This is a genomic window from Bifidobacterium sp. LH_416 (genome assembly GCF_056357055.1).
The window spans coordinates 288,357-518,115 of the sequence record NZ_JBKEVJ010000002.1 but is presented as its reverse complement, the minus strand read 5'-3'; the positions used below and the strand labels follow the sequence as shown (position 1 = coordinate 518,115).

218 protein-coding genes, 2 other RNA genes and 3 pseudogenes (2 of these 223 only partly in view) are annotated in these 229,759 nt (G+C 55.3%); 115 read left to right on the top strand and 108 right to left on the bottom strand.

Annotated elements, in window-relative coordinates:
- The 12 genes from rsmH to AC1AY0_RS06830 form a co-directional block, all read left to right on the top strand.
- Positions 1-588: the 3' portion of a 16S rRNA (cytosine(1402)-N(4))-methyltransferase RsmH gene (rsmH, locus tag AC1AY0_RS06885; protein WP_476523114.1), read on the top strand. Its footprint begins 489 nt before the window's first position; 588 of the gene's 1,077 nt are visible here — the last part of the coding sequence; its start codon lies off the left edge, out of view; the stop codon is at positions 586-588.
- 2 nt (positions 589-590) lie between these two features.
- Positions 591-1,049: a cell division protein FtsL gene (gene ftsL, locus AC1AY0_RS06880; RefSeq protein ID WP_476523115.1), complete on the top strand. Its 459-nt coding sequence runs from the start codon at positions 591-593 to the stop codon at positions 1,047-1,049.
- The gene (locus AC1AY0_RS06875) at positions 1,046-2,851 is read left to right on the top strand and encodes a peptidoglycan D,D-transpeptidase FtsI family protein (protein ID WP_476526097.1); all 1,806 of its coding nucleotides are present in this window, start codon (positions 1,046-1,048) and stop codon (positions 2,849-2,851) included. Before ftsL ends, AC1AY0_RS06875 begins: the two co-directional genes overlap by 4 nt.
- 38 nt (positions 2,852-2,889) lie before the next feature.
- Entirely contained in the window at positions 2,890-3,759 is an 870-nt protein-coding gene (locus AC1AY0_RS06870; RefSeq protein WP_476523117.1) for a hypothetical protein, read from the top strand.
- 50 nt (positions 3,760-3,809) lie between these two features.
- Complete coding sequence (locus AC1AY0_RS06865) at positions 3,810-5,261, top strand: UDP-N-acetylmuramoyl-tripeptide--D-alanyl-D-alanine ligase (RefSeq protein WP_476523118.1); 1,452 nt, start codon at positions 3,810-3,812, stop codon at positions 5,259-5,261.
- 58 nt (positions 5,262-5,319) lie between these two features.
- The gene (mraY, locus tag AC1AY0_RS06860; protein WP_476523119.1) at positions 5,320-6,426 is read left to right on the top strand and encodes a phospho-N-acetylmuramoyl-pentapeptide-transferase; all 1,107 of its coding nucleotides are present in this window, start codon (positions 5,320-5,322) and stop codon (positions 6,424-6,426) included.
- Between the two features lie 66 nt (positions 6,427-6,492).
- Entirely contained in the window at positions 6,493-7,938 is a 1,446-nt protein-coding gene (gene murD / locus AC1AY0_RS06855) for a UDP-N-acetylmuramoyl-L-alanine--D-glutamate ligase (RefSeq protein ID WP_476523314.1), read from the top strand.
- Positions 7,925-9,142 carry a putative lipid II flippase FtsW gene (gene ftsW / locus AC1AY0_RS06850; protein ID WP_476523121.1) on the top strand — a complete coding sequence of 406 codons (1,218 nt, stop codon included), beginning with the start codon at positions 7,925-7,927 and terminating at the stop codon, positions 9,140-9,142. Before murD ends, ftsW begins: the two co-directional genes overlap by 14 nt.
- A gap of 16 nt (positions 9,143-9,158) precedes the next feature.
- Entirely contained in the window at positions 9,159-10,343 is a 1,185-nt protein-coding gene (locus AC1AY0_RS06845) for a UDP-N-acetylglucosamine--N-acetylmuramyl-(pentapeptide) pyrophosphoryl-undecaprenol N-acetylglucosamine transferase (RefSeq protein ID WP_476523122.1), read from the top strand.
- Positions 10,344-10,413: 70 nt separating this feature from the next.
- On the top strand, positions 10,414-11,952 hold the full coding sequence (gene murC, locus AC1AY0_RS06840) for a UDP-N-acetylmuramate--L-alanine ligase (protein WP_476526096.1): 1,539 nt from the start codon (positions 10,414-10,416) through the stop codon (positions 11,950-11,952).
- The gene (locus tag AC1AY0_RS06835; RefSeq protein ID WP_476526094.1) at positions 11,952-12,989 is read left to right on the top strand and encodes a cell division protein FtsQ/DivIB; all 1,038 of its coding nucleotides are present in this window, start codon (positions 11,952-11,954) and stop codon (positions 12,987-12,989) included. The genes murC and AC1AY0_RS06835 overlap by 1 nt, the downstream gene beginning before the upstream one ends.
- Before the next feature lie 285 nt (positions 12,990-13,274).
- Positions 13,275-13,976: a DUF1206 domain-containing protein gene (locus AC1AY0_RS06830; RefSeq protein WP_476523125.1), complete on the top strand. Its 702-nt coding sequence runs from the start codon at positions 13,275-13,277 to the stop codon at positions 13,974-13,976.
- Positions 13,977-14,159: 183 nt separating this feature from the next.
- Here the strand turns inward: AC1AY0_RS06830 and AC1AY0_RS06825 are convergent, their stop codons facing one another.
- From AC1AY0_RS06825 to AC1AY0_RS06785, 9 genes are all read right to left on the bottom strand, one after another.
- The gene (locus AC1AY0_RS06825; protein ID WP_476523126.1) at positions 14,160-14,495 is read right to left on the bottom strand and encodes a phage holin; all 336 of its coding nucleotides are present in this window, start codon (positions 14,493-14,495) and stop codon (positions 14,160-14,162) included.
- The gene (locus AC1AY0_RS06820; RefSeq protein WP_476523127.1) at positions 14,495-15,433 is read right to left on the bottom strand and encodes a peptidoglycan recognition protein family protein; all 939 of its coding nucleotides are present in this window, start codon (positions 15,431-15,433) and stop codon (positions 14,495-14,497) included. Before AC1AY0_RS06820 ends, AC1AY0_RS06825 begins: the two co-directional genes overlap by 1 nt.
- A 122-nt stretch (positions 15,434-15,555) precedes the next feature.
- Positions 15,556-16,044, bottom strand: coding sequence for a hypothetical protein (locus tag AC1AY0_RS06815; protein WP_476526092.1), 489 nt, complete (start codon positions 16,042-16,044; stop codon positions 15,556-15,558).
- 12 nt (positions 16,045-16,056) lie between these two features.
- Positions 16,057-16,341: a hypothetical protein gene (locus AC1AY0_RS06810; RefSeq protein WP_476523129.1), complete on the bottom strand. Its 285-nt coding sequence runs from the start codon at positions 16,339-16,341 to the stop codon at positions 16,057-16,059.
- Positions 16,342-16,382: 41 nt separating this feature from the next.
- Complete coding sequence (locus tag AC1AY0_RS06805) at positions 16,383-16,910, bottom strand: hypothetical protein (protein WP_476526091.1); 528 nt, start codon at positions 16,908-16,910, stop codon at positions 16,383-16,385.
- A 42-nt stretch (positions 16,911-16,952) separates the two neighbouring features.
- On the bottom strand, positions 16,953-17,486 hold the full coding sequence (locus AC1AY0_RS06800) for a hypothetical protein (RefSeq protein ID WP_476526089.1): 534 nt from the start codon (positions 17,484-17,486) through the stop codon (positions 16,953-16,955).
- Positions 17,487-17,522: 36 nt separating this feature from the next.
- Positions 17,523-18,224: a hypothetical protein gene (locus AC1AY0_RS06795; RefSeq protein ID WP_476523133.1), complete on the bottom strand. Its 702-nt coding sequence runs from the start codon at positions 18,222-18,224 to the stop codon at positions 17,523-17,525.
- 4 nt (positions 18,225-18,228) lie between these two features.
- Complete coding sequence (locus AC1AY0_RS06790; protein WP_101626601.1) at positions 18,229-19,068, bottom strand: hypothetical protein; 840 nt, start codon at positions 19,066-19,068, stop codon at positions 18,229-18,231.
- A gap of 35 nt (positions 19,069-19,103) precedes the next feature.
- Positions 19,104-19,550 carry a hypothetical protein gene (locus AC1AY0_RS06785; RefSeq protein WP_242689654.1) on the bottom strand — a complete coding sequence of 149 codons (447 nt, stop codon included), beginning with the start codon at positions 19,548-19,550 and terminating at the stop codon, positions 19,104-19,106.
- Positions 19,551-19,589: 39 nt separating this feature from the next.
- Here AC1AY0_RS06785 and AC1AY0_RS06780 point away from each other — a divergent pair, with 39 nt between their 5' ends.
- Together AC1AY0_RS06780 and AC1AY0_RS06775 are read left to right on the top strand one after the other, a co-directional pair.
- Positions 19,590-20,483, top strand: a complete 894-nt coding sequence (locus tag AC1AY0_RS06780; RefSeq protein WP_476526087.1) for a site-specific integrase — start codon at positions 19,590-19,592, stop codon at positions 20,481-20,483.
- Positions 20,459-20,761 (top strand): H-type lectin domain-containing protein, encoded by a 303-nt coding sequence (locus AC1AY0_RS06775; protein WP_101626615.1) that lies wholly within the window; start codon positions 20,459-20,461, stop codon positions 20,759-20,761. Before AC1AY0_RS06780 ends, AC1AY0_RS06775 begins: the two co-directional genes overlap by 25 nt.
- Here the strand turns inward: AC1AY0_RS06775 and AC1AY0_RS06770 are convergent.
- The 21 genes from AC1AY0_RS06770 to AC1AY0_RS06670 all read right to left on the bottom strand — a co-directional run bounded on the left by AC1AY0_RS06770 (position 20,758) and on the right by AC1AY0_RS06670 (position 38,180).
- The gene (locus AC1AY0_RS06770; RefSeq protein WP_476526084.1) at positions 20,758-21,633 is read right to left on the bottom strand and encodes a hypothetical protein; all 876 of its coding nucleotides are present in this window, start codon (positions 21,631-21,633) and stop codon (positions 20,758-20,760) included. The two genes, AC1AY0_RS06775 and AC1AY0_RS06770, sit on opposite strands and share 4 nt — an antisense overlap.
- A 1-nt stretch (position 21,634) precedes the next feature.
- Complete coding sequence (locus AC1AY0_RS06765; RefSeq protein ID WP_101626583.1) at positions 21,635-21,871, bottom strand: hypothetical protein; 237 nt, start codon at positions 21,869-21,871, stop codon at positions 21,635-21,637.
- 14 nt (positions 21,872-21,885) lie between these two features.
- Entirely contained in the window at positions 21,886-22,869 is a 984-nt protein-coding gene (locus AC1AY0_RS06760; protein WP_101626582.1) for a hypothetical protein, read from the bottom strand.
- Positions 22,860-23,690, bottom strand: coding sequence for a hypothetical protein (locus AC1AY0_RS06755; protein ID WP_101626581.1), 831 nt, complete (start codon positions 23,688-23,690; stop codon positions 22,860-22,862). The genes AC1AY0_RS06760 and AC1AY0_RS06755 overlap by 10 nt, the downstream gene beginning before the upstream one ends.
- Positions 23,687-27,052 (bottom strand): phage tail tape measure protein, encoded by a 3,366-nt coding sequence (locus tag AC1AY0_RS06750; RefSeq protein WP_207553067.1) that lies wholly within the window; start codon positions 27,050-27,052, stop codon positions 23,687-23,689. Before AC1AY0_RS06750 ends, AC1AY0_RS06755 begins: the two co-directional genes overlap by 4 nt.
- A gap of 13 nt (positions 27,053-27,065) precedes the next feature.
- Entirely contained in the window at positions 27,066-27,380 is a 315-nt protein-coding gene (locus AC1AY0_RS06745) for a hypothetical protein (protein WP_101626571.1), read from the bottom strand.
- Between the two features lie 62 nt (positions 27,381-27,442).
- Positions 27,443-27,964 carry a hypothetical protein gene (locus AC1AY0_RS06740; RefSeq protein WP_101626572.1) on the bottom strand — a complete coding sequence of 174 codons (522 nt, stop codon included), beginning with the start codon at positions 27,962-27,964 and terminating at the stop codon, positions 27,443-27,445.
- A 112-nt stretch (positions 27,965-28,076) separates the two neighbouring features.
- On the bottom strand, positions 28,077-28,589 hold the full coding sequence (locus tag AC1AY0_RS06735; protein WP_101626573.1) for a phage tail tube protein: 513 nt from the start codon (positions 28,587-28,589) through the stop codon (positions 28,077-28,079).
- Positions 28,590-28,642: 53 nt separating this feature from the next.
- Complete coding sequence (locus AC1AY0_RS06730; RefSeq protein WP_101626574.1) at positions 28,643-29,023, bottom strand: hypothetical protein; 381 nt, start codon at positions 29,021-29,023, stop codon at positions 28,643-28,645.
- On the bottom strand, positions 29,020-29,397 hold the full coding sequence (locus tag AC1AY0_RS06725; RefSeq protein WP_101626575.1) for a hypothetical protein: 378 nt from the start codon (positions 29,395-29,397) through the stop codon (positions 29,020-29,022). Before AC1AY0_RS06725 ends, AC1AY0_RS06730 begins: the two co-directional genes overlap by 4 nt.
- Positions 29,397-29,834, bottom strand: a complete 438-nt coding sequence (locus AC1AY0_RS06720; protein ID WP_101626576.1) for a DUF6093 family protein — start codon at positions 29,832-29,834, stop codon at positions 29,397-29,399. Before AC1AY0_RS06720 ends, AC1AY0_RS06725 begins: the two co-directional genes overlap by 1 nt.
- Complete coding sequence (locus AC1AY0_RS06715) at positions 29,831-30,328, bottom strand: hypothetical protein (protein ID WP_101626577.1); 498 nt, start codon at positions 30,326-30,328, stop codon at positions 29,831-29,833. Before AC1AY0_RS06715 ends, AC1AY0_RS06720 begins: the two co-directional genes overlap by 4 nt.
- 11 nt (positions 30,329-30,339) lie before the next feature.
- Positions 30,340-30,852, bottom strand: a complete 513-nt coding sequence (locus AC1AY0_RS06710; RefSeq protein WP_476523135.1) for a head fiber protein — start codon at positions 30,850-30,852, stop codon at positions 30,340-30,342.
- A 1-nt stretch (position 30,853) separates the two neighbouring features.
- Positions 30,854-31,792, bottom strand: coding sequence for a phage major capsid protein (locus tag AC1AY0_RS06705; protein ID WP_476523136.1), 939 nt, complete (start codon positions 31,790-31,792; stop codon positions 30,854-30,856).
- A 12-nt stretch (positions 31,793-31,804) separates the two neighbouring features.
- Complete coding sequence (locus AC1AY0_RS06700) at positions 31,805-32,353, bottom strand: hypothetical protein (RefSeq protein WP_101626580.1); 549 nt, start codon at positions 32,351-32,353, stop codon at positions 31,805-31,807.
- Between the two features lie 83 nt (positions 32,354-32,436).
- The gene (locus AC1AY0_RS06695) at positions 32,437-32,700 is read right to left on the bottom strand and encodes a hypothetical protein (protein ID WP_133125005.1); all 264 of its coding nucleotides are present in this window, start codon (positions 32,698-32,700) and stop codon (positions 32,437-32,439) included.
- On the bottom strand, positions 32,687-33,982 hold the full coding sequence (locus AC1AY0_RS06690) for a VG15 protein (RefSeq protein WP_242689651.1): 1,296 nt from the start codon (positions 33,980-33,982) through the stop codon (positions 32,687-32,689). Before AC1AY0_RS06690 ends, AC1AY0_RS06695 begins: the two co-directional genes overlap by 14 nt.
- Positions 33,963-35,366 (bottom strand): phage portal protein, encoded by a 1,404-nt coding sequence (locus AC1AY0_RS06685; RefSeq protein WP_242689657.1) that lies wholly within the window; start codon positions 35,364-35,366, stop codon positions 33,963-33,965. Before AC1AY0_RS06685 ends, AC1AY0_RS06690 begins: the two co-directional genes overlap by 20 nt.
- Positions 35,360-37,156: a terminase gene (locus AC1AY0_RS06680; RefSeq protein WP_101626350.1), complete on the bottom strand. Its 1,797-nt coding sequence runs from the start codon at positions 37,154-37,156 to the stop codon at positions 35,360-35,362. The genes AC1AY0_RS06685 and AC1AY0_RS06680 overlap by 7 nt, the downstream gene beginning before the upstream one ends.
- Positions 37,156-37,539 carry a hypothetical protein gene (locus AC1AY0_RS06675; RefSeq protein WP_101626349.1) on the bottom strand — a complete coding sequence of 128 codons (384 nt, stop codon included), beginning with the start codon at positions 37,537-37,539 and terminating at the stop codon, positions 37,156-37,158. Before AC1AY0_RS06675 ends, AC1AY0_RS06680 begins: the two co-directional genes overlap by 1 nt.
- Before the next feature lie 20 nt (positions 37,540-37,559).
- Entirely contained in the window at positions 37,560-38,180 is a 621-nt protein-coding gene (locus AC1AY0_RS06670) for a bifunctional DNA primase/polymerase (RefSeq protein ID WP_242689643.1), read from the bottom strand.
- A 429-nt stretch (positions 38,181-38,609) separates the two neighbouring features.
- Between AC1AY0_RS06670 and AC1AY0_RS06665 the strand changes: the two genes are divergently transcribed.
- Positions 38,610-38,807, top strand: a complete 198-nt coding sequence (locus tag AC1AY0_RS06665; protein ID WP_165781984.1) for a hypothetical protein — start codon at positions 38,610-38,612, stop codon at positions 38,805-38,807.
- Between the two features lie 125 nt (positions 38,808-38,932).
- Here the strand turns inward: AC1AY0_RS06665 and AC1AY0_RS06660 are convergent, their stop codons facing one another.
- From AC1AY0_RS06660 to AC1AY0_RS06575, 18 genes are all read right to left on the bottom strand, one after another.
- Positions 38,933-39,694 (bottom strand): hypothetical protein, encoded by a 762-nt coding sequence (locus AC1AY0_RS06660; RefSeq protein WP_101626354.1) that lies wholly within the window; start codon positions 39,692-39,694, stop codon positions 38,933-38,935.
- Between the two features lie 78 nt (positions 39,695-39,772).
- Positions 39,773-40,168, bottom strand: coding sequence for a hypothetical protein (locus AC1AY0_RS06655; RefSeq protein ID WP_243394881.1), 396 nt, complete (start codon positions 40,166-40,168; stop codon positions 39,773-39,775).
- A 53-nt stretch (positions 40,169-40,221) separates the two neighbouring features.
- Positions 40,222-40,494 (bottom strand): tight junction protein ZO-3, encoded by a 273-nt coding sequence (locus AC1AY0_RS06650; protein ID WP_476523140.1) that lies wholly within the window; start codon positions 40,492-40,494, stop codon positions 40,222-40,224.
- Positions 40,491-40,637 (bottom strand): hypothetical protein, encoded by a 147-nt coding sequence (locus AC1AY0_RS06645; protein WP_476523141.1) that lies wholly within the window; start codon positions 40,635-40,637, stop codon positions 40,491-40,493. Before AC1AY0_RS06645 ends, AC1AY0_RS06650 begins: the two co-directional genes overlap by 4 nt.
- Complete coding sequence (locus tag AC1AY0_RS06640) at positions 40,631-40,891, bottom strand: hypothetical protein (protein ID WP_476523142.1); 261 nt, start codon at positions 40,889-40,891, stop codon at positions 40,631-40,633. The genes AC1AY0_RS06645 and AC1AY0_RS06640 overlap by 7 nt, the downstream gene beginning before the upstream one ends.
- Positions 40,892-40,893: 2 nt before the next feature.
- Complete coding sequence (locus AC1AY0_RS06635; RefSeq protein ID WP_476523144.1) at positions 40,894-41,217, bottom strand: hypothetical protein; 324 nt, start codon at positions 41,215-41,217, stop codon at positions 40,894-40,896.
- On the bottom strand, positions 41,210-41,557 hold the full coding sequence (locus tag AC1AY0_RS06630) for a hypothetical protein (RefSeq protein WP_476523146.1): 348 nt from the start codon (positions 41,555-41,557) through the stop codon (positions 41,210-41,212). Before AC1AY0_RS06630 ends, AC1AY0_RS06635 begins: the two co-directional genes overlap by 8 nt.
- Positions 41,554-41,835 carry a hypothetical protein gene (locus AC1AY0_RS06625; RefSeq protein WP_476523147.1) on the bottom strand — a complete coding sequence of 94 codons (282 nt, stop codon included), beginning with the start codon at positions 41,833-41,835 and terminating at the stop codon, positions 41,554-41,556. The genes AC1AY0_RS06630 and AC1AY0_RS06625 overlap by 4 nt, the downstream gene beginning before the upstream one ends.
- Positions 41,822-41,959, bottom strand: coding sequence for a hypothetical protein (locus tag AC1AY0_RS06620; protein WP_476523148.1), 138 nt, complete (start codon positions 41,957-41,959; stop codon positions 41,822-41,824). The genes AC1AY0_RS06625 and AC1AY0_RS06620 overlap by 14 nt, the downstream gene beginning before the upstream one ends.
- Complete coding sequence (locus AC1AY0_RS06615) at positions 41,956-42,984, bottom strand: hypothetical protein (protein ID WP_476523150.1); 1,029 nt, start codon at positions 42,982-42,984, stop codon at positions 41,956-41,958. Before AC1AY0_RS06615 ends, AC1AY0_RS06620 begins: the two co-directional genes overlap by 4 nt.
- Before the next feature lie 67 nt (positions 42,985-43,051).
- Positions 43,052-43,567 carry a hypothetical protein gene (locus tag AC1AY0_RS06610; protein ID WP_476523151.1) on the bottom strand — a complete coding sequence of 172 codons (516 nt, stop codon included), beginning with the start codon at positions 43,565-43,567 and terminating at the stop codon, positions 43,052-43,054.
- Positions 43,560-44,180 (bottom strand): hypothetical protein, encoded by a 621-nt coding sequence (locus tag AC1AY0_RS06605; RefSeq protein WP_476523153.1) that lies wholly within the window; start codon positions 44,178-44,180, stop codon positions 43,560-43,562. Before AC1AY0_RS06605 ends, AC1AY0_RS06610 begins: the two co-directional genes overlap by 8 nt.
- Before the next feature lie 137 nt (positions 44,181-44,317).
- A complete protein-coding gene (locus AC1AY0_RS06600; RefSeq protein WP_476523154.1) occupies positions 44,318-44,776 on the bottom strand; it encodes a hypothetical protein in 459 nt (152 codons plus the stop codon).
- Between the two features lie 3 nt (positions 44,777-44,779).
- Entirely contained in the window at positions 44,780-45,802 is a 1,023-nt protein-coding gene (locus tag AC1AY0_RS06595; RefSeq protein WP_476523156.1) for a recombinase RecT, read from the bottom strand.
- Between the two features lie 3 nt (positions 45,803-45,805).
- Entirely contained in the window at positions 45,806-46,795 is a 990-nt protein-coding gene (locus AC1AY0_RS06590; RefSeq protein ID WP_476523157.1) for a YqaJ viral recombinase family nuclease, read from the bottom strand.
- Positions 46,792-46,959 (bottom strand): hypothetical protein, encoded by a 168-nt coding sequence (locus tag AC1AY0_RS06585; protein ID WP_476526082.1) that lies wholly within the window; start codon positions 46,957-46,959, stop codon positions 46,792-46,794. Before AC1AY0_RS06585 ends, AC1AY0_RS06590 begins: the two co-directional genes overlap by 4 nt.
- Positions 46,956-47,195: a hypothetical protein gene (locus AC1AY0_RS06580; RefSeq protein ID WP_476523158.1), complete on the bottom strand. Its 240-nt coding sequence runs from the start codon at positions 47,193-47,195 to the stop codon at positions 46,956-46,958. The genes AC1AY0_RS06585 and AC1AY0_RS06580 overlap by 4 nt, the downstream gene beginning before the upstream one ends.
- 311 nt (positions 47,196-47,506) lie before the next feature.
- Positions 47,507-47,758, bottom strand: a complete 252-nt coding sequence (locus AC1AY0_RS06575) for a hypothetical protein (RefSeq protein ID WP_476523159.1) — start codon at positions 47,756-47,758, stop codon at positions 47,507-47,509.
- An 85-nt stretch (positions 47,759-47,843) separates the two neighbouring features.
- Between AC1AY0_RS06575 and AC1AY0_RS06570 the strand changes: the two genes are divergently transcribed.
- Positions 47,844-48,512, top strand: coding sequence for a hypothetical protein (locus tag AC1AY0_RS06570; RefSeq protein WP_476523160.1), 669 nt, complete (start codon positions 47,844-47,846; stop codon positions 48,510-48,512).
- Between the two features lie 9 nt (positions 48,513-48,521).
- Here the strand turns inward: AC1AY0_RS06570 and AC1AY0_RS06565 are convergent, their stop codons facing one another.
- On the bottom strand, positions 48,522-48,746 hold the full coding sequence (locus tag AC1AY0_RS06565) for a hypothetical protein (protein WP_476523161.1): 225 nt from the start codon (positions 48,744-48,746) through the stop codon (positions 48,522-48,524).
- Positions 48,746-49,009 (bottom strand): helix-turn-helix transcriptional regulator, encoded by a 264-nt coding sequence (locus AC1AY0_RS06560; protein WP_476523162.1) that lies wholly within the window; start codon positions 49,007-49,009, stop codon positions 48,746-48,748. Before AC1AY0_RS06560 ends, AC1AY0_RS06565 begins: the two co-directional genes overlap by 1 nt.
- A 92-nt stretch (positions 49,010-49,101) precedes the next feature.
- Between AC1AY0_RS06560 and AC1AY0_RS06555 the strand changes: the two genes are divergently transcribed.
- From AC1AY0_RS06555 to AC1AY0_RS06545, 3 genes are read left to right on the top strand one after another with little or no spacing between them, the layout of a single operon-like run.
- Positions 49,102-49,548 carry a helix-turn-helix domain-containing protein gene (locus tag AC1AY0_RS06555; RefSeq protein WP_476523163.1) on the top strand — a complete coding sequence of 149 codons (447 nt, stop codon included), beginning with the start codon at positions 49,102-49,104 and terminating at the stop codon, positions 49,546-49,548.
- On the top strand, positions 49,545-49,937 hold the full coding sequence (locus tag AC1AY0_RS06550; protein WP_133125013.1) for an ImmA/IrrE family metallo-endopeptidase: 393 nt from the start codon (positions 49,545-49,547) through the stop codon (positions 49,935-49,937). The genes AC1AY0_RS06555 and AC1AY0_RS06550 overlap by 4 nt, the downstream gene beginning before the upstream one ends.
- A gap of 38 nt (positions 49,938-49,975) precedes the next feature.
- Positions 49,976-50,401 (top strand): virulence RhuM family protein, encoded by a 426-nt coding sequence (locus AC1AY0_RS06545; RefSeq protein WP_242689638.1) that lies wholly within the window; start codon positions 49,976-49,978, stop codon positions 50,399-50,401.
- Between the two features lie 137 nt (positions 50,402-50,538).
- Here the strand turns inward: AC1AY0_RS06545 and AC1AY0_RS06540 are convergent, their stop codons facing one another.
- Together AC1AY0_RS06540 and AC1AY0_RS06535 are read right to left on the bottom strand one after the other, a co-directional pair.
- On the bottom strand, positions 50,539-51,297 hold the full coding sequence (locus tag AC1AY0_RS06540) for a hypothetical protein (protein ID WP_101626563.1): 759 nt from the start codon (positions 51,295-51,297) through the stop codon (positions 50,539-50,541).
- Positions 51,294-51,497, bottom strand: coding sequence for a hypothetical protein (locus tag AC1AY0_RS06535; protein WP_133125014.1), 204 nt, complete (start codon positions 51,495-51,497; stop codon positions 51,294-51,296). The genes AC1AY0_RS06540 and AC1AY0_RS06535 overlap by 4 nt, the downstream gene beginning before the upstream one ends.
- Positions 51,498-51,833: 336 nt before the next feature.
- Here AC1AY0_RS06535 and AC1AY0_RS06530 point away from each other — a divergent pair, with 336 nt between their 5' ends.
- Positions 51,834-53,000: a tyrosine-type recombinase/integrase gene (locus AC1AY0_RS06530; protein ID WP_476523167.1), complete on the top strand. Its 1,167-nt coding sequence runs from the start codon at positions 51,834-51,836 to the stop codon at positions 52,998-53,000.
- 24 nt (positions 53,001-53,024) lie between these two features.
- Here the strand turns inward: AC1AY0_RS06530 and ssrA are convergent.
- The 4 genes from ssrA to AC1AY0_RS06510 form a co-directional block, all read right to left on the bottom strand.
- Positions 53,025-53,421: a transfer-messenger RNA gene (ssrA, locus tag AC1AY0_RS06525) on the bottom strand.
- 190 nt (positions 53,422-53,611) lie between these two features.
- On the bottom strand, positions 53,612-54,850 hold the full coding sequence (locus AC1AY0_RS06520; protein WP_476523168.1) for an MFS transporter: 1,239 nt from the start codon (positions 54,848-54,850) through the stop codon (positions 53,612-53,614).
- A gap of 203 nt (positions 54,851-55,053) precedes the next feature.
- A complete protein-coding gene (locus AC1AY0_RS06515) occupies positions 55,054-55,950 on the bottom strand; it encodes a carbohydrate kinase family protein (protein ID WP_214376922.1) in 897 nt (298 codons plus the stop codon).
- Between the two features lie 66 nt (positions 55,951-56,016).
- Complete coding sequence (locus tag AC1AY0_RS06510) at positions 56,017-57,231, bottom strand: ROK family transcriptional regulator (protein WP_476523169.1); 1,215 nt, start codon at positions 57,229-57,231, stop codon at positions 56,017-56,019.
- 200 nt (positions 57,232-57,431) lie between these two features.
- Between AC1AY0_RS06510 and AC1AY0_RS06505 the strand changes: the two genes are divergently transcribed.
- Positions 57,432-58,367, top strand: a complete 936-nt coding sequence (locus AC1AY0_RS06505) for an ROK family protein (RefSeq protein ID WP_476523171.1) — start codon at positions 57,432-57,434, stop codon at positions 58,365-58,367.
- Between the two features lie 125 nt (positions 58,368-58,492).
- Here AC1AY0_RS06505 and AC1AY0_RS06500 read toward each other — a convergent pair whose 3' ends face one another.
- Positions 58,493-59,617 carry an ROK family protein gene (locus tag AC1AY0_RS06500; protein WP_476523172.1) on the bottom strand — a complete coding sequence of 375 codons (1,125 nt, stop codon included), beginning with the start codon at positions 59,615-59,617 and terminating at the stop codon, positions 58,493-58,495.
- A gap of 344 nt (positions 59,618-59,961) precedes the next feature.
- Here AC1AY0_RS06500 and nagB point away from each other — a divergent pair, with 344 nt between their 5' ends.
- The gene (gene nagB, locus AC1AY0_RS06495; RefSeq protein WP_476523173.1) at positions 59,962-60,774 is read left to right on the top strand and encodes a glucosamine-6-phosphate deaminase; all 813 of its coding nucleotides are present in this window, start codon (positions 59,962-59,964) and stop codon (positions 60,772-60,774) included.
- Positions 60,775-60,846: 72 nt separating this feature from the next.
- Entirely contained in the window at positions 60,847-62,130 is a 1,284-nt protein-coding gene (locus AC1AY0_RS06490; RefSeq protein WP_476523174.1) for an N-acetylglucosamine-6-phosphate deacetylase, read from the top strand.
- A 110-nt stretch (positions 62,131-62,240) separates the two neighbouring features.
- Here AC1AY0_RS06490 and AC1AY0_RS06485 read toward each other — a convergent pair whose 3' ends face one another.
- The 3 genes from AC1AY0_RS06485 to AC1AY0_RS06475 form a co-directional block, all read right to left on the bottom strand.
- On the bottom strand, positions 62,241-62,762 hold the full coding sequence (locus AC1AY0_RS06485) for an NUDIX hydrolase (RefSeq protein ID WP_476523176.1): 522 nt from the start codon (positions 62,760-62,762) through the stop codon (positions 62,241-62,243).
- 51 nt (positions 62,763-62,813) lie between these two features.
- Complete coding sequence (locus AC1AY0_RS06480; protein ID WP_476523177.1) at positions 62,814-64,412, bottom strand: aminopeptidase P family protein; 1,599 nt, start codon at positions 64,410-64,412, stop codon at positions 62,814-62,816.
- A gap of 87 nt (positions 64,413-64,499) precedes the next feature.
- A complete protein-coding gene (locus AC1AY0_RS06475) occupies positions 64,500-65,519 on the bottom strand; it encodes a hypothetical protein (protein ID WP_476523178.1) in 1,020 nt (339 codons plus the stop codon).
- 938 nt (positions 65,520-66,457) lie between these two features.
- Between AC1AY0_RS06475 and AC1AY0_RS06470 the strand changes: the two genes are divergently transcribed.
- Both AC1AY0_RS06470 and smc read left to right on the top strand, forming a co-directional pair.
- Positions 66,458-68,020: a bifunctional folylpolyglutamate synthase/dihydrofolate synthase gene (locus AC1AY0_RS06470; RefSeq protein ID WP_476523179.1), complete on the top strand. Its 1,563-nt coding sequence runs from the start codon at positions 66,458-66,460 to the stop codon at positions 68,018-68,020.
- Between the two features lie 39 nt (positions 68,021-68,059).
- Positions 68,060-71,743 (top strand): chromosome segregation protein SMC, encoded by a 3,684-nt coding sequence (gene smc, locus AC1AY0_RS06465; protein ID WP_476523180.1) that lies wholly within the window; start codon positions 68,060-68,062, stop codon positions 71,741-71,743.
- Here smc and AC1AY0_RS06460 read toward each other — a convergent pair.
- The 3 genes from AC1AY0_RS06460 to AC1AY0_RS06450 form a co-directional block, all read right to left on the bottom strand.
- The gene (locus AC1AY0_RS06460) at positions 71,719-72,822 is read right to left on the bottom strand and encodes a lipid II:glycine glycyltransferase FemX (RefSeq protein ID WP_476523181.1); all 1,104 of its coding nucleotides are present in this window, start codon (positions 72,820-72,822) and stop codon (positions 71,719-71,721) included. The genes smc and AC1AY0_RS06460 overlap by 25 nt on opposite strands.
- Before the next feature lie 152 nt (positions 72,823-72,974).
- On the bottom strand, positions 72,975-73,976 hold the full coding sequence (locus AC1AY0_RS06455) for a lipid II:glycine glycyltransferase FemX (protein WP_476523182.1): 1,002 nt from the start codon (positions 73,974-73,976) through the stop codon (positions 72,975-72,977).
- Between the two features lie 101 nt (positions 73,977-74,077).
- A complete protein-coding gene (locus tag AC1AY0_RS06450; RefSeq protein ID WP_476523183.1) occupies positions 74,078-75,646 on the bottom strand; it encodes a UDP-N-acetylmuramoyl-L-alanyl-D-glutamate--2,6-diaminopimelate ligase in 1,569 nt (522 codons plus the stop codon).
- Positions 75,647-75,846: 200 nt separating this feature from the next.
- Here AC1AY0_RS06450 and AC1AY0_RS06445 point away from each other — a divergent pair, with 200 nt between their 5' ends.
- Together AC1AY0_RS06445 and AC1AY0_RS06440 are read left to right on the top strand one after the other, a co-directional pair.
- On the top strand, positions 75,847-76,515 hold the full coding sequence (locus AC1AY0_RS06445) for a sigma-70 family RNA polymerase sigma factor (RefSeq protein ID WP_476523316.1): 669 nt from the start codon (positions 75,847-75,849) through the stop codon (positions 76,513-76,515).
- Positions 76,515-76,853 (top strand): hypothetical protein, encoded by a 339-nt coding sequence (locus AC1AY0_RS06440; RefSeq protein WP_476523317.1) that lies wholly within the window; start codon positions 76,515-76,517, stop codon positions 76,851-76,853. Before AC1AY0_RS06445 ends, AC1AY0_RS06440 begins: the two co-directional genes overlap by 1 nt.
- A 107-nt stretch (positions 76,854-76,960) precedes the next feature.
- On the opposite strand, the gene AC1AY0_RS06435 is transcribed toward AC1AY0_RS06440, so the two are convergent.
- On the bottom strand, positions 76,961-77,035 hold the full coding sequence (locus AC1AY0_RS06435; protein WP_003817083.1) for a 50S ribosomal protein bL37: 75 nt from the start codon (positions 77,033-77,035) through the stop codon (positions 76,961-76,963).
- A gap of 124 nt (positions 77,036-77,159) precedes the next feature.
- Positions 77,160-78,107 (bottom strand): aldose 1-epimerase family protein, encoded by a 948-nt coding sequence (locus AC1AY0_RS06430; RefSeq protein WP_476523185.1) that lies wholly within the window; start codon positions 78,105-78,107, stop codon positions 77,160-77,162.
- Positions 78,108-78,206: 99 nt separating this feature from the next.
- On the opposite strand from AC1AY0_RS06430, the gene AC1AY0_RS06425 reads away from it, so the two are divergent.
- Positions 78,207-79,274, top strand: a complete 1,068-nt coding sequence (locus AC1AY0_RS06425) for a 4-hydroxy-3-methylbut-2-enyl diphosphate reductase (RefSeq protein WP_476526079.1) — start codon at positions 78,207-78,209, stop codon at positions 79,272-79,274.
- A gap of 259 nt (positions 79,275-79,533) precedes the next feature.
- Here the strand turns inward: AC1AY0_RS06425 and ybaK are convergent, their stop codons facing one another.
- From ybaK to AC1AY0_RS06410, 3 genes are all read right to left on the bottom strand, one after another.
- Positions 79,534-80,046: a Cys-tRNA(Pro) deacylase gene (ybaK, locus tag AC1AY0_RS06420; RefSeq protein ID WP_476523188.1), complete on the bottom strand. Its 513-nt coding sequence runs from the start codon at positions 80,044-80,046 to the stop codon at positions 79,534-79,536.
- A gap of 94 nt (positions 80,047-80,140) precedes the next feature.
- Positions 80,141-81,199: a type I glyceraldehyde-3-phosphate dehydrogenase gene (gap, locus tag AC1AY0_RS06415; RefSeq protein WP_033890062.1), complete on the bottom strand. Its 1,059-nt coding sequence runs from the start codon at positions 81,197-81,199 to the stop codon at positions 80,141-80,143.
- Positions 81,200-81,428: 229 nt separating this feature from the next.
- A complete protein-coding gene (locus AC1AY0_RS06410; protein ID WP_476523189.1) occupies positions 81,429-82,181 on the bottom strand; it encodes a thiamine diphosphokinase in 753 nt (250 codons plus the stop codon).
- Between the two features lie 84 nt (positions 82,182-82,265).
- On the opposite strand from AC1AY0_RS06410, the gene AC1AY0_RS06405 reads away from it, so the two are divergent.
- The 11 genes from AC1AY0_RS06405 to AC1AY0_RS06355 all read left to right on the top strand — a co-directional run bounded on the left by AC1AY0_RS06405 (position 82,266) and on the right by AC1AY0_RS06355 (position 92,323).
- Positions 82,266-83,927: a spermidine synthase gene (locus tag AC1AY0_RS06405; RefSeq protein ID WP_476523190.1), complete on the top strand. Its 1,662-nt coding sequence runs from the start codon at positions 82,266-82,268 to the stop codon at positions 83,925-83,927.
- A 271-nt stretch (positions 83,928-84,198) separates the two neighbouring features.
- Positions 84,199-84,933 (top strand): translation initiation factor IF-3, encoded by a 735-nt coding sequence (gene infC, locus AC1AY0_RS06400; protein ID WP_476503735.1) that lies wholly within the window; start codon positions 84,199-84,201, stop codon positions 84,931-84,933.
- Positions 84,914-85,108 carry a 50S ribosomal protein L35 gene (gene rpmI / locus AC1AY0_RS06395; RefSeq protein WP_033890065.1) on the top strand — a complete coding sequence of 65 codons (195 nt, stop codon included), beginning with the start codon at positions 84,914-84,916 and terminating at the stop codon, positions 85,106-85,108. Before infC ends, rpmI begins: the two co-directional genes overlap by 20 nt.
- 54 nt (positions 85,109-85,162) lie before the next feature.
- Positions 85,163-85,546: a 50S ribosomal protein L20 gene (rplT, locus tag AC1AY0_RS06390; protein ID WP_476503734.1), complete on the top strand. Its 384-nt coding sequence runs from the start codon at positions 85,163-85,165 to the stop codon at positions 85,544-85,546.
- Positions 85,547-85,718: 172 nt separating this feature from the next.
- Positions 85,719-86,645 carry a site-specific tyrosine recombinase XerD gene (gene xerD / locus AC1AY0_RS06385; protein ID WP_476503733.1) on the top strand — a complete coding sequence of 309 codons (927 nt, stop codon included), beginning with the start codon at positions 85,719-85,721 and terminating at the stop codon, positions 86,643-86,645.
- 230 nt (positions 86,646-86,875) lie between these two features.
- Positions 86,876-87,715 (top strand): ParA family protein, encoded by an 840-nt coding sequence (locus AC1AY0_RS06380; protein WP_044088912.1) that lies wholly within the window; start codon positions 86,876-86,878, stop codon positions 87,713-87,715.
- Between the two features lie 30 nt (positions 87,716-87,745).
- Positions 87,746-88,618: a segregation and condensation protein A gene (locus AC1AY0_RS06375; RefSeq protein ID WP_476503732.1), complete on the top strand. Its 873-nt coding sequence runs from the start codon at positions 87,746-87,748 to the stop codon at positions 88,616-88,618.
- Positions 88,618-89,262: an SMC-Scp complex subunit ScpB gene (scpB, locus tag AC1AY0_RS06370; protein ID WP_476503731.1), complete on the top strand. Its 645-nt coding sequence runs from the start codon at positions 88,618-88,620 to the stop codon at positions 89,260-89,262. Before AC1AY0_RS06375 ends, scpB begins: the two co-directional genes overlap by 1 nt.
- 125 nt (positions 89,263-89,387) lie before the next feature.
- A complete protein-coding gene (locus AC1AY0_RS06365) occupies positions 89,388-90,236 on the top strand; it encodes an NUDIX hydrolase (protein WP_476503730.1) in 849 nt (282 codons plus the stop codon).
- A 76-nt stretch (positions 90,237-90,312) separates the two neighbouring features.
- A complete protein-coding gene (locus AC1AY0_RS06360) occupies positions 90,313-91,758 on the top strand; it encodes a purine-cytosine permease family protein (protein ID WP_476503729.1) in 1,446 nt (481 codons plus the stop codon).
- 1 nt (position 91,759) lies between these two features.
- On the top strand, positions 91,760-92,323 hold the full coding sequence (locus AC1AY0_RS06355; RefSeq protein ID WP_476503728.1) for a cysteine hydrolase family protein: 564 nt from the start codon (positions 91,760-91,762) through the stop codon (positions 92,321-92,323).
- A 168-nt stretch (positions 92,324-92,491) separates the two neighbouring features.
- On the opposite strand, the gene AC1AY0_RS06350 is transcribed toward AC1AY0_RS06355, so the two are convergent.
- A complete protein-coding gene (locus AC1AY0_RS06350; protein ID WP_476526077.1) occupies positions 92,492-95,440 on the bottom strand; it encodes a CAP domain-containing protein in 2,949 nt (982 codons plus the stop codon).
- Between the two features lie 274 nt (positions 95,441-95,714).
- Between AC1AY0_RS06350 and typA the strand changes: the two genes are divergently transcribed.
- The 5 genes from typA (at position 95,715) to AC1AY0_RS06325 (ending at position 100,750) form a co-directional block, all read left to right on the top strand.
- Entirely contained in the window at positions 95,715-97,640 is a 1,926-nt protein-coding gene (typA, locus tag AC1AY0_RS06345) for a translational GTPase TypA (RefSeq protein WP_476503726.1), read from the top strand.
- A 70-nt stretch (positions 97,641-97,710) separates the two neighbouring features.
- Positions 97,711-98,142 (top strand): alcohol dehydrogenase, encoded by a 432-nt coding sequence (locus AC1AY0_RS06340; RefSeq protein ID WP_476503725.1) that lies wholly within the window; start codon positions 97,711-97,713, stop codon positions 98,140-98,142.
- Positions 98,143-98,441: 299 nt separating this feature from the next.
- Entirely contained in the window at positions 98,442-99,422 is a 981-nt protein-coding gene (locus AC1AY0_RS06335) for a prephenate dehydratase (RefSeq protein ID WP_476503724.1), read from the top strand.
- Complete coding sequence (locus AC1AY0_RS06330) at positions 99,416-100,417, top strand: prephenate dehydrogenase (protein WP_476503723.1); 1,002 nt, start codon at positions 99,416-99,418, stop codon at positions 100,415-100,417. Before AC1AY0_RS06335 ends, AC1AY0_RS06330 begins: the two co-directional genes overlap by 7 nt.
- 75 nt (positions 100,418-100,492) lie before the next feature.
- Positions 100,493-100,750, top strand: a complete 258-nt coding sequence (locus AC1AY0_RS06325) for a DUF6725 family protein (protein WP_476503722.1) — start codon at positions 100,493-100,495, stop codon at positions 100,748-100,750.
- 60 nt (positions 100,751-100,810) lie between these two features.
- On the opposite strand, the gene AC1AY0_RS06320 is transcribed toward AC1AY0_RS06325, so the two are convergent.
- Both AC1AY0_RS06320 and AC1AY0_RS06315 read right to left on the bottom strand, forming a co-directional pair.
- Positions 100,811-103,732, bottom strand: coding sequence for an ABC transporter permease (locus AC1AY0_RS06320; RefSeq protein WP_476526075.1), 2,922 nt, complete (start codon positions 103,730-103,732; stop codon positions 100,811-100,813).
- Positions 103,729-104,562, bottom strand: coding sequence for an ABC transporter ATP-binding protein (locus AC1AY0_RS06315; protein ID WP_476523194.1), 834 nt, complete (start codon positions 104,560-104,562; stop codon positions 103,729-103,731). Before AC1AY0_RS06315 ends, AC1AY0_RS06320 begins: the two co-directional genes overlap by 4 nt.
- Before the next feature lie 81 nt (positions 104,563-104,643).
- Here AC1AY0_RS06315 and xerA point away from each other — a divergent pair, with 81 nt between their 5' ends.
- The 5 genes from xerA (at position 104,644) to AC1AY0_RS06290 (ending at position 111,778) form a co-directional block, all read left to right on the top strand.
- Positions 104,644-105,591: a site-specific tyrosine recombinase/integron integrase gene (gene xerA, locus AC1AY0_RS06310; RefSeq protein ID WP_476503719.1), complete on the top strand. Its 948-nt coding sequence runs from the start codon at positions 104,644-104,646 to the stop codon at positions 105,589-105,591.
- A 250-nt stretch (positions 105,592-105,841) separates the two neighbouring features.
- Complete coding sequence (locus AC1AY0_RS06305; RefSeq protein WP_476526073.1) at positions 105,842-107,479, top strand: peptide ABC transporter substrate-binding protein; 1,638 nt, start codon at positions 105,842-105,844, stop codon at positions 107,477-107,479.
- A 310-nt stretch (positions 107,480-107,789) separates the two neighbouring features.
- On the top strand, positions 107,790-108,716 hold the full coding sequence (locus tag AC1AY0_RS06300) for an ABC transporter permease (protein WP_476523196.1): 927 nt from the start codon (positions 107,790-107,792) through the stop codon (positions 108,714-108,716).
- A gap of 19 nt (positions 108,717-108,735) precedes the next feature.
- Positions 108,736-109,740, top strand: a complete 1,005-nt coding sequence (locus AC1AY0_RS06295; protein WP_476523197.1) for an ABC transporter permease — start codon at positions 108,736-108,738, stop codon at positions 109,738-109,740.
- Between the two features lie 22 nt (positions 109,741-109,762).
- Positions 109,763-111,778, top strand: a complete 2,016-nt coding sequence (locus AC1AY0_RS06290; RefSeq protein WP_476526072.1) for a dipeptide ABC transporter ATP-binding protein — start codon at positions 109,763-109,765, stop codon at positions 111,776-111,778.
- A 217-nt stretch (positions 111,779-111,995) separates the two neighbouring features.
- On the opposite strand, the gene AC1AY0_RS06285 is transcribed toward AC1AY0_RS06290, so the two are convergent.
- Positions 111,996-112,856, bottom strand: coding sequence for an exodeoxyribonuclease III (locus AC1AY0_RS06285; RefSeq protein WP_476523319.1), 861 nt, complete (start codon positions 112,854-112,856; stop codon positions 111,996-111,998).
- 139 nt (positions 112,857-112,995) lie between these two features.
- On the opposite strand from AC1AY0_RS06285, the gene AC1AY0_RS06280 reads away from it, so the two are divergent.
- From AC1AY0_RS06280 to AC1AY0_RS06245, 8 genes are all read left to right on the top strand, one after another.
- On the top strand, positions 112,996-113,847 hold the full coding sequence (locus AC1AY0_RS06280; RefSeq protein WP_476523199.1) for a DUF3710 domain-containing protein: 852 nt from the start codon (positions 112,996-112,998) through the stop codon (positions 113,845-113,847).
- 63 nt (positions 113,848-113,910) lie between these two features.
- On the top strand, positions 113,911-114,681 hold the full coding sequence (locus AC1AY0_RS06275) for a DUF3159 domain-containing protein (RefSeq protein WP_476523200.1): 771 nt from the start codon (positions 113,911-113,913) through the stop codon (positions 114,679-114,681).
- The gene (locus AC1AY0_RS06270; RefSeq protein WP_476523201.1) at positions 114,671-115,927 is read left to right on the top strand and encodes a class I SAM-dependent RNA methyltransferase; all 1,257 of its coding nucleotides are present in this window, start codon (positions 114,671-114,673) and stop codon (positions 115,925-115,927) included. Before AC1AY0_RS06275 ends, AC1AY0_RS06270 begins: the two co-directional genes overlap by 11 nt.
- A gap of 10 nt (positions 115,928-115,937) precedes the next feature.
- Positions 115,938-116,552, top strand: a complete 615-nt coding sequence (locus AC1AY0_RS06265) for a type 1 periplasmic-binding domain-containing protein (protein ID WP_476523202.1) — start codon at positions 115,938-115,940, stop codon at positions 116,550-116,552.
- Positions 116,553-116,650: 98 nt separating this feature from the next.
- The gene (locus tag AC1AY0_RS06260) at positions 116,651-119,116 is read left to right on the top strand and encodes a cation-translocating P-type ATPase (RefSeq protein ID WP_476526070.1); all 2,466 of its coding nucleotides are present in this window, start codon (positions 116,651-116,653) and stop codon (positions 119,114-119,116) included.
- Between the two features lie 72 nt (positions 119,117-119,188).
- Complete coding sequence (gene acnA, locus AC1AY0_RS06255) at positions 119,189-121,894, top strand: aconitate hydratase AcnA (RefSeq protein ID WP_476523204.1); 2,706 nt, start codon at positions 119,189-119,191, stop codon at positions 121,892-121,894.
- A 100-nt stretch (positions 121,895-121,994) separates the two neighbouring features.
- Positions 121,995-122,387 carry a type II toxin-antitoxin system RelB/DinJ family antitoxin gene (locus tag AC1AY0_RS06250; RefSeq protein ID WP_476523205.1) on the top strand — a complete coding sequence of 131 codons (393 nt, stop codon included), beginning with the start codon at positions 121,995-121,997 and terminating at the stop codon, positions 122,385-122,387.
- Positions 122,384-122,881 carry a type II toxin-antitoxin system VapC family toxin gene (locus AC1AY0_RS06245; RefSeq protein WP_476523207.1) on the top strand — a complete coding sequence of 166 codons (498 nt, stop codon included), beginning with the start codon at positions 122,384-122,386 and terminating at the stop codon, positions 122,879-122,881. Before AC1AY0_RS06250 ends, AC1AY0_RS06245 begins: the two co-directional genes overlap by 4 nt.
- A gap of 94 nt (positions 122,882-122,975) precedes the next feature.
- Here AC1AY0_RS06245 and AC1AY0_RS06240 read toward each other — a convergent pair whose 3' ends face one another.
- The 4 genes from AC1AY0_RS06240 to AC1AY0_RS06225 form a co-directional block, all read right to left on the bottom strand.
- Entirely contained in the window at positions 122,976-125,081 is a 2,106-nt protein-coding gene (locus tag AC1AY0_RS06240) for a GmrSD restriction endonuclease domain-containing protein (protein ID WP_476523209.1), read from the bottom strand.
- A 62-nt stretch (positions 125,082-125,143) separates the two neighbouring features.
- Positions 125,144-125,800 carry a GNAT family N-acetyltransferase gene (locus AC1AY0_RS06235; RefSeq protein ID WP_476523210.1) on the bottom strand — a complete coding sequence of 219 codons (657 nt, stop codon included), beginning with the start codon at positions 125,798-125,800 and terminating at the stop codon, positions 125,144-125,146.
- Between the two features lie 66 nt (positions 125,801-125,866).
- Positions 125,867-126,550, bottom strand: coding sequence for a response regulator transcription factor (locus tag AC1AY0_RS06230; RefSeq protein ID WP_476523321.1), 684 nt, complete (start codon positions 126,548-126,550; stop codon positions 125,867-125,869).
- Between the two features lie 67 nt (positions 126,551-126,617).
- Positions 126,618-127,844 (bottom strand): sensor histidine kinase, encoded by a 1,227-nt coding sequence (locus AC1AY0_RS06225; protein ID WP_476523323.1) that lies wholly within the window; start codon positions 127,842-127,844, stop codon positions 126,618-126,620.
- A 328-nt stretch (positions 127,845-128,172) separates the two neighbouring features.
- Here AC1AY0_RS06225 and AC1AY0_RS06220 point away from each other — a divergent pair, with 328 nt between their 5' ends.
- The 3 genes from AC1AY0_RS06220 (at position 128,173) to AC1AY0_RS06210 (ending at position 131,098) form a co-directional block, all read left to right on the top strand.
- Complete coding sequence (locus AC1AY0_RS06220) at positions 128,173-128,958, top strand: DUF5067 domain-containing protein (RefSeq protein ID WP_476523211.1); 786 nt, start codon at positions 128,173-128,175, stop codon at positions 128,956-128,958.
- Between the two features lie 134 nt (positions 128,959-129,092).
- A complete protein-coding gene (locus AC1AY0_RS06215) occupies positions 129,093-130,004 on the top strand; it encodes a Bax inhibitor-1/YccA family protein (RefSeq protein ID WP_476526068.1) in 912 nt (303 codons plus the stop codon).
- 140 nt (positions 130,005-130,144) lie between these two features.
- Positions 130,145-131,098 (top strand): DMT family transporter, encoded by a 954-nt coding sequence (locus AC1AY0_RS06210; protein WP_476526118.1) that lies wholly within the window; start codon positions 130,145-130,147, stop codon positions 131,096-131,098.
- A 4-nt stretch (positions 131,099-131,102) separates the two neighbouring features.
- Here AC1AY0_RS06210 and AC1AY0_RS06205 read toward each other — a convergent pair whose 3' ends face one another.
- A complete protein-coding gene (locus AC1AY0_RS06205) occupies positions 131,103-131,903 on the bottom strand; it encodes a GTP pyrophosphokinase (protein WP_476526066.1) in 801 nt (266 codons plus the stop codon).
- Between the two features lie 67 nt (positions 131,904-131,970).
- On the opposite strand from AC1AY0_RS06205, the gene miaB reads away from it, so the two are divergent.
- Together miaB and miaA are read left to right on the top strand one after the other, a co-directional pair.
- Positions 131,971-133,425, top strand: coding sequence for a tRNA (N6-isopentenyl adenosine(37)-C2)-methylthiotransferase MiaB (gene miaB, locus AC1AY0_RS06200; protein WP_476526064.1), 1,455 nt, complete (start codon positions 131,971-131,973; stop codon positions 133,423-133,425).
- Between the two features lie 95 nt (positions 133,426-133,520).
- Positions 133,521-134,510, top strand: a complete 990-nt coding sequence (miaA, locus tag AC1AY0_RS06195) for a tRNA (adenosine(37)-N6)-dimethylallyltransferase MiaA (protein WP_476526062.1) — start codon at positions 133,521-133,523, stop codon at positions 134,508-134,510.
- 126 nt (positions 134,511-134,636) lie between these two features.
- On the opposite strand, the gene AC1AY0_RS06190 is transcribed toward miaA, so the two are convergent.
- Positions 134,637-135,383 carry a Fic/DOC family protein gene (locus AC1AY0_RS06190; RefSeq protein WP_476526117.1) on the bottom strand — a complete coding sequence of 249 codons (747 nt, stop codon included), beginning with the start codon at positions 135,381-135,383 and terminating at the stop codon, positions 134,637-134,639.
- Positions 135,384-135,518: 135 nt separating this feature from the next.
- On the opposite strand from AC1AY0_RS06190, the gene AC1AY0_RS06185 reads away from it, so the two are divergent.
- The gene (locus AC1AY0_RS06185; RefSeq protein WP_476526060.1) at positions 135,519-138,509 is read left to right on the top strand and encodes an FtsK/SpoIIIE family DNA translocase; all 2,991 of its coding nucleotides are present in this window, start codon (positions 135,519-135,521) and stop codon (positions 138,507-138,509) included.
- A gap of 145 nt (positions 138,510-138,654) precedes the next feature.
- Here the strand turns inward: AC1AY0_RS06185 and AC1AY0_RS06180 are convergent, their stop codons facing one another.
- Positions 138,655-139,098, bottom strand: coding sequence for a Panacea domain-containing protein (locus tag AC1AY0_RS06180; RefSeq protein ID WP_476526058.1), 444 nt, complete (start codon positions 139,096-139,098; stop codon positions 138,655-138,657).
- A 35-nt stretch (positions 139,099-139,133) separates the two neighbouring features.
- Here AC1AY0_RS06180 and AC1AY0_RS06175 point away from each other — a divergent pair, with 35 nt between their 5' ends.
- The 11 genes from AC1AY0_RS06175 (at position 139,134) to trpD (ending at position 150,080) form a co-directional block, all read left to right on the top strand.
- On the top strand, positions 139,134-139,796 hold the full coding sequence (locus tag AC1AY0_RS06175) for a RelA/SpoT domain-containing protein (protein ID WP_476526056.1): 663 nt from the start codon (positions 139,134-139,136) through the stop codon (positions 139,794-139,796).
- Between the two features lie 153 nt (positions 139,797-139,949).
- The gene (gene pgsA / locus AC1AY0_RS06170) at positions 139,950-140,618 is read left to right on the top strand and encodes a CDP-diacylglycerol--glycerol-3-phosphate 3-phosphatidyltransferase (protein WP_476526055.1); all 669 of its coding nucleotides are present in this window, start codon (positions 139,950-139,952) and stop codon (positions 140,616-140,618) included.
- Positions 140,619-140,697: 79 nt separating this feature from the next.
- Positions 140,698-141,261 carry a CinA family protein gene (locus tag AC1AY0_RS06165; RefSeq protein ID WP_476526053.1) on the top strand — a complete coding sequence of 188 codons (564 nt, stop codon included), beginning with the start codon at positions 140,698-140,700 and terminating at the stop codon, positions 141,259-141,261.
- Positions 141,262-141,362: 101 nt separating this feature from the next.
- A complete protein-coding gene (locus tag AC1AY0_RS06160) occupies positions 141,363-141,872 on the top strand; it encodes a helix-turn-helix domain-containing protein (RefSeq protein ID WP_476526051.1) in 510 nt (169 codons plus the stop codon).
- A gap of 103 nt (positions 141,873-141,975) precedes the next feature.
- Complete coding sequence (locus AC1AY0_RS06155) at positions 141,976-142,209, top strand: DUF3046 domain-containing protein (RefSeq protein WP_476526049.1); 234 nt, start codon at positions 141,976-141,978, stop codon at positions 142,207-142,209.
- A gap of 340 nt (positions 142,210-142,549) precedes the next feature.
- A complete protein-coding gene (gene recA, locus AC1AY0_RS06150) occupies positions 142,550-143,752 on the top strand; it encodes a recombinase RecA (RefSeq protein ID WP_476526047.1) in 1,203 nt (400 codons plus the stop codon).
- Between the two features lie 2 nt (positions 143,753-143,754).
- Positions 143,755-144,369: a regulatory protein RecX gene (locus tag AC1AY0_RS06145; protein WP_476526045.1), complete on the top strand. Its 615-nt coding sequence runs from the start codon at positions 143,755-143,757 to the stop codon at positions 144,367-144,369.
- A gap of 88 nt (positions 144,370-144,457) precedes the next feature.
- Positions 144,458-144,832, top strand: an RNA gene (gene rnpB / locus AC1AY0_RS06140) — RNase P RNA component class A.
- Positions 144,833-145,038: 206 nt separating this feature from the next.
- Positions 145,039-145,701 carry a ribosome hibernation-promoting factor, HPF/YfiA family gene (gene hpf / locus AC1AY0_RS06135; protein ID WP_033890100.1) on the top strand — a complete coding sequence of 221 codons (663 nt, stop codon included), beginning with the start codon at positions 145,039-145,041 and terminating at the stop codon, positions 145,699-145,701.
- A gap of 166 nt (positions 145,702-145,867) precedes the next feature.
- The gene (gene secA / locus AC1AY0_RS06130) at positions 145,868-148,831 is read left to right on the top strand and encodes a preprotein translocase subunit SecA (RefSeq protein ID WP_476526043.1); all 2,964 of its coding nucleotides are present in this window, start codon (positions 145,868-145,870) and stop codon (positions 148,829-148,831) included.
- A 202-nt stretch (positions 148,832-149,033) separates the two neighbouring features.
- A complete protein-coding gene (gene trpD / locus AC1AY0_RS06125; protein WP_476526041.1) occupies positions 149,034-150,080 on the top strand; it encodes an anthranilate phosphoribosyltransferase in 1,047 nt (348 codons plus the stop codon).
- Between the two features lie 57 nt (positions 150,081-150,137).
- Here the strand turns inward: trpD and AC1AY0_RS06120 are convergent, their stop codons facing one another.
- Positions 150,138-150,755: a hypothetical protein gene (locus AC1AY0_RS06120; protein WP_476526039.1), complete on the bottom strand. Its 618-nt coding sequence runs from the start codon at positions 150,753-150,755 to the stop codon at positions 150,138-150,140.
- A gap of 51 nt (positions 150,756-150,806) precedes the next feature.
- Between AC1AY0_RS06120 and AC1AY0_RS06115 the strand changes: the two genes are divergently transcribed.
- Positions 150,807-151,517: a lysophospholipid acyltransferase family protein gene (locus AC1AY0_RS06115; protein WP_476526115.1), complete on the top strand. Its 711-nt coding sequence runs from the start codon at positions 150,807-150,809 to the stop codon at positions 151,515-151,517.
- 111 nt (positions 151,518-151,628) lie between these two features.
- On the opposite strand, the gene AC1AY0_RS06110 is transcribed toward AC1AY0_RS06115, so the two are convergent.
- Positions 151,629-153,911, bottom strand: coding sequence for a protein kinase domain-containing protein (locus tag AC1AY0_RS06110; protein WP_476523228.1), 2,283 nt, complete (start codon positions 153,909-153,911; stop codon positions 151,629-151,631).
- Between the two features lie 131 nt (positions 153,912-154,042).
- The gene (locus AC1AY0_RS06105; RefSeq protein ID WP_476523229.1) at positions 154,043-155,134 is read right to left on the bottom strand and encodes a polyprenyl synthetase family protein; all 1,092 of its coding nucleotides are present in this window, start codon (positions 155,132-155,134) and stop codon (positions 154,043-154,045) included.
- A 193-nt stretch (positions 155,135-155,327) separates the two neighbouring features.
- On the opposite strand from AC1AY0_RS06105, the gene AC1AY0_RS06100 reads away from it, so the two are divergent.
- The 3 genes from AC1AY0_RS06100 (at position 155,328) to AC1AY0_RS06090 (ending at position 160,169) form a co-directional block, all read left to right on the top strand.
- Positions 155,328-156,092: a DUF4192 domain-containing protein gene (locus AC1AY0_RS06100; protein ID WP_476523231.1), complete on the top strand. Its 765-nt coding sequence runs from the start codon at positions 155,328-155,330 to the stop codon at positions 156,090-156,092.
- 199 nt (positions 156,093-156,291) lie between these two features.
- Complete coding sequence (locus tag AC1AY0_RS06095) at positions 156,292-157,752, top strand: RNA polymerase sigma factor (protein WP_476523232.1); 1,461 nt, start codon at positions 156,292-156,294, stop codon at positions 157,750-157,752.
- A gap of 131 nt (positions 157,753-157,883) precedes the next feature.
- Positions 157,884-160,169 (top strand): DNA gyrase/topoisomerase IV subunit B, encoded by a 2,286-nt coding sequence (locus tag AC1AY0_RS06090; protein ID WP_476523234.1) that lies wholly within the window; start codon positions 157,884-157,886, stop codon positions 160,167-160,169.
- Positions 160,170-160,244: 75 nt separating this feature from the next.
- Here the strand turns inward: AC1AY0_RS06090 and AC1AY0_RS06085 are convergent, their stop codons facing one another.
- Complete coding sequence (locus AC1AY0_RS06085; RefSeq protein WP_476523235.1) at positions 160,245-161,441, bottom strand: DUF4153 domain-containing protein; 1,197 nt, start codon at positions 161,439-161,441, stop codon at positions 160,245-160,247.
- Between AC1AY0_RS06085 and AC1AY0_RS06080 the strand changes: the two genes are divergently transcribed.
- From AC1AY0_RS06080 to AC1AY0_RS06055, 6 genes and pseudogenes are all read left to right on the top strand, one after another.
- Complete coding sequence (locus AC1AY0_RS06080; protein ID WP_476523236.1) at positions 161,440-161,718, top strand: hypothetical protein; 279 nt, start codon at positions 161,440-161,442, stop codon at positions 161,716-161,718. The two genes, AC1AY0_RS06085 and AC1AY0_RS06080, sit on opposite strands and share 2 nt — an antisense overlap.
- A 271-nt stretch (positions 161,719-161,989) precedes the next feature.
- Complete coding sequence (locus tag AC1AY0_RS06075) at positions 161,990-163,183, top strand: MFS transporter (protein WP_476523237.1); 1,194 nt, start codon at positions 161,990-161,992, stop codon at positions 163,181-163,183.
- A gap of 180 nt (positions 163,184-163,363) precedes the next feature.
- The gene (locus AC1AY0_RS06070) at positions 163,364-164,329 is read left to right on the top strand and encodes a ribokinase (protein ID WP_476523325.1); all 966 of its coding nucleotides are present in this window, start codon (positions 163,364-163,366) and stop codon (positions 164,327-164,329) included.
- Positions 164,330-164,475: 146 nt separating this feature from the next.
- Positions 164,476-165,090 (top strand): annotated as a pseudogene (locus tag AC1AY0_RS06065) (DEAD/DEAH box helicase); the annotation flags it as partial.
- Between the two features lie 354 nt (positions 165,091-165,444).
- Positions 165,445-169,533 (top strand): annotated as a pseudogene (locus AC1AY0_RS06060) (Lhr family helicase); the annotation flags it as partial.
- Between the two features lie 689 nt (positions 169,534-170,222).
- Positions 170,223-170,349, top strand: a pseudogene (locus AC1AY0_RS06055) (very short patch repair endonuclease); the annotation flags it as partial.
- A 265-nt stretch (positions 170,350-170,614) separates the two neighbouring features.
- On the opposite strand, the gene AC1AY0_RS06050 reads toward AC1AY0_RS06055, so the two are convergent.
- A complete protein-coding gene (locus AC1AY0_RS06050) occupies positions 170,615-170,803 on the bottom strand; it encodes a hypothetical protein (protein ID WP_476526037.1) in 189 nt (62 codons plus the stop codon).
- 90 nt (positions 170,804-170,893) lie between these two features.
- Between AC1AY0_RS06050 and AC1AY0_RS06045 the strand changes: the two genes are divergently transcribed.
- Positions 170,894-171,595: a hypothetical protein gene (locus tag AC1AY0_RS06045; protein WP_476523240.1), complete on the top strand. Its 702-nt coding sequence runs from the start codon at positions 170,894-170,896 to the stop codon at positions 171,593-171,595.
- 18 nt (positions 171,596-171,613) lie between these two features.
- Here the strand turns inward: AC1AY0_RS06045 and AC1AY0_RS06040 are convergent, their stop codons facing one another.
- The 3 genes from AC1AY0_RS06040 to AC1AY0_RS06030 all read right to left on the bottom strand — a co-directional run bounded on the left by AC1AY0_RS06040 (position 171,614) and on the right by AC1AY0_RS06030 (position 172,846).
- Complete coding sequence (locus tag AC1AY0_RS06040; RefSeq protein ID WP_476523242.1) at positions 171,614-171,964, bottom strand: GNAT family N-acetyltransferase; 351 nt, start codon at positions 171,962-171,964, stop codon at positions 171,614-171,616.
- Between the two features lie 128 nt (positions 171,965-172,092).
- Entirely contained in the window at positions 172,093-172,365 is a 273-nt protein-coding gene (locus AC1AY0_RS06035; protein ID WP_476523244.1) for a type II toxin-antitoxin system TacA family antitoxin, read from the bottom strand.
- Between the two features lie 130 nt (positions 172,366-172,495).
- Positions 172,496-172,846 (bottom strand): hypothetical protein, encoded by a 351-nt coding sequence (locus AC1AY0_RS06030; RefSeq protein ID WP_476523245.1) that lies wholly within the window; start codon positions 172,844-172,846, stop codon positions 172,496-172,498.
- 287 nt (positions 172,847-173,133) lie between these two features.
- Between AC1AY0_RS06030 and AC1AY0_RS06025 the strand changes: the two genes are divergently transcribed.
- Together AC1AY0_RS06025 and AC1AY0_RS06020 are read left to right on the top strand one after the other, a co-directional pair.
- A complete protein-coding gene (locus tag AC1AY0_RS06025) occupies positions 173,134-173,793 on the top strand; it encodes a hypothetical protein (RefSeq protein ID WP_476523246.1) in 660 nt (219 codons plus the stop codon).
- A gap of 18 nt (positions 173,794-173,811) precedes the next feature.
- Positions 173,812-174,900 (top strand): DUF2442 domain-containing protein, encoded by a 1,089-nt coding sequence (locus AC1AY0_RS06020; RefSeq protein ID WP_476523248.1) that lies wholly within the window; start codon positions 173,812-173,814, stop codon positions 174,898-174,900.
- A 535-nt stretch (positions 174,901-175,435) separates the two neighbouring features.
- On the opposite strand, the gene AC1AY0_RS06015 is transcribed toward AC1AY0_RS06020, so the two are convergent.
- The 4 genes from AC1AY0_RS06015 to AC1AY0_RS06000 are packed head-to-tail and all read right to left on the bottom strand — an operon-like array spanning position 175,436 to position 178,885.
- Positions 175,436-175,756, bottom strand: coding sequence for a pyrophosphohydrolase domain-containing protein (locus tag AC1AY0_RS06015; RefSeq protein WP_476523249.1), 321 nt, complete (start codon positions 175,754-175,756; stop codon positions 175,436-175,438).
- 2 nt (positions 175,757-175,758) lie between these two features.
- Entirely contained in the window at positions 175,759-176,427 is a 669-nt protein-coding gene (locus AC1AY0_RS06010; RefSeq protein ID WP_476523251.1) for a PIN domain-containing protein, read from the bottom strand.
- Positions 176,424-176,798, bottom strand: a complete 375-nt coding sequence (locus AC1AY0_RS06005; RefSeq protein WP_476523253.1) for a hypothetical protein — start codon at positions 176,796-176,798, stop codon at positions 176,424-176,426. The genes AC1AY0_RS06010 and AC1AY0_RS06005 overlap by 4 nt, the downstream gene beginning before the upstream one ends.
- Entirely contained in the window at positions 176,795-178,885 is a 2,091-nt protein-coding gene (locus AC1AY0_RS06000; protein WP_476526035.1) for an N-6 DNA methylase, read from the bottom strand. Before AC1AY0_RS06000 ends, AC1AY0_RS06005 begins: the two co-directional genes overlap by 4 nt.
- A 481-nt stretch (positions 178,886-179,366) precedes the next feature.
- On the opposite strand from AC1AY0_RS06000, the gene AC1AY0_RS05995 reads away from it, so the two are divergent.
- Together AC1AY0_RS05995 and AC1AY0_RS05990 are read left to right on the top strand one after the other, a co-directional pair.
- Positions 179,367-179,981, top strand: a complete 615-nt coding sequence (locus tag AC1AY0_RS05995; protein WP_476523254.1) for a sugar O-acetyltransferase — start codon at positions 179,367-179,369, stop codon at positions 179,979-179,981.
- A 187-nt stretch (positions 179,982-180,168) separates the two neighbouring features.
- Positions 180,169-181,296 carry a zinc-dependent alcohol dehydrogenase gene (locus tag AC1AY0_RS05990; RefSeq protein ID WP_476523255.1) on the top strand — a complete coding sequence of 376 codons (1,128 nt, stop codon included), beginning with the start codon at positions 180,169-180,171 and terminating at the stop codon, positions 181,294-181,296.
- Positions 181,297-181,332: 36 nt separating this feature from the next.
- On the opposite strand, the gene AC1AY0_RS05985 is transcribed toward AC1AY0_RS05990, so the two are convergent.
- The 6 genes from AC1AY0_RS05985 to AC1AY0_RS05960 all read right to left on the bottom strand — a co-directional run bounded on the left by AC1AY0_RS05985 (position 181,333) and on the right by AC1AY0_RS05960 (position 188,186).
- Positions 181,333-182,145: a response regulator transcription factor gene (locus AC1AY0_RS05985; RefSeq protein ID WP_476523256.1), complete on the bottom strand. Its 813-nt coding sequence runs from the start codon at positions 182,143-182,145 to the stop codon at positions 181,333-181,335.
- Between the two features lie 18 nt (positions 182,146-182,163).
- Positions 182,164-182,874: a hypothetical protein gene (locus tag AC1AY0_RS05980; protein WP_476523258.1), complete on the bottom strand. Its 711-nt coding sequence runs from the start codon at positions 182,872-182,874 to the stop codon at positions 182,164-182,166.
- Positions 182,875-182,904: 30 nt separating this feature from the next.
- On the bottom strand, positions 182,905-184,197 hold the full coding sequence (locus AC1AY0_RS05975) for an ABC transporter ATP-binding protein (protein ID WP_476523259.1): 1,293 nt from the start codon (positions 184,195-184,197) through the stop codon (positions 182,905-182,907).
- Positions 184,198-184,380: 183 nt separating this feature from the next.
- Complete coding sequence (locus AC1AY0_RS05970; protein WP_476523260.1) at positions 184,381-184,692, bottom strand: transcriptional regulator; 312 nt, start codon at positions 184,690-184,692, stop codon at positions 184,381-184,383.
- The gene (locus AC1AY0_RS05965; RefSeq protein WP_476523262.1) at positions 184,679-185,281 is read right to left on the bottom strand and encodes a hypothetical protein; all 603 of its coding nucleotides are present in this window, start codon (positions 185,279-185,281) and stop codon (positions 184,679-184,681) included. Before AC1AY0_RS05965 ends, AC1AY0_RS05970 begins: the two co-directional genes overlap by 14 nt.
- A 205-nt stretch (positions 185,282-185,486) precedes the next feature.
- The gene (locus AC1AY0_RS05960; protein WP_476523263.1) at positions 185,487-188,186 is read right to left on the bottom strand and encodes a DNA gyrase/topoisomerase IV subunit A; all 2,700 of its coding nucleotides are present in this window, start codon (positions 188,184-188,186) and stop codon (positions 185,487-185,489) included.
- A gap of 313 nt (positions 188,187-188,499) precedes the next feature.
- Here AC1AY0_RS05960 and AC1AY0_RS05955 point away from each other — a divergent pair, with 313 nt between their 5' ends.
- On the top strand, positions 188,500-189,765 hold the full coding sequence (locus AC1AY0_RS05955; protein WP_476523264.1) for an alkaline phosphatase family protein: 1,266 nt from the start codon (positions 188,500-188,502) through the stop codon (positions 189,763-189,765).
- An 89-nt stretch (positions 189,766-189,854) separates the two neighbouring features.
- Here the strand turns inward: AC1AY0_RS05955 and sepH are convergent, their stop codons facing one another.
- Entirely contained in the window at positions 189,855-190,952 is a 1,098-nt protein-coding gene (gene sepH / locus AC1AY0_RS05950; protein ID WP_476523265.1) for a septation protein SepH, read from the bottom strand.
- Between the two features lie 148 nt (positions 190,953-191,100).
- Here sepH and AC1AY0_RS05945 point away from each other — a divergent pair, with 148 nt between their 5' ends.
- The 3 genes from AC1AY0_RS05945 (at position 191,101) to AC1AY0_RS05935 (ending at position 194,287) form a co-directional block, all read left to right on the top strand.
- On the top strand, positions 191,101-191,394 hold the full coding sequence (locus AC1AY0_RS05945; RefSeq protein WP_033890131.1) for a DUF4193 domain-containing protein: 294 nt from the start codon (positions 191,101-191,103) through the stop codon (positions 191,392-191,394).
- Positions 191,394-191,873, top strand: coding sequence for a dUTP diphosphatase (dut, locus tag AC1AY0_RS05940; protein ID WP_476523266.1), 480 nt, complete (start codon positions 191,394-191,396; stop codon positions 191,871-191,873). The genes AC1AY0_RS05945 and dut overlap by 1 nt, the downstream gene beginning before the upstream one ends.
- A gap of 89 nt (positions 191,874-191,962) precedes the next feature.
- The gene (locus tag AC1AY0_RS05935; protein ID WP_476523268.1) at positions 191,963-194,287 is read left to right on the top strand and encodes a RelA/SpoT family protein; all 2,325 of its coding nucleotides are present in this window, start codon (positions 191,963-191,965) and stop codon (positions 194,285-194,287) included.
- 74 nt (positions 194,288-194,361) lie between these two features.
- Here the strand turns inward: AC1AY0_RS05935 and AC1AY0_RS05930 are convergent, their stop codons facing one another.
- From AC1AY0_RS05930 to AC1AY0_RS05915, 4 genes are all read right to left on the bottom strand, one after another.
- Positions 194,362-194,901, bottom strand: a complete 540-nt coding sequence (locus AC1AY0_RS05930; RefSeq protein ID WP_476523269.1) for a peptidylprolyl isomerase — start codon at positions 194,899-194,901, stop codon at positions 194,362-194,364.
- A gap of 86 nt (positions 194,902-194,987) precedes the next feature.
- Positions 194,988-196,076, bottom strand: a complete 1,089-nt coding sequence (locus AC1AY0_RS05925) for a hypothetical protein (protein ID WP_476523271.1) — start codon at positions 196,074-196,076, stop codon at positions 194,988-194,990.
- 114 nt (positions 196,077-196,190) lie between these two features.
- Entirely contained in the window at positions 196,191-196,889 is a 699-nt protein-coding gene (locus AC1AY0_RS05920) for a nitroreductase family protein (RefSeq protein ID WP_476523272.1), read from the bottom strand.
- Between the two features lie 121 nt (positions 196,890-197,010).
- Positions 197,011-197,946 carry a DMT family transporter gene (locus AC1AY0_RS05915; RefSeq protein WP_476526033.1) on the bottom strand — a complete coding sequence of 312 codons (936 nt, stop codon included), beginning with the start codon at positions 197,944-197,946 and terminating at the stop codon, positions 197,011-197,013.
- A 279-nt stretch (positions 197,947-198,225) separates the two neighbouring features.
- Between AC1AY0_RS05915 and AC1AY0_RS05910 the strand changes: the two genes are divergently transcribed.
- Positions 198,226-198,630, top strand: a complete 405-nt coding sequence (locus tag AC1AY0_RS05910) for a pyridoxamine 5'-phosphate oxidase family protein (RefSeq protein ID WP_476523273.1) — start codon at positions 198,226-198,228, stop codon at positions 198,628-198,630.
- Positions 198,631-198,724: 94 nt separating this feature from the next.
- Here AC1AY0_RS05910 and AC1AY0_RS05905 read toward each other — a convergent pair whose 3' ends face one another.
- Positions 198,725-199,978 carry a THUMP-like domain-containing protein gene (locus tag AC1AY0_RS05905; protein ID WP_476526032.1) on the bottom strand — a complete coding sequence of 418 codons (1,254 nt, stop codon included), beginning with the start codon at positions 199,976-199,978 and terminating at the stop codon, positions 198,725-198,727.
- 95 nt (positions 199,979-200,073) lie between these two features.
- Between AC1AY0_RS05905 and AC1AY0_RS05900 the strand changes: the two genes are divergently transcribed.
- From AC1AY0_RS05900 to AC1AY0_RS05835, 14 genes are all read left to right on the top strand, one after another.
- Positions 200,074-200,919, top strand: coding sequence for a histidine phosphatase family protein (locus AC1AY0_RS05900; RefSeq protein ID WP_476523274.1), 846 nt, complete (start codon positions 200,074-200,076; stop codon positions 200,917-200,919).
- Between the two features lie 115 nt (positions 200,920-201,034).
- On the top strand, positions 201,035-201,985 hold the full coding sequence (locus AC1AY0_RS05895; RefSeq protein WP_476523275.1) for a magnesium transporter CorA family protein: 951 nt from the start codon (positions 201,035-201,037) through the stop codon (positions 201,983-201,985).
- A 4-nt stretch (positions 201,986-201,989) separates the two neighbouring features.
- Complete coding sequence (locus AC1AY0_RS05890) at positions 201,990-202,844, top strand: transporter substrate-binding domain-containing protein (protein ID WP_476523277.1); 855 nt, start codon at positions 201,990-201,992, stop codon at positions 202,842-202,844.
- Positions 202,845-202,886: 42 nt separating this feature from the next.
- Complete coding sequence (gene leuS, locus AC1AY0_RS05885) at positions 202,887-205,850, top strand: leucine--tRNA ligase (protein WP_476523278.1); 2,964 nt, start codon at positions 202,887-202,889, stop codon at positions 205,848-205,850.
- Positions 205,851-206,103: 253 nt separating this feature from the next.
- The gene (locus AC1AY0_RS05880) at positions 206,104-206,814 is read left to right on the top strand and encodes a ComEA family DNA-binding protein (RefSeq protein WP_476523279.1); all 711 of its coding nucleotides are present in this window, start codon (positions 206,104-206,106) and stop codon (positions 206,812-206,814) included.
- The gene (locus AC1AY0_RS05875; RefSeq protein ID WP_476523280.1) at positions 206,811-208,574 is read left to right on the top strand and encodes a ComEC/Rec2 family competence protein; all 1,764 of its coding nucleotides are present in this window, start codon (positions 206,811-206,813) and stop codon (positions 208,572-208,574) included. The genes AC1AY0_RS05880 and AC1AY0_RS05875 overlap by 4 nt, the downstream gene beginning before the upstream one ends.
- A 62-nt stretch (positions 208,575-208,636) precedes the next feature.
- Positions 208,637-209,605, top strand: coding sequence for a DNA polymerase III subunit delta (holA, locus tag AC1AY0_RS05870; protein WP_476523282.1), 969 nt, complete (start codon positions 208,637-208,639; stop codon positions 209,603-209,605).
- A gap of 14 nt (positions 209,606-209,619) precedes the next feature.
- A complete protein-coding gene (gene tsaE / locus AC1AY0_RS05865; RefSeq protein ID WP_476523283.1) occupies positions 209,620-210,180 on the top strand; it encodes a tRNA (adenosine(37)-N6)-threonylcarbamoyltransferase complex ATPase subunit type 1 TsaE in 561 nt (186 codons plus the stop codon).
- A 113-nt stretch (positions 210,181-210,293) separates the two neighbouring features.
- Positions 210,294-211,106, top strand: coding sequence for a tRNA (adenosine(37)-N6)-threonylcarbamoyltransferase complex dimerization subunit type 1 TsaB (gene tsaB, locus AC1AY0_RS05860; RefSeq protein WP_476523284.1), 813 nt, complete (start codon positions 210,294-210,296; stop codon positions 211,104-211,106).
- Positions 211,106-211,672, top strand: a complete 567-nt coding sequence (rimI, locus tag AC1AY0_RS05855) for a ribosomal protein S18-alanine N-acetyltransferase (RefSeq protein WP_476523285.1) — start codon at positions 211,106-211,108, stop codon at positions 211,670-211,672. The genes tsaB and rimI overlap by 1 nt, the downstream gene beginning before the upstream one ends.
- Entirely contained in the window at positions 211,669-212,712 is a 1,044-nt protein-coding gene (gene tsaD / locus AC1AY0_RS05850) for a tRNA (adenosine(37)-N6)-threonylcarbamoyltransferase complex transferase subunit TsaD (protein ID WP_476523286.1), read from the top strand. The genes rimI and tsaD overlap by 4 nt, the downstream gene beginning before the upstream one ends.
- 167 nt (positions 212,713-212,879) lie before the next feature.
- Positions 212,880-214,064, top strand: coding sequence for a hypothetical protein (locus AC1AY0_RS05845; protein WP_476523287.1), 1,185 nt, complete (start codon positions 212,880-212,882; stop codon positions 214,062-214,064).
- A 247-nt stretch (positions 214,065-214,311) separates the two neighbouring features.
- Entirely contained in the window at positions 214,312-214,749 is a 438-nt protein-coding gene (locus AC1AY0_RS05840; RefSeq protein ID WP_476526031.1) for a hypothetical protein, read from the top strand.
- Positions 214,750-214,940: 191 nt separating this feature from the next.
- Positions 214,941-215,255: a hypothetical protein gene (locus tag AC1AY0_RS05835; protein ID WP_476523289.1), complete on the top strand. Its 315-nt coding sequence runs from the start codon at positions 214,941-214,943 to the stop codon at positions 215,253-215,255.
- A 32-nt stretch (positions 215,256-215,287) separates the two neighbouring features.
- Here AC1AY0_RS05835 and mmuM read toward each other — a convergent pair whose 3' ends face one another.
- Positions 215,288-216,262 carry a homocysteine S-methyltransferase gene (gene mmuM / locus AC1AY0_RS05830; protein WP_476523290.1) on the bottom strand — a complete coding sequence of 325 codons (975 nt, stop codon included), beginning with the start codon at positions 216,260-216,262 and terminating at the stop codon, positions 215,288-215,290.
- Positions 216,263-216,328: 66 nt separating this feature from the next.
- Here mmuM and dtd point away from each other — a divergent pair, with 66 nt between their 5' ends.
- The gene (gene dtd, locus AC1AY0_RS05825) at positions 216,329-216,814 is read left to right on the top strand and encodes a D-aminoacyl-tRNA deacylase (RefSeq protein ID WP_476523291.1); all 486 of its coding nucleotides are present in this window, start codon (positions 216,329-216,331) and stop codon (positions 216,812-216,814) included.
- Positions 216,815-216,867: 53 nt separating this feature from the next.
- Here the strand turns inward: dtd and AC1AY0_RS05820 are convergent, their stop codons facing one another.
- Positions 216,868-218,478 (bottom strand): PolC-type DNA polymerase III domain-containing protein, encoded by a 1,611-nt coding sequence (locus tag AC1AY0_RS05820; RefSeq protein WP_476523292.1) that lies wholly within the window; start codon positions 218,476-218,478, stop codon positions 216,868-216,870.
- A 230-nt stretch (positions 218,479-218,708) separates the two neighbouring features.
- On the opposite strand from AC1AY0_RS05820, the gene AC1AY0_RS05815 reads away from it, so the two are divergent.
- From AC1AY0_RS05815 to AC1AY0_RS05805, 3 genes are all read left to right on the top strand, one after another.
- On the top strand, positions 218,709-219,539 hold the full coding sequence (locus AC1AY0_RS05815; protein WP_152209401.1) for a histidine phosphatase family protein: 831 nt from the start codon (positions 218,709-218,711) through the stop codon (positions 219,537-219,539).
- 123 nt (positions 219,540-219,662) lie between these two features.
- Positions 219,663-220,952, top strand: a complete 1,290-nt coding sequence (locus AC1AY0_RS05810) for a uracil-xanthine permease family protein (RefSeq protein WP_476523293.1) — start codon at positions 219,663-219,665, stop codon at positions 220,950-220,952.
- Positions 220,953-221,114: 162 nt separating this feature from the next.
- Positions 221,115-223,088, top strand: a complete 1,974-nt coding sequence (locus AC1AY0_RS05805; RefSeq protein ID WP_476523294.1) for a DEAD/DEAH box helicase — start codon at positions 221,115-221,117, stop codon at positions 223,086-223,088.
- A 154-nt stretch (positions 223,089-223,242) separates the two neighbouring features.
- On the opposite strand, the gene AC1AY0_RS05800 is transcribed toward AC1AY0_RS05805, so the two are convergent.
- Complete coding sequence (locus tag AC1AY0_RS05800; RefSeq protein ID WP_101626255.1) at positions 223,243-224,535, bottom strand: alpha-amylase family protein; 1,293 nt, start codon at positions 224,533-224,535, stop codon at positions 223,243-223,245.
- Positions 224,536-224,757: 222 nt separating this feature from the next.
- On the opposite strand from AC1AY0_RS05800, the gene AC1AY0_RS05795 reads away from it, so the two are divergent.
- Together AC1AY0_RS05795 and AC1AY0_RS05790 are read left to right on the top strand one after the other, a co-directional pair.
- Positions 224,758-225,810, top strand: coding sequence for an inorganic phosphate transporter (locus AC1AY0_RS05795; protein ID WP_101626254.1), 1,053 nt, complete (start codon positions 224,758-224,760; stop codon positions 225,808-225,810).
- A gap of 14 nt (positions 225,811-225,824) precedes the next feature.
- The gene (locus AC1AY0_RS05790; protein ID WP_101626253.1) at positions 225,825-226,448 is read left to right on the top strand and encodes a DUF47 domain-containing protein; all 624 of its coding nucleotides are present in this window, start codon (positions 225,825-225,827) and stop codon (positions 226,446-226,448) included.
- 10 nt (positions 226,449-226,458) lie between these two features.
- On the opposite strand, the gene AC1AY0_RS05785 is transcribed toward AC1AY0_RS05790, so the two are convergent.
- Positions 226,459-227,112, bottom strand: a complete 654-nt coding sequence (locus tag AC1AY0_RS05785; protein ID WP_101626252.1) for a response regulator transcription factor — start codon at positions 227,110-227,112, stop codon at positions 226,459-226,461.
- Entirely contained in the window at positions 227,109-228,458 is a 1,350-nt protein-coding gene (locus AC1AY0_RS05780; RefSeq protein ID WP_101626251.1) for a sensor histidine kinase, read from the bottom strand. The genes AC1AY0_RS05785 and AC1AY0_RS05780 overlap by 4 nt, the downstream gene beginning before the upstream one ends.
- Before the next feature lie 185 nt (positions 228,459-228,643).
- Here AC1AY0_RS05780 and AC1AY0_RS05775 point away from each other — a divergent pair, with 185 nt between their 5' ends.
- A protein-coding gene (locus AC1AY0_RS05775) for a type I restriction endonuclease subunit R (RefSeq protein WP_242689614.1) crosses the window boundary here: on the top strand, positions 228,644-229,759 show its start. Its footprint extends 1,983 nt past the window's final position; the window shows 1,116 of its 3,099 coding nt (coding positions 1-1,116); it begins with the start codon at positions 228,644-228,646; its stop codon lies off the right edge, out of view.

Sequence of the window (229,759 nt, the reverse complement as noted above, 5' to 3'; positions counted from 1 at the left end):
GAGGAACGTTTTGCTCGTCAAATCGCTCGCGCAATCGTGACCGACCGAGCCAAAGAGCCATTGACCACTACCGGCCAACTCAATGCCTTGGTAGAACGTGTGGTTCCTAAAGCCCATCGTCCTGCAGGAAATCCCGCCAAGCGCGTTTTCCAAGCACTGCGCATTGAAGTGAACGGCGAATTGGCCAAACTCGCATCCACATTGCCCCAGGCGGCAAACCGACTCAATGTAGGCGGACGCCTGATAGTGGAGTCCTACCATTCGTTGGAAGACAAAACCGTCAAATCATTCATGGCGTATGGCTTGAAAATCGATGCGCCCGCCGATTTGCCGATAGTGCCGCCCGACGCACAGCCCTTCTTCACCGAGCTGACTCGAGGAGCCATCAAGGCCGACGAGCAGGAAATCGCTTCAAACCCGCGTTCCGCATCAGTCAGATTACGTGCGGTGGAACTTGCACGGCCCATACCGGACCGATGGCGCAGCCGCTTCGAGCATATGGTCGAGCAGCCTGAGGCCACGCATGACCCCGGCACTCGACGCAGTGGAAAACATACCAACAATCGCAATAATTCGAGGAGACATTAAACATGGCGGCAACGGCACGTAGCATTCGATCCGGTTCTTCGGCATCGCAGCGCCCCCAAGCCAAGTCGCAGGCGAGCTCTCGTCCGCAGCTGAGGGTGATTACCAATCCTCACGGTGATGAAGCGAGCAACGTATTCGGCCGTGTCCTCGAATGGACGAGGACACGTACCGCACCAATGGTGCATGTGGTCATTGCCGTGGTGTTTTTGGGCGCCACCTTGCTGGGCGCTTTGATGCTGCGAACCGAGATGGTGCAGAACTCCTTTGAAGCCGCAGAAGTCAAAAGTCATATCAATGTGCTGACTCAAGACATTGAGGATGATCAGGCACAACTCGATCAATTGGTTGCTTCGCTGCCGGATAAGGCGAGCGAAATGGGCATGGTCTCCAAAGGCGGCGCAGTAACCATCGACCTTCAGGGATACCAGCAGCCGAAGGACGCGGAAGGCGGAGCACAGTGAAGATCATTTCCCGCATCATACGGTTCGCTAAGGTGAAAACCTTTGCGACCAAATGCATCGCGATTGGCCTGGCTTTAGCATTCGTGGCTTCGCTGTGCGTGGGGCAGTTGGCGTCCATCCAGCTTATTGATGGACGTCAGATGGCGCAGGCCGCCACGGCTTCGCGTACATCTCGCGTGACGCTCAGCGCCAAAAGAGGCCGTATTTTGGATGCCAATGGCACTGTGCTGGCGCAAAGCGTGGAAAGGTACACGATTGTAGCCAATCCTGAAGCTGCTCAGGAATTCACTCCGATTACCTGCAATAAGAACAATCAGGATTACTGCCATCAAATCGATGGCAAGCCGGTTGGAGTCACAGGTGCTGCCGCAGTAGGACGCTTACTGTCCAAGGAGCTGGGCATCAGCGCGATGGAATTGGGCGCTGATCTGTCGATTAGCGGCCAGTACGTTATTTTGAAAAAGGACGTGACGCCGCAGGTCAAGCGCAGCATCGATGACCTGAACCTTGGCGGTATCGTCTGGGGTGAGCTCAGCAGCGAACGCATCTATTCAGACGGTGATCTGATGGGTTCGTTATTGGGCGGCGTCAATGATGAAGGCACTGGTGTGGCCGGTATCGAGCAGATGGAAAACAAAGTGCTCACCGGTACCGATGGTCATCAAACCTACCAGCGTGGCAATTACGGCGGTGAGGAAATCCCCGGCACCATGACCGAATCGGTGGCTGCCAAGGATGGTTCTGACGTGAACCTGACTATTGATCGTGACGTGCAATGGTATGTCAAGAAGATCATGAAAGAAGCCAAGTCCACGTACAATTCGCCGTGGGTTATTGGCGTGGTTCAGGATGTGCAGAGTGGAGAGATTCTTGCTCTTGCCGATAGCGACGAAGTCGATGCCGGAACGGATGAGGCGAAGCTGGGAGCTTCGCGTGCTGTTTCGGAAACCTTTGAACCGGGTTCGATTGGCAAGCTGATTTCAGCTGCAGGATATCTGCAAACCGGCGAGCATAAGATGACTGACAAGTTCACGGTGCCGAACTCGGTGACTGACAACGGTCAGGATTTCAAGGATGCATTCACTCACGGTGACATGCATTGGACCCTGGCCGGTATCTTGCAGAAGTCCTCCAACAACGGCATGGTGCTCGCTGGCAAGAACTACACGGATGAACAGCGTTACGAATACCTCACCAAGTTTGGCATTGGCCAGTCCACCGGATTGAACCTGCCGGGCGAATCCAACGGTGTGCTTACTGATCCATCGTCTTGGGATTTGCGTACGCGCAACACCGTGCTGTTCGGCCAGGGTTATACGGTTAATGCGCTGCAGCTGACCAATGTTGTGGCCACGCTGGCTAATAAAGGTGTGCGTCAGCAGCAGTCGATTATTAAATCGACCACAAATGCGGATGGCAAGACCACTGAAGTGAAGCATGGCGAGGCCACGCGAGTCGTCGACGAGCAGGTGGCTGCCGACGTGATGAATGCTATGGAATCCGTGGCGGAAGACTATAGCAAGTTCGTCAAAGTCGATGGTTACCGCATGGCCGCCAAGTCCGGTACCGCTGAGGTGCAGGGCGATAACGGTACCCTGAGCTCCATCATCTCCGATTACTCAGTAGTGATTCCTGCCGATAATCCAAGGTTTGTGGTTACTGTAGTGATGAAGGATCCGCAGGGCTCCTACGGCGGTTTAACGGCTGGTCCTGTTTCCGCCCAGATTTGTGAGTTCCTTATGCAGAAATACGAGGTGCCGGTATCAAGCCCACGTACAGATGCTATTCCAGTCACGTGGTGATGATGAGAATGGTGACTATGGAAGAAAGGCGTTAGCCCATGAGCGCGGTGAGCGAAGCCATTTCCCAACGTATGACGTTGGGCACGTTGGCTGAGAAGTATGGTTTCGATATTGTTCCGCAATTCGCGTCCAATGTCACCATCACATCTCTGAGTGATTCCTTGGACAGTGTAGGGCCGGGATCGTTGTTTGTATGCGGCAATCGGACTGCTGAATTAACCCATGCGGCACAAGCTGGCGCTTATGCCGCATTGTTGCCTCGTGCATTCCAGCATCAATGCCCGCAGGCGGATATTCCGCTGGTTTTTGGCGAAATCAATGATCACGTATTGGGAGATATCGCCGTCACGTTAGCCGGTTCACCGACCAATTCGATGGCTGTATTCGCTGTATCCGGTGATGATGACGACGAAATCAGCGCCAATGTGACACAGCTGGCCGATTTCCTGCATATGCTCGGTAATCCGGTGGCGGTGATTGATTCACGCGGTTCCACTTCCATGACGCGCACGTTGAATCTGTCATATCCACTGGGTGTTCTCGACATGCAGCGCACATTGGCAGTCTGTGCGGAAGATGGCGTCGCCGCAATGATCATCGCACTGAATCCGGCAACAGTGCACAACCATGCGTTGGAATCCGTCAACGTCGATGTGCTGGGAATTGAGCACAATATGTCGAATCAGGATGTTTCCGCGCTGAAGACAAAGTATTCCTTTATCTCGGACCGTGATCTTGTGCTGACTGGTACGACTCCGGAATCCGACGATCTTGCCCTGGAATCTCCCGTTGGCTACGACCGGATTCGGGCAGGGCATATGTCTTTGGCCATCGCGATGGTACTGGCGGCCGGTGTACGAAAGAACAATGTGCGCAGCGCATTGAGGGTAGCGAATAATCTTAATTAATCATCCGCGGTGCCGAGGAAGCGCCGCCTGGATTGCAAGGAGTGGAAAACATGGTTCCGATGAGTGTCGAGGAAATCGCACAGGCGGTTGACGGACGTGTCATCGCCGGTGATGGTCCCGCGGCCGCCGCAACAAGCGCTGTCAGCGATTCGCGGCAGGTGACTGACGGCTCGGTATTCGTAGCCATTAAGGGCGAGCGTGTTGATGGTCATGATTTCGTAGGTACCGTGGGTGCTCAAGGTGCTGTAGCGGCCATTGTGGATCATGAAGTGCCCGCACACGGGCTTGCCCAGATCGTAGTGGAGAACACGGTTGACGCATTGGGCAAACTGGCCAAGCACAATATCGAGCGTCGCCGTGAACTGCCGTCAGGCTTCGACATCATCGGCCTGACTGGTTCTGTAGGCAAAACCACCACCAAGGATTTGCTCTCAGCGCTTATGGCCAAGATTGGCCCGACTGTGGCTCCTATCGGATCCTTCAACAATGAGATCGGTTTGCCGCTGACCGCACTGAAGATTGATGAGCACACCCGATTCTTTGTGGCGGAAATGGGCGCTAACCATTTGGGGGAGATTGCACGCCTGACGCGCATCGCCCCGCCCAATACCGCGGTGGTGCTTAAGGTTGGCGTCGCGCATTTGGGTGAGTTCGGATCTCGCGAACGCATCGCACAGGCAAAAAGCGAGATTGTTGCAGGCCTGCTGCCTGACGGCGTTGCCGTGCTGAACGGCGACGACGATCATGTGGTTCCCATGGCGGCAATCGCGCCGGCACAGGTGATGTGGTTCGGCAAGAATGGCGGCCATGAGCCTGAGGTGACGGCAACGGATATCACCGCTGACACGGATGATCATGCCGAATTTACACTGCATGCTTCAGATGGAACCCATGTACGCGTGCATCTCGGCATTCCTGGCCTTCACAACGTTATGAACGCCTTGGCTGCGGCTACCGTGGCACTGCGATATGGCATGACGTTGGAGGATATCGCTCAGGTGCTTCACGAACAGCGCACTATTAGCCCTCACCGCATGGCGCTGTCTGAAGTCACCCGTGGGCAATCGCATTTCACACTGATTGATGATTCCTTCAATGCCAACCCGGATTCGATGAAGGCCGGCCTTGAGGGGTTGAAGGCTTGGACTTCCAAAGACGGCGGTAAGCCGTTCCGCGTTGCGCTGCTCGGAGCCATGCTTGAACTTGGTGAAAGCGAGAAAGACCTTCACCAGTCCGTGGGCCGCTTTGCTGCAGAACTCGGCCTGGATGCCATTATCGCTGTTGGTTCCGATAGCGATGAACATCTGCACAATATGGCTCAGGCTTTGGCCGAGGGGGCTAGAGGCGTGGCAGAGACCTCGGTAGACTGTGTTGAGAATATTGATCGTGCCGAGCAGCTGGTGTTGGATTTGGCTGCGAAGCATCCGGATACGGTTGTTTTGCTTAAGGGCTCTCATGCGTCAGGCTTGAGTGCACTGGCGGAGCGTTGGTCAAAGAACTAGATAACGAATTAATTAGGAATTAGGTGCCAATCCACCGACAAGAGGAGAGAAACCACTCGTGATTGCTCTGATTATTGGAATGCTGGTGTCGTTAGTCGTCACCCTAGTGGGCACCCCTATGCTCATCAAGCTTGTGCACACACTGCATTACGGCCAATACATTCGTCAAGATGGTCCGAAATCGCATCTGGTCAAGCGCGGTACCCCTACATTGGGTGGCGTAGTCATTAACTTCGCCATTCTACTGGGTTGGGGTTCTTCTGCGCTGTACCGATACCTGCATTCGGGAGACACCCCATCATGGTCCGCAGTGCTTGTGCTGTTCGCAATGCTTTCCATGGGTGTGCTTGGTTTTATCGATGATTTCGCCAAGGTCCGTAAGAAGCAGAATGAAGGCTTGACCGTTGGCGGCAAATTCGTCGGTCAGTTTATTTTTGCCACGATTTATGCGGTATTGGCATTGATCATTCCTACGAAGTCAGGATTCCCGAGCGCGCAGCCGGGCATGAGCTTCATTGAGAAGCCGTTCTTCAGCTTTGATTTCGCAGGCCGAGCAGTGGCTATTATTCTGTTCGTCATTTGGGTGAATTTCCTGATGACCGCGTGGACGAACGCAGTGAATCTGACTGACGGTTTGGATGGCTTGGCAGCAGGCTCCTCCATGATTTCCTTCACTGGTTTTGGCGTCATCGCATTCTGGGAAAGCTACCACATTAAGGGCGGCGGGCATGAAGGCTACTCATACGCGGTTTCCGATCCTCTTGATTTAACGATTATCGCTATCTGCGCAGCCGTGGCCTGCTTCGGATTCCTGTGGTACAACTCGAACCCTGCATCGATTTTCATGGGTGATACCGGTTCGTTAGCTTTGGGTGGCCTGTTTGCAGCACTGTCCATCGCCACGCACACGGAATTCCTCACGGTGATTCTCGGCGGCTTGTATGTGATGGAAGCCATGAGTGACGTTATCCAGGTGGGCTATTTCAAGCTAACGCATAAGCGCGTATTCAAGATGGCGCCAATTCACCACCACTTCGAATTGAAGGGATGGACTGAAACCAAGGTTGTGGTTCGATTCTGGATGATTGAGCTGCTTTTTGTGCTGTTGGCGCTTACTGTGTTCTATGGCGACTGGGTAGCTCGCTCCGGACTTCTGTTTAACTAACGGAAAAGAGCGAGACGGCCTATCCCGTCTTGGTGATTGTTCGGTGATTGTGTATTGGGAGGAATGATGCAAGTAGCGGATAAGACAGTGGTAATCGCCGGACTGGGAGTATCCGGAACATCGTTGGCACAGGTGTTGGCTGAGCGTGGTGCCCACGTTATTGGCGTTGACGAACGCAAGCCCGAAGCTGATTTGCACTCCTTCGACCAGGTTGATTGGGGTCGAGTGGATTATGTGATGGCCTCTCCGGTGTTCAATCCGCGTACTCCGTTCATTCTTGAAGCACAGCGCCGCGGTATTCCCGTAATGAGCGAAGTGGAATTCGCTTGGCGTTTGCGTGTGAACAATGAGCGCACCGGGCAGCCTGCACCTTGGATTGGCATCACCGGAACCAACGGCAAAACGTCCACCACCGAGATGACCTCGGAAATGCTGAGCGCATGCGGCATGGATGCGCCTACTGCTGGCAATATCGCTTCCGGAGACATGTCCATGAGCTTGTCTCGCTGCGCTACGAATCCTCACCATGATGCACTCTGCGTGGAGCTGAGCTCGTTCCAGCTGCATTTCACGGATTCCTTGGAATTGGATTGCGCGGCAATCACCAATATTGCTGATGACCATCTGGATTGGCATGGTGGTCGCGAAAATTATGCCGCCGACAAGTCGAAGGTGTTTCATAACGCCAAGCGCGCCATCGTCTACAATGCGCAGGATGCAACGGTGAGCGCACTGGCACAGCAGGCGCAGACTGCCCCCGGCTGCCGTAAGGTAGGTTTTACCTTGGCTGTGCCGCAAGCTGGTGAAATCGGCATTGAAGATGGCTGGATTGTCGATCGAAGTGGCGTCGCCTCCGGCACGGTTGGTGAATCAGTCAAACTTGCTCCCATTGCGGAGTTCACGCATTTGATGGAGCCGGATGGCACGCTGTACCCGCATTTGGTGGCTGATGCGTTGACCGCTTTGGCGCTTGTACTTGGACTGGGCGCTGATGCAGCAACCGCATTGAAGGCGTTGAAGGCATTCAAGCCTGGCGGGCATCGTATTGAAACTGTGGCACAAGCACAGGTTCAGGGTGGTTCCATTCGATTCGTTGATGATTCCAAGGCCACGAACGGCCACGCTGCGAATGCTTCCCTTTCGAGCTTCCCTGCAAAGTCGGTAGTTTGGATTGCCGGCGGTCTGGCTAAGGGCAGCCGTTTTGAACAGCTTATTCACGATCAGGCTAAGACCATTAAAGCTGCCGTAATCATTGGCAAGGACCAGGAGCCAATGCGAGAGGCTTTTGCCAGCCAAGCCCCTGAGATTCCGGTAACGTTTATTGATCCTGCAGACAACGCAACTGTTATGGAGCGTGCCGTTGAAGCCTGTGGCCAATATGCCCAAGCTGGTGATGTGGTGCTGATGGCCCCCGCTTGCGCTTCCATGGACCAGTTCAAGTCCTATGCCGACCGTGGCAACAAGTTCGCGGCAGCAGCGAAGACCTGGAGCGAGGTGCATGGCCTCCAATGAGTCTCCCGCGCGTCGTGTACGCGCATCACATGGCAAACCGGCTCTGACCATTACTGATTACACGGGCTGGAGAAGCTTGCTGAATCCGGTATGGTGCTACCACGGTTTTCGTACCGCTGTGGTAGGCCTTACCTGCTTCGGCATTATCATGGTGTTCTCCAGCTCCACGGTGTCTATGGCGGCGCAAGGAGTGTCTCCGTTCCTGCGCTTAGCATCACAGAGCGGCTTCTGCGTTATTGGCCTGGTTCTCGGCTTCATTGTTATGATGTTGCCGCTGCGTTTTTGGAAACGTTTCGGCATCTGGGCCATGTGGATTGCCATTGGTCTGCAGTTTCTGACGCTTACTCCACTGGGCGTCGACGTATACGGCAACCGAGGTTGGCTGAACCTAGGATTTACCACTATTCAGCCTGCTGAATTTATGAAGTTCGCGGTATGCGTGTGGCTACCAACCTCTTTGTACGCGTGTAAAAAACGGTACCGTAAAGACGGCATCAAGGCATATACAAAGCCGTTGCTGATTTATGGTTTAGGTTTAGCAGCAGTGATTGCCGGCAAGGATCTTGGTACCGCCATGATTATGCTGTTCATTGGCTTCACGGCGTTCCTTGTTGCCGGGTTCCCCGGTAAATGGATGGTCGCAGGCATTATCGCAGCCGTCGGATTGGTTGCAGCGCTTGCTATATCCAGTCCAAACCGTATGCGAAGAATCCTGGCTACGTACGGGGATTGCTCGGCGGCGGATGCGCAAACCGTGTGCTACCAGTCGATGCATGCCAAATATGCAATAGCATCAGGCGGTTTTCTTGGCGTAGGCATCGGTAATTCACGCGAAAAATGGAACTATCTGCCTGCCGCTCACAACGATTTCATCTTCGCCATTATCGGTGAGGAAACCGGTTTTGTAGGCTGCATCGTGGTGATCATCTTCTTTGTGATTCTTGGATGGTGCATGATTGCCGTGGCCTTGCAGGTCACCGACCGGTACGTATCCATGGTGCTGATGTGTGTCACCATTTGGCTGGTTGGCCAGGCCATGGTCAACATTGGTGTGGTTGTTGGTGTGTTCCCGGTTCTGGGTGTGCCTATGCCATTCGTCTCGGCAGGTGGCTCATCCATGGTGATGTGCTTGACCGCGGCCGGCCTTGTTGTGGGGCTTATGCGATGCCAACCGCAGATTAACCAATCTCGTCAGAATGTGTAGAGTACACTCAGTAACCATGACTCAAGGAACACCTCATATAGTTCTTGCCGGTGGCGGTACCGCTGGGCATGTCAACCCTTTACTTGCTGTGGCTGATGCCATTCGAAAAATCGAACCGGACGCGCAGGTTACCGTTATCGGTACGGCTGTAGGATTGGAAAAGGATCTCGTGCCGAACGCAGGGTATGAATTGGACACTATTGAAAAAGTGCCATTCCCACGTCGCCCCAATCTCTATATGCTCAAGTTCCCGGCAAAGTGGAAGCGCGAAACCGCCAAGGTGCGCAGCATCCTTGAGAAAAGGCACGCTGATGTTGTGGCAGGCTTCGGCGGTTATGCGTCAGCGCCGGTATATGCGACGGCCCATAAGATGGGGATTCCAATCGCCATTCATGAGCAGAATGCACGTGCGGGCATGGCCAATAAGCTTGGCGCCCGCTGGGCTGATTTTATCGGTACCGTGTATGACAATACCGGATTGAAGCCGGCGTCAGATGCTCGTATGGAGCGCGTTGGTTTGCCTCTGCGCCCGGCAATCGCTGCACTTGCTCAGCGCATCGAACATGATAGGGGAGCGGTTCGTCGAGAATCGGCCGAACTGCTTGGCGTTGATCCGAATCGACCGCTGGTGTTGGTGACTGGTGGCTCTTTGGGCGCACAGAGCCTGAATCGTGCTATCGCCTCTTCGGCTGCGGATTTGTTGGCGCATGCGCAGATTATTCACCTGACTGGTCGCGGAAAAAGCGATGAGGTTCGCGACTTGGTTTCCAAATCGGCAAAAGCCGACGTATTGACGGGGCTCGGTCTGGATTCATACGGTAAAGGCGATTATCACGTCGCCGAATATCTCGAACGTATTGATTTGGCGTTCGCCTGCGCTGATCTGGTGATCTGCCGAGCTGGAGCAGGATCGGTTTCTGAACTGGCCGCATTAGGTTTGCCAGCCATTTACGTGCCATTGCCTATCGGCAATGGTGAGCAGCGTTTCAATGCCGAACCAGTAGTGCAGGCCGGTGGCGGTCTGTTGGTTGCCGATAAGGATATGACTCCAGACTGGGTTCACAACCATGTGCCTGAGCTGCTCGCAGACCAAAACCGTTTGGCTGATTTTGGTCGCAAAGCATGGGAATACGGCATTCGAGATGCCTCCGAAATCATGGCACGTCATGTGCTCAGCCTTGCTCATGGTCAGTCTGCCTGATTTGGCAGGGCCTGAGACGGTATGCAGGCATACAATATGTGGTCAGGAATAATCCTTCAAGGAGAGTCAATTGTCTCAAGAACAATCCATCGTGCTTGATCCCACGCATGCTGCGTTTGATGCGCAGGCAACCCCAGCTGATCTCGGTTCCACGCACTTCATCGGCATCGGTGGCGCGGGCATGAGCGTCTTGGCGGAAATGCTGCACGCTGAGGGCGTGCAGGTTGATGGGTCTGATCGAGAGCACAGCGCCAAAACAGACCGTCTCGAAGCCCTGGGTATCACTGTGGAATTCGGGCAGAAGGCTGAAAACGTGGTCGATGCGTCCACCGTGGTGTATTCAAGCGCCATTAAGCCTGATAATCCAGAGATCGTAGCTGCACACGAGGCTGGCAAGCGCATTGTGCATCGCAGCGATATTCTGGCACTGCTGATGAACGGCAAGCAGGCTGTTACTGTGGCAGGCGCGCATGGCAAGACCACGACGAGCTCTATGCTCGCTCATATTTTGGTGCATGCTGGGTTTGATCCCAGCTACGCCATCGGCGGCTCTATTCAAGGGCCTGATGGCAGCTCCCTTGACGGCGGACATGCCGGCGCCGGTTCGGTGCTGGTAGCTGAAGCTGACGAGTCTGATGGTAGCTTCGCAAAATATCATCCGACAATCGCTATTATCACCAATGCTGAAGCCGATCATTTGGACCATTACGGTGATGAGGCACATTATCGCGCCGCTTTTGTGAACCATGCCGAGCACGCGACCGGTCATGTGGTGATTTGCGCCGATGACAAGGATGCACTTGCGGTATTCGAATCGTTGCCGGCTGAAGTCAAGACGCATACCGTGGTGTACGGCACTACTCCGGAAAATCAGTTGCCTGATTTGGCAGGAGCGGCGCTGGTGGCTATCTCCTCTGAAAACGAGACTGCCGGCAGCGGTACTGAACAGCTGACGCTGGAATTGCCGGCGTCCGTGACCGGTGGCGAACCGATTTGCCAAAGCGTGGCTTTGAAGGTCCCCGGTATTCATAATGCGCGTAACGCTGCTGCTGCTATTACAGCTGCTGTGTTGCTGGGAGTAGCCCCTGCTGATGCAGCGAAGGCTGCAGGTAGCTTCCTGGGTGCGGCTCGCCGTTTCCAGGTGCGTGGCACCGTGAAGCAGGTCACCGTTGTGGATGATTATGCACATCATCCCACTGAAATTGCCGCTTTGCTGGATGCTGCTCGTCGCCGTTATCCGCAGTCGACGATTCGTGTACTGTTCCAACCTCACCTGTTCTCCCGAACCAAGTTCTTTGCCTGCGAATTTGCGGAAGCGTTGGCTAAGGCGGATGACGTTATCGTCACTGGTATTTTCCCCGCGCGTGAAAAGCAAGTGGACTTCCCGGATGTCGGTCCAGACACCATTGTGGACGCGGCTGAAGGGCTCAAGGATGAATCTCAGGGTACTTGGATTCAACCGGTGGACGATATGTGCCTAGCGGCCAAAATGATGGCTATGCGCGCCCATCATGGCGATGTGATCTTCACTGTAGGAGCCGGTGACATTACCGATATGGATCAGGTGCTGCTGACCGCTCTTGAGGCACATAGGGAGAGCTGCGAGTAATGGCCGGACGTACGGTCAGTTCTTCAGGCGCTTCAGATGCTTCAGGCAAGCGGAAAGCTCGCGTTGTTGAATCTCAGGCACAGCGTAACGCGGGAACGCGTAAGCCTAGGACTCAGCGAAGCGTGGTCTCACAGCCAGGCAAAGCCCCTGAAATCCAGGATGTTACGGTAGCCAAGGGTAAGGCCGGGGCTTTTGTTGACGCACGAACGTTACGCAGTGAGGATTATGTAGCGGAAACTCTCCGCCAGACAAGTGGTCCTCTCGGAGTAGCTTCACGCCCGAAAGTGGTGGATTTCAAGGCGCGAGCTAAAGAACGCAGAAAAGCAAACGCACGCGTGATTGCTGTACGTGCTGCCATTGCAGCAGTAGCGGTTATAGTGATTAGCGCATTACTATGGCTGCTGCTGTTTTCTTCTGTGTTCCGGCTGGAAGCGAATGCGATTAGCGTGTCTGGCGCCAATGAATGGGTGAGTAGCGCGACTATTCACAGTATTGCGGATAAACAGGCAGGCAAATCATTATTCTTGGTTTCTTCCAACGACGTTGTCAATCAGCTGAAAGCTATTCCAGGCGTCAGTGAAGCAAAAGTCTCCAAGCACTTCCCTAAGTCAATGAGCGTAACCATTCAGGCGCAAAAGCCTGCTGCCATGCTGAAAAGTGGGGACACGCTTACTGCTGTGGATGATCAGGCTCGAGTACTGAACTCGGTGCAAAAGAATGCCGATACCCAAGGCATACCGGTAATCGAGGTCAAAGATGTGGAGAAGAGCCTGAAGAACCGTTCGGTAAAGGGCGCTTTGACGATTTTGGCCGCGTTGCCTGAATCAATGCGTAAGCAGATTACCAAGGTTACTGTGGCAACTCAGGATTCGGTAACGACCACATTGAATGATGGCGAGCATGTGATTGTGTGGGGTGACTCCTCGCAATTAAAGCTCAAGATGGCTGAAGTCGATAAGATCCTCAACGATCCCAATGTAATCGGCGACTATAAGCAGGTTGACGTCTCTGCTCCAAGCAGGCCGATTCTGAAATAGGCTTGTACAGCAAAAAGAAAAGCGTCGTTGTTCTGATGAACAACGACGCTTTTCTGCATCTGGTGGAGGCGCGGGGAATTGAACCCCATCGCACCGGGTTTCGTGAACGGCTTGAAATGGCCGTTTTCCCTTACGGGAGTAGGGCTGAGCGGCTTTCCCGTTTTCCGTGCGTTTCACTGTTTTTCACCCGTTTTCAGAAAAAATGTGGGCAAAATGTGGGCAAAAAACGATGTGCGCGCAGCCGTGAATCGCGATTATTCACGGGACTGTATACCATTGCGCTACATGCTATTGAGAATCGATTCCGACCGATTGCAGACGCTGCTGCAGAAGCGCAGCGAGACCATCGGCTTCGGATCCAGGACGGCGCGAATGACGGGTTTCGTGGAAGGATGCTTCCTGATACTGTCCGCGTTCACTGTGGACATACCGCTATGGCTGGCGGTATCGTTCGGCGTCGCCGCGACAATCGTGACCCTGTATTCGCTTATCGGGCTTATCATTACATGGAAGAACGGCTATAACGCCGAGGAACTGTATCAGGAGCTGAAGGACATGGACCGGACGGAGAAGCACAGCAGCATCATCGCCATCAACGACGGCAACCGCTACCTTCTCTACCATGACAAGGGCTGGGATTGCGATTTCTTCCCCAATCACGCCACCGCGGACAGTGAGACCGAGAACCTCAGGCTCCTGACGGAGTACCTTTCCGCAGGATTCGAGATCCCGAAAAAGGATTTCACCCTGGTGAGGGTCACCGATGAGACGCACGAGAAGTATTCCACCGAGCATCAGGAGAACAGGATCTACGATTACACGCTGTACAAGGCGAACATCCTTCGAATGCCCGACGCATGGCGAGGTGAACGCTTCCATGTGGATTCCAAGGACTGCCGGTGGATGACCACCGAGGAAATGCTCTCCGACGAAACCATTCGCGAGAAGAACCATGATGTCGTGGCCATGGTCAGGGACCATGCATGATCATCGCCAACGCATGAATACAAGAAAACCGCCCCGCCCGGCGTGCAGCAGAAGAGCTGTGAGCCGGACAGGGCGGTTTCTTAATTTCGGGCGTGAATTATTCCATTAGGACTTGCCGGCGTGAAATAATCCACGGTTTTGAAATTTTCCGTGGTTTTGAAATTTTCCACGCCGTTTTTCACATCACTTGCCGGTGTTGGCTTTGATGGCGCTGGCTCCGATGACGACGCCGAGGAACAGGGTGACGGCGTTGATGCTGGTGGCGATCTGGCCGGCGATATCACCCCACCCCCATGTGGCTCCCAATGCCGCGACGAGTACGGAGAGTGCTGGGAGGACGACGAGCGCCACCCATTTCAGCACGTCGTACACGCGGCTGGGGATGAGCCAGTCGGGCACGTTGTCGCCGTTCAGGTCGGATGCCGCGTGGTCGGCCTTGCCTGGCGTGTTCACCGGCATCGCGCCGATCGTGTCAATCTCGGTGGTTTCAGGGGTGGTGGTTTCGGGTGCTGCGGCCATCACTTGGCCTCCTTCGAGCCGTCGTCGCTCTTCGCGTTGTTGGTGAGCGTGATGCTCAGGTTCTTCAACGCGGCTTCCACGCTGGTCTTGACCGCGTTGGTGATGTCCTCCGGGTTCGCGCCCATGTTCTTCGCGAGGGCTTCCAATGCGGCGGTCTGCGCGGTCTCATAGGCGAGCGTGTGAGCCTGGACCATGGTGGTGATCTCCTGTGCGCGGCCCCACCACGGGCAGCCGTTGTTGCCGTGCACGGTCTTCACGCCGGCCAATTCCAGGAGCTTCGCCTGATCGGGGTGAGTCAGGCCGGTAAGACCGGATTCGGGGCTCCAGTAATAGATCAAACCGGTATCGTCGTTACGGATCATGCAAGATGCCATGGGTAATCCTCCATCGTTGGTGTTGGTTGTGGTGTTGGTTGACGGTGCGGCCGATCCGCCCGTCATGTGGTCGTACCATTGCTGGGCGCGTGCCATGTAGGCCGCGTTCTGGGAGCCGGCCAATGAGGCCGGGCATTGGGTTTGGCTGAACCGGCTGTGGGGGAACACGTTCACGTTCCACGTGGGTCGGCCTAGCTTGTAGTGTTTGCAGATGGCGGCGGTCAGGTGAGCGCCGTTGTCCAACGTGGCGTCGCTGACGGCCCACGGGCTGCTGCTGATGTCGGCGTGCTCGATGCTGATGTAGTCGAGGTTCGCGTTCCAGTTTCCCAAAGCCCATGCGGTGTCCGTATCCCACACGTGCTGGCTGATATGGCCGTTCGCGTCCACCTGATAGTGGGCGCTGGCCTGACGGGTCTGCCACACGTCGTAGATCTGCCGGGCGTTCAGATTGCCCGCATTGTGGTGCAATGCGACGCCTTTGATCGTGTGGCCGGCGCGGCCGGGCGTGTAATGCTTGGAGAGGATCAGGTTCTCGTCCGCTTCCAACGTTTCCCAATTCTTCAAGGCGAGGCTCCTCCTTTCGGGTATGAAAAAGCCCGGAACCGCAGAGGGTTTCGGGCTTTTACTGGGAATGGCTTGCATATGGATAGACCCCGGTAGCTGTATGGCTATCGGGGTCTGTTGGGTTATTTGTTTTTGATGAGTGTGGGCGTCAGGTCGAGGTCCACGGTCTGGTTTTCGTTTACGAATAGTTCGCAGTAGTATTCGCCGTCCGCCAGTGTGCCGGTGACCGGTTGCGTGTCGCTGGGGGCTTTGAGGTTGTTTGCGTCTTCGCCCGGCATCGTGACTTGTACGCCGTAGTCCCAGTTGTTCGCTCCCTTGCAGGCGAGCGTGTATTCGCCCGCCTGCAACCTGATGTTGACGGAGATGCTGGCCCACTTGGTGGCGGTTCCCTTCACGTGCACGCTGCCGGGAGTGGAGCCGCGCGTGAACGTGACCCCGTTGTTGGAGTAGGGCAGTTGATCGTCGAGTATCGGGTAGAGTCCGGCCGGGTATACGGTGACGGGAACCGTTTTCGTGATACCTCCGGTTTGGATGGTGAGTTGGGTTTCACCGGGAGTGAGCGCTGTTGCGCTCACCCCCCCCCCTAAACGTTGAATCGTGTTATCACTCATATTGTTTGCTCCTTAGAGTTTGTAGAGGAATGGTGTGATGGTGCCCGCATACGTTTTCGACGGTTCCAACGTCAACTGGCAGCGGACCAGCGTGGGAACGTCGAGCGTGAACGATGCCGGCGCGTTATAGGTTTTGGTTGGTGACGCGGGCGGGTATTGGAGTGTGACCTTGATATCGGCTCCCTGCTTGGAGAGCGTGTAGTGGCCGGCCTCCAATGTGATGTCCTTGTAGATTCCTCCCCATTGGGTTGTTGTGCCGGTCAGCGTGTATGAGCCGTTTTCCGCTTTGCATTCCACGCCGTAGTATGAGCCCGACGCGAACACGGGCCACAGGTTGGCTAGTTCACCGCCCCCCCCCCCTGAAGCGTCGTGTCGTCAGGTTTCATCCAGTCGAGCGCGGTGTCTCCGAGGGAAAGCCGCGGGTCGAACGTGCCGTTGATGACGGTTCCTGGCGTGTACGCGCCTCCGGTCAGCAGGCGCAGGTCGAAGCTGGCCGCGTTCGTGGGCACGGTCACCGGGCCGTTCAACGCGAGGTCGCCGACTTGGAGTCCATCGCTTGTGAGGAACGCGACATACGAGTACATGCCGGTTGGCGCGGTTCCTTTGTAGGTGACGGTCTTGCCTTTCACGTCGGATGGTAGGGGGCTCGTCCAGTGCAGGCCTTTCTGTTGGGCTTCCACGCTGCCGGCGATGGTGAGTTTGCCGTCAGTGTTGACGGTGGCGGTCAACCCGTTGCCGGTGGCGGGCCCGTAGGCGAGCAGGTTCGTGGATTTCACCGTGATTGGCAGATTCCTGTTGATTGTTCCGGCTGTGAGCGTCGCCTGGGTCGAGCCCATGGTTTTGCCGGTGATGTTGATAGCACCCATAATGGGGCCTCCTTAAAGATAAAGCCCCATATGGTGGGGCTGTCATTCTACGTATTCGCTGGTCTTCATCACGGCGAGCCGTGTGACGGTGAACGGGGTGGTCGTGAACGCGCCGATGCGCAGTTCGACCTGCGTGGCTCCGGTCAGCAGCGTCGCGTCGAGCCGGTAGTGGCCGGGCGTGACCTTTTCGGGCAGCGGGAGCGTGGCGACGGGCTTGTAGTGGTCGCCTACGGAGATGACCGTCATCAGGTTGGGTGTGAGCGTCGAGTCCGCCGTCAGCTCGGGCCCCGTGTAATCCAATCCGACCGTGACCTTGCTGCCGAATCCGGCTGGCAGGTTCACGCGCGTGGTGACCCGCTGGTCGGTGGTGCCGGTCTTGCCGGTGATGGTCATGACGTTGCCCGTGATCGTGTACGACGGCAGGATTCCCGTGTTGTCGGATGCCGTGGTGAACGTGGCTGTCGGCCAGTCCTTCAACAGGTTCTCCCGCACCTGCACGGGCACTTGTTTCGCCACCCCGTTGCCGGTGGTGATGTTCAGTGTTGTTTCACCTGGGGTGAGGCCGGTTACGGCCACCCCCCCCCCTAAATGCTTCTGTCATGATGATGCTCCTTACTGTTTCGTGATATTGGCGATGGCCGTGTCCTTGACGTTGACCGTGTAGTCCTGCGGCGCGTAATCCGGCAGGATGCTCACGTTCAGGCTGGCGGATTCGCCCACACGCAATGTGAGTGATTCCGGGGTGACGGCGATGCCGGTCGGCTTCGCGTCGCCCACCACGGCGATACCCGGTTCGACGGTGCTGGCCGTGAACTCCTGCGCTGCCGCCTCGGGCAGGATACGCACCCTGAGATTCACGCTCTCGCCCACACGCAACGCGATTGATTCGACCGGCTTGCCCGCATCATCCAACACGCTCACGGACTCAGGCTCATAACCCGCCGCCAGCGACAAGGCGGCGGACGTGAATCCGCCGATTTTCGCGGTTATCATGGCAGTGCCGCCATGCACCCATGTGACCGTGTTGCCCGAAACCGTGGCCACCGATTCGTCCAATGATTTCCAGAACACGTGCTCCGTGGTCAACAGTTCGCTCTTATGCCCGTCAGCATACGTGGCGCGGGCAGCCAACTCCACCGACCCGTTGATGGGCAACGTGGTGGGGGCAGGCTTGCCATCCGATGCGAGGATTTCCACGCCGGTCACCGTGTCGGCCGGAGTCGCCCAGACTTTGCGGCCGTTGTAAAGCGCGTTCATCAATCGGCCGTTCAGATAGGGCTGGCCGATTTCCACGCCGTTCACATACACAGGCATGGGACTACTCCTCCACGGGCGTGCCGCCGGCATCCACGTCCGTCACATCCGTGGTCGAACCGTCACCGGTCTGGACACCCGGCATCGAACCGTCATGGACGGTGGAATCATCCTTGACCGAATCCTCGGCCTGCTGGATGTCCGCGATGCCCGTGTTCGCTTTTTCCTGCACGCTTTGCACGATGCCGTCGATGGCCACGCTCGCCTCATCGCTCTTCGCCCGGATGGACTCGCGCGCCGTATCGGCGGCGATGGTCACCGCGGCGAGACCGTTGGCCGCGTCCGCCACCATACCCGCGTCCTGCACGGCCTGGGATTTCAACGCGCTGGTACGCGCGGCGGCCGTGGACGCGTCGGCCTGCAACTGCTCGAGGCTGGCCATGATCTCACGCGCCCGGCTCTCGGTCGCGTCCACCGGATAGATGACCAGACGGGCCGGATACGCTTCGCTCTGCGCCTCCGCCTCCGTCAATGAGCCCACGACCATCCAATTCACCAACGGCGAGCCGGCAACCGCATCCGGTTGGAACGTGGCCGGATCCACATCGTCCAGATCCGCGTACTCGACGGTGGTTTTCGAATCCGGCACCTCCACATAACGCGTATACGCGAGCGGCGAGTCCGCCAATTCGACGATCTGCCACACGTATGCGGGCGTGGTTGGCATGAGCGTCACCGTCACCGTGCCGTCAGCCGCGAGCGCCGCCTCGAACGGTTCCGCGACGATCAGGTTCTTGGCCGTGTCGAAATGACGGCGGACTGGACGGAAACGCAGTTTGCCCCCCACCGGTTCCAGCGAACCGTCCGCGTTCGCCTTCTTGATGCTGATATGCACCTGTGTCATAATCTCCTCCTCAGGATCATTTGGTTTTCCTTGTCTTACTGCTGGTATTCCCAATCGCATGCGGTCTCACGGCGCACGTAGTCGGTCTTCAACGCCTCGTAGCGCGCGTGCCCGTACCCGTTGCCACCCAGGTCGATGTATTCTTTGCCGGCCTCCAATTGACGTTCATGCTGTGTACGGCTCCTGGTATGCGCGAACAGGTCCAGGCGGAGCACGTCCAGCCGTAAATGCCGGCGGTCGCGTTCCGATGACTCCAGCCGCTCGTAATCCCTGTCCAGTTTGGATTGCAGATCACGGATGGTGGCGGAATCCGCGAGCGCTGCGTCCAGTTCCTCGCGTGTGATGGTGCGTTCGCGGCGGTCGAACCGTCGTAGCAGCCATGCCGTGATCGGGGCCGTGGCCCCGCTGCCCAGCAGGGCGCTCAGCATCACCGCCCACACGGGCAAATCATCTACTGGCACATTGGCCTCCTCCTTCATCATTGAGCCGAAAACCCGCACGATCATCCGCTTGGGACGGCCATGCGGCGTGCGGGTTTCCGGAGGTTGAAAATGCTGTTGAACGAATATTGGGAACGGTTGTATTGGCCGGCGTGCGGCAGACTACGCGAATGCACGCGCGTTGGATACCGGAGCGCATGGCAACGGCACATACGACCCGAATTGGGTGACATGGAGCTGGCGTATCTGACTGGACCGCGCATCCAGTCGTGGCTGGACTCGATAACGCCGGCCGGTGCGGCGCGTAAATCCTGGGCCGTGCTCCGGCAGATGCTGCGAGCAGCGGTACGGCTCGGATTACTGGATGTGGACGTGACCGACAGGGTCACGCCACCCAAGCCCAGCGGCTATGAGCCGGAAGTGCTGGACATCCGCCAGATACGGCAATTGCTGCGCGGGTTTCACGGGCACGAGCTCGAGGCCTGGCTGCTCTGCAGCGTATGCCTCGGACTGCGCACCGAGGAAGCCCTTGGATTGGAATGGAACGATCTGAACCTCAATACAGGCAAGGTCAAGGTCCGACGCGGATTGCAGTGGGTGGACGGACACGAGGTGATCGTGGAGCCGAAGACCGAGCTATCGCGCCGCACCGTCGTGCTCCCCAGATTCGCGGTATTGAGACTGCGCGAGATCAGACCGCATGAGGGCGGCCGTCTCATCGGCTTATTGAATCCAGGTCAGGTCGCCAGACGCTACGCCGCATGGTGCAGGTCACAGAACCTGCCGTATGTGCCACGCCGCAACCTGCGCCACAGTTGGGCCAGCACCGCGTTGGGCGCCGGCGTGGACGTGGCGGTGGTCAGCCGCGCGTTAGGTCACTCGTCAATCGCCACCACGGCCCGCTACTACCTACGCCCTGACAGCGAGATACTGCGCGAAGCCCAACGCGTATGGGAGCACGCCCTCATACGCTGAGGGATTCGCTAACCCATCACGGTTTCCAGCGTGCCGATGGCGGCGTGGTCCGTGGGGTGTTGCAGCCGAACGCGGTGACGGTCCAGCAGGCGGCATGGCCGAAGCCGTTCGCGGAAATACCCACCGTGGTCGGCTGGTATGCGAACGACAACATTTATTCATGCTCCGTCACATCAGTTACCACGACCGGCTGCACCATCGCAATCAAGAACATCGGTGAACAAGCCAATGGTATCGAGGGCCACGTGTACGCGGTGGCCTACGGCAAACTCGCCTAGGCGAAGGTCACGCCGTCCGGTATCGGCAGGCTGCGGGGAGTGTGCAGGCACCTGTCCCCGTTGGTCAGGGAGCCGACCACGGTGATGCTGCCGTCCACATTCCAGGTGGCATTCTTGCCGAAGTTGCCGGACGGTATCGCCCACAGGCAGCCGAGATACACGGGTTTCGAGGGCTTCACGCCGGAGGCGTGCTGGAACACGCCGTAGTCGCCCACGTTGACCGTGCTGCGGAAGCCGGACAGGTCCACGTGGAGCAGACGGTTGCGCTCGTCCACGATGATCTGCATGCCGCCGCCATACATGTCAGGTGGGAAACTCCCCGTGTTCTGCATACTGAACCGCGCGTATTTGAGCGGCTGGGTTAGCGAATCCCACACGCTGCTCAACGGCGCCAGCACATTCACCAACACATCAACACCGGTGACGTTGATACCGTCGATGCTCACACGGCATAACGGCAGGTCGGAAGTGAGGGCGCCGCTGATGATGCTGCCCGTATTATAGGCGGGATCCACAGGGGAAGCTGCCGCGGTGCCTTTGATGGCGACCAGGTTCACCGCTTCGACGCCCGTGCTCGCGTTCATCGTGTAACGGACCACGATCAGGTCGCGACGTTTCACGCCCTGCGAACCGGATTGGATCGTCACATCGGTGGGCTGGTCGATCATGACCTGACGGCCTTCCATCACGATATCCCACGCGGGGATGGTGATGGTGTTCGAATTCTTCGCCGACGGCAATTGCGTCCAGTTGCGGGTCTGCAACAGGTAGCCGCCACGACCGAGCATGCCGGCATGTAGGAGACCGTCCTGCGCGCTGGTCACGTGGGGCTGGTCGCCTCCCAGTGATCCGGTTACCAGTACCGCGCCCATGTCACTTGCCTCCCTGCTGCATCCACAGGTCGAAATCCTTGTCCTGATTCTCGGCCAACTGCAGGTAGTCCTTGTAATCAGTGCCGCACAGGAGGAAATGCTTCTCGTTGCCGTTGCGGTCGATTCGGGTGAGTTCGTGCCAGTCGGGGGACGCGGTTTCGTTCGGTGAGACGTATTCCTTGATGGGGCATCCGGTGCGGTCGCACTCGTATTGGGTGATGTTCTCGTATTTCGGCATGGCGTTTATCCTTTCTAGGCTTCTTCCTGCGGCCAGTCGTATGAGCCGGTCTCATAGCTGACCTTGGGTATGCCGTTCTTGAGTTTCATGCTGATGCGCACGATGGGGGAGTCCACGCTGATGCCGGTCGTGGCATCATAGGCTCTCACATGGTCGTCCACATGCAGATTCAGATCGTCGGGCAGGTCGAGTTCCACGGTGCCCTGCGCCCATAGTTCCTTGAGCTTGTCGCGGGTCTTGTCCGCTAGTTCGCTGCCTTCGCTGGTGGTGAGCTCGTAGGTCTGGCAGATTTCCCGGCTGCCGGTGAGCGATTGGGTTTGGCTTATGTTGCCCTGCTCGTCCGCATACCAGTGGCTGACCGCACGGTCCTTCAGCTCGCCTTTGCCGAGGCCGATGAGATGGTTGACCTGCGTGTATGCGCGTTTGGCGGTGAAATCCACGCGCTGGTCGCTGTCCGCGCCGCCATACGTGGAGGATTTCACCGCCTCCAGCTGGCATGCGCCGTTGATGAATCTCATGTTCAACCGTGCCCCCACATTGGTGAGCATCATGCGCAACCCGTCCCATGCGGTGCAATACCGGTGGAACGCGTAGGCACTGACCGTGATTCCGCTATTCGTGGCGGGCACGGTGAACGTGTCCGTTAATCCGATTCGGCTGATGATGGTGCGGATGACGTTGTTCGCGTCTCCGGACAGTATGAGCCGGTTCATGCCCGAATCGGGTTGGATGATCTTGCCGGCGAGCATGCCATGCCAGGTGCGGCCCGTGGCTGTGTATTCGGAATGCCCGTCGCTCATCTCGACGCGAATGCCGTCCACACGGCCACCGTATTCGGCTCCCTCCACCCCGATCAGGCAACCGTCCGCCAGCACGACATCGCTGGTGGAGTGGGTGAGTTCGAAATCGTTGCCCTCGTCACCGTATTGGATATCCAATGCGGGGCTGACCAGCTCGCCCTGCGGCACATGGCTGGGATTCGTCCATATCACGTCCATGGCAGGCCGGTCCTCTCCATCCAATATTCGATGTCGAAGCTGAACGATTCATCCCAGCTGACCTGGCTGACGCCGGGCTGCAACGTGGCGAACGCGTATTCGTTGTTCGCCTGGTCTCTTCGCAGCTTGTCGAACACGTTCGTCTGGTCGCCGTTCGCGGCGGTCAATACGGCGGTTCGGGGCGACCCGGTGCCATCGATGATGAGATAGCCGCCGGAGGGGATGCTCACGTCGGCTATCACCTTATTGCCGCCGATGGTGATGGCGGGAGAAGTGGCGGCACCGTAGATGATGTATTTCACACGGCTCGGCAATGCGGAATCGTTCGACAATACTGCACTGGCACGGGTCGGCACGTAATCATATCGGTAGTCGTACGAATATCCCTTGCCGCTCGTATACCGTGCTGTGTTCCGGCTGAACTGGCGGGTCACCGGCTTGTGCCATACGCCGTCGAACAATGCGGCGGTGAATTCCACGCGCGTCAACTGGGGACTCACGTAATCGGGTTCCGCCTTGACGATGAGCGCGGTCTGCCGCCAGCCGTCCACCTCCAGCATGCCGGGTTTCACCTGCTCCTCCACATAGGCGCGCACATCCGCGTCGAACAGGCGTTCCGCCGCTTCCAACATGCTCTGACTGCGGCAGAGGGCCGTGAACTTCACGGTGCGGGCGGGCCGGTTCGCGGTCAGGCTCCGGTAGCCGAGCGTCCAATCCCATTGGCGGGTGCGCAGCTCCATGATCTGACCGACCAGCAGCCCCACCGGCTCATATAGGTTCACCGTGGAGCCGGTGGAACTGGTGTATGTGAAGGTTTTCACCGCAGTGCCTCCCGTGTGAGTCGTTGGAAGTCGCGTTTGCCGATCTGCGGCGCATACATGGCTATCAGCGGGCCGATGTCCTCGTGGAACGAGTCGATGGCGTTGATGACGGCCTGATTCGATTCGACCAGCATCGTGTTCGGCGTCGCATCCAGACTGGGTGCCGGCAGATACATGGTGCCCTGGTCGGGCTGGTAGCGCATTGTGTTCACGGAGTCCATGAAGCCGACGCCGTAATGGTCCACGGCGCGAGCCTTCATCATGTACTCGCCGCGTGATGCCCAGATGAGGTTCGAATCGCTGACCTTGCTGCCTACGCCGCCCAGCAGGCCGTAGCCGCCGGAAGCGTATTTCGGAATGCCGTCACGCCCCATGAGACCGCCCGAAGCGTAGCCGATGAGACCACCGTGAGCTTTCGCATCGCTGCCGATGTTGACCTTGAACACTTTGCCGAGAATGCCGTTGACGGTGCCCCAGAAACTGGAAGCATCGGCATCGACCTTCACGGTCTTGCCTGCGATCTTCTTGTTCTCCACGGCCTTGGCTGTTGATTGGAACGGGCCATCGTTGCCGGAGATGACTCCGGTCTTCGTGTCGATTTTCCAACCGTTGGCCTGCGCGACCTTGGCGAGCAGGTCACTGCCGTCACCGACCAGATAACCGGTTTTCTTGTCGATGGTCGCACCGTTCGCCAATGCCAACGCGATGTTGTACTGGCTGGAGTCCAGTGTGACGGTGCCGGTTTTCGAATCCACGGGCAATCCGTTGACCGCGGCTATCGCGGCGATGGCATCCGTGTTGTCTCCGCCGATCTTGACGGTGCCGTCCGGCAGGGTCTCCACGGTGACGCCCAACGCCTGCAATTGGCCTTCGGCTTCACCCGTGTCGGAGTTCACGTTGATGATCTTGCTGTCCGGGATGAGGCCGATGCTTTTCGCCAATCGTTCGAACTCGCTTGATGTGAGTCCGGCCGCGTTGGCGGCGGCTTCCGCATCCTCGGGCAGCATGCCCATCGCTTCGGCGGCTTTGATGTAGTTCTCTCGGGCCGTGTCCAACGTGCCGTTGATCTCATCCATGCTGCTGCCGTTTTTGGCTTGCGCTTCAGCCGCCTTCAACGCGCTGTCGGCGATATCGTTCAACGCGCTCTGGTTGCTGCGACCCTTCTCCGTGTTCAGGTCAAGAGTCTGACCGTTCTCCTGAGCCGCCTTGGTGGCCTTGTCGAACGCGTCATGCATGGAGATCAACGCATCCGAAGCGCTCGTGCTGAACCCGTAGTAGGTGCTGAGCGCGTCGGTGACCTCGCCCAATGCCGCGGCCTGCTCGTTGATGCCGTCGGTGGTGGCTCCGAAGTTGTTCGCGAGGATGCTAGCCGCGTCGGCGGCATCATCGGCGGCATTGGCTGTCTGGTTCAATCCGTCTGCCGCTTCTGTGCCTGATTCACCTAACTGTTCGTTGGCGTCGGCCAGTTCCTTCGTCTGCTCCTTGTTGGCCCCGATCTGGTCACTGGCTTTTTGCAGGGAGTCGCGGATGAGATCGGATTGCGCCTTGCCGACGTTGATGCCGTGAACCCACCGATCGTTGGCTTCCTCATGTTCCTTGAGTGCCTGGTTGACTTCCTTGAGCGCCTGCTTGTTGCCTGCCGCGGCCTGGCTGAAGGTGGCGGCGCTGACTCCGCATGCCTTCAACGCGTCATTGAGGTTCTTCACGTCCTTTGACGAGTTCAGGAATCCGAGATCACTGCCCCAGTCGCCTTTGATGATGGCGTTCGCCAATGCGGTGGCCGCATCCTGACCGGATTCCATTGCGTTGGAGAGGTTCTGCGTCTCCTGCTTGGCCACGGCGGCTTTATTGGCGAAATAGCCGATTGCAGCGCCGGCTGCTGTCATGGCTATACCCCAAGGGCCTCCCAGTAGGTCCACGACTCCGCTTCCGATGTTTTTGAGACCGGACATGGCGGCCGTGGACGTGCCGATAACGGGAGTGCCCGAGCTCAGCGATTCGAATGTGGTCTTGAACACGCCTCCCAGCATGACGAAACCGTCCTTGAGCTGCGGGCCTGCTGTGGTGAGCCTTTGAATCGGATCTATGAGCAGTCCGAGTTTCTGCGAGGTGGCGCTGCTGCTCTCCGCCAATGGGCCGAACTGCTTGTGTAATGCGGCGACCGCACCGCCGGCCGCCCCAAGCAGCACAGTACCCTGCTGGACGGGTGCGGGCAGGCTGCTGAACGCGTCCACCACCGTGTCGAGCGTCTGCACGAGGGAGCGTAGTGGGCCGTTGGCTCCGCTGCCGATGGTGATGAGCATGCTTTCGAAACTGCCGCTCAGGTTCTCCAGGTCGCCTTTGAGGTTATCGTTCTTGGCCGCGGCCTGCTGCGCCGCGAAACCGGAGTCCTCGACCTTCTTCGTCCACTTGTCGATGCCCTTCGCGCCCTCGTTGTAGAGCACGTTGGCTGCGCGGATGGCATCGGAGCCGAAGATGGTGGCCAACGCCTGGTTGCGCTGCTCCTGCGTGAGCCCGCCCATCTTGTCCTGCAATTGGCCGGCGAGATTGGCCAAGCCGATGAAGTTGCCTTGCGCGTCGTACGCGTTGATGCCGAGCTCCTGCATCAGGTTCTTCGCCTTGGTGCTTGGATTCGCCAGCGAAATGAGCATGGTCTTCAGACTGGTGCCAGCGTCCGAGCCGATCATGCCTGCGTTCGCGAACGCGGTGAGCGTGCCCACGGTCTCCGTCATGCCGATGCCAAACGAATTGGCGACCATGCCGGACTGTTGCAACGCATAACCCAAGTCACGGGCCGAACCTTGTGCCTTGCCTGCGCCAGCCGCCAACGCGTCAGCCACATTGCCGGCCTGTTTTCCGGTCAGGTTGAACTGGGCCATGGCGGAGCTCATGAGCTCCGCCGCCTCGGATACCTGCATGCCGTCGGACGCGGCGAGGTTCAACGCTCCGGAAAGACCGCCGGAGAGAATATCGGTGGTGCTCATGCCGGCCTTGCCGAGCTCGTTGATCGCGTCGGCCGCCTCCTGCGCGTTGTACACGGTGTTCGCGCCCGCGTCGATGGCCGCCTGACGCAGCTTGTCCAATTCCGCGGCGGAAGCCCCCGTGTTGGCCTGCACGGTGCTCATGGCCGCATCGAACTGGGCGAACGTGGTCACCGCGGCCACGCCCACTGCGGCGCTCACGGCACCGACCGCCAAGCCGACCTTGGTGAGGCCGGCGCCGATCTTCTGACCGGTGGTCATCGGCTTCTCCAACGCGGTGGACAGTTTCGACGCCTGCGCGCTTGCGGCCTGCATCCTGGTCGTGTAGTTCGACGTGTCGGCCATGAGCCGGATCATGATGTTCTCATTCAAACCGGCCATACGCCGCCTTTCTCTAGATTCTGACTGGTTTCCGCGTAAGACTGGTGGTCAACGCGCCTGATGCGTTCGGATCCGGAGAACCGGACCCCCGGTATTCCTCCAACGCCCGGTTCCGCTCATAGGCGGCGAAGCACAATTCCACTTCGCCCTTCAACCGCAATGCTTCGAACGCGTCCTGATCATGACAGACGCGCGTATCCATGCCGCACAACGGGCAGATGCGATTCTCATAGGATTGCAAAGCGAGCATCCACATGCGCTCCGTCTCATCCCATTCCACTGCATCATCATCGGCTGGCGTCCAGCCGTTGAAGCGTTTGAGGCTCATACCCAGTTGCCGTGCGCAGCGTAGGGACGCGAGCAGTTGCGGGTCGTTGCCGATGATGTCGGCTAGTTCAGTGATGCCAGCAACGTCAACGTCTCTTTTGGGAGGCTGGTGACCGGAGTGTTCAGTTCCTGGATGGTCGTGAGGATTTCCGCCGTCTGCGAGTCGGTGAGACTATCCAATAAGGTCTTCACCGATTCCGGTGACGCTTCCATGGCCTTGCCTACCGGATCCTTGATGGCACGCAGCATGCGCGGGAACGCGAGCTGCAGCAGCCGATTCATGTCGCGGGACTGGCGCCCGTTCTCCATGCTGGTGCAGCGCAGGATCAGCTGGTTCCATTCGTTGGCACGTAACCCCTCAAGCGTGACGGTCAGTGTGCTCTTTTGCACGTCCTGCACGGTTTTGCTGAGTTGTTTTGCGAGTTTTTCACGTTCGCCGCGTGCGGCCGACGCTTCGGCCTCGGTCATATTCTCCAAGGCCTTGAGCTCGTTGATCCGGTTGGTCAGTTCGATGGCCGCGCGCAACGCGGTCATGTTCGTGACAATTTCCACGCTCGTATAGGGGGAGTGCACCTGAAGTTCCATATGTCGCCTCTTTTTCTGAAGAATGATGTCCTCTTTCATATGTCTCACAAAAAAGAAGTCCCTCCCGTCGCGAAAAGAGGACTAGAAAACGGCGGGAGAGAAGATCAATGGGTTAGGCGGCGGTGACCACGGCGGTCTCATCCTGAGAGCCCGGATCAGCGGAGAAGCTGATGGTGCTCAGCTGACGCTGGTTCGACGCATGCGCCACCGGCGTCTTGATACCGACGACCACCGGGAACACGCTCACCACGTCGCCGGCCGCGAACGGGTCATCCGTGGCCTTGCCGCGGCGACGCACGATGTAGCCGGTGGCGCCGGAGATGAGCTTAGCGACCGCATCGTTCGTCTCGCCCTTGATGTTCACGTTGTCCAGCACCTGCAGAGTGCCGTCCGTGAACTTCTCCTGGCCTGGAATCTGGCCAACCGCGGCGGCACCTTCTCGGTCATCGTCGATCATGTCCTGCGAATGGGTGAGCTTCCATCCGTCGGAGGTCAGCCAATAGGAGAGGTCCAGCACGTCGGTGGTCAGTTCCACGATGGTCGGCTTCTTCACGTTGGCGATGGTCGGCACGAAGATGGTCTTTACTCGACCGTCCTCGAGATACGCCTTCACATTGTTCGGCATAATATGCTCCTTGCTTTGAATAACGATTGATAAGAGAGGGGGGGATGTCCGGTCTATTGGCCGAATCTCCATGAGATGACGCGCATCACATACGCCTGACCGGTTTCGGGGTCGGTCAGTTCGCTCGCATACACGCCGGAATCCGAATATGGGACCAACGCGCCCATGCCACGGGGATGCACTCCATCCAACGCCGTCATGAACGCCTCGCACGCAGAATCCACGTCGTTCGCATAGGCGGCTACCACGCGGATATCCAGTTCGAACAGGCGACTGGTCACGTTCACCGCCTCGTTGACCGTGCGGTCAGTGGAGCGTACGCGCCATACGATCCATGGCGGGGCCGGACCGGTGGCCACATCCTCGTACACCCGCCAATGCGGCATGGAAGGCAACAGCGCCCAGATGAGGTCTTTGGCTTCACTGGTTTTCATAAGGTGCTCGCCGCCTCCCGCACGTATTTGGCGGTGGTCTCGAATTCTTCCTCGCCGTGCTCGTAGAAACGGTGGGTGCCGCCGCCGCGAGACGTGCCGAAGAACGCGATGTTCGCCAGATTGCCGGCACCGCCCTTCGGCGGCGCGATATCCGCCTCCACGAGGGTGCCGGACTCCTTCATTTCATAGGAGACGGGGATTCGTGAAATGCCCCTGTTGGAGGAGGTTCGCACGTCAGCGAGTATCGCGGTCTTGATGTTCTGCGCGCCATGCTTCACCGCCGCCGTCACAAGCCGCTGCTTGCGAATCGGCACCGATTTCAGCTTGGCGGCGAACGCCTTCACCTGACTCACATCGACATCGACCACGCCCATCAGCCACCACCAGCCTTCGGAATCTCGCGCACGTTCCAGCGTCTCGCCGTCGCATGAGTTTTCTCGGACTGCATGTTGACCAGGCGGAAGCGCCTGCCCACCAGATCAGGATCGGACGAGGCCGTGCATTCGGCCATATCCTTCTCCCGTAATCCGGTGGCGTTCATCGGCAGGTGCAGGTAGAGCAGCCATTCGGCCACGTTCCCGCCCACATTGCTCGAAGAGCCGGTGGCGCTCACCTTATCCGAGGCCGCGCCACCGGAGGTCTGCAATTTCCCCTTGCCCTCATACACGAGCTCCATCACCGGCCGGGTCAACCCCGTTTCCGGATCCGTTTCGCTTCCACCCGTGTAACGGGTGATGCGGAACGAATCCGTCATCAGGGATTCAGCGTAGGAGCGCAGTCGTCGGAGACTGACTTTACGGAACGTGCTCATCCGACCACCCTCGCATTCAGATAGCCCGGATAATCATCGTCCTCGAACCAGTAGGGGCTCATGTCGAGACTCGGCAGCTCGTTTCGGGTGATGCCGATGACTCCCAGACCGCCGATGAGCGGTGATTGGTCGGCCACGAGATCGTCCAACGTCTGCATCTCGCTGGCGGTCAGATAGATGCCGGCTTCATCGACTTTTCTGCTGCCGCCATCCATACCGTCGTCGATCTGCCGTGACCACGAGGTCTCACCTTCGGGATTCATGTAGAATCTGCCCGCCGCAGCGAGACACACATCCTGCAGGTCCTCCGGTAATGGGTCGATGAGCTGGCCTGCCTCATCGACCCATGTGCGCTTCGTGTATCTGCGGATACGGTTCGACGCGGCACGAAGGCAACGTTCCGCACGCTTCGTGTCGGCGTCTTCAATGATGGATTCTCCGAGCCATTCGGCCAGATCGTTTTTCGTGGCGAATGTCGGCAGCGGATTGCTCATAAGAGTTCTCCTTAGGCCGCTATCACGCCTGCCGCACGCAGCTGGGTGAGCAGGCTGTTGAACGCGGAGGCGAGCGCCGCCGCATCCGCGTCTGCGGCCACGTTCGGTACGGCCACGCCATTCTTCACACCGCCTAATGCGGTGACGGAGGCGGCTGGCAGCGTGTAGGCGGCGGGAATCACGCCCTTGGCGAGCTTCGCCGCGGTGACCTGTCCATCGCCAATGGCGGCGGTGTTCACGGCGTTCGGTGCGAGCATTGCGGATGTGATGGCGCCGGCGGTCGGAGTCGTGGAATCATCCACGAAATCGAAGCCGGAGCCGTCCGCCTTCACCTTGACCATTTTGGAATGGCCTGTGCTGGGGTCATAGCCGGAGAGCGAGGCCGGTGTGACGCTGCCCGCATCGGGGGCCTTGGAGCCGCCGACGTTGACTGGATTATCATCGACGTCGAACACGGCGATTTCGGCTACGTCCTGGCCGTCAACAATGGTCGGCTGGGAAACGAATCGTATCTGCTTGGCCATATCAGGCACCGACCTTCGGGACGATGAAGCCGGCCGGATACTGGGTGCCCTTGCCGGTGACGCGGGTGACCGGGTTGGCCACCTGGAAGCCGACGCGCATGACCACGCGCAGAGCCTTGGAATCCTGCTGCATGAGGTTGTAGATGACCTTGCCGTCAGCGTCGCTGATGACGCCCTGGTCGAAGATCTGATAGGTCATGTCCTGACGGACACCGACCACGAACTTCGTCCAATCGGCTGCGAGCAGCACCGCCTTCGTGGAATCCCATGCGCCGTTCTTCACCTCGTTGAGCGGGTAGCCGTACAGGCTGGCAGGATTGCCCTGGGTAATGGAAGGCGTGTAGATGGGCTGGCCGTTCGCGTCGCGCAGGCCGACGAGCTGCCAGTTCAGGCCGGGCTGGCTGGCGAAACCATTGACGGCGAAACCCTTCTTGCTCAGGACTTCGCCGAGTTTGGCGACGTCCTGTGCGAGGTCGGTTCCGGTGCCCTGCGTGATGGTGGCGCCGGCTTTCTTCGCGCCGGAGAGGATATCGTCACCCCAGGTGGAAGGCTTGTCAACGCCGAAGATGCCGGCCGCATCGACCTTCTTGCCGAACGCTTCGGTGATGAGCGGCTTGACGGTATCCCACAGGTTGATTTTCGCGTCATCCACGACGGAATCCGGAATCGGGACGATGACCGCGAGTTCTTCGGCGGTGATTTGCACGTCCTCCCAGCCGGTCTTGCTGGTCTGCTTGAGCGCGCCCTCGGAAACCCAGTAGGCTTCCGGCAGGGTGGCGAGAACCGGCTGCGTCTTCTTCATGCTGCTCATCGGCACGCGCTTGGCGCGGGTCAGCAGCACGGATGATTCCGGCATGGTCTGGATGATCTCCTGGGAAACATCGTCAGGGATGAGGGCCGTGCCGAGGTCGGTGCGGCCGATGGTGTTGTCGAATGCCATGTTTGGCTCCTTTTACTTGCTGGTCAACGCGTCTCGCAGCCAATCCGTTGCCGGATTCGACGTGGGGTCGGTTCCCCCGGATGGCTTGGCGTGCACGCGCTGCAATGGGTTGATGTTGTTCTGGTCCGCGTCCTTCGCAGCCTGTGCGTCGATGCGTGCCGCGAGCTTCGCGGCCTTGTCCATGACCTCTTCGGGGTTGTCGCCGCCGATGAGGTCGAAATCCTGTTCCGTCAGAGACGGGTATTTGGCGCGGGCCTCGGCCCATGCCTTCGCCATGTTGACTTGGGCGAGCTGTTCGCGAGTCTCCTTGAGGTCGCGCTGCAGCTTCTCCTGTTCCGTGAGCTTCGCGTCCTCGATCTCGCGCAGCTTGGCGCTGCTGGCCTCGCTTGCGGTTTTGAGTTTCGAATTGTCCTCACGCAGATGCTGGATGAGATTCCATGCCTTTTCCGGTGAGAATTCCTCTCCGTCTCGCTCCCACGGCGGCTTCTGCCCGGTGTCGGTGTTCTGCTGCCCGCCAGGAGGTTCGGGAGTGTTGTTCTGCTCGTTGGCGTCATCGGCCATGATGGTTCCTTTCCGCCCGTCCTGCGGGCATAAGAAAACCCGCCATGAACTTCATGACGGGCTAGATGAATAAAGTTTTTTGCTTACCTCTTCCGGTGGGCTTTCAGAAGATCAAGATACACATGGATTGCCATGTAATCCGGATCTTTCGCAAGCTCATATACTCCGTCCGGGAATTTTGCGTATAGGCCAGGATGGGAATAAGCAATGTCCAGGGCATCAGCGATGGCCAGATCAGGTTCTCCGGAAAGAATCATGTCGCGGGCGTCTTCCTCGGTAATCTCATCGAGGCCTTTAACGATTTCGAGGCATTGTTCGGCGAGAGAAATCAATTCATCCATTGTCATGACGATCGGATTCCCTCCATTGTTTTGCCTTACTCCGTTTGACTGCGATTTTACCCGTTGGAGTATTGCGAGTCACGCCGGCGCCGCCGATTGGCATCGCCCTGTCGATGACGTATTGACCACCCACAAGGTACGCCTTGACTTCAATCTGGACTCCGTCAACGGTTCCGCCGAACCTGTGCAAAGCTCGATCATTGTCGGGGTGAATCTCCCATTGAGGAGATTCCATGACTTGCCGAATCGCATCAAGAATCCTGTTCCTGTCCCATCCTTGCGGAAACTCGGTCTTGCCTAGGATATTCGTACCATACAGATGGCCTCCTCGCTTCCCGTCGCCTTCCCCGTACAGGATGTGACTGATGACCTTTTCGTTTGGCGGCTGAACGTTATTCGCCCACATGCCTGGGCTTTGCACTGCCGGTTTGACTTCGGGGAGCAGCCTTGCAATCCTCTTGTCGAAACCGGCCTGCCGTCGTCGCTTGAGGTATCCCGGAGTGCTTCTGCGCTGTCGTGAGTCTCGGAACGAGCCGTTGCGGCGCATGAGTGGCAACACGGTTTCGGCGGTGCGCGGAGTGCGGTCGGGAAGGCTTTCGGCCGCCCGATAGTATTCGTCGATCCACTGCTGTTCCTGCTCGCTGGGCTTCCAGTCGCCGTAGACGACCTCGACGGTGCAGCCGCAGTGGGGGTGATACTTTTTGCCGGTTTTGGCGCTCAAGCCGGCTTTTTCGGCCGACGTGTACACGGGGCCGCGGGTGACGAGCATCGCGCAGAACGCGCACGGATCGCCGTCGGAGACCCTACGCCAGCCGATGGCGCGCGTATCTTTCTTCGCCCAATGCTCTATCGTGGTGCGGCCGCCGGTGAGCACCGCCTCATGGAACACGCCGAGGAACAGGCTGCGGGCAGTCGCATACGCGGCCTCCTGCGTCTCCCCGCGCGCGATATGCCATAGCACGTTCGTGGCGCCGAGCCAATCGACCTGACCGGCCATCCTCTTGCGGTCGAACCTTGGCACGGCGGTTTCGAACGAGCCGTCACCGGTCTCGGCCTCACGGAACCGTGGCAGGTAATCGGCGGCGGTTTCGGCGCTCACCTGCCACCATGTCTGCAGCAGGTTCAGCATCGCGTTCTTCCATATCGGCTGCGAGCCCTTCAGATCATCCAAGTCCAACGTGGAATCCCATAGCCTTCGCGCCTGACTGTCGGCGGTGATCGCCAACCGCACCTGATTCCTGCGATGCCGGTCGGTAAGCGCAGCCCCCTTACTGGTCAGCGCCATCATCAACCCCCACCGGATTCAACTGCGCCTGATACGCCTGCACGGCAAGCGCATCCGCATCGGGGTGCGCGTCGGCATATTCACGCCATGAATCCGCGCGGGACTTGGAAACGCCCGGAATCATATCCCACAATTCCTGCTTCGGCACGCCGAGCATCTGCGCGGCCTTGCCTAACGCGTCCACCGCCTGGTTGATTGTGCGTACGTCCGTATCCTCCCAGATGGGTGTCAGATCGAAGTTGTGCGCGTCATCCATACGCCCTTCGATGCCGGCGCACAGGCGCAGCACGTCCATATGGCTCACGCCGAACGACTTCTGCCGTTCATCGCGCTTCGCGTAGAAGCCCGCACGGCTTTCCGCGATGCCGGCATCGCCCACGTTGACCATCTTGCCGAACGCTGTGGTCGGAGTCTGTGACACAGCCGCCAATTCCTCCACGTCCGCCTGCTTCGCCTCGATGAGACTCGACAATGTGGTCTCAGGCAGTGCACCGAACTGCACACCCTCGCCGCCGGCCAATAGATCGTCCTGCCTCAACTGCAGCTTCTTCTCGCTGCGCTGCTGGTCGTTCAACGCGGTCATATCCAAACCGGTGACGGTGCGCACCTTCCAACTGTTGTAATGCTGGGCGAGCAGACGATCGTAATTATCCTTGTTCAACCTGCCCGCCAACGGGATATACGGCTCCACCTCGCCGGGAGCCCTGCCCTGCAGATCCAGATCGTTCGTATAGCGCACCACCGGGCACACCGGGTTGCCATATGCGTCAACCGCCAGATGCGGAGTGCAGGAGACCAGCGTATAGGCTCCGTTCTCACGCGTCCACTGCCAGATGTTCCACTTATCCCACAGCTCATAGGATTCGACCTGCGGGCTGATGCGCCTGACGCGCATGAACGACTGGGGGAACGTGTCTCGCGCCGCGTCATCGTAGACGGCGATGCTCTCACGCGGCGAATAGCATTCGATGACAGCACGCGTGCCGCCATCCTCGGATGCGTCCGCCCTGACCGCCGCGTAGGCGGTGCCGTAGGCTATCGCGGCCTTGTGCAACGCCACCTGCCTGCGGCCCATACGGTTGGCGACCCACGGATGCCAGAAGATGCGCGCCGACTCCGTATCCGGCTTGCCGGGAATATCCACACCCTCCAGATAGAGGGTCTGGCTGATGGTGGTGACCACCAGCCTCAGCCACGGGGTCACTCCCAGGTCACGCAGCATGTGATGCTCCAACGTGGCCTGCTTCAACCTGACCGGTTTCGGATTCCACCGCCACCAACGGTCGATGCGGTTCAACCGCTCCAACTCCATGCCCCATGCCGGCAGCAGAAGGCCACGCAACGCCTGCTCGGCTTCAGTCTCGCTCGTATATTCGGTGGTCACCATACCTGGCCTCCTCCTCTCTTGCGATTGTTCAGATATTCACGGCGCATGCCGCGCGCGGCTATCGCGCAGAACGCGAGATCGATCTTGCGACGCGATTCGCGCCCCTCCTTGGCGATGCTCATGCCCGCGCGAGTCGGCTGACGTCTCGCGTTCAGCATGTGCGCACGCAGACGGGCATCACCATCGTGAGGAAAATCCCTGTCGCAAATGGCCGTATACGCCTGATCCACGTATTCCACGAACCGTTTCTGCACATCAAGCCGCACCATGTCGAACATGATGGCATGCCGGTCACGCCCCTCGGGACGAGCCCACAGCTTCAGCCGACGACCGTAATCGCGATGCCATGCGTCGAACAGCGGATCCCAGTAATGCAATCCGGTCTCATCATCCAGCACATGGCTGGGGTCGCCCCAGAACGCCTCCACCTGATACCGGCTCATGGCCTCGCGCACCGTATCGTCAACACCTTCACGCGGCACCTTCCAATCCCTGCCGCGAGGACCGGGCGGCTTCTGCCACATGCCCAACGGTTTGACGAAACCATCCGAGATACGACACGCGACCAACGCGGTGGCGTCATCGGTGAGCGAGCAGTCAAGGAACATGACTATCCGCTCGCCCGGCTCCAGCCGAAGTTCGGGATGTTCGTTGGAATCCCATTCCTGACTGGTCACATAAGCATCCTCGGGAGCCTCGCACTGGTTGAACCACTTGCGCCGGGATTCACTGACCGGGTTCTTCGGGTTGATGATCTCCTTGACGATCTTCGCGGTGGACAGCCATGTGGAGTCCCCGCGCACGTCCTCCACGACCTTGGGAATGCTTTCCTCGGTCATCGGGGTATCCGGAGCGGCCTCGATGCTGTCATACAGGAGACCGAAATCCATGTACTTGGGGCGAAGCCCCTTATCCTCGGAATTCGGGTCGCCCTGAGTGCCCTCCCATGCCTCGCGCACGCGCTGCGCCACGGAATCCTCGCCATCACGGTACGCGTTGCAGATGTCAAGCATCTTCACGTTCACGCTGTCCTCGGATTTGGCCGCGTTGCCGGAAAGAACGCCGTCCATGTCATGGCCGCCGTTACTGGAATTCCAGTTCTGCGTCTCGTTACGGATCAGGAACGTGGGACGCCCGCCTTCCAAGGCGAGCGGCGATGATGTGACCGCCTCTATCTGCCGTGAATCACCCAACGCGTACATGTTCAGCTTGCCAAGCTGGATACCGTAATAGCGTCTGGTCTCCGCGGGTATCAAGCCGGGCAGCAGCTTCATCGTGTTCTTCGTCTGCTCCTGCGAGACCGCGCACACCTGCACCCAAGCGTTCGGCTCCTCACGACCCACCGGCTCGCCCGAAGCCGACCAATGGTCGAACGTGAGATCGGCGAAACAGCTCGTGACCGCGCCACCGGCGGCCATCGGATCCTTGCCCCAACCCTTCAGCCGCTGCAGCACCGCATTATCGTGGATCGGCACGCCATGCTCGTCCAACGCGTAGAACCACAGCCAGAAACGAGCCTGCTCAAGCGTCCACTTCCACGGGGTCCGCTGCTTCGCGTTACGCAGCCAATAACCGCTCCACGCGAGGAAATTCCAACCCAACGTATGCTCCGGCAGCAGCCAGCCATGCTCGCCACGCTTCCACGTCGGCCCGATGAGCGTGGGCCGCATATGCCATTCACGCGCCGGCTCGACGGCGAGCGCGTTTCGGTACCAGTCGGTGATTTCCCGGTATTCGGTTTGGCGTGAGGGGATGAGGGCTGCGGTTTGTGGTGTGCGCAGCCGTGCCATCAGCTTCCGTAGGCCTTTCCCCAGCGGCTTTGCACGATGGCTCGCATTTGTGCGGAACGTTCGCCGGAGTCTGTTTTTGTGTTTTGTTCGGGTTCGGGCATGTCGATTCTGGCGAGGAGTTTGGCGAGGTGTTCCTCGTCGGCTCTGAGTTGTGCGAGCAGCGGGTGGGCGACGAGTTGGCCTTGGCTTCCTTTGACGGTGAGTTGGTCGCCTATGGCGCGGCGTTCGCGGGTGATGCGGTCGGCGGTGTAGCAGGCGACTTCGAGAAGCTTGTATTCCGCTTCGGTGAATTCCCATTTGGCGGTGAGCTCCCGCCAGAGTTTCTGGCCTTTGCCGTCTCGTATGAGGCCGTTGGGCATGCGTGGTGTGGAGGTTTTCGCCATATGACGCCTCCTTGTGATGATTATGCGAGTTTGGGTATGACCGCGAGCAGGAATGTGAGATCCGCGAGTTTGGTGGGGGAGTCGCGGAAGGTGCGGCCTGTGTAGGTCATGTATCGGCCTTGCGTGTAGGCCTCGATGTTCATGCCGAGCGTGTTGCGAATTCTGATGCCGGTCTGCTGCGGGGCGGTTCCCCAGATGTGCAGGCCGTCGCCGCTTGGGCTGATTTCGATGTAGGTTCTGCCTGCCACGGGCGCGATGAGCATTTTGGCCCAGTCGGTGAGGTGTCCTCGGTTGTCGTAGCAGTGGTCGAGGTCGATGCAGGCGAATCCGTTCCCGAGTGCGAAGCCGAGGCCGTCTCCTGTGGTGGAGTTTTCGGCCTGTTCGAGTGCGGTCCATGTGCTCGGGTCGGTGCTTGACGCGGGTTTGCCGTCCGTGGTGATCGGTTGTTTGGTGGTGCCGTCGCCTCGTGTGACGCGCTTCCAACGCATCCACCGGTCGGCGAGCGCCATCTCGCATGGCACGGGCATGGGCTTGCCGTGCCGGTGCGCTGCCTGACGGCATGCGTCGCAGCAGTAGCGGCGCTTGCGGCCGCGTCCCGAGGCCTGTTCGATTTCCTTATGGCAGTATTCGCAGCATGTCACGATTTAATTATAACGTAACAGGTGCTAAAAAAACGCTGAAAACCCAATAATTCCAACGGTTTACGCCATTTCGTGACAACGCTTAACGTGTCACGAAATAAAACCGGGCAACCGGCCACACGCCAACCAAAACACGGTACAGGACAGGCAAAAACAGGCCATACAAGCCCGAACGCCACCCAACATGAAAAAACAGCCAAACCAACCAAAACAGGGATTCAGAACGTACGTACAACCGGAAGTGCTATCCGGCGGTTATACCCAAGGAGCGGAGGAGTCCACCCCCACCTGGGTCGTTCGGCTTCCACCGCTTCAGTCAAGCAATCCGGGAAATCTTTCCTTCGGATGCTTTCTCATGCGCGCCCTGCGCGCGTTGCGTTCAGCGTTCTCCTTTTCGGTCTTGGCTTTATGACAAGGATGTGACAGCCATTGCAGATTGTCAAGACCATGATTGTCTCCGGCGATAATGTGGTCGCAGTCGGTTCCGATTCCATCGCATTCGGGAACGTGATGCTTCGCCTGGCACAGACCGTGCGCACGTTCCCTGACCTTGGCTCTGAGCTCTGGCCAGTTCGTTGGAAGTCTGCCGCGTCTGTCGCTGCTGTTCCAGTTGGGGCGCTGCCGTAGGTGGGGCATGGATACCTGCCCTCCGGAAAGGGTGATGTTGCGATTGGAAGGCTGAATATGCAGGAAGCCCAGTCACATTCGACTGGGCTTCCATATACTAATCCACTGCAATTATTGGTGACAGTTCAAATTTTGTCAAGCCCGCCAGCGAGAACACGACGGTACACGCTGCAATAGGTGATGCCCTGCGGCCCGGAATCCACCCTACCGCGCTTCACCCACTGGGTAATAGTGTTCCTGCGCAACGTTATCCCCGCATCCGTGAACGCCCTCGCGATATCCGCGGCACTCCCACGCTTCGAATCATCCCAACATAACGTCTTCAACCTACGCAATTTCACGGTTTGCACACGCTGCTCGCGCTCGCAGACGGGGCATGTCACCCACTGGTCATTGGGGCCGGCCGTAAGCATGCTCCCGCACAGTTCGCAGCCGCCTATCTCACGCCGCTGCTCGGGCGGGTCCAGCAGCATATCCGATTTGCGGGCCAACCCCTTGATGACGTTCATGTAGAAGCCCGCGTCCTCGAATGTGGCGAGCCGTTCATGCGCGGCGCACGCGATAAGCGTGCTCTCCAGATCCTCGGCTTGTGGATCCTTCCGCCAATCCAACGCGTCGATGCCGTCCAATCGCCGTTTGAGCTCATAGGCGGTGGAATCGAGGATATCCAGCAGGTCGAGCACATCCAATCTGATCGGGGTCGGGGGAGTGGCGGTCTGGATGCGTGACGGCGCATGCCCTCCCGGATGCAATGTGGCGTCCAGCGAATCATGCAACGGCGTGACATCGCGAGCCAATTGCAGCAGCATGCCAGCGAATTGGAGCTCGCAATGCGCGCACAATGTGTATCCCTCTTCGATTGTGATGGTGCAGTTCTGGCAAAGCAATGCAGTGGCCCCTTCCGGTTTGGCTGATAGAATGATGTCGCTTATCTCATCGCCCTGATCGGTCAACCCGGTTGGGGTTTATTTCTTTTTGAGTTGGCTGAACGGTGTCGTCCATATCCATTTGAATTCGCTGATCTCCTTTTCGGTTGGCTGCCGGCCTCCCCAAGGTTTGCCCGGCTGGCGTTCCCGTTTCGGAGGTTTCCACGGTTTGAGGCTGATGCGTGCGTGCCCGCATTCATGCATGGCCAGGTATTGGCCGTCCGGCTTGATGCCGGCGTCACGGAACACACTGCGCAGCAATGGGTATCCGACGGAGGGGAGCCATATGATGCGCGTCAATGGGCGTTCCAATATGATGGCGACGGTCAGATCGTCACCTTCGACCAATCCGTAATCCCATGACTCCCACAGGTTTTCGCGGTCTTGGATGATGTATTGGCCGCAGCTGCAGCGGGTGACAATGAGCGGACACATATCGGGTATCGTTTTGCGCAGCCACGCGGGCTTCAACTCGCCGCCACGCCTGCTCATCGCATCACGCCGCCTGTATGAGGGTCGATGAGCTCGCAGCTCATCGCATCGATATGCGAGCCGGTGCGGGCCTCCACGCACAGGTATTTCACGTCACCCTGCATGACGGTCTCCGTCATCATCCGCTGCTCCGATGCCGGATCCGCGAACATACTCCAGATGAGAAGCCCGCAGAGGGCCATGATCAGCAGCACGACGAACGCGTGCGCCGCGAACAGCAGCAATCCCACGAAATTCTCAAGACTCCAATCCGTAAACGGTTTCCTCATGATTCCCTCCTCCTTCTTGCCAATGGGTTCCAATCGAATTCCCGGTGCAGGAACCGCATGAACATCGCGACTATCACCGCGATCAAAGCGATGAACAGGCCCGTGCCGGCGAGCGCTGCCAACCATTGCGCGAGCGTCAGCATGCGTCTTCCTTCTTCCTGTATGGGTTGTCCTCCGGGTATTTCATGTCGGGTAGGTCGAGGCCGCGAGCGCCGGCCTCTCCCGTGTACTGGCCTTCCTCCCAACCGTCCTGCCAGGCTTGTTCGGCTATCTTCCGGTCGTGTTCGGCCAGCCATTGATCCCATTCGTGGAACGCCTGTGTGGTCGTGTAGCCGCATGCATCGCACAGCATGGCAGTGGTCGCCATGACGATCATGTCCGTGGTCAATCCGCTCATCGTCATCGGCCTCCCGTCTCGATGCAGACGGGGCAGAGTCCGACGTCGAGCCAGTCAGGGTCGCCGCATCGCCGGCAGTAGCCGCGCTCCAGCTTGCCGCCGTTCAGATACCGTTTCCCACTTGATTTTTCCTCCCTGAGCGGGCTGATATCGGTTTCGATGCCGTGCTTGTCGTAGATGAGATCGGCAAGATAGTCGGTTTCCTCAGGAGAGACGGTCTTCGCATCCCATATCGGACCGATATCAGAGAACGCCGATTCCAGTTCGATCGCGAGCGCCGTGCGCAGTTCCTTGCGGGTGAAGAGTTTCGCCATGTTGTCATTCATGGTCGGCCTCCGTTGGTATGTCCTCGTAGCTCATTTCGCCGGGCTTGTAGTGCCGCAGGGAGCGTGCCATGGTTTCGAGGAAGCGTGCGAATTTGACGCGGCTGTATTCATCGATGTCGTCGTTGATGCGGCAGACCGTCATGTCGCTGCCCGGTCGGAGTTGGAGCACGGCCACGGTGACGCAGCCGATGCCTCCCGGTACGAGGAAACTGGCGACGAGGTTCGTGGCGTCCGGATTATGCAGGTCGAGCATGTGCCCGTCCGCCAATAGTGCGATGGGCATGTCCGTACCCGGTTGGAAACCCTCAATGCCCTTGGGACGCTTGTTTTTCTTGCTCATGATTGCTCCTTCGCTTGTTTGCGTTGCTTTCTGGTTTTGCGCGTGTAGTAATCCGGGGTCCTGGACTTCAATGCCAGGTATTTGCGATGGTTGTCGAGGCTTTTCCGTTCGGCTTCGGTGAGTGTGATCGGCTGACCGGTCTCACGCGCCTCACGCGCCATGTTGACCGCCAACTCCACCCAATCGTTCGATTCGGCGGGTTTAGGCCTGGGTGGTCGGCCTCCGCGCTCCCGATAATTGGCCGCGAGATGCCCGTGCGTGTCATTAGGTCTGATCATGTCTCGTCTCCTGGCTGAATCGTCTGAACAGTTCCGGGTTGTACCGGTAGAGCGCCTCACGGAACGTGAGGCTCCGGCAGAACAGCATGTACAGGCGGTTCCACGCCTCCTGCTCGCTCATCATGGTTCGGTTTTCTTTCGTTGCTCTTGTTCCCGGCGCTTCTGGCCGCGCCGCCACAACCGGTACCATTCGTCCGGATAGCGTGCCCTTGCCAGCGCCTGCTGCGCTTCGGGCAGGTCCAATGCGGCCAATTGGGCTTCGGGGTCGTCCACGTGCGTGCACAGCCAATCCACGTCACGCAATCGTTTCGCCTGCTCCACGGCGGGGTCGGGCTGGCCGGGCTTCGGTTTCACCGGCAGTGGGTCGTCGTCCCAATGCTCGCCGTCCAGCCAGTTCGCCGGCGTCAACGTGTAGCCGGGCTCGCGGTTCGGATCCGCCGCATACAGGCTGGCTTTCGCGATCAGGAACGTGTTGTTCGTCTTCCGGCGCGCCTTGCGCCATGCCTGGAACGCCTTGCGTTTGCCCTCGTGGCGCGGATAGGTCGCCCAGAACTGCTCGAAGTCGATCGGGTAATCCTCCTCCGGCTGTTCGCTGGCTGGCCCCCGTGAGGGGGTTTGGGGGAGAGAGAATTCTTCGTTAGAAGAATTCTTATCTGTATCTGTTATCTGTAATCTGTTATCTGTATCTGGCTTCGTTTTGCTTGAATCTTGCTTGGCATTTGCTTCGCTTTTGCTTTCCGTTTGCTTCGCGGGTGCTTCGCTTGGCTTCGTTTTGCTTGAATCTTGCTTGGCATTGCGCGCTTTGCCGCCGTTGCGGCCGGCCTCGGCGCGCTTCGCCTTCAATTCCTCCACGTCCTTGCGGGAGCGTCCCTGAGCCTTCACGAAGTCATGCAGCCAGAGACTGCCGTCGTCATGCTCGTCAAGCATGGAAGCGGAGACCAGGGCGTCGATGTCGTCGTCACTGGCTCCGAGCAGGCACTTGAGTTTGAAACGGGAAAGCTCGCCGTCGTTGAGCTCGTTCGCGCAGTAGGAGATCGCGAACGTCCACACGGCGAACGCGGTGGGGTGCTCCATCGCGAACATGCGCGCCTTCTCGTTCTGCCATAGTTGCGTGCTGAGCTTGGCGAACGTTTCGTTGCTGTCGGCCATCAACGGCCTCCGATCCATGAGATGATGACGGTGAGGATGATCAGGATGAGGAATGGGATGAGATTGCTCATTCCGGCCCCAACGGGAGGCCGTCGTTGAGCAGCAGCGCGAACCGTCCCAACGGGAGCCACACGAGCGTCGGATTGCCACGCAGCGGTTTGGCCTCGCGCCTCAGTTGGGTGGCGAGCTCGCTCAGCTCCGACAGGTGCGGTTGCGGGGAGGTGAGCCCGGTGAGGAACCGTTCGAGGGTTTCCACGTCCAGGATGGCCATCTGCCTTGCCATGCCGTTGAGGCTTTTGACTCCGATGCCTTTCCTGTGTTGGACGAGCACCCCGTAGGGGGTGTCCATGTTCGCCATCTCCACCTTCAGCTCACGCCAGTGCTTCCGGTATTGGGGTTGCCTCGTGTCCTTGCATTCCACGCACACCTTCTCGCCGCGGAACATGACGCCGGCCAGATCGCCCTGGTCATGGTCGCCATGCAACGGCATGCGGTCGATGCGCGTATCCTGCAACGCCCACGCGAGGTAGCGCACGGTCCATGTCTCGAGACTGGTGCCCTTGGCCTTGCTCGGGTTACTCATCGCCATCGTCCTTTCGCGCGGCTTCGATGGCGATGGTGTCCAGGCTCGGCTGTTCGGTCGGGAACATGCTCTCGATGGTGTCCAGCGTCTCCTGGATGCTGAAGCTGCTGTTGCAGGAGAGTCGATCCGCACCCGCGTATTCGAAGCGCTGCCCGCAGACTCGGCACCACAGGGGGTGAGTGTTCCGCTTCAATAATTGACGGGTCTCTCGCAGGTCCACGGTGCCCTCATTCGCCCATACAGGTTTCCCGCAGCGTGGGCACAGGCTCCAAGGCGGACGCTTCACGCACGCCTTGGAAGGGGCGAACAGTTTCTTCATCGCCTTCTCCGCCTGTCCGAACACGGCCGGCCAATGGTCGATGATCTCCTGATAGCGTTCCACGGTCCGATCCTCGAAATCATCACGGAACCGGTTGAATTCCTCCACGCCGTGGAAGATATGCGTGGATGCGAGCCAGAGAAGCGTGACGGCCACGTAATCCGGGTAATAGCGGTCCGGATGCACGCTCACCCGCACCGTAGTGTCATAGGAAAGCCCGGCCTCAGCGTCAAGCGCTGAATACGAGACCTCCATACTGTGCGCCAGCATGATGCATGGTTCTTCGTTCTTCATCGGTGTTCACTCCTCCTCTTCGGCTTCCTCTTCGCATTCGGGGCATGGTATGGGGCGTAGCGGGTAGAGCCGGCAGCCATGCCTCGGGCAGGTATCCTCCACGTCGGGCGGCGTTTCATCGTGGTACAGGTGGAGCATCAGAATTCCGGCTCCGGCGATGCCCACGGGTCCGAAGCCGGCTGCGGCTGCGGCTGTTGGTATCCGTTCGACGGTTGCGTGTTGCCGGTGAAACCGTTGCGCTGGCCCTTCTGCCTGACGTTCGTGATGGCCACGGCCGACGCGTTGACGTTCACCGACGCGGCCGGCTCGTTCTGCTTGTTCAGGTACGCGTTGAAGCTGCCGACCTCGCCGACCACGCTCACCTCCACGATGTTGTTCTGGTCGGAGCGGATCTGGCTGATCTGGTCGAACACGGGTTCGAGGTTCGCGTAGCCGGCCGGCCACACGTTGTAATGCTGTTCCGGTTGGCTCACCCACTTGCCGTTGCGGTCACGGTAGCCGGGGGAGACGCTCACGCTCAGGTAACGGCGGCCTGCCTTGGTCTGCTGCACGCCCCACGCGGTGCCCTGGATGATCATCGTGGTTCTTCCCGCCATGATTTACTTGTCCTCCTTCACGCTGGCCTTCAACTGGGCGAGCACCGTGTCAAGCTCCGATTCGCTGAGGTCGTTGAACGATTCGCTGGCCATGCCGGTGATCTTCGCGATGGTCTGCAACGCCTCCTGTTCGTCGGTGACGCCGAGACGGTGGAAGCGTTCGATGACCTCGCTGCGTTTCGCCTCGACGGGGGAGGATTGAGGCTGCTGCGGTTCCGCTGCGGACGGCTCCGACTCCACGCTTGCGTCGATGGGCGTATCGTTCACGCTCGCATCGGGCAGCGGGTGGAATATATCGCGGTAGTCGGGCGTCTGGTCGTCGTTCGCGGCGGCGTTCTGCGCTTCGACGCTGACCGGCAGATACGGGAACGCGCGACGAATCACGGTCTTCATGGCCATCGCCTCGTAATCGGATTTCCACGGGCTCATGCTCTTCCCGTAGGAGGGGCTGCGGCGTGCGGCCTGCTCGATCTCGTCCGCGTTCATGACCTTCATGTAATGGCCGCCGTCCTTGAAATGCGCGACCATGTACACGTGGGTGAGTTTGCCGGGCTTTGCGCACGGCACGTGGCGCAATGTCTCCTCCAGACCGTAGGAGTATTCGAACTCGTCGCCCTCATGCACGGCCCGGGCGGAGATATCACGGATCTGGCCGGAACGACGCGCGAGGTCGATCATGCCCTTGTAGCCAATGATGAACGTGGCCTCACGCTGGCCGGTGCGCATGTTCTTGTTACCGAACGGCAGGATGTAGGCCATGCCGAGATTGTTCACGTTCGACGGTTCCAAGCCGAGGGCGGCGCATTTCATGAAGCAGGAGAGCACCGACTCGACCGTGCAGGACGCGAGCTGCGGTTCACGGTTGATGGTGCTCACGTACATCTGGTAGAGGCGCTGGGGGCTGAGGTTGTTGCCGATGACCGCCATGATGCGCGGCCAGCTCTTCTCCAGCAGGGCCTTCATGTTCTGCTGCGGGTTCATCTGCGTCAACTGGCGGTTCTGCGCCTGTGTTGCGATCTGTCCCATGATCTAGTTCCTTTCCTTCAACTGTTTGAATCTGAACGAGCGTCCCGAACTGGGTTTGACCTCACGCATGTAGCCCTTACGGTGGTACGGCTTATAGGTGGCCTCGAATCCTTGGCAGCGGACTCCCGTGTGGTCGCCGATGCGCACGATCAACGCCTCCTGCAGGAGCTGCGCGTCATCGGCCGCCGCCTTGGCGGTCTTCCGCGCCTGCTCGTATTCACGCATCAGGCCTGCGAGATCATCGTCATCGTCGGCCAGTTCCACGCCCTCGCTGGGCTCCGGATACGCCTTCGCCACGTCCTCGCCTTTCAACCGGGGCATCTCTCCGCGGGTCACGTAACCCCAGAACTCCTCTGCCGCATGGATGACGGCGTTCACGTCGTCCTCGTCGCGTTCGAAGCGCACCTCCACCGGCTCGCTTTCGCCGAGGTCCGCGTAGAAGTAGCCCCATGTGAAGCCGGTGACGGCCATGTAGTGCGTGACCTGAGCCATGTAATAGTCCGGCGCCTTCAGGTTCCCGTCCGCGTCGTGCCAGTCGGTACGGCTACGGGATGCGTTCGCGGTCTTGATCTCCAGCACGCCCCACGAGTCGGACTCCTCGTCGTAAATGAACCCGTCGAGCGATGCGTGCATGATCGGATGCTCCTTGGAGGTGAGGCTGATGTCGGTGCCGCCGATGACCTTGTATTCGGGGTGCAGGGTGAGAAACCTGCGGCGCAATTCCACTTCAAGCGCGTTGCCCTTGACGACCGCCCACTTGCCGGAAATATCCTCCGGCTCCTGACGGTTCGTCTTCTCCAACCAGAGTTCATACGGCGTGCTGTAGGGGTTGAGGCCGAGGATCGTGCCCATGTCCGAGCCGCCGACGCCCAAGGCGCGGAACGCATGCCATGCCTCACGCCGGCTCGCCTTCGTGGAACCGGGTTTTTTGAACCGGTGCACGTCGAAGCAGCCGGTTGATTCCGCTGCCATATCGATGGTCCGGCGTCTCATCGTGTGTTCCTTTCGCTTCCGTCTGTGGTGAGTCGTGCGTGTGAATCCTGCAACGCCTGGAGTATGAGCGTCATGAGCACGTCATCCGAGAAACCTGCGGGCATGGAGTCGATATGGGAACGCAGATGATGTGCGAACGATTCCAACAATTCAACGTCACTCATTTGCCGGCCTTTCCGTTGAGGTATGCTTCACGGGTGTATTCATTGCGCGCGTCCACGGCCTCGATGACCTCGGGACGCCAGCCCACGCATTTGCCGAACTGGCGTACCGGCTCCCCATACGGGGATTCCAGGTGGCCGGACGACCATTTGGAGACTGTCGAATACGATTTATGGCAGTGCGCGGCCAATTCCCTGATCGAGACCAGTGGGCGCAGCGTGTTCGCAACACCAGGCATCGGAGTATCCTTTCTGTTGAAGCGTTTGTTTCAACCCCAGTTGCCGCTGGGGTTTTCTTATTTGAATCGGGGTTGGTTCGTGGACCATGCCGAATCGAACGGCTTCCCGACGTTTGCCGCGCGTACATGACACCGCGCGATCTCCGTGGCGGGGGCTAACCTGCAAGGCCCGAGCGGCCGGGACGCGATCGTTCGGACAGTCAAGCCCCGGCCATGGTTCAAGAAACTGTTCAGTTATTTGGTGTTAACGACTTGGCCTTTGTCGCCGCCAGCCGGCCAGGAAAGTAGAAGCAGTCCGGCTGGCAAGTCTTTTAATCGGAATCGGGCAAGGCGTCCGCAGTGAACAGGCAGACCAGTCTCAATGGCACGAAACCCAAGCCCACCAGTGCGGCCAAACCATTGCCCAACGGGTGCGCGCACCCATCATGGGAGAGCAGCCACACCACGCACACCGCCAATACGAGCAGCCACACCAGTGTTCTGCGTGCCAGACGCCGCTCATACTCGTCAGGCTCGGGCCTGCGGTAGCCGCTGAAATGCCGGCCATATCGACGCTTGTTCATTGGAATCTCTTTTCGATGTAAGCCCCTCCGCCGTTAGGCTGGAATTGCGACATCCACAACCCAAGCAACGGAGGGAAGAATCTAGATGTGGAGCGTTTTGCAGAATCTGGTGAACCTCTTGGCCATTCCGACGTTTCTCCTGCTGATCTGGCAGATACTGCGCAACGAGGGGCAGCAGCCGCCATTGAGCATCGTGGAGAAAGTGGAGAGCGAACCGAAGTTCCTCGATGTGGACGGAGTGAAGGCGTGGAGCGTCGGAGTGCAGGCGACGGCGGAAGGCGGTGAGAGTCTGAATGACGCGCGAATCATCCCGTTGGGGGCGACACGATTCGAGACGGAACCGGAATCGGTGCCCGTCCTCGACCCCAATGGTGAGAACAGGCTCGAGGCCAGACTCATGGCTCCGGTCGGCAAACCCATCATCGCGGTGTTCATCGCATGCCGCCATTCGGTGATACTGAGAAGGAGCATCGCCGTATCGACACGGTTGACCGTCGCCCTAAACCCAAGAATCGACGTGTCACCACATGATGTACGACTACATATGCTGTCCGTCGACTCCCGCCTGTGGCAGTGGGATAGGCTTGCATGGCTGAAGCATCGGTTGAACCGGCTCCTCGCCGGTCTGCATGTCCGCAAACGATTCCGTCTCGGCTCATTCCGGAAGAACACCGCCCCATATTGGAAGAGTGATCTGCCTGAATACGACCTGTCCTCAGAAGCCCGGGAAGCAATCGACGAAACGTTGAAATAAGCCACTCCATCACTCCGCCTCCTTGTGTTTCTTGGCGGCTCGCGCCATGCGGATGGTGCGGCCGATCGCACGGTTGAGGTCCACCAGATCGCCCATGCTCATGTCGTTGATCTGGAAGGCGGTGCCGTCCACGTCGAAGCTGAGGGTGAACCGGTACGGATTGCCGGGTTGGCCGGTCAGGTCGCAGCCGATTCGATAACTGTTGTTCGTGGACTCAGGATCGAAAACACTCATCACTCCGCCTCCTTGCCGGCGAGCGCCGGAGACTTAATGGACTTCTCCGCTCGGGCAATTATTTCTGAAAGTGGCTTCTTCACTACCCGAGCTATTCGAGTTAGTTCATCGAAGCTGAAGGCTCCGCCGTTGATTTTTCGGTTAAGCGAATTACGAGGAATCCCAACATAGGTTGAGAGATATTCCTGAGTAAGGCCCTCTTCGGCAAGAATCTTTTTTAATTCGGACCCGAACTGTGCTGACGTTGGCTCAATGTGTTCCATATGGCACATATTACGCCCTAGTTTCAGAAAGTAAAGCCCGGCGTGTCCCATTTGGGACATGTTGCGTGTTGTTTGGCTGTACTATGTCCCATATGGCAACAGGAAAGAAACAGCCTACGGTCGAATCAAAGGCGCTCTCGATTGCGATTCGCCGCGCAATGGCTACACGTGAGATGAAGACACCGGGATTAGCGGAAGCGTCAGCCATCCCCTATGGCACCATGCGCAAAATTCTTGAATTAAATACGGTTGCTGACTACGAGCAACTGCGAAGAATTGCAATGGCACTCAATATCCCATTAAGTGAAATCGTTGCCGATGCCGAACGCCTATCTAAAGACCCTGGTGTTAGAGAGGACTATGAGGCATCCGAGCAACCTCTGAAAGAAATGGACGACACTTCCGTTTCCGGCGAGCATCCCGCCGATGATTTGGATGTGTTGGCGGATGACATCGCGGCACACCCGGAACGATACGACCTCGCCGCCAACCGGGACCCCAACAAGGAAATCGAACGGGAAGGAGGTGATGGGCGATAGGCATCACGTATGACGGCCTGCTGGACGAGGCCGCCAACAACGGCATCCACGTCGAGGAACGCAAGCTCCCCAACGGCTTATGCGGCCTCTACTACGAGCCCACCCGCCTCATCGTCATCGACGAGACCCTGCTGGACGCGCAGAAACGATGCACGCTCGTGCACGAGCTCATCCACGCGCAACACCACGACCAAGGCTGCAATCCATACGATTCGAAAACCGAGCATCGCACCCGCATCCAAACCGCGCTACGGCTCGTCAACCCCATCGAATACGCATTGGCCGAACGGCTCTACGGCGGCAACACCTACCTCATCGCATGCGAACTCGGCCTCACCGTCCAAGTCATCCAGGATTACAAGAACCTGTTGCACGAGAGCATCGAATAATCAAACGCATCGAATTCGATGCGTTTAGGAAGGAGACCATGATGAGCGAGAAGCGGGAGCCGCAGGAGGGCAGCATCGTCCTCTATCAGGCGGACGGCAGGAACGTGCCAGTGCAGGTCACGTATGAGGATGAGACGTTCTGGATGCCGCAGAAGCAGATGGCCGAACTGTTCGCAGTCTCCGTGCCGACCATCAATGAGCACCTGAAAAACATTTACGAGACCGCGGAACTCCAACCGGATTCAACTATTAGGAAATTCCGAATAGTTCGGCAGGAGGGCAGCAGGCAGGTGGCAAGAGAAGTCGCCTTCTACAATCTCGATGCGATCATCGCCGTCGGATACCGCGTCAACAGCAAGCAGGCCGATGTGAAAGCGAAATCGGAGCTCGCACGATACAACCAGTCAAGCATCGACCAGTTGAGCGACTTCGAGAAATTCGCCCGCGGAATCAACCCCCGATAAACGAAAAACGCCTCACACCGGTCCAGACCACCGGCATGAGGCAAGTGAAGAATCCACATGGTTTTGAAGAAAGGAGGACGCTTCACCCGACATTATACGGGCGAAGCACACCCAAAATGCTATTTTCCCCACGAACCTCAGTATTGGGTCAGCCTACTCTGGCCTTCATCCCTATGGGGGCGTTCAGGCGGCACGGATGCATCCAGATATCCTTCACGCTTAAGCGTGTCATAGGCGATATCAGGGAATTCCCGAATCAATGCCTTGAGCTGCCGTTCCCTATATTCCGCTCGGCTCTCTTCGATGAACCTCTTCCAGTCGGCGGTCGTGTCGATATGGAATTCGTAGACGGCCATCTGCAGCACATCCTCCAACCCCGGACGGAAGCGGTCGCCTCCTACTGGGAAATGCAGCGTCGAGAATGTGGGGAAAGCCCCGTCATTAATGTACTTCTTGCGGCGGCTCTTGCCTCTGGAACCATTCCCGCAGGAGAGCATGATACGCGTCGCCGCATCATTGGAACCGAAGATATTGATGTGCGCCCCAGGTATCTCGGATCCCACCACACGGTTGAAATCGTAATGGAACAACGGCATATGCTCGGGTTCGGCACTGACCATGATGACGGATTTGTCAACTTGAAGCCATGCTCCCGCATCCTTGCACGAGCATTCGAAGCTGAAGGACAGCGACGCAACGGTCTCGCCGTCGGAGTTGAGTTCTATGCCGCGTTTCTCCCGCTGTGTGATTCTGTATCCGATTCGACCGCCACGCAAACGTTTGTCATGAGGTTCGGCGACGTATCCTTCCTCCAGTCCGCCCAACACGTTCTGCAACAGCGTTTCCATGCGTTGGGCGAAATCCGTCGCCTGTTTCCCGACATCGGGCGTGCTCACTCGGCCTCCAACCATTCAAGCTCATCAAGAGCCCAGAATTCATCAGCGGACAAGGGGTACAGCTGCTTGCGACGTTCGAGTTCTTCACGCGTACCATATTCCCGTTCGAGAGCTGATTTGCGTTTATCGATTTCCGCCTGCGTCAACATTATTGGTTTGCCGATTCTATGGGCTTTCGGCGCGGCTGCGACTGCACTCATAGCTGTCGTCCCTTTCGTCAGGATAGGTGATTGTTGGTTTCGGGCTGCTGTGACTCCGCTTTGGGTTTCGCCCGACGCTCCATGTAATGGCGGGCGCTGCGATGCAGTTTCATCCATTTCGCGTCCACCGCGTTACGGGGTATGCCGTCCGCTGGCGGAACGTATACGGGTATCGGCTTCACGACGCCCGGTCGTTTCACGTATATGCGAGCCTCCTCTTCATATTTTTCCTGAAATCAATGCAACTTACTCGGTTGATTGATTTCTGTCAAATCCCATTAAACCACGTTAAAACCGGTTAAAACCCGTGAACAAGCAGAAAACGAGAACCATATCATGGCGAACATCGTCAAATACCAGACCAGCAAGGGTGAGACCCGCTACCGGGTACGCTACCGGAAACCCGACGGCACCCAAACCGACAAACGCGGGTTCAAACGAAAGATCGACGCGACCAACTGGGCGGCGAAGCAGGTGACCGTCGCCAAGGCCGAAGGCACGTTCATCGACCCTCAGGCCGGCAAGGCCACAATCGGATCCCTATGGCCCGCATGGCTGGCCTCCAAGAAACTCAAATGCAAGCCCAGCTACATCGAATCCCTCGAACGCGAATGGCATACCAGGGTCGAACCGAAATGGGGAAAGCGCGAACTCGCATCCATAACACGCGGCGAAGTGCAGGAATGGGTGACGCTGCTCCACGACGGCATCACCGACAAAGGCGGCGAATCGATAAAACCGGTGAGCGCCACCGTCATCCTGCGCGCCACCGGCATACTCTCCGGCATATTCCGGCAGGCGCAACGCGACCGGCTCATCGTCTCCAACCCATGCGACGACGTGGACAAGCCGCGCAAACGCAGGAAGGAGCACCGGTATCTGACCGTGGACGAGCTGATCCGACTGGCGGACGAATCCGACTGGAGGCGGCTCATAGTGCTCACCCTGGGATTGACCGGCATCAGATGGGGTGAGATGGCCGGCCTGCAGGTGGGTGACGTGGACCTCGAACGGCATCGCCTGTGGATACGACGCAGCGCCACCGAGGTCAGACGGCGGATAGTCGTGGACACTCCGAAAAGCGACCAGTGGAGGCAGGTGGTGTTCCCCGACCTGCTGGAGGAGCCGCTGCGTGAACTATGCGAGGGGAGGCGAGCGGACGACATACTGTTCACCGCTCCGGACGGCGGGTATGTGAGGCGCACGCACGGGCCGAACACCACGTCGTCATGGTTCTACTGGGCGCGCAGGCGTGCCGGCATCGAGGGTGATATGACGGTGCATGACCTGCGGCATACCGCGGCCAGCCTGATGGTCAAGTCCGGCGCGAACGTGAAGGCCGTGCAGAACCAGCTCGGCCATTCGAGCGCCGCGATGACGTTGGACGTGTACGCGGACCTGTTCGACGACGATCTGGACGCCGTGGGCAGGGCCATGAACGAGCTGCTGCTGAAAAAGAATGTGGGCAAAATGTGGGCAAAAAATAAAAGCGAAGCCGCATAACCCAATGATTATGCGGCTTCCGAGGGGTGGAGGCGCGGGGAATTGAACCCCGGTCCGATGACCGAGCCCACAGTCTTCTACGTGCGTAGTCTGCTGGCCGTGCGGCAGTTTTTCTGCCCCCATCTGTGTCGCAGACAACCGATGGCGAGCATATCTGCAGTTAAAGTCCCGATGTAGCCCTGAAGCTCAGCTACATCAGCAAGTCTTCTTAACGACGCTCAGCATCCTCCCAAAGACGAGGAGAAGTGAACGGAGCGGCTGCTCACTGGTTAGTCCTGGCGCGAAGCTCAGGCAGCGAGAGCGAACTCAGTGCGGTTAGATTTAGCACTTATTCTTTTGTCGGGGTCATCCACGAGTGGACCCGACGTTCTCGGCACGCTTCCCTGCAGCGAACAGGTCACCGTCGAAACCGATCGCCCCCAATATTGAGTTATCAAACCCTTCCGGTCTTTCGGCCGGACTTTTCAATATATCCCTTCCTGTTGCAGAATGCAAATCAGCGTATGGCGATGCCGCAGGACATATACAGTAGAGCATAGAAAAAGCCTGCGCGAATCGAAGGGGGAGATTCGCGCAGGCTCGTCTGTTATTCGATGGCTAGAAAGCGGCTATCAGGCCTGAGCCTTCTTGCCTTCGAGGATCTTGTAAGCGAAGCCCATAACCAGCACGTACAGGCAGCCGACGGCCATCACGAGGATGCCACCGAACTGGCCGGCAGCGTCAGCGGCCACACCCATGATCGGCGGGAAGATAGCGCCACCGATGAGGCCCATGAGCATCAGACCGGAGATTTCGTTCTGACGATCCGGACGGTACATGAGAGCGTGGGAGAGGAACAGGGAGAACACGTTGGAGTTACCGAAGCCAACCAGAGCGACGGCGACCCAGAACAGCCAGACCGGCGGGTTATCCTGCACCAGGGCGAAGATTGCGAAGCACACAGCGGACAGGGTCATGATGACACCGCAGATGCGCAGGCCGACCTTGTTGGAGATCTTCTGCAGCACGATACCACCGGTGAAGCAGCCGATCATACGAGCGATGAAGTAGACCATGGTAGCGGTGGCGGCGATTTCAGTGAACTGGTCGCCAGTGTGCTCGGTCAGGATTCGAGGAGCCTGAGCGTTGATGCCGACGTCCACACCCACGTGAGCGACGATACCGAGGAAGCACAGGAAGACAATGGCGTCGGAGAACAGGAGCTTGAAGCAGCGGCCGATGGTGGTGGTGCCAGCGTCAGGAGCCGGTTCGTCGATCTTATCGAAGGCGAGCAGCACGTAGCCGATGATGCCGATGACGAAGTAGATGACGAAGAGGATCCACCACATGCCGAGCTTGGTGGCGCCCCAGATGGCGATGTACGGAGCGAACAGGGAAGCGAAAGCCTTGACGAACTGGCCGGTGGTCAGGGTGGAGGCGAGCTTATCGCCCTTGACGAAGACGGTCAGCAGCGGGTTCAGGGACACCTGCATCAGGGTGTTACCGATGCCGAGGAAGGCGAAGGAGATAACGATGAGAACCAGCTGTGCAGTGGACTTAGCCGGGCAGGCCACGTAGGCGATAATCGGCAGAGCCATGGCGACGAGGGTGACCAGGATGGACCACAGCACGGTCTTGCGGCGGCCGATCTTGTTCATCAGCATGCCGGTCGGCACGGAGAAGATCAGGAACCAGAAGAACACCATCGTGGTGAACAGGTTCGCGGTGCCGTCAGCCAGTGCGAACTCGCCCTTAACGTAGTTCGTCGCGGTGCCGACCAGGTCGACGAAGCCCATGACGAAGAAGGCGAACATTACCGGCAGGATCTTAGCAAATCCGGCGTTGCCGGTCTTAGTGGTTTCGTTGCTCATTATTGAATTCCCTTTTTCTTAACTGCAATGAGACAATGAATAGTTGATTTTCAATTATGTTTTCCGTGTAATCAGACACAGCTCACGCCGGCAGACGGTGTATCGAAAGGGATTACCGGACTTCATTGTCCGACGTGAACTGTGCCCGAAAACGGGAGGAAAGGAGAGGGTTTCAGCTCAGCACTGCCTGAGCTGAAACGAGATCACTTGCCAGCTTCGGCAAGGTAGTCCGGCATCTCGGTCGGGTAATCCGGCCAAGCGCCAGCCTGGGTGCACACGAATGCAGCGGTGTTGACGGCCTTGCGGTGAGCGTCTGCGAGAGAATCGCCCAGCAGGGTACGTGCGGTGAAGGTGCCGGAGAAGGAATCGCCAGCGCCGACGGTGTCAACGACCTCAACGTGCGGGGTGTCCAGAGTGGAGGACTCGCCACGGCGAGAAATCACGGTGGAGTATGCGGAGCCTGCGGTCAGGATCACGTAATCGAGATCGAACTCGTCGAGGAACCAACGGCAAGCATCCTCACCGGAGGTGCCGCGAATGTCGAACATGTCGCGCAGCAGCAGCAGTTCTTCGTCGTTGATCTTGAAGACGGTAGCAGCCTTCAGCAGCTCTTCGATCAGTTCCTTGGAGTAGTGGTCACCACGCAGGTTGATGTCGAAGAACTTCATAGCGCCCGGCTTGGTGTGCTTCAGCAGCTCCATGATGGTGGCGTGAGTCTCAGGGGAGCGCAGTGCCAGGGTACCGAAGCAGATGGCGTCGGCCTTGGAAACCACGTCGATGAGCTGACGGGTGTACAGAATGTGATCCCAAGCGACACCCTTAACGATGGTGTACTCCGGGATACCGTTCTTCAGAGCCACCTCAACGGTGGAAGTCGGCCAAGCGTTGCGCTGGATGACGGTGTTGATGCCAGCTTCGTCAGCCTTGGCAACCAGCTCGTCACCGAGTTCATCCTCACCGACGGCGCTGATGGCCCAGCCCTCGGCACCATTCTTCATCGCATGGTAAGCGAAGTTGACCGGAGCGCCGCCTGCACGCTTGCCGCCAGGCAGCATATCCCACAGCAGCTCACCGAGGCTCAGGACGATCGGGTTAGTCATGATGGTTCCTTTCCTTATTTCTTCTTGTGTGATTCCGTATGGAAATTTCACTGTTGATGTCTTGGTTCAGGAGACATCAAAGAACATCGAAGGATGTTCCAAAAATTGAGTGACCGCCACGGCTGCTGCACCGGAGACGGCGGCGTCGGCAGACAACGTGGACAGTGTGATGGACGTGGTGTTATAGATTTCCGGGATGGACCGTTCTTCCACCGTGCTGAGCACTTCGTCGAGGAACAGCGGGCCCGCTTCGGACACGATGTCTCCGATAATGATGTGCTTGGGATTAAAGCCATTAAAGATAGTGACGCAACCATAGCCAACATATCGTGCGATTGAACGAACCATGGCGATAGCCTGTTCGTTGCCTTCATTCGCCTTGGCGAACAATGCACGCGTGGCAACGGTGTGAGTCATGGTTGCGGCGTCTGGAACCAGCATGCCTTCGCTGACGAGCATGTCATGGATGGCTGGGGTGGAGCAATAGCGTTCGAGGCAGCCAATGTTGCCGCAGTCGCAGGAGCGGCCGTTGACATCCACGGAGATGTGGCCGATTTCGGTGGCGGCGCCAAGGAAACCGTTAATCAGACGTCCGTTGTCGATAACGCCAAGGCCAACGCCTTCGCCCACCAGATAGTAGGCGAGGTTGTCGCTGGTGTGGAATGCCGGATCAAACAGATAGTGGGCCAGAGCACCCGCGCGAGCGTCCTGTTCGATGAACAGCGGCACGCGGAATGCGGAGCCGAATTCGTTGATGAAGTTGACCTTGCGCCAGCCCTGCATGCCGGACACCACTGCGGTGCGGCCTTCATTGCGCAGGTAGGGGCCTGGTACGGCCATGCCAATGGCCACAATGTTGTTGTCTTCGTCAAGGAGCTGGTTGAGACGCTGGTGAATGAAAACGACAGTGTCATCAATGGTGTTTTCATACACCGTAGGCAGCGTTTCCAGATTGAGCGCATTGCCGCACAAATCAAAAACGCCGATTTGTACCAGAGAGCGGGCGAATTTTACGCCGATGATGTGGAAACGAGTGGTATCGAGCTCCAGGCCGATGGAACGACGGTTCTTGGAACCTTCGATGTCGCCGGTCTCCTCAATCACGCCGGCTTCGATGAGCTTGGCGGTGATTTTGGTGATAGCTGCGGGGGTCAGATCCAATGCCTTTGCGATTTGAGCACGGGAGCTGATGCCGTGGTGGTACAGATGCTGAAGAATACGAGAGCGGTTGGATTCGGAAACGCTGGCTTGTGAAGTAGCTTGCTTGGCTTCAAGTGCCATGATTCCTCCTTGTCCTGCCTCGTCGCGAGTGATTAGGTTCGCTCGTCTTTGAATCTGAACTTGATTAAGATATTAACCTTGTTAATTGATTCACGCAATCAACCTAATTTATCGGCGTGTCGCTTATATGACTCGCTGCTTAATTTGTTAAGAAGGTTGTCAATACTCTGGGGCACACTGATATACAGGACGAACGTTCAATGAAGAACAAAGGAGACAATATGTGTGAACAGGTTCCTAACAAATTGAGGATTGGTGTTGATGTAGGTGGCACGAAAATCGAAGCCGCGCTCATCGATCAATCCAATCGAGTGCTCGGTACGGCGCGAATTCCTGCGCGGCACGGCAATGATGCGGTCATCGAAGACATCGTCAAGGTGTCCGGCCAGGTGTGCGACGATGATTTCAGCAAGGTGTCCGCCATCGGCATCGGCACCCCCGGTCAGGTCAACCACGTTTCCGGACATGTAGACAATATCGTCAATCTTGATGTGACGTCATTGGATATGGGCCCTTTGGTGGCTGCCCGCACCGGAGTGCCAACTCGTGTGGAGAATGACGTTAATGCTGCTGCTTTGGGTGCCGCCGCAGTATTGGGTGGAGCGAGCGTGTTGCCGGGAACGGTGGCATTCCTCAATTTTGGTACCGGGCTTGCTGCAGGAATCGTGCAAGATGGTGTGCTGCTTCACGGTGCTAGCGGTGCAGCGGGAGAGGTCGGCCATATTCCGGTGGAACCGCACCGACTGAAGTGCCCCTGCGGTCAGTACGGTTGCTTGGAAACGGTGTGTTCCGGCGCTTCGGTGGCACGGTTGTGGCCTTCCGCGAATCCGGCAATGCCTGATCTGATCCGCCGTGCCAAGAAGCGCGAAGCTCAGGCCGTGGATGTGCTGGATATGGTGGTGCGTGCCATTGGCGATACTATCCAGATCGTGGCGCAATCCGTGGATCCTGCGGTGATCATTCTTGGCGGCGGCATGGCGAAAACCGGTGAGCCGTTGGTTGAGGTGATTACCGCTGAGCTTCGCCGCCGTGAGAAGACATGCCCGTTCCTTACTTCGCTGGATCTGCCGGCACGCCTGCGTCTGGCTCCACTGGACCAGCCTGTGGGAGCCATTGGAGCGGCCGTAGCTGCCTGAACTGTAGCTGATAACCATATCGAATAAGGGCTGTCTTGCGAATCACTGACGAGTGTGATTCGCAAGACAGCCCTTATTGCTGTTCACTGTATGCGTGTGGCGACGAGGTGTATTGGACTGGCTTATTACTGGCCTAAATAGTGGGTCAGCACGGCGATGGCCTCGCCCTGCACTGTGATATCCGATCCGCATTCGCAGCGCCGGATAACAGTGTGCTTGTGGAAGGTGGAAGACGTGCTGTCATCGAGATATTGCTGAGCTGCATCAATGAATGTTGCATTGACGATATCCGGTTGCCCGTACACGCAGACGTCTGCCATATCAAGCAGACCGACCGGCATGGAGAGGGCTTGACCCAGATAGCGACCGGCTTGAGCGAGAATGTCGTGCTTATGAGTCTCGTCGGCATTAATAAGTTGCCTGCGCAAAACCGTGTCGGAAATCATGGTTTCCAAGCATCCGCGTTTACCGCATGGGCATTCTGGACCATTGAGATCAATGGAGATATGGCCAATTTCACCTGCGGCATGCATCTCGCCTTTGACGGGAGTGTCATTGATAAGAATCGCCGAGCCAATACCGCTTTCTATGCGTACAAAAATCATGTTGCGGTCGCCTTGGCCGAAGAATCGCTCGGTCAGCATGGCAGCGGTGGCATCGTTGGTCACCGTTACGTTGGTGCCAAATCGTTCTCTCAACGGGGTGGCAAGATCCACATTGTGCCAGCCGAGCCAGGTGGATCGTTTCACCACACCGCCGTCCACCACGCCTGGAGAAGCAATACCGATGCCAATAACCTGGCCTTCGGTCATACCCATCATTTTCTCAATAAGCTCGCTAATCATTTCCAGCGAGACGTGTTCGTCGGCACCGAGCGTAATCTCCGCATGCCGCAACGCCTGCCCCAATAGGTTGGTGACTGCGCCGTGCAGCATATGATCTTGCGTCAAATCAAGACTAATAATGTTCAGCCTGTCAATATCAATGCTCAGTAAAGTGCCGCGTTTGCCCTTGCCGCCACTGGGTGCCTGGCCGGTCTCTCGCAGCAAGCCTTCATCAAGCATCTGGCTGACCACATCAGAAACCGCCACGCGGCTCAGCCCAGTGAGTCTGCCAAGGTCAGCGCGTGAATATTGGTTGGTGGGAAAGAGCAGAGAAAAAATAAGCTGGCGATTATTGCGGCGCACATCGGCAGGGGAGGCCTTGGCCGATTGACTATGCGCTGGCGAGGCGGCTCCGAAGAGTGACATGCATTCCTCCTGTCTGGATGAACATGCGTTCCAGAGCACTCGTACGCTCGTCGCATATGTTCTGTTGTTCTGCGCACTGAAGTTCATTCATCGTTGAATCTGTTATGAAACTTCACTAACTATTTCCAGTGTACCTCAGCTTGACTGCAAGACATCACGAAAACACCATATGTGCGTTAAGTCCAAAATTGTAAGTATCATTAACAAATAGTTGGTTCGATGTATCGAAAATACGCGGGCCACAAGGCATCTCGGGACGTGACAAAGAAGTTGCCATCACCCCTGATGCGGCAAAAACTACACAAGGCCTGTATATGACGGGTCACGGATGAAGGAAAGTACCAATGCCTGAAATCATCATTGTGAAGAATGAGGCTGAAGCTGGCGATATCTACGGACGTTGCGTGGCTGACTTGATCAAAGCCAAGCCGAATGCTGTGCTGGGTTTGGCTACCGGCTCCAGCCCGTTGGCTGCATACCGTTCTCTCGCCGCAATCATCAAGGAAGAATCCATTGATGTCTCCCAGGTCCAAGGTTTCGCACTGGACGAATATATCGGCCTGCCGCTGACTCATCCCGAGTCCTACCATGCGACCATCCACCGCACGGTGGTTGAGCCTCTCGGACTTGACCCGGCCAAGGTGCACGTGCCAGGTGATGTGCTGAACGGCACTCCGTTGGAAGATGGCGAGAAGATCGCCGGCGCTGGCCCTGCCTATGACGCAGCCATCGAAGCTGCAGGCGGCATTGACGTGCAGATTCTGGGCATTGGCACGGACGGTCACGTTGGTTTCAACGAGCCGGGTTCGTCTTTGGCTTCCGGCACCCGTGTCAAGACACTTGCCGAGCAGACCCGTGTTGATAACGCTCGCTTCTTCGATAATGACATCAACCAGGTGCCAACCCACTGCATTACTCAGGGCATTGGCACCATCATGAAGGCTCGCCACTTGGTGCTGCTGGCCTTCGGCGCCGGTAAGGCAGAGGCTATTGAAGAAACCGTGGAAGGCGGCGTGTCCGCATTCTGCCCGGCTTCTGCACTGCAGATGCATCCGCATGCCACGATTATCGTGGATGAGGAAGCCGCAAGCCGTCTGCGCCATAAGGACTACTACCGTTACGCCTACACGCACAAGCCGGCTTGGCAGGGCATCTGATCGATTATTGGAATTCGGTTTCCTGTTGGCTTCTGACATGCTGGTGAGAAGCCAACAGGAATGAGGAGCGATATGTCTGATAGGAACGAAGTCGTTGAGCGCGTCACCGCTGCTTTGAACGGTAAGCCGTCTCCCGTTGCCATTCGCAATGCGCGCAAAGTGGATGCGCGAGGAGAGCAATCCGGATATTGGGTTGTTTCTGATGCCAATGGCGTTATCGTTGCATCTGGAACAGGAAGCAATGAATTTGAGCAGGCCTGCCATGCAGTGGGCCTTGACTCTCACAGCGAGAGCGATGTCATTGATGCAGCCGGGCGAATTCTCACCCCAGGCTATGTCGACATTCATGCGCATGGCGCATGGGAGAAAAGCTTTGATGACGGTCCGGACGGTATCGATGTGGCACGGGCCGGCCATGCTGTGCATGGCACCACCCGTCAAGTGCTGTCATTGATTACCAACCCTCTTGACGTGATTTGCCATAATATTCGAACAGTCGCGGATATCATGGCTTCCGGTCGGCCGGACATTCTCGGATGTCACTTGGAAGGGCCGTTCTTGGCTTTGGCCCGCAAGGGCGCTCACGACCCGAATTGTCTGAAAGACCCGGTTCCGGAAATCGTCAATGAGATGCTTGAAGCATCCGGTGCTGATGTGGCACAGGGCAAACGTGGATGCATCCGTCAAATCACTATCGCTCCTGAGCTGCCACACGGCTTAAGCGCGATTCGCCAGTTTGCTGAAGCGGGCGTGGTGCCTGCAGTAGGCCATTGCGATGCCGACTATGAGATTGCCAAGGCTGGTTTTGACGCTGGCGCAGGCATTATGACGCATATGTTCAATGCAATGAACGGACTGCATCATCGTGAACCAGGTCCGATTCCTGCTGCAGTGGAAGATCCGCGTGTCACCATCGAACTGATCAATGATGGTTTCCATGTGCAGAATCCGATGGTCAAGCTTGGTTTCGGTTTCGCACCGCATCGCGTCGCTTTCGTGACCGATGCCATGGCCGCTACGGATTGCCCTGATGGTGCGTACAAGCTTGGTGCTTTGGACGTCAATGTTGTCGATGGGCATGCACGACTTGTGTCCAACGGTGCCATTGCCGGTTCGACGCTTCTGCTGGAAGGTGCAGTTGGCCGTGCTGTGACCGAATTGGGCATTAGCCCTGTAGCTGCAGTTGAAGCTGCTACGTTGACTCCGGCCAAGGCCTTCGGATTCGACCGTGCTAACGAGGTGACCGGTGCGCCTATCGGCTTGATCGCTTCCGGCTATGCTGCCGACTTCAACCTAGTTGATTCTGAGAACTGGAAGGTCGAACAGGTGTGGTGCGCAGGACGCAAAATCAAATAGTATCGCATTCGTGATGTGACGTGATATTGGCGTAAGAAAAGCAAAGACTTGAGCCTCCTCCCTGATGGGGAAGAAGGCCCAAGTCTTTGCTTTTTCCTATTGGCTATGTATTAATGCTGAACGCCGTCGAACACGAACAAAGCGTGTGCATCGCCATGCTTCTTGTTCTCAAAATACCGTTCAAAAAGCGCTAAGCGCTCAACAGTACTGGCGGCAAGAGGTTCAGGAAGCGCATCCAAATCGAACCATCCAACGTTTAGACTTTCCTCATCGCCTACAAATGGTTTGCTATTGCCTCCAGGCTTGACCCGGCATAGGAAGGAATGATCCATATACATGGTGTTATCGCCGTTGGCATACGTCAACACCTTGTTGGATGAGGTGACGGCTACCAAGTCAGTGACAATGGCATCCACACCGGTTTCTTCCTTAATCTCACGCACCACGGTATCCGCAGGCTGTTCGCCAGGCTCATTGATGCCGTAAACCATAGCCCACTCGCCAGTATCCGAGCGGCGGCCCAACAGCAGCTGACCCTGTTCATTCAAGACATAGCCAGTCACGCCATTAAGCCACAGCAGATCATGACCAATCTTTTTCCGTAGTTCAAGTACGAATTCTGGTGTTGGCATATTACATCCTTAACTATAAATTGGCTCCCCTCGCTGAGGGGAGCCTACGAATTATTCAGCGTGTGCAGCGGCGCGATCAGCCATCCAAGCTTCAACGTCGTCGATCTGCTTCGGAATGCCAGCGGAAATCCATTCCGGACCATGCTCAGTCATCAGCACATCATCCTCAATACGAATACCGATGCCACGGTATTCCGGCGGAATCAGCAGATCATCCTCGCGGAAGTACAGGCCTGGCTCAATGGTGAAAATCATGCCCGGGCGAATCGGAGCACCCTGGTATGCCTCAAAGCGAGCCTGAGCGCAGTCGTGCACATCAAGACCAAGATGATGTGCCACGCCGCAAGCCAGCCAACGGCGATGCTGCTGACCTTCAGGGGAGAGCGATTCCTCAACGCTTACCGGCAGCAGACCCCAATCATGCAGGCGCTCAGCAATCACACGCATGCAAGCATGATGAATATCGGAATACGTGGCGCCAGGCTTAGCGGCTTCAAAACCGGCCTGCTGAGAATCCAGCACAGCTTGGTACAGGCGCTTCTGCAGCTCAGTGAACTTGCCGTTCGTCGGGAATGTACGCGTGATATCCGCCGTGTACAGGGAATCAACCTCCACACCAGCATCCACCAGCAGCATGTCGCCGGTCTTCACCACACCGGTGTTACGCATCCAGTGCAGAATCGGAGCGTGAGGGCCAGAAGCCACAATGGAGTCATAGCCCACAGCATTACCGAGCTCGCGAGAGACCGCATTGAACGCACCCTCGAGAATTCGTTCGGAGCGCGGCTTATCCAAAGCGGCAGGTAATGCGCTCAGCAGGCGGTCAAAACCATGCTTGGTGGCATCCACAGCCTTGTGCATTTCACCAATTTCGTAAGAGTCCTTGACCATGCGGGCTTCCGACGTGAATTCGTGCAGCTTGTCATCCGCTGCGGAATTCTTATCTGGATCAGCAGCACCATTGGCTTCGCGAATGGATTCGACCAGCGAGGTGATTTGCGGATCGGTTTCGCGCATCACGCGCACGCGCACAGCGCCGGCTTCAGCGCCGACGTCTTTGCTCAGTGCATCGGCCAGCTGAGCAATATCATGCGTTTCAATACCGGTCATAGCCGTCATTTCCTTCAAACCGGCACGCGGGCCAACCCAGTACTCGCCGTAATGCGGGTTCATGAAGAAATCGGTGGTGGAGTTATCTGCGCGAGGAGCCACGAACAGTTCCGGCGTATGAGTTTGGCCAGCCTTGGCTTCTTCGGAATCCGGGTCGACCGGGTTCAGCACCAATACGGCACCAGCCTCATAATCCACGCCAAGTCCGGTGTAATAGGCGAACGCGGTATCCGGACGGAACATGTAATCGCAATCGTTGTTGCGAACCTTGGGCTGTCCGGCCGGAATCACCAGACGCTCGCCGGGGAAAGCCTTGCCAAGAGCGGCAATGCGGGCAGGAGTGAACTTGGAGGATTCAAGCGGTTCGATGTCCGGTTCATCATCAGCCCAGCCTGACTTCATAAAGTCCTTGAACGCTTCGGAACGCGGCCGCAATGAACGATTGTTCACACGATCGCTCATGGCCTGATCATTGCCGGGAGCGCTCTTACGCTCTTCGGCTTCATATTCCTTATCCTTAGCGGTGACTACCTCACCCATCGATACTCCTTTTACGAAAAAGGTCATGTTACCGCTCCCATACTAGTCGTTCGAATCCGTTTCCTGCATGCTCGTCGCTGCCTTTCATCACCATGAGTCGTTGCTTCGCTGCGGAACTCCAGCTTTGAGCAGTTTTATTCGCAGTGGAATTCGTTCATAGACTTCCGAGAATGAAAGATGCACCACATCAGTAGCTCCCGCTCGTCGAAGACCGGCATCTCGTTCCCGCTCTTTGACAACCATTTGCTGGATACTGCGATTGTTGGTCATATCCGGATTAACGTATTTCTCAGTGCCGTCGTATTCGGCGACTATTATGCGTCCGTCATCAAGCTTCCAGACAAAGTCTGCGCGGTAATCCGCTCCGGTTTGTGGATCCTTGACCGGAACCTGGATTCGTGGCATAACGAATTCTTCCTCGTAAATGGTGCCACGCATCAATGATTCTCCGCCGTTCTCGCTGCGAGGATTCGCCTGTTGCAGTAGTTGAAAAACAGGCCTATAGTCAGTTCTCTGCTTGCCGCAAGCAGCAATGACCTGATCAGCTGTTGTGCCTTGTGCAAATGCAGAGTCGAAGAATGGCAGAGCGAATCGAAAATCATAAGTATGTGCGCATTCAATAAGTACATGTGCTGGAGGGATAAGCAGTAATCCGCTAGAGGATTCTCGCATTGCCAATGAAGAGGCGTTGGCCATGTATACACGTTTCAATTGTGCGTGCCGCTGTTCGCTGCCGTGATTCTGCGTCATGATGGACACTGAGCCATCATGAAGGCACCATTGGTGCTCAAAACCATATGCGCTGGCAGCAACGAGTCCTCCAAAAACCCAGTTTGGATGTGCTTGTGCAAGTGCTTTCGCGATGTGTAACGTGCGCTCAGGCGGGGTCAGGGCTTCCCAATATGGTTTTTCTGCATATAGTGAAGGCGAACCGCAGTACGTGTGTACGAGTTCTCCGACCTTGGCACGGCGTTGCAGTGCAAGTTGTTCTGATGGAGTTGTGGAATACGCGCAACGTTTCTCGGATTTTGCGGTATCAAGAAGTCGGGCAATCGCTTTATGTGTTTTCATGCCATCAACGGTAAGGAAAATACGGCAGTAATCCATTGAAAATCAGGGAATGTGGTTCGAGCTTAGTTCGGCGGTTCGTATTGTGCTGTCAACGTTGGAATATGGCCAGTTATTCGGTTGAACGACTTGTAAATAAGTTATCCACAATACTGCGTATGGAACTGCAGATGACGGGAAATGGTCGAACAGGCGTTCCAAAGGTGCAAGAGGGAGCTTTTTGAGATGTGCTAGTGCCATGTACTGGGGTTCCCGCTGCGCTGATGTATGGAATGGGATTAAGAAGAGTGGTTCGGCGGGCACGTGATGGCATGCTCCCGTCTTTACGATGAAGCCACGAGGACATGTGATGGCATAGTGACTTCATTTTTCATGGATTACGCGGCATTCTACTTCCTTCATACGCCGGAGAAGTCGCCTCATAAGGGAATCAGTGGTTCACTGATTCCCTATATGATGCCGGAATGCCATGAATTGGCCGAGAGACTGCGCTTATTCATAGTTGGCGATGTTGAGCGGGCACTATGTGCCCTGATTGGTTCGCTGAGACGGTTCAACGAAGTCATCGGGGCAGCACCTGGATTGCCGCCATTGTTGAGTGATGCTGAGTGAAGTCGTTTTCCTACTGTTGGCCGGAGAACTTCAATAACACGTTTTTGTGATGTGCAAGAGGCATGGACTGCCCTTTTCACATCACAATATTGGTGCGCGTAGTCCCATTGAACATATATCCGTAAAGGTTGCCATCGGGACAATACATGGATGAATGTTCTCCGAGTGCGCAATGACGGTACCTATAGACCCCGGCGATTAAGATAGGGGAGGTTTGCACGTGAAGGTTCATATTCGGCATGAATTGGTAATGCAATGCGACTTTGCGATTTGCGCCTATTGCACATGCTGGATACGAATATGGGATATGACGGCAATACCGGCGTAGGCTGGAATGCGATTTGAGTATGAGAGGAATGGGCGTTATGTCATTCGAGCATCCGAACAGGAACAACGAAACGATGAGGGACGTCGAACTGGACATTATGAGCCGTCCGCCGGAACACAACACCACGAACCTCGACCTGGACCGCATGAACCTGATGCTCGATCTGCTGGGACACCCCGAGCAGTCGTTCCGTGTGATTCATGTGACAGGAACCAACGGCAAAGGCTCCACCGCGCGCATGGCTGAAGCCATCTGCCGCGCCTATGGCATGCGTACCGGTCTGTACACGTCGCCGCATCTGGAGCGAGTCAATGAACGCATCTGCATTGACGGCCAGCAGCTCTCCGATGACGACTTCATTGATATTTGGGATCAGACCAAGGATCTGGTGGCACTGGTAGACGCCAAAATGGTGGAGCAAGGCAAGCCGAAGATGAGCTTCTTCGAAGTGCTCACTGCCATGGCTATCTGGAAGTTTGCCGACGCGCCGGTTGATGTGGCCATTGTGGAAGTCGGCATGGGCGGTGCTTGGGATGCCACCAATGTGCTCAACGCCGATGCCGCCATTATCGGTCCGGTGGATATGGATCATATGCAGTGGCTGGGAGACACGGTTGAGAAGATCGCCAGCGAAAAGGTGGGCATTATCAAGCCCGGTTGCACTGCCGTCATTGGTCCGCAGCCGCATGAGGAAGCGGTTATGCCTATTATCGAAGAGGCGGCAGCGCGCAATCATGCCACACTGGTTCGCGATGGCTATGAAATGACGGTAACTGATCGTATGCCGGCTGTCGGCGGCCAGGTCGCCACGCTCACCACCCCAAACGGTACTTACGAAGGTGTGCCGATTGCCAAGTTTGGTGAGCATCAGGCCCATAACGCGCTCGCTGCGCTTGCGGCAGCCGAAGTGGTGATTCCTGTTAATGGCCCGCTGGATGGTGATTTGGTTGCCGAAGCTCTGAGCTCGGTTAAGATTCCGGGACGCATTGAACAGATCCGTACTTCACCGACCATCATTCTTGACGGCGGCCACAACGTAAACGCTGCCGAGGCGCTGCGTAAGGCCATCGAGGAAAGCTACGATTTCAAGCAGCTGGTCGGCGTCGTGGCCATGATGCGAGACAAGCAGGTTGAGGAATACCTTGGCGTGTTGGAGCCGATCCTGAGCTCTGTGGTCGTTACGGAAAACTCCTGGCGCGATCGCGTCATGTCCGCTGACGATTTGGAGAAAATCGCAGTGGAGGTCTTTGGTCGCGATCGTGTGATTAAGGAGCCTAACCTGCCTGATGCCATCCAGACCGCTGTCAACATGGTTGATGCTGAGGATGAGCTTGGCGTGGGATACGGCCATGGTGTGCTGATTTGCGGCAGCTTCGTAACAGCCGGCGATGCGCGCACCATGCTTGAGGAACATGCCAGCCCCACGATGAAGCAGGCTATGTCCATTCATCAGCCGGTGGTGGAGCCTGATGATTCCGACAATCAGGCGTCTGACGATGAGGCAGCTGACACTCTTGATGATTCGGTCAGCCCCGATGATTTCGACGTGTTCGATGTTCTCGGTTTGAGCAAGCAGCATGGCGATACCGATGAGCATTAGCCTCGAGCGCGCAATCTAGGTTAGAAACGGCCTCTTGCCATGTATCTTAAGGAACTCACCTTACGCGGCTTCAAATCCTTCGCCTCGGCCACAACATTGCGGTTCGAGCCAGGGATTACTGCGGTTGTTGGCCCAAACGGTTCAGGTAAGTCGAATATCGTCGACGCCCTGACCTGGGTCATGGGTGAGCAAGGGGCCAAAAATCTACGAGGCACCTCAATGGAGGACGTGATTTTTGCCGGTACGTCCTCCAGGCCTCCATTAGGCCGCGCGCAAGTGAGCCTGACCATTGACAATTCCGATCACACACTGGATATCGATTACACGGAAGTGACGATTTCCCGCACGATTTTCCGCAATGGTGGATCTGAATACGCTATCAATGGTTCACAATGCCGTCTTCTGGATATTCAGGAGCTGCTTTCTGATACTGGTCTCGGCCAGCAAATGCATGTAATCGTCGGGCAAGGTCGTTTGGATGCGATTCTGAAAGCCGACCCATCCGGCCATCGTGCGTTCATCGAAGAGGCGGCCGGTATTTTGAAGCATCGTAAGCGTAAGGAACGCGCGTTACGCAAGCTGGCCAATACGGAATCGAATCTGAACCGTCTGGATGATCTGCTGCGTGAGATTCACCGGCAGCTCGGACCGCTTGGCCGTCAGGCTCGCATCTCTCGCAGGGCGGATGCCATTCAGATTTCTGTGCGAGATGCGCAGGCTCGTCTGTATGCCGAAGATGCGCAACGGTCGATGATTCGACGAGAAACTGTGCGCAAGGAACTGGGCGACGTGCGATCCCAGTTGACTGCAGCACAGCGAGAATTGGCGCAAGTCAAGGTGCGTATTGAGCAGATTGAATCTTTGACTTCTCAGTCCAGCCCTGCCATTGCACAAGCCAATCAGTATTGGCATGATTTTTCCCAGACTCGCGAACGTTTGCTTTCCCTTGCGCAACTTGCCGATGAGCGATCGCTGTCGCTTACCAATAGCATTGTCAGCAATGTGGGTGAAGATCCGCGCATGCTGTATGCACGTGCTGATGAGCTTACGCAGCAAGCCGGCAAGCAAGAACATGTGGTCGCGGATGCGCGCCTCGCGTTTGATAAAGCCACGGAACAACGTGCCGACAATGAGAAACAGCTTGCGTCTATACGCCAGACTGTGACCGAGTTGCGTAAAACGGCACAAGAGCGTGATTCTGCAATCGCTCGATTGCGCGAACTCATTGCGCGAGAAGAATCCGCCGTACAGCTGGCGGAAAGTAGGGCTAAGGATTACTCGAACCAGCGTGATGCAGCAACAGAGCAGCGCGAAGAAGCGCAACGCCAACTGGATGCGCTGCGGTATGAGGCTGACGCGGTTGCAGACGATAATGGTGCCGCATTGGACGCAGCACGCACCACATTGGCTGAATGCCGTGACACGTTGAACGGGCTGACTGATACGCAGCGCGGACTGCAATCAAAGATTATTTCCTTGAAGGCTAAAGCCGACGCACTCACCGACACGTTGGAAAGCCGCAATGCGGCCGGCGAGCTGGAACATGATGCCGCAGTACATGCGTTGGGGCGTCTTACGGACTTTATTCATGTCGCCGAAGGCTGGGAAGAATCGGTGGCTCATGTGCTCGGCCAATTCTCCAGCGCCATTGTGGTTGCGGAACCGCACAATATGCTTCATGCATTGGAACGCGCGCGTGAAGATAAACTTGGCAAGGCAGTGATGATTACGGCATCAGAGCTGCCGAACGCATTGGCAGTTCGCCAGTCAGCACACAATAGCGATAATCAAGAGAGCAGTAATGATCACACGGTGCTGTGGCTTGATGCATTGGTTACCGTTAATCCTCAGGCTGCGGATATTGCCACTGCGCAATCCGTAGTGGCCGCCGTCCAACTATTACTGAGCGATACTATTGCTGCCGATAACGCGGAACAGGCGCAACAGTTGGTGGCGTCCGGGCAGACTGAACGGGCGGTGACCGCTCAAGGAGAAATGTTCTGTAGGGGAGTGGCTGCAGTCGGTGGCTCCTCACTATCTCAATCGGATCTTGCTTTGGCGGCCAAACGTGATAAAGCATTGGCGCAGGCGTCTCACCTCGAATCAGAGGAGCAGCAGATAGCTGAACAGGTGTCTCAAGCCAAGTCGCAGCGTGATGAAGCAGCACGAGCAGTAGATCGCGAATCTGCTAAGCGTACAGAACTGCGACTTCAAGCGCAACAGGCGCATAAGGCGTTGCAGGCAGCAGAACAGCGCGTGCAGTCGCTTGGATGGCAAATAACGCAATACGATAGCCGTATTACTGAAACGGAGTCACAAGCGCATGACCATCAGCTCAAGCTCGATGATCTTCATCGCGCTTTGGAATCAGCTCAGCAGAACGGGAATGCTCAGGAGCAGTGGGACGATCTTGAGGAACGGGAGCATACGCTTGAACAGACGCTCGTTCAGGCTCGAGAGCATGAAGTAGAAGCGAAAATCGCTTGGAATGAGGCCTCTCGTAAAGCCGAATCCTTACACCGTCAAGCAGGATTACTGCGAGACAATGCGAAGGAAGCGCAGGAACGCCGCGCCCGCATTGAAGCGCTGAACGCTACTCGACGAGTTCAGGCCGAACGCCTCAATGGCGTGGCTCAGGATGCGCGCACCGTAGCCGCAATGGTGACTGAGACACTGCAGAATGTTGCTGCCGAGCGTGATCGGTTGCAGGCTGAAGCATCTGATCATGATAATGAGCTGAAGTTACTGCGTGCGCAGCGCAATGATATCGAGCCTCGAGTCACTGATTTAACGGCCCGTGAACATGCGTTGGATGTGAACCGTGAACGGCTGGCCATGGAGGCGGGGCAGCTGACGCAAAAGGTTTCCGATGAACTCGGATTGACATTGGAAGAGCTGGTTCGGGAATATGGCCCTGACCAGCCAGTGCCGGTTTTGGATGACAACGGCAACCCTGTGCCGGTTGACGATTCATCTGACGAATCATCATCAGATAGTTCATCAGCCAATGAGACGGCTTTGGAACGTCACGAAGCAGCGCCTCAACGATTCCTCACCGTGCCGTACAACCGTGCGGAGCAGAAGAAACGCTTGGATAAAGCTTGTCGCGATTTGGCTGCCTTGGGCAAAATCAATCCGCTGGCCACCGAAGAATATGAGGCGCTGGAAGAGCGCAACAAGTATTTGAATGATCAGCGCAATGATGTGGTCAAGTCCCGTGATGATTTGATGCAGCTCATCAAAGAACTCGATTCCACGATGATTACGGTCTTTAAATCGGCGTTCGACGATACGGCCGAGGCCTTCCAACAGGTGTTCGCCACATTGTTCCCTGGAGGCACCGGGCGCTTGCGTTTGGAGGATCCAGATGACCTGCTGACCACAGGAGTCTTGGTGGAGGCAAGCCCTGCCGGCAAGCGAGTCAAGCAGTTGAGTCTGCTTTCCGGCGGCGAACGATCACTCACCGCATTGGCGTTGCTATTCGCTATTTTCACTGCTCGACCCAGCCCGTTCTATGTGATGGACGAGGTGGAAGCTGCATTGGATGATGTGAATTTAACTAGATTGATTAATGCGCTGAATGAGCTGCGCGAGCATGCGCAGCTCATCATCATCACGCATCAGCAGCGCACGATGTCTATTGCCGATGCGCTCTATGGTGTGACCATGCGAGCTGATGGTGTGACGGCTGTGATCAGTCAGAAAATGGATTCCAGAACCTGAAATCGGGGGAGCAGCCGCATAACTGTGGCACGGGATCGCGAAGTGGCTGCCATTCGATGATTCTTCACCTCGCGTATCTTTTTGGGCTGAAACCATTGGCGAGCTGCCTTCAGAATGGTGAGCGTGGCATAGAGTGCACGATGGATTGGAACATCGCGAGCCGGGGCAACCGGAGTGATTTCTTCAGTGAACTTGGTTTTAAACTCGTTGAGTCCCTTCAATGAAGGCGCAAAATCGGAACCGATACCCATCAAATCATAATCAGTAATTCCTTGCTGCCCGAGCATGCAGCATTCAGCATAAAGCAAGCGGTCGGTTACGTGCAGTCGCATAGCACTATCGCGCATGGCTGCATAGTAGCGCACAGCATACGAGCCATTAACTGTGATAATGGACCATGCGACTACCTGACCATTAATGCGCGCGGCGAATACACGGCAGTGGTCAGGGCCAAGGGCGCTAATCATATCGGAATAGTCGGCGATGGGTGCAGGCGTGAAACCATCGCGCTTACCGGTTTCGACCATCACATCGTAATATTCGGAGAAATCAGCCAGTGCGAGTTCGGTTTCGTCAGCTATTGTTGCGGGGCATTCACGAAGCGATTTGCGCACGTCACGCCTACCGCGGCGCTTCATGCGGGATAGGATTGCGTCATCCCCGCCAGTGACGTCAATGACTACCGTCCAGTCATACGGCACTGTTGAAAGTACTGGTACTGTACCAGCGGCCGACCATGTGTCGATGCGTAAGAATGCGATGCTCGGATCTGCGTGACGAATGTATGCGGTAAGTGCCCGAATGACCGAATGTTCAAGATTTGGATTAGGCAGGATTGTCCAAACCGGTCCGTGCGCAGAGCGCAGATAACGGTAGCCGTGCGTGCGATATTCGATAAGCGTGAGGAAGGCTACTGGTGCATCGCCATCGAGCACTGCCAACGATCCCCAAGTATGGCGACCGTCGATAGTGTCTTGATACTTGGCCCATTCCTCGGTCTGTTCTACAGGAAGAACAATGTCGCAAGCAACGGCTTCTTCCTCAATGTTCTGGAATGTGGTCTTAACAACAGTAAGCATAACTTCAGCTTTCATATGGCGTACAAGTTCTGATGACTGTCGAATATTGTGCGTTGCACACTTGGCAGAATCTTGGAACTATGCCGCCGAACAGCTGAAGCTATGCTTGTGTTTTACTTAAAAAAGCTGGTTGCGTTGCTGAATGCTGAGTTTTATCGGCTGAGTTTTCCTCGACGGATATTCTGGATAAAACGAAGCAAACCATAGAATCCACGCTGAATTGGGATGTCATGGCCGGCTGCAACCGGTGTGATTTCCGGAGCGAACTTGGTTTTGAACTGGTTCAGACCTTTCAAGGATGGTGCGAAGTCGGAACCAATGCCCATCATGTCCAAGCTGACGATGCCCTGTGCACCCAGCGTGCAGAAGATGTGATAGAACATCTTGTCCGGCACGCGTAGACGACGGACTGCGGTGCTCATGCAGCCGTAGTAGTACACAGCTCGCTGATCGTTGATGGTCACCAAACACCAGTTGACCACCTTGCCGTCAATACGGCTGACGAACAAACGGCAGTGATCCGGGCCAAGCTCACGCAGCATGTCTTCGTAGTCGCTCTTGGGCGCAGGCGTGAATCCATCGCGGTTACCGGTGTCGACCATCACGCCATAGTATTCGTCAAACGATTTGGAGGCCTGCTCGGTTTCGTCGGCACAGACTGCTGGGCTTTCGCGAAGTGCCTTACGCACGTTTTGACGGCCACGGGCACGCATACGAGCCAGAATCTTTTCGTCGCCTCCAGTCAGATCCACGATAACGGTCTGATCGTATGGCACGGTGGACAGCACACGGTAGTAGCCGTCTTCATACCAAGTATCGACGCGCAGGAATACCACCTTGCGGTCTTTGGCGTGAACTGCCTTCACCAAGGCGTCGATGACTTCGCGCTCCTCTTCCTGAGTGGGCTTGGACACCCACACCGGACCATGAAGGGAACGCAGGTAATGATAACCATGCGTTTCGTAATCAATAAGCAGCAGTACGGCGATGAGCACGTCGTCTCGTTTGATGAGGTAGGCGCCCCAAGGGTGGCGGCCAGGCACGGTGGACTGGTAGCGTGCCCACGCTTCGGTCTGCTCAATAGGCAGCACGAGGCCGGCTGCTGCCGCTGCCTGTTCCATTGCGGCGGCTGTGGTGTGTTCAAGAGTAATCACTGCGGACTCCTTGGAAATGATGTGAATGCTGTAAGTCTGTATGAATCAGCTGACGAATCGATATTGAGTATTGGGTACTGGCAAACGGAATATCATGTGGATTAGTCGTTTGGCTGTTCGATGCCGAACAGTCTGCGAATCACGTGCCCATCGCCTTCATAAGGGGCGTGTTTGCCTTCCACTTTGATCCACTGTTCCTCGCCCTTGCCAATAACAAGCACAACATTGAACTGTCCCTGCTGCGCTGTCTGCTCAGCTTCCGCCACGGCTTGCTCAATGGCCTTGGCTCGATCGAGAACAATCTCACTGGAAACGCGCGGATTCGTGATGTAACTGCGCATCTCGTTCAAGATATCGATCATTGGTTCCTTGACGGTATCCTCAGAAGTCAGGATGATACGGTCGGCTCGTTCCTGCGCTCCATTGATGATGCCTTCACGACGATCCACGGCCTTATCGCCAACTGAACCGGTAACCACGGTGATACGAGGATTGCGATCAGCATATTTGCGAGACACGAAGTCAATCAGTGTGCGCGTGCTGACGAAATTATGCGCGTAATCCACATAAGCCACGATGGAGCCGTCACTGTTCGCAAAATGCTCCATGCGGCCAGAGATACGCACATGCTCCAGTGCGGCAAAAGCAGGGGAGTCTTCAGGTACTCCAGCCTCCCTGGCCAACGCGATGGCGGTGGCGGCATTAGCGGCATTGAACCCGCCCTCAAGCTCCAAGGAGAAGTCGCCAATAGCCTTTCCATGCTCTTGGAAGATGTATTGAGACGCATTGTTCAGGTCAGGAAGCGCCACAAAATCGCTATCATTGCTGTCCTGATCGCTGCGCAACGCGAAAGTCACGACAGGCACCTGTGCCCTGCGTGCATCCTCGCGAATCAAATCAGCATGAGCGCAGTCGGTTCCCAGTACCAGCGTGCGGCAGTTCTTCGTAATCTGACGCTTGCAATACAGGTAATCCTCGAACGTGGGATGCTCGATAGAGCTGATATGGTCAGGAGAGATGTTAAGGAATGCGGCCACATCGAAAGTGAGCCCATACACGCGGTTGACCTTGTACGCCTGGGAGGACACTTCCATCACAAGGTATTTCATGCCGTTTGCTACGGCCTCATGCATCATGCGGAAAGCGTCAAGGCTTTCCGGCGTGGTCAGAGCCGATTCAACATAAGTATGCCCGTCCAAACAGTTGTCGATAGAAGAGAAGAGCGCGCACTTGCCGTCCGAATAGGCGTTCAACACCGCCTGCGCGAAATACGCCGTGGTGGTTTTACCCTTAGTGCCAGTGATGCCAATAACCGTGAGCTGCTCCTGAGGCCTGCCAAAGAATTCGGCGGCAAGCAGACTCATGGCTTTACGCACATCATTGACGATAAGACCCGGTGCCTTGGTCTCAGCGGAGTAATCGGTTTGCGCAACATAGGCGGCAAGGCCGCAATCATCAATACCATGGAGGAATGAGGCCTTGAAGTTACCTTTGCAGAACAGCAAAGTACCATCGGTCACTTCTCGCGTATCATAGGTGACGTTGCCAAAAGGTTGGTCATGCTGATCGATTGCACTGGAATCAAGGGTCCAGCGCTCGCCGGCGATAATCTCCCGTAACAAATGATGCTGCTCAAGCAGCTGGGCTGCTGAAGCCAAAGTCAAAGCCATAAATCGTTTCTCCCTATTTCTTACCGAAAGTTATTCTACAGGCCAGTGCCGCTGGCACGCGATTCATATGGCATCGACCACGATATAGGCACACGAGTTGGCTAGAATGAGCAATCGTGACGACGAAACAAGGAACCATGAATCTCGAAGATCAGGGTGAACCCACTCAACCGCAGGACGTGACGCCTGTGGCAGAAAGCATGCAGACCAAGCGTGCTAGGTTCGAGAAACTGGCCATGCCTGCCGTCAACGCGCTGTATAGGCAAGCTATGAGGCTGACCAATAATCCCGATGATGCGCAAGATCTGGTGCAGGATACGTTCGAGCGTGGATTCAAAGCATTCGATACATTCCAGCCTGGCTCGAATTTCGAGGCATGGATGACCACCATTGAACGCAACGCCTATTTCAATCAATACGCGAAAGCCAAGCGCAGACCGCAACGGGCGAACGATTCTACCGGCGAATACGACGATTGGGATATTTATGATGCGGCCGAACACTCGTCAGATGGATTGAAATCTGCTGAAGAGGAATATTTGGACGCTTTTGCTCCCGAGGAAATTATGGCGGCGCTCGCCAAGCTTTCCCCCGAACGCCGCCAAGTGTTCATTGATGCTGCGATTGACGGTAAATCGTATCAGCAGGTGGCTGATGAGCAAGGCGTAAAAATCGGTACGGTAATGAGTCGTTTGAATCGAGCTCGTGCCCAACTGAAACGCGAATTGGCGGCATACGCCCGTGAACGTGGATATGTAGCAGATAATGCGGCAAAAACCACAGGTTCACCATCCGCGAAGTTGCCGAAAAATGAGGAGCACGATACACAAACCAGCCATAATGGGAATGATGGAAAGGAGATGCGATGATGAATGATCACAGTGTTGAACAGACACGTCATATCTCCATTACCAGCGCAACCGTCGATGGTGTGGTGAGTAGAACAGAAGTGCATATCACCACTCGGCAATGCTGCTCAGGTGACGGTTCCACGGAGTGCAGCTGTGAGTCTATGCACGATGCTCAGGAATATGACCAGTATGAGCAGGAGGGGGAGTGTTTCGACCCCTCAACATGTTGTGATGCACGTGAACAGGCGTTGATTACTGCGCTGCGAGCATATCTGCGCCCAGATGTGGCCCCCGAATGCCTGATGGCAAAACTCAAAGCCACATTGGATCATTGCTGCGGTGAAGATAAGCAGTGATAATGCTCCAGTGAACAGATAAACCAATACACTAGGCCAATAAACAGTGAAGCCCGCCTGATTACTCAGACGGGCTTCATGCGTATTCGATTGGAATACGTGAAGAATCAGGCGTTAGGACGCTTGCCGTGGTTAGCGGCCTTCTTACGACGATCCTTACGCTTACGTCCGCGCATGCCCATGATGGACTCCTTTACTTAAAGAAAAAATAAGCCTTCGGAATTATGCCACATCGCTCAGACGACGTGCAACACGTGTGTCATTGGCGATGTGGCATTACCGGAGGTTGAGGCAATCGGAAGATGCTCAGTGCTGCTCAGCCTTGATGAACAGCTTCGTGGTGCTGGATTCACCAGGCTTGATCACAATAAGGTCGTTGCCGGTGTTGAACGCATTAGCGTAAGCGGTCTGCGGTTCCACAGCGGTGCCAGCAGGATGCTGGAATGCCGGGAAACCGGTACCGGTGCACACCTGGAAGGAAGTGATGGTTTCATCGCCGCCGACCTTGATGACCAGACCGTCAGGGCGAGTGAAGGTGGCGGTCACAGAGCCGTCCGCGTCGCGCTTCAAATCGGTCCATGCGTCATCGAACGGCTGGTTGACCAGCAGCGGGTTGTCGTTCAGATCGTACTTGGTGCCTTCCACCGGCTCAGTGCCAGTCGGAATCAGGTTTTCATCTACAGTAACGTGAGTTTCAGCAGGCACGGTCAGATGGCACTGAGCATTGTGACCATCGATTTCGTCGCCATAGCCGTTGAAGCCGTTGTCGAGCCACGGGTGGATGGCCAGAGCCCACGGTGCATCCACATCGCCGTAGTTTTCAGCGGTGACGGTAATCTTCAATCCATCTTCGGTCAGTTCGTGGGTGGCGTAAACCTTGATCGCGAAAGGATAACCGAGCAGGAACGGAGCGCGCCAAGACTGCGTGACGGAATGCTCGGTCAAGGATTCAAGCTTCCAGAAAGCGCGGTAGCCGTAGCCGTGAATAGCGGTGTTGCGGTCGTGCTCATCAATCGGCAGCGTGTACGTCTTGCCTTCGAATTCATATGTGCCTGCGGCAATGCGGTTCGGGAACGGAACCAGCAGCTGGCCGTGGCAGCAGGTAATTGGATCATCGGGGCCGAGCGGCACGATGACATTCTTGCCCTTATAGGTGACCTTGCGCATGGTAGCGCCCAGCTCGGTAATGACGGCTTCGTAATCGCCGTAAGAGATGCTGTACTGCTGACCGGTGCGTGGCGTTGTACTCGTCATGAAATCACTCCCGTAGTGAGATATCGGAATCGATAACCATTGTTACCGCTAACAGCTAGTGTAGCGCGTTTCTTTTCGTACACGGCCTATTGCACGCTCATGCATGCGACTTTGCCGGGAGACTGCTCTAGTAGACTGGAACACAGTGTGCGAAAAGGAGATTCTATGACCAAATGTGTGGTGCTGGCTGATCCGCGAGGATTCTGCGCCGGTGTTGATCGTGCGATTCTTACAGTACAAACGATTCTGAAAGCGGCAGCCTCATCAGGAAAGCTGGTACGTGAGGATGGTCTGCCTCCGGTCTATGTGCGCAGGCAAATTGTGCATAACAAGCATGTGGTCGAAGATTTGGCGTCACAAGGTGCGGTTTTCGTACAAGAACTCAGTGAAATTCCGGATGCCGCTGCCGAGGCTGGAATTCCCGTGGTGTTTTCCGCACATGGCGTTTCTCCCGAAGTCAAGAACGAGGCCAAGCAGCGTGGCATGCATGTGGTGGATGCAACCTGCCCGCTCGTGGGCAAGGTGCATCGTGAAGTGCTTCGATTCGTGCGTGAAGGCTACGAGATTATCTATATCGGGCACAAAGGTCACGATGAAGCCGTTGGCGTGGTGGGGGAGAGCCCGGAGCATGTTCACCTGATCGAACATGCTGATGACGTAGCGTCGTTGGATTTCACCCCTGATACGAAGCTGGTTCTGCTTTCGCAAACCACGTTGAGCGTCGATGAAACCGCCGATACTATTGCGGCATTGAAAGCAAGGTTCCCTTGGATGGAGGAGCCGCCAAGCTCGGATATCTGCTATGCCACGTCGAATCGTCAAGCTGCCGTGAAACTCGTGGCACAACAGTCTGATTGCGTGGTGATTGTCGGTTCGGCGAATTCCTCAAACTCCGTACGTTTGATGGAAGTGGCACAAGAAGGATTAGGGGAGCGGGGCAAAGCATATCGTGTAGATGATGCCAATGAGCTCAATCCTAAATGGTTCGCTGATGTTACTGCAGTAGGTATTTCCTCTGGTGCCTCTGTGCCGGATGAACTGGTTTCCGGCGTGATTGATGCATTGCAAAATCTCGGATTCACCGGTATGAAGTCAGTGGAGACCATTAAGGAGAATATGCATTTTGTGCTTCCCGCGGAGCTCCGCGGGAAGCCTTCGCGAGCCTAGTCAGGCTCGCTCACTTCGCCTACAGAGAGTCCACTGGACTCTCTGTTTTACGGCTCAGCTAGCTGAGCTTCGCCGCCGGTAGCTTCGCAGCAAGCTGCTCACTTCGCCTAGGCAGAGTCCACTGGACTCTGCCTTTTACGGCTCAGTCTGCTGAGCTCCGCGGGAAGCCTTCGCGAGCCTAGTTTTTAGCCGTGGTGTGAGTCGGGACTACCCCTCAGTCACTTCGTGACAGCTCCCCTGACAAGGGGAGCCAGATGTTTTACCACGTGCCGATTGGGGCGGCAATGCCATTTAAAACCTTGAGCAGATCTTCGGGATTAACGCCCACGGATAATCCTCGCTTGCCTCCGGAAACCAGAATCCGGTCGAATTGCAAGGCGCTTTCGTCCAACACGGTTTTATGATGCGTTTTCTGCCCCAGTGGCGAAATACCACCCACCACATAACCGGATTCACGCATAGCCACTTTTGGATCCGCCATTGAGACTTTCTTCGCGCCGACAGCTGCTGCCAATGCTTTCAAATCCATATGGCCGCTGACGGGGACTACGCCTACCACACGTTCGGTGCCGGTATCTGCCATCAGGGTCTTAAAAACCTGATGCTCATCAAAGCCAAGCTTTGTGGCTGCTTCTACGCCGTAGCCGTCGTCCATATGATCATTGGAGTGCTCGTATTCGTAGAGCTGAAAATCCACGCCGGCTTTCTCTAACTGCACTGTGGCAGGAGTGGAACCGGTTCCCTTACCATGCTGCTTGTTCTTTTTCGCCATGCTCTCTGTTGTACTACAAAGAAACCCCCACACATGGTGGGGGTTTCATAAGCTTAGTTCTCAAATGAACCTATGCGGGCGAACCCGCGCGGATTCACTCGGAGATCTCAGCGAAGTACAGCAGGGTACGGATCATGTTGGAGGTGAAGCCGTACTCGTTGTCGTAGAAGGAAACGGTGCGAGCCAGGGTCACGCCGTCAACGGTGTTGACGTCGGTCTGGGTCGGGTCGAACACGCCACCGTGGGTGTCGCCGAGGATATCGGAGGAGACGATGCCCTCATCGTTGTAGCCGTAGAACTCGCAGTTCTCGAAGGCTTCCTTGAATGCGGCGTTGATCTCGTCAGCGGTGGTCTCGGTGTTCAGAACGGTGGTCAGCTCGGTGACGGAGCCGTCCGGAACCTGAACGCGCTGAGCGTGGCCCTGCAGCTTGCCGTTCACGGACGGAACGACCTTGCCGATAGCCTTAGCAGCACCGGTGGAGTGAGCGATGGTGTTGATGGCAGCGGCGCGCAGGTTGCGGCCGGTCTTGGTGCCACGCGGGCCATCGAGCAGCATCTGGGTGCCGGTGTAAGCGTGGATGGTGGTCATGAAGCCGGCCTTGATGCCGAACTTCTCGTCCAGCAGCTTGACCATAGCGGCCATGGAGTTGGTGGTGCAGGAGCCGGCGGAGACGATCACGTCGGAAGCCTTGAGGATGTCGTGGTTCACGCCGAACACGACGGTCGGGGTGACGTCATCCTTAGCCGGAGCGGAGATCAGGACCTTCTTGGCGCCAGCGTTGATGTGAGCCTGGGACTTCTCAGCGGAGGTGTAGAAGCCGGTGCACTCGAGCACGTACTCAACACCGTCGTTCTTGACCCACGGAATGTTGTTGGCGTCCTTCTCGGCGTAGACCTTGTATTCCTTGCCGTCCACCACGATGGAGTCTTCGGTGGCCTTCACGTCAACCGGGGTGCCGTCGTCGTGACGGAAGGTGCCGTGGGTGGAATCGTACTTCAGCAGGTAAGCCAGGGTGGCCGGGGTGGTCAGATCGTTGATGGCGGCAACTTCGATGTCACCAGCCTGGCCGCCGCGAGCCTGCAGCTCGAAGATACGACGGAAGGCGAGACGACCAATGCGACCGAAGCCGTTGATACCAATCTTAACTGTCATGTAATTCTCCCTTGTAGGGTGGCGGTAATGTGCCTTGGCACACCACGCCATTGTTTACCAACAGTTGTTACTGTAATGCCGACTGTGTACACAAAGCAACGTATGAACGTGTGTTTTGGTCAAAAATCTCCATTTTTCTGTGAGCGCTCACATTGTTGTTCGTGCAAGCTTTGCCATGCGTTCATTAAGGATGCGAACTATCAACGCTCAACGGTTTTGCATCATGTAGTCAGCTCACCAGCAAAGCAGAGACTTCGGTGTCCAAGGTGCCAATATCTCCTGTGAAATTATGGAAGCGACGGACATGCGGCAATGCTACTTCGCCGGGAAAAGTGACAATCAATGTGCCTTGAGCAACGCTAACTGCGGCAGGAATATTATCGCGGAACTCATTGCTCACACCTTGCACCACGGTATTGGTTAACGTGCCATGCTCAAGCTCATACTTCAATCCCGGTTCGTTCACGTCCAGCGAAACATCAGACAGTGAAAAAACCGACACCATGCGGCCATCTTCACGAACCGGATGAGCGGCGAACGTAAGCTCCCCATCACAAATAGAAGTCACCACAGTACCGTTGCCAAACAGATATCCGCTTGCACCATGCTGAGCAAGCAATCCCATCAGCTGAATATTGGAGAGCGTATGGTCCACGCGGCCGCCAAGCCCGCCCCAAATGCGGAACTCCCGGCAGCCGGAAGCCCAACCGATTTTGAGCGCGGACAGCATATCCGGATCATCTTTCAGCGGCGGCAGTACTACAGTTCGCATACCTGCGCCGCTTGCATCAGATTCAAGACTGGGGCGCTTGCCTTCCAGCGAATCAAAGTCGCCTACTACTACATCCGGCGTAATACCAAGTGCACGTGTATGATCAAGCCCGCCATCTGCCGCAATAATATAAGCGTCAGTCGGAATCAAAGCCGGATCAGGTGCCCCATAGTATTCACCCGCACCAAAAATCGCACATACCTTAGTCATGACGTCAACTGTAGCTGTTCTGCTGCTAGGCTAACGAAACAACGCATCACATATGAGCGAAATGGGATAGAGAGGATCCAAGCAATGGCGCATATTACGGAGGCAAGCGAAAGACCTATCCTGAAATCCAAGGTGTTCCTGTACGTTACCGAATTCTTCTCCGGCATGTCCGTTATGGCTGCCGAACTTGGCGCATCCCGCCTCCTGGCACCGTACTTCTCCAGTTCGCAGATTGTATGGACCATCATCATCGGCACCATCATGATCGCTTTGGCGCTGGGTGCTGTGTTCGGTGGTCGTTGGGCGGATAAAGATCCGAATCCGGACAAACTCTATTTGCGCATTATGGTGGCCGCTGTATGGATTGCGCTGATTCCACTGGTGGGTAAGTATCTGATTCTGATTATTTCCGGCTTGCTTATCGTTACTGTTTCAACGAATTTCCTGATTATCGCCGCATTCATATCCTGCGCAATCATCTTCGTGCCACCGCTGTTCCTGCTCGGTACGGTGACAGCAGGGCTCAATAAATTTGCAACCACGTCGCTGGAAGACAATGCTTCCGTGGTGGGCCGATTGTCCGCATGCAATACGATTGGCTCAATCCTCGGCACATTTTTACCGACATTCGTTACGATTCCTGCAGTTGGCACCTTTGTGAGCTTCCTGATTTTCTCTGGTGCGCTGCTGCTGATTCCACTCATCTATTTCATCTCCATCAAAACGCATCGTGTGGCTTGTGCGGTGTCGGCGGTGATTTTTGTAATTACCAGCTGTGTCTCACCATTGACTGGCTTCGCCTTCTGGGAAACCAATCTTGCCTATGAAGGGGAGTCCATATACAACTATCTGCAGGTCAAAAATCTTTCGGATCGTACGATTCTCTCAACCAATGTGCTCTTCGGTGTGCAATCGGTCACGATGAAGGAACCGGGATTGACCGGCATGTACTACGACACTGCACTTGCCGCTCCAGCGCTCGCCGACAAAGCAAACTCTGCACTGATCCTTGGTATGGGTACAGGAACATATGCCAGGCAGCTGAAGCAGTATTATCCGGGCATGTCGATTACCGGCGTGGAAATCGACCAGAAAATCACTGAGTTGGCAGGACAGTATTTCTCTGAACCGAGTGATGTGCCAGTAAGCACCTATGACGGCCGCGCTTGGCTCGCCGCTTCTCATGACTCCTACGACGTGATTATGGTCGATGCGTATCAAGACATCACCATTCCATTCCAGATGAGCTCGACCGAGTTCTTCACCATGGTGAAGGAGCACCTTAATCCTGGCGGCGTGATGGTGGTCAATATGAATATGGTTTCAGATGGCCGCGGTTCCATCAATGAAGCGTTAAGCGATACGATTGCCAGCGTATTTGGTGCGGCTAATATGTTGACGGCTGATGTGCCGAACACTACGAACCGGGAGCTTTTCGCGAAAAAGTCTTCGTCAGGGCAATCAACAAGCGATATGAAGCAGGTCTCTCAAGCTGACAGGTTGAGTCAGACCACCTATGCGCGTACCGGCAGTGAGCCGTTGCAGTGGTATATGGAAGAAGTGTCCGGTCGATTTACTGCAGTTGATACGCCGGATTCCTCTTCGACTATTTTGACGGATGACAAAGCTCCGGTTGAAGTTTTAGGCATGCGCGCTATCGACCAGATTATTGCTCAGGAGGCTGGTCCATACCGCGAGATTCTGCAGAAGGAAGGCATTGGCGGCTTATTACGTGCCGTGCAGTAGTGCGACGCGATAGTGCGACACACGCCTATCTAATGTCTGGGCTTATGGTATGCTTTCCATTTGGCTTGAGAAATCAAGAAAGCGGGGTAACCCCACCTGGAAACCTTTCAAGGTCTCGGGTTCAAGGCAACAGCCTAGAAAATTGCTGAGATAAAGCAATTGTTATTTGTGATGCTGATGGTATTGCAGATGAAAGTCGGCGCATAGCGTACGGCTTGTGTTGTCATGAATCCAATGCGTTGATGGGATCCGAGTGGACCCGTGTAGGAACATGCAGAGGATTGGAGTCATCATCAGCGACGAACCACGTATTAACGACGAGATTCGCGTCCCGCAGGTACGCCTGATCGGCCCGAAGGGCGAGCAGGTGGGCGTCATCGCGACTACTGTCGCGCTGAACCTGGCCAAGGAGGCAAACCTCGATCTCGTCGAGGTGGCACCGAACGCGAAGCCTCCGGTCGCCAAGCTCATTGATTACGGCAAGTTCAAGTACAACGAGAAGATTAAGGCTCGTGAAGCTCGCCGCAACCAGAGCACCGCGGAAATCAAGGAGATTCGTTTCCGCCTTAAGATCGACGATCACGACTTTGACGTGAAGAAGGGCCATGTGACCCGCTTCCTGAACGGCGGCGACAAGGTCAAGGTGACCATCATGCTGCGCGGTCGTGAGATCTCCCGCCCGATTGGCGGTGTCGAACTGCTGCAGCGCTTGGCTGACGATGTCGAGGAATTCGGCACCGTGGAATCCAAGCCGAAGCAGGAGGGGCGCAACATCATCATGACCCTCGCCCCGAAGGGCAAGAAGGTGCACACCCAGTCGGAGCAGCGCCGTCGTGGAGCAGAATCCCGCGCTGAGCGCCAGGCCCGCCAGGCTGCACGTCTTGCCGCCAAGCAGGAGGCTCAGGCACAGGCCGCCGCCGACGCCCAGGCCTCGATTTCTCCCAAGACTTCCGATATGAAGAAGCAAACCAGCAAGGAGGGCAGCAATGCCGAAGATGAAAACTAATTCCGCCGCTTCCAAGCGCGCTCGTATCACCGGCTCCGGCAAGGTGATGCAGGTCGGTTCCGCTATGCGCCACAACCTCGAGCACAAGTCCGCTCGCAAGCGTCGCGCTCTGTCCGCTGACGCTGTGCTGCGCGGTGGCCAGGCCAAGAAGCTGAAGCAGCTTCTGCAGAAGTGAGCTTAGGGCTTACACGGATAATAAAGACTTTTTAGAAAGCTGAGGAAATAGATTATGGCACGTGTCAAGCGCGCAGTGAACGCCCACAAGAAGCGTCGCGTTGTTCTCGATAGGGCTTCCGGTTACCGTGGTCAGCGCTCCCGCCTGTACCGCAAGGCTAAGGAACAGCTGCTTCACTCCTTTAACTACAACTTCCGCGACCGTAAGGCTCGCAAGGGCGACTTCCGCAAGCTGTGGATTCAGCGTATCAACGCTGCTGTCCGCGCTGAGGGCATCACCTACAACCGCTTCATCCAGGGTCTGCACCTCGCTGGCATCGAACTGGATCGTCGCGCTCTGGCTGAGCTGGCTGTCTCCGATCCTGAGACCTTCAAGACCATCGTTGAGGCTGCCAAGGCTGCTCTGCCTGAGGACGTCAACGCTCCGGTTGAGGCCTGAGATTAATAGTCCAGTGGACTGTCTGTATGAGGCACGCAGCTTTGCTGCGAAGGACGCGTGAAACGCGTCGGCCTGAACCTGACAGTCATACAGACTGATTTTTGATAGAAACCCCGCTCTTTGGCGGGGTTTCATCGTATGTACGGCCAGATACCGAATACCATGGAGCATCATGACCAATAGCTTCGACAGACTTACCGAGCAATTCCTCGTACACATTGGCGTGGAGCGTGGGCTTGCCAAGGCCACAGTAGAAGCATATGAATCAGACATCCATAGGTATGTTGATTGGTTGAAGACCAGAGGCGTTGAAGATGCTGACGCAATCACATCACAGGATGTGGAAGACTATGTGGCATCGTTAGATGCGGCAGGGGAGTCTGCGCGTTCCAAGGCCAGGCGTCTTGCTTCGCTCCACGAGTTTCATCGTTTTGCCTTGAGCCAACACGTAGTTACCAATGACGTATCCGCAGCGGTAAAAGCGCCTAAAGGTGCTTCAACATTACCGGACGTGCTGAGCGTCGATGAAGTGACGAAACTGTTGAATGCTGCCACTGTCGGCGGTTCACAAGATCCGGTGGTGCTGCGAAATACGGCGCTGCTTGAATTCATGTATGCCACTGGCTGCCGTGTGTCGGAGGCCGCGGGCGCCAATCTTGATGATATTGACCTGGATGGGCGAGTGGCGAGACTGATGGGTAAAGGCTCCAAACAGCGTTTGGTGCCTATCGGTAGCTATGCGTGTGAAGCGCTTGCCGTGTATTTGAATACAGCGCGAGGCGAGCTTGAACGCAGATCTTCGGCTGTTGTTCCGGAGCGGCGCGCGTTATTCCTTAATAAACGAGGCCGCCGCATTTCGCGGCAATCAATTTGGGAAGTGGTTAAAGACGCGGGGAAGAGGGCCGGAATCACCAGACCATTGCATCCTCATACGTTGCGGCATTCCTTCGCTACGCATCTGATTCAAGGAGGCGCGGACGTGCGTACTGTGCAGGAGTTGCTCGGCCATGCTAGCGTAACCACCACGCAGATTTATACGCATGTCAGCCCTGAGCATCTAATCGAGGCGTATTTATCCTCTCACCCGCGCGCCAGATGAACATCTGGAATCAATTGAGCGTATTGCGCATTATTTCGGCACCAAGGTCGACGTGCCTGCAGAGTAATCTATACAGCAGTTGAAAGTAATTACTCAAAGGTGCGGCGACGATGGAAGACTGGCGTGACGACCGGACAGTGGTCAATGGATTCAGGCAGGGAACATTGCCTATGGCCGGAACGTATGTCGTTACCCCCCAGACGGACGAAGATGTTGATAAGGTAAACAGTATGCCTACCGATTTGCTTGGACGTGAATATGAAACTTTCCCCGCTCCTGAACCGCTGCAGCAGCATGGCCCAGCCCGGGTCATCGCCATGTGCAACCAAAAGGGTGGCGTAGGCAAAACCACCAGTTCCATCAATATCGCTGGTGCGCTTGCCCAGTATGGCCGCCGCGTATTGATTGTGGATTTCGACCCGCAGGGTGCTGCCACTGTGGGCTTGGGTATCAATGCGAATGCGGTAGACAATACGATTTATACCGCGCTGTTCGATATTTCCGTAGATCCGCATGATGTAGTGCAGCATACAGCGTTTGAGAATATCGATATCATTCCGGCTAATATTGATTTGTCAGCTGCCGAAGTGCAGCTGGTCACCGAGGTAGGCCGTGAGCAGATTCTCAACGGCGTGCTGCGCAAGCTGAAGAACGAATACGATCTCATTATCGTGGACTGCCAGCCCTCGCTCGGCCTGCTCACTGTTAACGCATTGACCGCTGCGGATGGTGTGATTATTCCTGTGGCTGCTGAGTTCTTTGCGCTGCGAGGAGTGGCACTGCTGATGCAGTCCATTGAAAAAGTTCAGTCACGCATCAATCCATCCCTTGAAGTGGATGGTGTGCTGGTCACCATGTACACCAATACGCTGCACTGCGAGGAAGTCTGCCAGCGTATTTACGAAGCGTTTAAAGACAAGGTGTTCCATACCTGTATCTCCCGCTCCATCAAACTGCCTGATTCCACTGTGGCCGCAGCCCCTATCGTCATCTACGCGCCTGGTCATAAAACGGCTAAGGAATACCGTGAAGTGGCTCGCGAGATGGTCGCACGCGGCGTAGTGGCGTAAAGCGCAGTCCGCATTGTTCTTCGGTCGGTTATGAACGATACCGATATTCAAGCGGTGCAGGAGATTGGCGAAGAAGCGACTGCCAGTCAAACCGGTGCTTCCGGATTCCAAGTGAATCTGGAAGTATATTCCGGTCCGTTTGATGTGTTGCTTGGCATGATTGCGAACAACAAACTCGAGCTTACCGAGGTTTCGTTGTCATCAATCACCGAAGAGTTTCTCAGCTATGTGCGCGGCCTCGATTTCACCAAGAATATGGACGAGGCCAGTGCGTTCTTGGATGTCGCGTCGATTCTGGTCGAAGCCAAAAGTGTGGCGATTCTGCCCGGTGGCGACGAATCCCAAGCTGATGAGCAGAGTCTTGAAGCATTACGTGAGAGGGATTTATTATTCGCTCGTCTGATTCAGTATCGTGCATACAAGCAGGCCGCAACTGATTTTCGCGCGCGCTTGGCTGCAAATGCAGGGCGCTATCCGCATCCGGCTTACATGGATGATGCGATGAGCGCTATGCTTCCAGAGCTGATTTGGACTATGACGCCAACTGATTTGGCTCGATTGGCTGCGCAAGTATTGACCAATGCGCCAGCCTCGGAAGTGTCTCTGCACCAACTGCATGTGCCGTTGGTTGATTTACGCGCTCAATCCGCTGTAGTGCGAGAGCGTTTAATGCATGCCATGGCGCATCGCCCTGATGCTGCCATGACATTCGGAGAGCTAACCAAAGACTGCGCTTCCAAATTGGAAGTGGTTGCCCGATTCATGGCAGTACTGATGTTCTTCAAACAAGGAGTGTTGCAATATCGGCAAAGCGGACCGTTCGAAGAGCTTGAATTGCGATGGGTCGCAGGCGTGGATGATGCGATGAACGACGTGGAGATATCAGAAGGAGACTTTGCCTGATGAGCGACGAATCACAACAACTCAGCGACGAAACCATTGCTATGGATGTTTTTCCCGGTGGGCTTCCCGCTTGTTTGGAAGCGATATTGATGGTTGCTGACCAGCCTCAGCCTACTGCGGACATCGCTCGAATGCTCCATTGTGATGTGGCAACGATTGAACAGGCGCTCAAGGCATTGCAACGTGAGTATGAGGGAGATGAAAACACTGGTATTCGCCCGCGCGGTTTTGAATTACGCCACACTCCACGAGGCTGGCAGTTCGCCAGTCGTGCTGTTTTTGAGCCGATTGTTTCCGCTGTTGTAACCGATGGGCAGACTGCGCGGTTGAGCCAGGCGGCGCTTGAGGCGCTCGCTATTGTGACATATAAGCAACCGGTTACGCGCGCGCAAGTGGCTGCGATTCGTGGTGTGAATTCAGATGGTGTGATTCGCTCGTTGAGTGTGCATGGCTTGATTCGAGAAAGCGGAGTTGATCAGGAAACTCGTGCTGCGCTTTTGGTCACTTCTGAACTGTTCCTTGAGCGCATGGGGCTTGACTCATTGGATCAGTTGCCGTCGTTGGCTCCATTCCTTCCCTCGGAATCGGAAATGGTGCAGCTGACTCAAGCGGATAATGCAAACGCGAATTATTCCGAAGAGTGATTGTTTCCATTACTTATAGTCAATTTGACTAAAAATAGTGCTATGCTAAACAACTAGGGGAAGGCTCCTGTGAATTAGTAGGATAAGCGCCTCGTAACACCGGGGACCGAGGAAAGAAGCGTGGCATGGGATTCGGTAATGTATCTGAACGCCGTAGTGCGCCACCGCAAGTCGGTGTATCGGTGGTGATTCTGGCGCTTGGCCCTCGCAATGTAGAAGCCACTGACACAGATGGAGCGCGTGAAGGGGCTCGCTCGCAACTCTGGTTGCCGTTGGTGAGGCGCATCCGCCAGCCGTTTTTAGGGTCGTGGGCTCTGCCAGGCGGCAATCTTCGCGCTGATCGATCGTTGGAACAGTCGGCATTTGCGGCACTGGAATCCACCACTGCGTTGCACCCGCGATATCTTGAACAGTTGTATACGTTTGGAGATCCCAACAGATCTCACGGCGGATTGCCGATGGTGTCCATCGTGTATTGGGCGTTGGTGGAGCAACACGTGGCGGCTGATTTTGAAGACGGCGATAATGTGCGCTGGTTCTCGGAAAACGATCTTCCATCGTTGGCCTTCGATCATAAAGCCATTATTGAATACGCATTGGAACGGTTACGTTCCAAAATTGAGTATTCGGACGTGGCAACGAGACTATTGGGTCCGACTTTTACCTTGCGTCAACTGCACGAAGTGTATGAAGCCATCACAGGTCAAAGCATTGATCTGGCGAATTTCCGCCGTAAAATGCTCGCTTCCGGCGACCTGGAAGATACCGGCGAAAAACGACGCGAAGGCCGTCAACGACCGGCTGCAGTGTACCGGTACGTGCCGCAGCATTCGGTGCGTGATGATGCGTTCGAAAATGATGAATCATCATTGAGCTCCCACACCGGTAATCAATCAGTCATCGCACGGGAACACGAACGCGATATCGTGCACCACGATGCGCTGGCACCGCTCGTCCCCTCCGCGCGCGAATAGCAAGCGGGCACATTACAGCTGTGTTTGATAGTTCAATCAATCGCATAAATAGTAAACAAAGAGAAGAAGGTTCACTATGAGTGACACCAAAGAGAAGAGCTCTGCGCTCTCCGTGGAGGAGCAGGGCATTGACACCATTGCCGAGTCCGACCGCCACGGCAGCCCGAAGGATCTGTTCTGGCCGTGGTTCGCAGCCAACATTTCCGTGCTGGCCATGTCGTATGGTGCATGGGCGCTGGGCTTCGGCATTTCATTCTGGCAGGCAACGCTTGCCGCAATACTCGGCATTGTTGTCTCGTTCCTGCTGGTAGGCATTGTATCCATTGCCGGCAAGCGAGCCAATGCGCCAACTATGGTTATCACTCGCGCCACATTCGGCGTGGAAGGTGCCAAGGTGCCGTCTGTGTTGAGCTGGATTGCCACGCTTGGTTGGGAAATCTCCCTGACCACTACCGCTGTGCTGGCGCTTGCCTCGACCTTCCAGCGTCTTGGCTGGGGTTCCGGAGCTGCTCCGAAGATCATCTCCACCATTATCGTGGTCGGTCTCGTGGTGGTTGCCGGCATCTTCGGTTATGACCTCATTATGAAAGCTCAGCAGGCTATCACTGTAATCAGTGGTGTGGTGACCATTGGCTTCCTTATTTTGGGTTGGTCTCATATTGATTTCGCCGCTGTCGGCGCTTCTCAGGCAGGATCGGTACCGTCCGTGCTCGGTGCATTCCTGTTTGTGATGACCGGTTTCGGTTTGGGCTGGGTGAATGTCGCTGCTGATTACTCCCGCTATCTGCCGCGCAAGTCCTCAAATTCCGGCATTGTGTTCTGGTCAACCTTTGGCGCTTCGCTTGCTCCGGTACTGCTGGTCATTTACGGCGGACTGCTCGCCGTTTCCAACCAAAAGCTTTCCGATGCTGTGGGCAATGATCCTATTGGTGCTATGGCTTCGATTCTGCCGACCTGGTACCTGGTTCCATTCACTCTGGTGGCTGTACTCGGCTTGATGTCCGGTGCCATTATGGATAACTACTCCAATGGCTTGGCTCTGCTGAGCTTCGGCATCAAACTGCCGCGCGTGGCAGCTGCTGGTTTGACCGCAGCGCTGACCGTGCTCGGCGTTGTGTACGTGACCTTCTTCTCCGATACCTTCATCGGCCCGTTCCAAGGATTCCTGATTACTCTGGGTGTGCCGATGGCCGTATGGACCGGTCTGTTCATCGCAGACGTGCTGCTGCGCAAAAAGGACTATGACACCGATGATTTGTACAAGGCCGATGGCCGTTACGGTGCTTGGAATATGAAATCCCTGGTGATTCTTCTTGTTGGTACGCTGCTGGGCTGGGGTCTTGTGGTTAACACGTCCGCCAGCTGGCTTGAATGGCAAGGCTACTTCCTGGGTCTCTTTGGCGGTAAGGATGGCGCTTGGGCATCCGCCAACATTGGCGTGATTGTGGCATTGCTGATTGGTTTGTTCGGCGCGTTGATCTTCCAGCGCGGTGATATTGCCAAGCAGGAAAAGGAGGACTGAGATGACTGTTCCATCCGATGAGTGGCTGGTCGTCATTGACCGCCAAAAAGTATTCGCTGAATCTGACTGGTCTGACTGGGCTTGCCCGGACGGTTCTTTCCACACCACTGATGCAGCATTCAAAGCTCTGGCTGAAGCATACAGCGACCATGTAGTGTACACGCGCTACGTGGCTCCTACTCCCGCCAAGGATGCGTGGATTGATTACTTCAAGGATTGGCCGCAGTTCCTGGTCCCACCGGATGATCCGATGTATGACCTAACTGCAGATACGGCTGCGCTCGCTGCCGGCCATCCAATAGTGAGTTGCGATACCTTCGGCAAGTGGGGGAGCGAGCTCGCTGAAGCAATCCAAGGTGCCAAGAAGATTGCTGTGTGTGGCGTGGCCACCGATTGCTGCGTCATCACCACCGTGCTGGCTGCTGCTGACGCTGGTATTGCAGTCCGAGTCGCCGCCGACGCCTGCGCCGGTTCCAGCCCGGAGAACCACCAGCGCGCCCTCGACACCATGGCCCTCTTCGGACCCCTGATTACCATCACCAATTCCTCTGAGATTCTTGGTTGATTGGCGATATAGAAGTAGCAGTAAGCAAACGGGAAGTGGATGTCTTGTACTACTGAGCTGTCAGCATCATCTGACTGAGGGATAGTTGCGCGAAATGCATAACAGATGGCAATGCCCCCTTGTGTTGATTTCCATACAAATCAACACAAGGGGGCATTGCTTTATGTATTACTTAGAGATATGCCAGCCCTCCGTGTGCTTTGCAGTGCGTACGCGAGTGAGCACGCAACCTGCACCAGCAAGGGTGAGAATTGCCGTGAGGGTGAGAATGGTTGTCGTATCGGTACCGGTGTTAGACAACTTCGCAGCCTTCTTCTTGGCGGTGTCGGCCTCCTTATGGGCCTGATCCGCCTTCTGTTGTGCGGCTTCCTGCTTCTTCTGTTCCTCCTCGGCCTTCGCCTGGGCTTCCGCTTCGGCCTTCTTGGCGGCGGCCAGCTCGGCGTCGGCCTGATCCTTGTCCTTCTTGGCCGCATCATACGTGGCCTTCGCGGTCTCGTACTTGGCGTCGGCCTCCTGCTTGGCCGTGTCGGCGGCGGCCAGAGCCTTCTTGGCGTTCTCCAGGTCGGTGGTGGCCTTGGCGAGGCGATCGGGAGCCGCCTCGTACCAGGCGATGGTGTTCTCCGCGTCCGACCTGGCCTTCACGGCCTTGTCGTACGTGGCCTTCGCCGCATCATACGTCTGCTGGGCCTTGTCGAGCTTGGCCTGCGCTGCGGCCACCGCCTCCCGGGCCGTCTTCACGGTCTGGTCGGACACGGACTTCGCAGCCAAAGCATCATTTTTGGCGGCTTCGGCCTTGGCCTTGGCGTCCTTCGCCGCCTGCAGATCCTTCGCGGCCTGGGCCTTCGCGGCCTGCGCGTCCGTGATCGCGGATTCCGCGGCGGCCTTGTCGGCCTGGGCCTGCGTGATGTTCGCGTCGGCCGTGTCGACGGCCTGCTGCGCATCCTCCACGGTCTTGTCGGCCGCATCCAGTTTCGCCTGCGCATCCGACTGGGCGTTCACCGCGGCATCGACCGCGGATTGCGCATCCGCGGTATCCTGCTTCGCGGCCGCGTATGCGCTGTTGGCCGTATCCTGCTCCTTGCGGGCCTGCTCCAACGCCTGGGCCTTGTCGCCCTGGGCCTTGACGGCCTCATCGTACGCGGCCTGCGCATCCTTCGCGGCCTGCGCCAACCGGTCGGCCTTCTCCTGCGCGGCCTTGGCCTCGGCGGCGGCCTTCCGGGCGGCGGTCTGCGCCTCGGCCAGCTTGTCGGCGGCGGTCTGCGCGTCCTTCAACGCCTGCTCGCTCTTGGCCAGAGCATCCCGATAGTTGCCGTCGGCGTTCGTCAGGGAATCACGGTAGGCGGTCAGATCATTGAGATACTCGTCCACGCTCATGGTTCGGCCGAAGCCGAGCTGGACTCGGGTGTTCCCGTCGGTCGGGTAGGCGCTCACGTAGGATCCCTTCGCGTATTCGAGCGCGTGCACGTTCGAACCGTATCCCACGCCGCCGTTCTGGCTGAAGCCGAAACCACCGACCGTCCAGTTCGGATTGACGATGTTCGTGTAATGACCGGTCTGGCAGTAGATGACGCCACCCATCTTGGTGGGGTAGGGGCATGCGGACGGATCGTTGAGCGTCCACTTGCCCTGCTGGTAGGCCTCGTAGTTGGCTTTCTCCTGCGTGTACCAACCCTGATAGGGGCTGTCCTTGTACCCCCAGGCCAGGTTCTCGGAGGATCCGAACTGGAGCGGATGCTCCACGTTGCCGGTCGCGTAGTCGGCGTCGGCCATGCCGATGGCCATCAGCGTGTCGGACACCTGCACCGGCTGCAACCCCTCCTTGACGCGCAACTCGTTCGCCTCCTGCAGATACTTGACCGCGGCGATCATGTTGTCCAGGCTCGTCGCATCCTTCTCATCGCCGACCTTCACATACGACAGGTAATGAGTCACCGCCGGATCGGTCAGCACCCTGACCGCATCCGCGGCGCCCTTGTCGCCGAAGTAGGCGACCGCACCCTGGCTGAGCTTCGACTGGGCATCATCCGCCAACTGCTTCGCGGCATCGGCCTTCGCCTTCAAATCGTCCGCCGTCTGCTGCTTCGCGGCCGCGTCCGCACTGGTCGCATTCACCGTGTCGTTCGCGACCTTGGCTGCGGCGTCGGCCTTCGCCTGTGCCGTCTTCGCGTCTTCGGCGGCCTGCTGCGCGGCCTTCAACTGGGCCGCCAGATCGGATAGGCCGCCATCCTCCTTGGACAGCTGCTCGACCTTCGCATCCGCCTTCTCCTTCGCGGCCTTCGCATCCGCCTCGGCCTGCTTGGCTGCCGTCAGCCTGGCCTGCGCGTCCTTGACCGTCTGATCGGTCTTCGACTTGTCACCGGATGCGGTCTGCTGCGCGGCCTTCGCATCCGCCAGAGCCTTCTGAGCGTCGGCCTTGTCAGCCTGGGCCTGCTTCAACGCGGCATCGGCCTTGTCGGCCTTCTCCTGGGCGGAAGCCGCATCCTTGTCCGCCTGATCGGACTTCGCCTGCGCATCCGACTCGGCCTTCACGGCGGTGTCGATGTCCTTCTGCGCCGCATCGGCCTCGTTCTGATGCTGCGCGGACTCCGTCTGCGCCTGCTGCAGCGTGGATCCGGCCGTGGTCTTCTCCGCTTGGGCGTCGTTCCTGTCCGCTTCGGCCTGCTTCATCGCATCCGTGGACTGCTGGATCGCGTCCTGCGCGTCCTTGACGGCCTTCTGCGCGGCATCGATCTTGGCCGGAGCATCATCCTTGTCCTGCTGGGCGTCATCTGCGGCCTTCTGCGCCGTATCGACCGTGTTCTGCGCGTTCGTCTGAGCCTGCGCGGCCTGCTGCTGCGCGGACTGCGCCGCATCCAGATTCTGCTTCGCCGAATCCAAGGCGGCCGAAGCCGCATCAGCCTTCGCCTGTGCCTCCGTCACACCGGACGGCGCGGCCTGCGAAGCGGCCTGAACGCTTTCCGACGCGGACTGCACCGCATCCTGAGCCTGGCTGATCGCCTGATTCGCCGCATCCGACTGCGAGGACGCAGTCTCATCAGCCATAGCCACAGCCGGAGCTGTCAACGTGGCCAAAGTTGCCACGGTTGCAACCGTAACTTTTGTAACCTTATTTGCCATGATGAACCTCTATTCTCAATAGACTTCTCTGTCTATGAGCAAAGTTATCGGGGGTTTTCGGGGGGGGTGAACGCTGTCCATTATTTGGAATTTTTATCGTTGTTTAGAAAAAGAAATTGCTGGGAGACCATTGAATGGTTTTTGAGCGGTCAAACCATGCCGGTATGCTTGTGCCGGTTTGTGTGTAAGTACAGGTAATAACCCAATAACAAGTACAACCAGTACGCAAGTACCGAACGATTACGCAAAAGAATCAGTATTAAGAGAGGTTTCGATGGCGGTTCGTGGAGATATCCGTAATGTGGCGATTGTGGCTCACGTCGACCACGGCAAGACCACGCTGGTCAATGCCATGCTTCAGCAGTCCCATGTGTTCAACGAGCGTGAGGAAGTCCCGGATCGTGTGATGGACTCCAACGATCTCGAACGTGAGAAGGGCATCACCATTCTTGCCAAGAACACTGCCGTGGAATACACCGGTCCGCTAGCTGCCAAGTATGGCCACCCGGACGGCATCACCCTGAACATCATCGATACCCCAGGCCACGCCGACTTCGGTGGCGAGGTCGAACGCGGTATCTCCATGGTCGACGGCGTTGTGCTGCTCGTGGACGCATCCGAAGGCCCGCTGCCGCAGACCCGTTTCGTGCTGCGCAAGGCTCTGGAAGCCAAGCTGCCGGTTATCCTGTGCGTGAACAAGGTGGATCGTCCGGACGCCCGTATCGAAGAAGTGGTCAGCGAATCCACCGACCTGCTGCTGGGCTTGGCTCAGGACGTTGTTGAAGAGGGTATCGATCTTGATCTCGATCACCTGCTCGACCTGCCGGTTGTCTACTGCGCTGCCAAGGCCGGCTACGCATCCACCAACCAGCCAGAGAACGGTGCTCTGCCGGACAACGACAACCTCGAGCCGCTGTTCGAAGACATCATCAAGTACATTCCAGCTCCGGAATACGAAGAAGGAGCACCGCTCCAGGCACACGTGGCCAACATCGATTCCTCCGACTTCCTCGGCCGACTCGGTCTGGTTCGTATCTACAACGGCACCCTTGAAAAGGGCAAGACCTACGGTCTGAGCCGTGTGGATGGCTCCATTGAAAACTTCCGCGTCGCAGAGCTGCTGCGCACCCAGGGTCTTGAGCGTACCCCCGTGGCCTCCGCTGGCCCTGGCGACATCGTGGCAGTTGCAGGAGTGAACGACATTATGATTGGCGAAACCATCGTTGACCCCAACGATCCGAAGCCGCTGCCGTTGATTCACGTTGATGATCCGGCCATCTCCATGACCTTCGGCGTGAACGATTCCCCGCTGGCTGGCACTGAAGGCAAGGATCACAAGCTCACCGCTCGCATGATCAAGGACCGTCTGGACCGTGAGCTCATCGGTAACGTGTCCATCAAGGTGCTGCCGACTGATCGTCCTGACGCATGGGAAGTTCAGGGTCGTGGCGAGCTGGCACTGGCTGTGCTGGCCGAGCAGATGCGTCGTGAAGGCTACGAGCTGACCGTCGGCCGTCCGCAGGTGGTCACCAAGAAGATTGACGGCGTGATTAATGAGCCAATGGAAAGCACCACCATTGACGTGCCTGAAGAATACATGGGTACGGTTACTCAGCTCATGGCTGACCGTAAGGGCCGCATGGACAGCATGTCGAACCATGGTTCCGGTTGGGTTCGTTTGCAGTTCACCGTGCCGTCCCGTGGTTTGATCGGTTTCCGTACCGCTCTGCTGTCTGCAACCCGTGGCACTGGTATTGCTTCCTCCCTTTCCGCTGGTTACGCTCCGTGGGCTGGTCAGATCGTGACTCGCCAGAACGGTTCGATGGTTTCCGACCGTAAGGGTGTCGCTACGCCGTACGCTATGCAGCGTCTGCAGGCTCGTGGCAACTTCTTCGTCGAACCGCAGTCTCCGGTGTACGAAGGCCAGGTTGTGGGCGTGAACAATAAGCCCGACGAGCTCGATGTGAACATCACGCTGGCCAAGCACATGACCAACATGCGTTCCTCCACCGCAGATGTGCTGGAAACCCTGACCCCGCCGATCAAGATGAGTCTCGAAGAGTCCCTGGACTTCGCTAACGAGGACGAGTGCGTGGAAGTGACCCCGGAGTCCATCCGCGTGCGCAAGATTATCCTCGGTCGCGAAGATTGGTACAAGTGGCGCGCTAAGCAGCGTCGTCAGAATAATCAAACTAAGTAGTCTGATTATTCTGACTAATCGTATCGGCTCTCCTCGTATTGAGGGGAGCCGAACTTATACGGTGGAAGACATGGACATGAACGGTAGCAAACAGACACCTTGGTCGCATAGACAGAACACGTTGGTCAGATCACTGATTACGGTTTTGGCCGGTGCGCTTTCCGCTTTTGTGGGAACCTTCGCGCACCGTATGGGTGCGGACATGAATATCCCGTATGGATTGGTGTTGGCCTTTGCCCTGATTATTCTCTCCACATGGTGTGCACGCGCCCGTTTGGGAGTTGTCGGGTTAGCGCTGCATCTCATCGTATCTTCCATGGCAGCATGGGGATTGGCTCTGACTACTACCAGTGGCAAGGCACTAATCGTGGCAGGATTCCAGGGTGACATGCCATATTTCACCCAACATGCCGGATACATTTGGCTTTATGGACTGGTTCTAGTGCAAGTAGTGATGCTGATACTGCCTTCCCGCTGGTTTGCTATCCCGCAGAAGCACTGATATGGTCCTGCTTTTGTGACGCATTTCCCGAAATGCGTCGTCTGCGAGTGCCTATAGCGACGCATTTAGCGGAATATGTCGCAGACAGTACGAATTTGCCGCGTTCTCCGCAACATTCCGGGAAATGCGTCGCGTAGAAGCGTTAAAACACTGCATTCCGGGAAATGCGTCGCAAAAGGACGTGAATTTGGTATGTTTCCGACGCATTCCTCGGAATGCGCAGTGCCAGAGTGCACGGAGCGCCACTTTCCTGGGATTGCTGCGCAGAAACAGCGGTAGACCAGCTACGATAGAGCGTTATGGCGCGCATACAACTCTATTATCTTGGCCCTGAAGGCACCTTCACTCATCAGGCAGCGATGACAGCTGCCGAGCAGTTCGCTCCGTTAGCGGATTTTGATCTGCAGCCGCTGCCTGATGTGCGATCAATCATGAACGCTGTGCAATCCAGGCAAGGATGGGGTGTTATTGCGTGGGAAAACAATGTGGAAGGCTATGTAGTTCCCAATCTTGACGCGCTGATTGACTCAACTGACGTAGCTGGTTTCGCTCGAGTCAGTGTAGATGTAGCGTTTAACGCTTTTACTGTGCGCGGCCACGCAATCTATGATTGCACAGGCCAGCCGGTGAGCGCTCATCCACATGGCCTTGCCCAGTGCACGCGCTTTATTGCCAAGCATCAACTCAAGCCCAAGCCCGCCTCATCCAATGCCGCCGCTTGCCGTGACCTGCAGCCTGGGCAAGTGGCTCTTGGTCCTAGCATTTGCGGAACACTGTATAACCTTGATGTGCTTGGTGAACATGTGCAAGATTTCGAGGGTGCCCGCACGGAATTTCTGGTTATCGCGCCACGTGATGTAGTACAAGAGCTGAACGCGCGCGCTCAACATGGTGATGCCAGTGATTTCGAGACCATTATCACGTTTATTCCATTGGCCACCGGCCCAGGTGTGTTGGCCAATTTGCTTGATGTGTTGCGTGATGCTGGGCTCAATATGACGAGCTTTATTTCCCGTCCTATCAAAGGCCATGCCGGCACGTATAGCTTCATCGCCACACTTGATGCAGCTCCTTGGGAGGAACGGTTCCATACCGTATTAGAGGAGATTGCCGAGCATGGTGATTGGATTAAAACATTGGCGGTTTATCCTCGCCGCGAGCGTCCGAATCCGCCGGTGGATGCGTGGATGTTGCCCGAGGGAGGCATCCATATCGATGAACATCATGTGCCGGAAGGCTGGCAGCACACTGAGAGCGTAAGAAAGGAACTGTTGTGGTAGACACAGTTGGCATTGTGGGACTTGGCCTTATCGGTGGATCTTTGGCCAGAAGGCTGGCACAGCGAGGCGTACGAGTAGTGGCATGGAACCACCGTCCGCATCCGTATGCTCAGGCTGAAGCTGATGGCATTTATTGCAAGAGCACGCTTGCAGAGCTGATGAGTGCTGAGCCGGATGTAGTGGTGTTGTGCAATCCGTTGAAAGCAATGCCCGCTATTCTTGCCGAATTGAAGCCATTGTTGGCGGGTCTCCCTCACACTACGCTCACCGATGTTGGCTCGGTGAAAGGCATGGTTCGCGATCAAGTCAAGGCAGCAGGCTTGGGGGAGTGGTATGTGGGCGCTCATCCAATGGCCGGCAATGAGCTGTCTGGCTGGCAGGCTGCTGATCCTCATCTTTACGATGATGCATTGTGGGCTGTAACCGTGGACGAGAACACGGAATACCGCCGTTTCTACGATGTGGCTTCAATGATTACTCATGCTGTGGGCAATCGTCTCATTGTGCTTGATGATGAGACTCATGACAAAGGCGCTGCGATGATTTCGCATATGCCTCATGTGGTTTCCACAGCGCTGATTAATGAGTTGTCCTCTAATCCTGACCGTAATATTGCCGCAGCACTGGCTGCTGGATGCTGGCGTGATATGACGCGCGTGGCGTTAACGGATCCGGATCGCACAAAAGCGATGGTGGAAGAAGACGACCTGAACGTTGAGATATTGTTGCGTCGTATGGCAGCGCGACTAACCGCTGTCGCCGATCAATTACATGCGCACGATGCTCAGGCATTGGCCACATTCTTCAAAGAGGGAGACCCATTCCGCCGCTATAAAGCCGCGCTGGCGAACACTGATAACTTTGAACATCGTGAGCTTGAAGTGCCGCAGTCTGGTTGGCAGCAAACATTACTGTTCTCTGCTCGCCGAGGCGAAGCCATCACTGGATTTATTAATCCACGCCAAGCGATTGTGGCACTCCGCCCAGCAATATAAAGGCGTAATCTTGTCTATGTAACGCATCGGCACTCACATGACGGTGTGGTTCATACAGATAGGGGATGATCAACGATGACGTTGCCAAGACATATTCCAGTAGGAGCTCGTGTAGTAGTCCGCATCACGGATGGCATAGATCCAGAAGATGGGCGTATGAAATTCCGCGATTATGTGGGGCATGTGACCTCATGGGATGGATACACGCTGGAGATGGTGCGAGATCCTGCCGCCAACGGATCTCGCCCAGCTCAGAACGTGACCATTCATCAGGAACAAATCGCCACATTGAAGCCGGTTCCTGAACGCCCGAAGAACACGCCTCGCCCCTAATAAGGCCCCTAATAAGCGGGAACCAATCAGGGTCGAGGCGCGCAATGTGCAATGCAGCGGCTATTCAGACGCCACTGCATCAAGTACAGGCTGCTTCAATGCGCGTGAGGCAGGGGATACAGACGCAATAAGTCCCACCAGAATCGAAAGTACTAGGAATATGCCTAGCTGATTCCATGGAATACTCAGTGCCGATAGACCATTGGCCTCATATACAGCACGGATAACCATGCCTGCTACCACGCCGACTACCATGCCTAGCATGGTGCCGAATACTGCAATAATCGACGCTTCTATGCCGAGCATGCCACGTACTTGTGCACGCGACGTGCCGATGGCTCGGAGCAAGCCGATTTCCTTGGTGCGTTCGGAGACGGACAAAGCCAGTGTGTTCACGATGCCGAAGATTGCAATCACAATCGATAGTGCCAGCAGAGCATACAGCACCAGCAGAATCTGATCGACCATCGAACTCATCGTGGATTTGAATTCGTCTCGATCCTGCACATTCACCACATAATAGGGTTGTACAGCCTTAATCAGTCGTGTTTTCAGAGTGTTGACATCAGTGCCGTGCTTCGCATTAATGAACAACATGATGGTGAACATCGTGTACTGGTTCGCGACCTTACCTGCAGCATCATCGTTCATCAACACCATTGAGCGATAAATGGAATTCTCGATGATGGCGCCGATTGTCATCGTGACGTGCGTAGTTTCGGTCTTGGTTTTCACCAAAGTCGCTGGATTGACGTTCTTCGCATCCTCGGCAGCCTTCTGCGCCTCAGCGGATTTTGCCTGAGCTCCCGCTGTGTCGCCTGAAGCCAACAGTTGCTGGGCCTCGGCGGTAAGACCGTCGATATTTGCCTTGACCTGTGCTTGGTAATCGGCTTGGGCTTTGCTCGTGGCTTCTTCATCGACCACCACCTGGTGCCCGTTGACTTTGACCGTGTCTCCTACCTTCCAACCATTGTCTTTCGCCACCTGTAGGCCGACCACCAATTCGCCATTTCGCAATGCTTTATTCGCGTCGCCTGAATTGGTCACAGGGGCGAACACTTTCGTGAACAGGGAAGGCTGCTCCGCAAACGTCATCGCCGTAGTTGCATCATCGCCGGAACCATAGGTCACGTTCATAATCATCCGGCTTTGAGACACTGTGCCCACGCCCTTGGTCTTCTTAATCGCAGTTATCGCGTCATCCGGGATCTGCCCACTGGAGACTGACATGGCAGAAAAATCGAACTGAAGACCTGAATCCACAATGCCGGCCACCGACGCCTTCGCTGAGGCAGCTATCACACTCAGGCAACTGACGATGGCCACGCCGACGAATAATGCAGCCGCAGTGTTCGCAGTGCGGCGTTTGCTGCGTGAAAGATTGCGTGTGGCGAGTCTGCCAGTGACTGTGAACAGATGCGTGGGAATCCAACCGAGCACGGCACTCGTAGGGGTTACCACAGCAGGGGCCAGCACGATCACACCAATGACCACCAAGCCTGCGCCTATGCCCAAAGGCCAACCGGTGCCAAGGGATTTGACTCCATCGTTGAACCAGCTCCAAGGAGACACGGCAACATCAGCATCATTAGCCCAAGCGATATGCCAGCATAACAACCACGCCAAGGAGCCCAAGACAATCATCACCGTGCCGATAATGCCGCGTGGCCAGACTGGTTTCTCCGGGTTGACTGTTTCGTTCATCGCCTGAATCGGCGGTGCCGTAGCCGCGCGTCGAGCCGGCAACGAAGCGCCAACGAATGTGACCAGAACGCCTACGATTAAGCCAATCAGCATATCGGAAATGCTTGGATCCACCGCGCCTGTCATCGGCGTGCCCATGTGGGCCATCAGAGCCACAATGCCTTTGACCATGAGCCAGCCCAATCCTATGCCAATGCCGGAGCCGACCAAACCCAGCAGAACGGCCTGTACGGCTACCGTGATGAACACTTGGATAGGGGAGGCGCCGATAGAGCGCAGCAGAGCATACCCGCGCATCGATTCGCGCACAATCATCGAGAACGTGTTCGTAATAATGAACGAGCCCACGAACAAAGCGATAATCGCGAAAATAAGAATCAGTGGTTGAATAAAGCCCAATGCTTTCTTGGTGCTGGCAGCATTATCATCGCGCACGCTTTGGCCGGTCACTGCCACCGCATGCGCATCGTGCGGCAATGCGGCATTGATGCTATCGGCCAGCGTCTGTTGCTGCGCTATGTTCAATGGCTGGCCGTCTGCAGCCGAGCCATATACGGTCAGATACCGGGCCGTGCCTACCTGCCCGGACTGCTGCTGAAAATATTCTTTTGCAGTATCTGGATTGAGGCCAATGATGATGGCGCCGGCCTGAGAAGAAGCAGTAGAAAAGATGCCGACCACATGCACATCCACTGGACCATCCGGATACACGATTTTCGTGGTGTCGCCGACTTTGAGATCGGCGCTTTCGGCTGCGAACGTGTGCAACGTGATCTCGTCTTTGGCTTTGGCCCAGCGCCCCTGTGTGAGCGTAGCCGAGCGCCAGGTGCCTTTCGTCAATCCCATACCAATGGTCATACCGCCTGTGGTGGAGACGGCATTGTCGTCTTTGCCCACCAACACCAGGCCATTCACCTCATACACGGCCTCGGCGGTATCCACGCCTGTAACGCCGTTGATGGTGTCTATCAGATCAATATCGATGCGATTGTAGTTCTTCGACTCTGCTGACGTAGAATCCGAGCTAGAAGTCGAACCGGAACCAGAATCGGAAGACGCACCAACAGTTGTGGATGTGGCGTCTTTCTGCTCCTTGTTGCCGCGCACATAGACGTCGGCGTCGGAATTCGAGGCCATCATCTGATCGACCTGATTGTTCATCATTTCTCGGAAGCAGAATGATCCGACTACGAAACTTACGCCTAATGCAATGGCGATGATGGACATGACAAAACGCCCAAAATGAGCGCGGGCGTCGCGCAATCCGATGGTTATCATGCGCGGGACTCCTGCATTGCGGTGCCTGCAACGTCAGCAGTATCAGCGGTATCGCCGGTGTCGGAGTCATCTGCGAATACTTCAAGAATGCGCTCATAGGTGGGATTATGCAGATCCTGCGTAATATGGCCGTCCGCAAGAACAAGCACGCGGTCGGCGTAGGAGGCGGCCCGCGGATCATGAGTAACCATCACAATCGATTGGCCGTATTCATGCACGGACTGTTTGAGGAATCCCAATACTTCACGGCTGGATCGTGAATCCAAATTGCCGGTGGGCTCGTCGGCGAAAATTACGGATGGGCGTGCCATCATAGCGCGGGCACACGCTACGCGCTGCTGTTGGCCGCCGGAAAGCTGGCTTGGGCGATGGTCGAGACGTTGCTCCAGACCCACCACTTTGACCACCTGTTTGAACCATGCGCGATCAATAGGCTTCTTAGCAATCTGCAAGGGGAGCAGAATATTCTCCTCGGCACTGAGCGTAGGAACCAGATTAAAGGACTGGAAGATGAAACCAATCTGGTCACGCCGCAAATTGGTTAATTGCTTTTGATTCATTGAGGAGACTTCAAGCCCCTCAACAATCACTTTGCCGCTGGTCGGTTGATCAAGACCTGCCATGCAATGCATTAACGTGGACTTACCAGAACCGGAGGGGCCCATAATCGCAGTCATGCGGCCGCGCTCAAATTCCACATTGACATGGTCCAATGCCACGACCTGATTGTCGGAATCACCGTAGATTTTAGTAAGGTCGATTGCCCTGGCTACAACATGATCCTGCTGATCGATGACGTTCTTCCTGCCGCGCGCGCTGTGCCGTGCCATAATGCCCCAATCCATTTCGTTGGACTACGCTCTATAGTTTATCCAACGAGTGATTTCAGCATAAGGGAGGCGTTCGCCAGCATGCATTTCGAACAGCATATTGACGCCTTTATCAATCACTTGAAAGCGAATAAAGGACTTTCGGCAAATACGCTGAAAGCGTATCGCAGTGATATCGAATCATGTTTAGCCTTATTCGTACGCCGCGGGGTAAGTGATCTTAATGAGATAACCCTCGATGATTTACGCAGCTGGATGGCTTCGGAATCGCGTAATCATGCAAGAAGCAGTATGGCGCGCAAAACCGTGGCCGTACGCGGGTTTTTCTCTTGGGGATATGAACATGGAATAATGCGCACCAATCAGGCGGCCACATTGCTGACCCCTTCCATTCCCAACACGCTGCCATCGGTGCTTACCGAGGTACAAGCCGAGCAACTCATGGATCAGGCGGATGCTGACGATGCCAGTGCCGATGATGCTGACCCCAACAATAACGAAACCGGGCTTGAAGTGCGCATGCGTGCCGAAACCCAGCGCAATACGGCGATTCTTGAATTGCTCTACGCCACGGGTATTCGTATTGCGGAGTTGATAGCACTGAATATTCATGACGTGGATTTCGCCAATCGCACTATCAAAGTCACCGGCAAAGGCAACAAACAGCGCGTGGTGCCTTTCGGAGCTCCGGCAATGCGGGCTCTTGAAATCTGGCTGGCGGAAGGGCGAGCCAAACTCGAAAACCTGAATTCAGCGGATGCGCTATTCCTTGGCGCTCGCGGTGGACGACTGAATCAACGTGTGGCTCGCGACGTAGTGCATAAGGCAGCGCAAGAAGCCGGAGTTCCGGACATTAGCCCGCATGCGTTGCGCCACTCGGCGGCTACACACATGCTGGATGGGGGAGCCGACCTGAGAGAAGTTCAGGAATTGCTTGGTCATGCCTCGCTGAAAACCACGCAGCGGTACACGCATGTTTCCATTGAACAGCTGAAGACCCGATATGTGCAGGCCTTCCCTCGAGCATAACCGATCTGACCAAAATGTGGACACTACCCAATGAAGCTGTGTTCAGGCTGAAGATAGCCTTTGAAAGGCCATCGATTTAACATATACGTAACATGGAATTTGCTTCTTGTCTCCAAAGTGCGAGACAATGCAATCAATCAGCAACGGGGTTGGTTTGCCGGCAGGCGCGCACAACGCGCCGCTGGTAGCCAGCCCCGTTCGCGTGAAAGTGGGGCTTCGGCCCTGCGACCTTATGAATAGGAGAAAACATATGAAGAAGAAAGCTCTTGCTTTCGCTGCCGTGGCTTGCTCCATGGCTATGCTGCTGAGCGCCTGCGGCGGCTCCAGCTCCAACACCGCCTCCGATACTGCCGGCGCTAACATCATCACCGCTTACAACTCCGAGCCTCAGAACCCGCTGATTCCGTCCAACACCAACGAAACTGGTGGCGGCAAGCCGGGCGATCTGCTGTTCTCCCGTCTGGTCTCCTTCGACAAGGATGGCAAGGCTTCCAACGAAGTGGCTGAGTCCATTACCCCGAACGATGACGCTACCCAGTACACCATCAAGCTGAAGTCCGGCTGGAAGTTCACCGATGGCACCCCGGTCACCGCTGAGTCCTTCACCAAGGCTTGGTCCTACGCTGCCAACGCCAAGAACGCTCAGAAGGCTTCCTCCTTCTTCTCCACCATCAAGGGTTACGACGAGCTGCAGGCTGACGGCCTCAAGGGCACTGAGCAGCTCTCCGGCCTGAAGGTTGTGGACGACACCACCTTCACCGTTGACCTGAACCAGTCCGATTCCGTGTTCCCGATTAAGGTCGGCTACCTGGCCTTCGCTCCGCTGCCGGAGTCCTTCTACAAGGATCCGAAGGCCTTTGGCCAGAAGCCGGTCGGCAACGGCCCGTACAAGCTGGACCACTGGGATCACAACAAGGAAATCGCCCTCGTGAAGAACCCTGACTACAAGGGCAACGAGGAAGTCAAGAACGACGGCGTGACCTTCAAGGTCTACACCGATGACTCCGCCGCTTACCGCGACATCCAGGCTGGCAACCTCGACGTGATGGAATCCGTCCCGGCCGCCTTCACCAAGACCTTCAAGACCGACAAGAAGGTCCAGGCTTACTCCGAGGCCGGCTCCGTCATCCAGACCTTCACCATTCCGTCCACCCTTGACCACTTCAAGAACGACGAAGAAGGCCAGCTTCGTCGTCAGGCCATCTCTATGGCTATCGACCGCGACCAGATCATCGACAAGGTGCTGAACGGCAACGCAACCGCCGCTACTGACTTCACCTCCCCGAAGACCCCGGGCTACTCCGACTCCCTGAACGGTGCCGACAACCTGAAGTTCAACGCCAAGAAGGCTAAGGAACTGTGGGCCAAGGCCGATGCCATCTCCAAGTACGATGGCCCGCTGACCTTCTCCTACAACGCTGATGGTGGCGCTAAGCCGATTTACGACGCTGTCGTGAACCAGCTGAAGAACAACCTCGGCATCGATGCTTCCACCAACCCGATTCCGACCTTCCAGGAATTCCGCGACGCTGTGACCAACCGTCAGATGACCGGCGCCTTCCGTACCGGCTGGCAGCCTGATTACCCGTCCGCTGAGAACTACCTGTGGCAGCTGTACTCCACCGCTGCTGCTGATGGCAAGGGCTCCAACGATGGCGATTACAAGAACCCTGACTTCGACAACCTGTGCCTGCAGGCTGCTGCTGCCAAGACCACCGATGACGCCAACAAGCTGTACCAGCAGGCTCAGGAGATCCTCCTCAAGGATCTGCCGGCTATCCCGCTGTACTACTCCAACGCTAACGGTGTGGCTTCCCTGAACATCAAGTCCGGCTACGCCTTCGATTGGCAGAACCTCCCGACCTACGCTGCAATGTCCAAGAAGTGAGTTGAAACTCACCTGACATCGAGCACATAGTTCGGTAATTCAAGGGGCGAGGATCGTATGATCCCCGCCCCTTTTTGTACCTGTTTCGGTGGAATCACGCCATGCTGAGCCAGGACTACCCCTCAGACGGCTTCGCCGCCAGCTCCCCTGACAAGGGGAGTCAAGAGGAGTGATTACGTCCAATAATCGGGCGAGTTAACGTGAGTTTACATACCGCCGTCAAGGCATGCGGTAAACTATCGACGTATTTGCCGACCGGCAAGGGCAACGCATACCCTCAGAAGCCGGTCATGGAATAAGGAGCAACCGTATGGGTAAGTATCTTCTGCGACGTATTCTGCAGATGATCCCCGTGGTTCTCGGCACGACGCTTTTGGTGTACGCGCTTGTCTTCCTGCTGCCTGGCGATCCCGTCAAGGCTATGTTTGGTGATAAGCCGATTAATGAAGCTGTCGCAGCCCAGATCCGCGCAGAGTACCATCTCGATCAGCCGTTCATTGTTCAGTACTTCATCTATCTGAAGAACGCGTTGACCCTCGACTTCGGCAACACCTTCGCCGGCCAGCCTGTTATCGATGAGATCGGCCGTGCCTTCCCGGTCACAATCAAGCTTGGCCTGATGGCATTCGTCTTTGAGGCGATTTTCGGCGTGGTCTTCGGTATCATCTCCGGCCTCAAGAAGGGCAAGTGGTACGACACGGTTATCCTGATCGTCTCCCTGCTGCTTATCTCCGTGCCGACCTTCGTCACCGGCTTCGTGCTGCAGTACCTGCTCGGCATCCAGTGGTCCATTTTGCCGGTAACCGCAGGTGCCGATCCGACCTTCCTTGATTTGCTGATGCCGGCTATGGTGCTTGGCTCAGTGTCAATGGCATATATCATCCGATTGACCCGTGCTGAAATCTCCTCCAACATCGCTGAGGATTACGTGCGCACTGCACGCGCCAAGGGCATGTCCAACGGACAGGTGATGCTGCGCCACGTACTGCGCAACTCCCTGATCCCGGTCGTCACCTACTTGGGCCAGGATATTGGTGCTTTGATGGGTGGCGCAATGATCACCGAACAGATCTTCAACATCCACGGCATCGGCTTCCTCACCTACCAGTCCATTCTGAAGGGTGAAGCCAACCTCGTGGTGTCCATCGTTACGTTGCTCATGCTGATCTTCGTGGTGTGCAACCTCGTCGTTGACCTGCTGTACGCGGCCCTCGATCCGCGCATTCGCTACGCGTGATAGGAGAGGAGTGAACAACATGACTAACGAAAATCTTGACAACCAGCTCGACAACTCCGGCGAGCCGACTCCTGATTACTTCATGGAGACGCTTCCCGGCCAGGATCGCTACGTGGCTCCGATTGATGAAACCCCGTTGCAGGACGTGGACTCCGTGGATGAGTCCGCTCCGGCCACCAGCATGTGGGCTGACGCATGGCGAACCCTGCGCCGCAACCCGCTGTTCATCATCTCTGGCCTGCTGATCATCTTCATCATTGTGGTGGCTCTTGCCCCGGGTCTGTTCACTAAGCAGGATCCGAATGCTTGCGATTTGGCGAACTCGTTGAGCCCGGCTTCTGATGGTCATCCGTTTGGTTACGACCTGCAAGGCTGCGATGTGTACACCCGCGTGGTGTACGGCACCCGAACCTCCCTGTCCGTAGGCGTGCTGTCTACACTGCTGGTGGTGGCTCTCGGTACCTTGATCGGTGCTATCGCGGGCTTCTGCGGCGGTTGGATTGACGCCGTGCTGAGCCGTATCACTGATATCTTCTTCGCACTGCCTATGCTGCTTGGCGCTATCGTCGTGCTGCAGATGTTCAAGACTTCCAAGTCCATTTGGAAGATTGTGTTCGTGCTGACGCTCTTTGGCTGGGTCGGCGTATGCCGTATTGCTCGAAGTGCAGTGCTCGAAGCTAAGAATCTTGAATTCAATACCGCTTCCACTGCTTTGGGTTCCACGCCTATGCGCAACCTGTTCCGCCACATCCTGCCGAACTCCTTGGCCCCGATCATCGTCATCGGTACCACGTCTCTGGCTTCCTACATTGTGGCCGAAGCAACGCTGAGCTTCCTTGGTGTGGGCCTGCCCACCACCACCGTGAGCTGGGGCGGCGATATCTCCAGCGCCCAGACCAACCTGCAGACCGATCCGCTCGTGCTGTTCTATCCGTCTGCCGCACTGGCTATCACCGTGCTCGCATTCATCATGATGGGTGACGCCGTCAAGGATGCCCTTGACCCGAAGAGCCGTACGGCCTGAGCAAGGGAGTAGAGGAATAATTATGACTACCAACTCCAACGCACAGATGCTGGCCATGCAGAAAGAGCATGGTCCTCTGCTCGAAGTCAAGGATCTCGCCGTCGACTTCACCACGGACACTGGCAAGCCGGTGCACGCCGTGCGTAACTCCTCCTTCACCGTTTACCCAGGCCAGTGGGTGGCCATCGTGGGTGAATCCGGTTCCGGCAAGTCCACCTCCGCTATGGCTGTGCTCGGTTTGCTGCCGGGCACCGGTCATGTGGTCGGTGGTTCCATCAAGCTCGACGGTCAGGAGATCGCCGGTGCCAAGCAGTCCGAATTCGACAAGCTGCGCGGCACAAAGATGGGTCTGGTCCCGCAGGACCCGATGAGCAACCTGAACCCGGTGTGGCGTATCGGCACCCAGGTCAAGGAAGCCCTGAAGGCCAACAACATGGACGTGGCCCACGAGAAGCGCTCCGCCCTCGCCAAGGCTCTGGCCGGCGAAGACGCAGCCGTGGAACTCAAGGGCAACGATGATGAGACCTTCCTTGGTTCCAAGGATCTGCCCGCTCTGATGGATGATGCCAAGAAGGCTTTGACTGAAGCCGGCGTGACCGGTGAAGCCTTCGACAAGGCCGTGGCACGTTTTGAAAGCGAATGGGTTCCGGGTTCTGAAACCCGTTGGCGTGTGGCCGATGATCTGATTAAGGCTGGCGTTTCTGACGATCAGGCATGGTACCTGGCCAAGAAGTACGTCACCGGTTCCAGCATGGACGATCGTATTGCAGGCCTACTTTCCGAAGCTGGTCTGCCAGATGCCGCAACTCGTGCGCGCCAGTACCCGCACGAGTTCTCCGGTGGTATGCGTCAGCGTGCGCTGATCGCCATTGGTCTGGCTTGCCGCCCTGACCTGCTCATCGCCGACGAGCCGACCTCCGCACTGGACGTGACCGTGCAGAAGCGCATCCTCGACCACCTGCACTACCTGACCGACTCTCTCGGCACCGCAGTGCTGTTCATCACCCACGATCTGGGCCTCGCAGCTGAGCGCGCCCAACACATCGTCGTGATGTACAAGGGTCAGGTTGTTGAATCCGGCCCGTCTCTGGAAGTGCTTCAGCACCCGCAGCACCCGTACACCAAGCGACTGGTGGCTGCAGCTCCGTCTCTGGCTTCTCAGCGCATCATCTCCGCCAAGGAGCGTGGCGAGAACGCCGACGCTCTGCTGGACCATAAGGTGGCTGATGAGAACGAGCTCGAAAAGAGCGAGCACATCATCACCGTCGACCACCTGACCAAGGAGTTCAAGCTTCCGCGCAAGAAGGAAATGTTCAAGGCCGTCGATGACGTGTCCTTCTCCGTCAAGCGCGGCACCACTCTGGCCATCGTGGGCGAATCCGGTTCCGGTAAGTCCACCGTGGCAAACATGGTGCTTCACCTGCTGCAGCCCACCTCCGGCAAGGTGTTCTACGAAGGCCGCGACACTTCGACTTTCAACGCCAAGGATTTGCTGGACTTCCGCCGCCATGTGCAGCCGGTGTTCCAGAACCCGTACGGATCCCTGGATCCGATGTACTCCATCTACCGTTCCATCGAAGAACCGCTGCGTATCCACAAGATTGGCGATGCCAAGTGGCGTGCCAACCGTGTCAAGGAACTGCTTGACATGGTGGAAATGCCGCAGTCGGTAATGGGCCGTTACCCGAACGAGCTTTCCGGTGGCCAGCGTCAGCGTATCGCCATCGCACGCGCTATGGCTCTCGACCCGGATGTCATCGTCTGCGACGAAGCCGTCTCCGCTCTCGATGTGCTGGTTCAGGATCAGGTGCTGCACCTGCTCAACGATCTGCAGGCCGAAAAGGGTCTGAGCTATCTGTTCATTACCCACGATTTGGCTGTGGTTCGTCAGATCGCAGACGAAGTCGTGGTGATGCAGCACGGCAAGCTCGTCGAACACGCCACCACCGATGAGGTGTTCGACCACCCGCAGAAGCAGTACACCCGAGACCTGCTCGACGCCATCCCCGGCGGCAAGCTCAAGCTCGGCCTGGACTGATTTCATAAAGTCGTTTGACTGGCTCCCTCTGATGAGGGAGCTGTCAGCGAAGCTGACTGAGGGAGAGAAGTGCGGCGTAGCCGCCAGGAAAAGGCATCGGCCTGTGGCCGATTCTATTTTTCCGGCGATGGCTCGCCTCGGCTTCTCTCCCTCAGTCTCGCTCACGCTCGACAGCTCCCTCGTCAGAGGGAGCCTCTGCTATATGCGCATGTTACGATCATACGTCGTACGTAATGGTTAGTGGAGCGTGATCGGACCAGCGGAGGTCGTAGGTGGGGGCTTTGTCGATAACAAATCCGCGTGCGGTTTCGGCGAGCTCAGGTGTAGCGAACTGATAATCAAGGCGCCAGCCGACATTATTGTCAAAGGCACGTCCACGCTGACTCCACCATGTGTACGGACCCTGAATATCACCGGCCAAATTGCGCATCACATCAACGAATTCATATTCGCCAAGCCACTTGTCCACGTACGCACGTTCCTCCGGCAGGAAGCCGGCATGCTTCTCATTCGCTTTCGCGTTCTTAATATCCAACGGCGTATGCGCAATATTGAAATCACCGCATAATACCGCCTGCTTTCCGCCATGCGCCGCTTCATCGCGCAATTGACCCATGCGAACAAGCATCGTATCCAGAAAACGATATTTCTGTTCCATCTTCAACGGATCATCAGTATTGCCAGCGTGCACGTACACGCACACTACCGTGATGACATAGCCTTGAGGAGTGCGGACGTCCGTTTCAATCCACCGTCCGGAATCGACATTGTCATTCAATCCCGGCAAACCATAACGCTGTTCGATTACCGGCAAATCAGACAGCAGCGCCACGCCTGCGCGGCCCTTGACTCTGCAAATTTCATTCGTGAGCGTAAATTCTTCAGCTGAATCAATCGCTCCAGCTCCAGCATATTCAAAAGCAAATTTGCTGAAAATCTTGTCGATATCCGGCTGAGGTGCGCGCACCTCCTGCATGCACCAGATGTTCGGGGTGTGTTTGCCCGCCCACGTGGTGATGCCTTTGCGGTCAGCCGCGCGCAAACCATTGACATTGGAAGTAGTGATGGTGATGGTCATGCGGCCATAGTATTCATGCAGGTCTACTAATTGCTCGCTTACGGCACATGCCACACGTGGATGGCACCAACATACAGATTTCTTTGAGGTGGGGTGCTAGTCTTGTCAGGGTTGCAACCGTTACATGAAACGAGGAATTATGGGACTGTTCGGATTCGGTAAGAAGAAGGACAAGAAGGAAGCTGAGCCGGTCGAAACCGTCGATGAAGACAAGGTGGCTGCTGAGGCTGCTAATGCTGCCGCTAAAGCGGAAAGCGCTGAGACTGTGCTGGCTGAGCCCTCCAATGAATACGAAGGCCGTGGCGAAGAACGCGGTCCGTGGGACGTGAACGACGATGATGTTCCGGACTACGATGATTATCTTGATCTTGGCGCTTACTATCTGCCGTTCCTGCAGGGCATCGAATTGCGTATCAAGGCCAGCCGTGCCACTCAGCAGGTGCTGGGCTCCACGATCACTTATGGTGCGTCCAGCCTGGAAATCGAAGCATTTGCTGCTCCGAAGACCATGGGCCTGTGGGATGATGTGCGCGCTGATTTGCTGGAAGCCAATAAGGCCGCTTCTGAAACTGAAGGCGTATTCGGCACTGAACTGAAGCTGCCGGTTAACGTCAAGGGCGGCAAGACAGTGAACACTCGTATCGTTGGTGTTGACGGTCCGCGATGGATGCTTCGTGGCATCTTCTCTGGCAAGGCTGCTGTTGATCCAGACAGCCCTGAGACTCGCGCTCTGAATAAGTTCTTTGCCGATATTGTGGTGGAGCGTGGCGAGGAACCGCTGGCTCCGCGCGATCTTATCCCGATGCATCCGCCAGTCGCTCCGGCTGAGCGCAAGGCCGCTAAGGCCGCCGCCGAAGCTGAGGGTGCTGAAGGCAAAGAACACTTCAAGGACATTCCGGATAACAAGCCGAAGGGTCCGCTGAGCCAGGATCAGACCACCGAGGTGAAGACCACGTTGGCTCGCGGTCCGATGTTCTCCGAAGTTCGCTAATACCATTCCAGTATTCCGCTCCTGTCAGTGGTTTTGCCCTGACAGGAGCGGGGAAAATGATTTATGTCTGAGCAGAAGAAACGTACTGGCCTATCCGCATTAGCTGATGCCGGCAATACCGATGCGGATTTTTCCGTTATTGATGCTATTGGCGGTCCACGCGGCGTTATTGAATCCATGCTTCCGGGCGTGGTGTTTGTCGTGCTGTTCGTGGCCACCAGCAATCTGAATCTCACCATCGCTGTATCCGCTGTACTTGCGGTTGTGCAGGTGATTGTGCGACTGATTCAGCGGCAGTCGGTGATGGGTGCAGTTTCCGGTTTGGTTGCCGTTGGTATTTGCCTGATTTGGGCATGGCAGACGCATGAAGCGCGTAATTATTACATTTTTGGCTTCATTACCAATGCTGTGTACGCGGTACTGCTCACTGTTTCCCTTATCGCCCGCGTACCTGGCCTCGGTTTGGTCGTGGAATTCATTCGCAGTCTGCCTACTGAGCATTTCAAAGCATGGTTTGATGATTGGATGAGGGATGCGGCTCTGAAGCGCGCCTATATGATCATTACCGGATTGTGGACTGGATTGTTTGTACTGCGACTTCTGGTACAAGTTCCTCTGTATCTCACTGATCATGTGGCAGCCCTTGGTGTTACCAGACTGCTTATGGGCATCCCCTTCTGGGCGCTGGCCATCTGGGTAAGCTATCTGATTATCGCCACTCCAATGCACAGGCATAAGGCCGCAGCGAAAAGCACTCAATCAGAGCGCAGCGCAAACGAATCCGATAACGAACTGAAGCCCAGCCAACCGGGAAAGGATGACGATGCAAGCTGAAGTCCGCATCGAACGATACGCCGACCAAGGCCGCTGCGTGGCCCATATCGATGGCCGCGTGGTATTCGTTCGCTTTGCTTTGCCCGGCGAACTGGTGCGCATCGAACTTGATGAGCCTCATGATAGGGATGACCGGTTCTGGACTGGCGAGGTTATTGAAGTTCTTGAGCCGTCCGAAGACCGCGTTGCTCCGGCATGGCCTCTTGCTGGCCCCCTGGCCATGGGCGGGGGAGTAGGAGGCGCGGATCTGGTCCACGTTTCACTGCATGGCCAACTCAAGTGGAAAGCCATCACTGTTTCCGAACAGATGAGCCGACTCGGCCATATCGATGTGGCTGTACCCATTAACCGCATGCCAGGCGATGAGGAACTCGGCGGACTTCATTGGCGTACCCGCATCGAAATGATTGCGGACGATAACGGCAAACCATCCATGCGCCGTCGTGGTACACACATCCGTGTTCCTATCGATACCATGCCTTTGGCGAGCAAAGCATTGCTGGACATCGCCGAACGCGAACATGTGTGGGATGGAGGATTTACTCCCGGCTCCCAGATTCGTCTCTCTGTGCCTGAGCCTCGTGGAGAAGCTCCGCTGCCGGACGATTACGCTGTACTGGTCGATGGCGAACTGCGTTCAGGCCAACAGCTGCTCACGGAGCAAGTGCCGGTACACGGCACAATGTTCACCTACCATGTGGATGCTGGCGGCTTCTGGCAGATGCATCGCAAGGCACCGATTGCGCTTGTTTCCCACGTGATTGATTTGGTCAATAATCAGCTTCAGGGCAAGAATGATCCGGTGATTTGGGATTTGTACTCCGGTTCAGGTCTGTTCACACTGCCTTTGGCTACATTGACTGGTGAGCACACTGCCATGTTCAGTGTGGAGGGCGCTCCCACTGCAGTGAAGAATGCGCAGCGTAACCTCAAAGCCATGAATGTGACCAATGTGGATGCTCGTATCGGCGATGTATCTCGCACGCTGAATCACGTGCCTGCTGATCTCGCTCAACCAGATGTTGTGGTGCTTGACCCGCCACGTGCTGGAGCCAAGGCCAAGGTGTGCCGTCAAATCGCAGCATCCGGTGCTGCGCACGTGGTGTATATCGCTTGTGATCCCACCAGTCTTGCTCGTGACACAGCTACCTTGGTTGCGGAAGGCTACCAGCTGAAGGATATTCGTGCATTCGACATCTACCCGATGACTCACCATGTGGAAACAGTGGCATTGTTCACACGCTAATATGCAAACCATGAGTCACCGGATTGGAAGCATTATTATCTGTGCGGCTGCCGTATTATCGTTAACCGCCTGTACTCCGGTAGGCCATGCCGTAGGAGATACGCAAGACGAGGCAACCTCGCTTACCCATGATTCGATTCATATCTCGGATATGTCCATCGGATTAGTCGGTTCAAACGATTCCGCCGCGGATAAGTTGGCTATTGATGCGCTTGCCGACGCTGATATCAGCGTCTTTTATGCGTCGTTGGATTCGACCGAGTCGGGTCAGCAGCAAGACTCACCTTCTGCACAAGATGCACAAACCCGGATGTCGGAGGCCACTGCTCAGCAAGCGGTTGATGATTTTGTAACGCGAGCGGTGGATTTGGTTGTGATTAGTGGCATCAACGTTACTGACAGCAATCGTGAAGCATGGCATGAAACGCTCACCAATGCGCGCGAAGCTGGTATTCCCGTAGCTTTGCTTAATCCTCAGTCCGTACCTAAAGATGATTTACTGTATGCGGCAACGTTAACCGTCAACGATCAAGATGCCAATGCCGTAGCGATCAACAATGCCGTAGTGAGCATTATTCGTGACGAACCGCATAACAAATCCATTGTGGTGTCCACGGTTTCATAGCTGTCAATAGCTGCTATATCTGCCGTCGTGCAATCAGCACCCTGAATCATCCCTGAAATAAGGCGAATAATACGGCAATTCGCGCTAGTCTGGTGAGCATGAGTGCAACCGCGACCGTTCACATGCCTACTGTTACGCAACAAGGACTGACCGACGAACAAGTACAGCAACGTATTCAATCAGGGCAGACGAATGCGGTGAAAACCTCCACCTCACGTTCGGTGAAGGATATCGTACAAGCCAATGTATTCACACTGTTCAACGGCATTATCTTCGCAGCAATGGTGTTGGTACTGCTCACTGGCTCATGGAAAGACTCGGTATTCGGATTTGTGATCATCATCAATACCGGCATCGGTATTGTCACTGAGCTCAGAGCCAAACGTGTACTGGATAAACTGTCTATTCTGGTAGCTTCTGATGTGCTGGTGCGGCGCAATGGCAAGGATATCGAAGTCTCCCATAATGCGATCGTGCTCGATGATTTGTTATGGATTCGCTCCGGCGAGCAGATTCCCGCTGACGGACAGATTATCGAAACTTGGGGCTTGGAGCTTGACGAATCCATGCTGACCGGTGAATCGCGCACAGTGCGCCACAAAGTGGGGGAGCAGGTGTATTCCGGGGCTACTGCAGTTTCCGGCATGGCCTTGGTCAAAGTCAATGCGGTCGGCAGCCACTCGTATGCTGCTACACTCACCGCGCAAGCCAAGGTATATAAGAAAACCGTGTCTGACCTGAACAAGGGAATCAACACGATTTTGAAATTCATGACCTTCCTCGTAGTGCCATTGTGCGTACTGCTGATTCTCTCGCAGATTCACACGGTGGGCGGATGGAGCACGGCAATTGCCACCGGCGAATGGCGGCAAGCTGTGGTATCTGCCGTAGCTGGTGTGGTGGGCATGATTCCCGAAGGCCTCGTGCTGCTGACCTCACTGAACTTTGCTGTGGCTGCTATGCGCCTGGCACGGCATAACACATTGGTGCAGGAACTTGAATCAGTGGAAACACTGGCTCGCGTGGATGCACTGAACCTGGATAAAACCGGCACCATCACCAATGGCAGTATCGCATTCGACCGAATCATTATGCTTAGTGATTCTGCCGATGCGCAGGCCCAGCATACAGCTGCCCAAGCGTTGTATGACTGTTGTAATGAGGAACAGCCCAACGGTACTGGTAAGGCTGTGCTCACTGGACTGGCAGCCCAAGGCTATGCGCCAGGCCAAGTCAACATTCGTGTGCCATTCTCATCCGCGCGCAAATGGAGTGCAATATCGAACTCTCATGGAACCTGGATTATGGGCGCTCCGGAAGTCATGATCACCGCACTTGATGGTGATTATTCGAATGTGCTGAGCCAGGTCAATCAGTACGCCAGTGACGGTAATCGCGTATTGATGATTGCCCGATCCGATAACACTGCTTTAAATGCTGATAATCCCAACCTTGATTCTCACGCTCAACCTGTGGCGTTGGTGCTGTGCGCTGAACAAATCCGAACCGATGCCGAACAAACACTGGCATGGTTCCGTGAACAAGGCGTGCGCTGCCGAGTGATTTCCGGCGATAATCCGGTCACTGTCGGTGCGATTGCACGAAAAGTCAAACTTACTGGCGATCGTACGCCTGTGGCCATGGACGCACGCGAACTTCCTCACGATATAAACGAACTGGCCCGAGTACTCAACAATGTTGATGTGCTGGGTCGAGTACTGCCTGACCAGAAGAAGGCCATCGTTCAGGCGCTACACACGCAGCATCACGTGGTGGCTATGACCGGAGACGGCGTCAATGATGCACTGGCTATCAAGGAAGCGGATCTCGGTATTGCCATGGGCAATGCCGCGCCGGCCACCAAGGCTGTGGCCCAAGTGGTGCTGGTTGACTCGAAGTTCTCGCATCTGCCGGATGTGGTGGCTCGAGGCCGTCAAGTCATGGCCAATATGGAGCGAGTAGCCAGTCTGTTCCTTGTCAAAACCGTGTATTCCGCGTTGATCTCGCTCGGTGTGGTTCTAACGCAAATCCCATACCCATATCTGCCGCGTCACATTACCTACATCGGTGCTCTCACCATTGGCATGCCAGCATTCATTCTGGCGCTGGCGCCAAATACCAGGCGTTATATTCCAGGCTTCCTCAAGCGCGTAGTGGCTTTTGCACTGCCTGGAGGCATCGCTACGGCATTGTCGGTTCTGCTGGCTTCATGGGTACTGCCGAATGTAATGGGCTGGGATGTAGTGAACAATGATGCTGATTTATCCTCGCTGCGTGCCACCAGCGCCATTATTTTGTTCCTGATGGGCGTATTCGTGCTCGCCCGTGTGGCAAGCCCCCTGAACAGTTGGCGCGGCGTACTGGTTGCAGTATTCGCAGCTGCTGGAGTAATTGGTCTGTTCATTCCCTTCGTTGCGAATTTCTTCGCGTTGATAGTTCCCACAGGCACTACGTTGCTTGCAACAGCAATTGCTCTCGTGGGTGCCTCCGTCATCTTTGCACTGTGCCTGGGGGTAGAAAAGCTGCACATTGTCTCACGTTTTAAGCCGACACGCCAGAGGTAAAGTAACGTACCCGTACTATTTGAAGCGGATAATCAGCGGCATCAACAGCCGATACATGATTTCGGAGGCAATATGTCCTTACGTGACGATCAACTGGCGACACTCACAGCCGCTGGCAAGGACTTCGATTACTACAACATCGCCAATCTCAACGGCATCGACCATCTGCCGTATTCACTGAAGGTGCTCGTCGAGAACTTGGTACGTAACATCGATGGCGCAAACATCACCGATGAGCATGTGAAAACACTGCTCAACTGGGATCCCGCCGCACAGCCCAGCCATGAAATTCAGTTCACTCCGTCGCGTGTCATCATGCAGGACTTCACTGGCGTGCCCTGCATTGTGGACCTTGCCACCATGCGCGATGCAGTCAAGGATCTGGGCGGAGACCCTGAGGTTATCAATCCTCAGGTGCAATCCGACATGGTGATCGATCACTCCGTACAGATCGACAAATACGGCATCGCCGACGCCGTCCAGCAGAACATGGACATCGAATATCAGCGTAACGGCGAACGCTACCAGTTCCTGCGTTGGGGCCAGCAGGCATTCAAGAACTTCCGTGTGGTTCCGCCGGGAACCGGCATCATTCACCAGGTCAATATCGAATATTTGGCCAAAGTGGTGATGAGCAAGGATTCCGGTCTGGGTGACGGCCGCCAGCTCGCCTACCTTGATTCTTGCGTGGGTACCGATTCCCATACCACCACCGAAAACGGTCTTGGCGTGCTCGGTTGGGGCGTGGGCGGTATCGAGGCCGAGGCCGCTATGCTCGGCCAGCCGATTTCCATGCTCGTGCCGCGCGTGGTGGGCTTCAAGCTCACCGGTTCCATTCCGGAAGGCGTCACCGCCACCGATGTGGTTCTGACCATTACTGACATGCTGCGCAAGCATGGTGTGGTTGGCAAGTTCGTGGAATTCTACGGCGAAGGCATCGCTTCTGTGCCGCTGGCCAACCGCGCCACCATCGGCAACATGGGCCCTGAATTCGGTTCCACCTGCGGTATCTTCCCGATTGATCAGGTCACGCTTGACTATCTGCGTTTGACTGGCCGCTCCGAAGAGCAGGTTGCTCTTGTGGAGGCTTATGCCAAGGCCAACAAGCTGTGGGGAGACGCTAACGATCCTGATTATGTGGAGCCGCAGTACTCCGAATATGAGGAGCTTGACCTCTCTACTGTGGTGCCGTCCATCGCAGGCCCGAAGCGCCCGCAGGATCGTATTCTGCTCTCTGAATCAAAGAGCATGTTCGACAAGACCCTGCCCTCCTATGAAACCGAGAAGACGGTCAAGGATCCGGTTCCGGTTTCCACTGATTTCCGTGGTGACTTCGACCTGACCAATGGTGATGTGGCTATCGCATCTATCACCTCCTGCACCAACACTTCCAACCCGTCCGTGATGATTGCGGCAGGCCTGATTGCCCGCAATGCGCACGCACTGGGACTGAAGCCAAAGCCATGGGTCAAGACTTCGCTGGCGCCAGGTTCTCAGGTAGTGGCCGACTACTTGAAGGCGGCTGGGCTGCAGGACGATTTGGATGCATTGGGCTACCAGCTTGTCGGCTTCGGTTGCGCCACGTGCATCGGCAACTCCGGCCCGCTGTTGCCGGAGATCTCCAAGGCCATCAATGAGAACGATTTGACCGTTACTGCCGTACTGTCCGGCAACCGTAACTTTGAAGGCCGAATCAGCCCGGATGTCAAGATGAATTATCTGGCATCTCCGCCGCTGGTCATCGCCTACGCGCTCGCCGGCACCATGGACTTCGACTTCGCCACCCAGCCGCTTGGCAAGAGCAAGGACGGCAATGACGTCTATCTGAAGGACATTTGGCCTACCAATAAGGAAGTGGCCGATGTGGTCGATGGCACGGTCAGCCGTGAGATGTTCTTGAAGGATTATGCTTCCGTGTTCGAGGGTGACCGCCGTTGGAAGGGTCTCGATGTGCCGGAGGGCGAGCTGTTCCAGTGGGATGAGAACTCCACGTACGTGCGCAAGCAGACCTTCTTTGATGGCATGAAGGCTCAGCCGGATTCGGTCCAGAACATCCATGGTGCTCGTGTGCTGGCTCTGCTCGGTGATTCGGTAACTACCGACCATATCTCCCCGGCAGGTGCGTTTAAGGCGTCCAGCCCTGCAGGCAAGTATCTGACTGAGCATGGCGTGGAGCCGAAGAACTTCAACTCCTATGGTTCCCGCCGAGGCAACCATGAAGTGATGGTTCGCGGTACGTTCGGTAATATCCGTCTGCGCAACCAGCTGCTGGCTTCCATGGGTGAAGAGGTAACGCCTGGTGGCTTCACCTATGATTTCACCACAGGAAAGCCGTCCACCATTTTCGATGCCTCGCTTAATTACAAGGCTCAGGGCACCCCGCTGGTGGTACTCGCTGGCAAGGAATACGGTACTGGTTCTTCTCGTGACTGGGCTGCCAAGGGTACGCTGATGCTTGGTGTGAAGGCCGTGATTACGGAGAGCTTCGAGCGTATTCACCGCAGCAATCTGATCGGTATGGGCGTGCTGCCGCTGCAGTTCCCTGAGGGCGAATCCTATGAGACGCTTGGGCTGAACGGCACTGAAACCTATGACATCGATGGGGTAGAGGAACTCAACTCCGGCAAGACGCCAAAGACGGTTCATGTCACCGCCACGCATGCCGATGGTTCCAAGACCGAATTCGATGCTGTGGTACGCATCGATACTCCTGGTGAAGCCGATTATTACCGTAATGGTGGCATCCTTCAGTATGTGCTGCGCAACTTGATGAAGTAAGACAGTGCGGATATAAGGCCGGTACCTTTTCTAGGTATCGGCCTTTTTGCTGCTTGCATATATGCTATACTGTATAGCATTTGGGGTAATGGAGGTTGCTATGACTATGGTGCAAATGAATGTTCGCATTGATGCGAAGCTGAAGGATGAGGTTGACGCCATTCTCAAACAGAACGACACCTCGGTGAGTGATGTGATTCGTTCGTTATGGGCATATATTGCGGATCGTAAAACGATTCCGGTATTGGAAACTACTGAGGAAGAACGTGCCCGCGAAGAGGAGAAGCAGCGCAAACTGAAACTGATTCATGAAGGTGCTGGTTTAGTGCATAAAGAGCTGGTCAAAGCTGGTGTAATCTCCGAAGACACGGATTTGATGGACGGCCTCACGTACAAGCAACTACGTGACGAAATGTACGACGAGAAATTCAAGGAGTACAGGAGACAATCGGCGTATGCGAGGTATCTCGATAAGGAGCAGGATTACTCATGAGCCAAGAAAAAACAGCATCGATTCTGTGTGATACTAATATCCTCATTTACTATATGAATGGCACTCCGCGTTTTATCAAAGATGTCGTGACATTATTTGAGCGGTGTGCTGAGTATGGAGTGGGAATCGCATGCGCCTCGCTCTCCCTTAAAGATGTGTTTTACATCACGCCTGCGAGATTCAAAGATGATTTCATTGATGATGAATCAGTAGTTGTTGCAACTACCGCAAAGCTTATGCTGCCGGAAGTAGCATGGTCAAGCATTGCGAGGTTGCGGACGCTAATGAAAATCGTTCCAGTTGGAGCGGATGAATGTGCCTTAGCTCAATCATTGCGATCTTCGCATAATGATTTTGAAGACAATCTTATTGTCGCTGCAGCTAAGAACTCGGGGGCAGAACATGTAGTTACTTATGATAAAAAACTTGCTCAGCATTACCCCGGATATTGTCTGACTCCAGCAAACCTAATATCTCAGTTGGAACAGAACTGAGACTAAGAACTGAGACTATCTCTGCGTGATGTCATGTTCGGGTGTTGGGTATCGTGGCTCACCTTGCAAAAAGTGAGCCACGAGAAGATAGCTGTCACTGTCCTTGAAGACGGAATTGCTTCCACACATCGCTAAGCTTCTGCCCATTGGAAGTACGCTTCCATACTTCCAGACCACCGCTGCTTTTACCTCCAGCTGCCGCTCGCGCAGCGGCGGTCGGAGTCTGATATTCCGAGCCATCATCCAAACGGAACTTGCCGTTTTCAGTAACTGTGGCATACCAGCGTTCGCCCTTACGTGGGCGCTCCCACACCAGACGCTCGCCGGGAACCAATAAACCAGCCTGAATAACCTGGCGAATAGTCACACGCTTGGAACTGCGGGCAGTACGAGCTGAAGCTTGCATGAGTTCATCAGGATTTTGGGTGGTCAGATCATTGTTGTTGCGATCGTAACGAATACCCCAATATTCCACGATAAGACGAATCGTCTCTTCCTGTCGTTTTTCAAGCAGTGAAGGTGTGCAATCGTTGAAATCCTTCAACTCATTGGTCAACGGGAAACGGCGAGAATTCGGCCTGAGCAGCATGCGATCTCGTCGAGCGGTGAACTCGTTTAACGTATCCAACTGATCGGCTTGACCTTGAACGATAGCCATATTGCCAAGTCGATACATCCAATAATCATGCTGTTCCTGCGTCCAGCCAGCAAACGACTTCGATCGTTCAATATTCAACGGCATGATGGGCAAAGCACTGAAACGACGAGGACGGTCAATGCGACCACCAGCCTTGTGCTCATTGGCGCGAATCAAAAGCAGCTTTACCAGATTGTCATCGGTTTGCATTTCCCCATGCAGCCTGACAATGGCATTTTCGCGATCGCTATCGCTGACTCGAAGACCATTGATACGATCAACCATATAGCCTTTATCGAGGTCACGAATTGCCGCATTTGCATATCCGCGCCGTTCTATGGCATCCGTGCGAACCAGTGTACGAATACCTGTTACGCGTTCCAAAGCAGAAAGGATAGTCAATAAACGGCGCTCGTCATGTGGTTCAAGAGCCTCGAGCGATACAGTGGCTCGTGCAACACGTGCACCCCGTTGCACAAATGGCGGATAATCAGGGTTGCCGAGTTGCCGGTATGAGTTGACCAGTGCCCACATGGCCACAGGCTTCCACTCATGATTGCGGTAATCATTCAGGCCCTCGAGCCGGTCACGAACCTCTTGCGGAAGAATGGTGTCGGCCGGCCGACTCATCACACGCCAAGCAGCAGCATACGGTGCCAATACTTGGTTAATGAAATCAGGAACTGTGCCATTACTGATATAAGGCTTCAGCACATTATCTAGAAAATCTTCAATGAGCTTATTGGTATCAGGCTGATGGGCGAGAATCAGGTAGAGGTAACTGAAGAACTCTTCGCAATCGCGGGGATCATCGCTGATTGGATCGACAATGTCATCCCAACGAGCCGTATAAAAATCCATCTGTGCATCACTTAGGCCGGAAGTGGCACGAGCCTTGAACACATCCGATGGCGTCAATGGCAGGCCTCGCATATTCATCACATCGAAAATGCGATGAGCGCCGTCAAGATCATCAGTGGTAACGATGACCAAAGTGACCTGATTCACCAGATATTGAGCAAACTGCTGACGTGCTGATTGGGCCCAACCTGAAATCTCATCGTAGACTTTGCGAATATTCTCCACGATATTGCGTTGCGCGGCATCAGCCAGATCATCGTAATCCATATCGAACACGGATTCGAGATTGTCTTCCTGCACATGTTCGCGGAAGAAATCAGCATCACGCTCACGCAGCGTCAATCTTGGTTCACTCACAATGCCACGAAGCTTGTCTCCGGGTTCCACCAGCAGGGCATCAAGCTGACGCATCAAATCGGCGTCACGCTCCAGATCACGCAACACCGCGATGATAATGGACAAGGAAACCAGACGCTGCTGGCCGTCGATCACATCATATTGATGATCGCCTTTGCTGACCAAAATAAGCGAACCGAGGAAGTAAGGGGTTTGTGGGGTTTTGGAGGCATCATTCAAGTCACTGACCAGTTGCAGGATGTTCTCCGCTTTCCAGATATAAGCCCTCTGGAATGAAGGAATCGCAAACCGAAAATCCGGTGTGAATACCCTGCCTAATGGAAGTTCCTTTGCATTAATCGCCATAATGAAATCCCCCTATAACCCCTTCGTCACTGATTGTGTGAGCGCTCAGCTACTCCAACTGTTCAGATTACCAGCGTTTCCTGTGAGGGAACCGTACCCTCATATAGGTAGAACGACATGGATTCATGATGATGCTTGGAAGCCGGAATGGTGATAGCTTCAATCTGCTGCAAACCAGTGTGATCGTAGAAACCCACATCGCACGTGGTATCGGTGTAAAGGAAGAACTTATCGAGATGTGCTGTACGGAAATCAGCCATCATGGTTTGGAACATGCGCTTGCCGAGCCCATGTCCACGAGCCTCAGGATCAAGCACGAATAATACGATTTCCGCGGCATAGTCATGGCCAGACTGGCGAGCTTGCTGACGAAGTTTCCAATCAATCGCCAGAATACCCACGATTTCATGAATGGCTCGCAACCCGTCCGGCAGTCCAGCCAGACGAGCTAAACCGCGCACAAAGTTGCGCTCATGCACATTCCAAATGTTTCGTGTATCGCGTGCATCAATACGGCCAAGAATAAGAGCGACTGGCTGGCCATCCATTACCGCAGTGTACGCGTTAGTGGTTCGAGCCAAGCAGTTCTCCCAATCCGCCTCAGCGGCGGCAAGTCCAGTGCGCTCGCTGAAATCGGCGTACCAGGTACGCCTTATCAAATCAATCAAAGACGGATAATCGCTATGCTGCAAAGGGCGTATAGTCACAGTTTCATTCATGCGTCTCATTATGCCTTATCTACGAAATGCTTATACAAGCCGAATGGGAATGAACAAATGGAAGATTCATAGACGCGCCGGTAAATCAGCGCGTTCCACCAGTCGGGCCATTTGCACTCGACCCATATTGAGTTTGTCTGCGGCAGAGGAAAGATGGGCTTTTGCCGTACGCTCCGAAATAAACATACGCGAAGCTATTTCAGCATTCGTATACCCCTCAGCGGCCAGAATAACGGCCTCGCGCTCCCTATCCGGCAGAGTGTTGAGGAGATTGCGCGCTTCGTCACGGCGCGAGTGTGGCTGCGATGCACTTAAATCATGAATTAGTTGTTTTTCGCTGGCTGTATTGAACTGTGGTGCACCAGCACATACGGCAATAATGCGTTGAATAATGTCGTTAGGCGCATCGGTTTTGGATACGAATCCCTCTGCACCGGCTTCCACCGCTCGCTCTACTGTGCCAGAAGGACTCAGCGAGGTAAGAATCAGTACATGTGGGGCAGGGGAGAGCCCGCGTAATCTACGGGTTGCCTCAATACCATCCATGCCAGGCATGGCAATGTCCATCAGCACCACATCAGGATGCTCTTTCGCTGCGCATTCCACGCAGGACGCACCATCATTGGAAGTGGATATAACGGTGATACGACCGGATGAATAATCGTTAAGAATCAGACTCATCGCTTGGCAGATCATAGGGTCATCGTCGATGATGCTTACCTTGATAGGCTCTACCGCCTTATCGGGAATGCTGAGATTTCCTGAAACCGACTGTTCTGAATATGTGCTGCCAAGGTTTGTGTTCACGCTAGCCATCTTAGCGATGCCAAGGCAATAGAACATCGACATGGAATAAGCGTTGCCCATCCACGCCATATCGGCATTGCCCTCCTGCTGACTGGACTCGAGCCGCCAATCCCGGCAATCCTGCACCGGTTCTGGAATCCGAGGCAGTCATGGTTATCGGATTGCTGACATGAATATGCACGCCTGTTTGCGGCGACGCCGTAATCTCCAAAGACACGGGTGCTCCTGGTGCGTGTCTACGAGCATTGGTCAATGCTTCCTGAATTGCGCGATATGAAACTTTGCTTATGGTTTCGTTCAATTCGCTCAACTGCTGAATATCAATCCAAGTATTCACCGTCATGCCGGAATTGCGCGCATCGGCAATCAACTCATCCAATGATTCACGCGTCAATGATGTGTCACTAGAAGGCGCAAGCTGTTCCCATGCCTTGCTTGGATTCCGCAGCATATCGATAATCGAGTGGGCTTCATCCAAAGCTCCCGCTGATTGACGGCGAATATCCTCAGCCTTTGCTGCCAACTCCTGTGCCTCAGGAGAATTGCCGAGTTTAACTGTTTCTGCTTGCAGTGCACTGGCGTTCAGCGCGAGCAGTGATAAGGAATGCGCGAGTGTGTCATGTGCTTCGGCAGCAATGGCATCCGCCAGCTGCTGATTATTGAGATCGGTTTGCAAGTCTGCCGCATGATTGGTTGCAGCGTTCGCCATCGCATTCGCGGTACGGAGTTTCGCTCGGGAACGGATGTGCAGTCCGATCAGAATTGCAATAGCAGATGCAACAAGCGCTGTAATAATCGCGGTGATGATTACAGTGGGCTCTTCGACCAGCATGACAATGGGGCGTCCTGTGCTTCCGCCCGTGTACGGCTTGGCGAAAATGATGTGCCATAGTGAACCATTGGCGGGTTGTAAGGCATCACGAAGTTGAGACCATACCGTTACCGCAGTTCCAACGATTCCTGTGCGGATAGTGGTTTTGCGGTCCGATCGACGAGCCAGCAGTGAGCTCATGGCCATCAGCACGATGAGGGAATCATAAGGAAGAACAGCAACCAAGATTGTTGCAATCCAGAAGGTCACTTCAGGGTATTCGGAGCGTGCCAACAGCAGGAATCCAACTGGCAGCCCCAATAATGTGCACGCGATAGCGAATATGTAGCCAGGGGAGTCCTCTGGGAAGTTTTGTGAGAAGAATGCTGTCTGAGCCAAACACATCAAACTTGCCAATGGCACCATAACCACCGTGCACCACAGTTTGGTTTGCACCGGTACTTCAGCCGCCTGCAACGGCACTTGCTGAGTGTGACCGGTATTGGGGTGGCGCGGAGCGTGAGCTTTTGGAGGGTGCTGCGCAAACTGTGGTTGTGTCATGCCTCCCACTCTATGGCGAGCTCCCGCGTCTCGCCACTGGACATTTGGGCATGTAACGAGGCATGGTTCATGCCCGAACGGGCAACAAAGTATGTCCATTGGTCCACTGACGTCTCCAGCTAATTCTCAGTAGCCTCGAAAAAGTCAGCGCAACGTTTGTCGCTCAAACAGAGCAAAGAGAAAGAAGGACATAATGACGAACGATAATACTATGCCGCAACCGAGCCACCAATCGCACGGTCAGCCGAAGCACACCACTATCTGCGGCATTGTTGCAGTAGTATTTGGCGCATTGGGGTTAGTGCTGAGCTTTATTCCAATCGTGAACAATCTTGCAGCCATTCTTGGATTCATTGGTTTGATTTTGGCGATTATCGCCATTGTCGGCACGTTCCGCGGGAAGAAGCGAGGCAAAGTATTGTCTGTGGTCTCAGCTGTGCTGTGCGTGCTGTCCATTGTGATTACTTTGGCAATGCAGTCGGCTACCAGTAAAGCCATTGATGATTCCATCAAGGAATCCAAGGGTATTGATACTTCGCAATCCGCACAATCAAATTCCTCAGATTCATCATCTAGTGCCAAGAACGAGCCTAAAGGCGAACAGGATATGGAAGGCGATATCGAGGGCGCTCATGTGAAGATCGTCTCTGCAGTGAAGAGTGGAAATGACTACGAGGGTAAGGCAACCGTAGTGGTGACCTATGAGTGGACCAACACTACGACTAAGAACAATTCGTTTGCGTCTTTGGCTCACCCACAATTATTCCAAAACGGTAAGTCACTTGATACGGCTGTATATTCGGATATGCCTGAGGGATACGATATGAACTCCTACACTGCTGAAGTGCAGCCCAATGCCACCGCGACCGTGACATTGGGCTATGTTACCGAGGATGATTCTCCTGTGACAGTTGATGTAACCGCATTAGCGAGCTTGGACAATACCACCAAAGTGATGCATACATTCGACTTGCAATAATGATCAAAGCAACGGCGGGTAGACGGCTGGGATATGGTTGTCTACCCGCCGTTTCGCTGCGGGCCGAGCAAATTCATGGAACGTTCAGGTTGCTTCCACTAAGATGGGCTGTGGAACGCAACAAAGGAGCGATTATGACATTTGGTCAGCAGCCCCAGAACAACGGGCAATATAACCCGCAATACAATACTCCGGACTACAATGCCGCCCAGCAAGGTGGATACGGCCAGCAGTACATGCAGAACGGATACAACCAGCAGAACTACGGCCAGCAGCAGTATGCCCAGGCACCATACGGTCAGAACAATCAGTACGCGCAGCCGCAAGGCGCAGGAGCTGGCACTGCCGCAATCAACACGACGATGACCTACAACTACGAGCAGGCTCAGCGAGTCTCCGTAACCCGTGCTTATGGCGAGATGACCATCGGTCTGATTGTCACGGCGATAGTTGCAGTGATGGGCCAGATTACCGGTGCGTATTACAGCTTCCTCATGGCCACTGGTTCAATCGGCCTGATTGGCTTGTGCGTGGCACAGATCGCGCTCGCTGTAGTGCTGGGCGCTCGCGTGATGAAGATGAGCACCACTGCAGCTCGCGTGATGTTCTATGTGTATGCCGCACTGATGGGCTTCACCTTAAGCTCTATCTTCATGGTGTACGACCTCGGTTCGATTGGGCTCGCGCTCGGTATTACCGCAGCATTCTTCTTCGCCCTCACCATGTTCGGCATGACTACGAAGTTCAACATGCTTAAGGCTGGTCCGATTCTGATGGTCGGCTTGATCGTGCTCATCATCTCGCAGGTGGTTTTGATGTTCCTGCAGGTCGACGGCATGACTCAGGTCGTGTGCGCAATCGGTCTGATTCTGTTTGCCGGTATGACCATCTATGATGCACAGTCCACGCGCGCACTGTTCACCGCGTACGAGGCTCAAGGGCCGGAAATGATCAAGAAGGTTTCCATCCTGTGCGCGCTGAACCTGTACCTGGACTTCGTGAACATGTTCCTGTACATCCTGCAGTTGTTCGGCAACAGGGACTAATACAACTATTGAGTTGGCTTTACGCCAATAGCTCATTAGGTTAGCTCTACAAGCCCGACCACAATGTGGCCGGGCTTTTTCATGCCTGTAAAGCAGAAGCATTAGGCTGGCACACCGTGAAGAGACAAGAATTTGTAGGCATGTTCTGCCTGTTGCTAACCGCTTTGATTTGGGGATTCGCGTTTGTGGCGCAGGTGCAGGGCATGGATTCCATGTCTCCGATGTTCTTCAATGCCTGCCGATTCACACTGGGCGCGCTGTCTTTAGTGCCGATTTTGTGGTGGCAGCGCAAGAAAGCCAGTAATCGGCAGGGGAGCGTGACGTATTCCAATGCAGGCGGCGCTTCCGTTGCTGCATCGCGTAATCCGCGCTCATGGTGGGTCGCGTTGCTTGCCAATCCTGTGTGCATCGCAGTGCTCTGCGGCATCGTGCTGTTCACTGCCAGCACGTTGCAGCAGTACGGCATTCTCTATGGCAAATCAGCCGGTCGTGCAGGATTCCTGACGGCGCTTTACATCGTGATGGTGCCGTTGCTGGCTTTTGTGTTTCTGCGCCGCCGTATTGGTATCGCAGTGCTCGCTGCTGTGATACTGGCGGTTATTGGCTTCTATCTTCTCTGCATTACTGATGGTTTTGGTTCGATTGGTTTGGCGGATATTTTGCTGGTGTTCACCGCCATACTGTTCGCCGCACATATTCTGGTGATTGATACGCTGGGTTCCAAAGTGGATGCCATCATGCTTTCATTCGGTCAGTTCTGCACTACCGCTGTGCTGAGCTGGATAGGTTCCGCGATTGAAGGATCGGTGAATTGGACTGGCGCATTGCATTCCTGGATTCCAATTCTATACGCGGGCATCGGTTCGGTAGGCATTGCTTACACCTTGCAGGTGGTCGGTCAACAGTGGGTGCCACCTACTCGAGCGAGTCTATTGATGAGTCTGGAATCATTCTTCTCGGCAGTGGGTGGAGCCATCTTCCTCGGCGAAGTCATGACTCCACGCGGCTACCTCGGTTGCGCTCTGATCTTCCTCGGCACTTTGCTTGCGCAGGCTCCGGCCAAATTGCCGAAGTTCCTGCACAAACAGCAGTAGCGAATCAGTCAGTGGTCTTCGGTGCCTCGCCTACCTGCGGAGCGCCATTGATATCGCGGTGGATGTTCTGCATCTGCACCTCGATATTCTGCAGACTGCGTGAGCAATCAAGCAACGTCTGTGAATGCTCATTGAGCTTGGCATCCGGCAGATCGGTTTTGTAGCGGAGCGCATGTTCGAGAGACGCCCAATAATCCATAGCAATGGTACGGAACTGCACTTCAACCGGCGTGTAATGTGCTCCCGAGGAGAGGAACACCGGTACTGCATAGATCACATGTAGCGAACGGTAGCCGTTTTGCTTCGGATTCTTGATGTAATCCTTGACTCGCAGCACTTGGATATCTGACTGCGAAGACAGGTAGTTTGACACGGAATACACATCATCGCGATAGTTGCAGATTACGCGGATGCCAGCCACGTCAAAGAGATTATCCTTGACGGAATTCACGCTGATGGGCAATCCTTTGCGTTCGAGTTTGCCGATGATGGAGTTCACTGATTTCAGGCGGCGCTCCATATGGTGAATCGGGTCGTGGCTGAATCGTACTTGGAACTCATCGTCGAGTATTTCCAGTTTGGTGCTGATTTCATACATTGCGCCTTCATAGACCTGCATCTGATCGATGAACTCGGTGATCTCGTCGGTGTTGAAACTGCCTTCCGGCAGATCGATCATCTTCAGGCGGGCCTTCAAATCGGCGGTGTTGAGTCTTCTATGTCGGTCAAGTATCACGCCAATTAATATACCCGGAGTGATTCGTTGAAACTGGACGGAGCCGGAGAATCTTCTAAAATGCTTCATCGTTTGAGAGCCGTGACATTAGCGCGAAGCGTCTCATGACGAACCCGGCAGTTAGAATCAAGAACTTATGAATGAAGACATGATGACCGGGGCGGAGCGTGCCTCGATTGAGGCCAGCGGAGCCGAAACCGCAGCAGGGGAGCGAGGCAAGGGCGTATTCCACATCCATACCCTCGGATGCCAGATGAACGTACACGATTCCGAACGCATTGCCGGTGTGCTGAAAGTGGACGGATACGTGCCGGCAACCCAAGAGCAGATTGACGCTCATGATTTCGATGTGATTGTGCTGAACACGTGCGCAGTGCGCGAGAACGCAGCCGAACGCATGTACGGCACCATCGGTTTGTTCAACCGAATCAAGATGCAACGACCGAACCTGCAGATCGCGGTAGGCGGTTGCATGGCGCAGCTTGACCGTGAACGCATCGCCAAGAAAAAGCCGTGGGTGGCTGCAGTATTCGGCACCAAGAACATTGAGGATCTGCCTAAGCTGCTTGACCAGAATCGAGCCACCGACAAGCCACAGGTGAAGGTCAGCGATCAGCTTCAGGAATTCCCGAGCCAATTGCCGGCTGCCCGTGCATCCCGTGTGAGCTCGTGGGTGGCGATTTCCGTGGGCTGCAACAACACCTGCACGTTCTGCATTGTGCCGACTACGCGCGGCAAGGAGAAGGACCGCAGACCGGGTGACGTGCTTGAAGAAATCCGCAAATGTGTGGCTGATGGCGCCAAGGAAGTGACGCTCCTGGGCCAGAACGTGAACTCGTATGGGTACGGCATCGGCGACCGTTACGCGTTCAGCAAGCTGCTGCGCGCCTGCGGTGAGATTGAGGGCCTGGAGCGTGTGCGATTCACCTCTCCGCACCCGGCTGCTTTCACCGATGATGTGATTGCTGCGATGGCCGAGACGCCGAACATCATGCATCAGCTGCATTTCCCGCTGCAATCCGGTTCCGACCGCATTCTGCGTGCCATGCGTCGCTCGTACCGCTCCGCCAAGTTCCTGGATATTCTGGGCAAGATTCGTGCTGCCATGCCGGATGCGCAGATTTCCACCGATATCATCGTGGGCTTCCCCGGGGAGACCGAGGAGGATTTCCAAGCCACTTTGGACGTGGTGCGTAAGGCGCGATTCTCCACGGCGTTCATGTTTATCTATTCGCCTCGCCCGGGCACTCCGGCTGCGGCAATGGAACAGATTCCGCGAGACGTGGTGCAGGATCGTTTTGATCGCTTGGTCGCATTGCAGGAAGAGATTACGCAGGAGAATCTCGACAGCTTTGTGGGCCGTGATGTTGAGGTGATGATCACCGGCAAGCTCGGTAAGAAAGATTCTGATACACATCGTGTTTCCGGCCGTGAGAAAACCGGTGTGCTGGTGCATATCGGTGTTCCGGAAGGCCAGCCAGTGCCGGAGATTGGCGATTTCGTGACCGTGACCGTAACCCACGCAGGTCGTCATAATCTGCTTGCAGACCCTGATATCGCTGCTGGCCAAACCTATTCTGTTCGTCACTGATACATGTGCGGCTCCATTAATGAGGAGACCGAATACATTGGCCCCTTTTCCGGGGAGCTGTCAGCGAAGCTGACTGAGGGGAGTGAATAAGCATTATGACATCACGAGTCGTATCCATCGTTGGACCTACCGCATCCGGCAAAACAGGTCTTGGCATTGCCATCGCCAAGCGACTTGCCGAGCAAGGTGAGCGAGCTGAAATCGTAAATGCGGACGCCTACCAGATGTACCGAGGCATGGATATCGGCACAGCGAAGCCTACCGCTGAGGAACAAGCCGAGGTGCCGCATCACTTGATCGACATCATCGATCCCGAAGAATCAATGAGTGTGGCCCGGTTCCAGGAATTGGCTCGAACAACCATTGCTGACCTGCAATCGCGTGGTATTCGCCCGATTCTGGTAGGCGGTTCAGGCTTGTATGCTCGTGCCGCCATTGATGATATTTCTTTCCCCGGCACCGACCCGGAAATCCGCAAAAAGTATGAGGAGCGGGAGAAGGTTGAAGGCGCTGGAGCATTGTTCGAAGATCTCAAAGCCAAGGATCCGGTAGCCGCGGCTCGTATGGACCCACATAACCCTCGCCGAACCATTCGTGCGTTGGAGGTCATCGAGTTGACCGGCAAGCCGTATTCGGCAAGCTTGCCACGCTATCAATATGTGATTCCATCGGTGCAAATCGGATTGGACTTGAGCCGAGAAGATTTGGACCATCGCATTGATATTCGCACCAAGCAAATGATGACCAATGGTTTTGTGGAGGAAGTGGAGCGTTTGCGCCCGCGTTTGGGTGCCACGGCTGTTCGCGCGCTTGGCTATCAGCAAATCATTGATTTGCTTGACGGCATTTGGGATGAATATCATGCGTTCGCGGATATTGCCCAGAAAACCAAGCGATTGGCTCGTAAACAGATGGGGTGGTTCGGCCGCGACCCGCGCATTCACTGGCTGCAGGCATTGAATCCGAAGCTCGTGGACAATGCAATGGCCATCATTGCCCATGCTGATGCCGGCGATTACGATCCCATCGATGCTCAAGCCGATGCCTATGTGCAGCACCACCTAGGAGACATCGCCTCAGCCTGACACCAAGATAAACTTGGCTCCCTCTGTGAGGACGTTGCCGAGCCCCGATACTTTGGCTCCCTCTGACGAGGGAGCTGTCAGCGAAGCTGACTGAGGGAGAGACCGCAGCCGTAAGGCTGCATACAATCAGTGCGCAGGCCCCTGATTCCATCCAGCAATCAAAAACACGCGCGTCGGATTGGCCGGCCGCAACATGTCTCCAAACATCTGCTCAAACGCAGAAGTATCACCGCGATACGCCGTATGCTTAGCCGCTCGATACATGTCACGCGTCACTGAACCCCAGTCAAGATCCCATCCGGCATCATGTGCGAGTCTGGAACCAAACATGCGAAGCACCATTGCATTGCCTCCGCGGAATGGATGCAGATAACCAAGCTCGTCGTACACAGTAGCGAACTTCTTCACAAACACATCGCGATCCAAAGCATGCAGATTACGGTTCTCCGCCAATTCCATCGCAATGTTGTGCGCGCCGGTTTCAATCAAACCGGCGGGGAAGAATGCCTCTGGATTATTGGCGCGGGCTCGGTCATTGGTCACCTCACGTGTGGTATTAGAGGTGCGCAGTTTGCCGGCATCGTCGAACACGCCCTCGAATAGTCCGCGATGAATCGCCACCAATTCATCCAAATCGCCGGACGGGTTCCATCGGCGTTCCGCCAACAGCACGGTGCGCGCAAACACAGCATCCGCGCGATTCGCAGCATGATCATCAAGGGAGCCGTCCGCCAGACGATTCTCTCCATTAGGGCCAACGGCATGAAGACGCATGGCGGTCTGCTCATCGGCCACGTCAATAAGATGGCTCACATCCTGGGTGCCCTGCTCGTAAGCCGCCGCGGCGCGCATCGTTGCCTCGCCAGGCGTCATGGCTTCCAGTGCGCAGTTTTTGAGTGCAAATGCGACTGCGCTCGCACGCTCTGCGGGTGTCATGCAACCCATGATAAGCCATGAATGGTGTTTTGAGCGCTCATGAGACCCCGTACATGTAGAATCAGACGCGATATGGCACGTACAGCATCTTCAAACAGCACGAAATCCCGCAAGCCCAGAGGCAGCGAGAACGATTCCGCACACGATGGCGAGACCAGAGTTCAGCCTGCAATCGATCTTGAACCTGAGCCGTTATGGCAAAAGATTCTGCTAGCGATTCCGCGAGCATTCGGTTCCGGTGTGCGAGCGGTTACCGGCGTAGGCGAATATGACCCCGCGTATAGGCGCGATGGTCTATGCTTCCTGCTGCTGATACTCGCTATCTTGTTCTGCGCGTCTGAATGGTTCCGTGTCAACGGTGCGTTCGGTCGGTTGCTGCACGCTATGGCATCTGGTGTATTAGGCGTGATGAGTGTGGTGCTGCCGGTATTGCTGGCGGCTGTGGCATTCCGGCTTATGCGTAATTCCGGTCGAGGCTCCAGCAATCCTCGTGTGATTACCGGCTGGGTTGTGCTCATGTGGTCGATTTGCTCGATTATTGATGTTGCAGTTGCCTCCGGCCACACCACGTTTGACATCACTGTGCTGCAATCCGCCGGTGGCTTGTTCGGTTTCTTCCTCGGTTCTCCGCTGGCATGGGGACTTTCCGCTGCCTTCGCCATCGTGGTGTTTGTGGTATTCGGACTGTTTTCATTGTTGATGATTACTGGTACCCATGTGACTGATTTACCTGAGGAAGCGCGCAAGCTGATGGCGTTCATTCAGCGCAAGCCGTATGTGCCCAAGGGGGAGACTTCGGATGGTTCCGATTCCCGTGAGCAGTTCCCCAATGAAGTTCGTTTGGGAGATACGACGTTGTCGTTCGCTGATGGCGTGCCGACTCATGATGGCAGCGATGAGGATGATTTTGAGGATGAATCCGAATCCAAACCGAGTTTCTTTGAACGACTGTTCGGCCGCAAGTCTAAGAGCGAAGACGATAAGACTCTTGATCGGTATGCTGCCGATGATCCGTTCGATCGGGCAGCGAGCCAGCATGGTGCCACCGCAGAAACGCCAGTGGTGGATTCGGCAACGGGTGAGATTCTTGACGGTAATGCTGGCGGTGGGCGCACGATTGCTTCGTCCTCGTATGATGGGCGCCCGCATGTGACCGGTAATGCACCATTTGCCGATGATGTTGCGAATGCGGCAACCACTGCTTTGAATGGGGGAGCGGGAACAACGGCATTGGCTGACGCTGCAGGGGCAGTTGGGTCTGCGGTTCCGCGAGTTATTACCAGCGGTGGAGGAACCGTGGCCATGCCTGCTGGCCCAGATGGAACGATGGTAATGCCGTCTGGTGCCACCGCAGATAACGATCCTTGGGCTCCAAGCGCTTTGCAGGCTGCTGGTGCTACCGCTGATGCAGCATCAGCTGCTGCGAATGCTACGGCTCCGTATGCTGGTGCAGATGCCGATGGTAGTGGCGTTGGGCAGTCCGGTGCGCTGACTGATAGTGAGAATGGCGCTGATGCTGATGATGAAGCGAACCGACCGTATCAGCTGCCTGATTTGAATTTGCTGACCAAGGGCCAGCCTCACGCCATGCGCACTCCCGCCAATGATCGTGTGATCCGCGCCCTGACCTCCACATTCGAGCAATTCAATGTGGACGCCAAAGTGGTGGGTTTCCTGCGTGGACCGTCCGTGACACAGTACGAGGTGGAACTCGGTCCTGGTGTCAAGGTTGAGAAGGTTACCAACCTCCAGAAGAATATTGCCTATGCAGTGGCCAGCTCGGATGTGCGTATTCTTTCTCCGATTCCTGGCAAATCAGCCATCGGTATCGAAATCCCGAATGAGGATCGCGAAATCGTTCATTTGGGTGACGTTCTGCGTTCCGACAAGGCGATTAGCGATCCGAACCCGATGCTCACTGGTATCGGCAAGGATGTGGAAGGCCACTTCGTCACTGCTGATTTGACTAAGATGCCTCATCTTTTGGTTGCAGGCGCTACCGGCTCCGGTAAGTCAAGCTTTATCAACTCAATGTTGACTTCGTTGATTATGCGTTCCACACCTGAGCAGGTACGCCTGATTATGGTTGATCCGAAGCGTGTGGAATTGTCTGCGTATGCGGGCATTCCGCACCTGTTGACTCCAATCATCACCGACCCGAAGAAGGCTGCTCAGGCGCTGGAATGGGTGGTTAAGGAGATGGATTCACGCTACTCTGATTTGGAATACTTCGGATTCCGTCACGTTAAGGACTTTAACGAAGCGGTGCGCGCGGGCAAGGTACATGCTCCGCTGGGTTCCAAGCGCAAGGTGGCACCTTATCCATACATCCTTGTGGTGGTGGACGAGATGGCTGATTTGATGATGGTCGCTAAGAATGATGTGGAAAGCTCCATCCAGCGCATCACTCAGCTTGCACGAGCCGCTGGCGTGCATCTGGTGCTCGCCACGCAGCGCCCGTCCGTGGACGTGGTCACTGGCCTGATTAAGGCCAACATTCCTTCTCGACTGGCATTCGCTACATCGTCCGCTACAGATTCTCGAGTCATTCTTGATACCGTGGGCGCTGAGACCTTGATTGGCCAGGGTGATGCGCTGTTCCTGCCAATGGGTTCCGCCAAGCCGATTCGTGTGCAAGGCTCATGGGTTTCCGAATCCGAAATTCGCAAGGCGGTGGAATTCGTGCGCACACAGCGCAAGCCGAAGTACCGCGAAGACATTGAAGAAATGGCCAAGGAGGCTGAAAAGAAGAACGGCATGGAACCGGACGAGGAAATCGGTGACGATATGGACGTGCTGTTGCAGGCAGCCGAACTCGTGGTCACCTCACAATTCGGTTCCACGTCCATGCTGCAAAGAAAACTCCGTGTCGGCTTCGCCAAGGCCGGCCGACTCATGGACCTTTTGGAGTCCCGAGGCGTGGTCGGCCCGTCCGAAGGTTCCAAGGCTCGCGAAGTGCTCGTACAGCCGCAGGATTTGCCGCAGGTCCTTGCCTTCATCCGCGGCGAGACCAGTTCCCTCACGCCTTCTGCGTCTGCGCAGGGCGATTTTGGTGAGGAATAATCGGTAGCAAATAATTGTGCTAGAAAGTGACTTTGTGCACGTCAGTTGCGACTGACTACGCTATATGCGTCAGTCAAAACTGACGTGCACGTATTTGTTTGATTAATGATGGAAGAATCGCTAAGGCGTGAGATTCAGCTGCTAGTTACCGTACGACAGGATTAGCCCGGTAGTACGAAGCCATAGTACTTTTCGGAATAATGGCATTGCATGGTTCAGATGATGCAGCGCCGTTGCGCGCTGTAAGCCAAGGAAATTCGCTGTGAATGCGGGCACTGAGCTGATTTCCGGTATTAGGAGCTAAAGCCTTACATACCCTATCGATAATATCTTGCTGCGAATTCGTCAGTGAATCAGGATTGGCTAGTAGGTCTCCGCTGCGTATAAGAAACTTGCCTCGGTGCTGTGCATACAACACAGCGCATACCGGGCCTCCGCGCCACGCTTGAAAATCTTCGTCAAAAAGTGGAATGCCATGACGAGACAACGATTCTGCCTGCGAATAGAATGCCAACTTCTGTAGTTTCATCGTGGTCATTGGGCCGTATTCACGAAGAATATAAGCTGCTACATCAACGATAGCTGCCATGGTGTTCCTCCTTTCTGGAAGCTATATTGTAGAGCATGACTTCAGACAAAGGCATGCCGCGCATTAGTAGAAACCGTGCCAATTCGGTGGGGCGAATACTGAGCGCTGGAGTGCAGCATAGTGATGATGCTGATTATGTGCAGGCGATGATGATTGCTCAACGCTGGCGTGCTCAACATGTTGAACCTACTGAGCAATGTTTCTCCAAAGTGTTGGAGTGCTCGCAAGGTATACCGCAGTCCGTGGCAACGTTTCGAATGAAGCGCATGATTTCCATTGTTCGTAAGCTGCAACGTCCGAATACTCATTTCAGACTTGGTGAGCTGGATGATATTGGTGGCTGCCGCTTAATTGTGGAATCAAATGAGCAAGTTGAGAGGGCGGCTGCATGGCTCGCGTCTAATCTGCCGTTGAAAAATGGCTCTGCTGACAAGAATTACATTGCAAGACCTCAGGCCAGTGGATACCGATCAAGGCATTTATTATGCAATGTTGAGTCTCACTCATCTTCATATCATGTGGAGAGACGCATAGAGATTCCCGGTGTTGACGATTTCATGAATGAGGATAATGAGATCGACTACGACAATGCAGTATTGGTCTATGCGCGTAACGCGGAGCAGCTTGCTGTCGCTTATCCGAACTATTCCACAAATGTCCGTTATTTTTTGGACAAGGTGGAGTCATATCTGCATTAACGTGCGAAGGTCCCAACGGTCGTTACGTCTCAGTCGTGAAGTTTCCGATTTCTTGGAACTGATGAAGAAGTGACGCTTGCAAAGTGGGTGGTTGCTAGGTAATTCTCAGCTGCTTGTCATCCAAGGTAGAAGTGTGGGGGTAACGTGAACAGTATGAGTAGTGAATCAACGGATAAGCAAGTGCAGACCGAGGCCAAAGCCAAGGCATCTATTTTTGACGGTTGGAATGCGCCGCCGAATCTTGTGACGTATTCGCGCATCGTACTGGTGGTTATTTTCCTGGTGCTTGATGTTCTGGCAGGCGAGTGGGGTGCGGATAACACTACGCTGCGCTGGGTGGCTGCAGTACTGTTCATCATCGCCGCATCCACCGATAAAATCGACGGTTGGATGGCTCGCAAATACAATCAGGTCACTGAAATGGGCAAGCTCATGGATCCGATTGCGGACAAGCTGTTGACCTGTGGCGCCATGATTGTTTGTTCTGTTTTTGGCGAGCTCGGCTGGTGGGTCACCATCCTGTTCCTGATTCGTGAGATCGGCATTACCGTGATGCGCTTCTTCGTGATGGAGCGTCCGGGCGGTAAGGTTATCGCCGCAGCTTGGCCGGGCAAATTGAAGACGGTGTTCCAGTGCGTGGGCCTGTCTATGCTGCTACTGCCGATGTGGACGCTGGAGACCGGTGCTTCTACGCCGCTATGGCTCACTGCTTACTATTTCCTGACGTATACCGTCATCTACGTGGCTTTGGTGTTGTGCTTGTACTCCGGTGGTGTGTACCTGTACAACACGTTCGTAGCGCCGAAGAAGGCGGAGCAGTAAGGCTTCGAGCAAGATGGAATGTGAATGGGATGCGGCTTTGTGCTGCATCCCATTTTCATAAGGAAAGTGAATGTTGATTATGAGCGATGAAGTTCTCGATGAGATGCAGACGCGGCAATTATGCGATGCTGAAGCCGCGCAGATTCTGAAATCCTGCGAACAGCGGAAAGTAAAAATTGCCTGTGCTGAATCTCTGACCGGAGGACTGTTGGCAGACGCTTTCGTGCGTATTCCCGGTGCATCGAACGTGCTGCTTGGCTCTGCGGTTACATATGACATTCAAGCCAAGGCTTCCATTCTTGGCGTGGATCGTGAACTATTGGCTCGAGAAGGTGCTGTGCATCCCGAAGTGGCGCGGCAAATGGCTGCCGCTACCGCCAAGTTGTATGACCAGCCGGAATATGAGGATCGAATTATTGGTCTTTCCACCACAGGTGTGGCGGGACCCGGTCCGGATGGAGATAAACCAGCCGGTTTGGTCTACATCGGATTCCGAATCCCCGCTGAAATCAGACCAGACAATTTGGAACTCATCGAAGCACTGGAATTACGGCTAACTGGAACCCGCGAAGAAGTCCGTTTGCAAACCGTGCTTAACGTGCTGAGGCATCTCAATCAACTGCTGCAGCGCGAACATCAGTAAAACTTGAGTCTATTTCCAGCAACTTTTCAGGAATAAAATCGAGGGTATGTGGTGTTGAACCTTATGGAAACACTGAACAGGCCTGGAAGGGGGCTAAGGCGATGGAAACGATGACGCGAGCAAATGAGCAAATGGATGTTGCCGTCAAGAACCCGATGAGTGTGCGTCCGGGTGTTGCCCGTATGCGCGAATTGACGCCGGCCCAGCGCCGTGCGGTGATGTTTGCCCAGCAGCAGGTGATTAAGGCTCAGGCTGCAAAGAAAGCCAAGGATGAGCGTGAAGCTGCTCGGCTGCGTATGTGGCAGGAAGAGGAAAGCGGTAGCAAGACTCATAATGCGGTAAAGAGCGTAGCCGCTGAGTCCGAAACTCATGATGTGTCGCTGCGTGAGGCGATTGGCCATGTGCTGCGCGAACTGCGCACCCGTGATCGCCGTACGCTGCGTGAGGTATCTGAGAAGGCTGGCGTATCTTTGGGCTACCTATCCGAAGTGGAGCGTGGCCAGAAGGAAGCCAGCTCCGAGCTGCTCAGCTCGATTGCTGATTCTCTGGGGGTGAGCACGGCGCAGATGTTGCGCATGGTGGCTGACTATCTTGATTCGGTGAACGAATAAATAAGCGGATAATTCGATTCCAATGGGCTTGCAATACATTGTGTATTGCAAGCCCATTTATTGTTTTCTCTCGCTGTTCGCCGGATGTGGCACACTTGCGGGTATGCGTGAACGTGAGTTTTGGGAATTGCTGGAGGAAGTATTCGGGCGTAGTTACGGACGCTCGATTGCGAAGGATCAACGAATGCCGAAACTGGCGAATATGACTGTCTTGGAAGCGTTGGATGCCGGCGAGGAGCCTCGCGTGGTGTGGAACGTATTGTGCGACCAGATGGAGATTCCGGATTTCAAACGATGGGGAAGTGACCATAATGCTCCGCCCATGCCGGCAGCCTGATTCCCGGATGCGTTAGCGGGGATTGCGATGGGTGGGGTCAATGGCGACGCGCCGTGCCGGGCTGGAAACACGTGTGTTTTGAAGTTATCTGAACCAAGTTCGAACAAATGTTCGCGTCTTGGTCTATAGTTATCCACAGCGAGACAAATCCATACCGCATGCATGATGTGCATGCGACTAGTGCAAAGTCTTGTGGCAGTAGGGCTGAGCCGCTATCGCGCGCAATGCGTGACGACTGCGGATAAGCTCGAACCACATAGGTCGTTCACGCTTGCTGTATGCGGACGCTTTTGCGTACGGTAGAAAGCACTCGACCCACAGGACTTGTAAGGAGAAGATCATGGCACAGGAGACCAAGTCGGCGCAGAAACCGGCAGGTGCGGCCGAACACGAGCTTGACCCCAAGCGCAAGGCGGCGCTTGATGCCGCGTTGGCCCAGGTCGAAAAGAGTTTTGGCAAGGGCTCGGCAATGAGGCTGGGGGATAGGCCGGAACAGAATGTTGAAGTGATTCCTACCGGCTCACTGGCCCTTGATATGGCGTTGGGCATTGGTGGATTGCCGAAGGGCAGAATCGTTGAGATTTATGGTCCAGAATCTTCTGGTAAAACCACGCTGGCTTTGCATGTGGTTGCTAACGCACAAAAGAAGGGCGGCGTGGCGGCTTATATCGATGCCGAACATGCGCTCGATCCCGCATATGCGCGCAAACTTGGTGTGGATACCGATTCGCTGATTGTCTCTCAACCAGATAACGGCGAACAGGCGCTGGAAATCGCGGACATGCTGATTCGTTCAGGTGCTTTGGACGTAATCGTTATCGATTCAGTGGCGGCATTGGTTCCGAAGGCTGAAATCGATGGTGATATGGGCGATAGCCATGTGGGTCTGCAGGCTCGACTGATGAGTCAGGCGCTGCGTAAGATGACCGGTGCGCTTTCTCAGGCGGGTACCACAGCTATTTTCATCAACCAGCTGCGTGAAAAGATTGGCGTCTTCTTCGGAAATCCGGAAACCACTACCGGTGGCAAGGCTCTCAAGTTCTATGCCTCCGTGCGCATGGATATTCGCCGAATTCAAACCATTAAAAATGGTGACGAGGCTGTGGGCAACCGTACCCGTGTCAAGGTGGTTAAGAACAAGATGGCTCCGCCATTCAAGTCCGCTGAATTCGACATGCTGTACGGTGAGGGCATCTCCCGTGAGGGCTCGGTTATCGATATGGCTCAGCAGGTTGGCGTGGTCAAGAAATCTGGTTCTTGGTTCACCTATGAGGGGGATCAGCTTGGTCAAGGCCGTGAGAAGGTACGTCAATTCCTGAAAGACAATCCTGCGATTACGGAAGAGATTGAGAACAAGGTCAAAGCTCAGTTCGGTTTGATTGCGCCATCTGATCAATTTGCTGAGGATGAGGAAGCCGCTGCCGCTGCAGCTGTCAGTGAAGCCGCTGCTGCAGACGCAGCCAAAGACAGTAAAACGGCTGCCGCAAAATCCTCGCGTACGGCTAAGGCTGCACCTGCTCAAGATGCGCCAGCTAAGGCCTGAATGTGATTAGTGCTGAAGCATTCCTGCAGCATAACCCAGTTGTGCTGCAGGATGGCGATGAGTGGGAATCTGAAGGTAAGGAAGCCGTCGCTTCGATAGATAAGCGTACGATTCCTTCGTGGAACGCTCGGTCAACTAGCGCTTCGGGCGTTGAAGATCCTGAGGATAGCAATGCATGCCGTGAAGCTGCACTGCGATTGCTGGATGCGGCACCTCGCTCATCGGGAGCGTTGCGCGATCGTCTGCTTGGCAAAGGATATGCCGAAGATGTGGTTGAAAGCGTTGTCAACCGACTGCTTGAAGTTCATCTGCTCAATGATCATGATTATGCCGAATCGGTGGTTCGTGTGTGCGCGAACCGAATGATGGGGCGCAGGGGAACCATGATGGAACTTGCGCGTAAAGGCGTTGATCGTGCGCTAGCGGCTCAAGTGACTGACGAAGCTGAGCGCAACGGTGTATTCGAAGAAGCGGCGTGGGAGCTTGGACGCCGGATTGCAAGAAAGACTGAAGGATTGGACCGTCAGGTTCGTCAACGTCGATTCTGGTCCGCAGGCGGGCGCAAAGGGCATAATCCAGCGACTTTGCGCGAAGTGGCTTCTGAGCTTCTGCGATAAAGCGGAATGTTGTAGTGCCCGCCCCTCTTGAGGAGGAGCGTTGCCTGATTCAAATCTCTTCTCCATGCCATATGTATAATTGCACGCTTGAGACCTCTTGATGGCCGCGGCCGTGATCTTCATTGGGATCGGCTGAGGAACTTCCGGGCTCCGCAGAGCACGATGGCGGATAACGTCCGCCCAGGGTGACCTGAGAGATAGCGCAGCAGAGAACAGACCGCCCGTCCTCGACGGGTAAGGGTGAAACGGCGGTGTAAGAGACCACCGGGCCTCTGGTAACAGTAGGCCGCATGGCAAGCCTCATCGGGAGCAAGGCCAAGCAGATGGCGGTAAGGGCTGCTCGCCCGTGCCATCGGGTAGGCTGCTAGAGCCTAGCGGTGACGCTAGGTCGAGATGGATGGCCATCCGTGCAGCGCGTTCGCGCGTTGCACGACAGAACCCGGGGTATAAGAGGTCTCATATTTCTTCATTCTTCCAAATCCCCAGTGTATGCATTGGGATGTTTCATGGTGAGCTCAGAAAAGAAACATATTGCTATCAGCGAGTCACTGGGCGAGTTGCCAAGGATTCACTCATTGTTCGTCTACAATGAAACTTACCCAAACGGTGATGTTGCCGTTTGGACCCACATATAGCGGGTAACACCGCTTGAATCATTAGGAGGTCAACATGGAAATCGTCGTTACCGGACGTCACACGCAGATCAAGCAAAGGTTCCGTGATGTTGTTGAGTCCAAGATGAATCGTGTGACCGCTATCGCCCCGGACGCTCAGCGCGCACAGATTGTGCTGACCCACGAGGGCAACCCGCGTCAGGCAGATACCGCCAAGCGCGTGGAAATCACCGTTATCGCAGGCCGCACCGTGGTGCGTGCCGAGGCTTCCAGCACGGACGAATTCAGCGCACTGGATATGGCGCTCGACAAGCTGACACTCCGTCTGCGCCGTACCCGTGATCGTCGCAAGGATCACCGCCGTGGTTACACCAACCCGGTGCCGGTTGATTTGGGTGTCGCCGCTCCGGAGCCTGAGGTAGAGGAGGCTGAGGAAGAGCCGAACAACAGCCCGGCCGCTGCAGTTGCCTCTGATCTTGGCCCTGGCGAATCCGTGGAAGTTCAGGTTGGGGATACGCCAATCGTCATCCGTCGTAAGCTGCACATTGCCGAACCGATGAGCATCGATGAGGCATTGTACGAGATGGAACTCATCGGACACGACTTCTTCCTGTTCGTCAACAAGGAAACCGGTCGCCCGTCCGTGGTCTACCACCGTCACGGTTGGAGCTACGGCGTCTTCGAGATTGATACTCCGGAAAACGTCAAGAAGGACTGATTCCTCGGTATTCCAATACTGTGCAGATAATGCATAGCTAAATGGGTTGCTTCCCTGACTCGGGAAGCAACCCATTTTTCGTAATATGGTCGAAAAAATCAGTCAAATAAGAAAGAAAGCGGTATTCTGATACGCGGAACCACCGAAATCAATCAAGGGAGAACCAGTGGTCGATATTGTTGACAAAGCCCTACGCATGGGTGAAGGTCGCCAGATTAAGAAGCTCGAGAACGTAGCCAAGGCAGTCAATGCTTTGGAAGACGAGATTTCCGCACTCTCCGACGAAGATCTCAAGGCTCAAACCCCGAAGTTCAAGCAGCAGCTTGATAACGGCAAGAGCTTGGATGAGATTATGCCGGAAGCCTTCGCCACGGTGCGCGAAGTTTCCAAGCGTACGCTCGGCCAGCGTCACTTTGACGTGCAGCTTATGGGTGGTGCCGCTCTGCACTGGGGCAACATCGCTGAAATGAAGACTGGTGAAGGTAAGACCCTTGTGGCTACCCTGCCGAGCTACTTGAACGCTCTTGAGGGCAAGGGCGTACATGTGGTTACCGTGAACGACTACCTGGCCAGTTACCAGAGCGAGCTCATGGGTCGTATCTACCGTTTCCTCGGCATGAATGTCGGCTGCATCATCACCGAGCAGAAGCCGCCGGAGCGTCGCAAGCAGTACAACGCAGACATCACCTACGGCACCAACAATGAGTTCGGTTTCGACTACCTGCGCGACAACATGGCATGGGAGAAGGCTGACCTGGTGCAGCGCGGCCATCATTACGCCATCGTCGATGAGGTCGACTCCATCCTTATCGATGAGGCTCGTACCCCGCTTATCATTTCCGGCCCGGCCGAAGGTGACGTGACCCGTTGGTACCGTCAGTTCGCCAAGCTGGTGCTGAAGCTCACCCGCGATGAGGATTACGACGTCGACGAGAAGAAGAAGGTTGTCGGCATCCTGGATCCAGGCATCACCAAGGTCGAGGACTTCCTCGGCATCGATAACCTCTACGAGCCGGCCAACACCGCTCTGATTGGTTACCTGAACAATGCCATCAAGGCCAAGGAACTGTTCATCAGGGATAAGGATTACGTTGTCACCCAGGGTGAAGTGCTGATCGTCGATGAGCACACGGGCCGTATCCTGCCGGGCCGTCGTTACAACGAAGGCCTGCACCAGGCCATCGAAGCCAAGGAAGGCGTGGAGGTCAAGGCCGAAAACCAGACCTTCGCCACCATCACCCTGCAGAACTACTTCCGTATGTACGACAAGCTCGCAGGCATGACCGGTACCGCAGAAACTGAGGCCGCCGAGTTCATGAACACCTACAAGCTGGGCGTGCTGCCGATCCCGACCAACAAGCCGATGATTCGTAAGGATCAGGACGACCTCATCTTCCGCACCAAGAAGGAGAAGCTGGCCGCCATCGTCAAGGATGTGGCCAAGCGTCACGCCTCCGGCCAGCCGGTACTGCTCGGTACCGCATCCGTGGAAAGCTCCGAAGTGGTGTCCACTCTGCTTGACGTGGCCAAGATTCCTCACCAGGTGCTGAACGCTAAGCAGCATGAGAAGGAAGCTGCCGTTGTGGCAGTTGCCGGCCGTAAGGGCGCTGTCACCGTGGCCACCAACATGGCTGGTCGTGGTACCGACATTATGCTCGGCGGCAACGTCGAGTTCCTCGCCGATGCCAAGCTGAAGTCTGAAGGCTACTCTCCGGAAGACACTCCGGAAGAGTACGAGAAGCGTTGGCCGGGCACCTTGAACGAGATTAAGGCTCAGGTCAAGGATGAGCATGAGGAAGTCAAGAAGCTTGGCGGCCTGTACGTGCTCGGCACCGAACGTCACGAATCTCGCCGTATCGACAACCAGCTGCGCGGTCGTTCCGGCCGTCAGGGCGATCCGGGCGAATCCCGCTTCTACCTGTCTCTTGAAGACGATCTGATGCGTCTGTTCAACACCCAGCTCGTGGCTCAGGTAATGGCCAAGGGTATGGAAGAAGGCCAGCCGATCGAATCCAAGTCCGTGACCAAGGGCGTGCGCACCGCACAGAAGGCCGTGGAATCCCGTAACTACGAGATTCGTAAGAACGTGCTGAAGTACGACGACGTGATGAACAAGCAGCGTACCGTCATCTACTCCGAGCGCCAGGCCGTGCTGAAGGGCGAAGATATTCACGAGGATGTCGAGCGCTTCATTGCCGATACCGTCGAGTCCTACGTCAAGGGCGCAGAAAAGGGTTCCGACAAGCCCAAGGATTGGGATTGGGAAGGCCTGTTCAAGGCACTGAACACCGTAGTGCCCACCAAGGTGACTGTTGACGAGGCCAAGGAAGCCGCAGGAAAACTCAAGGGCGAAAAGGCCGTTGAAGCTGTGCGTGACCTTATCGTCAAGGACGCCAAGGAGAAGTACGACGAGCTGGAGAAGACCATTGGCGAATCCGGTCTGCGCGATCTGGAACGCCGCGTGGTGCTGGCTGTGCTCGACCGTAAGTGGCGTGAACACCTGTACGAGATGGATTACCTCAAGGACGGCATCGGTCTGCGTGGTATGGGCCAGCGCGATCCACTGGTCGAATACCAGCGCGAAGGCTACCAGATGTACAACTCCATGATCGAAGCCATCAAGGAAGAGTCCGTTCAGCTGCTGTTCCACATCGATGTCAAGCAGGTTGCAACCACTCAGGATGCCACCTCCACCGATGATGAAGATGCTGCCGTGGCCGCTGCCGAAGGCGCAACCGGTGTAACCGCAACCGCTGACGGCGCTGACTCTGCAGCAACTGTGGCCGCTGGTCCGGATGAAGATGGTGAAACCGAAGAGGAAGCCGCAGAAGGCGAATCTGAGGAAGAAGCCGATCAGGATGCTGAAGAAGCAGAGGATTCCGAAGAGAAGCAGGCTATTGCTGATGCTGCAGCCGCTTCCGCTGCCGGCGATGCTACGCTGCCGGTAACCGGTCCGGCTCCGATCAGCCACGCTGAAGGCAAGGTTCCGGTTTCCAAGCGCCCGAAGAGCGATGAACTGAAGACTCCGTGGGCTGACGGCCGTACCTTCCCTGGTACTGGAAAGAACGCACCGTGCCCGTGCGGTTCCGGTCGTAAGTACAAGATGTGCCACGGCCAGAACGAGAAGTGATACTGCATCGATAGGATAAACGGTATGACTGGAGGGGAGCTTCCGACTAAGTTCGGGAGCTCCCCTCCAGTCATTTCTGATTCAGAAGTAAAGCTCGAATTATTATTTTGCAATATGGAAGAACTGAACCTGCGAAACGAGCGGTCATTACAATAAGCGGCGTTATCAGCTAGCAGGCGCATGTGCGCGTCAAGGAGGAACAATGGCAGAGATCACATGGAAGTCGATTCTCACCAAGCTGGTCGGGGGAGACCACCTGAGCGCCGAGGAATCCGAATGGTTCGTAGATGATTTGATGAAAGGCAATGCGAATCCAGCCGCTGTGGGTGCTGCGCTCGCTATGCAGCAGCAGCTGGGCCTGACCGCCGAAGAGGTCTCCGGCGCCGCCAAGGCTATGGTTTCTCATGCCGTGCCGCTCAGCGTCTCCGGCGAGACCACGGATATCGTGGGCACCGGCGGTGACGGTTTCGCTACGGTGAACCTTTCCACAATGGGTGCCGTGGTGGCTGCGGCTGCTGGCGTGAAGATCGTCAAGCACGGCAACCGTGCCGCCTCTTCGAAGTGCGGCGCCGCCGATGTGCTTGAAGCCCTCGGACTGCCGCTCGACCTGAAGCCTGAAGCCGTAGGCGAGGTTGGCGACGAAGTGGGTATCACCTTCGCGTTCGCTCGCACCTTCCACCCGGCCATGCGCTTTGTCGGCCCGGTTCGTGCCGCTCTCGGCATTCCGTGCGTATTCAATGTGCTGGGACCGCTGACCAATCCGGCCAAGCCGGCTCATGTGGCCATTGGCTGTGCAAACCGTGCTATGAGCCCGATTATGGCTGGCGCCTACGCTGCAGCCGGACAGTCCGGCATGGTGTACACCTCGCATGAGGGTATGGATGAGCTGGCTCCTACCGGTCCGGTTTCCGTCTGGGAGATTCGTGACGGCAAGGTAACCGAAACTGACTTCGATCCAACCGTTGACCTCGGCCTGGCCAAGATTGATGTAGCCGATTTGAAGGGTGGCGAGCCTGAAGTCAACGCTGCTGCGTTCCGTGATTTCGTTGCCGGCAAGGATGTGCCGTCCCGCTCCACTGCACTGCTCAATGCAGCCTCCGCCATTGTGGCCGATGGTCATCTGGTAGGCGACGGCACGCTGGCTGAACGCTTCCGCGAAGCATACAAGATTGCCGAAGAAACTGTGGACTCCGGTAAGGCTCAAGCTCTGCTGGACAAGTGGATTGCAACCGCCAAGTCTAAGGCCTGATTCGGTAGGTTTACAGTGTATGTGGCTCCCTCGTGAGAGGGAGCCAAGAAGGAGGCATCACACGCGGGCACCGTCGTCGTAATAGCCGCCTTTATCACCGGGGCGGTTTTTGCGGGTAACTGCTTTGTATATCAAATCACCCAAGCCAATGACGGTGCACACGCTGAATACAAGATTCAGGATTGTGCTGAGCACAGGAATGCTATACAACGCCGGTATCAGAATCATGGCCAATGTGCCAACCACGCCCACGACCAGTAAGACTACTGGCAGTACGGTCGACATATGCATTGGACCCAAATCGGGATTCGGGGGAGTGAAGTCGCCATCATCGTAGCGGTCCATTACGCTATCGGTATCCAGCCAGCTGGAACCTTTGAAATCACGAGGGCCTTTGCCTTGATTTCTGCGTGCCCGTTCATGGAATGGGCGCACGCCATCGGTAAAAGCGGCGGAATCCAAATCATCCACGGAAAGCAGTGCTTCCTTCTCGCGTTTTTTAGCCTGCTTCTCAAATTTCTTTGCTTGCCGAGAAGACGCCACATCATTGAGGTCTGCCTTATGCTCGGCTTCGAATGCTGCCCATGCTGCGTCCAGATCGCTGGTCTTTCCGCTATCTTCCGGCGTGGGTGTTGTGGGCTCGTCACCCGCATTGGTATTGTTGAGGTCAGTCATATACACCACTCTAATCTGATGCCCCAAACCGCGCAGGGAGGGAAACGCCAAGTGCTGTACTGGTTCTTCGTAAAAGTCTTCGGTCCTATTGCCCGTCATCGTCTTGGACCCACTGTTTCGGGCCTGAATAATGTGCCTCGCTCTGGAGGCGCGATTATTGCCGCCAACCATTTGGCCGTGATTGATGATGCGTTGATTCCGATTACCTGCCCTCGCATGGTGCATTTCATGGGCAAGGCGGAATACTTCGAAGGAAAAGGTCTGAAGGGCAAGTTCAAGAAGTGGTGGTTCACTTCCGTGGGCGTATTCCCGGTGGATCGTTCCGGTGGCAACAAGTCCCTTGGTGCACTCGAGCATGCTCGTGAGATTATTGAAGATGGTCATCTGTTCGGCATTCATATTGAGGGTACGCGTAGCCCAGATGGCCGCATGTATAAGGGTCATACCGGTGTGGCTCGTCTGGCGCTGGAGACTGGCTGCCCGATTGTGCCGGTAGCACTAATTGGTTCTGATCTCCTGCAGCCGATTGGCACTTCCATTCCGAAGAAAGGCAAAACCCAAGTCAAGTACGGCAAGCCGATTGAGGTTTCCAAGAAATCCGCTGATGAGATTACTCATGCTGAGCTTCGCGAGCTGACGGATCGTGTGTCCGCAGCTATTCGTGAGATGAGTGGCCAGGAATACGTGGATGAATATGCTCAGAAGGTTAAGGCTGAGCTGAAGGCAGCCAAGGAAGCTGCTGAAACGCAGCCGGAAGCATAGGTCTATCGTAAAGCTCAACAGCAAGCCGAGGGGAGTCCCGCTGAAGCGGGGCTCCCCTCAGTCGTCTTACGACGACAGCTCCCCTCAAAGAGGGAACCACAATAGATGGAATCACACCACAGTAAGCGTAATAACGGTCGGAGTACCGTTTTCGTCACGCAGACGTACAGTCTCTCCAGCCTTCGGACTTTGAATACGCACCTCATGGGTAATGTCGCCCAATGGAGCAGACTTTTTCACCGTGAACCCAAGCTTTTCCAGTTGCTTAGCGGCATCGTCATACGTCATGCCGACCACGTTAGGCAATACCGTGGTTTCGGGGCCCTTGGAGATTACCACGTCGACGCTATCGCCCCACTTCAGCTGAGTTCCAGCTTTTTGCGAAGCAGACATGACTGTGCCGGCAGCGATTTTATCGTCAAATTCTTCAGTGATATTTGCGGTAAGTTTCAGCTCGTCGAAGGTAGACAGCATTTCATCTTTGGTCTTGCCCACGATATCCGGCATGCTCACCGGCATTGGCCCCTTGCTCAAGGTAATGGTCACTTCGGCATCGTGCTTCATAGTGGTACCAGGATCCGGAGTAATAGTCAGGGCTGCTCCCTCTGGAACATCCATGGAATACTGATCATTGGATTCATCATGCGTAATGTTGCTGAATCCTGCATTCTTCAATGCGGTGAGCGGATCCTTGCCGTTGGCTGAGCTGGAATCGAGAATATCGTCCGGAATCGTAACCATTTGTGCACCCTTGGACACCACGATCTCAATCTGCTGATCGCTTCGCTTGCTCACATGACTACGCACAAAAGCCTCAGCCTTATCAATAGACGCTGAAATAATCTTGCCCTTGTCAACGGTATCGCTGAACTGTTCCGTCGCCTTGTACGGAATGCCTGCGGTCTTCAACAGACTCTCATAGGTAGTCCAATCGGCACCGGAGAGCGAACATTGGGTATCTTCAGCACCACATGTCACATCTTCAGGCTGAGGCACGCTCCAATAACTACCTGGGCCCACGTACCACCACCAGCCGAAGCCGCCACCGGTACATGCAAGCACCACCGCCACGATAGCGGCAACAATAAGCGCAACCTTGCGATGAGATTTCTTACCGTCAGCTGCATCATCGTGACCGGATGCAGACGTAGCTGCGTCATCTGCAAGAACCTTATCGGACGAATGCAATGCTTGCGTAGGCACGCCAGCCATTTGAGGCAACACCTGAGTCTCGCCATTATCAAACGCACCAGTTTGTGGCATCACTCGAGTCTGACCCATACCTTGCGCACTCTGACCAGCTTGAGCGTTCTGCACAGAAGCTGGAGCGCTCAGAGCAGTGGTTGGAGCAATCGGAGCAGAAGATGCAGCATCAACTGAAGCTGCCGTTTGATTGGCAGCAGGGGGAGCCGGCGGCGTCGGAGGAGCAGGCTGCGTAGCGGTAAGATGTTCCGCTGCCTTGCCAATAGTGCCTACTAATGCAGGAGCAGTAGCGTCGGTATGATTTGGATCGGCTGCTGTAGCATGCCAACGATACTGCCAAGCCTCCAACGGCAGTTTTGCCGCCAGCTGACGCAATTCTGATGCAGCTTCAGTGCCATCTTTCGGGCGCGCTTCCACCGCGCGCGCGGTCAGATGAGAGATAAAAGCGGCAACTGTTGGGTCAATACCAGGGCAAACAGTTGCAATGGACGGCACATCCTCATGCACATGTTTGAACACCAAAGTCACTGGATTATCAGAATCAAAAGGCACTTTGCCGGCGAGCATCTCCCACGCCATAATGCCTACGGAATACAAGTCACCTTGAGGAGTGGCCAGATTGTTCTCAATCATTTCCGGTGCCAGGTATGCTGCAGTGCCGAGCAGCATACCAGTGGAACTGAGCGTGGCCTGACTTGCAGCCTTGGCCAGACCGAAGTCAGTAATCTGCACATGGCCTCGATCATTGAGCAGAATATTCTCCGGCTTAATGTCACGATGCACCACGCCAATACGGTGTGCGGAAGCCAGACCATCCAAAGTCTCCGCAATAATGCGTAACGTTTCCCGCACGGAGAACGTGCCCTGCACATTCATTTCATGGCGCAAATTAATGCCATGCACGTATTCCATAACAAGAAAATCAAGCCCGTTGAACTCGCCGGTATCGTACACCTGCACGATATGCGGATTGGCAATGGCAGCCGCGGAATTGGCCTCACGGCGGAATCGTTCCACAAATTGTGCTCTATGAGGCCCCTGAGCCAGCTGTGTATGCATCACTTTGATGGCCACAGTGCGGCCCAGACGCTCATCGACCGCCTCATACACGGTGGCCATACCACCTTCGGCGATATTGCGCACAATGCGGTAGCGTCCCTCAATCATCTGCGCGGGCTCGTTCTCACTCATTAACTCGTACGGTTCCTTTGACTACAGCTGAACATGGTTCAGTTTACATGGCATGGGCTACGCGCTGATGAGCGGTACCGATGTGCAGAAGAGATACAGAGACGTATGGAAATATGGAATATGCGGTTGTATTATCGCAAATCCTGAGGAATGAAACGAGCGCATGCTGCAATGAGCTGTTGTTCGTTTGTCTCATCCAATCCAAGATTCTTGATAGCGGCCTGCGATTGCTCCCACAATGCACTGATGCGATCACGAGAATGATCGATGGCATGAGTCTCGCCGAACACGCTGATGACGCGTTGCACTTGCGCTTCATCTCGATGAGCGGACTCATACATGTCACACAGCTCACGCCTGGTAGCGTCGTCGGCGGCATTCAACGCGTCAGCAAGCAGAACCGTTCGCTTGCCTTCTCGAATATCTCCACCCACAGGCTTACCGGTATTGCGACTGGAGCCAATAACATCCAACAAATCATCCGCAAGTTGGAAAGCCAAACCCAACGGTTCACCCACGGCAAGTGCCTGCTGCTGCGCTTTGGCCGGTTCAACGCCGGCGGCCAACAGTGCAAACAGGAGTGGAGCGATAGTAGTGTAGCTGGCGGTTTTCCAGCGGAAGACATTGAGCGAAGCGTCAACCAATGCCTGCGGATCACTAAGTGGAGTCATCTCCACGCCCAAATCCAAAACCTGACCGATTTCCACCTCACGCTGCATGGTGAGGAATGCTTCGACGATGGCATCGCCATTATTGAGATGTTTTGCGGATCGCCGAGCAATCTCAATACATGCCGTGGCCAGAATATCGCCCAACATCAAGCCCAGTCCCCGCCCAATGGACGCATTATGCACGGTGTATTCCAGCGCGCGATGTGCGGAAGGCTTGCCTCGGCGAAGATCGGATTCGTCAATGATGTCGTCATGTACCAACGCGGCAGTCTGGAACACCTCAATGGCGCACGCCAAGTCAAGCATGGCTGTTCTTGACGAAGATTCAATGTGCTGCTGATCGTGAGTCAGCGCATCATATGCGTCAAGGCTGAGCAGCGCACGTAGTCGTTTGCCTCCCTGACTGGAGGAGACGGCTTGATCGATGACTTCACCCATCACTGGTTGTAAGGCGCTCGCCACCTTGCCAGTGACAGGTGCGTCGGTAAGTTCACGAACCAATTCGCAGATGCGTGGCTCGATGGTGTTGAGGTCATTTCTGGTTGTGCACATGCCTTATAACTTATCCACAGGTTGTGATGAATACAACAACGTTGGAAATAAAGGGTTTTGAAGCTAGAACCACATACCTTGTTTTTCCCTCTGTTCCGCGCGCATTTCATGCATAGTAGACCCACGCTCACAAGAGCTATGCGGGTCGCAGGATTCGCATTTTCGCGTATGGCAAGTCAAGGAAGGCACGAACATGGCAAACAAGAATAATGCAGGTAAGAGGAGCAATAAGCGTACTCGTCGAGGAGGGAATGCGTCGCCGCCCAGTGGTGGTAGCGGCAATACTCAGAGGCATCGCAGCGGCAACCGGCATGAGCGTGAATCTCGCGCGAGTCTGGCTCAAGAGCAGTTCGATATGGAAAACCTGGATATGATGTCCACCGCATTCCATGAAGACCGGCGCGAGCGTGGCCCACAGCAGGCTGATGCGGACTGGGTGGCTGAGCCATTGGACGAATGGCTTGCCTCATTGGATGAAGGTATTGCTGATCTTGAGCCAGAGACTATGGCGGCGTTTGCCGTGGGAATGAACGAAACGCTATCTATCCGCGATGCCCTCATTCTTTCGATGATTGTCGATCGGGATATCTGCCCTAAGGCGCAGCTTATGGAATTCGCTTCTGAGCCACATAGTGCTCATGCGAAACGCCGTATGGGCCAGCTGTTGACCTCCGCGTTTGAAGATGAAGACATCACGCCCAACGAAGATCGTTGCCGTACAGGCATCGACATGCTGCTGGATATCGCTACGGCTTCACCGGTACCGTATTGCATTCAGCCTTTGGCAGTGGCTGCTTACACCTTATGGTGGCTAGGAGATAGCAGTGCTGCGGCATTGGCATTGCAATGTTTGGTTTTGGATGAGGACTGTTCGCTGGCGGCGATGGTATTTTCTGCCGCTGATCGAGGAGTATTCCCTGCCTGGTGCTCATGCAGCGTGCCAGATATGGCTGTATGACTGGGTTTGTGGTGATGATTTCAGGTGATGCGTGCGGCTTCGCGAACGAGAGCTAGTGATAATTGCAACACTGATTTTTCGTCAAATGGGAATAATCGTCCTCGGAAGGTGATTTACTCACATAGTTGACGATTTGCCCTTGCCAGAAGTGTGCCCATGTGGTATGTGAGCTTCAGGCGAGAGATCAGAAGGAGCAGTTTTGGCCACGAAGGAAACGACGGCAACCAAGCAGACGGAAGACTCCAGCGAGGAGACCGAGACCAAGAAGAAGGCCAGCTCTACGACCACCGCACGCAAGACCTCTACGCGTAAACCCCGCGCCACGAAGTCGGCCAAGGCAGCCGCAGGCGAAGACGGCGAGAAGGCAGCGAAGAAGACCACTCGTCGTACCACGGCCAAGAAGAAGACCGCAGTCAAGAAGACTGAGGATGAGGATCTCATCAAGACTGAGGACGACCAGAGCGACGACCTCGATGATGACGTGGTAGATGACGAAGATCTTGACGTCGATGATCTGGACGATGACCTCGACGATGTCGATTCCGATGATTCCGATGACGATTTGGATGAGGATGATCTCGACGCCGACGATGTAGATGACGAAGACGACGAGGATGAAGACGCTAAGCCTAAGGCTCCGGAAAAGCCGAAGGAAAAGGGCGCCTATGTGGTTTCCGACACCGATGATGACGATGAGAACATCATTCCAGCCGGTAACCCGAAGCGTCGTGTGATCGCCGCTGGCGCTACCGCCGATCCGGTTAAGGATTATCTAAAGCAGATTGGTCGCGTGAGCCTGCTGAACGCTGAGCAGGAAGTGGACCTTTCCGAGCGTATTGAGGCCGGCTTGTATGCTCAGCACTTGTTGGACACTCAGTCCGAAGGTATGGAGTTCAAGCGCAAGCGTGAGCTCAAGTGGGCTGCAGCCGACGGCAAGAAGGCTAAGGACCACCTGCTGGAAGCTAACCTGCGACTCGTGGTGTCGCTTGCCAAGCGTTACACGGGTCGTGGCATGCTCTTCCTCGATCTGATTCAGGAAGGCAACTTGGGTCTTATTCGTGCTGTGGAGAAGTTCGACTGGAAGAAGGGCTTCAAGTTCTCTACGTACGCTACGTGGTGGATTCGTCAGGCCATCACGCGTGCTATGGCTGATCAGGCTCGTACCATTCGTGTGCCTGTGCATATGGTGGAAGTCATCAACAAGCTTTCCCGCGTGCAGCGCCAGATGCTGCAGGATTTGGGCCGCGAACCTACGCCGGATGAGCTGGCACGCGAGCTGGATATGCCGGTTGAGAAGGTTCAGGAAGTGCAGAAGTACGGTCGTGAACCGATTTCTCTGCACACCCCGCTTGGTGAAGACGGTGATTCCGAGTTCGGCGATCTGATTGAGGATACCGATGCTATTGCTCCGTCCGACGCGGTGGCCTTCTCCCTGCTGCAGGAGCAGTTCAAGCAGGTGCTGGAAACGCTGTCGCCGCGTGAAGCCGGTGTGATCAAGATGCGTTACGGTCTTGAAGACGGCCAGCCGAAGACACTGGATGATATCGGCCGTGTGTATGGCGTGACCCGTGAACGTATTCGTCAGATCGAATCCAAGACCATGTCCAAGCTGCGCCACCCGTCTCGTTCGCAGACTCTGCGCGACTTCCTGGATCAGTGATCGCGCCGCTCGGCAGCGCGCTCACGCGAGGAGTTTGACAGCCCAGTGGGCTGTCAAACGACGAAGCAATCCATTCTGGCTCTCCTCAAACGAGGGGAGCCAAGTCATAGAACATAGAAAATAAAGGATTTATGGCCACAGAAGAATACGGCGCGAAAGATCTTGCCGTCCTCGAGGGTTTGGACGCAGTGCGCAAGCGTCCGGGCATGTATATCGGTACCACCGACTCGCAGGGCCTTATGCACTGCTTGTGGGAAATCATCGACAATTCTGTTGATGAGGCCTTGGCAGGGTTCTGCACTGATATCACTGTGACGCTGCATACCGATGGCTCAGTAGAAGTGGCGGACAACGGTCGAGGTATCCCGGTAGATAAGGAACCGAAAACCGGACTGTCTGGCGTGGAAGTGGTACTTACCAAGCTGCATGCCGGTGCCAAGTTCGGCAATTCCTCCTATAACGCAGTAGGTGGTCTTCATGGTGTGGGCTCTTCTGTAGTGAACGCGCTGAGCTCCCGTCTGGATGTGGAAGTGGACCGTGATGGCAAAACCCATTACATGTCCTTCCACCAGGGGCATCCTGGTGTATATACGGATGCCGATCCGGAGAATCCTTCTCCTGACTCACCATTCAAGCGCACTCGCAAGAATCGCCCGACCGAGCTGGAAATCATCGGCAAGGTAAGCCCTAAAACCACCGGTACTCGAATCCGGTACTGGGCTGACCCTGAAATCTTCAACAAGACTGCCGAATTCTCGTATGAGCAGTTGGTCGATCGCGTACGGCAGACCAGTTTCCTGGTTCCTGGCCTTAGAATCACCATTGTTGATGAGAATGTGCCGGAATCCTCGGAGAATGGCGCGGTTTCTGCAGAACTTGCGACCGAAACTTCTGCAGTGGCTTTTGCAGAACACGCTGCAGAAGATACTGCAGAGGCTATTACAGAACCAGCAGATGGCGGCGAAGAGGATTTCTCACTCAACGCCTCCAACGAGGTTATCGACGGCGCATTCGGCGAACAGCCGGCCCACCCGCGTGTGGTGGAATTCCGCCACACCGGCGGCGTGAAGGATTTCGTGGACTTCCTTTCCAAAGGTGAGCCGGTTTCTGATATCTGGCGTATTCAGGGCGAGGGTACATATAAGGAAGAGACTCAAGCCGTGGGTGAAGGCGGTGAACTGCACGCCCAGGAAATCGAACGCAAATGCGGTATCGATATCGCTTTGCGCTGGGTGAATGGTTACGACACCACCATCCGGAGTTTCGTGAACATCGTGGAGACGCCGGGCGGCGGTACCCATGTGGATGGCTTCATGAACGGCATTACCAAGCAGATTCGTAAGGCCGTGGAAGACAATGCTCGCAAGCTGAAGGTGAATCTCAAAGATTCCGCCATGAAGGTGGAGCGTGACGATATCACAGCCGGTCTCGTGGCCGTTATCACTGCTCGCGTCGCAGAACCGCAGTTCCAAGGTCAGACCAAGGATGTACTCGGCACGGCGCAAGTCAAGCCGATTGCTACCAGGCTCACTGATAAGCAGTTCGGTGAGATGATTTCCGGCTCAAAGCGCGGATATAAGGATCAGTCCGGTCGCGTGTTGGAGAAGATTGTGGGGGAGATGCACGCCCGCATCCAATCCCGTAAAGCCAAAGAGGTGACCCGCCGTAAGAACGCGCTGGAATCCGCTTCCATGCCGGCTAAGCTTTCCGATTGCCAGCCAGGCAATGATGATATTGCCGAACTGTTCATCGTGGAGGGTGATTCCGCACTTGGTACCGCCAAAGCGGCGCGTAACGCTGGATTCCAAGCGTTACTGCCGATTCGAGGCAAGATTCTGAACGTGCAGAAGGCATCCATTACGCAGATGCTTTCGAATAAGGAATGCGCAGCCATTATTCAGGTGGTGGGCGCCGGCTCCGGGCAGAGCTTCGATATCGAACAGTCCCGTTATCACAAAATCATCATGATGACCGATGCTGATGTGGACGGCGCACATATTCGTATCCTGCTGCTGACCCTGTTCTACCGGTACATGCGCCCGCTTATCGAACATGGCTACGTGTATGCGGCTGTGCCGCCACTGCACCGCATCGCATTGACCGGTTCACACAAGGGCGAATACATTTACACGTATTCCGATGACGAGCTGGCAGGCAAACTGGCTGATTTGGATAGCAAACATATCGGATACAACGATGACATCCAGCGATATAAGGGCCTGGGCGAGATGGACGCCGATCAGTTGGCTGATACCACTATGGATCCTCGTACTCGCATGCTTCGCCGTATTCGTATGGAGGATGCTGCCCAAGCTTCAGAGATTTTCTCGCTGCTGATGGGCGACGATGTGCCGCCGCGCAAGCAGTTCATCGTGGATAATGCTGACGATTTCGATCGCTCCAAGATCGACACGTGATACTGATCCGAACATGAATTGATGCTGATGCTCCTCGCTAGGGTTTCCCGCGAGGAACATCAGCATCAATCGAATTTAGCTGAGCGATGATGCCAGACCGCTGACCGTGGTTCCAAGATAGCTGTTCCATGCATTGATGACCCAGTTTGGATTGCTGAAGCCCAATGCGAGCCACCAGAGCAGCACCAGCATGAATGTCACGGTAATCAACGGCAGTCGTTGCACAAATAATCGAATCAATGCCAGTACAAGCACTATCGCCAGCAATGCGATAAACGTCAGCGAAAGCCATCTCAACCAAGTCATGCCATAGACGGCAATATACAGACCGAGCCGCGTGGCTGCGGATGTAAGCATGACTCCAGTTGTAGCAATGAGGCCAATTTGCAACGCTATGACGAGTTTGGTGCGAGGCGTAAAGGTGAGCACCAGTCCGAAGCCGGCAAGATTCAACGCGGCTATAAACAGCAGTTGGAAGAAGCCTTGGCGTGCGTATTCGGAGTATGTATAGCCTTCGGGTAGGCCCGCACCTGCGAAGAGGAACGTGAACTGCACCGCACAGAAAACGGCGTACAACGTCAGAACAATGATGAGCACGGTGGAAGTGATAGTGGAATCGAAGATTCCTCGTTGTTCGGCCTGGCGAAGAGCAGTGAGATCAGACTCCCTGTTGCGCGTCTCCACGCTGGCGAACAGCGAGGCAAGGAATGGCAGTGGGATAATCACCGCTATAGTGTGCAGGAAGAACTCCGTTGGATCGAAATATTCGAACGCATGCGTGATGCCATATGAGAACATTTCATCTGCTTCCATCAGCAGTGGAACCAACAGACATAGGATGGGCATGCTGATGAGCAGCGCGATACCTATTTTTCGTATAGTGCTGTTGCGCGCAGCGGTGACATCGTTATCAGCGACATGTGCGGTGTGAAGATAATAAGAGATAGTATCTGTCAGCATGCGCCAGTGAGTGAACAGGCTGACGGTCCAACCTTGCAGCCAGTAGAGTGCGATATTCGCCGGGCGGTTTGGGTTGAAAGTAATTGAAGAAAGTTGCAATGCCAGCATAAGTAATGCGGGAAGAACCATGTAGATGGTAATGATTGCGTATGAATAATTCGCCGAAGGAAGTGCGATGAAGGTGTCGCTTCCGGAAGGAATGGCATAGGTAAAGGAATTATCGTTGACGATAAGCCATGTGCTGAGCGTTCCCGCGGCGATGATGGTGATCCACCATATTGGGCTGCGGTAAGCGCGTCGGATAAATAACATGATGATGGCGATAAGGCAGATAACGCAGAAGAGCGACCCTCGGACCCATGATGATAACCATATCGGCAGGAGGGAGGAGAATGCTCTTGCCCAGGTGTCAGAGAGGATAAGTCGGTCAAAGGAGAAGGGAATGAGGAATGCCGTGGTCAACAATGCGATACGGCGTTTGATGATTGGCAAGGGGTGCAGTGGTGGTGCTGGAGTGGATGGACCGCATGTGGTTGCTGTAGAGGTTGCTGTTGCCGGGGTTGCTGTTGAGGTAACGGCAGGAGAGTAATTGGTGGACATACCTGCATCGTAATCTATCGAAAAACGATATATCTATATCGAAAAGCAATTCTTCACTGATTGTGCATATTGATATTCGATATGACTATCTGGTGCTGATGAATTGATTGTTCGGGGTTGATTTGCTGTAATGCAGGCAAAGCCGCCGACTTGTTTGTGAGCTGTTGTGATTTCGGCGTGTTGCCTACTTACCGTTCGGTAAGCTGAATGATATCGTTGTCACGAACAAAGTTGTTTTGATGTGGAAGGGTGCTGCAACCATGGCCAGTTTGTTGCTTGCGGTGATTTACGTAGCGTTTATTAGTCTCGGTCTGCCTGATGCACTGCTCGGCGCAGCCTGGCCGACCATGAGTCAGGATCTTGCCGTTCCTGTTTCTTGGGCGGGCGGCATTTCCGCTGTAATCTCCATGTTCACCATTGTTTCGGCGCTGATGTCGGACCGCATGACCTTGAAGTTCGGCGCCGGCCGCGTTACCGCCGTTTCCGTGGCGCTGACGGCCGCTGCGCTCGCCGGATTCTCCATTGCACCGAACTATTGGGTGCTGCTGCTCATTGCTGTTCCCTACGGTCTCGGTGCTGGTGGTGTGGACGCCGCATTAAACAACTATGTGGCGGTTCATTACGAAAGCCGCCACATGAGCTGGCTGCATTGCATGTGGGGAGTGGGTGCCTCCATTGGCCCGTACATCATGGGATTCGCGCTTTCTCGTGGCCAGGGCTGGCCTTGGGGATATCGCTACATTGCCATCCTGCAGGTAGTGCTTACGATAATTCTGGTGCTGAGCCTGCCGCTGTGGAAGTCCCGCAAACGCACCGCCGCTGAAGAACAGGCTGAGTCGAATGCTCAGACTCCTGCTGAATCCGCCGAGCGCAAGCCGCTTGGCCTGGTTGGTGTGCTGGCCATACGAGGTGCCAAAGAAATCCTCGTTATGTTCTTCTGCTATTGCGCCATCGAAACCACAGCTGGGCTTTGGGCCTCCAGCTATATGGTGCTGCATGCCGGCGTGGATAAAATCACCGCAGCAAGCTGGGCCAGCCTGTTCTACGTGGGTATCACCGTCGGTCGCGGCCTGTCCGGATTCATCACCATGAAGCTTTCCGATCCCGCCATGATTCGACTCGGGCAGGTGCTGGTGCTTACCGGCATCGTTGTGATGTTCATACCGCTGCCGCATCATCTCGGCATCGTGATTGGACTTGTGGTGGTTGGCCTCGGCTGCGCGCCAATCTACCCGTGCGTCATTCACTCCACGCCGACCTATTTCGGTGAAGAAAACTCCCAAGCCATTGTCGGCGTGCAGATGGCGTGCGCTTATCTCGGTTCGCTGGCAATGCCTCCGCTGTTCGGCGTTATCGCACAATACATCAGCATCTCCCTGTACCCGTGGTACCTGCTGCTGTTCTTGGTGCTGATGACTGTGATGCACGAGCGTTTGCGCAAAATTCGCGGCTGATTTGGATGTGATTCTGGCCTTATTTTGGCCTGATTTTGACCTGATTGCAGACTTCTCTGTTGAGGCCAGAATCCTTGAAATGTAGCCGTTTTGTTATTTTCCAGTATCACATGATTCGACCTTTGGCCCATGGGCCTACTATGCTGTGCAACCATGGAGAAAAGTGAAGAACATGAGCAGATGCCCGAACCAGTGCGTGATCGACTGGAAGCTTTGGGTAAAGCACAGGGTTCTGTGATTGTGGTCGGTTCCATGAATGCCGACTACACTGTGAGCACAAAACGACTGCCCAATCCGGGCGAAACCGTTAACGGCGGCGCTATGAAGGTGTTGCCGGGCGGTAAGGGAGCCAATCAGGCTTCAGCTGCAGCGCGCCTCGGCGCAAACGTGCAGCTGCTGGGTGCTGTGGGAGAGGACGCAAACGCGGACTTCCTGTTGAGCAAGCTGGACGAATCCGGCGTAGATACCGCCGACATCCTGCATGTTGAAGGCCCCAGCGGCACTACGCTGATTACCGTCAGCGCCGAAGGTGAGAACACTATCGTTTACTCTCCGGGCTCTAATTCCAAAGTCAGCGCCGGTTATGTGCAATCTCATCGCGATACCATCGCAGCGTGCTCGGTGCTTGGTTTGTGCTTGGAAAGCCCGATTTCCACGGTGATTGCCGCGGCTCAGACCGCTCACGATGCTGGTGTGACCGTATTGCTGAATGATTCGCCGTTCATGGACGAACTGCCTCATGAACTGGTTGAAGCAACCGATATTTTGCTGGTGAACCAGCATGAGGTAGCGCAGCTGCTGGGGTTGCCGGATGATGAAAGCACTGACGAATACGACTGGTATGAAGTGGTGGCCCGCTTCACTGATTACGGTTTTGATCGTGCGATTGTGACGCTTGGTGCATCCGGATCGATTGTGATTGAAGATGGACGTTGGCATCGTGTGTCCGCAGCTCAGGTGAAGGCCGTGGATACCACCGGTTGCGGTGACTCTTTCATGGGAACTGTGCTTGCAGGTCTTGCGGCGAAATTCACGCTGCTGCAGTCTGCGCAAATCGGTTCCTACGTCTCCGCATATGCTGCCACCAAGCTTGGCGCGCAAAGCGCCTACGGTACGGCTGAAGAGGTTATTGAGTACTTCAGCTGAAGCTGATAAGCGGGGCAAATCCTCGCATTGATATCCGTTGTGCCCCGCTGACGAGCCGTCAGTGGGGCATTTTGTTGCCTGCCCCGAGGTTTTGTTCCGCTGAAGGGCTGCCCGCTAATGTCGCGTGGCTGATTAGAATCGAACATATGTGCGAAAGTCTGAACCTGTTTGCTGAGCCTACCCGGGTATGGTTCTCGCATGCGTTCGGACAGCCAACGGAAGCGCAGAATCAAGCATGGCCAGCTATTGCTTCTGGTAAGAATGTGCTGGTCATCGCACCGACTGGCTCAGGTAAGACGCTTGCTGCTTTTCTGTCCGCCATCGACCAATTGATGAAGCCGGGGGATAGACAGACGCGTTCAAAGCGTACTGGTGTGCGCGTGCTGTATATCTCACCGTTGAAGGCGCTCGCTGTAGATGTGGCCAAAAATCTTGAACGACCGCTGGAAGGTATCGCGGCGCAATGTGAAGCGCAGGGTCTGGCCGCACCCAAAATCTCCATCGCTACTCGTTCGGGAGATACCACTGCTCAAGAGAGGCGACGCATCGCCTCGCATCCGCCGGATATTTTGGTCACTACGCCGGAGTCCTTGTATTTACTGCTGACCTCCAAAGCCGGGCGAATTCTCTCCACCGTGGAGACTGTGATTGTTGATGAGATTCACGCTGTGGCTGGCACCAAACGCGGTGCGCATCTGGCGTTGAGCCTTGAACGGTTGGAAAATCTGGTTGATGAAAGCCGCAGGCGGAACGCCTCTGATGGTGCAGATATGTGCCGCGATTTCCACATACAACGTATTGGTCTTTCAGCTACCGTGAATCCGCCCGAGGAAGCTGCACGTTTTCTAGGTGGCGGTCGAGCTGTAACCATCGTGAATCCAGGTGGAAGGCCAGCCATGGATCTGAAGATGGTTGAACCGCTGGAGAACATGCGCGACTTGAATTCCGCTAATGTGCAACATCGCGCAGGGGGAGTTGATATAGGGCAGGGCATGCCGCATATCAGTGGTGTCACGCCTGCTATGCAACGTCTGGCGGAACGTCGGGGACTTGTCGACGCTGGCTTGCAGGAAGATGCCGACGCGGGTCGCAGTCATCTTTTAATGGAAACCAATTCCTCCTCCATTCTTGGCGCGCGAGGTGACCGCACCTCCGGCTCCATCTGGCCAGTGGTGGAGCGCAGCATTCTGGATGAGGTTCTCAAACATCACACTACGTTGGTGTTTGTGAACTCTCGTGGGGTAGCGGAAAAACTGACGGCCCGCTTGAATGACATGTATGCCGAAAGTCATAGCAGCAGCGCCAACATTCAGACTGATAGAGCTGCTGCATCAATGGAAGACGCATCTGGAGTCAATCATCCTGCACAGCCTGTAGTGGCGAAGGATCAGTGGGCTTCTATGGGACCTGGCTCGCCAGAAGGCCGTGAAGGCTTTGCCGCACATTATGACGCCGTGGTCGGCTCCACCACTATGCTGGTCGGCTCACATGAGGGTAATGATGTAATCGCCATGGCCCACCATGGTTCGGTTTCCAAAGATCGTCGCAAAATGATTGAAGAGCGATTGAAGCGCGGCGAACTGCGTTGTGTGGTGGCCACCTCCAGTTTGGAACTCGGCATTGATATGGGTTCAGTGGACTTGGTGATTCAAGTTGATACGCCTTTGTCGGTCTCTTCCGGACTGCAGCGTGTAGGTCGCGCCGACCATCAGGTTGGGGGAGTGTCCCATGCATTGTTCTACCCGCTGACGCGTCAGCAGATTGTCACTTCGGCGGCAAGTCTGGAATCCATGATGGCTGGTGATATCGAACCACTGGCAATACCGCGTAACCCACTTGACGTACTTGCACAGCAGACTGTGGCCGAGGCGTCCATGCATAATCTCAACGTTGATGATTGGTATGCGACAGTTCGCCGTAGCGCACCATTTGCCGAGCTTCCGCGTGAAATGTTCGACGCAGTGCTGGGCATGATGTCAGGTGCCTATAACACTGAGGAGTTTTCTGCATTCAAGCCACGACTGATGTGGAATACAGAGGAGGGCGTGATCTCTGCGCGTCCTGGCGCACAGAAAATCGCTGTGACCTCAGGCGGCACGATTCCTGATCGAGGGCTCTACACAGTGGTGTTGCCGGAAGCAGATGCTGGCAAAGGTCAGCGACGTGTGGGCGAACTGGACGAAGAAATGGTGTACGAGTCACGCGTGGGAGACGTGATTACACTCGGCACTTCATCGTGGCAGATTCAGGAAATCACCCGTGACCGTGTGGTGGTAACCCCAGCTCCCGGACGTACTGCGCGTTTGCCATTCTGGCATGGCGAGGGCGCAGGCCGTGACTACGGATTCAGCCGCACGGTAGGTCGCTTCCTGCGTGAAACCACCGCCGGCCTAGTCTCTCCTTCTTCTGGCTTCCCGGAAGGCCGAGCCGCGGTGGCTACCCCCTCTTCTGGCTCCCCTGACGAGGGGAGCTGTCGCCGAACGGCGACTGAGAGGAGGTCCACCCCAAGCTTTATCCCAGCCATAGAACACCGTCTTCGCTATGACGGCCTTGATACGAATGCCATCACCAATCTCGCACGTCTCCTTACCGAGCAACAAGCTGCCACCGGTGTAGTACCAGATGACAAAACCTTGGTGGTGGAACGTACGCGTGATGAAGATGGTGGCTGGCGCATCGTACTGCTCAGCCCCTTCGGCCGTCGCGTGCACGAGCCATGGGCCATGGCCATCAGCCGACGGCTCGCCACCCGATACGGCTTTGACGGCCAAGCCTATGCCGCGGACGACGGCATTGTCATCCAATTACCGGACGGCGAGGGGCATATTCCCGTAGCTGATCTATTCCTCTTCGATCCGGAAGATTTAACCTCGGATGTGGAACGTCAGGTTGGTGAATCCGTGCTGTTCACCGCGCGATTCCGCGAATGCGCAGCGCGTTCCCTCTTCATGCCGCGCTCTGACCCAGGTCGCCGCGTACCCCTCTGGCAGCAACGTTTACGAGCCGCGCAATTGCTGCAATCAGCCCGCACTGTGAAGAACTTTCCTCTACTGCTGGAAACTGCGCGCGAATGCTTGCAAGATGTTTATGACATGCCCGCCTTGAATGAGGTAATGACCGGGCTCAATAACGGTCAGATTGCAGTCAAAGACGTGGAAACCGAGAACCCATCACCGTTTGCAGAGAACATCCTCTTCGGGTTCGTAGGTGCGGTGATGTACCAATATGATCAGCCGCAAGCCGAACGCAATGCACAATTGCTGGCTCTGGATCCTCAGGTACTTGAACGACTGTTGGGTACTGAGAACATGGCCAGTGTCCTTGATCCCGACGTGATTCATGCAGTAGCCGAAGAGCTTGGCGAACGCAGCTTTTGGAATGAGCTTGCAGCAGACGATATCACCGGGCGTGTCACGCGATACACCAAAACTCATGGACCATTTACTGCTGAGCAGCTTATCGAAGACCTCCATGTTCCAGTTACCGATGCTGTACATGTACTGGACGAATTGGCTTCCAAAGGAGATCTGCTCAAAGGTCATTTTGTAGATGACAGTGATGAGGGCCATCAACAATGGCTGCATAAGGACGTGTTTCGTCGCATTCGGCAACGTTCACTTGCCAAGGCGCGCAAAGCCGTCAAACCAGTGGAGCCAGCCGCATATCAGATGTTCCTCTTGGACCGGCAAGGTGTGGGTCCAGTCGGTGGCGAACAATACGAAGGCGCGGATGGATTGATGCGCGTCATCGAACAATTGGAAGGCGTTGCTTTGCCTGCGGCGATTTGGGAATCGTCTATTTTCCCCGTTCGCGTGCGTGATTATCAACCGGCATTATTGGATGAACTCCTCACCTCGGGCGATTGCATATGGGTCGGTTCAAAGACTGGCTCCACAGGGGTTACGGAACCGGGAGAGATCGCATTCTACCCAGCGGATTCCATACTGATACCTGACTCATCAGAGTCATCCCGGATACCATCCGAATCGCAACAGTTACAGTCAACCACCATGCCGGATGCTATTCTGCGTGCGCTATCAGCGGGCGGTGCCTTCCATGCGCGGCAGTTGATGGATGCTGCAAAACGAATCTGGAATGAAACCGCGGAGCCGGATATCAACCCGGACACCGGCGAAATCATTCCTCAAGAATGGAGCGAACAGCAGTTTAAGGACGCGCTGCTGAGCCTCGTATGGCAGGGCAAAGTTACCAATTCAAGTTTTGCTCCGATTCGCGCTGTGATGACAGTCGGTCAGGGAAGTCGCCGTACGGCTACGGTCTCTCGTAGGCGAGGCAGAGTTGTGCCGATCAGACGGGCGACTACGGATATGACATTATCTGGCCTGTGGTCAATGGTTGGCTCTGATAATGCGATCAATGACACTGTTGCCGATGGAGTTCTCCAGAGTTTAACGCCTCACGATTCTAATGAATCATCGGCGGTTGAGGTGTTGCAGGCCGAACGGGCTCTCGCGCTTATCGATACGCTACTGGATCGATACGGTGTGATTACGCAGCCGTTGGTAGATAGGGAGCATGTGTCGGGAGGCTATTCAGCACTGTATCCCGTACTGAAGCGGATGGAGGAGCACGGTCAGCTGGTTCGTGGCATGTTCGTACGCGGGTTTGGCGCTGCGCAGTTTGCACAGCGTGAGACTGTGGATGCATTGCGTCACCCATTGGAAAGCCGCGAACGCACGGTAGTGGCGTTAAGTGTGCTTGATCCCGCGAACTTGAGCGGCTCAGTAATCGACTGGCCGGCGGTGAGTGATAACGCTATAAAACCTGCGCGGCGGGCTGGCTCACTAGTGGTGTTGGGAGCTCGAGGACCACTATTGTTCGCTACAGTGAAATCCAAACATCTGACGGTCTTCCAAAACCAGTCGGATCGTGACGATGGCCTCGATGTCAAATCAACAGTTGATGATGCCGGGAACAGTAATGCCACACGGCAATCCGCTGATGCCCAGGCTGATGGTATCCGATCAGATGATGTCTTCTCTGATGATGTTTTGCGCAGAGCCGCAACCGAACTGGTCTATGCATTGCAGCGTGCCAGCTCCAACTCTGGTTTCAGTTCTGGGGCAGGGACAGTAACGCTCAGTGATGTAAACGGAGAACCGTTGAACGCCCGTCATCCCTTTGCCCGCATTCTGCACCAAGCCGGCTTCGTCCCCGTACCGCAAGGCATGCGATTGTACTGAAAGACCCGCAGAGTCATCTGATGCATTGACGGGATTGTTTATCCCAAGCATTTATGTGGCAAAATTAGTAATTGCTGTTTTTCGTCGTTGCAGGAGGTGTCATGGGCATTAAGACACCGAAACAGAAGTCTCGCTTATTCCAGCAGCGGCAACGAGTATGGGCGCAAGATACATCTGCAAACACATCGCGTATCTGTGGGAAAGTTCGTTTCCGTACTGAACTGGATGCGAAGATTGCTTTAGCTGGTACGCAACGTCAACGACGCGGTCGGGCAAGGACCAAAGAGGAGAAAAGATATTACCGTTGTCCTCAATGTCATGGATATCATTTGACGTCAAAACCAGGGTGGGGTGGAAAAGCTCACTATCGAGAAAAGAACAAGTCAGTAGCCAACGTGAACATTACCCCGACGAAGCTCAAGGGCGTCTCTGTGTTTATTGAGCATATTGGCGAGGAATGGATTTACACAATTCCGGAATTTGAAGCGTATGGAACTGCTTCTTCACAAGAAGAAGCAAAGCGAACCGTTCAAACAATCATGAAGTTTGTGGATGAATCCATCACTGCTTCATTTCGGTATTACTCGGATGATCAAGATATCGAGATGTTTTATGCTCAACAAGTGGCCGGGTCGCAAAACCCATGCACTACGATGAAGTCGTCATATATGGAGCCGTTGTTGAGACAATTAAGATCCACATTGTTCCGCAATGGTTTTCGATTTAGAAAATATGATTCGCGATATCCTGGGCCGCCAGATATTGTGCTGCCAAAATATCGCATTATGGTATTCGTTGATTCTTGCCTGTGGCATGATCGACAAGAGTGCCGTCGCAAGGCATTGCCGCCTGAATCGCAGCGAATCTGGCAGGAAGCACACGTAGAGGAATGGTGGCAGATGATGGAAGAGCGTCAGCAGCTAATTGATGAGGGCTGGGCCGTTCTTTCCTATTGGGAATGCAGATTCTGCGACAATCGCAAGCGTGCAAAACGTTTGAACTCTTTCCTGCATGATGTGCGTAATGTTGCGAATAATTCAGGAAAGAGTTCATGAATCCGGCTCTACAGATGTGTATTCTTTTATTCCTCGACTTCTCTCTTCTCGCTCTGAAGCCATAGAACGGTGGCGGTAGCCCAAGCAAAAGTTGTAAGAGCGCGCATTGCAATACGCGTATAATCTGGTTTTTCTTTTGCGAACTCGATGATTGTTGTCGCCGCATTAAGTGCAGTTGTAATCATGCACAAAGTCGATGTTTTGGGAATTCTCATGAATATCATTGTAAGTGAGTTGTTCGGTTATGAATGACTGTGACGTCGGCAAATCGTTGTGATTGATGAGCCGTGAGAAGGGGATTAGTAATGGGTGTGACCGGTACGATTATTGTGTGGATTGTCACGATTGTTGGGTTGGTGCTTTGCGTTGGTTTTGCGATTGCGGGCATCGTAGTGGCGTTGCACAAGCCGAAGGATGGCAGTTCGGTGCCGGTCGCGTCTTCGTATATTGCCGGTACGTTTGGTGAGAAGACGATTGCATGGACCGATGCCAAGGCTCGGGCGATTGCGGAGGGTTGCGGAGCCTCATATACGGCTTTTCTCAAAGGAGTGACTTCCGTGGTGTCCAGCAGCCGGCAGCTCGGCGGGCACTTGACGGTTACGGGAGGCCCAGATGGTTTGGAGGAGGCGGTTGCGCCTTTGCAGGTGCCGGTGCCACGTGACGTCGAGCCGTTCAATCGTGCCTATGACCGTTCGATTCGTATGCTGATGATTCGCAACCTCTATGGTCATCGTGTATTCATCTATTTGCTGGACTACGGCGAAAGCTTTGACGGCCTCAGCTATGATGCGCTGAAGCATGAGAATCTCACCGCGTTGGTGATTGCTCTGGATGAAGGATTGCCTTCCGCAATCGAATCGATCCTGACCAGGGCGATATCGGATTCATGCCCTTCGTTGGGTGGTGTTGTGACCGTTCCTGGTAATCATGTGCGATTCCTCACCGTACTGCAACCGGATTCGGCAGGCGTGCAGAACATGTACGAAGCCGTGGCTTCCTTGGCTTAGTTGATGATGCACCTCAGGCTATGACAGCTTGAGATACAGGCTGTCGCTGCCGGGAATCGGCTTGAATCCGAAATGCTCGTAGAATGATCGAGAACTGTCGTCATAAGGGTCGACGATTATGGCTCGTGATCCAAGCTGTTGGCTTATAGCATGAGCGCAGATAATGGCATCCTGCAATAGTCTCCACCCTAATCCCTCGCCTTGGAATCGTTGATCTACGCTCAGCATGCCAATAAGAATCGCGGGAATTCGGTCAGGAGTATTGCGACGAAGCCAACCGCCTAATACACTATCTCGGTTTACCGAATAAGCGCTTAAAGTGTAGAACCCTGCGATTTCTCCCTCGGTAGTGGTTGATATATAAGGCACTGCAGTGCCGTGTTTTGCTGCACTGGAAGCTCGTTCATGTGCCCAATTATCGATAAAGGAGATGCCGCAGGAGAAGCCTTGTAGGCTATCGCTCTCTTTCAGACGTCGCGGTTGCAAAAAGGAGTGTGTCAAGCCCATTGTGGATCCCTCATCATCAGTTCTTTGGCCTCGTGAGGCATGGGGGAGTCAAGTGCGGTCATGAAAGCATTGAATGAAGCGTCGTCCAAGCGCAGGGTTGTTTCTTTATCGATATCGCGACGTGCGGCATCGATAAGGTGTTGTGCGGTCCATTGAGTGAGCGTCGATCCGGTCAGTGAAGCGGCGCGCTCAATAAGCGCACGCTGCTCGTCAGTAAGGCGGATGTCCAAGCGTGATGTTTTTTGCGAAGTGATTGTTGCCATATTCTCAATTGTACGTCAAGAATACGTACATTATGTGGTGGGGGTATTGCCTTATTTGACATGTTTACGGCTAGTATTCTTGTGTTGCGCTCGCGAACAAGGTGGTGCGAGCGCAACAAGAGAATCATCTCTATTCGCCGATAATCCAGCGACGGCGCCTCTGATAGGCGATTGGATCATCCCAATCGCGCATGTCGTAGCCGTTGTTGGCGGCGATTGCTGCAGCGTTAAGGGCTTCACGCACTCGGTGGCTGGCTCCGTAGTCGGTAGTCCAGTCATCCTCAATCCAGCGCCAGTCGTGCATGCGGCGTGCGGGAATGTGCACATTGCGGCCGGCAGCGTAAGCATAGGTCCTTACGTCGGGGACGAGTCTTGATGATGCGCCACGGGGGAGCGGCCAGTACCAGCTGCGTAGATATCCGGCGCGCTTGGCCTCGTCCTCCATGATTCGATATGGTCGGTCCTTCCACGTTCTAGACATGGTGCTTTTCCTTTCAAGCTAAGTGACAGTTACTTAGCGGAAAGGCGCGGTGAATCCTTTCGTCATGATGACTCTCCTGGATCTCGATATAAGCGTGTACGTCGTTGGCTCGCTCAAACAGCATCCGATTTGAGAAAACCACACCAGATTACAACGTTGGGGAAGTAGAACACGTCGAACAATTTGTAATCCGGAGTGTAAGTACGCGCGCGGCTTGTTCCGACTGTTTTCTTGTATATGTGTATGCTTAGTGACTGCAATAGTACAAGTTCAGAGAGGAGCCGCCTATGAACAAAAATCAAAACAATAGGAACAGCAATAATAAGTTGACAAAGATGTTACGAATACTTCCGCAACCGATTGGAAAAATGCTATGGAAGGCGCCGGATGTGGTCGGAATTGGAATTGTTGTTGATCCTATAATGCGACGGTATCGCGATATCCGTGCGGAGCTCTATCACATTCAGCGATTGAGAACCGACGGATTCACCGACGAGGATGTCTGGGGCTTAGGGCGTAAAGAGAGTTTGCGCATGTCAAAGTTGCTCGCTGCAATGGAAAAACGATGTATGGGCAGTCCACAAGGATACGACGATAGGTCTCGCTGGTTAAAGAAGCGCGATGATGCGGATATGGAGCGCTGGCTGGATAGCGAACCAAGATGGTTGCTCTGGGAGTATCTTGAAAAAATGGAGCTTAATGCCCCGCATCAATCGGTGCGCGAGATCGGCATCGGCTATTGTGCGTGGCGTGAAGATCTGGAATACGCATCCGATGTGCTTGCGCTAGCGGATAAGTGGATTCCGTATGCGGAGGATTCACGCTACCGCGAATACTGCCGGGTTTTCGGAGTGGAAGAAGCCGAGAAGATCGCTAAGCACATTCGCGCTGAAGCACAACGTGTCTGGCACTGGATTGGCGACAATATTTACGATTTATGGGATTAGCAGAAGGGAGATGCAATTATGGCAGATAATGTGATTGTTCAAGTAACGGTTGATGTGATGACTTGGTATCGGGCCAATAAGGCCATGCTTATGGAAGGCACGACTTTAGAAGGCAAGTTACGAGAGTACATGCACTATCTCGTGAAGCAAGCACTTCGTAATGATGAGATAGATCAGCGGGAAAACAACGATAGTAAGTCTCAAAGTGACGGTGACGATGTTCATGCACCGCGGTTCCGCAAAACCGGCCTGCGCTGCTATGACAGATATGCGCACAGGGTGATTGACACCGGTGAGATTTGGGCTGGTGGTACGCCCGAGGTGGTCGAAGTGCATCCGCTGGAAAGCTACTGGATTGAAGTACGGTTCGATGATGGGCGTCATGGCGTCTTTGACGTGAATCCGTATCTGAAGTGGCCTGCTCTTGCCAAATTAAAGGATGTGGATTTCTTCAACAAGGTGCACGTGGCTGGTGGCACGGCATGCTGGCCTGAAGACATCGATATCGCGCCGGAACGCATATGGACGGATTGCGAGTCCGTTGTTGAGCATTGGACATATCCCGAAGATTGGCCGAAAGTGGGTAGCAAAGGTCCTGATGGTTCTCCGATTGTATTCGTGACAGACAAGGGATTTCCTGTTACGGATAAGTTGGAAGATAAGTGGGCTGAAGAATTTGAGCGTGAGGATTTCCGTTGGGATCCTGATGCTCCAATTTTCATAGGGAATATGATTCCGGATTCCGATCTTGAACGTATGGATCAGGAAGATCGGAAGAAGATGAAGAAGAGAACCGAGGCTGAGATTGAGGAACTGAGGAGACTCTCTTCCCGGTCCGGCGAGGAGTCAGGTTCTCTGCTGAATCAGAATCTTACGAAGTCCCAGCAAATATGCGAGCTCATGATTGCTATGCGCAAACAAGCCGGCATCAGTCTGGAAGAAATGTCGAAACGCACGGGCATCTCCGCTTCAGAATTGTGGAAGGCCGAGGATGGTTCCAGCCGTTCTAGTTTGCTTGATTATTTAGCGGACTACTGCACCGCACTCGGCAAAACGTTCACGATGACCATTACCGATGCCGGAGATGATGCGGCAGAGCGTCGCTAGCGCAAAGAGTATTCTGCTTGGTGGCAATGTGCAGACGAGGGTTTCCTTGCCTGCACATTGCCACCAAGCGTTGCTGGAGCAGTGTGAATCAGCGGCTATGTTGCTTTGTCTCGTTATTGCTGCGTGTCAGCTGATTCACCTATCGAATCGTGGTGTCATGCGGCTGATTCTTGGCTGAATTCGGGTTGTAGCCCAAGTGCAGCATCCGATTTCGTCATTATGTTTGCGGCTCGACGAGGCACCCGCGTACATAGTGACGATTCTGAGCCCAAAACCATCACTATGTATGCAACTGCTTCGTCAGCACGCAAACATAATGATGGTTGCCGATGGAGAAGACTTGGCCGGGAACCGTTTTCACCAGCCCATCAGATCTTCGGACACGCGATCCGGCCTATAACCTTCGCTCTGACCCCAATTCGAGACCAGAGCGGCTTCTATGTTCAGTGTTGTCTTGCTGGACTTGCCGCCGATCATCTGATTCCCCGAGCGCGCAGACGGCTTATGCGACGCCGATGACGCTGGCGAATCGGTTTCAGTCAGCGGATCGTGGTGTCATGCGACCACGCGCGTCGTTCCTTGCTCGGCAGTCCTCGATGGCCTGATGAATCTCTTCGTCTGTGAACTCCATCGCGGCCATGAGATTGACCGTGGCCTGAATTACATCGGCGCACTCGTCAATCAAAGCATGCCTCTGTTCGGCGGTTTGCCCGTGCTTGTTCCAATCCTTGAAGGCTTCCACTGCCTCAGCTGCCTCTTCCAACACTTTGAGCGCCTGAGGCTTGTCTTGATGAAGCAGCTCTTCACGGAACGGCTCCACATCGCCGATATGCAGAATTCTTGTCTTGCTAGTCATGATTATCGTTCCTTTGTTGACTCTTGATGAGAGCAGACTAATGGAGGCTGCGCCATGCTGTCTACGAGCTTGGCGAACCTTGGACATTGCGCACGCCGCAAATCCGCAACCATGCGCGAATATGGCGTTTCATTGGCTGAATCATACTGTTTGAATTGATAGCTTAACGTTTTCAGCAATACCGAACTATCTTCGGCAAGAGAGCATAGGAACATGTCCGCAGTCATAACCTCGTACCCCAGTTCGGCCTGCTGCATATCGTTAAGCCAGCCGTAGAGTTTCTTATCGTTGGTTACTAAGCAACTGCACTCGTTGTGAATCATCGTTGCATGCAAAAACATGTCGCCGTGGTCGGATCCGATGAAACTATCCTGAGCAAAGTGACGGTCCGTGCGCGGAGTAAGCTCTGCAATGCTTTTCAACAATACGGGGAGCGCGATGTTCTCATCCTCCGGTATTTTTCGCAGTCGATTCTTGCCGTACTTTGCCTTTCGCATTCGGCCGAGCACCATTCCAGCTTCGCAGGTGAGATGACGGCTTGTATATGGTTCGAATAAGGCACCTTCGCGGTAGAAGGCGTAAATCCATTTGCGAACAATCGAATTGACAAGAATATTGGTATCAAGCAGTACACGGCGCATATCGTTGCCATGACTACCGTAATCAATCATAATCCCCACCTTTCCAACAGTTCGTCAAGCTCATCCAACGCCTCAACCTTGCTATGCCGCAGTTCATTGTGCAGATGAAGAACCTCGGCTTGAGGGTAGAATTTCTGGCCGTCATTGAGAACGAACGAAACGCCGCGCTCCTGTAATCCGACCCTGATAGTTTCATATTGCAGACCTGTTATCTCTGCGGCATCATCGAGGCTGATGAGGGAAGAGCCATTTGCATTTGAGGGCTTGTTTTCGCGATTTTGGAAGGTCTGATTGCTGTCGCGCCTGCCCTCATTGGTGCTTACCTCAATTGCCTTGATGGCAAAACTGATAATGAGTGCTGCTGAAAATGCGCATAGCAATGAATGTTTCGTCATACTCATAATGACTCGCCCCTTACTGGACTGTCTGCGGTTTCACCGATCACTGCTCCAAAGTGAGCGGCGTTCTTTACGGTATCGAGCTGAATGCGGTAGAGGTCAGCGTTTCGACATAGTGTTTCCACGGCTTGTGCGTAGGAGACAACACGATTCTGTTGCTCCAACGGAAGCGCGGGAATTTTCAGTTGAGCCGGTCGAATACCTCTATTGAACAATATGGACGGCGCTTGATGATTGTTATTCCAAGATCCCTCAATCATCATTGCGACGTATTTCGGATTCCATCGTTCATCTGTCAATCTGACGATGTGCACGTTTCTATATACGCGTCGACCACCGGATTCATCCACTACAGCATGGGGCCGTTCATCGGTGAGAAGCAGAATGTCGTTTTTCGCGGTGGCTATGTTGATTTCCTCAAAGTCTTGTTGCGGACCGACATCACGAAGATGGTGCGTCTTTACATCTTTTGGAATGACTACGTCTTCCGGAAGGTCGGACTGGCTCACCACGTATCCTGGTTTGCGCTCCACGCTGTAATCTCCGTGCTTGATGATGGCAATATCGTTCAACCGGACGTTCTTCACATCACGGCAATCCAGTCCCTCTGCGTCGAATTGTTGCAACGTTTCCAAGGCGGCAGATACGAGAATGCTGGTATTCGCCAGCGATACCTGCTGACGCTTGTACGCAGTTTCAACCTCGGTTGGAGTTTTGCTGTTCTCATCCAGCCACTGGACAGGCAGCAGCGTGACCTGCGGGTCACCCAATAGTTCAATCGAGCGAACGTTGCGGGCTACGAGTGGTCTAACAGGAAGCGGTGAACAGTGCGCGAACCATTTGAGTGCTGTCTCCATCCATTCGATTGGTTGGTCCTGCACTCCATAAGCATCGCTCTCTACTGTCATACTGACCATGCTCACAGTATCGCGATTGCTATTCGGTGCGGACAAGACCCAGATGAACGTGGGAATTGATGTATTGATATACAGATTGGAAGGCAGTGCGATGATTGCTTCCACGCAGCCTGCCGCAACCAATGCGCGGCGAATCTCTGCCTCACGTCCCGTTCTGAACAGCGGGCCGCCAGAAGTAACCACAAATGCTCTGCCATCCGCATTGAGGTGCGCGAGCGCATCCTGCACCCAAGCCAGTGCGGAATCGTTTTTCATCGGTGTTCCGTACATCCATCGTGCATCTATATCGTTGGGTTCCCATCGCAAACCGAACGGAGTTTCCAACAGAACGATGTCCGCTCGCGTGCGAGGGAACGGATCCTGCACGAGACAGTCTTGCGTATGAATATCAAGCGAAGCACCTGTGGTGTCGGCAAGTAGGAAACGACGTGCGGCTATGGCTGATGCGCGAACATTGATATCCGCACAATGGAACTCGACCGTATGCTTGTGGACGCTCTTCTTCTGACCGACTTCGGCAGGTTGTTGCTGCATGTTGGTGTCGTTGTCTGTGATGCCGTCAAATTGAAGCGCACTTTCCAGGATGCCGCATGCAGGGTCATAAACAGTGATGGACTGCTTACCGGACTCATGTTCGGAGATATGCGCGGCGGCGAGTTTGGCCAGCAAAACTGATACTCGCGATTTCGGGCATCCGAATTCCGCGTTCATGCGTCCTTGGCTCAGAATCGTTCGCTCCAGCATCATCGATACCAGATGGTTCATTTTGCTGGTCCCGAGTGAGGAAAGATCATCTGCGAAGTGCAGGAGTTCGGACAATTCGTCGGGTTGCAGCTGGTCTATTTCATAAGGCATGGTGAGAGCCATTCTTAACGCTGCGGCATTGTCGCTGCGTTGGTTGAGCAGGTTGACAATCAATTGTTGACATTTATCTGTATACGATTGCTTGGCGTCTACTGTTGTCAGAAAGCTTTTCCACTCGGATTCCAGATTGAAGCGTTTGCTTGCTGTGCGAATGCAGAGGGACCAAAGCAGCAGCGACATCATTGCCATAGGGTCGGACTGATTGCGCCACCGATCGAAGAACGACCATGCGGCCTGCTCCATGCGTGTGTCTTCAAAAGTGATGCCATTGCTGGTCAGCCATGCCGCTACTTCGTCGTAATCGAACAAGGGGCGACCGTCTTTGGAATCGACAGGTTTGGGGAAATTCTTATTCTCGCGATTGCGCCAATTCGATACGGCGGATGGTCTCACTCCGGCCATGCGTGCGATGTCTGCGGAGCTGAGGGTGTTCGTGTTGATTAGCCAACTTGCAGATTCCCCGTGCTTCATATTCACAGACCTTTCTTTGCGATTATGTTTTGTGTGACCATATTCACAGGAATGATTTTGAGTTTATAGTCACAATGGAAAACTGTCAACTGTGAACACGATTCACAAGTATTTGACCGTGCTGATTCGGCTGGAATGATTGGTCTTGTGCGAGCAATATTGACGGGAATTTTTTTTGTTGCACTTGGCCGCATTGTGCTCAACGGCTGGCATTGCTTCAGTTATGATGTGTACAGCAAGCCGACCGTGATCAACCACAACGGGTCGCAATGGGCCGCAATAACTCGCAATGAGCCGCAATGAAGCAGGGAGCAAACATATGAGCGTGCCGCAAGAAGTATTCGATGTTCTGCATTCTCCGGGAGTGTACTTCTGGGACAGTGAGCTGATGGACGCCCCGCAGCAGGAGCAACGGGATTTGCTCCGCCGCATCAATGCGCTGGCGGCCAATGATCCCGAGAGGGAAGCGCTGCTGCGTTCGTATTTCGCAGAAATGGGTGAGGATACATGGGTTGAGCCGCCGCTGCAGGCCAATTGGGGTTGTTCGACCCACTTGGGCAACCATGTGTACGTGAATTTCAACCTCACGTTGGTCGATGATGGTGAGGTGTTCATCGGTGACTACACGATGATCGGCCCGAACGTTACGTTAATCACCACTGGACACCCGATTCGCCCTGATTTGCGCGAGAAGCTCGCCCAGTTCTCCGAGCCGATTCACATCGGACGCAACGTGTGGATTGGTGCGAACGTCACCGTGTTGCCGGGCGTCACCATTGGAGATAATTCGGTCATTGGCGCATGCAGCGTAGTCACCAAGGACATTCCCGCCAACTCGGTGGCGGTCGGCAGCCCATGCCGCGTGATGCGTGAAATCAACGAGCATGATAACGAGTATTACTGGCGAGACCGTCGTATTCCTGAGGGGATGTAGGTGTGCGGCATTTGACGCGGTTGTAGGACTACCCCTCAGTCGGCTTTGCCGACAGCTCCCCTGACAAGGGGAGCCGAATGAGGTGTGTTTCGCTGTGTTTTCACTGGTGTTGATGCGGTAATTTCAAGGTTGGTTGGACTAACGTAACCAAGTGAAGGCATTCCCTCATCACAAAGGAGTTATGACAATGTCCGAACCAACCATCCCTGCAGAAGGTCGCGTTGCCGTTTTAACGGAGCCCAAGCACATTGATGTGCGCACGCTGCCGCTCCCGGAAATCAATGACGACGAAGTACTCGTCCGCGTTGAAGGCTGCGGCATCTGCGGTACCGACCAATCCGAATATCGTGCCGACCCGTTCGGCTTCGCGCCCATCGTGCTCGGCCACGAAGCAACTGGCGAAGTCGTGAAAATCGGCAAGAACGTCACTGCAGATTATTCCGGCAAACCGCTCAAGGTTGGCGACAAAATCGTCACCGGCCTGCGCCCATGTGGCCATTGCGCCATTTGTAAGCGCCGCGCGGACATGATTCATCTGTGCGAAAACGGTGAGATTCATGGCCTGATGCCCGGCGAAGACCACTTCTTCAATGGATGGTATTCCGATTACATGAAGTGCAATCCCGGTGCGGTGATCTTCAACGTGAACGACATGCCGGATCGCGATCTGCGCATTCTCATCGAGCCGGCCGCCGTGATTGTGCACGCCGTGGAGGAAGCCAAGAAGATTTACGATTTCAAGCATGGCTCCTACGTGCTGGTTCAGGGTTGCGGCCCGATTGGCCTGCTGCTGGTCGCACTGCTCAAGACCTACGGTATTCGCAACATCGTTGCCGTGGACGCCAAGGAAGCACGACTGGAGATGGCCAAGAAGCTCGGCGCCACTGCTACGGTGAACTTCTCCGAATACGATTCAGTGGATGCCGCAGCTGACGCTGTGCGTGCAGCCACGGAAGGTCTGGGTGCCGAGATGGGCTTCCAGTGCACCGGTTCTCCTGCGGCTGCCGCAGCATTGTTCAAGTACATTCGCCGTGGCGGCTCATACTGCGAGGTCGGCTTCTTCACCAACACGGGCGACGCCACCTACAATCCGCATCTGGACGTGTGCCAGAAGGAGATCAAACTCACCGGTTCCTGGACCTATCAGGCGGGCGATTGGCTTGAGGCCCAGGAATTCCTCAAGGAAGCCAAGGACCGTGGTCTGCCCGTTATGGATTTGGTGACCAACGTGTTCCCGCTCGACCAAATCAACGAGGCCATGGAATATGCGCTCAGCATGCAGGGCCTCAAGATTGAGGTTGTGCCCGAACTGTAAGCGCGCTGTGAGCACTCAGTGACTGCGTGGTTCCAACTACCGGATGCGATAGTTGGAACCACGCTGCGTCATGATGAGACCCGCGCGGGTGAGCTTCTTATCCAACGTGTACAACGCGTTGCGAAGCAATCCCTGCTGCTCGAAATACGGGCCGCCGACCAGCCCTACAAGTTCCTTGGTGTTCACGAATTCACCATTGGCTTTGACAAGCGCTTCAAGCAAGCTATATTCCAGCCGTGAAAGTGTAATCGGACTGTGCGTGGACGCATAGTAAGCCTTACGATGCGTGGTATCCAGCGTGAGATTGCCGCGAATAATCATGGTGGGGGAGCCGGCCGCCAGCGCGTTCACGTACGAGAGCAGTTCGGTGTCTGAGAACGGTTTTCTCAGCACGGCATCCGGTTGATTAGTTGCAATGTCTTCCGCAAGAGCCGATTGATCGCTTTCCGATGATGTTGAAGATGTTGAATTAGCGCTATCAAGGTTACTATTCTGCTCAATCGGTGCGTATTCGTGGGGTAGCGCCCGCCACCGATTGCCGTCGCCGATGGTGCGGCTGAGCGGGGTCGTGGCCAACAGCAGAATCTTCAGCGTGGAATCGGCTGCGCGCAGTTTGACGACGAAATCATCATGCTGCGGTTCAACTAGATCTTCGTCGAGCACAATCGCATCATAAGGAACAGCAGGTGTGTTTTCCTGTTCGGATGCGCCGCCCTGCATTGCCTCAATGATTGCTGTCAAGGTGTCTTCCCGAGTGCCGGTCTGGTCGACCTCATGCTGCGCGCCCAGCAATGTGCCGCGAATGGCACGGGCTAGTGGTTCATTCGATGCGGCGACCAGTAACTTCATAAGGCACCTCCTTCTCGCCTAGTGTAGGCCGGGGTGTGACGCAATGGCATTCAACGTGGTGGGGTAACGATAATGCGCGGAGATGATGCTGAGCATCACCGCAAGCAATCCCAGTGCCAGCATTGCGGCGAGCGCCCAGAAGACGGAATCCGATGCATACGAAACCGCCATAAAAAGCAGCATCGGCAGTGAGGAAAGAATCGTCACGCCGCAGAATGAGCTTGCTGTGGCAGCGTGCGAGGCGAGCAGGATCTGCTCTCCGGCGAATGTCACGATGGCTGGAGCGATGATGACGCATATCAAGCTGAGTATCGAGTCATGATTCCAGTGCGTCAATCTTGCCCAAGTCAGGTATCCAAGCACTGATAATGACATGATTTCGGCAAGTAGGGCGGGGAACAGGCTTTTCGCGATGCAATACTGAAGCATTGAACGGCCGGAGTCACGCCAATTCTCCACAGTGCCGTCACGTTCAAGCGCATCTGAAACATCCATGGAATTGGGATTGGCCATCAGCGTGCACAATGCCAGTTCGGTAGCCAGATACCCATACCATGGCGCGAACAGCTGCATCATGGATAGTGCGTCCACTGTGGCCGAATCCTGCGGATCGCTAGCGGAAAGGACGGCAATCAGCATCGGGATAAACAGCCATATTCCTATGCTGAGCGCCACGTATAACGGATTTTTATGAAAGAGCGTCCAATCTTTCCACAGCATTGCCTTCATTGCAGTCTCCTTAATCATTTACCAATGTGATTATTTACCGATTCCGAAATCAACGTTGCTGTGTTCACGACCGAGTGTGGCAGCCGATTTGAAGGCTTCGATATCCGTAAAATCAGTGATACGGCAATCTTTGACAATGTGCTTGCTGTCCAGAATGACCACGCGGTCGGTGACTTCCCAGCAGTAGTCAAGATCATGCGTGATGGTGAGCATTGTTCGACCGTTCGATTTGAGCTGCCGCATCAGATCGATGAGTAGTTGGCGGGTGATTGGATCTACTGCATTGGTGGGCTCGTCCAACAGAATCAGTTGCGGATTGAACAGCATCCCTGCCACAATGCCCGCACGTTTCCTCAACCCGCTAGACAGATCCTTGACCTTCTTATCAAGATGCTCGCCCAGTTCGAATGCCTGAATCATTGGCAACTGGTCAAGATGCTCAAGGTCGAGCGGATGAGGATTATCATGCGTGGCATACAGCATCGAACGGAACTTGAGGTTTTCGCGAACGGTCATCCTAGGAGCGAGGTTGCCGGAATCGCTCAATTGGAACACTTCTCGCATCGAATGGAACACATTCGCGTTGATTGCAGCCGAGCCTTGCTGCGGGCGCAACAGTCCGGTGATGATGTCAAACAATGTGGTTTTGCCCGCGCCGTTGTATCCCAGGACGCCCAGCGACTGGCCTGCGGGCACATCCAGATTGATATGCTCCAGCACTGGCTGATTGCGCTTGTATCCGAACGTCATATCCGTGACGCGGATGGCAAGCGGTTTGGCTGATGATTCGGATTGCTCGGTATTTGCAGTATTTGTATCACTATTGTGCGCGAGCGTGGATGTGGTCATAATCATTGCCTTTCCTTTGACGAATATCGACCAGAGATACAGCGCGAATGCCGTGAACGTTGGTGTGAGCGCAATTACTATTCTCTGCGGTGTGTGCAGCATGGGGCGTAATACCGGGGATACTGTGTACGCGAATGCCGTGAGTAGCAGTCCCAGTGCGGTGATGGGAATAAGCGCATACGCCAACTGTGCGATGAGATAGTCAAGCATCGGTTTGCCGCAAGCGCGCACCATGGCAATAGTGCCGTTGGCAAGATCGCTGCGAATAGCATCCAATGACAATGTGGGTGCCAGGCAGACTGCAAAGGTGACGACGGCGAATTGATACATCGCATTGGCCAGCGCCGTGTTCATATTAAGCAGGGGAATCAATGCGAGACACATCGCCGGCAGGCTCAGCGCAAGCGCGACAAGCGCTAACATGACGATATTGTGGCGAAGCTGCTGCAGATCTTTGTAGAGAATGGCTTTCATGATGTGCCTCGAAACAGGGGGAGAAGTGGCTGTGATTGGGTTGCGATCAGGCTGCGATTGGCGATTTGGGTAGGCTGACGCCAGGCTATGCGTCTGATGGTGATTTTCGAGCAAGCTTTCGCTGACCGTAATCGCCAGGCCCCGTAGCGAAGCCGCTGGCTGGTAGTTAAGAAGCTTCGAAAGCTATTGGCCAGCGACGATTTGGCGTAATGCGGCTACGTGGGATTGGAAGGCCTGCTGGCCTTCGCGGGTGAGTCTGACCCATGTGACCTTGTACGCTTTGCCGCCCTCGCTGGCTTTCTTATCAAGTTGAACGTAATCGTGCTCGGCCAGCGTCTTCAGATGCTTGGAACAGGTGGCGTCGCTGATTTCGAGCGTATCGCGTAGCACGTCGAATCGCATCGTGCCATATGTATCGAGCAGGCCGCAGATGCGCAATCGAATCGGAGCGTGGATGATTCCGTTGAAAATTGGTTCCGGACTATCGGTTGCCATGGTGCACTCCCGGCTCTGAAGATCGTGAAGAGGCGGAGGCAGATGGATTGGGAGCCGTGCGTTGCCGCAATGCGCGGATGAATTCGTCGAACTCCCAGGTTTCCATAACGCCGTTGATTGCCGCGCCGATTATGGTGACCGCTACTGCCGACCACCATGCGTCGCTAGCGAACCCCACGGCAAGAGCCAGAATAGGAGGAATGAAATTGACGAAGAAATGTGCGGCGAGTGCAATCTTGTAGCGGTGGCTTTGCATCACTGGTTTCGGGCCCATCCATTGCGGGGCGATGCCTTGACGCTGACTGTTGAGCATGATGACTGCAGTCAGTAACAACAGGCTTATCGCCAGTAATGCGAACACAAGCCATGCGGAATCCCAAGGCAGATTGAATCGGTTGAACCATACCTGAGGAATCAGCCAATACGTCAATGTAAGCAAGCCATACACGACGGCAATCCAAACGATGGTGGATGTGCGCTTAGTGTTGTAGTCGGATGCGATCTTTGCGCGGTCCGAGTCGAGTGTTTGCAAGGCGTCAAGTGCGTCCGGCGCCTGCTGGTGATTATCGGCAGGTTTGTTGTCAGGCATGTGTTGCCTCTGTTGTACTTCTACCATGATGTCCCCTTCATGCGAACCGCGGTCAGCTGGCATAGCAAAACCTCTTTCCGTTATGGAAAACAATATCACTTTCCATGATGGAAAGAGGTTTGCGTGTCGGGAAATATAGCGCTGGCTCCCCTCAGAGAGGGGAGCCGAGAACACACAATGGGGAATCAGACATACAGAGAAAAACTCAGCCGATGAAGGCGATGGGGGCGGCGAGATCCACGCCGGAGCCGTCGCGTCGCATATCCGGCTTGGGCAGTTCCACAGGAGAGCCGGAAGACGTTGCCGCATTGAGCGGGTAGAGGCCCACCCAAGCCAGAATCAACGTATTCTGACCCTTCAGGAAGCGCTGCGAACGCACGCCACCCGTGGCACGGCCCTTGGTCGGATACATCTCCAACGGAGTCACCTTGGCGGCACCATTCTCGGTGCCGGGCAGAGCATCCTCGTCGCCAGCCACGGTAAGCACCACCGCACCCGATGCCGAGCTCAGACCGTTTTCGCCTTCCTCATACGTCCATGCCACCTTGCCGGCAGGAACCACGTTGAACGCCATCACGCGAGCACCGTCCGCGAGCTTGATGCCAGCCATGCCTCCTGCGGTACGACCCTGCGGGCGCACGTTCTTCGCCTCGAAGGTCAGCAGTGAGGAGTCAGATGAAATGAACACCAGACGGTCATCATCCTCGGCCACGGCGGCGAACACCACCTCGTCGCCTTCCTTGAGGTCGATTACCGGCCAGGAATCCATTGTGGTAGGCGCCTCGCGATTCCAACGCTTGACCACACCATTGCGCGTGCCAATAGCCAGCGAGGGGAGCGGAGCCGGCTCTGCCTTGCTGCCGTCGCTCTTCGGCTGTTCCATGGCGATGGCGGTCACCACATGTTCGCCTGGAATCGGATCAGTGGATTCGGTCATGCCAATCAGCTCGTCCGCCTGGACGCCACCGGTCAAGGTCAGTGTTTCGGAAGCGGGCAGCGCCGGCAAATCAACCACATGCGCCAACACCAGTCGGCCAGCCGACGTGATCAGCGCATATGCAGCCTGCGTGGACGTGGAAAAAATCGTGGTGATCTGATCATTCGGTTCGCGTTTATCGGAAGCGGACCGAGCATGATACACATCCAGTGCGCTCGGCGTGGTGCGAGCAATCAAGCCGGTGGCGCTCATCATCACCACACACGGCTCATCCTCGATCTTCAACGCGCCGGCCAGAACATTCTCCTCACCACTCTTCTTTGCAGCCTTGGTGGCGGCGGCAACATCAGCGGCGGCCGAGGAAATCGTGGCGGCCGACTTCACCGCCTCCAATGCGGACTGAGCCAGAGCAGACGTGCCCGAGCCATGCGCGGCAACCGGGGTCAGCGTGCCATCCGGATCCACGTCCAGCAGCACCGTGCGGCGAGGAGAGCCCCATTTGGCCACAGCCTGGTCCATCTCATCGGTCACCACCTGATCCAATGCCTCGGCGGAGGCGAGAATACGGGTGAGCTCCTCGATGCTCTTCTTCAAATCATCGCGTTCGGCTTCCAGCTCGATGCGATTCATCTTGGTCAGACGGCGAAGACGCAGATCCAGAATGTACTGGGCCTGCACGTCATCCAAATCGAAAACGGCCATCAAACGGGTCTTGGCGGCATCCGCATCATCCGAGGTACGAATCACCTGAATCACCTCGTCGATGTCCAGCATGGCCAGCAACAGACCCTCGACCAAGTGCAGGCGCTCCTGAGCCTTCTTCTTGCGGTACTCGGAGCGACGGCGAATCACCACGCGGCGGTGATCAATCCACACCTGAAGCATTTCCTTCAAACCCATGGTGTGCGGGCGGCCGTTGACCAGCGCCACATTATTCATGGCGAAGTTATCCTGCAGAGGCGTGTGCTTGAACAACTGCACGAGCACGGCATGCGGGTCGAAACCGGTCTTGATCTCAATCACCAAGCGTGTGCCGTTATGACGGTCGGAAAGGTCGAACGCACCGGAAATGCCCTCAAGCTTACGGTTTTTGACGCCATCGGAAATACGTTCGATCACCTTTTCCGGGCCCACCATGTACGGCAGTTCGGTCACCACAATCGCCTGCTTGCGAGCAGTCACATGCTCTACATGCGTGGTGGCGCGCGTGGTCAACGTGCCACGGCCAGTCTCATAGGCCTCGCGTATACCGTCGCGGCCAAGAATCGTGCCGCCAGTAGGCCAATCCGGACCTGGCACATAGCGCATCAATTGCTCCAGCGTGGCCTCCGGATGCGCCATCAGGAACTTGGCTGCATTGACCACTTCGCCCAGATTATGCGTGGCCAGATTCGTGGCCATACCCACGGCAATACCGGAACCGCCGTTGACCAAAAGGTTCGGAATAGCAGCCGGCAGTACGGTCGGTTCCTTCAACTTGTTGTCATAGTTCGGTGTGAAATCAACCGTATCCTCATCGATATCAGCATTCATGCCGAGTGCTGCCGGAGCCAAGCGAGCCTCAGTGTAACGGGAGGCTGCCGGGCCGTCATCCAGCGAACCGAAATTACCGTGGCCATCTACCAACGGCAAACGCATGGCGAACGGCTGTGCCAAACGCACCATAGCCTCATAGATGGCGGAATCACCGTGTGGGTGCAGCTTACCCATCACTTCACCCACCACGCGGGCGGACTTCATATACGGGCGATCCGGGTTCAGATTCATTTCGCCCATTTGGTAGACGATACGACGCTGCACCGGCTTCATGCCGTCGCGCGCATCCGGCAAGGCGCGCGCGTAAATCACCGAATACGCGTATTCGAGGAATGACTTGCTCATTTCCTCGTTCAGCGGCGTCTCGACGATATGCTCCTTGACCTTGCGCGGATCATAGGTTTGCACGCTGGCTTTACGGTGTGATGCCATGAAACTCCCTTTCAAACTCGCACCATATTAGCCGATTCGGTGGAACGGTCCGCTCACAGGGGAGGACAGCTTGATTTGACTGTCGGGTTTCCGTCGCTGACTGTCGGGTTTCCACCACTAACTGTAGGAAATCCGTCACCGACTGTAGGTTTTCGAACAGATTTCGTCGGATTCCCTACAGTCAGTGTTAGAAAACCGACAGTCAGTGTTCGAATTCCTGCAGTTGATGTTGGAAATCCGACAGTCAATGTCGCAGCGCCGCAACTGGATTGATGGTAAGCAAGGTTGAGGGGTGAGTCTTGAATAGGAAAGTATGACTGTCGAAACGCCGGATATGGATGAGCTGCTGCGCCTGATTCCCACCGTGACTTATGGGGATGATAAAACTGGACGGCTTGGGGGAGCATTGCATCTCTCCGCCGTGCTGCCGGCGCTTTCCAGCGCCATTGGGCGCCCAACTGCCACGCCAGTGCACGCCGATCCCAAGGCATGCCAGCAGGCGCTTGGTTTTCCGGACGTGACCTCCGCCATCGTGGTGCTTGTGGACGGGCTTGGTTATTGGAATCTGTCGATGAGACTCGGCCATGCGCCTTACCTGCGTTCATTGATGAACGAGACCACGAATCAACGGCCTATTGCCACGTGCGCGCCCAGCACCACCGTGGCTGCCATGGCGGCATTCGGCACCGGCACATGCCCAGGATTGACCGGCATGGCCGGATACACACAGTTGGAGCCGAAACACCACACGCTGATTCAACTTATTCAATTTAAAGATGCGTTGGCGCCTAAACCCGCCAACCCGCATATTCCAGTGCCGCCGATGATCGATCCACTCGACTTGCAGCGCGAACAGACCATGTTCGAACGGCTCAGTGCACAGAAAGTGCGCGTCACCAGCTCAGGCCTGCCCAAGTTCAAAGGATCGCCGCTTACCGAAGCGGCATTGCGAGGAACCGATTATCAAGACAATGTGACTCCGCGCGACCGTGTGCTGGCAGCCGCGCGCGCCGCCAGAGAGCCGGGACTGACCTATCTGTACATTCGTGATGCGGATAAAGTAGGCCATAATTACGGCTGGGATTCCGAACATTGGGTCGCCGCATTCGAACACATCGATGCACAGCTTGCCTTACTGCACCGTAGCGCTCCCAAAGGCACATTGATTGTGATTGTTGCCGATCATGGCATGGTACAAACCGATATGACACAGCGCATTGATATCGCCGATGAGCCACAGCTCATGCAAGGCGTGGAATTTGTGGGGGGAGAGCCGCGCTCGCTGATGCTGTATGCCCATGCTGGTGAAAATCCAGATGATATCGCCGCACGTTGGCGTAATCGACTCGGGGGAACGGCTTTGGTGCGCACTAAAGCACAAGCGTTGGAAGATGGACTGTTCGGGCCAATGGACGAACGCGTCAAACCCATGATTGGTGATGTGATTGTGCAGGCCGCAGGCGCTTCGACATTCGTTGATTCACGCACGCAAAACGATAAAGCTACACATCTGCCCAGTGTCCATGGTTCGCAAACTCAGCTGGAGATGGAAATACCCTGCCTGATTGATGTGGCATAACAATGTGGCATAACACAATGATGCTGGCTTCCAAAAATCTTCGGAAGCCAGCATCATTCATCTATGTTGTGTAGAGCCTCGGCTATCGGTCAGTCGCCGAAGAGAATCTCATCCCAACTTGGCACAGCTGAACGGCCAGAGCGACGCTTGGCGGGCTTGCTGGCATGCGTCGCAGCGGAATCGGCATCCTTGGCTGTAGTTGCATTGCCATCAGCAGCACTTGCTGCCGGTTCAACGTTGCTATCTGCCGTAGTAGAGCCAGTATTGCCATCGGCTGAAGAATCAGCTGCTCCTGCCGCAACAGTGGCGGAAGCACTCGTTGCAGTCGCAGCAGCAGTGGTTACTGCGGAGTCTGATTGAGCGGGAACAGCAGGCGTTGCAGCACCCGGGATTTTGACCGGCGGCATCGAACCGGAAGCGGAAACATCAACCGATCCGGTACTGGTACCTGCAACCGCAGCCTGAGGCACGGCGGCTGGAATCGAAGGCTTAGGAGCCGCCCATGCGCTGACCGCACGTTCAATACGGGCGGAGCGAACGGAATCGCCCGGCAACTCAGGAGTCGGCAGTACTTTAGCCGCGGATTTGGAATCATCGGCGGAACTGCGCTCTCCGAGCAGCTTTCGTGCGGCATTGTTCAGACAGACCACAGAATTGTCGTGCATATTCCAGGTCCATTCGGCGTGAATCTCACGGCCTGCGGAAGTGAAAATCGCCACAATGCGCCACGGTTCAAGACCTCGACGAGTGGACTTCCAGGTTACAGATTCCATACCAATTGACGCGGATGCCAACGTACGCTCCACAAGATCGTTGATGGTGCGCACACGACTGTCTTTCGGAGCTGGCACGGTGAGGAACTGCTCGATAGCGTACTGTTTTTCGGTTTCCACAGCAGCGGAGAAACGGCGAACCAGCGTTTCGCTCAATCCATAACGTTGTGCTACACGAGACGGGTCAGCACCGGCGCGAATCAATGATTGAATCTGCGAAATCGGCAATGTGACCTGTTCATGAGGCTGGACAGACTTCTGCTTTTCGCTTTTGACCTGCTTGGCTTCGAGAATCGCACGCTCGAGCGTGTCGTCTAGGCTGATGGCCACATAGCGGTCACCTACAGAGAACACAAGATCCCCTGTATCGCTGACACGCTCAAAATGGGCCTTTTCAAGCCGATTCTCAGGCATATGCACACCACTTTCCTTGGCAAGGACATTGCTATATTCCAGTATGCCCCACGTGTCGAACTTTACATGTATTTCAAATCGTGTACCCTATGGCCGAGTACAGCGCGGTAATACGCGCGGTAAGTAGATGTAAGACGAAAGGACCATGATGGCTCAGGATTATGATTCCCCACGCAACAAGGACGAGGACGAGGAATCGCTGCAGGCTTTGGGAAAGTCCGCGCAGAACTCCTCGAGCGATATCGATGATGACGAGAACGCCATCGCCGAAGACTACGAGCTGCCGGGCGCTGACCTGAGCAACGAAGACTCTTCGGTGACCGTCATCCCGATGCAGGGCGACGAGTTTATCTGCTCCCAGTGCTTCCTGGTTAAGCACCGCAGCCAGCTCGCCTACATGGATGAGGATGGTCAGCCAGTATGCGAGGAGTGCGCCGCCTGATGGGGTTTGACGCATCCTATAACGAACCTGAAAACACCGAGGTACTGGTCAAGTCGCTCGACCCCGAGCATCCAGCAAACCTGCATTACGCGCATGCGGGAGATGCAGGAGCAGATCTCATCACGACGGTTGACGTGACACTCAAGCCGTTCGAACGCGCTCTGGTGCCAACTGGCGTGGCTATTGCTTTGCCCGCTGGATATGTGGCATTGGTGCATCCTCGCTCCGGTCTTGCTGCCAAGCAAGGTGTCACTGTGCTGAATGCTCCAGGAACTGTGGACGCTGGTTACCGCGGTGAGATCAAGGTGCCGCTGATCAACCTTGACCCAGAGCACACAGCCGTGTTCCATCCGGGTGATCGCATTGCCCAGCTGGTGATTCAACGCTATGTGGAGGCAAAGTTCATCCCTGCTGAGACACTGCCCGGCTCTGATCGAGCTGAACGTGGCTTCGGCTCGACAGGCGTGGCCTCGAACTGATTGAAGAGAGAAAGGCCGCGCCGTGAGCCCAAGACACGGCGCGGCCTCATGCGTGGCTACAATATAAGTCACATTGGGAGGTGGTTTGCATGTCGGAAAACGATAGCGAACAGTATGCTGCCCGCAAATTGGGCTGCGAGATCAGTGCTGATCCGTTAAACCCGCTTGAGCCTATCAAGCAGGTGTGCAAAGCCCATCACCCCGGTGAGGACCTCTCCATTCTCGATCGCGCCTATCAGCGTGCCGTTATTCAGCATTCCACTCAGCGCCGCAAGTCAGGCGAGCCATACATTATTCACCCGTTGGCCGTATCCCAGATTCTGGCTGATCTCGGCATGGGCCCGGTAGTGGTGGCGGCCGGTCTGCTGCACGATACGGTGGAGGATACTGATTACACCTTGGATCAGTGCCGTGCTGAATTCGGCGATACGGTGGCCGGTCTGGTGGATGGTGTCACCAAGCTGAGCCAACTTGAAGTTGGCGATTCCGCTCAGGCCGAAACCATCCGTAAGCTCGTAGTGGCCATGAGCCGCGACGTGCGTACCTTGGTGGTCAAGCTTGCCGATCGTGTGCATAACGCTCGTACATGGCGCTATGTGAAAACCTCTTCAGCACAGAAGAAAGCGCGGGAAACCCTTGACGTGTATGCGCCGCTCGCTAACCGTCTCGGTATGAACGCCATTAAAACGGAGCTCGAAGAGCTGAGCTTCAAGGTGCTGTATCCGAAGATTTACAACGAAATTGTGGTGTTGGTGGCACGTCGTGCAGGTCAGCGTGATGTGTATCTGAAGCAGATTCTTGCTGAAATCAACGAGGATCTTTCCGAACAGCACATTAAAGCGTATGTGACTGGTCGCCCGAAGGATTACTTCTCCATCTATCAGAAGATGATTGTTCGCGGCCATGATTTCGCCAACATCTACGATTTGGTAGGTGTGCGCATCATCGTCGATACCATTCAGGACTGCTATGCGGCGCTTGGTGCCGTGCATGCGCGGTGGAACCCGGTTCCTGGCCGGTTCAAGGATTACATCGCCATGCCGAAGCTCAACATGTATCAGTCGCTGCACACCACTGTGGTGGGTCCTGGCGGCAAGCCTGTTGAAATTCAGATTCGTACCTGGGATATGCACCGTAGGGCCGAATTCGGTATTGCCGCTCACTGGAAGTACAAGGAGAACGGCCAGGCTGGCCGTGCGTTGAGCTCTCCGGATAAGTCCGATCGCAAGCGCGGTGAGAACGAGCAGGAACTTTCCGAGGCTGATAACCTCAAGTGGATTCAGCAGCTTGCTGATTGGACATCTGAAACCCCGGATTCCAACGAGTTCTTGGGCTCCCTCAAGGAAGACCTTGGTTCCGCGGAAGTCTATGTGTTCACACCAAAAGGCAAGATTGTGTCCTTGCCTGCCAAGGCCACCCCGGTTGACTTTGCATACGCGGTGCACACTGAAGTGGGCCACCGTACTATGGGCGCACGCGTCAACGGACGCTTGGTACCGCTCGATACCACGCTGGACAACGGTGACACTGTGGAAATCCTGACTTCCAAGTCAGATACCGCAGGCCCTTCCCGCGACTGGCTGAGCTTTGTCAAGAGCCCGAAGGCCCGCAATAAGATTCGTCAATGGTTCTCTAAGGAACGCCGTACCGAAGCCATTGAGGAAGGCCGTGACGAGCTGACCCGAGCCATGCGTAAGCGCAATTTGCCGGTCAATGCGTTGCTTACTCCTGAGGCATTGGTTGGTGTTGCCGTTGACTTGAACTTCCCGAACGCGGACGCTGTGTTCGCTGCCATTGGCGATGGTCAGATCTCCACGCAAAATGTCATTTCGCATTTGGTGAAGGACGCCGGCGCGGACGAAGTGGACGAAGAGGTGGAGCAAGAGGTTCTGCCTTTGAAGCCTGTGGAGCGCAAGACCTCATCCAGCTCCACTGGCGTGTCCGTCAAGGGCGTGGGAGACGTGTGGATTAAACTCGCACGCTGCTGCATGCCGGTGCCGGGCGATCAGATTGTCGGCTTCATCACCCGTAATCAGGGTGTGTCCGTGCATCGTACTGACTGCCAGAACATGATTGATTTGAAGAACAAGCAGCCTGAACGTGTGGTCGAAGTCGAATGGACCAGCACCAAGGGCTTGTTCATGGTCAAGATTCAAGTCGAGGCCTTGGATCGACGCAATCTGCTGTCTGATGTGACGCGCGTGCTTTCCGATCACGGAGTGAACATTATCTCCGGCACAATTGCCACCGGTTCTGATCGTGTGGCTACCAGCCAGTTCAGTTTTGAAATGGCTGATCCTCAGCATCTCAACACTTTGCTTGCCGCAGTTCGTAAGATCGATGGCGTATTCGATGTCTACCGTTTAACTGGTGCCAAGGAATCTGCAGAGCCTCGCTTGCGCAAGATGAAGTAATACAAGAAAAGTCCCTGATTGTTTTCCAATCAGGGACTTTTCTTATGTCTTATATGTAGTGCTGCAGTGGAGTATTACTCAGCCACGTCCACGGACAGGATTACGGCCGGCTCAAGCGGACGATCCATCGGATCGGTATCCAAGGCTTCCAGCTTGTCTACAACCTTCTTGGAATCTTCGTCAGCAACCTCACCGAAGATGGTGTGGTGGCCATCCAGCCATGGGGTCGGCACAGTGGTGATGAAGAACTGGGAGCCGTTGGTGCCATGAATCTGGCCGTCACGGCCGCGGCGCAGACCGGCATTTGCCATGGCCAGCAGATACGGCTTATCGAACTTCAAGCTCGGGTCGATTTCATCATCAAAATCATAGCCAGGGCCACCAGTGCCAGTGCCGAGCGGGCAGCCGCCCTGAATCATGAAGTCTTTGATGATGCGGTGGAAAGTCAGGCCGTTGTAGAACTTGCCGTGAGACGGCTGACCGGTGTACGGGTCAGCCCACTCCTTCTCGCCGGTGGCGAGACCAAGGAAGTTGGCTACGGTGTTCGGAGCCTTGTCGTCGAACAGGTTGATGGTGATCGGACCTTCAGAGGTGCGCATGATGATAGTAGTCATAGGTTCTAATGGTACATTGCCCCACGTCATTACGTGAAGCAATGGCGTGGGGCAATGCGTTGCAGATCTTCAATAACCAGCAGCGGCTAGCCGATTGTGCTGAATCCTGTGCCTTCGGCGCTACCAGTATTTGAACCGGTGCTTCCCGATGAGCTGGAAGAACCAGAAGAGGAACCGGACGACGAGCTGGAGCCTGAGGAAGATCCGGAAGAAGAGTCTGATGATCCGGAAGAATCAGACGTGTTGCCAGACGAGCTGGAACTATCGCTCGTGCCTGAATTATTAGAGTTGCTCGAATTGCTGGAGCTGCTGGAATCAGTACCGGAGGAGCTGGAAGAGCCAGAGCTGGAAGTGGTGCCAGAACTATTGGTGGAATCAGAGGTGTTTCCACTGGTATCGGTTGAGGTATCGCTGTTGGAATTGCTGGTGCTGGAATCGCTGTCACTCTCGCCATATTGCGGAGTCGTAGGCGCGCCCTGCTGCGGTTGCACTGACGAATCAGAATCAGTGGAACTATCAGAATCAGTCGTGGTCTTAGTGGGGGAGACCAGGTCAGAGACCACGGTATCCGTGCCATGACCCTGCGTTACCAACATGACAATGCCTGCAGTTACGGCAACTGTTAGCAAGCCAGACACCAGTGTGACGATAACGGCTACACGCTTTGGATCGCGGCGATGCTTGCGCAGCTCACTGATGGAATACGTGTGCCCATCGGCAGGGCGAGAAATGATTTCGCGCGGCTTACGGGCTGACTGAGCCTCGCCAGCCTCAGCTGCTGCCACAGCGCGATTATCAGTCGCTTCAGCATCAGATTCATCAGTAGTGCTGAATTTCTCAGCATCATCGGCGCTTTCCATGTTTTCTTCGCTGGACGCTGCGTTCTCGTTATCGGATTCGCTGTCCTCATGTGATTGATCGTCAGCGCCGGATTCATCCTCAGGCTTGTTCTCGGCGTTATCCGAGCCGACGATGGTTTGCTGAAACTTCTCGCTAGAGGCTTTGATGATGTTCTGGTAGATGTTCGTTGCCACTACAGAAACGATGTAACTGGCCGCAGCGCCGATAACCGAGCCGGCAACACCGATTTTCGCGGCTAGCAGGAACGATGTGACGGCAGCGAGAGTACCTGCCACGATCGAGGAAAAGGAAAGACCTTGGAAAAACTTCTTCACAATCTACGACCGTAGGCGATTGTGCTGAAGTCTTCCTGAAGGCTCGATGAAAGCCGCAAAATGCTTACATGAACCCTTCAAAATCTTCACATGCTGAGATGCGCCGTGAAATATCTATTCAGCCCAAGTGAAGTGGTCATTTCCAGCACCAAGCTCGAAATGCAACTTGGCAATACCAAGACAAATATGCGCCTGGACACCATCCAATGCCTGTGCCTGCACTGTATGACCATCTTCCAACAGCGTGAATTGCACCGGCTGCTTACCAAGAGCACTAGGAGCAAGCATTACAGATTCAATACCGGCATGGAACCAATCAGGGGCGTCAGCATAGGTGCCGTTGGCTACCAAACCCAAGTCTTCAGCCGGCTTACTGCGATGAGCCCTACCTGGACGAGCTCCATGGCCCAGCACGATGGCGGCCGGCATACGCTGGCCTTCTTCAAGAGTCCATTGACCGTCATGTTCGTCGGTTTCATGCAATACCACCCACGAGGTATCCAATCCGAGCGCTACGGCATTCAGTGCGAGCAGCTCACCTGCATAACCGACTGTTTCATCCAACTGCTCAGGTTGGCTGTTCTCGGATCCGATAAGAGCGATGAGATTGTGCACGCCGGAGAAACGACCGTAATGGGTGGGGCAGCCGCCGAATGCATCATCCACGCCATGAATCAACTGCATATTTAACCTGTGAGCGGTATTGAGTTCGGCAATGGACTTCGTCAGCGCATCGATCTGCTCGTCGGTCAACGCTTCGTCGGTGAAATTGCGGACAGCGTGACGGGCCTCCATAGCCTCAAGCAGATTCATGATGCTCCTTTCGATATACGCCATCTGGCGCCTGACAAACATTCTTATAGTAGTGGATTGACCATAACATCGCGGCCAAGGGCCAAGCGCGATACGACAAGTTGACTCATCAATCAGTTCATCAGTTACGATGCAGCGAATGCTTCGTAGGTCTGATGACGGACATCAAAACCGCTGCGAAAATCAATGCGAAGCCAACCAAGGAGCTCCACATGATGCGCTCGCCCCAGAACAAAGCGGAGAAGGAGACCGCAAACAGACTTTCCGTGCACATAATGATTGAGGCCTGCGAGGCGGGCACGTGGGCAAGACCGATGTTCTGCATAATCTGCGCGCTCATGGTGGCGCCAAGGAACAGGTACAGTACGCTGGCCACCACCGACGGGGCGAGCCAGCCGGCATCGGGTGCGGGCTCGGTAACGATTGCGCCGATCAGGAATAATACGCCGGCAATACCGAATTGCACGAAGGTGACTGCGATGGGATCAAAACGTTTGGTATATACGCCGAGGAAAGTGAGGTTGAACGAGAAGATAATCGCCGTGGTGATGGTCAACCAGTCGCCGACGCTGAGGGAAAGCGAACCACCTGGTTTTAAGGAAACAAAGCCGACGCCAATCAGACAAATAATGCCGGCGATAAGATTGATGACTCGCGGCCTGCTCTTGGACACCAGCCAGGTGACGAACGGCGTCAGCACGCAGTATGCAGCGGTCAGGAACGCGCTGCGCCCAGGATCGATGGTTTGCAATCCTATGGTCTGCGTGACCATAGTGCCCCAGTAGGTTACGCCTACCACAAGGGCCGGTACGATAATCTTCGGCGTCAGGTTAGGAATAATGTGCTTATGGAATAACCCCAGCATGCAGATGCAGGCGCCGAACATGCGCAAACCCATCAGCCACTGTGGAGGAATGGCTTCCATGGCGAACTTGGCCAGCAAGTAGCTGCCACCCCATAACGCCGCACATGTGAGCAGCATAAGACGTGCCAAATTCGGGGGGAATGAACGAGACCAGCGGCTACGTAGCTTGCTGAAACGCTCGACCACACTCATGATGCACCCCTACTGCTGATTGTGTCTCTCCGGCACATAGGTTACGGGTATGGCCGGCCAAAATATGGCGGATATGCGTGGCGAGTGTCCGCTGCCATCAGGATTGATGCGATGGCGGTTCGCAGCAGACGTTGAAAATGAAATGATCTGTTGACGAAGCCGACTGAAACGCAACATGCGGCATAAGGTGAGGATACTCACAGCGAACATCCGGGCGAGTGGCGCGCGAATTCGCTAATCTTATACACGGTATTATTTTTCGCTCAGAAAGGACTTGCCATGGCAGTCATTACCCCGGAAATCAAGGAATTCGTGGCCAACAACCTCGGTTGGGTTTCCACCATCTCTAAGGACGGCGAACTGGATCTTGGCCCGAAGATGTCCCTGTTCGTGCTGGATGACACGCACATCGCTTACCATGAGCGCACCGCAGGCCAGACCTACGAGAACCTGAAGAACGGCTCTCCGCTGGTTATCGCCTTCGCCAACCTGGAGAAGAAGCAGGGCTACCGCTTCCGTGGCACCGTTACCCTGCATTCCGATGACGATATCTACGAGGCTCAGGTCAAGGTTGCTGAAGAGAAGGGCACCAAGAAGCCGGCTGTGATTCCGGTGCTCGAAGTCACCGAGATTCAGAACCTGGCTTCCGGCCCGACCGCTGGCAAGACCATCGTCAAGGACTGATTGTTCTTCGATCACAATCTCATTCTTATAGTGTGAAGCCGCTTGCTCCTTATCGAGCAAGCGGCTTCACACTTATACAATCCATGCTGTGCGGCTACTGTTTCACTGTGGAAATAATAATGTGGCGCCCGGCTTCATCAGTGGTAGCGAACAGGTAGGTTTCACCGCCATCCTTCAACTTGAGCTTCTTGCGCAACGTGGCAACCGACATGGGGAAGTTGCGCACTGCGATATTTGCATGAGTAAGCCCTGAAAGCGCGCGTTTCAGATCTTTTTTGTTCATGGTGGCCACGGATGTGATGGCAAAAGAACGTCCAGGAAAATCATCAACAGGTTGTTCACTGATGAACAGATGACTATTGGCTCCTATCGGCTGTACAGCAAACCGATGCTCAAGCACGCTAAAACATCCGGCCTTCATAATGGAAGCATTCGGCTCATACAGATAATGCGCCTCATCAGCAACAAGAGCTCCGGTTTGTATGAACCGAACAGAATCATCGTCAAATATTGCCGCGCCATTATCGATTGACACACGGTAAGCCAATACTTGCCCATCATTCACGCACACCACGCGAGGCGTATCACACCGCTCGCGACTTAGCACCAGTAGCAGTTCCTTGCATTCATTGCCAGTCGAGACAATATGTACCTCATGCACCGAGCCAGCAAAATCAGCCACCGTCTTATGCCAATCAAGCATGGGGGAGAGCTTAATCATCACCAAAGGCGCTACGGTGAGTAGCTGTGATTTCAATGCCAGCGCATCCGGAGTGCAGTCGGCAATCGCATACGTGCGTGAGCCATGATCATCACGGCGGGCAGGGTCGAGGAAAATCATTGAAGCAGACTTAATCTGATTGATGACGGCAGTAGAGTCATCATTGATGATTTCAGCGTGATCGAGACCCAGCAGCGGGAAATTATGTTGCGCGATATCGCACAGGTTCGTCTGCCGCTCCACATACGTCGCCTTGCCGAACACGCGCGCCATATAGGAAAAATCGACACCGAAACCACCAGTCAAATCAACCAGAGAGGTTACCGAATAATCAGCTGCGTGAGCGGTGTGCGGCAGTGAGTCCAATAGGCGAGTTGCCAGTCGTGCCTTATATTGCGCGGTGAACTGGGAGGAACATTGCTCCATCGGCACCTGTGGAGGGAAAATCAAACCCTGATGCGCCGCCCAATCGGGAAGCTTTGCGGTGGCGCGCTGCCAGCCTGAAATCTGCTCCAAAGCGAAGGGAATATCCACTTCAGGGCTACGCTTGGCATGCAATGCCAGTTCGCGTACATCATCATGGCGATGCTCGGCAATAAAGGCCCATGTTTGTTCAGTAATCTCCACGTACGTCATTGTAAAGGAACCGTGGTTGGTTATGCCGCAGATGCAGAACAGTCTCCATGGCTCATGGTGAGATAGAGAGAAGTCAAGGAGGATTCATGATTGACGAAGTGGTGATGCTGCGGCACGGGCGGACGCAATACAATCTTGCACATCGATTGCAAGGGCAGATTGATGTGCCGTTGGATCTCGTAGGCCAATGGCAAGCGGACCAGAGCGGATATGCGCTCGCCAGCCGATTCTATTGGGCAAAAGTCAGCCAGTATGCCGCTCATCCCGAACTGATTGCGCAACCTCCGGCAGACGCTGCTGAACGGACTGACATCAGTCAATACCGTGAAGCTCCGGCGGCAGCACGCCGTATGATCGTCATTTCCTCTGATTTATTCCGCGCCCAGCAGACCGCACACGCATTCGCTGATCTGATGGGCCTTGACGTTATCTGCGATGTGCGATTGCGCGAACGCAGCTTCGGCCAATGGGAGGGTTTGACCCGCGAAGAAATCAAAGCGATTGATGCCGAAGCATACGCCTCATGGAAACGACATACAGGCGGAGAAACCAAATATGGTGTCGAAAGCCGAGCTCAAGTAGGCGAACGCGGCGCGAATGCCGTGCGCGAGCTCATCATGGACCCTGCATACGCCGATGACATGCCGACCACAATGATGCTGGTCGGTCACGGCTCATGGATTACCGCCACGATTGCCAATCTTCTGGGCTTGGATCCGGATGGCATGAATGCGCTCGGCGGTATGCGCAACGCTTGCTGGTGCCGGCTCAAAGTGCGTCACACCATTAACGGGCAGCCATCCGAACAGCCATTATTTGAACTCGAGGAATATAACAAGGCGCCTGCCATCGCAGACACTGCGGATTGGGAAAACGGTCCAGCTGATTTGCGCGGCCCGAACATGCCTGATTGGCAGCCAATCGTATGGTAGACGCGCCGTCCGCGCAAGGCCTCCTCACAAATTCGCGCGGTAGGTCTAGACTAATCTCGGTTTTAAACCGTACAGCGATAGAACATAGGAAAGCGCGGAAGGCGGGTGAGACGGCATGCTGAGAATCTTCAGCTCAATCAACAACCAAGTGGAGCAGATCGAGAAACCGGAAAACGGTTCCTGGTTATGTTTAAGCGAACCTACGGATGTTGAACTCGCCACCGTCGCCTCACAAACCGGCATTGATTTGGCTGATTTGCGCGCCCCTCTGGATGACGAAGAACGTTCCCGTGTAGACGTTGAAGACGATTACACGATGATCATCGTCGACATTCCTACCGTGGAAGAACGTGGCGGACGCGATTGGTATGAGACCATCCCGTTGTCGATTATCGTCACCGAAAACCTCATCATCACCGTTTGCATGCAAGACACCCCAGTGCTGCACCCATTCATGGAAGGCACGATTCGCGGGTTCAACACCTACATGCGCTCGCGATTCATTCTGCAGATTCTGTACCGCAACGCCACTATGTATTTGCGATACCTGCGTATCATCGACCGCGAAAGCGACAAGCTGGAATTGAAGCTGCGCCACTCCATGCAGAACCGTGAAATCGTGATGCTGATGGAGCTTTCCAAGACTTTGGTGTATTTCACCACATCGCTGAAATCAAACGAAATCGTGATGGAAAAGCTCACCACCTTGCAGCGCATCAAGCAATACCCGGATGATGAGGATCTGCTGGATGACGTCATCACCGAGAACAAGCAGGCAATCGAGATGGCTAACATCTACAGCGGCGTTCTTGCGAACATGACCGATGCATTCGCATCGATCGTGTCCAATAACCTGAACAACGTGATGCGCATCTTCACCATCATCTCCATTACGCTGTCTATCCCGACCCTGATCTTCTCCATGTATGGCATGAACTTCCAGGAAGGCATGCTGGGTATGCCGTTGAGCGACAAGCCATGGGGATTCGCGGCGATTATCCTTATCTCCATTGCTCTCTCCGCAGTGGTCACTTGGTTCCTTACCCGCTCGCGTATGTTTAAGTAAACCGATGCGAATCAAGCGCACTGTTGCATCAATAGCGGCCATGATGATGCTCGCCATGCCGCTCGGCGGTTGCGGGCAGATTCAGGTCACCACGGTATCCGGCTCTCCGGAAGGGCCGACCATCGCCATCGGCATGGCCGCAGACGAACCTGCAGTTGGCATGTGGCATGACGGTACGTACGAGGGATTTGATGTAACGATTGCCAAATATGTGGCGGCACGCCTCGGTTATGCGAATAAGCAGATTGTTTTTAAACAGGTTCGCCCGGAAACCAGACAATCCATGCTGGATAACGGGCAAGTGGACATGGTGGTAGCCTCCTGGCCCATTACAGACCAGTCCCGCACTTTGGTTGATTTTGCGGGACCTTATTTGACTGCCAATGTTGGGTTGCTGGTTCGCGCCAGCGATCGCACAGATTATGAGAGTGGGCATGGCAAGGTCGGCAATGTGAACCAACGTGACATTTGCGCAGTCCAAGGCGATGAAACGGCCACGATCTTCCATACCAATCATCCCGAAGCCACCATGCAGGAGCGTGACAGTTACGCGCAATGCGTCACTGCATTACAAGCTGGGGCTGCAGACGCCATTGTTGCGGATACGGCGATTCTTGGCGGATTGCGCCAAGCCAATGGACCGCAGTATACGGCAGTACTTACTGACGAGGGAACCATTGAATATGGCATTGCGGTAGGCAAAGGCACTGCCGAGCTCGCTGGCAAAATCGCTGAAGCATTGCAGGACATGATTGACGACGGCAGTTGGGCCGCCGCCCGTGACACACTCAAGCAGCAGAGCAAACTGTCCGTGAAACTCAGTGACACTCCTCGAGCCATCGTCTCGGATGCTGAATAGCGCACAGAAGCGTGTCCAGTTACGCGGCTACCTTGCTGATTTATGAGTGACAACGAGAAGAGCACGCAAACCGCAGAGCCCAGCTTCCGCTACAACGCTGAACTGGCGCAGGATATCGAAAACAAATGGCAGAAGATTTGGGATGAGCGAGGCACCTTCTGGGCAGCCAACGTCAATGGTGATCTGAAGGACGGCAAGGGCCGTAACGCTGAAGGCCGTACAGCCTATTTCGCCATGGACATGTTCCCATACCCGTCCGGCAAGGGCCTGCACGTCGGCCATCCGCTGGGCTACCTGGCCTCCGATGTGGTGAGCCGTTACCACCGTATGAAGGGTGAGAACGTGCTGCACGCCATGGGCTATGATGCTTTCGGCCTGCCTGCTGAGCAGTACGCTGTGCAGACCGGTCAGCATCCGCGCGTGACCACCGAGGCGAACATTGCCAACATGTCTCGCCAGCTGCACCGCATGGGCTTAAGCTTCGACAACCGTCGTACTTTTGCCACCATCGATCCAGGTTACGTGCGCTGGACGCAGTGGATCTTCTCGCGTATCTACGAATCCTGGTATGACGATGACGCCACCAATCCGTCCGGCACCAAGGGTTCTGCACGCCCGATTAGCGAACTTGTAGCCAAGTTTGAATCCGGCGAGAAGGCCATTCCGGGTCACGAGTCCGATGGCAAGTCTTGGGGCGACCTCACCGAGGCTGAGCAGCAGGATATTCTGAACGATTTCCGCCTGGCTTACATCTCCAAGTCTCCGGTCAACTGGTGTCCGGGTCTGGGCACTGTGCTCGCCAACGAGGAGGTCACCGCAGAAGGCAAGTCCGAACGTGGCAACTTCCCGGTGTTCCAGCGTGAGCTGCGCCAGTGGTCCATGCGCATCACCAAGTACGGTCACCGCCTAATCGAAGACCTTGATGGCATCAACTGGCCTGAAAAGGTCAAGCTGATGCAGCGCAACTGGATTGGCGAATCCCACGGCGCATCCGTGCACTTTGAGGTTCCTACCGCCGATGGCGTTAAGGACATGGAAATCTACACCACTCGTCCGGACACCCTGTTCGGCACCACGTTCGCCGTGGTCTCCCCAGAACACGAGCTGCTGCAGTACGTGCCTGACGAGTGGCCAGCCGATGTGCCGGAGGATTGGAAGGGCGGCTACGCTACTCCAGCTGAAGGTATGAAGGCCTACCGTCTGGCTGCAGAATCCAAGACCGCTAAGGATCGTGTGGATGAAGCAGGCGAGAAGACCGGTCTGTTCACCGGCCTGTACGCCATCAACCCGATTACTGGTGCCAAGCTGCCGCTGTTCACCGCTGACTATGTGCTTATGGATTACGGCACCGGCGCCATTATGGCAGTGCCTGGCGGCGACCAGCGCGATTACGATTTCGCTACCAAGTTCGGTCTGCCGGTAATCTACACCGTTGAGCCGTTGCCGGAATCCGGTGATTCGCTCGACAATTACGAGGGCAAGGCTCCGTTCGTCTCCCATGACGGTATCGTCATCAACTCCTCGGTAGAGGCCACCAAGGCTGCCGGCGATGCGCTGTCCCTCAACGGACTGCGCGTTGACGACGCCATCGCCAAGGTGAACGCATGGCTGGAATCCGCAGGCGTGGGCAAGGGCACGGTATCGTACCGTCTGCGCGATTGGCTGTTCTCCCGTCAGCGCTACTGGGGCGAGCCCTTCCCGATTGTTTACGGTGAAGACGGCACTCCGCACCTGCTGCCGGATTCCGCACTGCCCATCAACCTGCCGGATGTGCCGGATTACGAGCCGCGTACCTTCGACCCGATGGACGCCGAATCCAACCCGGAGGCTCCGCTGAGCCGCAACGAGGATTGGGTTAAGGTCCAGCTTGACTTGGGCGACGGTGTCAAGACCTACTACCGTGACACCAACACCATGCCGAACTGGGCAGGTTCCTGCTGGTACTACATGCGCTACATCGACCCGACCGACACCGCTCACATGGTCGAAAAGGACGAGTTCGACTACTGGATGGGCCCGAACCACAACAAGTACTCCGGCGATGAGGGTGGTGTGGACCTGTACATCGGCGGTGTGGAACACGCGGTGCTCCACCTGCTGTACTCCCGCTTCTGGCACAAGATTCTCTTCGATCTGGGCTACGTGGATTCGGCTGAACCATTCCACAAGCTGTTCAACCAGGGCATGATTCAGGCTTACGCCTACACCGACGATCGTGGCCAGTATGTGCCGGCCGACGAGGTTGTGGAAGGCCCGGCCGACGCTTCCGGCGAGCCGACGTTCACCTGGAATGGTGAGCATGCCAACCGTGAATTCGGCAAGATGGGCAAGAGCCTGAAGAACATCGTGACCCCGGACTTCATGTACGAGAACTACGGTGCTGACACCTTCCGCCTGTACGAGATGAGCATGGGCCCGCTGGATGAATCCCGTCCGTGGAACACCCGTAACGTGGTCGGCGGCATGCGCTTCCTGCAGCGTCTGTGGCGTAACGTGATTGACGAGACCACGGGCGAGGCTCACGTGTCCGAAGAGACCCCGGATGAGAAGACGCTGAAGCTGCTGAACAACACGATTGCTGAAGTGACCGCGGAAATGGAAGGCATGCGCCCGAACACCGCCATCGCCAAGCTCATCGTGCTCAACAACCACCTGACCTCGCTGAAGTCTGTGCCGCGCGCTGCGGTTGAGCCGCTGATTCTGATGCTCGCTCCGATTGCTCCGCATATCTGCGAGGAAATGTGGAACAAGCTGGGCCACCCCGAGTCCCTTTCTGCCGAGCCGTGGCCGGTGGCTGATGAACGCTATGTTGGTCATGACACTGTGACCGCTGTGGTGCAGATCAAGGGCAAGGTGCGTGCCAAGCTCGAAGTTCCGGTTGACATCGACCCGGCTGATCTGGAGAAGCAGGCTCTCGCTGCTGTGGCTGATCGTCTTGGCGGCAAGGAGCCGCGCAAGGTGATCGTCAAGGCTCCGAAGATCGTCTCCATCGTTCCAGCCGAGTGACACCACTGCTGGCTCCCCTCACTGAGGGGAGCTGGCTCGCGCAGCGAGACTGAGGGGAGAAGCCCAAACATAAGGTTCCCCTCAATGTGGATAACTTCATAAGCTAGAACCACATACCCCGTTTCAGCTGGACAAATGCCCATGAATCCTTCAGCGTGGATTCATGGGCATTTTTCGTACTACAAAGCGTTCCTCACACGCATCATCACCGGCAGCTCGGCGATTGCATGGCCTTCCCGAGGATGGCGAAGCCATGCCGAAAATCTCGGCTGAACCAGACTTTGTTCCGCCGCCACCAGGCTCTGACGCCATTTCTCCACCACAAGCGATCACGCATGACAGCCCTGATACCAGCGACGCGAACAACAGCGTACACGCCAATTCATTACGTCCAGCCAAAGCGCACAGTAAAGCCTCACTGGATTCACTGATTGGTGTACGTTCCACGGACGCTGATATTGACCGTCCGCGAGCAGTGAGAGACCAACCTCGGATGATGTTTTCGCCAGGGCATGCCTTAGTAGTGATTCTGCTATTGGTCGCAGTCTTAGGGCTCAGTTTTGCGCTTATTGTGCAGCAATCCATGAATCTCACCGCGGTCGGTCAAGAGTATTCGAGTGTTTCCGATACAGCATCTGGTACTGCTGCAGATTCCAGCAATATCAATGGAACCTCACCGGACACATCGCAAAACAATAGCCAGCAATCCGATACTGAATCCTCTGCACAGGGCGATTCAGATTCCGCTGATCAGACTTCAGTTCCAGACACGCGAGTCAACATCAATACAGCCTCACTGGAGGAGCTGCAATCCATTACCGGCGTTGGACCGGTTACTGCGCAACGCATTCTTGACCATCGAGCAGCAATAGGACGATACACGTCAGTCGATCAATTACTGGATGTTCCTGGTATCGGGGCCAAAACATTGGAAAAAATGCGAGGGCAGGTGAGAATTGAATGACCGCCGATCGTATTGCGCGAGAGCAGGGAAGTCGTGATCATCGGCTGCTCCCAGTCGCCATGAGTATGTGGATGGCCAGTCTATGCGCGCATCAACTGTTTACGGTGTGGAGCCAACGTCAGGAACCTGCGCTGGATAGTGAAGCATCAGATGGCATACCAGTATTGCTGCAATTGTTGATTCATCGATTGCTGCCACTGGTGGTACCTGTATTCGTAACGGGTATCGCACTACTGTTGCTTGCGCTGATCTGCATGATGCGGGCCAAAGTTGTATGGTCGGCAATGCTATCGGTATGCATCGCGGCAGCCAGCATCGCCGCAACGGTCGCAGTGGCGGCAGACACGCTCACCTGGCTTGATCCGGCATTTCAGCATGTCAGAGCCGATGATTCCGCCACCATCATCGTGGAGGGCAGTGCAACGACTCCAGTATTGGTTTCCGACCATCGTGATTATGACTGTCAGGTTGATATGCGGTTGAATGCCGTTATCGTGAACGGTATTTCGCAACGCTCGTTCGCTTCAGTCAGACTGTATGCGGCACGCAGCGAATGTGCCTTATTGCAACGCGGTGCCCAGTACCGAATTATTGGCAGATTATGCAATGCCGAATACGGGCGAATGCCATTATGGTTTCTGGCTGAAACAGCATCGCCATCGAACCCTGAGCCGATAGTACATATGCGAGCTCCACCGTGGCATCGCAGTGTGGTGACGCGAATGCAGCAATCATTCTTTCGTGTCACGGATACATTATCGGATCAGGGGCGTGTTCTGGTTCCCGGTATGACCATGGGTGTACTTGGTCAGGATTATTTCGACGCGTCATCGCAGTCCACGCCTATTGACGATACGTATGCGAGCACTGTTGAGGATTCGTTTCGCAAAGCTGGCATTATGCATCTTATGGCGGTGTCAGGAGGCCATTTTGTGCTGCTTGCCGCGTTGATTCGCCGGATAGGGATGTGGTTGCTGGCAGATAGGCGAGTGATTGCTGTCTTCATGGCAGCCGCATATATGGCATTGAGTGCAATAGTGTTCCCTGGCGATTCTGTGACGCGTGCGCTCATTATGGGGCTGATGGGTGCGTTATGTTACGCATTCGGGCGAAGATCGCAAGCGTTAAGCGCTTTGTGCTGGACTGTGATTGGTGTGCTTGTCCTCAACCCGCAGATGTCGCAGAGCTATGGGTTTGCATTGTCATGTGCTGCGGTGTTGGGAATAGTGCTGTATGCGAATCGTATAGAACGCGTACTATGCCACGTTCTACCGCGGCCAATAGCTCAGGCTATGGCGATGACTGTGGCTGCTCAACTGTTCACTATGCCGATTCAAGTGTTGATGGAACCAGAACTGCCGGTACTGTCGGTGCCAGCTAATCTGCTGGTATCTCCCTTTGTTTCTTTGGCTACGATTACCGGGCTGTTGGCCTTATGCTGTGCATGGTGTGCGCCTGCTCCTGCATATGCTCTGGCGCAAATGTCATCATGGTGCACGCTGGTGATGGAGCGTATCGCGCAATGGCTGGGAGGATCTGATATGGCGACAATGCCGTGGGCTGGAGGCGTGGGTGGCGCGTTGCTGGTACTTGCGGTGGAGGGTGCAATAGCTGCGATACTGATGACTGTTCGCCATTGGTGGAGACATCGCCATATCGAGTCTGGACTACCGGGTGAACGATTCGGCTCGCATGCGGCTCGACGGGTGCGTATATCACTGTGGTGGCAGGAAACCATACATCTTCTTGCGCGACGATAGTGGGCTGACGCTGCGATAACTGATTCCAACGATTGTCCAACGCATGTGGCGAGATGGAGCCTATGGCCAAAACAGTAAACGCGCCGGTGAAAGTGGTTCCCGGGGGAGACTCATACCTGAATGCTTCACGAGTCAAAGAGCTATGCGCTGAAGCGTTGAAGGCGCGTCCTGATGCGGAACTCATCGAATTGGATGCCACCAACGCCGACCAATACGCGTTTGATGAGGCGGTCAGCCCCTCACTGCTATCCGATGTAGCCGTAGTGCGAGTAGACAACCTGCAGAACGCGGATGAAAAACTTGCCGAAGCCATCATTGCCTATACCAAACAAGCCAGTAAAGATCCTGCCGGCTCGAGTGTGGTGATTTGCCAACATGAGGGTGGCGTGAAAGGCAAGCGCATCCTCGATCAACTGATCAAAGCCGGCGCTCGCAAGGAAGAGGTGCCGGATCTTAAGAAACCGGATGCTCAACTGAATTTCGTGTATCAGGAATTCGAAAAGCGCAAACGTCGTATCGAACCTGCCGCCGCACAACAGTTGGTTGCGGTATTAGGTGGCAAAACCGGTGAACTCGCCGCCATGTGCGAGCAACTGTGCTTTGACTTCGACGATAATCCCATTGGACTGGATCGCGTCAACCAGTATTTGACAGCTAACCCGCAGGTCACCGGTTTCGCTGTGGCAGACAAGGCCATAGAAGGGCAGACCGCACAAGCCATTGTTATGATGCGTTCTGCAGTGGAACAAGGCACTGACCCGATTGCGTTAATTGGTGCGCTGGCCATGAAACTGCGCACATTGGCCAAAGCCGCAGCAGTGAAATCCGGAACCATATCGCAAGCCGAAGCAAAAACCAATCCTTGGGTATTGCGTAACGCCACCCGCCAGCTAGGCGGCTGGACTTCAGCGGGCATGTCCCATTGCATTCGTATGTTGGCGTGGGCCGACGAACAAAGCAAAACCAATGGCGGCGACCCGCTGTACGCGCTGGAACGCTGCATCGAAGACATCAGTCATAAAGGGCGATAAAGGACGGCATTGCAATGACAACCATCACGGTTTCCGCTCCCACAAGCGAATCCATGCAAGAACTCGGCAAACGTGTAGCAGGCTTGGCTCATGGAGGCGATGTGCTCTTGCTCTCCGGGCCGCTTGGCGCTGGAAAAACCACTTTTGCCCAAGGATTTGGTGCGGGACTTGGTATCAGTGAACCAATCGTTTCTCCTACTTTCACCATCGCCCGCGAACTCGACGGTCGGTTTACAGATGGTAGTGCTGCACACCTGATTCATGTGGACGCATACCGTTTGGGCGGCACATCCTACGCGCCAGGTCAGGATGCCATCGGAAGACTGCTCGACGAACTGGAATCGCTTGGCCTTGATGAAGAGCTTGAAGATCCCGGCGAAAACACCGTCATTCTTATGGAATGGGGCGAACAGATGGCCACGGCGTTGGCCAGTGAACGTCTGGAAATCCATATCGACCGGTCTCTTGACAACGATTCGAGCGAGAATGGAAATGAAAACGAACTCACCAGCAACGGGTTGAGAACCGTTACCTTCATTCCCGTGGGAGCACGCTGGGAACACTTCAGCCTGTAACCCGCATGCGTCCATAGACTCCTCGATGTACACTCTCTAAAGGTTTTTCTCAAGGTCGTTGATGGCTGGCTGCAGCGTCTGCGATCGGGAAGTTTGCACTGCTAGGAGGATACATGGGTTGCACGCTGGTGATTGACACCTCATTCGGTTCGACAGTCGGCGTGGTGGGGCATGAACCCATCGTGGAAACGGATTCCCGCACCCATGTGGAGCAACTGCAAGTCAACATCGCGCGATCAATAGAGCAGGCTGGCTGCACGCCTCAAGACATCACTGCCATTGTTGCAGGCGTGGGCCCGGCACCATTTACCGGACTCCGCGCAGGACTGGTGACCGCTAAAGCGCTCGCCTTCGCCACCGGTGCCACGCTCATCGGGCAGAACGTGTTGGAGCCACAAGCCCAATGGAATCTGATTCGTCGTGGAGCACGCGGCACACTTGGCGATCCGAGCAGCCTTCATGTCTTGACGTTGGCGGTCAACGATGCACGACGCAAACAGCTGTATTTCGAACTCTGCTTGAGCCCGCTTACCGGTACCGAATCTGCATCTGTGCCCACGCTCACCACGCCGCTTATCGCCATGGACATCGATTATCCAGCATCCATTGTGACCCGTGTGAATGAGACAGTCGCAGCATACGCCGCAACCGTTGATGGCGAGGTCATCGTGGACGTAATCGGCCACGGTGCGAACAAGTACGCCTCCGTATTGTCCGGAATCGAACACTTGGGTGATATCGAGGATTCCTCAGTGCTTGATCAAGGTGCACAAGGACTCAGCATTTTTGCGAGTGAAGCCGAACTGAATGCTCAGCAGCATCCGAACGCACCGGTCGAACCGTTGTATCTGAGGCGTCCGGATGCGGAAATCCCGGCACCATTGAAACATGTGCTGGGTCATGAAGGCGCGGAGCGTAACGCCTGATGCTCGTCACACAACACGAAATCGGCCATGAACAAGCCGTTGCCGCCATGCGAGCGTTGGAAGTCGAATTATTCGGCAATCATGCATGGAGCGAAGCCTCGGTTCGGCAAGAACTGGAAATGCCAGGACGAACCTACGTATTTGATATCGACCAACAGCAGGATTCGTTGGAATCTGAGTCCTGCACTGTACGCGGATTCGCGGGATACTGGTATGACGGCGAAGACGCAGAGATTATGGACGTGGGAGTCGGCAAAACCTACCAACGCCAAGGCATCGCCCGCGCACTCATGACGGATCTTATCCATCGAGCATGTGAACAAGGCGCAAAGCGCATGCTGCTGGAAGTCAGCGTGGTCAATGAGCCGGCCATCGCGCTCTACCACGGCTTCGGATTTGAACGCATAGGTTTGCGCAAACGCTACTACCAGCCGGAAGGTATTGACGCCTACGTGATGGCCTTGGAATTGCAACCACGCGTTGTAGGTTTCCAAAGCTCGGGAACACAGAGTGCAGCAGCCGAGACCGCTAATGAAATAACCGACGAACAGGAGCAGCAATCATGAGTGAGCCGATTGTACTGGGCATTGAATCCACTTGCGACGAAACCGCGGCAGCCATCGTGCGCGGACGCGAACTGCTCTCCAACGTAGTGGCTTCCTCAATGGAGGAACATGCGCGCTACGGCGGTGTGATTCCGGAAATCGCCTCACGCGCGCATGCAGAAGCTTTCGTGCCATGCGTTTCCAAGGCACTCGCAGACGCCAACATGACGTTGGCGGATATAGATGTCATTGCAGTTTCAGCAGGCCCGGGCCTTGCTGGCTGCCTTGCCGTAGGTGTTTCTGGAGCTAAAGCGTTGGCTTGGGCTGCAAACAAGCCGATTTACGGCATCAATCATGTGATTGGGCATATTGCGGTCACCCAGCTGCAGTTCGGCGCGTTCCCGCCGGATACGCTGGCGTTGATTGTTTCTGGCGGCCATACGTCGTTGCTGCATGTGGAGGATATGCCTCGCAAGATTGATGTGGTGGGCACCACGTTGGATGATGCGGCAGGGGAGTGCTTCGACAAGGTGGCCCGACTGCTTGGCTTCCCCTACCCGGGCGGCCCTCATATCGACCGTCATGCGCAGCATGGCGACCCGCATGCTATCAAGGTGCCTATGGGCTTGACTCAGGGCAAGGCTGGTGCCGCGCACCCGTATGATTTCAGTTTTTCCGGCGTGAAAACCGCTGTGGCGCGCTGGGTGGAAGGCGAGCAGGCTGCCGGTCATGAAATCCCGGTGGACGATGTCTGCGCCTCCTTGGCGGATTCGGTGGCGACTGTGTTGGCTCGTAAGGCCCTGCGCGGCTGTGAGCAGTATGGTTCCAATACGCTGATTGTGGGTGGTGGTTTCTCCGCCAACTCGCAGCTCAGGGCCAAGTTGCTCGAATACGGTGAGCAGCACGGCGTAGAGGTGCGTATTCCGCAGCTCAAACTGTGCACCGACAACGGTGCCATGGTTGCCATGCTCGGCGTGAATCTGGTCGAAGCCGGCGTGGCCCCTAGCGCTCCCGACTTCCCAATCGATTCCGCGATGCCCCTGACCAAGGTGTCGATGTAGGCCGGTGGCATCGTCGAGTTCAAGTTCAATGTGTTGAGAGGCTGGCATGATGAGACCGCTTAGTTCCAACTCCTAACGAGTATTGTGCAACGAGTTTTATGCCACCACTGCGCAGATGACGATAATACAGTCATCTGTATAATTGTGGCGTTGAGAATGGAGTTTGCATGAGCACTAAAGAAATCGCAGTAATGCCGTTACGTCCGATTGAGGGAGAATTCACGACGGAGAAGATCCTCCGAATGATTCTTAATCAGGATGCTGTGTTGATTTCCCGTTCAGAGGAACCGGCAAGGAGAGCTCCTGAAGATGTTGTGGCTCACACTGCGGGTGCTTTTGCTAAGGGTGTGAGTCAAGCTGCATCCCAGTTCAGTAAATCATTGTCTACAGATGGCTTATTCCAAGTCATGCTTCCCGCGGGATCTACCATTAAAGATCTGGTGCCTGCTGTCGGAGGTGGATTCCGCAGCATGGTCCGATCTTCTGGCAAATCTGGTTTCTCCGGTCATGCTGCATTCGTGCCTGTGCTCTCTCCGATAAGCGGTATTGCTCTAGGCCCACTGATTGCTACCGTAGGGTTCGCAATGGTGGGTGATATGTTGTCCGCACATGAGATGAACAAAAAACTTGACAGCATACAGCGCGCCGTGACTTTGATTGATAACCGTATGCAAAGCGACGATCGAGCCATCATAAGAACTGCTTTGCGTGAATCGGACAAAGTGAGAGGATATTTACTTGACCAAGCCTCGATTCCGGTTATGTCTCCAGCATCGTCAGCGTTTGGTGATTTAAACCGTTTGGCTAACCGCTATATTGAGCAATTGGAACGTTGGAATGAGACTGTGTCCAAGTACTCAAAAGAGTCGCATGTCTATGGCCCCGATCTTATGGCAGAGCTCACGGGAAACAAGGAACAATCCATTTCCAGTTTTGAATGCTTGGTTTATCAGACATATGAGACGCTTGCATTGCGCGCCCGTACCGTGATTTTGGAAAAAGTCGCGGCTGAAGCGGAGAATGACCGTCGTTCGTTGCCGCATGTTGAAGCAGCTTTACATGATGAACTCTCAGAGATTGCGTTACGCCAGCAACAGCTCGTCGATATTGTCGATGCATTAAACATTATGCAAATTGATTCTATTAAGATTCCTGTTCGGGTTGCGGGTAAAAGCAGTTTGAACATGCACACAAGCTTTGCGCGGCTAGCGAAGGCTTTGCATGAGGCGCCAACGGCATTGCCTGTGCTGGATAGTTTCGATCATGCTGTTCTCGATGTGGATTTGTCTGGCAATAATCTGACAGTGTTGGAACCGTCCAACGAAGATGTTTCCGATAGTGATGCACAGTAATAAGTTTTACTGGTAAATGCCGGTATCGGTAGGGTTTCCGTGCCTCTGAAGAGATATGGAAACATACAGATTTTTCGTATGGCGGTTGTCTTGCCTAGATAGGCGGAGGAATAATCCGGTCATCAACATCAAGAAGGCTCTTAAGAATGCGGTGCGAACAATGGAATCATCTGGAAACAATCACAACGTGGCACATTCCCCAAATAGTTCGGGACATGGGCGACAAATTATCGTAGCTTGCATTGCCGTGATTCTGTTGATTGGTGCCGGAGTTGGATTGGCCTGGTATGTTGATCGTCCGGCTGATACGTCACATATCACGTACTCGTTCTCCAAATCCAGTAAATTTACCGACGCGCAGCTTCAAACAGCCGGACAGACAACCGCTAAGGTCTTCTCTGAATTCAAGGGATGCACCATTGAGAAGATCTCGTATGACGAACAGATGGCTGATCGGATGCTTGATCTTGAAGACAAGTTCAAGGCTGAGTCAGCTGCCTATTCGTCTGCTATCTACGAGGCATACAAACAATATGGGCGTGATCGAATCTTCATGGCCACTGTCGATTTCACGTGTGACGGTACCAACGCGTCGCTCAGCACAGGAGAGCAGTCGATGACTGACTACCTGTACCTCAACAATGACGGCAAGACCTGGACCGAAATCGACCATGGCAATGGCTGATGGAACAGCTGGCGGATACTAAGCTGGCCACTTTGTTCGGTGAATCTGGTTGAATCGCTCTGCTGTTCTTCTAAAGAATGGTTCTGTGCGAGATCATGTGCACAGAATGCGATGAATACAGGGTATTTTGTCTGTTTTCCCAGCGTAATAAGGCAGGATAAGCAACAATTGTTTGCTGTAAGGGAGGAATTATGTCAGGGATTGATTTGACTAACATTGATTTGTCGAACTTGGATTTATCTATTTTTGATCGAGTCGCACTATGGTATGGCAATTTGCCGAGCACTGCGCAAACTGCACTGACCTTCGTAGTGGGCGCGGTAGTGGCATACATAGCCTTTAAAATCGTGGCCAAAATTATCAAAGGTATTGTCATGTCGGTTATCGCAGCAATACTTGCATTCCTGCTGACTACTGTTCCAGGCAATCTGCTGCTTTCTCAGGCATACAACAATGTGGAACAGCGCATTACCACAAGTCTGAGCAACACTAGCGAATCCAACTGATTGCTTAAAGGGTTGGCTGGCGCTCCAACCCTTTAACGCGAGCCAATCGTGCGAGCCAAGTCGCGAATATCGGCGGGAGAGGTACGGCAGCAACCGCCGATAAGCGCGGCACCGGCTGCAACCCACTGCGAAGCCAATCCGGCGAGCGTTAAGCCATTGGGATTCGGCGTCCACGTCTTAGTTTCAGGATGATAGATGTCCCCATTATTCGGATAGACGATAATCGGCTTGTCAGTGGCGCTCCGCACAACGCTGATGGCTTCCGCAACGATGTGAATCGGAACGCAATTGATGCCCACGGCGCCAATTTGAGAACATGCATCAGCTGCGGCTACCGCCTCTTCAAGCGGTGTGCCATCGCATAAATGATGGGAATCTTTCAAACTGAAGGACACCCACGCTTCAGTATCGGCAAACTCTTCCGCGAGTAAGCCAAACAATGCTTGAGCCTCGCCAATATTCGGCATGGTTTCACAAGCGAACACATCCACTCCTGAATCAGCGAGAATACGCATGCGCTCGCGATGAAAATCACGATAATCGGCATCGGAAAGATGATAAGCCCCGGTGTATTCGCTGCCGTCTGCCAGGAACGCTCCATACGGTCCCACGCTGCCTGCCACCAGTAGTGGGCGGTCAGATGTTGTGCTGTTCTCAGTAGTTACAGCGCCATCGATGCTGCGATACTGTTGCTGATACCGCTTTCGTGCCTCCAACGCCAGATTCACTGCTGTGGCAATAAGGCGTTTTGCTTCCGCATGAGTGAACCCAAGTCGTTCAAATGCTGGGATATTCGCCTGATACGTGTTGGTGATTGCAATGTTTGCGCCAGCTTCGAAATATGACTCATGCACATTGCGCACAGCTTCGGGGTCACGGATCAAAGCCATCGCAGACCATAATTCGTTCGCTGTATCCACGCCACGCTTCTCCAACTCAGTGGCCATCGCACCGTCGATGATAAGCGGGGATTGTGCCTCGAATGCTTGTTCGATGACGTGATGCATGGATTCCCTCCTGACAGTGCTCTTGGCTTACTTCCGTAAGCGATTTGCCGTGGCATAATCAAGCGTATGCGTATTGTAATCCAGAAAGTAAGCCACGCCAGCGTAGATGTTGTTAATGAGCTGGGAACCCTTGACCCCACGTTTGAGCCGCAGCAGATAGGCCCCGGATACATGATTCTGGTTGGTGTTTCAGATGCGGATGGTGACGCTGAAGTGGCTTGGCTTGCTCATAAAGTGCTTAATCTTCGTGTATTCGAGGATGAGCAAGGCAAAATGAATCGTTCGATTCAGGATATTGGCGGCGAGATTCTTTCGATTTCCCAATTCACGCTATACGCCGACGTGCACAAAGGCAATCGCCCGAGTTTTATCAAGGCAGGCAAGCCCGAGCATGCCGATATCACATGGATTAAGTTCAATGAAGCATTGCGCAGCGGGGGAGTACCTGTGAGAGAAGGGCGGTTCGGCGCGCATATGCGTGTTGGACTCGTCAATGACGGGCCGGTGACCATCATTATTGATACTGAAACGGATATGCCGCATAAGAAATAGTGGACTGTACTCGACAGTTTGGCTCCCCTCAGTGAGGGGAACCAGGGTTGGTACTAGTCGTAGATAGGTGTGCGACGTTCGTGCCTGACGAAGTGACGTTTCTTGACGATGCGCTTGCCACCCACGCCGGCCTTGCCTTCCGGTCCCCACGGGCCACGAGCCTCAGCCTTGAGCTGCGTCAAATGATGCTTCATGGCCAACAGCATGATATGCGTATCTTCCAAACCGAGATGGCGTTCCGCGTCATCTTCGCGCAATGCGCCTTGACGCTTGGCATAGGCATCCAACGTGTTATCGCCATCCGGATGACCTTCGCAAGGAATAGAACCCTCATCCCATAGACGGCTCATCGGCAGCGTATCGATAATCGTCACATGACCATTGCGATATGCCTCCGCATATCCGGCCACATTGAGCATGAAGAAGCTATGCTCAAAGGTGGCCATATGGGCCACAAACGGTTGTGCGGTCAGACGCTTCAGCAAATCCGCCTGGGCTTCAACATCTTCATCGAATAGAGGATATTCGTCACCCACACGTTTACTCACATCAATACCAGTCAACTGGATGATGAACGGATTGCCATGGCGGGCTGCTTCCGGAGTCACGCCAAACGAATACCGATGCTGGTCATAGGCGTCGCCGCCCTGATAGTAATCCTTGTCATAGGTGTAATCGGACGGTGCATCAGCCGGACGAGGCGACTTCATGTTCATATATTCGAAGCCGACATCGATGATGTACGTGCGGTAAGGCTCAGTGCCATTGGTTTCCAAATCAATGCCCATCACCTTGTCTACGTCGCGCCCCGGAAGGAATACGGCGCGCCAATACTCCTTGGTTTCCGACGACTGACGTGATGCCACATGTTCGGCGGCGGCATGGCGGAATTGCGCGAACGTAGGTTCGGAAACAGCAGTCTCACTCACCACAGTCTGGTCAGTATCCGGTGCTGCTGGATTATCGTCATTAATCACTGGCTGTGCCTCAACCAAATAGTCGGGGGAACCAGCGTCCGAATTGGAATCCGCGGGAGCGGACTCGTCCGGACCCGCTTCAACGGAGCCATATTTCACCTCATCGGCATTGAACAATGCCATCTGGCGTTGGTGCCGTTGCGCTTCACGCGCGGCACGATCAGCCTTGCGCTGCTCAGCGCGAGCGTTGACGATTTCCGCCGTATGATCCTGAATATCATCTACGACCACACCGTCACGCGCAGCAGTCAAAACTGGAACTGTCACACGCTGGCGTTCCTCATCGGTAACGGTCCACAGGCCTTCGGCCACGCCACGATCGCGCAACAGCACAATCTGATCATTCAAACGACGATCTGCATACGCCAAAGCGCGCGGCAGCTCATAAGTCTTGATACGACGATCAAAATCGCGCATGAACACCATGCTCATTTTCGCGATAATCGCCTCCAAGCGATCGCGAATCTCAAGGTCAGTCTTCAACAAATCATGCACATTCGAAGTAGCACCCGGTTCCAAATCAGCCGGCGAGGCTACGCCAATACCATGTTCGAGATCGAGCGAACGCGCCCAATCCCAATCAATATCGTTATTATCTGCATCCTTCAACATAATGTATGACCATTGGCTAATGCTTTCCTTAGCGGAAGTGAGCCATGAACGGTCAATTTTTGAATTATTCCCCATACCTGCCCATCGTAGTGCGTATACGTTTCATTGCGGAAGAACAAAACAATATTGCAGCCAAGCCAACGCTGAACGGTCGGTGAATTCTTCAATTCAGCTTGGGGAAGAAGAGCTCCAGCTATAGGCGTTTCGGGTAGGGTAGTGGGCAATGAGCGATACGGATATGGCGTGGGAGCCGTAATAAGCCGTAAGACGTAAGAGATGTTAGAAGAAATGAGGAACTGCGCAGTATGAGCATGCCGCTTGATTTGTATGTGATTCGGCATGGCGAATCTGAAGCCAACGTTATTGTTCAGGCCGGTGAACAGGGCGATGAATCGTTGTATACGCAAGATAATGTCACTGTTCCGGATCGTTCTTGGCGATTGACCGCCACCGGTCGTAAGCAGGCTGATTGCATCGGTAGATGGATTGTCAGCCAGCAGCAGCTATTCGACCGTTACTTGGTGTCCCCATATGTGCGCACGCGAGAAACCGCTGCCACCATGGCTTTGCCGAAGGCCAAGTGGGAGGAAAATCGCGTGATTCGTGAACGCTCCTGGGGTGAAATCAATACCATTACCAAAGACGAATTCAAAACCAACTATGCGCGCAACTGGATGTTCAAGAACACGGATCCGCTGTATTGGCGTCCGCCGGCAGGTGAATCCATCGCTGATGTGGCCGAGGACCGTGTGCACAATGTACTGACGTCCTTGAGCCGCAAATCCGATGCCGAATCGGTGGTGATGGTCACGCACGGCGATTTCATGCTGGCTTTGATGCTCACCATCGAAGATCTGTCCGATGAGGAATTTTTGCATCGTGCCGATGCCGACGAATGGCGCATCACCAATTGCACCTGCCTGCATTACTCCCGCCGTGATCCGGAAACCGGACGCACTTCCAAGCGTGTACGTTGGGAACAGACGGCACGACCTGTGCAGGATCCGGAAACCGGTCGCTGGGAGGTTAAGGTGGAGCCGTGGCGCGAATTCAAACGCCCGTACCTTTCCAATGGTGACCTCGTGGACGTGGTGCGTACGGTGGACCCGCATTTGTTGGAGTACTACGGCAAATAACCACGGCCTAATACCGGCGGCACGATGTGTGCCATTTCATAGCATCTCCATGCGCTACAATGGCGGGCAGCGCGCGGCTGAAGGTAAGGCCGCGCCCTCAGCCACAAGCGAGGAGAGAAGTACATGACCAACATTTTCCAATGGCAGCTGCACGGCGATGGTAAGACCTTGCAGCCCGGCGAAGTCGTGGAGCCTGATGAGCGCCTGACATGGGTGCGCACCGCAGGCATCGGCGCCCAGCACGTCATCGCCATGTTCGGCGCCACCTTCCTGGTGCCGATCCTGACGGGATTCGATCCGTCCACCACTCTGTTCTTCACCGCAATGTCCACCGCACTGTTCCTGCTGATCAACAAGAACGTGCTGCCGAGCTACCTTGGCTCTTCATTCGGTTTCATCGCCCCTATCACCGCGGTCACCACCGCCAATAAGGGCATCGCCGTGGCCAGCTTCGGTATTATGGTCACCGGTATTCTGCTGGCTCTGATCGGTGTGTTGGTGCATTACGCCGGCGCCAAGTGGATTGATATCATCATGCCGCCGGTGGTCAATGGTGCCATTGTGGCCATCATCGGCTTCAACCTGGCGCCGTCCGTATGGACGAACTTCCAGGCCGCGCCGGATACCGCCATCGTGACCTTGCTGGCTGTGCTGCTGGTGGCTGTGCTGTTCAAGGGGCTGCTTGGCCGTCTCAACATTCTGATTGGTGTGCTCATCGGCTACATCTACGCTTGCTTCCGCGGCCAGGTCGACTTCTCCGCCATCGCCGATGCCGGTTGGATCGGCTTCCCGAAGTTCCACCTGCCGCAGGCCGACTTCACGATTCTGCCGATGTTCATCCCGGTGGTGCTCGTGCTTGTGGCTGAAAACGTCGGCCACGTGAAGTCCGTGGCCCAGATGACCGGCCGTGATTACGACAACCAAATTGGCACCGCTCTGATGGCCGATGGTCTGGGCACCACGCTCGCCGGTCTTGGCGGCGGCTCCGGCACCACCACCTACGGCGAGAACATCGGCGTGATGGCCGCCACCAAGGTGTACTCCACCGCAGCCTACTGGTGTGCCGCGGTATTCGCTCTGATTCTGTCTCTGTGCCCGAAGTTCGGCGCTGTGATCAACACGATTCCAGCCGGCGTGCTCGGTGGTGTGACCACACTGCTGTACGGCATGATTGGCATGATCGGCGTACGCATCTGGGTTGAGAACAAGGTCAACTTCGATAAGCCGCTCAACATCATGGTGGCCGCCATCACGATGATTATCGCCATCGGCCAGTTCGCCTTTACCGTTGCCGGAACCTCCTTCAACGGCATCGCCATCGGTACCATCGTGATTCTGGTGGCCTACCACGGTCTGAAGGCCATCGGTAAGGCGACCGGCACCATCGAGAAGGATGATCCGGACATCCTGTAATGTGCGGCAGCACTGCCGATACCTGCTCCCACCGTGTGGCGTTGCGCCCACGGTGGGTTTTTATTACGCCGGGAAGCTCATAAAGTAGGGGGCTTGGGCTAGGCTCAGGTGGTTTGCATATTTCACGCGATTACTGTGCGTGCCTGATGATGAAAGGCCACTGTGCCCTATACCAAATTTGAAGATGCCGCCGATACTGCTATGACTAACGGCGAAGAAACCCGTCCGATTGCTTTCGGCGAGCTAGGCGTACCTGGACCGATTGTTCGCGAACTTGCCCGTGACGATAAGAAAACCGCTTTCCCTATCCAAGCCGATACCCTGCCTGATTCCCTGTCCGGACGTGATATTCTCGGTCGCGGTCGTACCGGTTCTGGTAAAACCTTGGCTTTTTCCATTCCGCTGGTTGCGCGCCTTGGCGAATATGATTCGCTCGGCGAGTTGGCAATGGAAGAATTCCGCCGTGAAATCAAACGTCGTAAGCAGGAAAAGCTGGAAGAACGCCGAGCTGACGATTTTCTGCCGCATCCGCGCGGATTGGTGCTGGCTCCAACTCGCGAGCTTGCCAACCAGATCAATGATGTGATCGCTCCGCTGGCGCACGTATACGGCATTGGCACCACCACGGTGTACGGTGGCGTGAACCAGAACCGTCAGGTGCGCGATCTGCGCCAAGGCGCGGATATTGTGGTCGCATGCCCTGGCCGCCTTGAGGATTTACTTCGTCAAAAGCACCTGACGCTGTCCAGCGTCGAAGTCGTGGTTATCGACGAAGCCGATGAAATGGCGGACATGGGCTTCCTGCCTCCGGTCAAGCGACTGCTTGAGCAGGTTCGTCCTGATGCCCAGCACATGCTGTTTTCCGCAACGCTCGATCATGGCGTGGATACGGTGGTGGAGGAATTCCTGAAGGACCCGAAGGTGCACAGCGTGGATGAAGCCAACGCTGAACCGGATCTGATGACCCATCACGTATTCGAAACCACTCGCACGGATAAGCATGAGCTGGTGCGCACGCTTGCTTCAGGCGTGGGGCAGCGCATCCTCTTCACTCGTACCAAGTTCCAAACCAAGAAGCTCGCCAAGAACCTCACGCAGAACGGTATTCCGGCAGCGGAACTGCATGGTAACCTGAACCAGAACCAGCGCGACCGTAACCTGGCCGCTTTCGAATCCGGTGACGTACATGTAATGGTGGCCACCGATGTGGCTGCTCGTGGTATTGATGTCTCCGGCGTGGAACTTGTAGTGCAGGTGGAGCCGCCAGAAGATCCTAAGGCTTTCCTTCACCGTTCGGGCCGTACCGCTCGTGCCGGTCGCGCCGGTGATGTGGTGACTATTGTGCTTCCCGAACAGCGCCGCCAGACCCGTCGTATGCTTCGCGAAGCCGGAATCACCGTCAAGCCGGTTGAGGTTACCCATGAATCTCCTGAAGTATTGGAGCTGGTGGGGGAGCGCGCGCCTATCGTCAACGATTGGAATCTCGACAAGTCTCAGCCGGTCGGTGGCAAGCGTCGTGGCGGCAAGCAGGAAACTCCGCGCCTGAGCAAAGAGGAGCGCGAGGCTCGCGCTCGTCAGCTTGAGCAGGAGCGTAATGCCCGCAAGAAGGACCGTCGACGTCGCCGCGCCGCCGAACGTTTGGAAGCTGCAGAGCAGGCCAAGCGCGATATGGAGCGTCAGGCTCGTGATGCAAAGTCGAGCAAGCCTCGTAAACCGAATCGTGCTGAGCGTCGAGCTGGTCTAAGCGATCGTGAGGCCGAGCGTCGAGACTACTTATTCGAGCATCCCGAGGAACGTAGGCATTCAGGCGGCAACCATCGCAAGGATTATCGCCAGGAAGCTGGCAAGCGCGGCGATTGGCGTAATGATACTCGTCGTGGTGCGGATGCTCGCAACCGTCGCCGCGACGATGATCGCGCTGGTTCGAACGGTGGCAAGCGTATTCATCGCCGTAACGAGAACCGCATTATCGTAGACGAACGTGGAGAGGCTGCAAAGCGTCACGAGCGCCGTATGCAGGCAAAGTATGGGAATACGGAAGGCTCCCAGCAGCGCCATACCAAGCATTTCGGCAAACAATCCAAAACGAGGCGTACTCCATTCCGTATGCAAGGTACTCGTTCCGGGCGTCGCTAATGTGTCCTTGAGAAAAAGCTGAAGGGTTGCAGTGCAAAACACTGCAACCCTTCAGCTTTTTCTCTCCCTCAGTCGCATTCCGTGCGCCGGCTCCCTCATCAGAGGGAGCCAAAAAGACGTAGCTGACTGAGGGGAGCCGTTGTACGACGGTTGACTAATACCGGTACAGTACTGTGCCGTTGGTGTCGGTTATCGTAAACGTTGGTGTTGTTTCAACACTGAGCGATACGGTTAACGAATGATTGCCGTCTGCACTTACCGAACGATAGACGAATCGTTTATTCTCCAACTTGATTGCTTCGGTACGAGCATCCAACAGCCACGGGTTACGGCGGCGTAGCGCAATCAGTGCCTGATGCAGTCGGTACGTGGGCTCACCAAGCTTGGATAATTCGACAGGAGAGAGCGGGAACTTTGGCCGCACATCATCATCGCCACCGAATCGTTCCTGTTTGACGCCCACATAGCCCTGCTCGTCACCGTAATAAATGCTTGGCACGCCGCCAACGGTCATCAATACGGCCAATGCCAGTGCAGCTTTTTCCGGGCCGATTTGCGAGGCAATGCGTGTCACATCGTGATTGCCGATGAATGTTTGCGGTACAAATGAATCCAAAAACGCGTTATGACGTTTGAGATTCCAATCCAACTCAAAGAAATTATCGGTTTCCAGGGCATGCTGAATCGACTTCCACAACTCATATTGCGTGACCGAATCCAGTGATGCGTCCGCAACGATCTGTGGGTAATCGCCATGAATCACTTCTCCGAACACCCAGGAATACGGGTGTGTGGCTTTCACCTGTGGCAATACCTTGGCCCAGAACGAGGTAGGCACGGCATAAGCGGCATCCAATCGCCAGCCTGCGGCACCGCGATCAAGCCAATGATTCATCACTCGCGCCACATATTCCACGGTTTCCGGCGCATCATGGTCGAGATCAACCAGATCGCCATGACCCTCGAATACATCCAGCTGTGGCTGTCCATCCTGTCCCAAATGCGCACGAACCAAGCCATGCCAAGGATTATCAGCAGTCGACTGCCCTGCGGCTTCATCCAATGCGGCCTGTACCGCCGGATGCTGGCGACTCACATGATTGAACACGCCGTCAAGAATCAACTGCAAACCCATGTTTCGGCATGCGTCGGCCAAACGGTCGAATGCAGCGTCACCACCCAGCCGCACGTCGACATGCATGTGATCCAGCGTGTCGTACCCATGCGTGGACGATTCGAAAATCGGTCCCAATAGCAGACCAGATGCGCCAAGATTGCGCGCGTATTCCAGCCAATCAATCATGGAATCAAGACCGCGGCCGTTGAAGGTGCGAGGGCCCTGAGGTCGAATATCCGCGCCGCAGAACCCCAATGGATACACCTGCCAGAACACGCCATAACGCACCCAATCCGGTAAGTTACGCCCCTCGTCAGTGCTTACAACCATCACACACCTCCTATTGACACTGCGTCTATTTTCTCACATTGTTAAGGAAAAAACACGAGTGCACCTTAATGAATGCTGACTGCCACCTTTTGTGAATGATTGAGCTGTCTCATTAAGAAGATCATGTTGCGACGCCACGAATGCGCACTACGTAGTCACCAATCGGTTACAATCGGTGTGACGACTTTCCGCCGCCCCCGAAGAAGAAGGTGAAGATTAGCCGTGGACGTATCCTTGGCCTATTTCATCCAGCAGGTATTCTCCAACCCAGCCTTAGCTGTAACAACGTTGTTGACGCTCGGAGTCATCTTTGTCAATGGCTGGACCGACGCCCCCAATGCCATTGCCACATGTGTGACCACCCGTTGCATGCGTGTACGCTCCGCGGTCATCATGGCGGCCATCTTCAACTTCCTCGGCGTTTTTTTGATGACGCAATTCAATGCGTCCGTAGCCTCCACCATCTCCAACATGGTCGATTTCGGAGGGGATACGCATTCCGCACTCATTGCCTTATGTGCGGCGCTTTTCTCCATTGTGGTATACAGCGTGGGTGCATCGATGCTGGGCATCCCAACGTCCGAAAGCCATAGCCTCATCGCAGGCCTGACCGGCGCAGCCATCGCGATTCAAGGTGGCATCGCCGGCGTCAATATGGGCGAGTGGGTCAAAGTACTGTACGGCTTGGTGGCCAGCCTTGTCATCGGCTTCGGTATGGGATGGATTGTCTGCAAGATTGTGACTTTGATTTGCGCAGGCTTCGACCGCCGACGCACGAACGGCGTTTTCACGTATGCGCAGATCGTCGGCGCGGCAGCTAACAGTTTCATGCATGGTGCTCAGGATGGCCAGAAATTCATCGGCGTATTATTCCTCGGCATGGCCTTCTGCAACGGCCAATCTTCTGTGGCCGGTGTGGTGATTCCGGTATGGCTGATGATTCTGTGCAGCACCATCATGGGTATAGGCACTTCGGTCGGCGGTGAGAAGATCATCAAGTCCGTAGGCATGGACATGGTCAAATTGGAGAAATACCAAGGCTTCTCCGCCGACCTTTCCAGTGCACTCTGCCTGTTAGTGATGACTGTGCTCGGTATCCCGGTTTCCACCACACATACCAAAACCAGCGCCATCATGGGCGTGGGCGCGGTCCGCCGTCTTTCCGCTATCAACTTCGGCGTAGTACGAGACATGATGCTCACCTGGGTATTCACCTTCCCCGGCTGTGGCCTCATCAGCTTTGCTATGGCCAAACTCTTCATGTTCGTGTTCTAGAAAGGAACCTAGCAATGGCAAGAAAAAACGATTCCTTCTACTTCGACGGATTCCGCGAGAGCGCTGCATACGCATGCCAGGCCGCGCATCTTTTAAGCGAAGTGATGCACAACTTCGACCCTGAACAGTTGAAGGACAGCATGGAGGAAATGCATCGCATCGAGCAGTCGGCCGACAAGGTTCGCCACCGTTTGATGGATGAGCTGGTAACCGCTTTCATCACGCCGTTCGATCGTGAAGACATCGGACAGTTGAGCTATGTGTTGGATGATGTGATCGACAGCATCGAAGGTGTGCTCGACCGCATGTACTACGACAATGTGACGGATGTTCGCCCTGAAGCATTGCAGATGACCGAAATGGTTTCGCATGCCTGTGATCAGATTGAAGGTCTTATCGGCGAGCTGCCGCAGTTCAAGCGTTCCAAGACGTTACGCGAACGCGTGTTCGCCATCAATACCATCGAAACCGATGCCGATCATGTGTTCATCGAAGCCATGCACACGCTGCATACCACTTGTACCGATCCGCTGCAGGTATTCGCATGGCATGATGTATTCCGCCATCTTGAGCAGTGTGCAGACAACTGCGAATCCGTGGCCAACGTGGTCGACAGCATCGTCATGAAAAACAGCTGATATTATCGGCTCACCGGTGCTCACGAATCCACTCAATAGCCAATTGAGTGCGATTCGTGAGCCCGAGTTTGTCTAATATCGCGCTGATTCGATTGCGCACGGTACCTTCGCTCAAGCTCAGCTGCGCGGCGATATCCCGATTGTCCAAACCTTGCGCCACCAGAGAAGCAATCACTTGTTCCTTCTTATTGAGTAGTTGTTCGATGGATTCACCGGACTCGTGGGCTGAATCATCAGCGGTTGCGCTTGCTTGGCTGCTGGTCAGCTTCCCCAGTACTTCCGCGCCAAGCACCACCTGACCGGCCATCACCGCCTGCAATGCCGGTCCAACCGCAGTCACATCCTGTTTAATCAGGTACCCTTTGGCGCCCAGTGCCATTGCCTGCGCAATATATGATTGATCCGCGAATGTGGTCAAAAACAGAATACGAGCTGCGGGATCTTTCTTAAGGATTTCGCGGGCCGCTGCGAGGCCATCCTTGCCGGGCATTTGAATGTCAATGAGCAGAATATCCGGGTGATTCGCCGGAGATGCGAAATAGTTGGTTACTGCGGCATCGCCGTCATTTGCAGTCCACAGCACATCGGCCGCGTTCGTAGCGGAAAGAATAGTCGCCAAGGATTGGCAGACAATGGGATCATCATCTGTGATGGCAATTCTCATTGATTTCTGGTCTCCTTCATCCACGGTTGCTTGGGAATGGAAACGAACACCCTCCAGCCCTGATTGTACGGTCCGCATGTTGCCGTGCCTCCAATGGCACGCACACGCGAATCGATGTCGGCTAATCCCATACCACGCGGCAATTCATGACTGATTTGGATTGTGGGGCCGCTTATGTTCGATGCATGCTTTGCCGGGCCATCATCTTGTACTACCAGTTGCCAGAACGCTGGAAAATTGCGCAATGTCACATTGGCACTTTGCGCCTCGCTATGCCGCACCACATTCGTTAACGACTCTCGAATCACCGTGGCCAAACAACGGGATACCGGTGCGGGTGCAGCGGCAATATCATTAATCAAGCGCACTGAGAAACCTGCGGAGATGCCGTCAAATGATGCGACCGCATCCTTGATTTGCGCAGCAAAATCTGTGCCATCATCCTCCAGATCATGTACGGACCTGCGCACCATTGTCATCGCATCATCGAGCGTGCCGCTTAATGCGGCAAAGTTTTGTGCGGCGATTGCATCATTAGTGGCATCGGCCACCGCTTTGCCGGCCTGCGCCTGCATAATGGCACGCGTCAATAGATGGCCCACATTGTCGTGGATTTCGCGGGCGATACGTGTGCGTTCACCGAGCGTGGCCATGCGAATCGATTGCGCGCGTTCCTCGTCTATATCAGCAAGCCGTAGCCGATGGACGCGAACCGATTGTCTTTCGTGGTCCTGCATCACACGCAACATATGACGTAACGCGGCTTCTCTTTTTGCGCGGCAACCTAGCGCGAATCCCAGTGCACATGCTCCAGTAACAATCACAAAGATGCGGATGGAGAATGTACCAGTCCAAGCATTTCCGCCAAAATAGGCTTGTCCAAACGCAGCGGCAATCGATACCAACCACAACCATCGCGATATTGCATTGCCTATAAGCAGCACACGCTGATTCGATGGTGCGGGTGGTGAAGCTGCCGATGGCATAGCCGTTGGTGAAGATGTTCGTTTTGGTATCGATGTGTGGGAAAGTGCGTGAATCAGCGAGGGGAGTGGCTTCGTGGTTTTCGCTGCATCATAACTAATCACCGGCAGAAACATAATCCACAATGGCAATACCGTTGAGGCAAAGGCATAGCAGCATGCCGGCAGCCAGGCCCAAGCATGCCGTGCCAGCCATTCGGATAACCCAGTGGCGGATATAGCAATCAGCATACCGGCAATAAGTCCTACATAATGGTTTGAAGCATACGCGTATGATGAACCAGAATCGGCGACCAAAGATGATGTGAGCATCAGAGCCAAGCTGAACACCAGCAACAGCCCCTTCTCAATCATCGTCCGCATGGCCCCTCCTGCCAAACATTCACCTGTATAGCCTAGAGTACCCGTATGGAATGGCGTTGGCTTATAGCCATGAGCTTCTTCTTACGGTTCGCGTTGAACCAAACAAAATAATCTGCCAGATAGTAGCATGGTTTGGTGTTTCCGGTAAGTATTCAGCGTGCAAAGGGGCAAAGAGGATTATGACGATGACTGACCATTTGTCCAAGTTGGAAAGCGATAACAATATCTCTTCCTTTGATGAAGCAATGTTTGAACATGCAGTTATTCAGCGTTTGCAGTCGCTGGGGTATGAATGGCTATACGGTCCGGATATAAACCGTACGAATGAGTTATATCGTGATGCTCTGTTGCCGGGAGTATTGGAAGATTGTTTACATCGTATCAATCCGAAAGCGCACCCTTCTGCTCTTGCTGAGGCTGTGCGTAAGGTAACAGATATCGAGGGAGTGGATCTGCTGTCCCGCAATATCCAATTCATGGACTATCTCCAGTCCGGTGTTGAAGTGTCGTTCTTCGACGGAGAGAAAATGGACACAGACCATGTACGAATAATTGATTTCGACCATCCGGAACGGAACGCGTTCAACGTAGTCAATCAATGGACATACGTTGAGTTTGAAGAAAAACGACCTGACATTATCGTCTTTATCAACGGTATGCCACTGGTGGTATTCGAGCTGAAATCGCCGTCACGTGAGAACGTTGATGCTTCGGACGCCTATCTGCAGCTGAGAAACTATATGAAGGTCATTCCTTCGCTGTTCACGTACAACGCGTTTTGCGTGATGACCGACATGAGTGACACTCGTGTGGGAACTATTACGGCCAATGAAGATCGCTTCATGCAATGGAAGACGGCTGATGGTGACTATTCAAAGATTGCTAACAAGATAGCTGTTCGATGGACTACCTTGCTTGATGGTATGTTTCCGAAAGAACGATTGCTTGATATTCTTCGGAATTTCATCTGTTTCTCCAAGTCAGAAGAAGGAACCGCGAAAATTCTCGCGGCATATCATCAGTACTTCGGTGTTCATAAGGCAGTAGAGAGTACTTTGCATGCTATGAACAACGACGGCAAAGCTGGCGTGTTTTGGCATACTCAGGGTTCCGGTAAATCATTGTCGATGGTCTTCTATGCGCATTTGCTGGCTGAACAGGTGAACAGTCCAACGATTGTCGTGACTACTGATCGCACTGATTTGGATGGACAGTTATATGGTCAGTTCGCTAAATGCTCGGATTTCTTGCGCCAGATTCCTCAACAGGCGGAAAGTCGCGAGAATCTGATCGAACTGTTG

Excerpts from the sequence above, each read along its gene's own strand:
- ftsL (WP_476523115.1), top strand. The coding sequence starts at position 591 with ATGGCGGCAACGGCACGTAGCATTCGATCCGGTTCTTCGGCATCGCAG.
- AC1AY0_RS06870 (WP_476523117.1), top strand. The coding sequence starts at position 2,890 with ATGAGCGCGGTGAGCGAAGCCATTTCCCAACGTATGACGTTGGGCACG.
- AC1AY0_RS06865 (WP_476523118.1), top strand. The coding sequence starts at position 3,810 with ATGGTTCCGATGAGTGTCGAGGAAATCGCACAGGCGGTTGACGGACGT.
- murD (WP_476523314.1), top strand. The coding sequence starts at position 6,493 with ATGCAAGTAGCGGATAAGACAGTGGTAATCGCCGGACTGGGAGTATCC.
- ftsW (WP_476523121.1), top strand. The coding sequence starts at position 7,925 with ATGGCCTCCAATGAGTCTCCCGCGCGTCGTGTACGCGCATCACATGGC.
- AC1AY0_RS06845 (WP_476523122.1), top strand. The coding sequence starts at position 9,159 with ATGACTCAAGGAACACCTCATATAGTTCTTGCCGGTGGCGGTACCGCT.
- AC1AY0_RS06835 (WP_476526094.1), top strand. The coding sequence starts at position 11,952 with ATGGCCGGACGTACGGTCAGTTCTTCAGGCGCTTCAGATGCTTCAGGC.
- AC1AY0_RS06830 (WP_476523125.1), top strand. The coding sequence starts at position 13,275 with ATGCTATTGAGAATCGATTCCGACCGATTGCAGACGCTGCTGCAGAAG.
- AC1AY0_RS06825 (WP_476523126.1), bottom strand. The coding sequence starts at position 14,495 with ATGGCCGCAGCACCCGAAACCACCACCCCTGAAACCACCGAGATTGAC.
- AC1AY0_RS06815 (WP_476526092.1), bottom strand. The coding sequence starts at position 16,044 with ATGAGTGATAACACGATTCAACGTTTAGGGGGGGGGGTGAGCGCAACA.
- AC1AY0_RS06805 (WP_476526091.1), bottom strand. The coding sequence starts at position 16,910 with ATGGGTGCTATCAACATCACCGGCAAAACCATGGGCTCGACCCAGGCG.
- AC1AY0_RS06795 (WP_476523133.1), bottom strand. The coding sequence starts at position 18,224 with ATGCCTGTGTATGTGAACGGCGTGGAAATCGGCCAGCCCTATCTGAAC.
- AC1AY0_RS06790 (WP_101626601.1), bottom strand. The coding sequence starts at position 19,068 with ATGACACAGGTGCATATCAGCATCAAGAAGGCGAACGCGGACGGTTCG.
- AC1AY0_RS06785 (WP_242689654.1), bottom strand. The coding sequence starts at position 19,550 with ATGATGAAGGAGGAGGCCAATGTGCCAGTAGATGATTTGCCCGTGTGG.
- AC1AY0_RS06780 (WP_476526087.1), top strand. The coding sequence starts at position 19,590 with ATGCGGCGTGCGGGTTTCCGGAGGTTGAAAATGCTGTTGAACGAATAT.
- AC1AY0_RS06775 (WP_101626615.1), top strand. The coding sequence starts at position 20,459 with ATGGGAGCACGCCCTCATACGCTGAGGGATTCGCTAACCCATCACGGT.
- AC1AY0_RS06770 (WP_476526084.1), bottom strand. The coding sequence starts at position 21,633 with ATGGGCGCGGTACTGGTAACCGGATCACTGGGAGGCGACCAGCCCCAC.
- AC1AY0_RS06765 (WP_101626583.1), bottom strand. The coding sequence starts at position 21,871 with ATGCCGAAATACGAGAACATCACCCAATACGAGTGCGACCGCACCGGA.
- AC1AY0_RS06760 (WP_101626582.1), bottom strand. The coding sequence starts at position 22,869 with ATGGACGTGATATGGACGAATCCCAGCCATGTGCCGCAGGGCGAGCTG.
- AC1AY0_RS06750 (WP_207553067.1), bottom strand. The coding sequence starts at position 27,052 with ATGGCCGGTTTGAATGAGAACATCATGATCCGGCTCATGGCCGACACG.
- AC1AY0_RS06745 (WP_101626571.1), bottom strand. The coding sequence starts at position 27,380 with ATGAGCCTCAAACGCTTCAACGGCTGGACGCCAGCCGATGATGATGCA.
- AC1AY0_RS06740 (WP_101626572.1), bottom strand. The coding sequence starts at position 27,964 with ATGGAACTTCAGGTGCACTCCCCCTATACGAGCGTGGAAATTGTCACG.
- AC1AY0_RS06735 (WP_101626573.1), bottom strand. The coding sequence starts at position 28,589 with ATGCCGAACAATGTGAAGGCGTATCTCGAGGACGGTCGAGTAAAGACC.
- AC1AY0_RS06730 (WP_101626574.1), bottom strand. The coding sequence starts at position 29,023 with ATGAAAACCAGTGAAGCCAAAGACCTCATCTGGGCGCTGTTGCCTTCC.
- AC1AY0_RS06725 (WP_101626575.1), bottom strand. The coding sequence starts at position 29,397 with ATGGGCGTGGTCGATGTCGATGTGAGTCAGGTGAAGGCGTTCGCCGCC.
- AC1AY0_RS06720 (WP_101626576.1), bottom strand. The coding sequence starts at position 29,834 with ATGAGCACGTTCCGTAAAGTCAGTCTCCGACGACTGCGCTCCTACGCT.
- AC1AY0_RS06715 (WP_101626577.1), bottom strand. The coding sequence starts at position 30,328 with ATGAGCAATCCGCTGCCGACATTCGCCACGAAAAACGATCTGGCCGAA.
- AC1AY0_RS06710 (WP_476523135.1), bottom strand. The coding sequence starts at position 30,852 with ATGGCCAAGCAGATACGATTCGTTTCCCAGCCGACCATTGTTGACGGC.
- AC1AY0_RS06705 (WP_476523136.1), bottom strand. The coding sequence starts at position 31,792 with ATGGCATTCGACAACACCATCGGCCGCACCGACCTCGGCACGGCCCTC.
- AC1AY0_RS06700 (WP_101626580.1), bottom strand. The coding sequence starts at position 32,353 with ATGGCCGATGACGCCAACGAGCAGAACAACACTCCCGAACCTCCTGGC.
- AC1AY0_RS06695 (WP_133125005.1), bottom strand. The coding sequence starts at position 32,700 with ATGACAATGGATGAATTGATTTCTCTCGCCGAACAATGCCTCGAAATC.
- AC1AY0_RS06690 (WP_242689651.1), bottom strand. The coding sequence starts at position 33,982 with ATGATGGCGCTGACCAGTAAGGGGGCTGCGCTTACCGACCGGCATCGC.
- AC1AY0_RS06685 (WP_242689657.1), bottom strand. The coding sequence starts at position 35,366 with ATGGTGACCACCGAATATACGAGCGAGACTGAAGCCGAGCAGGCGTTG.
- AC1AY0_RS06680 (WP_101626350.1), bottom strand. The coding sequence starts at position 37,156 with ATGGCACGGCTGCGCACACCACAAACCGCAGCCCTCATCCCCTCACGC.
- AC1AY0_RS06675 (WP_101626349.1), bottom strand. The coding sequence starts at position 37,539 with ATGGCGAAAACCTCCACACCACGCATGCCCAACGGCCTCATACGAGAC.
- AC1AY0_RS06655 (WP_243394881.1), bottom strand. The coding sequence starts at position 40,168 with ATGTGTCCGCTCATTGTCACCCGCTGCAGCTGCGGCCAATACATCATC.
- AC1AY0_RS06650 (WP_476523140.1), bottom strand. The coding sequence starts at position 40,494 with ATGAGGAAACCGTTTACGGATTGGAGTCTTGAGAATTTCGTGGGATTG.
- AC1AY0_RS06645 (WP_476523141.1), bottom strand. The coding sequence starts at position 40,637 with ATGCTGACGCTCGCGCAATGGTTGGCAGCGCTCGCCGGCACGGGCCTG.
- AC1AY0_RS06640 (WP_476523142.1), bottom strand. The coding sequence starts at position 40,891 with ATGAGCGGATTGACCACGGACATGATCGTCATGGCGACCACTGCCATG.
- AC1AY0_RS06635 (WP_476523144.1), bottom strand. The coding sequence starts at position 41,217 with ATGAATGACAACATGGCGAAACTCTTCACCCGCAAGGAACTGCGCACG.
- AC1AY0_RS06630 (WP_476523146.1), bottom strand. The coding sequence starts at position 41,557 with ATGAGCAAGAAAAACAAGCGTCCCAAGGGCATTGAGGGTTTCCAACCG.
- AC1AY0_RS06625 (WP_476523147.1), bottom strand. The coding sequence starts at position 41,835 with ATGATCAGACCTAATGACACGCACGGGCATCTCGCGGCCAATTATCGG.
- AC1AY0_RS06620 (WP_476523148.1), bottom strand. The coding sequence starts at position 41,959 with ATGATGAGCGAGCAGGAGGCGTGGAACCGCCTGTACATGCTGTTCTGC.
- AC1AY0_RS06615 (WP_476523150.1), bottom strand. The coding sequence starts at position 42,984 with ATGGCCGACAGCAACGAAACGTTCGCCAAGCTCAGCACGCAACTATGG.
- AC1AY0_RS06610 (WP_476523151.1), bottom strand. The coding sequence starts at position 43,567 with ATGAGTAACCCGAGCAAGGCCAAGGGCACCAGTCTCGAGACATGGACC.
- AC1AY0_RS06605 (WP_476523153.1), bottom strand. The coding sequence starts at position 44,180 with ATGAAGAACGAAGAACCATGCATCATGCTGGCGCACAGTATGGAGGTC.
- AC1AY0_RS06600 (WP_476523154.1), bottom strand. The coding sequence starts at position 44,776 with ATGGCGGGAAGAACCACGATGATCATCCAGGGCACCGCGTGGGGCGTG.
- AC1AY0_RS06595 (WP_476523156.1), bottom strand. The coding sequence starts at position 45,802 with ATGGGACAGATCGCAACACAGGCGCAGAACCGCCAGTTGACGCAGATG.
- AC1AY0_RS06590 (WP_476523157.1), bottom strand. The coding sequence starts at position 46,795 with ATGAGACGCCGGACCATCGATATGGCAGCGGAATCAACCGGCTGCTTC.
- AC1AY0_RS06585 (WP_476526082.1), bottom strand. The coding sequence starts at position 46,959 with ATGAGTGACGTTGAATTGTTGGAATCGTTCGCACATCATCTGCGTTCC.
- AC1AY0_RS06580 (WP_476523158.1), bottom strand. The coding sequence starts at position 47,195 with ATGCCTGGTGTTGCGAACACGCTGCGCCCACTGGTCTCGATCAGGGAA.
- AC1AY0_RS06575 (WP_476523159.1), bottom strand. The coding sequence starts at position 47,758 with ATGAACAAGCGTCGATATGGCCGGCATTTCAGCGGCTACCGCAGGCCC.
- AC1AY0_RS06570 (WP_476523160.1), top strand. The coding sequence starts at position 47,844 with ATGTGGAGCGTTTTGCAGAATCTGGTGAACCTCTTGGCCATTCCGACG.
- AC1AY0_RS06565 (WP_476523161.1), bottom strand. The coding sequence starts at position 48,746 with ATGAGTGTTTTCGATCCTGAGTCCACGAACAACAGTTATCGAATCGGC.
- AC1AY0_RS06560 (WP_476523162.1), bottom strand. The coding sequence starts at position 49,009 with ATGGAACACATTGAGCCAACGTCAGCACAGTTCGGGTCCGAATTAAAA.
- AC1AY0_RS06555 (WP_476523163.1), top strand. The coding sequence starts at position 49,102 with ATGGCAACAGGAAAGAAACAGCCTACGGTCGAATCAAAGGCGCTCTCG.
- AC1AY0_RS06545 (WP_242689638.1), top strand. The coding sequence starts at position 49,976 with ATGATGAGCGAGAAGCGGGAGCCGCAGGAGGGCAGCATCGTCCTCTAT.
- AC1AY0_RS06535 (WP_133125014.1), bottom strand. The coding sequence starts at position 51,497 with ATGAGTGCAGTCGCAGCCGCGCCGAAAGCCCATAGAATCGGCAAACCA.
- AC1AY0_RS06530 (WP_476523167.1), top strand. The coding sequence starts at position 51,834 with ATGGCGAACATCGTCAAATACCAGACCAGCAAGGGTGAGACCCGCTAC.
- AC1AY0_RS06520 (WP_476523168.1), bottom strand. The coding sequence starts at position 54,850 with ATGAGCAACGAAACCACTAAGACCGGCAACGCCGGATTTGCTAAGATC.
- AC1AY0_RS06515 (WP_214376922.1), bottom strand. The coding sequence starts at position 55,950 with ATGACTAACCCGATCGTCCTGAGCCTCGGTGAGCTGCTGTGGGATATG.
- AC1AY0_RS06510 (WP_476523169.1), bottom strand. The coding sequence starts at position 57,231 with ATGGCACTTGAAGCCAAGCAAGCTACTTCACAAGCCAGCGTTTCCGAA.
- AC1AY0_RS06505 (WP_476523171.1), top strand. The coding sequence starts at position 57,432 with ATGAAGAACAAAGGAGACAATATGTGTGAACAGGTTCCTAACAAATTG.
- AC1AY0_RS06500 (WP_476523172.1), bottom strand. The coding sequence starts at position 59,617 with ATGTCACTCTTCGGAGCCGCCTCGCCAGCGCATAGTCAATCGGCCAAG.
- nagB (WP_476523173.1), top strand. The coding sequence starts at position 59,962 with ATGCCTGAAATCATCATTGTGAAGAATGAGGCTGAAGCTGGCGATATC.
- AC1AY0_RS06490 (WP_476523174.1), top strand. The coding sequence starts at position 60,847 with ATGTCTGATAGGAACGAAGTCGTTGAGCGCGTCACCGCTGCTTTGAAC.
- AC1AY0_RS06485 (WP_476523176.1), bottom strand. The coding sequence starts at position 62,762 with ATGCCAACACCAGAATTCGTACTTGAACTACGGAAAAAGATTGGTCAT.
- AC1AY0_RS06480 (WP_476523177.1), bottom strand. The coding sequence starts at position 64,412 with ATGGGTGAGGTAGTCACCGCTAAGGATAAGGAATATGAAGCCGAAGAG.
- AC1AY0_RS06475 (WP_476523178.1), bottom strand. The coding sequence starts at position 65,519 with ATGGATTACTGCCGTATTTTCCTTACCGTTGATGGCATGAAAACACAT.
- AC1AY0_RS06470 (WP_476523179.1), top strand. The coding sequence starts at position 66,458 with ATGTCATTCGAGCATCCGAACAGGAACAACGAAACGATGAGGGACGTC.
- smc (WP_476523180.1), top strand. The coding sequence starts at position 68,060 with ATGTATCTTAAGGAACTCACCTTACGCGGCTTCAAATCCTTCGCCTCG.
- AC1AY0_RS06460 (WP_476523181.1), bottom strand. The coding sequence starts at position 72,822 with ATGCTTACTGTTGTTAAGACCACATTCCAGAACATTGAGGAAGAAGCC.
- AC1AY0_RS06450 (WP_476523183.1), bottom strand. The coding sequence starts at position 75,646 with ATGGCTTTGACTTTGGCTTCAGCAGCCCAGCTGCTTGAGCAGCATCAT.
- AC1AY0_RS06445 (WP_476523316.1), top strand. The coding sequence starts at position 75,847 with ATGCAGACCAAGCGTGCTAGGTTCGAGAAACTGGCCATGCCTGCCGTC.
- AC1AY0_RS06440 (WP_476523317.1), top strand. The coding sequence starts at position 76,515 with ATGAATGATCACAGTGTTGAACAGACACGTCATATCTCCATTACCAGC.
- AC1AY0_RS06430 (WP_476523185.1), bottom strand. The coding sequence starts at position 78,107 with ATGACGAGTACAACGCCACGCACCGGTCAGCAGTACAGCATCTCTTAC.
- AC1AY0_RS06425 (WP_476526079.1), top strand. The coding sequence starts at position 78,207 with ATGCATGCGACTTTGCCGGGAGACTGCTCTAGTAGACTGGAACACAGT.
- ybaK (WP_476523188.1), bottom strand. The coding sequence starts at position 80,046 with ATGGCGAAAAAGAACAAGCAGCATGGTAAGGGAACCGGTTCCACTCCT.
- gap (WP_033890062.1), bottom strand. The coding sequence starts at position 81,199 with ATGACAGTTAAGATTGGTATCAACGGCTTCGGTCGCATTGGTCGTCTC.
- AC1AY0_RS06410 (WP_476523189.1), bottom strand. The coding sequence starts at position 82,181 with ATGACTAAGGTATGTGCGATTTTTGGTGCGGGTGAATACTATGGGGCA.
- AC1AY0_RS06405 (WP_476523190.1), top strand. The coding sequence starts at position 82,266 with ATGGCGCATATTACGGAGGCAAGCGAAAGACCTATCCTGAAATCCAAG.
- infC (WP_476503735.1), top strand. The coding sequence starts at position 84,199 with ATGCAGAGGATTGGAGTCATCATCAGCGACGAACCACGTATTAACGAC.
- rpmI (WP_033890065.1), top strand. The coding sequence starts at position 84,914 with ATGCCGAAGATGAAAACTAATTCCGCCGCTTCCAAGCGCGCTCGTATC.
- rplT (WP_476503734.1), top strand. The coding sequence starts at position 85,163 with ATGGCACGTGTCAAGCGCGCAGTGAACGCCCACAAGAAGCGTCGCGTT.
- xerD (WP_476503733.1), top strand. The coding sequence starts at position 85,719 with ATGACCAATAGCTTCGACAGACTTACCGAGCAATTCCTCGTACACATT.
- AC1AY0_RS06380 (WP_044088912.1), top strand. The coding sequence starts at position 86,876 with ATGCCTACCGATTTGCTTGGACGTGAATATGAAACTTTCCCCGCTCCT.
- AC1AY0_RS06375 (WP_476503732.1), top strand. The coding sequence starts at position 87,746 with ATGAACGATACCGATATTCAAGCGGTGCAGGAGATTGGCGAAGAAGCG.
- scpB (WP_476503731.1), top strand. The coding sequence starts at position 88,618 with ATGAGCGACGAATCACAACAACTCAGCGACGAAACCATTGCTATGGAT.
- AC1AY0_RS06365 (WP_476503730.1), top strand. The coding sequence starts at position 89,388 with ATGGGATTCGGTAATGTATCTGAACGCCGTAGTGCGCCACCGCAAGTC.
- AC1AY0_RS06360 (WP_476503729.1), top strand. The coding sequence starts at position 90,313 with ATGAGTGACACCAAAGAGAAGAGCTCTGCGCTCTCCGTGGAGGAGCAG.
- AC1AY0_RS06355 (WP_476503728.1), top strand. The coding sequence starts at position 91,760 with ATGACTGTTCCATCCGATGAGTGGCTGGTCGTCATTGACCGCCAAAAA.
- AC1AY0_RS06350 (WP_476526077.1), bottom strand. The coding sequence starts at position 95,440 with ATGGCAAATAAGGTTACAAAAGTTACGGTTGCAACCGTGGCAACTTTG.
- typA (WP_476503726.1), top strand. The coding sequence starts at position 95,715 with ATGGCGGTTCGTGGAGATATCCGTAATGTGGCGATTGTGGCTCACGTC.
- AC1AY0_RS06340 (WP_476503725.1), top strand. The coding sequence starts at position 97,711 with ATGGACATGAACGGTAGCAAACAGACACCTTGGTCGCATAGACAGAAC.
- AC1AY0_RS06335 (WP_476503724.1), top strand. The coding sequence starts at position 98,442 with ATGGCGCGCATACAACTCTATTATCTTGGCCCTGAAGGCACCTTCACT.
- AC1AY0_RS06325 (WP_476503722.1), top strand. The coding sequence starts at position 100,493 with ATGACGTTGCCAAGACATATTCCAGTAGGAGCTCGTGTAGTAGTCCGC.
- AC1AY0_RS06320 (WP_476526075.1), bottom strand. The coding sequence starts at position 103,732 with ATGATAACCATCGGATTGCGCGACGCCCGCGCTCATTTTGGGCGTTTT.
- AC1AY0_RS06315 (WP_476523194.1), bottom strand. The coding sequence starts at position 104,562 with ATGGCACGGCACAGCGCGCGCGGCAGGAAGAACGTCATCGATCAGCAG.
- xerA (WP_476503719.1), top strand. The coding sequence starts at position 104,644 with ATGCATTTCGAACAGCATATTGACGCCTTTATCAATCACTTGAAAGCG.
- AC1AY0_RS06305 (WP_476526073.1), top strand. The coding sequence starts at position 105,842 with ATGAAGAAGAAAGCTCTTGCTTTCGCTGCCGTGGCTTGCTCCATGGCT.
- AC1AY0_RS06300 (WP_476523196.1), top strand. The coding sequence starts at position 107,790 with ATGGGTAAGTATCTTCTGCGACGTATTCTGCAGATGATCCCCGTGGTT.
- AC1AY0_RS06295 (WP_476523197.1), top strand. The coding sequence starts at position 108,736 with ATGACTAACGAAAATCTTGACAACCAGCTCGACAACTCCGGCGAGCCG.
- AC1AY0_RS06290 (WP_476526072.1), top strand. The coding sequence starts at position 109,763 with ATGACTACCAACTCCAACGCACAGATGCTGGCCATGCAGAAAGAGCAT.
- AC1AY0_RS06285 (WP_476523319.1), bottom strand. The coding sequence starts at position 112,856 with ATGACCATCACCATCACTACTTCCAATGTCAATGGTTTGCGCGCGGCT.
- AC1AY0_RS06280 (WP_476523199.1), top strand. The coding sequence starts at position 112,996 with ATGGGACTGTTCGGATTCGGTAAGAAGAAGGACAAGAAGGAAGCTGAG.
- AC1AY0_RS06275 (WP_476523200.1), top strand. The coding sequence starts at position 113,911 with ATGTCTGAGCAGAAGAAACGTACTGGCCTATCCGCATTAGCTGATGCC.
- AC1AY0_RS06270 (WP_476523201.1), top strand. The coding sequence starts at position 114,671 with ATGCAAGCTGAAGTCCGCATCGAACGATACGCCGACCAAGGCCGCTGC.
- AC1AY0_RS06265 (WP_476523202.1), top strand. The coding sequence starts at position 115,938 with ATGAGTCACCGGATTGGAAGCATTATTATCTGTGCGGCTGCCGTATTA.
- AC1AY0_RS06260 (WP_476526070.1), top strand. The coding sequence starts at position 116,651 with ATGAGTGCAACCGCGACCGTTCACATGCCTACTGTTACGCAACAAGGA.
- acnA (WP_476523204.1), top strand. The coding sequence starts at position 119,189 with ATGTCCTTACGTGACGATCAACTGGCGACACTCACAGCCGCTGGCAAG.
- AC1AY0_RS06250 (WP_476523205.1), top strand. The coding sequence starts at position 121,995 with ATGACTATGGTGCAAATGAATGTTCGCATTGATGCGAAGCTGAAGGAT.
- AC1AY0_RS06245 (WP_476523207.1), top strand. The coding sequence starts at position 122,384 with ATGAGCCAAGAAAAAACAGCATCGATTCTGTGTGATACTAATATCCTC.
- AC1AY0_RS06240 (WP_476523209.1), bottom strand. The coding sequence starts at position 125,081 with ATGGCGATTAATGCAAAGGAACTTCCATTAGGCAGGGTATTCACACCG.
- AC1AY0_RS06235 (WP_476523210.1), bottom strand. The coding sequence starts at position 125,800 with ATGAATGAAACTGTGACTATACGCCCTTTGCAGCATAGCGATTATCCG.
- AC1AY0_RS06225 (WP_476523323.1), bottom strand. The coding sequence starts at position 127,844 with ATGGTGCCATTGGCAAGTTTGATGTGTTTGGCTCAGACAGCATTCTTC.
- AC1AY0_RS06220 (WP_476523211.1), top strand. The coding sequence starts at position 128,173 with ATGACGAACGATAATACTATGCCGCAACCGAGCCACCAATCGCACGGT.
- AC1AY0_RS06215 (WP_476526068.1), top strand. The coding sequence starts at position 129,093 with ATGACATTTGGTCAGCAGCCCCAGAACAACGGGCAATATAACCCGCAA.
- AC1AY0_RS06210 (WP_476526118.1), top strand. The coding sequence starts at position 130,145 with ATGTTCTGCCTGTTGCTAACCGCTTTGATTTGGGGATTCGCGTTTGTG.
- AC1AY0_RS06205 (WP_476526066.1), bottom strand. The coding sequence starts at position 131,903 with ATGAAGCATTTTAGAAGATTCTCCGGCTCCGTCCAGTTTCAACGAATC.
- miaB (WP_476526064.1), top strand. The coding sequence starts at position 131,971 with ATGAATGAAGACATGATGACCGGGGCGGAGCGTGCCTCGATTGAGGCC.
- miaA (WP_476526062.1), top strand. The coding sequence starts at position 133,521 with ATGACATCACGAGTCGTATCCATCGTTGGACCTACCGCATCCGGCAAA.
- AC1AY0_RS06190 (WP_476526117.1), bottom strand. The coding sequence starts at position 135,383 with ATGACGCCTGGCGAGGCAACGATGCGCGCCGCGGCGGCTTACGAGCAG.
- AC1AY0_RS06185 (WP_476526060.1), top strand. The coding sequence starts at position 135,519 with ATGGCACGTACAGCATCTTCAAACAGCACGAAATCCCGCAAGCCCAGA.
- AC1AY0_RS06180 (WP_476526058.1), bottom strand. The coding sequence starts at position 139,098 with ATGGCAGCTATCGTTGATGTAGCAGCTTATATTCTTCGTGAATACGGC.
- AC1AY0_RS06175 (WP_476526056.1), top strand. The coding sequence starts at position 139,134 with ATGACTTCAGACAAAGGCATGCCGCGCATTAGTAGAAACCGTGCCAAT.
- pgsA (WP_476526055.1), top strand. The coding sequence starts at position 139,950 with ATGAGTAGTGAATCAACGGATAAGCAAGTGCAGACCGAGGCCAAAGCC.
- AC1AY0_RS06165 (WP_476526053.1), top strand. The coding sequence starts at position 140,698 with ATGAGCGATGAAGTTCTCGATGAGATGCAGACGCGGCAATTATGCGAT.
- AC1AY0_RS06160 (WP_476526051.1), top strand. The coding sequence starts at position 141,363 with ATGGAAACGATGACGCGAGCAAATGAGCAAATGGATGTTGCCGTCAAG.
- AC1AY0_RS06155 (WP_476526049.1), top strand. The coding sequence starts at position 141,976 with ATGCGTGAACGTGAGTTTTGGGAATTGCTGGAGGAAGTATTCGGGCGT.
- recA (WP_476526047.1), top strand. The coding sequence starts at position 142,550 with ATGGCACAGGAGACCAAGTCGGCGCAGAAACCGGCAGGTGCGGCCGAA.
- hpf (WP_033890100.1), top strand. The coding sequence starts at position 145,039 with ATGGAAATCGTCGTTACCGGACGTCACACGCAGATCAAGCAAAGGTTC.
- trpD (WP_476526041.1), top strand. The coding sequence starts at position 149,034 with ATGGCAGAGATCACATGGAAGTCGATTCTCACCAAGCTGGTCGGGGGA.
- AC1AY0_RS06120 (WP_476526039.1), bottom strand. The coding sequence starts at position 150,755 with ATGACTGACCTCAACAATACCAATGCGGGTGACGAGCCCACAACACCC.
- AC1AY0_RS06110 (WP_476523228.1), bottom strand. The coding sequence starts at position 153,911 with ATGAGTGAGAACGAGCCCGCGCAGATGATTGAGGGACGCTACCGCATT.
- AC1AY0_RS06105 (WP_476523229.1), bottom strand. The coding sequence starts at position 155,134 with ATGTGCACAACCAGAAATGACCTCAACACCATCGAGCCACGCATCTGC.
- AC1AY0_RS06100 (WP_476523231.1), top strand. The coding sequence starts at position 155,328 with ATGGCAAACAAGAATAATGCAGGTAAGAGGAGCAATAAGCGTACTCGT.
- AC1AY0_RS06090 (WP_476523234.1), top strand. The coding sequence starts at position 157,884 with ATGGCCACAGAAGAATACGGCGCGAAAGATCTTGCCGTCCTCGAGGGT.
- AC1AY0_RS06080 (WP_476523236.1), top strand. The coding sequence starts at position 161,440 with ATGATGATGGCGATAAGGCAGATAACGCAGAAGAGCGACCCTCGGACC.
- AC1AY0_RS06085 (WP_476523235.1), bottom strand. The coding sequence starts at position 161,441 with ATGTTATTTATCCGACGCGCTTACCGCAGCCCAATATGGTGGATCACC.
- AC1AY0_RS06075 (WP_476523237.1), top strand. The coding sequence starts at position 161,990 with ATGGCCAGTTTGTTGCTTGCGGTGATTTACGTAGCGTTTATTAGTCTC.
- AC1AY0_RS06070 (WP_476523325.1), top strand. The coding sequence starts at position 163,364 with ATGCCCGAACCAGTGCGTGATCGACTGGAAGCTTTGGGTAAAGCACAG.
- AC1AY0_RS06050 (WP_476526037.1), bottom strand. The coding sequence starts at position 170,803 with ATGAGAATTCCCAAAACATCGACTTTGTGCATGATTACAACTGCACTT.
- AC1AY0_RS06045 (WP_476523240.1), top strand. The coding sequence starts at position 170,894 with ATGGGTGTGACCGGTACGATTATTGTGTGGATTGTCACGATTGTTGGG.
- AC1AY0_RS06035 (WP_476523244.1), bottom strand. The coding sequence starts at position 172,365 with ATGGCAACAATCACTTCGCAAAAAACATCACGCTTGGACATCCGCCTT.
- AC1AY0_RS06030 (WP_476523245.1), bottom strand. The coding sequence starts at position 172,846 with ATGTCTAGAACGTGGAAGGACCGACCATATCGAATCATGGAGGACGAG.
- AC1AY0_RS06025 (WP_476523246.1), top strand. The coding sequence starts at position 173,134 with ATGAACAAAAATCAAAACAATAGGAACAGCAATAATAAGTTGACAAAG.
- AC1AY0_RS06020 (WP_476523248.1), top strand. The coding sequence starts at position 173,812 with ATGGCAGATAATGTGATTGTTCAAGTAACGGTTGATGTGATGACTTGG.
- AC1AY0_RS06015 (WP_476523249.1), bottom strand. The coding sequence starts at position 175,756 with ATGACTAGCAAGACAAGAATTCTGCATATCGGCGATGTGGAGCCGTTC.
- AC1AY0_RS06010 (WP_476523251.1), bottom strand. The coding sequence starts at position 176,427 with ATGATTGATTACGGTAGTCATGGCAACGATATGCGCCGTGTACTGCTT.
- AC1AY0_RS06005 (WP_476523253.1), bottom strand. The coding sequence starts at position 176,798 with ATGAGTATGACGAAACATTCATTGCTATGCGCATTTTCAGCAGCACTC.
- AC1AY0_RS05995 (WP_476523254.1), top strand. The coding sequence starts at position 179,367 with ATGAGCGTGCCGCAAGAAGTATTCGATGTTCTGCATTCTCCGGGAGTG.
- AC1AY0_RS05990 (WP_476523255.1), top strand. The coding sequence starts at position 180,169 with ATGTCCGAACCAACCATCCCTGCAGAAGGTCGCGTTGCCGTTTTAACG.
- AC1AY0_RS05985 (WP_476523256.1), bottom strand. The coding sequence starts at position 182,145 with ATGAAGTTACTGGTCGCCGCATCGAATGAACCACTAGCCCGTGCCATT.
- AC1AY0_RS05980 (WP_476523258.1), bottom strand. The coding sequence starts at position 182,874 with ATGAAGGCAATGCTGTGGAAAGATTGGACGCTCTTTCATAAAAATCCG.
- AC1AY0_RS05975 (WP_476523259.1), bottom strand. The coding sequence starts at position 184,197 with ATGAAAGCCATTCTCTACAAAGATCTGCAGCAGCTTCGCCACAATATC.
- AC1AY0_RS05970 (WP_476523260.1), bottom strand. The coding sequence starts at position 184,692 with ATGGCAACCGATAGTCCGGAACCAATTTTCAACGGAATCATCCACGCT.
- AC1AY0_RS05965 (WP_476523262.1), bottom strand. The coding sequence starts at position 185,281 with ATGCCTGACAACAAACCTGCCGATAATCACCAGCAGGCGCCGGACGCA.
- AC1AY0_RS05960 (WP_476523263.1), bottom strand. The coding sequence starts at position 188,186 with ATGGCATCACACCGTAAAGCCAGCGTGCAAACCTATGATCCGCGCAAG.
- AC1AY0_RS05955 (WP_476523264.1), top strand. The coding sequence starts at position 188,500 with ATGACTGTCGAAACGCCGGATATGGATGAGCTGCTGCGCCTGATTCCC.
- sepH (WP_476523265.1), bottom strand. The coding sequence starts at position 190,952 with ATGCCTGAGAATCGGCTTGAAAAGGCCCATTTTGAGCGTGTCAGCGAT.
- AC1AY0_RS05945 (WP_033890131.1), top strand. The coding sequence starts at position 191,101 with ATGGCTCAGGATTATGATTCCCCACGCAACAAGGACGAGGACGAGGAA.
- dut (WP_476523266.1), top strand. The coding sequence starts at position 191,394 with ATGGGGTTTGACGCATCCTATAACGAACCTGAAAACACCGAGGTACTG.
- AC1AY0_RS05935 (WP_476523268.1), top strand. The coding sequence starts at position 191,963 with ATGTCGGAAAACGATAGCGAACAGTATGCTGCCCGCAAATTGGGCTGC.
- AC1AY0_RS05930 (WP_476523269.1), bottom strand. The coding sequence starts at position 194,901 with ATGACTACTATCATCATGCGCACCTCTGAAGGTCCGATCACCATCAAC.
- AC1AY0_RS05920 (WP_476523272.1), bottom strand. The coding sequence starts at position 196,889 with ATGAATCTGCTTGAGGCTATGGAGGCCCGTCACGCTGTCCGCAATTTC.
- AC1AY0_RS05915 (WP_476526033.1), bottom strand. The coding sequence starts at position 197,946 with ATGAGTGTGGTCGAGCGTTTCAGCAAGCTACGTAGCCGCTGGTCTCGT.
- AC1AY0_RS05910 (WP_476523273.1), top strand. The coding sequence starts at position 198,226 with ATGGCAGTCATTACCCCGGAAATCAAGGAATTCGTGGCCAACAACCTC.
- AC1AY0_RS05900 (WP_476523274.1), top strand. The coding sequence starts at position 200,074 with ATGATTGACGAAGTGGTGATGCTGCGGCACGGGCGGACGCAATACAAT.
- AC1AY0_RS05895 (WP_476523275.1), top strand. The coding sequence starts at position 201,035 with ATGCTGAGAATCTTCAGCTCAATCAACAACCAAGTGGAGCAGATCGAG.
- AC1AY0_RS05890 (WP_476523277.1), top strand. The coding sequence starts at position 201,990 with ATGCGAATCAAGCGCACTGTTGCATCAATAGCGGCCATGATGATGCTC.
- leuS (WP_476523278.1), top strand. The coding sequence starts at position 202,887 with ATGAGTGACAACGAGAAGAGCACGCAAACCGCAGAGCCCAGCTTCCGC.
- AC1AY0_RS05880 (WP_476523279.1), top strand. The coding sequence starts at position 206,104 with ATGCCGAAAATCTCGGCTGAACCAGACTTTGTTCCGCCGCCACCAGGC.
- AC1AY0_RS05875 (WP_476523280.1), top strand. The coding sequence starts at position 206,811 with ATGACCGCCGATCGTATTGCGCGAGAGCAGGGAAGTCGTGATCATCGG.
- holA (WP_476523282.1), top strand. The coding sequence starts at position 208,637 with ATGGCCAAAACAGTAAACGCGCCGGTGAAAGTGGTTCCCGGGGGAGAC.
- tsaE (WP_476523283.1), top strand. The coding sequence starts at position 209,620 with ATGACAACCATCACGGTTTCCGCTCCCACAAGCGAATCCATGCAAGAA.
- tsaB (WP_476523284.1), top strand. The coding sequence starts at position 210,294 with ATGGGTTGCACGCTGGTGATTGACACCTCATTCGGTTCGACAGTCGGC.
- rimI (WP_476523285.1), top strand. The coding sequence starts at position 211,106 with ATGCTCGTCACACAACACGAAATCGGCCATGAACAAGCCGTTGCCGCC.
- tsaD (WP_476523286.1), top strand. The coding sequence starts at position 211,669 with ATGAGTGAGCCGATTGTACTGGGCATTGAATCCACTTGCGACGAAACC.
- AC1AY0_RS05845 (WP_476523287.1), top strand. The coding sequence starts at position 212,880 with ATGAGCACTAAAGAAATCGCAGTAATGCCGTTACGTCCGATTGAGGGA.
- AC1AY0_RS05835 (WP_476523289.1), top strand. The coding sequence starts at position 214,941 with ATGTCAGGGATTGATTTGACTAACATTGATTTGTCGAACTTGGATTTA.
- mmuM (WP_476523290.1), bottom strand. The coding sequence starts at position 216,262 with ATGCATCACGTCATCGAACAAGCATTCGAGGCACAATCCCCGCTTATC.
- dtd (WP_476523291.1), top strand. The coding sequence starts at position 216,329 with ATGCGTATTGTAATCCAGAAAGTAAGCCACGCCAGCGTAGATGTTGTT.
- AC1AY0_RS05820 (WP_476523292.1), bottom strand. The coding sequence starts at position 218,478 with ATGGGGAATAATTCAAAAATTGACCGTTCATGGCTCACTTCCGCTAAG.
- AC1AY0_RS05815 (WP_152209401.1), top strand. The coding sequence starts at position 218,709 with ATGAGCATGCCGCTTGATTTGTATGTGATTCGGCATGGCGAATCTGAA.
- AC1AY0_RS05810 (WP_476523293.1), top strand. The coding sequence starts at position 219,663 with ATGACCAACATTTTCCAATGGCAGCTGCACGGCGATGGTAAGACCTTG.
- AC1AY0_RS05800 (WP_101626255.1), bottom strand. The coding sequence starts at position 224,535 with ATGGTTGTAAGCACTGACGAGGGGCGTAACTTACCGGATTGGGTGCGT.
- AC1AY0_RS05790 (WP_101626253.1), top strand. The coding sequence starts at position 225,825 with ATGGCAAGAAAAAACGATTCCTTCTACTTCGACGGATTCCGCGAGAGC.
- AC1AY0_RS05785 (WP_101626252.1), bottom strand. The coding sequence starts at position 227,112 with ATGAGAATTGCCATCACAGATGATGATCCCATTGTCTGCCAATCCTTG.
- AC1AY0_RS05780 (WP_101626251.1), bottom strand. The coding sequence starts at position 228,458 with ATGCGGACGATGATTGAGAAGGGGCTGTTGCTGGTGTTCAGCTTGGCT.